Here is a 187,024-nt window from a genome sequence, read left to right on the forward strand (position 1 = left end):
AGTCGGCGACCCGCGGCCAGACTTCCCGCTGCGCAGCCTTGCTGACGACCATCTCGACGTGACCGAAGTCTTCGGCGAAGCCGTGCTGTCGGCCCAGACACAGAAAGCGCTTGTGCGGCGAACCGATCTGCTCGAACAACATCCGGCAGGCCCACTCCGGGTCCTGATGATCGCCGGCGGCCGCCACGGCAAGCACCGGCACCTGCACGGATCGCAGCCCTTCCCACCAGTGGTTGTCCCGCTCGCCGAAGCGGCCGAACAATCCATGCCAGCGCATGCTTTCCAGTACCAGCCCCGTCGGCTCGTCTTCCGGACCCCGCTTGAGCCGCGGACCGGAAATATGTTCGAAGCGTTTGAGCAGCAGGCGCCCCGACCATTGCAGCGGCGGGATCTTCAGCGGCCAGTAAGTACGGCTGACCTGGCTGCCGAACAGGGCCACCGAGGCGGCATCCGCCGAGCCGAGGTAGTGTCCGCCGAGCGCCGCCGCCAGCGTGGTGCCGCCCAGCGAATGGCCGACCCAGTGAGGAATCTGTCCACTCTGCTCGCGCACGAACGCCGCGATGGCCGGTAGATCATAACGGGCATAGTCGGCGACACGATTGTGCCGGTAAGTTTCATTGCGCGCTGAAAGCCCATGGCCGCGCATCTCGGCGATCCATACGTCGTAACCGGCCCGTGCCAGAAAAGGCCCGAGACCGATACCCTTGGGCGAATACCAGAAACGACGATTGGAAAAGCTGCCATGCACCAGGATGACAGGCACGCCGCGCACCGCCAGAGGATCGGCGAGACCGAGCCGGGTGAGCGCCAGCTCGACGCTGGGGTCGGGGCTGTTGCAGGGTTTCAGGCGGTAGACGTCCTCGATCAGATCGCCACGGCGCTCGGCGCTGATCAGGGCCACGGGGAATAAATGGCTGCTGCTTTGCATAGTGCTGTTATCGAGGTGTGGGTCGAAAGTAATGATCCGGCGTACCGGGCAATCGGCCCGCTGGAAGCGAACAAGATTCCGGAGCCATAAAAAAAGGCGGTTTTCCGGGAAAACCGCCTTTTTCGTGAAAAACCTGAACCACAAGACGGCTCAGGTCATGTCGGCGTCACATCAGGCGGGTGCCTGACCCTCGGAGAGGAAGAACCAGGTTTCCAGCACGGAATCGGGGTTGAGCGAAACGCTCTCGATCCCCTGCTCCATCAGCCAGCGCGCCAGATCCGGATGGTCGGAAGGCCCCTGGCCGCAGATGCCGATGTACTTGCCCGCCTTGTTGCACGCGGCAATGGCGTTGGACAGCAGCTTCTTGACCGCCGGGTTACGCTCGTCGAACAGGTGCGCGATAACGCCGGAGTCGCGATCCAGCCCCAGGGTCAATTGGGTCAGGTCGTTGGAACCGATGGAGAACCCGTCGAAATACTCCAGGAACTCCTCGGCGAGAATCGCGTTGGAAGGCAGCTCGCACATCATGATGACGCGCAGGCCGTTTTCGCCGCGTTTGAGACCGTTGGCCGCCAGCAAATCGATGACCTGGCTCGCCTCGCCCAGGGTGCGCACGAACGGCACCATGATCTCGACGTTCGACAGCCCCATGTCTTCGCGAACCCGCTTGAGCGCGCGGCATTCCAGTTCGAAGCAGTCGCGGAAGTTTTCGCTGATATAGCGCGACGCACCGCGGAAACCCAGCATCGGGTTTTCTTCTTCCGGTTCGTACAGCTTGCCGCCGATCAGGTTGGCGTACTCGTTGGACTTGAAGTCCGACAGACGCACGATGACCTTCTTGGGCGTGAACGCCGCCGCCAGGGTGCTGATACCTTCCACCAGTTTCTCGACATAGAACTCGACCGGATCGTCGTAGCCGGCGATGCGCTTGTCGACGCTGTCCTTGATCTCGGGCGGCAGGTTGGCGTAGTTGAGCAGCGCCTTGGGGTGAACGCCGATCATGCGGTTGATGATGAATTCCAGGCGCGCCAGGCCGACACCGGCGTTGGGCAACTGGGCGAAGTCGAAGGCGCGATCCGGGTTGCCGACGTTCATCATGATCTTGAACGGCAGCTCGGGCATGGCATCGACCGAGTTGGTCTTGATGTCGAAGCCCAGTTCGCCTTCGAAGATATAACCGGTATCGCCTTCGGCACAGGAAACGGTCACGCCCAGGCCGTCATTCAGCAGCTCGGTCGCATTGCCGCAACCGACCACCGCCGGGATGCCCAGCTCGCGAGCGATAATCGCCGCGTGGCAGGTACGACCACCACGGTTGGTGACGATGGCGCTGGCGCGCTTCATCACCGGTTCCCAGTCCGGATCGGTCATATCGGACACCAGCACGTCGCCGGGCTGGACCTTGTCCATCTCCGACACGTCCTTGATGATCCGCACCTTGCCGGCGCCGATGCGCTGGCCGATGGCGCGACCTTCGACCAGGACACTGCCCTTTTCCTTGAGCAGGTAGCGCTCCATGACGTTGGCCGAGGAACGGCTCTTCACGGTTTCCGGGCGTGCCTGCACGATGTACAGCTTGCCATCGTCACCATCCTTGGCCCACTCGATGTCCATCGGCGCCTTGTAATGTTTCTCGATGATCATCGCCTGTTTCGCCAGCTCGCTGACTTCGGCATCGGTCAGGCAGAAACGCGCGCGGTCGGCGGCGTCGACATCGACGGTCTTCACCGAGCGACCTGCACTGGCCTCCTCGCCGTAGATCATCTTGATCGCCTTGCTGCCCAGGTTGCGGCGCAGGATCGCCGGACGGCCGGCGGTCAGCGTGTGCTTGTGCACATAGAATTCGTCCGGGTTCACGGCGCCCTGAACGACGGTTTCACCCAGGCCATAGGCACCGGTAATGAACACCACATCGCGGAAGCCCGACTCGGTGTCGAGGGTGAACATGACGCCGGCGGTGCCGGTTTCGGAACGCACCATGCGCTGCACGCCGGCCGAGAGCGCGACCAGCTTGTGGTCGAAGCCCTGGTGGACGCGATAGGAAATGGCGCGGTCATTGAACAGCGAAGCGAACACTTCCTTGGCGGCGCGGATCACGTTGTCGACGCCGCGAATGTTGAGGAAGGTTTCCTGTTGGCCCGCGAAGGAGGCGTCCGGCAGGTCTTCGGCGGTGGCCGATGAACGCACGGCGACGGCCAGATTGGGGTTGCCGGCGGACAACGCATCGAAAGCCGCGCGAATTTCGGCGTCGAGGCGCTCGGGGAACTCGGCTTCCATGATCCACTGACGAATCTGCGCGCCGGTACGGGCCAGCGCGTTGACGTCGTCGACATCAAGAGCATCCAGAGCAGCATGGATCTGATCGTTCAGACCGCTCTGCTCAAGGAAATCACGGTAGGCCTGGGCCGTGGTAGCAAAGCCACCAGGCACCGAAACGCCAGCGCCCGCGAGGTTGCTGATCATTTCGCCGAGGGATGCGTTCTTGCCTCCCACATGCTCCACATCATGGACGCCGAGCTTATCGAGGGAAACTACGTACTCTACCAAGGTGATCTCTCCACTAACGGTTGTTGGGAAAAGCTCAAGTACCGACGGCCGCCGGGAAGCGACTGCCGGCCAGTTGGATCGGGCGCGAGCCAGAACCGGTTAAAAAGGCGAGAATGCAGCTTCGAGGGCCGCAAGCGCGCCTATGATATCCAGGAATCGTCACCTGCCTTAAGGTCAAGACGCACATGAAACGATCCGCTTTCTTTATTTCCGACGGCACGGGTATCACCGCCGAAACGCTGGGCCAGAGTCTGCTAGCGCAGTTTGAAACCATTACCTTCAACAAGTTCACGCGCCCCTATATAGACAGCGTCGAGAAGGCCCGGGCGATGGTACAACAGATCAACAACGCCGCCGACAAAGACGATGCCCGGCCGATCATCTTCGATACCATCGTCAACCAGGAAATCCGCGAAATCCTGGCTACCTCCAACGGCTTCATGATCGATATCTTCTCGACCTTTCTCGCGCCGCTGGAGCAGGAGCTTAGTTCACACTCGTCCTATTCGGTGGGTAAATCCCATTCGATCGGGCACAGTTCCAAGTACATGGAGCGTATCGAAGCGGTCAACTTCGCCCTGGACAACGACGACGGCGCCCGCACCCAGTATTACGACAAGGCCGACATCATTCTGGTGGGTGTTTCACGCTGCGGCAAAACGCCGACCTGCCTGTACATGGCGATGCAGTTCGGTATCCGCGCGGCCAACTATCCGCTGACTGAAGACGACATGGAGCGTCTGCAATTGCCGGAGGTACTGAAAGCGCACCGCGATAAACTCTTCGGCCTGACCATCGACCCTGATCGCCTGACGGCCATCCGTCACGAGCGCAAGCCCAACAGTCGCTACGCCAGTTACGCCCAGTGCGAGTTCGAAGTGCGCGAAGTGGAGAACCTGTTCCGCCGGGAGAACATCGCGCATATCAACTCGACGCATTTTTCCGTGGAAGAGATCTCGGCCAAAGTGCTGGTGGAGAAAGGGGTGGAGCGCCGGTTCAAGTAACGCCGGCTGTGGATTCAAGCCCCCCTGTCATCTGTGCGTGTGTGATGTATTCTGTGGGAGGCAGCTTGCTGGCGATGAACCATGACGCGGTTTGTCTGACACTCTGCGTGGTCCGGTTTTGCTGCCGCTTCGCGGCAGATCGCGGATGAATCCGCTCCTACGGATGGTCGTTGATTGCCACTGGCGGCACCCTCACCCAGCCTTCCATCAGGGTCCTGGCGCTGCGACTCATGATCGCTTTGGTCACTTTCCATTCACCGTCCTGTTGAATCGCCTCGGCGCCGACGCGCAGGGTGCCGGATGGATGGCCAAAGCGCACGGCCCGGCGGGACGCGCCCCCAGCGGCCAGGTTCACCAGCGTGCCGGGGATGGCTGCGGCGGTGCCGATGGCGACTGCCGCAGTGCCCATCATGGCGTGATGCAGCTTGCCCATGGACACCGCGCGCACCACCAGGTCGATGTCTTGCGCGCTGACCTGCTTGCCGCTGGAAGCCCGATAGTCGGCCGGTGGCGCGACGAATGCGACCTTGGGCGTGTGCTGGCGCGCGGCGGCCTGCTCGATGCTGTCCACCAGCCCCATGCGCACCGCGCCGGCGGCGCGGATCGCTTCGAGCACGGCCAGAGCCTGCGGGTCGCCGTTGATGTCGCCTTGCAGTTCGGTGCCGCTGTAGCCGATGTCGACGGCGTTGACGAACACGGTCGGGATGCCGGCGTTGATCAGGGTGGCTTTAAGCGCCCCCACTCCCGGCACATCGAGTTCATCGATCAGATTGCCGGTGGGAAACATCGAGCCGCCCGCGCCCTCTTCATCAGCCGCCGGATCGAGAAATTCCAGCCGCACCTCGGCTGCCGGAAAGGTCACGCCATCCAGCTCGAAGTCGCCGGTTTCCTGCACGTCCCCGTTGCTGACCGGCACATGAGCGATGATCGTCTTGCCGATATTGGCCTGCCATATCCGTATGGTCGCCACCCCGTCATGGGGCACACGCGCCGGGTCTACCAGCCCGCTGCGAATCGCAAAACCGCCCACCGCGGCGGACAGGTTTCCGCAGTTGCCGCTCCAGTCCACGAACGGCTGGTCGATGGAGACCTGACCGAACAGGTAATCGACGTCGTGATCCGGCCTGCTGGCCGGCGCCAGTATCACAGCCTTGCTGGTGCTGGACGTCGCACCGCCCATGCCGTCGATCTGCTTTTCGTAGGGATCGGGGCTGCCGATGATCCTGAGCAGCAGCGCGTCACGTGCGGGTCCCGGCACCTGCGCGGCTTCAGGCAGGTCGCTCAGCTTGAAGAACACGCCTTTACTGGTGCCGCCACGCATGTAGGTGGCAGGAATCTTGAGTTGGGGTGCGTGAGGCATGAGGGTTTGTCCTTTAATGATGCACGGCCAGACGTTCTGGCGATCAGTGCCTGATTGACACCTGACAGATAGCGTCGGTCTCGTCGCGACCAAGGTCCCTCCCACAGAAGGTATGCGCATGACCGTGGGAGGGAGCTTGCTCGCGACAGCCCGTAGCAAGGTGGAACCTGGCACCAAGGCGGCGGATGCCGGCGTCAGCCATCGCTTGCCTCCAGGAAATCCTGGGCGAAACGCTGCAACACGCCCCCCGCCTCGTAGATCGAGACTTCTTCGGCGGTGTCCAGCCGGCAGGTGACCGGCACGTTTAGCCGCTCGCCATTGTGACGGTGGATGACCAGCGTCAGGGTCGCGCGGGGCGTTCGTTCACCAATCACGTCAAAGGTTTCGCTGCCGTCGATGCCCAGGGTCAGCCGCGTGGTGCCCGGCTGGAACTCCAGCGGCAGCACGCCCATGCCCACCAGATTGGTGCGATGGATACGCTCGAAGCCCTGCGCCGCGATGGCTTCGACACCCGCCAGCCGGACGCCCTTGGCGGCCCAGTCGCGGGACGACCCTTGGCCATAGTCCGCGCCGGCGATGATGATCAGTGGCTGCTTGCGCTGCATGTAGGTCTCGATGGCCTCCCACATGCGCATCACCTTGCCCTCAGGCTCCAGCCGGGTCAGCGAGCCTTTCTTGACCTGCCCGTCCACGACGGCCATTTCGTTGACCAGTTGCGGGTTGGCGAAGGTGGCGCGTTGCGCGGTCAGGTGATCGCCGCGATGGGTCGCGTAAGAGTTGAAGTCTTCTTCCGGCACGCCCATTTTCGCCAGGTATTCACCGGCGGCGCTGTCACGCAGGATCGCATTGGACGGCGACAGGTGGTCGGTGGTGATGTTGTCCGGCAGCACCGCCAGCGGGCGCATGCCCGCCAGAGTCCGCTCTCCGGCCAGCGCGCCTTCCCAGTAAGGGGGACGCCGAATGTAGGTGCTCATTGGCCGCCAATCGTAGAGCGGCTCGACCTGCGGCCCGCTCAGGTCATCCACGGCAAACATCGGGATATACACCTGACGGAATTGCTCCGGCTTCACCGCTGCCTGCACCACGGCGTCGATTTCCTGATCGTCAGGCCAGATGTCGCGCAGGCGTATTTCTCGCCCATCCACCACGCCCAGCACGTCACGCTCGATGTCGAAACGTGTGGTCCCGGCGATGGCATAGGCGACCACCAACGGCGGCGAAGCCAGGAAGGCCTGCTTGGCGTAAGGATGGATACGGCCATCGAAGTTTCGGTTACCGGACAGCACCGCGGTGGCATACAGATCGCGGTCGATGATTTCCTGCTGGATGACCGGATCCAGCGCGCCGGACATACCGTTGCAGGTCGTGCAGGCGAAGGCCACGATGCCAAAACCCAGTTGCTCCAGTTCGCGGGTCAACCCGGCCGCGTCCAGATACAGCGCCACCGCCTTGGAGCCGGGTGCCAGTGAGGTTTTCACCCAGGGTTTGCGGGCCAGACCCAGGCGATTGGCATTGCGCGCCAGCAGTCCCGCCGCGATGACGTTGCGCGGGTTGCTGGTGTTGGTGCAACTGGTGATCGCCGCGATGATGACCGCGCCGTCGGGCATCTGCCCCGGCGTTTCTTGCCACGGCCCGGCGATGCCTTTTTCGGCAAGCTCGGAGGTTGCGACCCGGGCATGGGGATTCGACGGCCCGGCCATATTGCGCACCACCGTGGACAGATCGAAGCTCAGCACCCGTTCGTATTCGACCTGCGCCAGACTGTCCGACCACAGCCCGGTTTGCCGCGCATAGGTCTCCACCAGCCGCACCTGATCATCTTCCCGGCCGGTCAGGCGCAGGTAATCGAGGGTCTGCGAGTCGATGGAAAACATCGCGGCGGTCGCGCCATATTCCGGCGCCATATTGGAAATGGTGGCACGGTCACCCAGGGTCAGGCTGGAAGCGCCTTCGCCGAAGAATTCCAGGTACGCGCCGACCACCTTCTGCCGGCGCAGGAATTCGGTCAGCGCCAGCACGATGTCCGTGGCCGTGATGCCGGGCTGGCGGCGACCGGTCAGCTCGACGCCGACGATATCCGGCAGACGCATCCAGGAAGCACGCCCCAGCATCACGTTCTCCGCCTCCAGCCCGCCTACGCCGATTGCGACCACTCCCAGCGCATCGACGTGGGGCGTATGGCTGTCGGTGCCGACCAGCGTATCGGGAAACGCCACGCCATCGAGTGTCTGCACCACCGGCGACATTTTCTCCAGATTGATCTGGTGCATGATGCCGTTGCCGGGCGGGATCACTTCGACGTTCTTGAATGCCTGCTTGGTCCAGTCGATGAAGTGAAAACGGTCCTCGTTACGGCGGTCCTCGATGGCGCGGTTCTTGGTGAAGGCGTCGGGATCGTAGCCGCCACACTCCACTGCCAGCGAATGGTCGACGATCAACTGCACCGGCACCACCGGATTGACCAGCGCCGGGTCGCCGCCCTGGGAGGCGATGGCATCGCGCAGCCCGGCCAGATCCACGAGCGCGGTCTGGCCGAGAATGTCATGACAGACCACGCGGGCGGGAAACCAGGGGAAGTCCAGATCCCGGCGACGCTCGATCAGCTGGGTCAGCAATGCTTCGAGGCTGACGGGATCGCAGCGACGCACCAGGTTTTCCGCCAGCACGCGGGACGTGTAGGGCAAGGTGTCGTAGGCGCCGGGCCGGATGGCGTCGACGGCCGCGCGGGCGTCGAAATAGTCCAGTGAAGTGCCGGGAAGCGGCTTGCGGTATTCAGTGTTCATGCGAAGACTCGGTCACGGTAAGGTCCGGACGGCGCGGGGAGCTTCTGGCGGCTCCCCTGCTTCCGTCAACGTTGATCGATGGATACGAACGGGCGCTGCTCCACCCCGACATATTCGGCGCTTGGACGAATGATGCGATTGTTCGCCCGCTGCTCGAAGACATGGGCCGCCCAGCCGGTCACCCGCGAGCAGACGAAGATGGGCGTGAACAGCTTGGTCGGGATACCCATGAAGTGGTAAGCCGAGGCGTGGTAGAAGTCGGCATTGGGGAACAGTTTCTTCTCATCCCACATCACCTTGTCGATGGCTTCGGAGACCGGGAACAGCACCTGGTCGGCCGCCTCGTCCGCAAGCTTGCGCGACCACTCCTTGATCACTTCGTTACGCGGGTCCGACTCTTTATAGATGGCGTGCCCGAAGCCCATGATCTTTTCCTTGCGTTCAAGCATGCCCAGTGTGCCCTGGGTCGCTTCATCGGCGCTGCCGAAGCGCTGGATCATCTCCATCGCCGCTTCGTTCGCCCCGCCATGCAAGGGGCCACGCAAGGTGCCGATGGCCGCCGTGATGCAGGAATACAGGTCGGACAGGGTCGAGGCGCAGACCCGCGCGGTGAAGGTCGAGGCGTTGAACTCGTGCTCGGCGTAGAGAATCAGCGAGACGTCCATGACCTTGCGGTGCAGTTCGCTGGGCGACTTGTCCAGCAGCAGGCGCAGGAAGTGCGCGCCAATGGAGTCTTCATCACTGGTGCAGTCGATGCGTACACCGTCGTGACTGAAGCGATACCAGTAACACATGATCGCGGGGAACGCTGCCAGCAGGCGGTCGGTGGCGTCGCACTGCTGCTCGAAACCGCGCTCGGGTTCCAGCGTGCCCAGCATCGAAGCGCCGGTGCGCATCACGTCCATCGGGTGAGTGTCGGCGGGGATTCGCTCCAGCACTTCCTTGAGCGGTTGCGGCAGATCGCGCAGGCCTTTGAGACGCTGCAGATAGTCATTCAATTCGGCCTGGGTCGGCAGCTCACCATAGAGCAGCAAATAGGCGACTTCTTCGAAGCGCGCACCGGCTGCCAGTTCGCGCACGTCATAGCCACGGTAAGTCAGCCCGGCGCCGGCCATGCCGACGGTGGACAGGGCAGTCTGTCCGGCGACCTGGCCTCGCAGACCGGCGCCGCTCAATACTTTTGCTTCAGCCATTGCATTCTCCAGTTTTTGAAATTGTCGGGAATCGGCTTGTTGTCATATATACCCATGTCCGTAGGAGCCAGCTTGCTGGCGATGAACGATTACGCGGTCCTTCTGAAACACAGCGCCGTTCGGTTCTGCTGCCGCTGCGCGGCAGATCGCCAGCAAGCTGGCTCCTACAGGTTTCGTGCAATTCGCAGGGGCCACCGGGACCGCTTCAGCCCTTTTTCTGCGCAAACAGCGCATCGAGCCTGCGCTCGAAATCGTGGTAATCGATGGCGTCGTACAGCTCCATGCGGGTCTGCATGGTGTCGATGACATTTTTCTGGGTGCCGTCGCGACGGATCGCGCCATAGACATTCTGCGCCGCCTTGTTCATGGCGCGGAACGCGGACAGAGGATAGAGCACCAGCGAAACGTCGGCCTCGCGCAGCTCATCCACGGTAAACAGCGGCGTAGCGCCGAACTCGGTGATGTTGGCGAGAATCGGCACGCCGGCGCGGTTGGCGAATTGTTTGTACATGGCCAGCTCGGTGATGGCCTCGGGGAAAATCATGTCCGCCCCCGCTTCGATACAAGCCGCCGCGCGCTCCAGCGCCGACTCCAGACCCTCGACCGCCAGCGCATCGGTACGCGCCATGATCACGAAACTGTCGTCGGTGCGTGCATCCACCGCCGCCTTGATGCGGTCGACCATTTCCTGCTGCGAGACGATTTCCTTGTTGGGCCTGTGCCCGCAGCGCTTGGCGCCCACCTGATCTTCGATATGAATGGCGCCGGCGCCGGCCTTGATCATCGAGCGCACCGTGCGAGCCACGTTGAAGGCCGAAGAACCGAAGCCGGTGTCGACATCCACCAGCAGCGGCAGATCGCAGACATCGGTGATGCGCCGTACATCGATCAGCACATCTTCCAGGCCGCTGATACCCAGGTCCGGCAGCCCTAGCGATCCCGCCGCGACGCCCCCGCCGGACAGATAGATCGCCCTGAAGCCGGCGCGCTGGGCCAGAAGCGCGTGGTTGGCGTTGATTGCGCCCACGACTTGCAACGGATGCTCGGTGGCGACCGCGTCGCGAAAGCGCTGGCCGGGGGTTTGCGGATTATTGTTCATTGTTCACCTCGTTCGGGAGCAGGCTGCTCAAGGTAATGCCGTTCGATGTTGCGGCGGGATGCGCCGATGTGTCGGCGCATCAGCAATTCGGCGAGTTCGCCATCGCCATCGGCGATGGCATCGAGAATCCGGTGATGTTCCGTGAATGCCTGGCGCGGGCGATTGGGCGTGGTGGAGAATTGAATGCGGTACATGCGCACCAGCTGGTAGAGGTCACCACAGAGCAACTGGCTCAAGGTGCGGTTGCCACAGCCTTGAATGATCCGGTAGTGGAAATCGAAGTCGCCTTCCTGCTGGTAATAGCCAAGCCCGGCCTGGAACGCCTCGTCCCGCTCGTGGGTATCGAGGACCGCGCGTAGCTCATCGATCTCGGCTTTCGACATGCGCTGCGCCGCCAGCCGGCAGGCCATTCCCTCAAGCGATTCGCGAATCTCGTACAGTTCGATCAGTTCGGCATGATCAAGGGAAACGACGCGAGCGCCAACGTGGGGCACCCGGACGACGAGGCGCTGCCCTTCAAGCCGGTGGATGGCTTCGCGCAGCGGTCCGCGGCTGATGCCATAGGTGCGTGCCAGCTCCGGCTCGGAGATCTTGCTGCCCGGCGCAATCTCGCCACTGATAATGGCCGACTGAATTCGCCGGAAAACATGTTCCGCCAGCGTACCCTGGTCTTCGCCTGAGATCTGGACCTCGCTCAGCATTGTCGACACTTCCCGTAAAACCCTAAACAAACCAGTAGGAGCGGATTTATCCGCGAAGCGAGCGGCTAGACGACAAAAACGGCTGAGCCTGTGAGATCGATCGCGGCTGAAGCCGCTCCTACGGGGATCGATTCCGTTTGTGAAAGCTAGCCTCGATCGGGACGATGGTCAACGAGCATAAGCAGATTGTCGACAATCGTCTAATAAGCTCTTGCACGCTAAGGCCCACTGCCGGACTGGATTCGTCCTACGGAATGTTCAGCCCGCCGCTTTACTGGCGCCTGAAATACTGCGTGCTAGAATGCTGCCGCTTCGGTCGGGCGCCACGCAAATCCCACCGCGCTCCCGTCCTGCCGGCTCGCCTTGCAGGTTGCATTGACCCTCATATCACTCGCCAGGATCTATGAAACTCGCACTCCTCCCCGCCCTGCTCTGCCTCTTGTCGATGCCGGTCATGTCCCTCGCCGCCAGCAAGACTGTCTACGGCCTCAACGAATACGCGAGGCTAAACGACATGGACCTCGAAGTGGCCGCCAAGCTCGACACCGGTGCCAAGACCGCGTCCCTGAGTGCGAGGGACATCAAGCATTTCAAGCGTAACGGCGAAAGCTGGGTGCGGTTCTATCTGGCCATCGACGACCGTCATGCCCACCCTATCGAGCGCCCGCTCGCCAGGGTCAGCAAGATCAAGCGCCGCGCCGACGACCTGGACCCGGATGAAGAGCAGCAATACAGCGCCCGCCCGGTCATCAGCCTGGATATCTGCATGGGTGAAGTTTTACGTACCGTGGAAGTGAACTTGACCGACCGAAGTGCTTTCCAATACCCGCTTCTGATCGGGTCGGAGGCCCTCAAGCATTTCGATGCGGTGGTCGACCCGAGCCTCAAATACGCTGCCGGCAAGCCCGGCTGCGCTTCCATCGCTCAAAACGCAGAGTAGAAACATGCGCGCTCTTACGCTCCATCTGAAGATCCTGATCGCTGTGCTGGTGACCATGGGCATTGCAATCACGGCTTACCAGATAGTCGCGCTCGGCATTCCCGTGAGCGAAGAAGAAACCGACGATCTGTGGAACATCGACGCCAAGGTCGAGTTCGTTGCCACACCCAAGGAATCGGTGAAGATCCAGATGTTCGTGCCGCCACTGGCCCACGATTACATCAGCCTTAACGAAAGCTTCATTTCCAATAACTACGGCGTCAGCGTCAACCGCGCCGACGGCAATCGCCGGGTAACCTGGTCGACCCGGCGCGCCACCGGCAACCAGACCCTCTACTACCGACTGGTGTTGACCAAGCGCTACGCAGGCGAAAAACCCAAGCTCAAGGGCCCGATCTTCCGCGACAGCCTGCCGGTGGAGGGGCCTGAAAAGATCGCCGCCGAAGCGCTGCTGGCGCCGATCCGCCAGCATTCGGCGGACGTCGAGACCTTCATCACCGAAGCCATCAAGCGGGTCAACAACCTCAACGACGACAACGTCAAGCTGCTGCTGGGCGGCGATACCTCGGCGGGCAAGAAGGCACAGGTCACCGAACTGCTGCTGTCCATTGCCCATGTGCCGATGGAAAAGGCGCACACCATCCGCCTGATCGCCGACCAGCCGCAGACACCGGAACTATGGCTGCGCAGCTTCAATGGCAAGGACTGGCTGTACTTCAATCCGGAAACCGGTGAAGCCGGCTTGCCGGAAGACCGCCTGCTGTGGTGGACCGGCGAGGAAAGCCTGATCACCACCGAGGGCGGGCGCAAGGCGCAGGTCACCTTCAGCCTGAACAACAGCGAAATGAACGCCATGCGTCTGGCCAAGCTGACCGACGAGAGCACCGACGCGGACTTCCTGTCCTATTCGCTCTACGGCCTGCCGCTGCAGACCCAGCAGACCTTCATGATCATGGTCATGATCCCGATTGGCGTGCTGGTGATCCTGGTGCTGCGCAACCTGATCGGGCTGCAGACCCTCGGCACCTTCACCCCGGTGCTGATCGCTTTGGCGTTCCGTGAAACCCAGCTGGGCTTCGGCATCGCGCTGTTCACCGTGATCACCGCGCTGGGCCTGTCGCTGCGTTCGTACCTCGAACACCTGAAATTGCAGATGCTGCCCCGCCTCTCGGTGGTGCTGACTTTCGTCGTAGTGCTGATCGCGGCCATCAGCCTGTTCAGCCACAAGCTGGGGCTGGAACGCGGGCTCTCGGTAGCGTTGTTCCCGATGGTGATCCTGACCATGACCATCGAACGCCTGTCCATCACCTGGGAAGAGCGCGGCGCCAGCCATGCGATGAAAGTCGCGATCGGCACCCTGTTCGCCGCCTCCCTGGCGCACCTGATCATGAGCATCCCGGAACTGACCTACTTCGTGTTCACCTTCCCTGCCGTGCTGCTGGTGCTGGTCGGCTTCATGCTCGCGATGGGCCGCTATCGCGGCTACCGCCTGACCGAACTGGTACGCTTCAAGGCGTTCCTGAAAGAGGAACACGCCAAGTGATCGGCTGGTGGAAGACCTGGAAGGCGCTGGAAGCCAAGGGCATCATGGGCATCAACCGGCGCAACGCCGACTACGTGCTCAAGTACAACAAGCGCAGCCTGTATCCCATCGTGGATGACAAGATCATCACCAAGGAACGGGCGATTCAGGCCGGCATCCATGTGCCGGAGATGTACGGGGTGATCTCGACCGAGAAGGAAATCGACAAGCTCGGCGAGATCATCGGCGGGCGCAGCGATTTCGTCATCAAGCCGGCCCAGGGCGCGGGCGGCGACGGCATCCTGGTCATCGCCGACCGCTTCGAGGAACGCTATCGCACGGTGTCCGGACGCATCATCAGCCATGGGGAAATCGAGCATCAGGTGTCGAGCATCCTGACCGGGCTGTATTCCCTGGGCGGGCATCGCGACCGCGCGCTGATCGAGTATCGGGTCAAGCCCGACCCGATCTTCAAGAGCATCAGCTACGAAGGCGTGCCGGACATCCGCATCATCGTGCTGATGGGCTATCCGGTGATGGCAATGCTACGCCTGCCGACCCGCCAATCGGGCGGCAAGGCCAACCTACACCAGGGCGCCATCGGCGTCGGCGTGGACCTCGCCACCGGCATCACCCTGCGGGGCACCTGGCTGAACAACATCATCAGCAAACACCCCGACACCACCAACGCGGTCGACGGCGTGCAACTGCCCACCTGGGACGGCTTCATGAAACTGGCCGCCGAATGCTACGAGCTGTGCGGGCTGGGTTACATCGGCGTCGACATGGTGCTGGACGAAGACAAAGGCCCGCTGATCCTTGAACTCAACGCCCGCCCCGGCCTGAATATCCAGATCGCCAACGACTGCGGGCTGACTCACAGGACCCAGGCGGTGGAGGCGCGCCTGGAAGAGCTGGCGCGCAATGGGGAGCGGGAGACGGCGGTGGAGCGGTTGAAGTTTGTGCAGGAGGCATTCGGGCACGTCGTCTGACCTGCTTCCTCATCCTGTCGCCAAGGCGGCGGCCGTCATGCCACAAGCGTGATGTCGTCGTTCACCGGAAAATTCGGAGTGGTCGGCCAGGTCACGCCCTCGTTGAAGCTCACGAATACTTGCAGGGAAAACCTGGTATCGAGCTTCAGTCCCGCCATAAAGCTTTTGACCACGCTTGCCCGGATGCCGCTTATCAACTCCGAGGAAGTGACCGGATGGTTGTCCATGACGACCTGCTCTACGGGCTGCCCGGTGGTGTTCACACCGGTAATCCGGATCCGGACCCATTGAGTAGTTGCCATCAGGGTCCAGGTACCCAGCGCCAGTGGCAGTCCGGAGGCCGGGATGCTGGCGAGACTCAGCCTGCTGCCTGCCAAACCAACGACCTGGATGAGCGGCAGCCGGGCGGGATCGAGCGCAAGTACTTGCAGCCGCCTGATGGCTGAGGGATACGAAGTCGACGGCCCTGTGACATCGTAGGTGACAGGAAGTCTGCCACCTATATGAGCGGCCACATACTCTTTGGGAATCACATAGCGCCGTGAACCCGGCGACGCGGGGGTCGAAGTCCGGTAAGAGCCTGATGTATCTTGCTCCCCCCATTGCACCCAAATTGTTTCGTCGGGATAGATGATTGCCGTGTCGGGCACGATGACAGTGGCACCCGCCGCCGCACGCTCGGGCGCAAGCGTGATCTGCTCGCCCGATCCTGTTGCATGTTCCACGTCCGGCCAATCCAGATCACGTACCACGACCCGGGTCTGCAGCGTTACCGCTTCAGCATAGGGGCTGAGATTCCCGGCCCTGTCACGCACTCGGTAGTAGGCTCGACGCGGACCATCCCCACGACTACGAATCATGCTGCCCTCGAAGGCAATCGCGAACGGCTTGCTGGTGTCGTCCTCGACCAATGACCAGGTGTCGACCTCCTCATGACTGTCCGGCGTGCTATCCCAGTACCAGGTGATTTCATCGCCCGCGCCAGGCTCGCCATAACGGGGCAGATCCGCCATGACCTTGTCGTCATGAGCAGCCAGATAACCGGCCGTCACACCGTTGGAGATGATTTCTGTCGGAAAGATCAGCCGCTCGCTTGCCGCAAGCACCGGCGCGGTCTTGTCGATGGTGACCGTCAGGGGTTCGGAACCAGCGGGATTGCCGGTATGGATGGTAACGACGTAGTGGGCAGCAAATACTCCATCCGCGAGCGCTGCCACAGGAACCATGATGAACAGATCATCTGCGGCCACCGGTGCGGTCCATTCTTTGGAGAAAGAGGCTTTACCCCAGTGCAGAACCAGGCGTTCCGGGTTTTCCGGCGACGGCAAACTGTTGTGCCACATGGGAAATTCGATACGCAAGGGCGCCGTCGTGGCGGAAACCGGTATGAGATTGGTCGCGCCGCCCGGGATATCAGGGAGTGCATCCGGAGCGGTTGGCGGTGGCAGGAGGTCATCCGCGCCTGGAGAAAGAGTAGACATGAGAGCACTCCTGTCATTAAGGGAAGGCCTTCCTGGTCTCCCGAGATTCCTGGTTGTAGGTCACACCGCGACCGGGTTACGGGGTTGCCGCGCCAGAGCGGTTCACTTGTCCTTCCGAATCTGTGTCCCTGCGCGGTGATGCGCCGCCTTGCGCGCGACGGGTCCGACAGAATTGTTGATCCTTTGCGGCGCTCCGCCTGAGGCCTGACCGGAAGACCTGCTTACCAGGGCAGGTGCGCGACCGGGCGACCGCGACGGAGGCGGATGTCTGTAAATGTCGTCTGGCACCCGAGTGCGTTGCCCCCCGAACGGAACATCGCCCATTCTCCTTGTTTGCCAGGCGGCTCTGCTATTCACCGTCCTAGCTGAAGTTCCCATGGCCCCCAATCCTGCCGTCAACAGCGCGCCCGCCAGCAGCATCCCGCCGGCAACGTACAGCGCTGTCTGCAAGACCTGGTTATCTTTGACCTGCGTGCCCCAAACGATCAATCCTACGCCCGCTATTCCGAGAATCCCGGCTAAGGCGCCCATGCCAATGAAATGCCCGCTGGGGTCAGCATGATTCACCGGATCCCCTTCACAATACGCATAACCGTTCACCCCCCCTTCATCGAACGGGCTCAGCGAATCCGGACTGTTGAAACGCATCAATACCGGGTTGAAGGCGCGGTAACCGTTGCCGAGCATCTGCCAGCCCGTTGCATGCTCGCGCAACTCGCCGTTGAACCCCAGAGGGGTGCCGGTTTGAGCACTCTCCTCGCGCCAGCCGTATGGGCTATAGGCCATAACCTGCGTCGTCTGGTCCTCGGCCGTTTCGCTCAACACGCTTTGCCGGGCATCGCAAGCCAGCAACTGAGAACCCGACCCTCCATTGTCCCGGATTTCAGCCAGCACCTGCCCTTGACCTCGCACAAAGCTGATCCGCTGCGCACCCCGCAGGCGCGTGGCCAGCTCATCCTCCCGGTAAAAGCGCTGCTCGTCGTCCGGCCCCGCACCTGCGAGGCGGTCAATCGGGTCATAACGGTAGGGGTTCTGTCCGCCGTCCGATTCCTCGACCGTCAGCAGCCGGTTCAGCGAATCGTAGGTCAGCGTGCGTTGGCGCTCGTCGTGGATCAGATTGCCGTTAGGGTCGTAATCCAGATCGATCTGCGCTGGATATTGAGCCGTGTCGGAATGAGTGACGCGGCGAAGCTGGGTGGGATCCCGCTCATCATAAGTGAAGCGAGCCAGGTCAACCCCGTCGGGCGCCATGGTCTGAACCAGCGTCATGTTGTCCAGTTCATCGAACCCGAATACCTGTCGCGCAATGATGCGCCCGTACGGATCCACGGGAGGCTGACTGCCCTGACAAGTGTAGATTTCCAACCGGCCTCGAAGGTCATAGCGATAGGTTTCGTCTCGCAGCAGCTCCGCACCCTGCATCAGGGTTCGACGCTCGACCGCGTCCACAGCGTCGTACTCTTGGGCCAGGGTCTGGACCACGCCATCGAGATCGAAGGTGCGCAACGTCTCGCGCCCCAGGTCATCATATTCAAGCGTCACCGAAAGGCTTCGCTCGCCGTCCAGGGTACGGATACTCGCCAGTCTGCCCAGATCATCATAGGTGAAGGCGCTGGTCAGACTGCCCAGCTCTGTCGATTCCAGACGCCCGGCCCGGTCATAGCGGTAATACTGGGTTTGGCCCAGCACGTCGGTGTACTCAAGCAAACGCCCCGCGCGGCTGTAGATATAGTGCATGCTCAGCGGTTCATCCGCAGCCTGACGCCGCGTCTCGGACTTGAGCTTGCCGGTGCTGAAATAGCTGCGTGTCAGCACTTGATCGGCCTCCTGGCAACCCGTCAGCCGCGCATTTTTCTTGTCGTAGTCGTATTGCGCCGTCAGATTGTGCGGAAGGTGGCGGCGCAGCGGTTCATCGTTCAGCAACGGCTGATAATCGTAGGCGACCTCCTGGCCGGCCGGGGTAGTGACTGTGCGGGGCTGCAAGCGTCCCGGGTCGTAAGTGAAAGTCTGAAGACGACCGCCGACTGTCGATTGAACCCTGCGGTCCAGGCCGTCAAACACCTGAGTTCCCAGTTCAATGCCGTTCACGCTTATCCCGACCGGAAGATCCTGGTCGCTGTGCTCGGCATAGCTGCGCAGCACCACGGCGTCGTCCGGCAGTACCGTTTCGGTGATGCGATCGAAAGCGTCATAGCCGTACCGGGTCCGGGCATTCCGGCCATCGGTTTCCTCGGCCGTGCGCCCCAGCCCGTCATAGAGGTAGTGATGCAGGCTCAAGCGCTCGCCCGCTTTATTCAGCCGCTCCACTCGCGCGGGTTTGTCGAACAGGTTCTTCCAGGTTTCGGTGACGCCCTCGGCGTTCTCCCGGCCTTGCCCTTGCTGCCAGCTGCGGGTAATCGGCCCGTTCGAATCAACGGTTCCGATAGGGTCGGTCCGGCTGAACGACCGGACACCGTCGGGCCTCGTTTCGCACGCCTGCTCGCCCCAGTCGTCGAACTCGAATATCCGCTCGAGCGCCAGGGTCTGCTCGCCGAACCAGTCGTACTCGGTCTCCGCGACGACATGGCCCAGTTCATCATGGAGCGCCGTGTAGGTCTGTCGATACTGGTCGGAACGGACGCCGTCTGCATCCTGCCGCTCCTCGGCGATCACTCGGTTGAGCCCGTCAACCAGCGTTCGGGTGCCTACGCCGTCGACATTCGTCGCCAGCTGACTGGCCTGCTGCCCCGGCATCGAGGTGAGCACATATTCGTAGCGGCGGCTGGCTTCGAATTCGGTGCCGGGTGCCACGGTTTCCCTGACCACCCGCTCCAGAGCGTCATACCCGTAGCTGATCTGCACGTCATTGTCAGTGTCATGGTCCAGCAGCACTTCGCCGTTGAGCAGGGAGTGTTGACGCATAATCCGCTTCTGACTGCCCTCAAACCCGGTCAGGGTTTCGGTCACCTGCTGCACCGTCTCGCCGGCCTGACGGCTGGACAGCACCTCGTAGTTGTAATCCGTCTGCGTGGCGCGACCGTTCATCGTCTGCGTTTCCGTGCGCAGCAAGCCATGGAGAGCGGAGTTGCCGGGCTGGTTGTAATAAGCGCTTTCGGTCATCCGCAGCGGCCTTACGTGCGCGTCGTCGCTGCTGGTCAGACCCTCGTCCTGAATCACCAGCCAGTCGTCACCGCCGCTGGACGACAGGGCGGGCAGGCTCTGATAGCGATAACGAACCTGCAACGTCGGCGCATCCCCATGCTGGCTGTCCGCAGGCCAGGTAGTGCTGTCCTTCTGCTGCCGTACGAAGCCCTGCGGGTCGGGGGGACAGCCGTCCTCGCCATCCTTGCTGTACCAGGTCCGGGTTTCACGCACGCCGTTGACCTGCACCTGCTCCACCAGGTTGCCGTGTTCGTCGAAGGCAGTGCTCTCCTGCACGGATCGCAGGCGGGTCGGGTCGCTGGTCAGCCGCCATTGGGTGGTCACGGTACTGGGCAACTGAAACTGCGGTGGCTGGTCGTCGAACGAGACGTCCCTGTCATGGTAGCGGGTGCTGACCTGCTGCACGCAGTCGCCCTGGGTGGTGACTTCCTCGGTCTGCAAATGAAAGCGGTTAAAGGTCCGACTGACGGACCGTACCGGCTGGCCGCCTGCATTGAGGGTCGCCACTGAACCATATTCGTAGCCGGACGGCGCTTTGTAGAGGTTGTCCAGACCGTCGTCGTCCCAGCCAATGGGCGCGCCGTTGCCGAGGAAGTTGTGATCGGTATAGGCGTAAGTGACCTCGACCATGGGCTGGTCGAAGCCTGGGAACACCCGATGCCGGGTGACGCGCGGCAGCGGGTCGCGGGCCACGCCGGGGTAGCGGTGACCGCCGTCCAGATACTCGATGGTTTCGCGTCCTCCCACCGGGGTCTGGACCTCGATCAGGCACAGCACGCCGAATTTTTCGTCGTAATCGAAACGCCAGGAGGCCCGTTCCTCGGTGGGCAGGATGACGGCCCTGACCCGGCCGTCGCCGTCCAGCTGCATTTCGAAGGTGGCCAGCGGTCCACCGCCCGGCCCGCTGTCGGGGTGCAGATGAAAGCGCACGAAGCTGTCACCGGAATCGCGCTCGATGCGCAGCAGGGTGCCGTAGGCGTCGCTGATCGTTTCCAGCATCTGGCCACCGCGAAACGCGCGGTAGGTCAGGTCAACCGAATGCCCGGAAGGGGCGAGGATCCGCTCCGGCAACGCGACCCGCTGATCGGCGCTGCCGCCGGTGCACAGGATTTCCACCAGTCCGGATTTGTGGACCACCCGGTAGCTGTCGTTGCCCTGATCGTAGAAGTGGAAACTGTCGAGTTTCTTTTCCTTGATCACAGGTTGCGCGCCGCTGCCGGTGACCTTGAAGGTCTCGCCTGTGCTCAGAGCCAGCATCTGGTCGCTGGGAGTGTACTGCGACAGGTTGAGGTTCCAGCCCAGGCCGAACCCCGAATCGCCGACGTTGAGCGGGTTGAACTGCAACTGCAAGGGCACGGCCGGTCCGCACAGGCGGTTGGTCTTGAGTTCGGGCAGATCGACCGAGACCGTGTACTGGCCGGTGCGCGGATCAACGCCGGTCAGAAAAAAACTCAGAAAATTGAATGCATTGGAATGAATAGCGCTTTTAACAGTCATGGCAAATCCCTGTCTGTATTGTGTTCCGTCATCCGAATAAAGGAGGAACGCGTGACCAAGCGTCCCTCTCGCTGCAATCCGTCACCCTCAACGAGCCTGCAGCCTTAATTGATTACGACTGTCCGGCACGGTCGGCGGCTGGAATCCGATCTGCAACTGATGTCGATTGCCTTCTTCGTCCAGCAACACCACTACTACCGCGGGATCCAGGCGCGCGCGATAGTCACGCAGCGGTTCCCCGCCTGCCAGCCCGTCATACCAGTACGGCATGTCCGCCACGCGGTGCAGGCTGAATATCAGCTCGCCTGGGGACGGACCGGCGTCACCATGGAACTGGTCGTCCACCGGGTTCGCCGCTACGCTTTGCACCAGCGCCCGGTAAAAAACGTCGAATGACAGGCCGTCGGGCCGACGATCGTGACCTCTGTAAGGCACTGGGTAGAACGCGTAGCCCGTATAACTGAAGAACTTCTCTTCGAGAAACTCGCTTTCCCACTGAATGGTGGAGATGTTGCTCTCGAACTCCACAGTGGCGAATGAAACCGGATAAAGTCCCATCCTCTTGTACTTCAAGCGCCAATGATCGATGGAACTGAGGTAGAAATCGAACTCCTCGCCGTCGTCGCCCGCATACCCATCGCCGTTGTAAACGCGTTCACGGACCAGTTCATAATTGTTTCCGGGAGTCGGGTCTATGCTGGGGGGCCTGACGCCTCTGACCATAAGGGTTCCCTCGCCCCCAACGTCCTCGTTGGAACGCCACCAGCTGCCGTTGTCGGCCTGGAACTGCGCATAGAAAGAGCGTGATCCATCCACCGCCATGTGGATGAAAAACTCGCGATAACGGGTCGCGTTATTGGCAGGTTGAGGGGCGCTGTATCCTGCTCTGGGTCCTGCTTCTCCCGATGAATAGTGCCTGAACCGGTTCGGACGTACATGGACAGCCCAATCAACAGCATCGTCGTGGTGAATACCCTCCTGGAGGGAGTCGATGAAGGGCACGACCTGACCGGTGATTTCGTCGACGAGCTGCAACTTCGAGAGTTCTACATCGCTGACCGGGATCTCGACAAGCTGACCATCGATTTCCACCGGCTTGGTTTCCAGCTTGATGACGACCGGGATCTGCTGATACCCGTTGGAGTAGCAGGTCGTCAAGCCGCCGGGTGCTTCGATGCTGAACACGCTGAGTTCTTCCCAGCGGTCCGGCACGTATTGCTGCTGAACCGGCTGACGGTTGATGACCGTATAGCCCCACTGGGATGGAAAGAGAGGATACGGAGATGGCAGCTCACAGACGACTATGCTGACCCAGGTGTCGCTTTCCAAAGGAGCTGTGTAAACACCGCTGTCGACCACTCCGTCGCCGATTACGCTCCAGTTCAACAAGCCCGGATCGATTCCGCCGCCGACCTGCAGCTGTATTGTTTCACCCGGAGCCAGACCGGTGACGCTCCACGGTTCGAGCGCCAGATACATCGGTTTGTTGACCAGAAGGATCGTCGCAAGAGCCCTTTCCCGGCTGCCCTCTTCCCAGCTTTCGACGTACTGCGCCACCAGCGGTTCGGTCTGTAGCTCGGGCGGAGGGAAATAATTCTGGCTATTGGCGTCCAGCGGCTCCAGACGAGCGCCCAGCGTCGGCTCCAGCAGCCTGAAACGTACAGGCGCAGTGCCGATAGTCGTCGCACTCACCGTGACCGGTGTCGCATCGGTCCCACTTTTGACCTGGACCAAAGGTGCGATATTCACACTTTCGTACCGTTCCTGCACCAGTGCTGAAACGCGTTTTTCCTGGCCAGCCTGCTGATAACTGGCCGTTACCACCAACGGCATCCGGTGTCTGCGACTGGCGGCCGGGGCGGGCGAGGTATAGACGCCATTCGAGGAAATATTGCCTGTGGCATTCGGATAGTCAGGGCTGCGGACTGTCCAACGCGCCGCCGTGACCGTGGATCCGTCGCCCTTGCGCAGCACAAACTGTTGGCTCATGGCGGCACCCAGTTCTACGACAGAAGGCTCGACAGACGCCCCGTCCGGCTTGAGCGCGACATTACCGAAGATCACGAGATCATGGGGCTGATAGCGATCCTCATCGCTGTAAACGAAGCGGTAATCACCCGGAAACATCATGTTCGCAAGCCGCTCGACCTGAGGCTCGGTTTCCAGATGCAGATAAGGACTGCCAATCAACAACGAGGCGCTATAGCGAGCATTACCGCCCGAGACATCGTCCGGAATCAGATAAGGAAAATCGCTGCCTTCGATTGGCAAGCCGGGATTGGGCTGCCCCTCTTGAGCCTTAAGACGAATAAACACTACGATCGCGCCGTCGCCGTAGTTGGCTGCGCGCGCGTTATGCGCGCCAGGCGCGGCTTGTGTGCGTACGGCGAATGCAACGGGACTCAGCGGGTCGTAATGGTCCAGCTCGACAGTACCGATGATGAATCGCCGCTGCTGTTCAGGTCGCCCTGCGAAATAGCCCTGAAAATACTGGCCTATCCGCTCCCGGACTTTCTCCACGCTGCCCAGGTTGCAGACCACTTTTTCACCGATGGACAGATCCACGGTCAACCGCCCATGCTTGTCTACGACCCCTGTGGACTGACCGATATCAGCGGTCATGCGCACGTGGAAACCCAAGTCTTCGGTAATCGTGAACGCGGTCAGTACCGTGGGCGGCACTCCCGGCGCATGTCTGCGGCTGGAATAGGTGCCGCCGGTGATATTCAGGGTCATGGTCACCGCCGAACGGTTGAGGGACGCGGTTTCGAATGAAAAAACCGGCGCGCCCAGGACGATTCCCCGCAACTCCACTTCCTCGGTGCGCTCATCGTTGACGTAAAACGTTTCGGTGTAGGGCAGCAGGAAGCGCAGGTCATCCACCCCTTCGATATGCTGCTGAGCCAACAGACGATTCACCTCATCGCGGCTGTAGGCCATGATCGCGCCCCAGCCATGGGTCACGTTCCCCTGCTCAAGACGCTGGAGCAGGTCTTGCAAAGAGTTGTCTGTCATGACGAAACCCCCGCTGAATAGTGCTGCGCCAGCGCCATTGTCAGGGGCAGCGCAAGGATGAAATAGCCGTGGTAAGCAGGAAACCCTGGCAACGGTGCTTCGATTGTGACCGTAATCAACGCGAATCGGTGCTGTCCTGCCGGATCGACGCTATAAACGCCCTCTTGCGCGTCCAGTCGGCCGCTACCGGCGAGCAACGTCCAGGTAGCGCCTGATTCGATGACCCCTTCGCCCAGATTGGCGACCAGGCGCACGCTACCTTCCGGCAGGTCCGCGTCCGGCCGGATGCTGATCGTCGCAGTCGCGGCTTTGTGTACCACCAGCACAAAAGAGGTGTACCGAACCGCATCGCCCGACCGCTGGACATGGACTTCGTCCAGACTGAACGCAGGTTGCGGCCCGGAAGACAGCTCTGGCGCGACGTAGGTGTGATCGCCTCCGGGCTCGACGCTGGGAACAATCTGCGAGCCTGGAACCTGGCCGCCCAGCGACCACTGCAGCTGACTGCCGTCTCGGGCGGCGGCGGACATTTCGGTCTTCATTCCCGCTCCGCACACCACCACCAGCGGGTTGAAGGTCACATCCCGCAGCACGACAGTGATCAGCGCGCTGCTGGAATACTCTCCCTGAGTCGCGGTAACCCGAACGCGACTGAAGGTGCCCTGGATGTCCTGCATTGCCGGAGCGGTATAAAGGCCGCTGGAGGCGTCGATAGCGCCAGCATTTTTGCTGCTGCCGACAATGCTCTGAACTGTCCATGCGATACCGTCCACAGCCGGGACAGTAGTCAATTGCAGTGTTTGCCCAGGGCCAACCATGGGTTCCACAGGGTTGACTACAAAAGCGCTGGCGCGCGGCGCGATCCTGCCGGTCACGTACAGATCCCCCGGCAGATGCCCTTCAACCGGTTCGAAAAGGTAGCGGTCTCGGAAAAGGAGGCTGTTGAGGCGCAACAGGTCCAGATCTTGTAGCGGGCTCACGAAGTCGGCCGCGCTGTTACGCAAATGCGTTGCCAGCTCAGGCTCCAGGTAGCCTGCGATTTCACCGAAATGACCGGCGACTTCAGGGATATCGGCATACTCCAAAGGCGCCGCCTTGCACTGCATCAGTTCCGCTTCGGGAACAGCAGCCCACTGCAGAGCGCCGGACTGGGCATCGACCCGCAACGCGAAGGTCCCGCGCCATTTCCAGGCCAGCCGCACGGCTTGGGTATGCGTGATGTTTTGCGCAGTGCGCAACGTGAGCGGCTGGTCGACAAATCCTTGCCAGTCCATGACCAGCACATCCTGCTCGATGCGCACGTCGAAAGTGGCCTGACCGGTGCCTTGAGATGCCAGCGGAGTACGCAATCCGGAGCAGAATAGGGAAGGAAAAGCGGGAAGAACGGTGTTCAGCTCCGCACCCGTGCGTTCACCCTGGGTCACGCTCAAGCCTTCGATGAAGCCACTCGCGCCAGTATGGGTCTGCCAGGCGAAAGCTTCAGGATCCTGGGTAATGCGTCGGCATCCTTCCTCAATGAAGGTGCGCATCAGAAAATCGTTGCCTACCAGCATCGCCGAACTGAGGTTGGCCCCGTCATCGGCCGGAATCAGATAAGGCAGGTCGGCATCGCTCTCAGGAAAGGTGCCGTAGTTTTCTCCTTCCATGGTCAGAAACATCAAGACCGCGCCCAGTCCGTATTCCGGACTTGCGGGTACGTCCGCCCCCGGCGGCGCGTGGGTACGAATCTGAACGTTGCGCGGCTTGAGCATCTGCCCTTCCGGACTGGCGACTTCGCTGAGCACGAACACTTTCTGCTCGTCGGGAAGACCTTCGAAATACGCCCGGAAAAACTCTCCGCCGATTCTGCGATGGTCACGGCTATCGGCAAAATTCACATCGATTTCGGTACCTTTTGACAGGTCGATGACGACCCGCCCCTGTACGTCGACCGAGCCGAGCAGGACCGCCAGGGTCAGGCCCATGGTGATGTCCGGACCATTTACCGCATCATAGGAGGACACCCTGACGACCTGGTCAACGCCCCCTGGAGGTTTGCGCGTCGTCAACTGCGTGCCTCCCACCACCCTCACCCGCAATCTGGCGAGCGACCATTTTACGGTCGCGTTTTCGAACGTAAGCCTTGGGCAGTCCAGGGTCAGGCCGTACAGGTATTGCGCCTCCTCCTCGCTCATCGCAACCCTGGCGGTAATGGGTCTGAGATAACTGGTGGCGTCGAAGCGGGAGATATACTCCTGAATCAGAGCCGTGTTGGCATGGGACCGGTCGTAGGCAATGATCGCGTTCCAGCCCAGCGAACGCGGCTTTTCCCCAAGCCATTGCAAAAGTGAAGCAGCAGTATGACGTTCCATGTCGATTACCTTTATGCCTCGCCGGTAAGTATCTTCCCGGCCTGCTCTTCGCCAAGGGCGGGTACCGCCCTGAAGTACGCGTCCGATCTTTCAAGCGCTGTCATCAATTGCGGCAGCGCGATCAGCGGCAACGGCAGGATGATATAGGCCGTAAAACTCGGATAAACCGGAACCGGCGGCGGTATGTTCCCGACCACGACCGCGAAGCGATACGGCGAGGCCGGATCCGCCTGAAAAACGCCGCCGGAACCCACCGCGCCCCCTCCCTTTAGCAGCGTCCACTGGAGCCCTAACTTCTCGGCGTCCTCCGGCGGGATAGGCCCCTCACCCAGGTCCATGAGCAACTGCACGCGATCCTCCGCCAGCGGCTGGAGCTTGATCGTCGCGTTGACGGTCTTGTGAATGACCAAGACCCACGCCGAGTCGGTTCGGGCTGCGGCATCCTTGACTTGAACCTCTTCCACACTGAAATGGACATCGGGATTGGCCGGACCGGCGACAAACGTATGGTCGCCGCCCTCGATCGCGCTGGGCCTTATCGATGCCCCTGAGCTGCCGACCACCGACCAGGTCAAGGGGCCGTCACTCAGGCTCCCGGCCGCCATTTCGCGCGCCTGCTCACTTCCGGCAGAGCTCGTCCCGCAAACCTGAATCATCGGATTGACCAGAATCTCACGCACCAGCACCGTCACCAGCGCAGAGTTGGAGTAGCCATCTTTGTATGCGGTGACCCTGACTCTCATGAAAAAGCCTTCGATCTGGTCTTTGACAGGCGCGGTGTACTTGCCAGAGGGATCGATGGAGCCTGGCGCGCCGGTATAGCCGGGAATGTTGTCCACTCGCCACGAAACACCCGGTACCGGCGGTTCGGTATGAAACTGTACCTGCCCGCCCGGCCCGGTCCGGGGTTCCAGCGGCGAGATGGCGAACTCGGTCAGGCCGGGTGCGAGTTCGCCGAGCATGGCCAGATCGCCGGGATCTTGCGAGCGGGTGAAGTGCACGATGTTGGAGCCACGAAACAACAGGCTGTTGAGACGGAACACGTCGATTTCGTCGACCACCGAGGCGAACTGGTTGAGCGGTATATCGAGTTCGTCGGCGAGCCAGCTTTCGAGACGCTCTGCGATTTCGTGGAAGTTTCCGGTAACCTCGGGGCGCGAGGCGAACGTGCCGGGAGCGACTTTATATTGCTTGACGCTGTCCTGCGCCACGGCCTCCAGCCTTAGTTCTCCGGTATTGCCGACAGACTGGAATTTGTACGCTTGCTCCACCCGCCAGGACAGATTCAACGTGCCATCGACCGTGTTGCTGCCGCTAGGGGTGATCGCGCATGGCGCCTCGATGCTCGTGGTCCAGCGAAGTCGGAGCAGTTCCTGAGCACGGTCAATCTCCAGCGTCAGGGCCGAGCCGATGGGCAATGTGAAGGAATGAAGATTCACCGAGCTGTAGTTCGGGAGCGTTGCAGTGAGCCCGCCGCTCTGACGTGTTCCTCGGGTGACCACGATACTCTCGGCGAACCCCTCCGCCGGCCCTGTAATCGTCTGTTCGAGCGGAGTGCCCCCTGCGAGCTTGACCAGACCCTGGCTCAGGATACGTTTCACCAGAAAGCGCTGCCCCATCAGAATCGTGGCCGAATAGTCGCCTGCGGGAATCAGGAAGTGCATGTCCTTGTCCTGCGCCGGGATCGACCCGTTGGCCTCGCCGTTCATGGTGACGAACAGAAGCACCGCTCCCTCGCCGAAGTTTGCCGCGCGCGCCGTCTTGGCTCCCACCTCAGCGTGGGTTCTGATCACGAAATACGTAGGTTGCAGAAACTGCCCGGCCTGGCTTCCGATTTCGTTGAGCACGAATTCACGTATTTCGGGTTCGAAGCTGCTCAGCTTCCCCTTCATGAACTGGCCGCCCTTCGTACGCTGGTTGAGCGTGGGAGCGAAATACAGCAAGGGGTTGTTCCCTGTCCCCAGGTCCAGCTTCACCGCACCGGCGGAATCCACTGACCCTTCGGCGATCAACAGGTCGATATCGACCGTGTATTTCGGCCCTTGTAACGCGTTGTAGCTCGATACGCGGGTAACCGCAGGTGCGGAACCCGGTTCCTGGCGGATACTTACCTGAGACCCACCCATGATGGTCATCGTCAATTTGGCCCTGGAAGCAGTAATGACCGAATTTTCGAAAGACAAGCGAGGTGCGTCGATCAAGTAGTCATACACCCATTCCACCTCATTCTCGGTGGTCGGCACCTGCCCCTCGATAGGCGGCAGGTAACTCTCGGTGCTAAATTTTTCGATATATTCCTGTAGCAACACGACATTGGTCTTGCTGCGGTCGTAGGCAATGATTGCGTTCCATCCTAGCGTCCTGGGTGTCTCGCGCAGCCAGTCGAGCAGGTTGTCTATTGAAGGCCTCATGATTCAATCTCCGTTTGAAATGACCTTGACACACAATCAGGGGACTAGCTGAACTCCCGAATTGCGAAGAAATGGCATGCGCGTTTCGCCGCCATCGAAACTGACAGCTGCCATCACGGTGATGTACTGGTTGGACTTCAAACTTGCCAGAAACGCTCGGGGCACTCTGGCTATCACTTTCCCGGCGGCGGCTTCGTGCTGAGTGACCGGCAACGCATCCCTGACCACCTCACGTACGGGTGCGCCAGTCGGATCGACACCCGTCAGCTCCAGGCTGACCTGCTGCCCTTGGGACATGAAAGGCCAGCTGTCGAGCCGCAGCGGCTCCCCGTCGGCGGGCACCGTCTGCAACGAAAGGCGAGTGCCGCTGCCCAGCCGATCCCACTGAACGACGGGATAACGGGCTTGATCAAGTGGCACGATCCGCAAACCGAACGGGGTGGAGAAGCGCGCCTTGCCCACCGCCGGGACGAGCTGAAACACTACATCGAAGCGTTTGCTGTCTTGCACGCCCATGTTGGCGGGCACGGCGCTGGCCGGAATGAAGAAACGCCGCGGGTCCTGTTCGTGGACGGGACTGGTAGCGACGTGCTGCCCTCCGGCTGGATGCCCAAGCCAATGCACGATCAGCCTGTCCCCGGCTGCCAGGGGTACGGTATCGGGCACCCGTACGAAGACCCCGTCGAGGGCGTGCTGGGCCAATAGATAGCCCAGGTACTGGCCGGATTCAGCCAGGGCGCGCTCTACGATCGGCGGAGGCAAAGGCTCGGCTTTGCGTATCTCCAGCGCCAGCGGCTCGCTGCTTTGACCCTCGCCAGGGCGAGCGAACTGGTAGAAAAGCGTTACTGCGCCGCCATCATTGGCAACCAGCCACCCAGGCGCGATGTGAAAATCGACCCACCCGTCCTCGACGTGGAAACGCTCGATTATTTTCGAGTCGACAAAGCTGCCGGAAGTGCCTGTGCCGTCGCCGTACAGCACCACGTAATCATCTGTTTGCATCCCTGGGTAGGCCGGATGCCGCAACACAATGCCTTGCGGAAAGTCGGCCGGGTCAAGCGGTTCACCCACTACGTGCCCCAACACGCTCGGCGGGAGCAGTCGCTCCCTGGTGGGCGCTTCGATTCTGAAAGTCTGGATCGGTGACTCCGGCTGGACGCGTCTGTGGCCGGATAACAGGGAGTACAGGATCTCGGCATGACTGTCCTCGATTATCTGTACTTCCGCGCGCGGCACATACACCTGCAGTGGCCGGCCTACCTGCTCGGCACTGACCGTCAAAGCCCGTTGCCACAGTATCGGCTGTTCATCGAAAAACCCCCGCCAGGTGAACTCGACCTGGTCATTCTCGGCCATTGCGGCATAGGCCGGAATGACCGCAAGCGCACCCTGCGCGGGCACAACCTCGGGGTCAAGGGCCAGATCATGGGATTGCTTGAACTGCACCACCGGCAGTTCGTTCGCTTGTAAAGATGCGGTCGTACTGCTGACCACGGGGTAGGACCTGTTCATGGTTCGGTGTCATCCTGATCAAGGCTGATGCTGGATCGCTTTTGCCGGATTTTTACGCCGCCACGATGCCGTCGACCAGCTAGCGCAATCGCTAGGTTGTAAGACCGGCCGGGAGTTCCTACCTTTCAACCACTGCTCATGAGGCGTGCGTTGCGAGCACAGCAATTACACCTGACGATTGGCGACCCGCGGGTGGCCAACGTCATACGGCACAAGGAGGTGCCCGTCATGAAAACCGGAATCAGAAAAGCAGGTCTGACAGCGCTGGCCACACTCTGCATGACGTATATCCACGCGCATGCTGATCAGCAGCCCATCAAGCCCCGCGCCCAGGCCAAGGTCATCAACGACTTGTCTCTGTCGAACAATCAAGAGGAAAGCGACCACAGATTCACGTGTGGCGACGAGGGAAACGGCACCTCTGGCTATGTAATCGTGGGCAGAAAGCACAGCGGGGACGAAAACGGAGATACAAATTACAGATGCGGGAAGGTCGATCAATTCGGCGTGCTGGGCCCGCTGGTGGATTCCGAACAGCACTCGAATAACCCTGAAGATGGAGTCTCTTTCATCTGTCCCGAAAACAAGATGTTGACTGGAAGAATTCACGAAGGTGACGAGAACGACCCGGAACATTTTACCTGCTCCAGCCTCAAGGACAGCTGGGGCAACATCATGCAGGTGGTTCCGCAGCCAAACTGGAGCAAGAACTTCGATGAGGACAGCCACGATTTTACGTGCGATGAAAACACCGTGATGATTGGCAAGTATCACAAGGGGGACGAAAACGGTGATACCTCATATCTGTGCGGAACGCTTTGGTAGTGTCTTGCGCCCGAAGCGCATCGTGATCGATGCCCCGTTTTTCACGACCGCAGGCGTCGCTTTGCCTGTAAGGAGTCTCCTTCATGAATGCTCACACTGCCGCTTCAACAACTGCGACCGGCTCGCTGGTTATTCTCGACAAGGATAATGCCAAATACTCGGTGGCCGGCCCGCCCTCCGGTTCCGGCGTCTACCGGGAATGGACGCTCACAGATCCCAATCCGCCGTGCCCGAATAACGTCGCACGCCAGATTCAGCTTGGAGAATTTGCTTCCGCAACGCGGATATTCCTTTGTGACAGCGACTGGTATACGCATAGCGAAGATCAGAGATTCTGGATGGAGTTCATGACGACCCGCAAGTTGACTGCTACGCGCCTGATCGAACTTGAGGAAGCCTATGGCTACCAGGTCGGGCAAATTATCGCGCCAGGACTGTTACTGGTCGGCAAATGGCGCCACGGTACAGACAATATCCGTGACGCGCTGTCGTACATACGGATTACGGCGCCTACCAGCCCACCCTGACAATACGGCGTCAAATGGATGTTAAACAAGCCAGCTCGTCACAGGGAGAGTTCGAGCGATGACCACTTCCAGCAAAGTTCACTCAAATGCATTCAACTTCATGGGCCATCTACAGCATGCCGTGGATCCCCGTACCGGCCAGTACACGGTCTCGGTCGATCTGCCCGAACTCAAGACCAACCGCCTGTGCGGACCGGCCGTGCCCTTGCAGCTGCAGTTCAACCCGCTGAACGTCGGCGATTCGGGGTTCGGCCTGGGCTGGAATCTCAACCTGTCGCAATACACCCCCGGCGACCAAATGCTGGCCCTGAGCACCGGCGAGACCTTCAAGGTCACCGGCAGCGGCACGCAACCTGTGATCAAGGAAAAGAAACTCGACAGTTTCCACTTCTACGATCAGGGCAACGGCAGCTACCGGGTGGTCCACAAATCCGGACTGGTGGAAATCCTGTGCACCGGCGGCAGCGCCGATCAGCGGGTCGCGTTGCCGGAGCGGATCCTCGCCCCTTCCGGGCACTCGGTTGACCTGACCTACCGCGCGTTTCGCGGTGGCCAGATGCTGGAAACGATCAGCGACGCCTACGGCACCCTGCTGCGCATCGAGCGCGATTCCGGTGACAGCTTCGTGCGCTTTCATCTGCACCCCGACAGCGGGCCGGGCGGTGGACCGCTGGCCACCTTCGAAATGCAGCTGGACGGCGACGGCCGGGTCAGGGTGGTCGTCCTGCCCACCGAAGAACGCGCATCCTGGCGTTTCGATTACGAGGAAAAATTCGGCGTGCTGTGCCTGATCGAGGTACAGACCCCGGTGGGAGGGCGCGAAACCATCGAATATCTGGACGGCGGTCACCGCTACCCCGGCGTGGCCCGCGATCCGCTGCCTCGCGTCACCCGGCATCGGGTATTCCCGGGCTTCGAGCAACCCATGGTCGAGGTTACCTACACCTACACCGACCACAACTTCCTCGGCAACGGCGCGCCCATTGGCTGGGACGACGACGGTCTGGACAACCTCTACAAGGCGCCAGCGGGTTACGAATATGGTTCATTGGCGACCCTCAATGCGGGCGGCCAGTCCGTCCGCTCCGTCAACCGTACCTTCAACCGCTTTCACTTGCAGACCGAGGAAATCACTACCCAGGGCGACTGCGTGCAGCAGGTCAGCACCCGCTACCATGACAGGGACGTCTCGTTCGACGACCAGCCACCGCAGTTTCAGTTGCCCAGTACCGTGACCACCCAATGGCGCCTGACCAGCGATCCGACCCGGCTGCGGTCCGTGCAGGAGAGCACGACCTTCGACGAACTCGGCAACATGACCGAAAGGGTTACAGCCGATGGTCAGCGGGAAATCTATACCTGGTACAGCAAAGATGGCGAAGACGGCTGCCCCCCTGACCCTCATGGTTTCGTGCGCTGGCAGAAGCAGAAAATTTCCTGCCCCACCCCCGATGCCCGCGGGCAAGCTCCGACGCTGTACACCGGCTACCGATACAGGTCGTTGCCCGCGCTGGACATTACCGGCAGCGAAGACTGGCTGGTGATAGACGAAGAATCCCACGCCGACAGCGCGGACCCGGCGGCTACGCCACTGCGTGTCATCAATACCACGTACGAGAACCGGCCGGCCGATTCCTGGCTGCATGGCCGGCTGGCCAGCGTCACTGAAAAGTTTGGCAGTTACAGCGAGACCACCCGGCACACCTACAGCCAGGTGAACAGCCGCCTGGCCGGCGAAGAAGTCTGCCGGATCGTCGAAACCCTTACCGGTTTCGACGGCTGCCAGAAGGTCATGAGCAGCGAGCAGTCCATGATTACCGCCGATATGCGGGTGAGCGAGGACATCAACGGGGTAATGATCAAGCGGGATTATGACGCGCTGGGCCGGCTGGTCCGCGAGACGGTTGCGCCGGGCAGCGAGTATGAAGCGACCCGCAGTTACACCTACCGTCTGACCTCCTTGCACGGGCAACAAGCCACCCAGGAAGTCGTTGATGTCAGCGGTGTCACTACCCGCACCTTGCTGGACGGAATGCGCCGGGTAATTGGCGAAGAACGACTCGAAAAAGATAGTGCGACGTGGCGCAGGACTTATACGGCGGATTACAGCGCTGAAGGTCTGCTCGCGCAAGCCACCGAGTACGACTGGCTCCAGGACCGGGAGCTGGCACTCTCCACGCATTACGAGTACGACGATTGGGGGCAGGAATACAAAGTCACGGGCCCTGACGGTGTCAGCAGCTTCACCGAGATATCCCCTTTCGGACGCCGTGGCCGCGTTCAAAGGGTCTGGCAAGAGCGCGCTCCCGATCCTCACGTCAACCCCGGCACGAAGAGCGGCGTAAGCATCACCGAGTTCAACGCCTTCGAAAAGCCGGACTCTGTGATCCGGCAAGACAACACGGGACTGGAGGTGGGTTCATTCCACTTCGCCTACGACGGCCGGGGACATTGCGTTGAACAGGAGCAGCGCCTGAGTGATCTGAGCCGGGTCACGGGCTATGAATACGACATCTGGGAACGCATGACCGACACCACTCTGCCCGACCAGACTGTCATCAGTCGTGCTTTCGCCGAGCACAGCGCCACTGAGCTGCCCATCAGCATAACGGTCGTCCCGGACAACCAGTCACGGGCGCCCATGGTGCTTGGCCACCAGTCGTTCGACAGCCTGGGGCGGCTGACCGAACTCAAGGTCGGACCCCGTATCGAGCAGTACCACTATCAAGGTGACGCGCTGCAGGTCAGTCAGCGCGTCACACCCTCGAAAAAGCTCTTTGACTACACCTATACGCTGGAGCTGACCGAGCAGCCGCGATCCATCACGCCCGCCGGCGACCTGACCCGCAAAGTGGAGTACACCTACGACAGCCAGACGGCCTTGATCACCGGCACTGGAAAGACGGTTGATGAACAGGATATCCGGTACCGGTATGACAGTTTTGGCTATTTACGCCATGAAGCCCGCACCGACGCGGGTAAACGGCGCGAAACCGACTACCTGAATTCGTTGCGCGGCCGTCCCCTGACGGAAACCACCACAGACGGTTTCGAGACGCTCTACGAGTACGATACTTTCGGCCGCGTCGCCAGCGTCACTCAAGGGAAACTGAACACGACATCGCACTACGACGACTGGGGCAGGCTGAGCTGGAGAGAGGCGCGCCACGGCGAGACCGGGGCCAGTCTGCTCACCGCCATCGAATACGACTCGCTGGACCGGGAGCTCAAGCGCACCTTGACCCTGACCGGGCAGCCTCAGCGGGTCATTACCCAGACCTGGTACGACGATGACCAGTTGCACACCCGGGATCTGTCAGTGGGTGGAACAAGCCTGTGCAAGGAAACCTTTTCCTATGATCTGCGCGGTCGTCTGGACCATTACAGTTGCGAAGGTACGCAATTGCCAACCGATGCCAAAGGCAACCGGCTGACCGAGCAGGTGTTCGTGTTCGATCCCCTGGACAACGTCGAAACCTGTCTCAGCCGGTACGAGGACGGTAGCCGGGACCTGGCTCGCTTCAGCTATGCCAGCGACGACCCTTGCCAGCTGGTGAAGGTCACCCATACCCACGCCAGTTATCCCGCGGCCCTCGACTTCAGTTACGACGCTGACGGCCATATGCTCAACGACGAACAAGGCAACCGTCTGACCTATAACGACCAGGGTCGTCTGGTAGAGGTCAGAAAGTCCGCCAACGACGAGCATGTCATGACGTGTCGCTATGACGGGCACGATAACCTGCTGGCGGTGCGTAACGGCAACGCAAACGAAAGCTTGCGCTTCTATCAGGGTTACAAGCTCAGCCGAACGGTGCAGGACCAAGTGCTGACGCAATGTCTGCATATCGGCGACACACCCGTCGGGCAGCAGCAACCGGCCGACCCTGGGCAGGATCTGCTGCTGTTGACGGATGCCGGTGGCAGCGTCATCGGGGAACATCGTAGTGACGGCTCACTGCATGACCGCTGCTACAGCCCTTACGGCGAGCAGACGGACGATTCGTTGCTCAGCCTGCTGGCCTTCAATGGCGAACACCGCGAAGACTTGGGCTGGTACCTCCTGGGCCGCGGTTACCGCGCCTACAATCCCACGCTGATGCGCTTCCACAGCCCGGACTCGCTCAGTCCGTTCGGGGCCGGGGGCGTCAACCCGTACATGTACTGCAACGGCAACCCCATCAGTTTCCGAGACCCGACCGGGCATCGCAGCGGCGGCCGTGATCGCCCAGGCGGGGATCTGCCGGATTATCAAGACCCTCCCGAACAGCCGAAGGAAAGTGGTGGCTGGATGAAGTGGCTGGGGGTGGGACTGGCGGTTGTGACATTGATCGGCACCGCGGCACTGGTGCCCTGGACCGGCGGCCTTTCCCTGGGGCTGGCTGCGGGTGTGGTCGGGGTGGGGCTACAGGTTGCGGGCGTCGGCCTTCAGGTGGCAGGCGTCCTCCAGAACGACTCCACGCTCATGACAATCGGTATCGCCGCTGGCGCCATAGGCGCTCTCTTGACAGGGCTGGGGCCGAAGGCCACAGGGAAGTTTCAAGCGTGGCGGGCCGGCAGGGCTGCGAAAGTGACAGGATCTGGTAACGCCCTGGCTGGCCAGCGGTCAGTCGGGACTTCCCCAGCGGGAAGCCCCCGAGGTTCCGTTACGAGCGGGGGTACCCCGGCGCAGCCCGCGTTGCCTCAAGTTAGCGAGGCCTCCTCGATCAGGAGCCCATCAATCGATTATTCGAGGACAACCACGCCCCGGGGGAGTATTGCCGGCTCTGCTGGAAACGGGGAGAGCCGCCGTGCCAGCCTGTCGTCGAATACGGGCGCTCAGACTGTTGAAGCGCCGGCAGCGCCACCGCCACCGCCACCGCCACTGCCACTGCCAGCCGCCAATGGACTTCCATTTACACCTGGTTCCTATCAGAAAGAGCCAGACGGAACATGGACGAAAGTTGGCCACGGAGCAGGCTGGCTGCAAGCCTGACCAGGATTCTCCAGAGAAATTTTCCTCAACGGGCGGTGGCACCACCGCCCGCACTCTTGCGCCATTGACTGGCATCCCTCCTTCTCACGAATCCCGACTGATGCTTGCCGACCTTATGAACGGGCCGTTCGCAAAAGGCAGATCTGCCTGACAGCCGGAAGTATGCGACGGTTCGCGGCCGAGTAGCACTCAGTCTGGTCATGAAGCGCCATCCGCGCCAGAGCCGCTCCAGTGGCGGACCACCGGAACGGCTCTGATGCGGGATGTCACGTGTTTATTGCGGCGAACCCGTAAAAGGTACGCCAATCGGGCAGGTGCCGTCGGGGGTACCGTCGTTGAGCGCTACTCTTCCAGTGGTGACCGGGGAATGGATAAGCTGTCCGTCGATGACTGCGGAATACCGGGTCAGGACTTTACCCAGGACGATAGGCAGCAACTTGTCCTCATACGGCTCGATCAGGATCGTCGCCCCGCCAGCGGCCTCACCGGTTTGCAATGTATGCACCAGCGAGGACTCGGTACCAACCACAGGAATATCGGCAAGAGTGAACCCTTGGGAGACGACAGTGATTTCGTCTCCGTCCTTGAGCCAGGTGCTGTTGCCCGGAATGAAGACCGGCAATGCCCCGGTGACAGGATCGATGGATCCGCAGTTGATCCATCCTGTTGCGGTATCAGTCGTGGGGAAACTAGGTTCAAGCAGGTCGATCGTTACGATATCCACATCCACGAGTGTGTCTTCAGACTGCTGGAAGTTGACATCGTCCTTGCCACGAATGGTATAGCGCATTGGAAACGCGGGGTCGTTGCCCCCCGCCAGCAATTGCTCCCAGGTGATATCAAAGTCGATCTGGTCCCCTTCCGACTGTCCATTGACGGTAAAGGTGTCCACGACCACGTCGCGCCAGCACAGGGAAATGACTTCCTCGTTCTCCGGTGACGCGTGAAGCAGCACGGATGCCGTTGCGGGCTGGCCTTTGTCAGCGACGGTCAGTTTGTCGGTATTTCCGGTGGAGCTGGTCAAATGGACCCGCGGCAAGTCCGGATTGACAGGATCTGGATCGGGATCAGGCGGACCTACCAGGGACAGGTCGACCTCGACATCCAAGTGCAGTGGCCCGGCTTCAGGAAAGGCCAGAGGTCCGCGCCAGACCTGGTAGGCGACCCGTACCGTCTGCGCGTCGGCGGGACCCGCATAATCGTATTCAGCTTCAAGCGCCGACCACGGCACCTGGATCCTGAGCGGGAACTGCGGAGCGGGACCTGGTTTTAATTCCGCAAGGGGGGGCGTTCCCCATAACGCTTTTACAGTGACCTTGTCCGGCCCTGTAAATGCCGGAATTTCGACCATTACAGGTTCCAGGGCATCCAGGCGACTGATCGGCGCGAGGGGAACCTCCGGCGGTTTGAGATCTTCAGGCATGACCCCGAGTTGTACATCGACGCTGGCAGGTTCCGAGATATCACTGTAATTACCTGCCTTGTCCCGTAGCCAATACAGGATGTAGTTATGACCATCCAGCCGGTCCTGGATTGCGCTACCGGGGATATGGATCTTCAGATCGGCCGGCACATCAACAGGCCCCACGACAGGGGCGACCGCATCGATGTCCTCAGGTATCTCCAATCCAAAGTACACAATCACCTGGTCTCCACGCGCCTTGTCCGGGTAGTCGGGCAGCGTACAGACCAGCTCGTTTCCATTGTCTGCCAGGTGCTGATCGGTAACGACCTCGACGGGGATCTGGATGGCGGCCGGTGTGGCAGGTTGACCAGGATTGAAATAGGGGGGCTGGCTGTCGATGATGAGCGGAGCAGTGTTGGACATCGTGGGGGTGCCCGTGAACAGCGTCAGTCGATACTCCACGATGTAGTGGCCATGAGCAGGAATCTTGTCTTGCGGCACGGCAATGACCGACGGAAATGTCCCCTCATCCAGCGGCAAGGGATACTGTTGGACCCCTGTATATACCGTGGTATCGTCCGGGTTTTTCAGAAACAAAGTGATCGTGTCTGCGTCTCCCGGACTGTAACCGTCCTCGATCCAGTCCCAGAGCGGGATGCCCACCCGCAGATCGGCCTGCAATTTGTCCACCGGCAGTAAGCCGTCGTAATCGGGGATCGCGTCGGTGATGATAGGTGGGTCCAGCAAATTCTGCTGGTCGCGACGCGCTTTCCCGCGTCTGATCTGCTCCAGGCGATACTCTCGCCTGACCTGGGCATCCTGCTGCATTTTGTCCGAACTCATTTCAAGTCTCCTTCCGTGGGGAGTTGTCTTGCGAGGACCGGAAGGGGTCAGGAGAACGCGCTCGATGGCGGGTTGCCCGACCGCTTCCAGACCGGGCAAGTTAACCAAGCTTTTACTCTCTGGGACACTGGCATAGTCGCTAGGGCACGGTCGCCTCCTCCAATGGACGTTACAAAGAAGGGAAGCTTGCGCTTCCCTTTTTTCACAGCCACCCTCATTTACCAGCTGTAACGCAGACCCACGTTGGCCCCCCAGGGTTGTTCAAGCTTGTCTCCATTGCTGTACTCGAAATCGGCATGCAGCTGGATGCGGTCAGACATAGACACCGCGATACCCGCGCCCAGCTCCGCACGCGATCCGGACAGGTCATTGTCAAACACGTTGTTATTGACTTGTACCTCGTTGTTCTTGGCGAACTCATGCACGTAAGCGGCACGTACATAAGGTTGTGCCACCTTGCCTTCGTCGAGCTCGAAGTTGCGCCCCGCCGTTGCGCCGAGTTTGCCCAATAGCGAGCGGGTGCGGTCGCCTTCGGCCTGCATACCATTGTCCAGCGTGTAATCCTTGCCCTGAATGACCACCGCCGACCACTGCGTATAGGGCTCGAGGAAATAATCGTTGTCCAGCTTGATATGCTTGCCGAACTCCAGGGAGGCCCCCACGGCACTGTTGTCATAATTGCCCTTGGACTCTGAGCCGTCGCTCAACCTGACGTCGGCTTCATTGCGGAAACGGTTGAACTTGAGCACGCCGTCGAAATAGTAGCCGCTGTCCCGATCCAGCCAGGTCGTGTAGGCACCCAGGTAGTAGCTGTTCACGTTACCGGAGGTGCCGCGATCAAGGTCCAGGTCGGACTTGCTATAACCCCCCAGCAGGCCCACCAGCCATTGCCCGTCCCCCATTGGCAGCGGCGCGTCGGCACCGAATGACAGGCCCTGCTGGGTTTGCTGATAGCCGACTCCGGAGGCGGACTTGGCATCGAATTTGTTGCCGTAGGTGCGGATCCAGCCGCCCGGTTGCGCGCCGTTGATGCGCAGCTCGCCCATGCGAGAACGCAAGGTCGACAGCTCTCCGTACCAGACCGTGGGCGCAGTGTTGAACAGGGCAAGTACCGCGCTGGTCCCCGGGGTGACTTTACCGGTGTTGACCAGATACCAGTCGTTGCCGCTCTGGCTGAGCTCATAGGTATAAGTGCCCATGTCCACTGGCCCGTTGAGCAGGGAAAACTGCGCGTCTCCCGCCGCGGTGTGCACAACGTGCAAGGACGAATCCGCCACCGGGTCCGCGCCGGTGGCCCCTACCAGCAGCGAATGCCTGCCCGTCGCGGTGCTGGTCACATCCAGGAAATCGACCTGGCCCTGGGAAAAATCGGCGTCCATGATGAAGGTGCCGTTGCCCGACAGGTTTTCCACCGAAAGCCGGTAGAAGGCGTCAGAAGTACCCATCCTGATCGCGCCGCCATCCATCGTCAGGCTGGCGACCGAAGAGTCCTCGACCATCACCCAGCGTGCTTCGCTATTGACCGCCAGACTGCTGACGTTTTCGAGACGGCCTGTTAGGACGGAGCCATTGGCGAGCACGACGTTGGCGGTGCTGCCCGCCTCTGCCGTCACATCGCCGGTCATGCTCGCCTGATCGAAATTGAAGGAGGCCTTGCCGCCATTTCGAACCAGGAGGTTGCCGTTCAAATCGCTGTTGCCCACGTTCAGATCGATATTGGCGTTATCGACCTCCACCATCACGCCGTCTGCGCCCGTCAAGGTCGTACCATTGAGCAGGTTGATCACCGAAGGCTGGGCGCTGCTGCCCAACCCCCTGACCCGGATCGCCGCGCCCGTCTGACCCGACACGCTGCTGCCATCGAGGGTCAATGAGTGTCCCTGCGGAGCGGACCCGGCCGATCTCAGGAACACACCGTTCTGAACGCCTGATATGTGGCTGCCGGTCGCGCTGATCGTGCCCCCGAATGCCTCCAGACCGATTGCGCCCGTGCCCGTGCCGCTCACCGAGCTGTTGATGATCTTCAGTACGTTGTGCTCGGCCATGAAGACACCGCGGCCAGAACCCGAAATGGTACTGCCCGTCACCGTCACATCATTACCACGGGTCGGATCGCCGTTTTGCAGGAACAATGTCAAGCCTCTTTGCGCCCCGCCGACGGTACTCCCGGTCAGATTCACGGTAGATCCATCGACGACCAGCACCGCATCCTGCACACCGGTTCCATCGACGGCGGTGCCGTTGAGATTCACTGTGGAGCGCGCCGCGCCGATGAAGCCGGTTTTGGCATTATTGGCGTTAAGCGTTGCGTTGTTCCGAACGTCCCAGTTAGCGAGATAGATAGTGGGACCTATGGTGAGTTCCCGGTTATCGACTATCTCGGTGTAGTCAGCGGAGAAGGCATATACAGGTACGACTGTTAACAAAGGGGCGATGCAAACACGCTGTAAAGAGCGAACGAGCGGGGTCAGCTTGAATGGGTTGTAGGGGTTCATTATCCGTTCTACCAGGTTCAGGAAATTCGCAGCCAGTTCGGCCCGGCTCATCAGAGGGGTGCCAGAGACTAGCAATCTATGACCGGTCTATCTGTAGGAAACGTCCCATGGAATTGTAGTACCCGCCCGACAACGACAAGATGCATGGCACTGCTGCAACTAAACAGTTGGCAGCTAAAAGTCATCGCACCCTTTCGAACCGGTATAAAACCAAGTTATTCCTGATAGTTAATGCGAACGGATATAAATGGCACGTCCGCCGCGCACATATGCGTACCTATACCGGGCCGCCTCTATGAGACACCGCTGCCAAGGCATTAGAATCTGCGGTTTTGAATCCCGACCGACGCACAAATGCCTACCTGCTCGCTCTACCCGCTTTCTTATTCAGTCAACCCGGCGGACGCTTTTGCCAAAGTCCGGCATGCGCCCGGCGCAATCCTGCTGGACAGCGGGCGCCCGCTCGCAGAGCGCGGCCGGTTCGACATTATCAGCGCCTGGCCGGTGCAGCAGTGGCTGGCGGGCACCGGTGAAACGGGCGCCGAGTATTTGCAGCAGTTACGCGCCGGTCTGGCACGGCTGGGCAAGGCACAATTACCCCAGGGCAGTGAGTTGCCTTTCGCCGGCGGTGTGCTGGGCTACCTGTCTTACGATTTCGGACGTCGGCTGGAACGGCAGCCAGATAATGCCGTCGACGATCTGCACCTGCCCGACGCCTGCATCGGTCTCTATACATGGGCGGTCGTAACCGACCACGAGACCCGCACGACCCAGCTCGTCTGCCACCCTTCGCTGGAGGCTGGCGAGGCCCGGCGTCTGCGCGAGCTGTTCGCTCAGCCCGCAGACCAGAATCCAGCCGGGTTTCAGCTGACGTCAGCGTTCCAGGCCCACATTTCTCGCGACGACTACCGCGTGGCTTTCGAGCGCATTCAGGCCTACATCCAGGCCGGCGACTGCTACCAGGTCAACTTCGCCCAGCGCTTTCAGGCCGAATGTGACGGCGATCCGTGGGCCGCGTACTGCGCATTGCGCGAGGCCTGTCCGACGCCTTTCTCCGGCTATGTGTCATTGCCGGATGGCGGCGCGATCCTGAGCCTGTCGCCGGAGCGCTTCATCAGCGTCAACCAGGGCCAGGTCGAGACCCGCCCGATCAAGGGAACCCGGCCTCGGGGTCGCGATGCCGAGGAAGATGCCGCTTATGGGCGGGAGCTGCTTGCCAGCCCCAAGGACCGCGCCGAAAACCTGATGATCGTGGATCTACTGCGCAACGACCTGGGTCGCAGCTGCAAGGTCGGCTCAGTGAAGGTTCCCGAGCTGTTCAGCCTGGAAAGCTATCCCAACGTGCATCATCTGGTCAGCAGCGTGACCGGCGAACTGGCGCAGGGCCGGGATGCGCTGGACCTGATCGCCGGCAGCTTTCCCGGCGGTTCGATCACTGGCGCGCCCAAGATACGCGCCATGCAGATCATCGACGAGCTGGAACCCAGGCGACGGGGTTTGTATTGCGGTTCGTTGATGTATATGGACGTGCGCGGCTACATGGACAGTTCCATCGCCATCCGCAGCCTGCTTGTAAAGGACGGCACGGTGTCCTGCTGGGGCGGCGGAGGCATCGTAGCCGACTCGGAATGCGAGGCGGAGTATCAGGAAACCTTCACCAAGGTGCGGGTCTTGATGCAGACGCTGGAAGACCTCTGACGCAGTCTGCCAGACAGCCCGCGCTGTCCGGCTCTGCTGCCGCGTTGCGGCAGATCGCGAGCAAGCTCGCTCCCACAAGGTCCGTGTTCGTCATTCGGCTGTAGGAGCGGATTCATCCGCGATCTGTCGCAAGGCGACAGCAACCTGTATCGCGCCAGCATCGCCAGTATCGCCAGCAAGCTGGCTCCTACAGGTCTTGGTGGATTTTGTTACCATGGCCGCCATATCGAGCGCCGAAGCGCCACTTCTGTAAATTAGGAAACCGCCTGATGAGCCAACCTTTCGACGTCGCCGAACTGGCCGCGACGTACGCCAGCAAGTCTGCCCAGGACATTCTGAAACTGGCCTTCGAACACTTCGGTGACGACCTGTGGATTTCGTTCAGCGGCGCCGAAGACGTGGTACTGCTGGACATGGCCTGGAAGCTAAACAAGAACGTCAAAGTGTTCAGCCTGGACACCGGTCGCCTGCACCCGGAAACTTACCGGTTCATCGAGCAGGTTCGCGATCATTACAAGATCGACATCGACATCATGACGCCCGACCTGCGCCTGCTCGAACCCATGGTCAAGGAAAAGGGCCTGTTCAGCTTTTACCGTGACGGCCACGGCGAATGCTGCGGCATCCGCAAGATCGAACCGCTGCGCCGCAAGCTGTCCGGCGTCAAGGCCTGGGCGACCGGCCAGCGCCGCGACCAGAGCCCCGGCACCCGTAGCCAGGTGGCGGTTGTGGAGATCGACAGCGCGTTCTCGACCCCGGAGAACACCCTGTACAAGTTCAACCCGCTGGCGCAGATGACCAGCGAAGAAGTCTGGGGCTATATCCGCATGCTCGAGCTGCCTTACAACAGTCTGCATGAGCGCGGCTTCATCAGCATCGGCTGCGAGCCCTGCACCCGCCCGGTGCTGCCAAACCAGCACGAACGTGAAGGTCGCTGGTGGTGGGAAGAGTCAACGCAGAAGGAATGTGGTCTGCATGCCGGCAATCTGATTGCCCGGCAATCCTGAGGCAAGTCCTGGAATTGTGAGCCGAGCCTCCTGGCCTCGGCTCACAACCATGGGTCTCTCAATGCACGGGTAGCTTCACATCCCTGAACAGCTCTTCGAGCTCCTGTCGATTGTGGCAATGAATCGCCTTGGCCATGACGTCACGGGTCAGGTGCGGGGCGAATTTCTCGATGAAGTCGCACATGAAGCCGCGCAGGAATGTCCCGCGACGGAAAGCAATTTTGGTGATACTGGATTCGAACAGTTCGCTGGCATCCAGCACCACCAGATCACTGTCAAGTTCCTCGTCCACCGCCATCCTGGCGACGATACCCACCCCCAGATTCAACCGCACGTAGGTCTTGATCACGTCCGCGTCGGCAGCGGTGAACACGACCTTGGGCACCAGGCCCCGATGGCTGAAGGCTTCATCGAGCTTGGAACGGCCGGTGAACCCGAATACGTAGGTCACGATCGGGTATTCGGCCAGCAGTTCCAAGGTCAGCTTGGGCACCTTGGTCAGGGGATGGCCCTGAGGCACCACGACACAACGGTTCCAGCGGTAGCACGGCATCATGACCAGGTCACTGAACTGCTCCAGCGCCTCGGTGGCGATGGCGAAGTCCACGGTCCCGTCAGCCGCCATCTCGGCGATCTGCATAGGCGAGCCCTGGTGCATGTGCAACGCGACGTCCGGATACTGCCTGATGAAGTTGCTGATCACCGGCGGCAATGCGTAGCGCGCCTGTGTATGGGTGGTTGCGATCGATAACGTGCCCTTTTTCTCGTTGGAGAATTCCTGGGCGATTTGCTTGATGCTCTCGACCTTGCGCAATATCTCACCAGCCGTGGTGATGATGCGCTCGCCTGCCGGCGTGACCCGGGTCAGGTGCTTGCCACTGCGGGCAAAAACTTCGACCCCCAGCTCGTCCTCGAGCAAGCGGATCTGCTTGCTGATGCCGGGCTGAGAGGTGTAGAGGCTTTGTGCCGTCGCGGAAACGTTGAGGTCGTGGTGCGCCACTTCCCAAATGTAGCGCAATTGTTGGAGCTTCATATGTATCCCTCAAAGCAGATAAACCCTAGGGGCATCAGCGACGGTATATAACCGGATAAATGGTGCACTGAATCGCGCTAGAACTTTTTATCACCTTTGAGAGATGATTACACGCTCCATTTCAAGAAACACCATCCTGAAAGCCGTCGCCCTACCCTCGCCCTCTGTTCTGCATCATGGGCACCATGTAGACCGGTACATCGGAAAGCTGCAAGACCCTGGCGGCCGTACGACCCATCGACGCGCCTTCTTTCACCTGGCGGGTATGACTGCCCACCACCAGCAAATCCACAGCCAGTTCCCTGGCCTGTTCAAGAATCACACTGGAAGGTTCTCCCTGAACGACTCGCACTGTGCGAATGAAAGACAGATCCTTGTTGCCTTCACCCAGTTCTTCACGAAACCCGTCCAGCATCCGTTGCTCGATTGCATCCATGAAAGCACCTACGCCACTGCTGTGAAGGTCGTGCCAGGCATCCTCTCCCAGATAGCTCTGCAGCACCGATTCGGCGAACAGACCCATGGGTTCAACGACGTGAATGACATAGAGTTCGGCACTGAAGGTTCGAGCCAGCGCCAGCGCGTGTTGCGTTACGAATGGCGCGTACAGACCCAGGTCTGTGGCATACAGCATCGAACGAATCATACGACCCTCCCGGACTGCCTGAATGGCGGAGATTGATTGAGCTTAGCAGTGCGCTCAAATACGGGACGCGGGAGAACTTGCGCTCCGTCTCATTCAGCGACGATCGCGGGGCCCATGCGACATTCGGCTCACGGCAGCTCGTCCGGCGTCCGCTGGAACGCATCCCGCAGCGCCTGGTCGAGGGCGTCACGCTGAAGCGAGGCGCGCAAGGCACCATGGAAAGCTCCGTTCTGTACCGCGAACAGCGCCGGCAGATGAAAGACTTCGTAACGCTGCACCGCACCGCCGTTCTCTTCGGCGTCCACCCAGCACAGCCGGTCCACCGGCAGGTCGAGGTCCGGCAGACGCTCCCTGGCCCAGCGGCAGGCAGCGCATCCGGCACTGGTGAAAATCACCAGCGAAGCGCCGGGCAGGTCGAGCAGCTGGTGGTCGATGTCGAAGTCGGTGAGTTGCAACTGGTCCACGGCGGCGTCCTCGATGATGGCTGTGTACTATCCCCGCCCGGCTTGCCCGTTGCAAATCCACCCGAGGCCGCCGACGCTTCCCGGGCTTTGGGCAACGCTGCGGCACCTTTGCCCATTGTCGAAACACCGGGTAACGCGCTAAGGTTCGGCTCCCCGCTGTGCACAAACCTGCCGGGCTGCACATGCAAGATGACTGTGGCGGCCCGCGCCCGCGACCTGACGAGAACCCGATGGCTGATTTACCGATTGACGACCTTAACGTCGCTTCCAACGAGACATTGATCACCCCCGATCAGCTCAAGCGCGAGATTCCGCTGACCGACGCGGCGTTGCATACGGTCAGCCAGGGCCGTGAAGTGATCCGCAATATTCTGGACGGCAAGGACCATCGCCTGTTCATCGTGATCGGCCCTTGCTCGATCCACGACCTCAAGGCTGCCAAGGAATATGCCGAACGCCTCAAGGCGCTGGCCGCCGAGCTGTCCGACACGCTGTATCTGGTGATGCGTGTGTACTTTGAAAAGCCGCGCACCACGGTCGGCTGGAAAGGCCTGATCAACGACCCGTATCTGGACGACTCCTTCAAGATTCAGGACGGCCTGCACATTGGTCGTCAATTGCTGCTGGATCTGGCCGAAATGGGCCTGCCGACCGCCACCGAGGCGCTGGACCCGATTTCTCCGCAGTACTTGCAGGACCTGATCAGCTGGTCGGCGATCGGCGCGCGCACCACCGAATCCCAGACCCACCGGGAAATGGCGTCGGGCCTGTCCTCGGCGGTCGGTTTCAAGAACGGGACCGATGGCGGCCTGACCGTTGCGATCAACGCCTTGCAGTCGGTGTCCAGCCCGCATCGTTTCCTGGGCATCAACCAGGAAGGTGGCGTCTCGATCGTGACCACCAAAGGCAATGCCTATGGCCACGTGGTACTGCGCGGCGGCAGCGGCAAGCCCAACTACGATTCGGTGAGCGTCGCACTGTGCGAGCAGGCGCTGAACAAGGCCGGTATCCAGCCCAACATCATGGTCGATTGCAGCCACGCCAACTCCAACAAGGACCCGGCCCTGCAGCCGCTGGTGATGGAAAACGTCGCCAACCAGATTCTGGAAGGCAACCAGTCGATCATCGGGCTGATGGTCGAAAGCCACCTGAACTGGGGCTGCCAGGCGATTCCCAAGGATCTCTCCGAACTCAAGTACGGCGTATCCATCACCGATGCCTGCATCGACTGGGAAAGCACCGAAACCACCTTGCGCAGCATGCATGCCAAGCTCAAGGACGTTTTGCCGCGACGCAAGCGCGGTTGAAGCACCCCTGAAACGAAAACGCCGGGCATTTGCCCGGCGTTTTTTTATCGCAGCGATCAGATCTTGGCCGCCTGGCGCTGATGGCGCTCCATATAGCGTTCGACGTAGGAACACGAAGGAATGACGGTGTAGCCCATGCTTTCGGCATAGTCCAGGGCGCGCTTGGTCAGCGCCGCCGCGATACCCCGGCCACGAAGCGAGTCGGGCACGAAGGTCCGATAGAAATCCAGGGTCTGCTTACCCAGGTCCATATAAGTCAGGTAAGCACGGTGGCCGTCGATGTTGACTTCGAACTGATGGCCGGTCTGATCATGGTGGATGGACAACGCCTCGCTCATCATTACTCCTCGCGGGTCTTGGAATTGGACCCCTACCTTACCGATCTTTTTCCGGCGAAGGAACATCTACGCCACCCTGTGCCTGACTGGACACCGAGAAGAGCATGGCTGATCTCCAATGAAGAGCACCCTTAGATAGTAGGCGTCATTACGCAATATGCTCAAGCGGCACCAGGGACAAATGACATGACCGGACATCCGATTGCAATCGGGTTGAACCTGAGGCGGGCAAATGTTGTCGATTGTGACGCCTGTAAAGAGTGGAGGTCACTGCAGTTTTCAGGATGTGCCGGCCTGTCGCGCAGCGTTCGCGACGGTGGGCAGCAGATCGGATCCGGGCGGCCGGCATGGATGGCAATCGCCCGTACTGCAAGGGCTTGCAACCCGGGGCAGCTTGTGATGGACGCCAGTGTCTGGCGCCGGATGGGGGCTGTCGCGGCAAGGTGGATAGTTTTTAAGCAGACTGCATGAGAAGTAACGCGGAACTCTTTCATCCCAAAGAAAATTGTTCTCTTCTTGCGCTCGGTCCGTTTACTTACTACAAACAATGGGTACTATGTACGCCGGTCACTTTCTCACTCTCGAGAGGTGACTAACATGAAGAATAAGTCCTTGAAGGGGAACACGATGAACAACGTTCTGAAATTCTCTGCTCTGGCTCTGGCCGCAGTTCTGGCCACCGGTTGCAGCAGCGTCTCCAAAGAAACCGAAGCTCGTCTGACTGCTACCGAAGATGCAGCAGCTCGCTCGCAGGCTCGCGCCGATGAAGCCTATCGCAAGGCTGATGAAGCTCTGGCTGCCGCGCAGAAAGCTCAGCAAACTGCTGACGAAGCCAACGAGCGCGCTCTGCGCATGTTGGACAAGGCTAGCCGCAAGTAATCCCCTTGGGGTTGAGAAAGCCGATCCGCTCCAGCGGGTCGGCTTTTTTTTGCGCCGAGGTTTCCATCGCCCTGTCAAAAACGGAGAGGCTCCCCGTGCTCATCATCAGACCCCGTGCCGAGGATGTGGCCGGCCAGTCCATCCTTCGCCCCCTGCCCTCGGCGCGCTGCCGCAGCGTCGGTCCGTTCGTGTTCTTCGACCATATGCTGGAGACGACCTACTCGCCCGGCCGGGGCATGGACATTCGCCAGCATCCCCATATCGGACTCTCGACGCTGACTTATCTGTTCGAAGGGGAGCTACAGCACAAGGACAGTCTGGGCAGCGACCAGCGGGTCCTGGCAGGGGACGTCAGCTGGATGACCGCTGGCCGCGCCATTGCGCATGTGGAGCGCACGCCCGAAGAATCGAAGGCCATCGGTTCGCGGCTGCACGGTTTGCAGGTCTGGCTGGCGTCGCCCAAGGAACATGAGCAAGGCGATGGTCGTTACAGCCATCACCCTGCGCAGACACTTCCGGTTCAGGAGGCCATGGGCATTTCCATCCGCCTGATTGCGGGGTGCGGTTTCGAGATGACTTCGCCGGTGCCGGTGCTTTCTCCTACCCTTTATGCAGAGCTGAGGATGCAGACGGCCACCACGCTGTCGATTCCCGCTGAGCACGAAGAACGGGCGCTGTATGTGATCGACGGCGAGGCATCGCTGGAAGGTGAGCCGCTGGAGCCCAGAGCACTGGGGGTACTTGAGCCCGGCCGGACGGTGAACCTGTGCGCCGAAAGCGAGTGTCACGCCGTGCTGATCGGCGGCGCGCCGCTGGACGGACCGCGGCGGATGAACTGGAATTTCGTGGCCAGCGATCCTGAGCTCATCGTTCAGGCCCGCGCCCGCTGGGCAGCGGGAGACTGGCCCAGCGTGCCCGGAGAAGTGGGACGGATAGAGTTGCCGTGACTACCTGATCGCCAGCAAGCTGGCTCCTACAGACGGTGTAGGAGCCAGCTTGCTGGCGATTGGCTTTATGCAAACACCTCACCCAACAGATCATGCATCGATTTGAACGCTCGTTTAGCGACGCGCGGATCGTACATGGCCGTGCCAGGAACATTGGCATGCGGGTCGGTGAACGAATGCACCGCACCGCCGTAGCTGTGCAGCTGCCAGTCGACGCCCGCCGCGTTCATCTCTTGCTCGAAAGCCGGAAGCTGCTCCCTGGGTACCAACGGGTCGGAGGCGCCATGCAGCACCAGTACCGAACCCTTGATGTTGTTCGCGTCCGCGGGATTCGGGGTATCCAGGGTGCCATGAAAGGAAATCGCCGCTTTCAGTTCGGCACCACTGCGCGCCAGCTCCAGCGAACAGCAACCGCCGAAGCAGAAACCGAAGGTCGCGATCCGGCTGGCATCCAGAGACGCCCCCGCCTGACTCAGCAACTGGTCGAGCGCCGCTGTCATGCGCTTGCGTAGCAACGCCCGGTCGTTCTTGAGGGGCATCATGGCCGCCCCGGCTTCGTCGCTGTTGGCCGGACGCACCGCCTGACCGTACAGATCGGCCAGCAGCACGACATAGCCCTGCTCGGCCACGCTTCGAGCAATCTGCTCCGCGCCTTCACCCACGCCCATCCAGTTGGGCGCCATCAACAGACCCGGACGTGGAGCCGGCGCGTTGGTGTCGTATACCAGACGACTTTCATAGGGTTCGCCATCGATCTGGTGAACCACGGAACGGACGGTAATGGTGCTCATCGCTGACTCCTGGTCATTGCAAGAAAACGGGACATACAAAACGAGAAAACCCGCCGAAGCGGGTTTTCCTTCATTCGGTCATCAAACCGACAATTCCACCAACAGCTTGTTCAGACGACGGACATAAGCGGCCGGGTCCTTGAGGCTGTCGCCGGCAGCCAGCGCTGCCTGGTCGAACAGGATGTGCGACAGGTCGCCGAAGCGCTCCTCGCTCTGTTCCGCGTCCAGCTTGCCGATCAGCGGGTGGGACGGGTTGAACTCGAAGATTGGCTTGGATTCAGGCACCTTCTGACCGCTGGCTTCCAGAATCTGACGCATCTGCAAGCCAAGGTCCTGCTCGCCAATCGCCAGAATTGCCGGAGAATCGGTCAGGCGATGAGACACGCGCACTTCGCTGACGGACTCGCCCAACGCAGTCTTGAGACGCTCGATCAGGCCTTCCTTGTCCTTGGCGATTTCTTCCTGGGCCTTCTTGTCTTCCTCGGAATCCAGCTTGCCCAGGTCCAGGTCGCCACGGGCCACGTCGACGAAGCCCTTGCCGTCGAAATCGGTCATGTAGCTCATCAGCCACTCGTCGATACGATCGGTCAGCAGCAGCACCTCGATGCCCTTCTTGCGGAAGACTTCCAGGTGCGGACTGTTCTTGACCTGTGCCCAGGATTCGCCGGTCAGGTAATAGATCTTGTCCTGACCTTCCTTGGCGCGCGACAGGTAGTCAGCCAGCGATACGCTCTGCTCGCCGCTGTCATCGGAGGTCGAGGCGAAACGCAGCAGACCGGCGATCTTTTCCTTGTTGGCGAAATCTTCCGCCGGACCTTCCTTGAGGACCTGACCGAACTTCTTCCAGAAGCCCTTGTATTGCTCGGGTTCGTTCTTGGCGAGCTTCTCCAGCATGTCCAGCACGCGCTTGGTGAGCGCCGACTTCATCGAATCGATGATCGGGTCTTTCTGCAAGATTTCACGGGACACGTTCAACGACAGGTCGTTGGAGTCCACCACACCCTTGATGAAGCGCATGTACAGCGGCAGGAAGGACTCGGCCTGATCCATCACGAACACGCGCTGCACGTACAGCTTGAGACCGCGTGGCGCTTCGCGCTGATAGAGGTCGAACGGCGCGCGGGCCGGAACATACAGCAGTGAGGTGTATTCCAGCTTGCCTTCGACCTTGTTGTGGCTCCAGCTCAGCGGGTTCTCGAAGTCGTGAGCAACGTGCTTGTAGAACTCCTGATACTCCTCGTCCTTCACTTCGGTGCGAGGACGGGTCCACAAGGCGCTGGCGCGGTTGACGGTTTCCCATTCCTGAACAGGCTGTTCTTCGCCTTCGGCAGCCGGAGCCTGCTCTTTGGGCAGCTCGATCGGCAGCGCGATGTGGTCGGAATATTTCTTGATGATGTTGCGCAGACGGTAGCCGTCGGCGAACTCTTCCTCGCCACTCTTGAGATGCAGCACGATGCGGGTGCCGCGCTCAGCCTTGTCGAGCGTCGCGACTTCGAATTCGCCCTCGCCCATCGACGACCAGTGCACGCCCTCGCTGGCCGGCAACCCGGCGCGGCGGCTGAACACTTCGACCTGTTTGGCAACGATGAACGCGGAGTAGAAGCCCACACCGAACTGACCGATCAGGTGCGAATCCTTCTTCTGGTCACCGGACAGGTTTTTCATGAAGTCGGCGGTGCCGGATTTGGCGATGGTACCCAGATGGGTGACCACATCGTCACGGCTCATGCCGATGCCGTTGTCTTCGAGGGTGACGGTGTTGGCGTCCTTGTCGAAGCTGACACGAATTTTCAGCTCGGCGCCGCCTTCCAGCAATTCCGGTTTGGACAGGGCTTCGAAGCGCAGTTTGTCGACCGCGTCGGACGCGTTCGAGATCAATTCACGAAGGAAAATTTCCTTGTTGGAATACAGCGAATGGATCATGAGGTGCAGCAGCTGCTTTACCTCGGTCTGGAAGCCCAGGGTTTCCTTTTGAGTTTCCACACTCATGGTCATCAAACTCCGTTCTGGATGGCAGAAGCCGCCATGGCCGGCATTGGACCGATGGCAGCGGGTAGTCATCAAGTTGGGGACGCCTCCCGAGATTTCAAGAGCGACCGGACCCATTGTCGCTCGCGGTGCGAGCAGCACCGGGCACGACAGGTCGCCGAGCACGCCGGGTTTGTTTCAGAAAGGAATCAATCGCATCTGATTATTGGTGTCGCCCCGGACTCCCCGGGCCGGATATAACAGAACAAAGATGGTACGAAGTCTGTAGATAATCTTCGAAGCGCCGGAACTTAATTTCACGGCCAAGGCTCTTAGGCTCGTAGCTACTTTAATAAGGAGAAGTACCCATGCGTAAATCTTTAGCCTATGCCTTGATGCTGTCCGCCACTCTGGGCCTCGCAGCCTGCGACAAGAAATCCGAAAACACCCAGCAGGACGCCAACAAAGCGGCCCAGCAGTCCCAGGAGTCGATGGAAAAGGCTCAGGAGAAGGTGAACGACGCTGCCAAGGAAAGCCAGGAAGCCGCGCAGAAGAATGCCGAAGCCGCTCAGCAGCGCGCTACCGAGAATAATAACCAGGCTCCCGCTCCAGCTCCGGAAGCCACACCGACCCGTTAATCAACGGCCGGTTTGCACACAAATAATAAAGCCCGCTCTAGAGCGGGCTTTATTATTTGAATCCATGAAACAAAAACTTGTAAAACCACCGACCCGAAAGTGTATCGGCGGTTTTACCGGAAGGGTCACGCCAGCGCATCTTTCCGTGCGCCGAGAACCCGATCCACGACGACTGCCACGACCAGCGTGGCGACGGCCGGCACCAGCCACGCCAGCCCCTGCTCACTCAACGGCAAGTCCATCAGCATCGCTGGCAGGTGTTCGCCCATGCCTGCGCCTTTCATGGCATCGACCAGGCCGAACAGCAGGGCGACCAGCATCACGGGCGCCACGACGCGTGACTGGTTGTGCCACAGCTCCTTGCAGAAGCTCAGGCCGACCAGCACGATGCACGGCGGATAGATCGCGGTCAGCACCGGAATCGAGAAAGCGATCAGCTTGGTCAGACCCAGGTTCGAGACCAGCAGGGAGAAGACCGCCAGGATTATCACCAGCGACTTGTAGGACAGCGGCACGACACGGCTGAAGTACTCGGCGCAGGCGCAGGTCAGACCTACCGCCGTCACCAGACAGGCCAGGGAAATCAGCACCGCGAGGAAACCGCTACCCATGGCGCCGAAGGTGTGCTGTACATACGCATGCAGCACGGCAGCGCCGTTTTGTGCACCCATCGCCACCGCATGGCTGTCGGATCCCAGACGGAACAGACTGATGTACACCAGTGCAAGACCGACGCCGGCGATCAGACCAGCGATGATTGCGTAACGGGTTATCAGCCTGGGCGACTCAACGCCGCGCGAGCGGATGGCGTTGACGATGACGATGCCGAACACCAGCGCACCCAGGGTATCCATGGTCAGATAACCATTGATGAACCCTTGGGAAAAAGGTGCCGACACATAGGCAGGCTCAGCCGGGCCGACCTCGCCTACCGGAAGCACGAACGCAGCAACGCCCAGGATCGCCAGGGCGATGATCTTCAGAGGCGCCAGGAAACGGCCGACCGTATCCAGCAGACGCCCTGGGTACAGGGACACCCAGAACACCACCAGGAAATACACCAGACTGTAGAGAAACAGCGCCATCGGGCTTTCGCCCGTCAGCGGAGCCAGCCCGACCTCGAACGAGACGGTCGCGGTGCGCGGCGTCGCGAACAGCGGACCGACCGCCAGATAGCACACCGCCGCCAGAATGCCGCCGGCGATCTTGCCGATGGGGCTGCTCAGACTGTCCATCGCACCACCGACTTTCGCCAGTGCGATGACAGTGATGACCGGAAGACCCACTGCCGTGACCAGAAAGCCCAGCGCGGCAATCCAGACATTGGGACCGGCCTGCAGACCTACCATGGGCGGGAAAATGATATTCCCGGCCCCTACGAACAACGCGAACGTCATGAAACCAAGCGCCAGGATGTCCTGGCCTTTCAACACTTTCATCAAGGAAAACCACTGCCAAATCGGTATTAAGAAGGAAGGTGTTCCCGCGAGTTAGGGAAAAATCCGCCTACCCTCATAGGGCTGGCAGCGAGCGCTACGGGTCCTTGTGGGGCCCGGACGGCGCTGGAGGGTCGCTAGCCTAACGAAAAGCGCGGCAAAACGCACTAGCGAGGGGCATTGGCGCGACGAGGCGCACCTGAAACAGGCAGGCGTACGCCGACCCGTAGGAGCGGATTCATCCGCGAAAAATGCATCAGACGCAACCAATGCGTCGGCCTTCATGACCTCTCGCGGATAAATCCGCTCCTACGAATTTGTGATCTTCACCCCAAATGATGGATGGGTGTCCAGAAATGGGGACGCAGATCAAATCCTCTGGGCTGAAACGACAAAGGCCACCCGAAGGTGGCCTTTGTCTGGTCAGAATCGGTAAGCAAAGCTTACTTCTTCATTTCCCAACCAGTCAGCTCGGCCAGGGCCTTGCCGATGTCCGCCAGCGAACGGACGGTCTTCACGCCAGCGTCCTGCAGAGCAGCGAACTTCTCGTCCGCAGTGCCCTTGCCGCCGGAGATGATGGCGCCCGCATGGCCCATGCGCTTGCCCGGAGGCGCAGTCACACCGGCGATGTAGGAAACGACCGGCTTGGTCACGTTGGCCTTGATGAAGGCAGCAGCTTCTTCTTCAGCCGAACCGCCGATCTCGCCGATCATGACGATCGCTTCGGTCTTCGGGTCTTCCTGGAACAGTTTCAGGATGTCGATGAAGTTGGAGCCTGGGATCGGGTCACCGCCGATACCGACGCAGGTGGACTGACCGAAACCGGCGTCAGTGGTCTGCTTGACCGCTTCGTAGGTCAGGGTGCCGGAACGCGACACGATGCCGACCTTGCCTGGCAAGTGGATGTGGCCTGGCATGATGCCGATCTTGCACTCGCCCGGAGTGATGACGCCTGGGCAGTTAGGACCGATCAGGGTCACGCCCAGCTCGTCGCACTTGACCTTGGCTTCCAGCATGTCGATGGTCGGGATGCCTTCGGTGATGCAGACGATCAGCTTGATGCCGCCCAGCGCCGCTTCAAGGATGGAATCCTTGCAGAATGGAGCCGGTACGTAGATGACCGAAGCGTCGGCGCCGGTGGCTTCGACAGCTTCTTTCACAGTGTTGAACACTGGCAGGTTCAGGTGGGTGGTGCCACCCTTGCCTGGTGTCACGCCGCCAACCATCTTGGTGCCGTAAGCGATGGCCTGTTCGGAGTGGAAAGTACCCTGCGAGCCGGTGAAGCCCTGGCAGATGACTTTGGTGTCTTTATTGATCAAAACGCTCATTACTTGCCCTCCGCAGCTTTGACAACTTGTTGAGCAGCGTCGGTCAGGCTGGTAGCCGCGATGATGTTCAAGCCGCTTTCTGCCAGTACTTTAGCGCCCAGCTCAGCGTTGTTGCCTTCGAGGCGAACAACCACCGGGATTTTAACGCCCACTTCCTTCACCGCGCCGATGATGCCTTCGGCAATCATGTCGCAACGAACGATGCCGCCGAAGATGTTGACCAGTACGGCCGCGACGTTGCTGTCGGACAGAATGATCTTGAACGCTTCGGTCACACGCTCTTTGGTTGCACCGCCGCCCACGTCGAGGAAGTTGGCTGGCTTGCCGCCGTGCAGGTTGACGATGTCCATGGTGCCCATGGCCAGACCGGCACCGTTGACCATGCAGCCAATGTTGCCTTCCAGCGCCACGTAGTTCAGTTCGAACTTGGCGGCGTGAGCTTCGCGCGGATCGTCCTGCGAAGGGTCATGGAACGCCTTCAGCTTTGGCTGACGGTATACGGCGTTGCTGTCGATGTTGATCTTGGCGTCCAGGCAGTGCAGGTTGCCGTCGGCCTTGATCACCAGCGGGTTCACTTCCAGCAGTGCCAGGTCGTAGTCCTGGAACAGCTTGGCCAGGCCAACGAAGATGTTGGTGAACTGCTTGATCTGGTCGCCCTTGAGGCCCAGCTGGAATGCCAGCTCACGACCCTGGAACGGCTGAGCGCCAACCAGTGGATCGATGGTGGCCTTGAGAATCTTCTCGGGAGTATCGTGAGCGATTTTCTCGATATCCACGCCACCTTCGGTGGAAGCCATGAATACGATACGACGGCTGGAGCGGTCGACGACTGCGCCCAGGTACAGTTCCTTGTCGATGTCAGTGCACGACTCGACCAGGATCTTGGTCACTGGCTGACCATTGGCGTCAGTCTGGTAAGTCACCAGACGCTTGCCCAGCCACTGCTGTGCGAAAGCCGCTGCGTCTTCCTTGCTGCGAACCAGCTTGACGCCGCCCGCTTTGCCACGACCACCTGCGTGAACCTGGGCTTTGACAACCCACTCGGTTCCGCCAATCTTGTCGCAAGCTTCTGCTGCCGCTTCCGGGGTGTCTACCGCGAAGCCCTTGGATACTGGCAGGCCGTATTCAGCGAACAGCTGCTTACCCTGATACTCGTGAAGATTCATGCTTATTACCGTCTTCGTTTAGGTACTGCGCATTCGGTGCTGCACATTGTGCCGCACCACCTGTGACCGCTACTTCCGGTCGGCCCGCGAAACGGCCTGGGCCATTTCGCAAGCGTTCCGAGAGGTCGAGTCCGGCGGAGTTTCCGCGGAGAGTCTTGCTCGCAAGGCTCACGACGGGCATCGCGCCGTGGTTTTTTTCTTATCTTCTCAGCGCTTCTTGCGGTTCTGGATGTGAATGGCGCCGCCATTCACTGCCAGGGCCGCTTCGTGCAACGCTTCGGACAGCGTCGGGTGCGAGAAGACCATCATGCCGATGTCTTCAGCGCTGGTGCCGAATTCCATGGCAATCGCGCCCTGCTGAACCAGTTCGGCAGCGCTTGGGCCGATGACGTGCACACCCAGCACACGGTCAGTCTTGGCATCGGCGATAACCTTGACGAAACCGCCGGTGTCGTTGGCTGCCATGGCACGGCCACTGGCCGCGAACGGGAAGGTGCCGACGTTGACTTCGACGCCTTCGCCCTTGAGCGTCTGCTCGGTCTTGCCGACCCACGCGATTTCCGGATGGGTATAGATGACCGAAGGAATCAGGTTGTAGTTCATCTGGGCTTTGTGACCCTTGAGGCGCTCGACGACCATGATGCCCTCTTCCGACGCCTTGTGCGCCAGCATCAGACCGCGAACCACGTCACCGATGGCGTATACGCCCGGCACGCTGGTAGCGCAGTAGTCGTCGACATAGATGAAGCCACGCTCGTCCAGATCCACGCCGCAGTCGGCAGCCAGCAAGTCGGTGGTCACCGGACGGCGGCCTACCGCTACGATCAGACGATCGAAGGTGATTTTCTGCTCGCCGTTTGCGTCGGTGTAAGTCACCTCGACTTCATCACCGTTAACCTGCGAACCGGTCACCCGGGCGCCCAGCTTGATGTCCAGACCCTGCTTGGTGAAGGTCTTGAGCGCTTCCTTGGCAACGGCTTCGTCAGCCGCCGGCAGGAATTTGTCCAGTGCTTCCAGAACGGTGACCTGGGCACCCAGACGGGCCCATACCGAACCCAGTTCCAGACCGATGACGCCGGCGCCGATGACGCCGAGACGCTTCGGAACCTGCTGGAATTCGAGAGCGCCAGTGGAGTCGACGATGACGTTCTGGTCGACCGGAGCCGGCGGAATGTCGATCGGCCGCGAACCGGACGCCAGGATCACGTGTTCCGCTTCGATGACTTCGACGGTGCCGTCAGCCGCGGTCAGTTCGATCTTCTTGCCGGCCAGCAGCTTGCCGTGGCCTTGCAGGGTGGTGACGCCGTTGGCCTTGAACAGGCTGGCAACGCCACCGGTCAGGCCTTTGACGATGGTGGACTTGCGGCCGACCATCGCCGGTACGTCGATGGACACCTCAGAGGTCGAAATACCGTGGACGCCGAAGCCGTTCTTGGCTTCGTAGAATTTCCACGAGCTGTCCAGCAACGCCTTGGAAGGGATACAACCTACGTTCAGGCAAGTACCGCCCAGGGCCAGCTTGCCCTCCTTGTCCTGATACTTCTCGATGCAGGCAGTCTTGAAACCAAGTTGCGCAGCCTTGATGGCGGCGACATAGCCGCCAGGGCCCGCGCCAATCACTACCACGTCGAATTTCTGGGACATAAAAAAGATTCCTTTTAGCTGCGAGCTTCAAGCTGCAAGCTGCAAGCCGATCAGCGATTTTCCACACAATCGGCCTGCAACCCTTTCATTAGATGCTACCCGACAGCCTCGGGCCGTACGCCAAGCTGCTTTTCTCTTGCAGCTTGCCGCTTGCAGCCCAGGGCTGTGTCATCAGATATCCAGCAGCAGACGAGCCGGGTCTTCCAGCAGGTTCTTGATGGTAACCAGGAAAGTCACTGCTTCCTTGCCATCGATCAAACGGTGGTCATAGGACAGCGCAAGATACATCATCGGGCGAATAACCACCTGACCATTGACGGCCATCGGACGCTGCAGAATGTTGTGCATGCCCAGAATGGCGGCCTGCGGCGGGTTGACGATCGGGGTCGACATCATCGAACCGAAAGTACCACCGTTGGTGATGGTGAAGGTACCACCGGTCATTTCGTCGATCGACAGCTTGCCGTCGCGAGCCTTCTTGCCGAAGGTGGCGATGCCGCCTTCAATTTCCGCCAGGCTCATGTGCTCGGCGTTACGCAGAACCGGAACCACCAGACCGCGGTCGCTGGAGACGGCAACGCCGATGTCCGCATAACCGTGGTAGACGATGTCGGAACCGTCGATGGAGGCGTTGACCGCCGGGAAGCGCTTGAGTGCTTCGGTAGCGGCTTTGACGAAGAAGGACATGAAGCCCAGGCGCACGCCATTGTGCGACTTCTCGAACAGGTCCTTGTACTTGGAGCGCAGCGCCATTACTTCGGTCATGTCGACTTCGTTGAACGTGGTCAGCATCGCCATGTTCGACTGGGCTTCGACCAGACGCTTGGCTACGGTGGCACGTACGCGGGTCATCGGCACGCGCTTCTCGGTACGGTCGCCGGCGGCGAATACCGGAGCGCTGGCGGCAGCGGCGGCTGGCTTGGCGGCAGGAGCCGCGGCTGGCGCGGACTTCTTGGCCTCGACAGCGGCAACCACGTCTTCCTTGGTCACGCGACCATCTTTACCAGTGCCCTTGATGCTCGCCAGGTTGATGCCGTTTTCTTCGGCCAGCTTGCGCGCGGCCGGACCGCCAATGGCGTCGTCGTCCGCTGCGGCGGGCGCGGCAGCCTGAGCTGCCGGAGCAGCTGCGGCGGCCTGGGCAGGTGCGGCCGAGGCGGTAGCGCCTGCGTCCAGGGTTGCAATCACTTCGTTGGACAGGACGGTATCGCCCTCGCCTTTCACGATCGACGCCAGAACGCCGTCAGCCTCGGCCAGCACTTCGAGGACAACCTTGTCCGTCTCGATGTCGACCAGCAGCTCGTCACGTTTGACCGCTTCGCCCGGTTGTTTGTGCCACTTGGAAATGGTGCCGTCGGCAACGGATTCCGGGAAAGAGGGGGCTTTGATCTCGATAGCCATTATCTGTAATTCCTTAATTCGGTTTCTAATGCTCGAAGGCGTTAAACAGTGAAGGCATCCTGCAGGAGCTGTTCCTGCTGCTCGGCATGCATCGACGCGTAACCACAGGCAGGCGCGGCGGACGCATCACGACCGGCATACTCGAGAACGAGGCTGCGCTTGTGATTGCCCATGCTGCGACGCAGATGGTGTTGACTGCTGTACCAGGCACCCTGGTTCATCGGCTCTTCCTGGCACCAGACCACGTGTTCGAGGTTGGTGTAGGGTGCGATCGTTTCCATCAGATCATCTTCAGGGAACGGATACAGCTGTTCGATACGCACGATGGCGATGTCTTCACGGCCTTCGGCACGACGCTTCTCCAGCAGGTCATAGTAGACCTTGCCGCTGCACAGGATCAGGCGGGTAACCTTGGCCGGATCGAGCGTGTCGATTTCAGGAATGACCGTCTGGAACGAACCTTCGGCCAGATCTTCCAGTGTCGAGATTGCCAGTTTATGACGCAGCAGCGACTTGGGCGTCAGCACCACCAGCGGCTTGCGCAGCGGACGGATCACCTGACGACGCAGCAGGTGGTAGATCTGAGCGGGCGTGGTCGGGACGCAGACCTGAATGTTGTGCTCGGCACACAGTTGCAGGTAACGCTCCAGGCGCGCGGAGGAGTGCTCCGGCCCCTGCCCTTCGTAGCCGTGCGGCAGCAGCATGGTCAGACCGCACAGACGGCCCCACTTGTGCTCGCCACTGGTGATGAACTGGTCGACGACGACCTGGGCACCGTTGGCGAAATCGCCGAACTGGGCTTCCCAGATCACCAGCGCATTCGGCTCGGTGGTGGAGTAGCCGTATTCGAACGCGAGAACCGCTTCTTCCGAGAGGAACGAGTCGTACAGGTCGAAGCGAGGCTGACCGGCATACAGGTTCTGCAGCGGAATGTAGGTGCTGGCGTCCTTCTGGTTGTGCAGGACGGCGTGACGGTGCGAGAAAGTACCGCGACCGACGTCCTGACCGGTGATGCGCACCGGATGACCTTCGAAGGCGAGCGTGGCGTAGGCCATGGTCTCGGCGTAACCCCAGTTGATCGGCAAGCCGCCGGCCTGCATCTTCTGACGGTCTTCGTAGATCTTCTGGACCTGACGCTGCACCACGAAGCCTTCCGGCAGCTCCATGAGCTTGGCCGACAGTTCCTGCAAGGTCTTGAGGTCGAAACGGGTGTCGTGACGCGCGGTCCACGCATGGCCCAGATACGGACGCCAGTCGACGAACAGTTCCTTGTTCGGTTCCTTGACCAGACTCTTCACCACATGCAGGCCGTTATCCAGCGCGTTGCGGTAGTCGTCGATCTTGGCCTGAACGCGCGCATCGTCGAGCACGCCGGACTTGATCAGCTGATCGGCATACAGTTCACGGGTCGTGCGCTGCTTGGTGATCTGCTGGTACATCAGCGGCTGGGTGCCGCTTGGCTCGTCCGCTTCGTTGTGACCGCGGCGGCGGTAGCAGACCAGATCGATGACCACGTCACGCTTGAACTGCATGCGGTAGTCGATCGCCAACTGGGTGACGAACACCACGGCTTCCGGATCGTCGCCGTTCACGTGCAGGATCGGCGCCTGGATCATCTTGGCAACGTCGGTCGCGTACTCGGTGGAACGCGAGTCCAGCGGGTTGCTGATGGTGAAGCCGACCTGGTTGTTGATGACGATGTGAACGGTACCGCCAGTCTTGAAGCCGCGGGTCTGCGACATCTGGAAGGTTTCCATGACCACGCCCTGACCGGCGAACGCCGCGTCACCGTGGAGGGAAATCGGCAGCACCTTGTCGCCGCTCGGATCGTTGCGACGATCCTGACGCGCGCGTACGGAACCCTCGACCACCGGAGAAACGATTTCCAGGTGGGACGGGTTGAACGCCATCGCGAGGTGCACTTCGCCGCCCGCGGTCATGACGTTGGAGGAGAAGCCCTGGTGATACTTGACGTCACCGGAACCCAGCTCGACCTTCTTCTTGCCTTCGAACTCGTCGAACAGCTCGCGCGGGTTCTTGCCGAAGGTGTTGACCAGCACGTTCAGACGGCCACGGTGGGCCATGCCGATGACGACTTCCTTGGTGCCATAGGAGCCGGAGCGCTGGATCAGCTCGTCCAGCATGGGGATCAGGCTCTCGCCGCCCTCCAGGCCGAAACGCTTGGTGCCCGGGTACTTGGTGCCCAGGTACTTTTCGAGACCTTCGGCCGCGGTCACGCGCTCAAGCAGGTGAGTCTGGACTTCGGCGGAGAACACGGGACGACCGCGTACGCTTTCCAGGCGCTGCATGAACCAGTTGCGCTGCTCGGAATCCACGATGTGGGTGAACTCGGCGCCGATGGTGCGACAATATGTCTGCTGTAAAGCCTCGACGATCTCGCGTAGGCTCGCTTCCTCTTTGCCGATGAACAGGTCGCCGGCACGGAAGGTCGTATCAAGATCGGCATTGGTCATGCCGTAATGATTGATCGACAGGTCAGCGGGAGCGGGCCGTTGCCACAAGCCCAGCGGGTCCAGCTGGGCGGCCTGGTGGCCCCGCATCCGGTAAGCCTGGATCAGTCGCAGTACTTCTACCTGCTTCTTCTCGTGTTCGCTGCTCACACTGCCGGCGGACACCGGTTGAGCACGGCGCTGGTTTTTCGCCAGCAACACGAAATGATCGCGAATCGTAGAATGCGATACATCGGTGGCAGAGTTGCCGTCAGCGGGCAACGTCTGAAAGTAGGTGCGCCACTCTTCTGGCACAGCGTTAGGGTCGTGCAGGTAAAGCTCGTAGAGCTCTTCCACATAGGCAGCGTTACCACCTGACAGGTGGGCACTGTTCCACATGCGCTGCATCACGCTTTCTTGCATGCTTGGTCACCCTCGGTAAGGGGACACCACCGGCGAAGACACCAGAGCAACGCTGAAACAGTCGTGTGCAGCGACCATGACAAGTCACTAAGGATCACGCAGATAGTCCGGGTACCAGCCCGGATGCCCCTGCTGGTCTTTTTCTTCAAATAAGAGCGACGGCCTTGCGAGCCACTGCTCAGGTTAAAGCTGCGACGCCGGCGATAGCCCGCGCCGCAGCGACTTCAGGTACAACGGTGTAGCGGTAAAGCGATGAATCAGACGCCGCTTTGCAGAAGCATGTTGCGCACGTGACCGATGGCCTTGGTTGGGTTCAGGCCTTTGGGGCAGACGTTGACGCAGTTCATGATCCCGCGGCAGCGGAACACGCTGAACGGATCGTCCATGGACGCCAGACGCTCGGCGGTCTTGTTGTCGCGGCTGTCGGCCAGGAAGCGATAGGCCTGGAGCAACGCGGCTGGACCGAGGAACTTGTCCGGGTTCCACCAGAAGGACGGGCACGAGGTCGAGCAGCAAGCGCACAGAATGCACTCGTACAGACCGTCGAGCTTCTCGCGCTCTTCCGGAGACTGCAGACGCTCGATGGCCGGAGCCGGCGTATCGTTCTGCAGGAATGGCTTCACCTTCTCGTACTGCTTGTAGAAGATGCTCATGTCGACGACCAGGTCACGAATGACCGGCAGTCCTGGCAGAGGACGAACCACCAGCTTGTTGTTCTTCACCACGGAAGACAGCGGCGTGATGCACGCCAGGCCGTTCTTGCCGTTGATGTTCATGCCGTCGGAGCCGCAAACACCCTCGCGGCACGAGCGACGATACGAGAAACCTTCGTCCTGTTCCTTGATCAGGGCCAGTACGTCCAGCACCATCAGGTCCTTGCCACCGGTGTCGACCTGAAATTCCTGCATGAACGGCGCGGCGTCCTGATCAGGGTTGTAACGATAAACGCTGACTTGCAACATGGCGGTCACCCTTAATAAGTCCGGACTTTAGGCTCGAAAGTCGGAACAGTTTTCGGCGAGAAGTTCACGGCACGCTTGGCTACGCGCTTTTCACCCGGGAAGTACAGGGTGTGGCACAGCCAGTTCTCATCGTCGCGATCTTCGAAGTCTTCACGGGCGTGGGCGCCACGGGATTCCTTGCGATGCTCGGCGGCGATGGCCGTCGCTTCGGCGACTTCCAGCAGGTTCTGCAGCTCCAGCGCTTCGATACGCGCGGTATTGAAGGCCTGGCTCTTGTCGTTGATCTTGACCTTGGCAATACGCTCGCGCAGGGTCGCCAACTGAGCAATACCCTTCTGCATGTACTCGCCGGTACGGAATACACCGAAGTAGTTCTGCATGCAGCTCTGCAGCTCTTTGCGCAGCGTGGCGACGTCTTCGCCCTCGGTGCGCTCGTTCAGGCCGCTGAGGCGTGCCAGCGCGGCATCCACGTCGGTTTCCGAGGCGCGACGGTAGTCGATACCTTCGTTGAGCGCCTGCTCCAGGTGCAGGCCGGCCGCACGACCGAAGACCACCAGGTCGAGCAGCGAGTTGCCGCCCAGGCGGTTGGCACCGTGAACCGATACGCACGCCACTTCACCCACGGCGAACAGACCGGGAATGATCTGGTCGGTGCCGGTGGCGTCCTGAGTGATCGCCTGACCATGAATGTTGGTGGCGATGCCGCCCATCATGTAGTGGCAGGTAGGCACGACCGGGATCGGCGCGGCGGCCGGATCGACGTGAGCGAAGGTCTTGGACAGCTCCATGATGCCCGGCAGGCGGCTGTGCAGCACTTCCTCGCCGAGGTGATCGAGCTTGAGCATCACGTGGTCGCCATCGGGACCGCAACCGTTGCCGGCGATGATTTCCTTGACCATGGAGCGCGCGACGACGTCACGACCTGCAAGGTCCTTGGCGTTGGGCGCGTAGCGCTCCATGAAACGCTCGCCGTGCTTGTTGATCAGGTAGCCACCTTCACCACGGCAACCCTCGGTCACCAGTACGCCGGCGCCGGCGATGCCGGTCGGGTGGAACTGCCACATCTCGATATCCTGGACTGGAACACCGGCGCGCAGCGCCATGCCCACACCGTCGCCGGTGTTGATCAGGGCGTTGGTGGTCGAGGAGTAGATACGGCCCGCGCCGCCGGTAGCCAGTACGGTGGCGTTGGCGCGGATGTAGGAGGTCTCGCCGGTTTCGATGCAGATCGCGATGATGCCGACGAAAGCGCCGTCCTGGTTCTTCACCAGATCCACTGCGTAGTATTCGTTGAGGAATACGGTACCGGCCTTGAGGTTGGCCTGGTACAGGGTGTGCAGCAGCGCGTGACCGGTACGGTCGGCCGCGGCGCAGGTACGGGCAGCCTGGCCGCCCTTGCCGAAGTCCTTGGACTGACCGCCGAACGGGCGCTGATAGATGCGCCCCTGTTCGGTACGGGAGAACGGCAGGCCCATGTGTTCGAGTTCGAAAACTGCTTCAGGGCCGACGGAACACATGTATTCGATGGCGTCCTGGTCACCGATGTAGTCGGAACCCTTGACGGTATCGTACATGTGCCAGCGCCAGTCATCGTTCGGGTCGGCCGAAGCGATGGCGCAAGTGATGCCGCCCTGTGCGGACACGGTATGCGAACGGGTCGGGAAGACCTTGGTGACTACGGCGGTCTTGTGGCCGCCCTGAGCCAGTTGCAAGGCCGCGCGCATGCCCGCCCCGCCGCCACCGATGATGATGGCGTCGAACGAAAGTGTATTGATGTTAGCCATGAATCAGATACCCCAAAGAATCTGCACACCCCAGACGAAGTAAGCGAACATCGCGATGCCGCATACCGCCTGAAACAGGAAACGTACCGATGTCGCGGACTTGCCCAGCGCCATTGGCGTCAGGTAGTCGGTCGCGATGGTCCACATGCCGACCCAGGCGTGAGCGCCGAGGGCCACGAGGGCGAGCAGACTGAAGATACGCATGCCGTTATGGGCGAACAGATCATGCCACTGGGCATAGGTCAGGCCCGGGTTGGCGACCAGGTAACCGATCAGGAAAATGAAATAAGCCGCGAGAACGACCGCAGACACGCGCTGCGCCATCCAGTCATAGAGGCCCGAACGCGACAGGTTGGTGACGTTGGTTACCATATCCATACTCCCGCCAGAATGATCATCACCACGGAGACTGCGATAACGATTTTGGAGCCCAGCTTGCCGCCTTCCAGCGTCTCGCCAATGCCCGTGTCCATGATCAAGTGGCGTACACCGGCCACCAGGTGATAAAGCAGGGCAGACAGCAGCCCCCAGATGACAAGCTTGGCCAGCGGACTGGTCAGATACGCCTTCACGTCACCGAAGCCTTCTTCGGATGCCAGCGACTTGTCCATTGCATACAGCATGATTGCAATACCGACAAAGAGGATGACACCGGAGATGCGGTGAAGGATGGACGTGTAAGCAGTGACTGGGAGCTTGATGGTCCTTAGGTCTAGATTTACAGGTCGTTGGCTTTTCACGGCTTTTTTCACACTGAAGAGCCCCTAACAAGCAGGGCAAGTTGTTGGGAAGTGCACTGGTCAGGTACCCACCACCCAGGAAGTGACGACCCCCTTGGAACAGGCCCAAAAGCCCCTGGCGGTCGGACGCCGAGTATAGACAGTTAGGCTACTAATGACAACGCGCAGACTTACCCCCAATAGCGGATTGCACTCTGCGGCCAAAAGGCGTAAATGGCACGAAACAGCGCATTCGGCGCAGGCTTGCGAGGCCTGTGGAACACGACTTTAGGCAAATTGACTTTGGGATTTATCTCACTATAGTGATGCGGGCCCTGCGTGGGGGGCCTGTCTGATGATTTGAAGCATAAACAGGAGGCCATATGGCTGACAAAAAAGCGCAGTTGATCATCGAGGGCGCAGCCCCCGTCGAGCTGCCAATACTGACCGGCACCGTGGGTCCAGATGTGATCGACGTACGCGGTCTCACTGCCACAGGCCGCTTCACATTCGACCCAGGCTTCATGTCGACCGCCTCTTGCGAGTCGAAGATCACCTACATCGACGGTGACAACGGAATCCTGCTTCACCGCGGCTACCCGATCGAACAACTGGCCGAGCAGTCCGACTACCTCGAAACCTGCTACCTGCTGCTCAATGGCGAATTGCCCACCGCCGAACAGAAGGCCCAGTTCGTGGCAGTGGTCAAGAACCACACCATGGTCCACGAGCAGCTCAAGACATTCTTCAACGGCTTCCGCCGTGACGCCCACCCGATGGCCGTGATGTGCGGCGTGGTCGGCGCGCTGTCCGCGTTCTACCACGACTCGCTGGACATCAATAACCCGCAGCACCGCGAGATTTCCGCGATTCGCCTGGTCGCCAAGATGCCGACCCTGGCGGCGATGGTCTACAAGTACTCCATGGGCCAGCCCATGATGTACCCGCGCAACGACCTCAGCTACGCGGAAAACTTCCTGCACATGATGTTCAACACCCCGTGCGAGATCAAACCGATCAGCCCGGTGCTGGCCAAGGCGATGGACCGGATCTTTATCCTCCACGCCGATCACGAACAGAATGCTTCGACCTCCACCGTGCGCATGGCCGGCTCCTCGGGCGCCAACCCGTTCGCCTGTATCGCAGCCGGTATCGCCGCGCTCTGGGGCCCGGCCCACGGCGGCGCCAACGAAGCGGTGCTAACCATGCTCGATGAGATCGGCGATGTGTCGAACATCGACAAATTCATCGCCAAGGCCAAGGACAAGAACGACCCGTTCAAGCTCATGGGCTTCGGTCATCGCGTCTACAAGAACCGCGACCCGCGCGCCACGGTGATGAAGCAGACCTGCGACGAAGTGCTCAAGGAACTGGGGATCAACAACGATCCGCAACTCGAACTGGCCATGCGCCTGGAAGAGATCGCCCTGACCGATCCGTACTTCATCGAGCGCTCGCTGTACCCGAACGTAGACTTCTACTCGGGCATCATCCTCAAGGCGATCGGCATTCCGACCAGCATGTTCACCGTGATCTTCGCCCTGGCGCGGACCGTAGGCTGGATTTCGCACTGGAAGGAAATGCTGTCCAGCCCGTACAAGATCGGCCGTCCACGCCAGCTGTACACCGGCAGCGAACAACGCGACATCGTTGCCCTGACAGACCGCAAGTAACTTCAGCGTCTGTAACGAAAAGGGCTGCCATTGGCAGCCCTTTTCGTTGTATCGCCCGACTTATTTCTGAGCCCGCTCGCGCAACGCTTTCAAGGTGTTGAAAGGTGCATCCACCACAAACTTGTTCGCCAGCATCGAAGGTACGCTGCCTCCTGGCTCGGTGTGTACCTGATAGGTCACTTCAGTCTGGTTCGGCCCCTTTGGCACCAGCTTCCAGAATCCTTCCACCTGAGCAACCCGGACGTAACCTTTCTCCTCGGGGATGTAGGTCGGCTGCTCTTGAAGGGTACGCGTCAGACTGCCATCCGCGCCCTCTTTGGTGGTGATCAGAAGTACGGAATCGCGGGGCGTCACCGGCCAGGGCGTATTGAAGCGAGTGTAGGTCCAGACTTTGTCGCCCTCATGCTTGAGCAACTTCTGGGACTGGCATTCATGCACCCAGGCGCAGGCGCCTGCTACATCCTCTTGAAGCGCGCGCAGCTTTGCGACACTGGCATTGATGACCGTCACGCCGCGATAAGCCTTGTATTTCGATCCAGCCACATCACTCAAGGCGACCTGGATACCCTCCTCGTCCCTGGCGACCTGCCAGTTCTCGGCAAGCGCTTCTCCCGCCAGCAGAACCGACAAACCACAAACCACAGCCAAGCGATGCGACGCCTTCATATTGTTTTCCTTGTGCTTGAAGTTCCACCCGGGACCGGGCGTCATGTCACGGATCAGGCAACCGCGGTTGCCGCTTCCCACCAGCCGATCAAACGAATCGCGTCCGCCTGATCGACACCACATACCTCCTCGTCAGCCTTGAACTGACCGCAGACAGCGGGCCGCTCCGGCTTGCCGAACAATGCGCAGAGCAGGTCGATGCCCAGGTGCACGCAACGCTGACCGGCGGCCTTGCCCTGGGGCATGCCCGGAATGGGCGAACTGATTGAGGGAGCGATGCAGCAGGCACCACAACCGGAGCGACAGTCCATGACTCGACACCCTTGTAACGTTCTTTGGAAAGTCGCTGATATTAACCGCCGAAACGGCCATTGGAAAACGCCGTTTCGGACGACGGACAGGGCCTTATTGCTTGAACTTGAAATCCAGCGCGGCGCCTTCGACATCGCGACGACTGTCGTTACGCATCTGCAACTGCATTTCATTGCTCAGCAGTCGCCCGTTCAGCTCGAACGGTTCACTGCCAGATGACGAAGCGTCGGTATCGAACATCGGCGGCAGAATAGGCTTGCGCCGTGCGGTAATCACCTTCGCCGGAGGCTCCAGCTCCTGCACCAGCTCGGGAGGCAGGCTGAGGTCGAGCTTCGGTGGCGCCAGGCGAGTTTCCTTGACCTCCTTGCTGGTCTGCCTGGCCTGCCTGGCCTTGCGCTGCTGCGCGACGGTCTCCCGCTTGTCAGCGGATTTGCTCGGGGCGGGTTTCTTTGTCGTTTCCGGTTTCCCGGCCGCAGCGGTCGACGGCCCTGCAGCCTTGTCCTTGTCTACAGACTGCTTGCCCGCCACCACCGGCACGACTGGCGCAGTCGCAGGCATCTCATGAACGGGCGGATCTTTCTTGTCCGCAGCGGGCGAGACGACGGATTCCGAAGGCTGATCGGCCGTCGAACGCACGGCAGGTGGCGCGGGCGCAGGCGCGGACTCTTGCGTGGCCGCGTCGGTGCGCGGTTTAGGCACAGGGGTTTCCTGCGCATCGCACGCACTCAACAACACAACAATCAGCAATACGGTACAACGCAGCAGATTCATAAGTGACAGAGCGACCAGAACGGAGAAAAAACCTAGTTTGCTTGAGGCCTGCGGGAGGCACCAAGAGTTCCAACAATCGAAACCAAACCGGCGGCCTCAGTACCCTGCCACCGTTTCATGACATAACTGCCGGGCAAGCATGCCCAGCGTCATAAGCGCCCGCTCGGCCTCACGATTCCACGGCATGCCGCAATTGAGCCGGATACAGTGATTGAACTGCTCGGTGTTGCTGAAAATCAGGCCCGGCGCAATGCTGATGCCCTGCTCCAGCGCCCGGACGTGCAGAGTCTGCGTGTTGACCCTGCCGGGCAGGCTGACCCAGAGGATGAAACCGCCGACGGGGCGGCTCATCTGCGTCCCTTCCGGAAAGTGCTGCTGCACCGCCAGCTGATACGCGCTCAGATTTTTCCGATACTCAAGTCGGATGAAACGCAAATGCCGGTCGTAACCGCCGTTTTCCAGGTAAGCCGCAATCGCCATCTGAGTGACGCTGCACGCCGAATGGGTACTGAACGTCTGTAAACGCTGAATCTCGGCCTGGTACTTGCCGGCGATCATCCAGCCGATGCGCACACCCGGCGACAATGTCTTTGAGAAGCTGGAGCAGTACACGACCCGACCGAGGCGATCGAAGGCTTTGAGCGCCTTGGTGCGCCCGACCTCGAACATCAGCTCGCCGTAGATATCATCTTCGACAATCTGTATGTCGAAATCCGATGCCAGTCGCAGCAGGTGCTTCTGCCGCTCTTCCGGCATGGTGCCCCCTAGCGGATTGCTCAGCCGCGCCGTCAGCACCAACGCCTTGATGGTCCACTGATTGGCGGCCAGCTGCAAAGCCTCCAGGCTGATGCCTGTGACCGGATCGCTGGGGATCTCGATGACCTTGAGGCCGAGCAGGTCCGCCAGTTGCAGCAGCCCGTAATAGGCAGGCGACTCGGCGGCGATCAGATCGCCCGGCTGGGTCAGGACGCGCAGAATCATCTGCAATGCATCGACACATCCGTGGGTGATCACCACCTCGGAAGGATCGACCACCACACCCGCATCGCGCATGCGGATTGCCACCTGACGTCGCAAGGGCTCGAAACCCGGACTGAACATGTAGCTGAAGGCACGCGGGCTGTGAAAGCGCGTGACCTTGGCCAGTTGCTGATGCAGGGCACGCACCGGCAAATAGTCGACGTGGGGCACGGCAGCGCCGAGGGCGAACACCCCTTCGCGCCGCGACTCTTCGAGTACCTGCTGAATGATGCTGCTGCGGGTGACCAGGCTTGGCCGCTCGACCCGCGCAATGTCCGGCGTCGAGGCGGTCAGCGCCGGGGTCTGGTGCACGTAATAGCCCGATTGAGGCCGCGCCCTGATCAACCCCTGATCTTCGAGGTTCGCGTACGCCTGCAACACGGTCGCATGACTGACGTTGAGTTGCGAACTCATCTTGCGCACCGAAGGCACGCGCTCGCCCGGTCGATAAACGCCACGGCGTATATCTTCGGCCAACTGCTGGGCGATGCGTTGATAAAGCAGGAGATTGGTCATGGCACTGCCTCGGGACGACCGGCGCGCCTGGGGTGGCGTTCGGACCGGAACAGTCTGGAAGTGTACCGGGACAGTTCGGGTTTAGGCCAGCGCCAGGACGCTGGCCTGTGCGACAGCCGTTTGCGCGATCAGCGCGCGGCGCCCAGATGGCCCTGATCGTCGGAAAAGACGATCTCGACACGCCGGTTCTGCGCGCGACCGCGCTCCGAGGCATTGGCATCCACCGGAAAGTCCTGGCCATAGCCCTCGACCTGCACCCGCTTCTCGCTCACGCCCAGATCGATCAGAACGTCCGCCACCGCTTGCGCCCTGTCTCTAGACAACTTCAGGTTTTCCTGTCGATCGCCGGTGCTGTCGGTATAACCTTCGATGCGCACCACGCGACGTGGATTGAGCTGCAAAAACTGGACGACCTTGAGCACCGTCCGACTGGCGGAACTCTTGAGCTCGGCATGGCCCGGATCGAACAACACATCCCCTAGCGTCATCACCAGCCCTCGCTCGGTCTGGGTCGTCACCAGACTGAGGATCTGATCCTCCAGCCAGCGTCCTTGTTGCTGAGCGCTATTGAGCTTGGCTTCGCGCAGTGCCAATTGCAGGCGCTGACGCTCCAGCTCCATTTTCGCCAGTCGCTCCTGAAGCAACAGCAAATCACTGTGCTCGCGGGCGATCTCACTGTAGCGGCTGCTCAGGTAGGCATAGTGGCTGACGTCGCTGGCGCTGCCAATGTAACTCGACAGGCGCTCCGCCCGCGCCAGAGACTCGCCGGCGCGCAGCAGATCCTTGGGCGCGCTGCGCAGCACGTCGGGATCCTCCTTGACCTTCTGGAACTCACTGCTGGCGCGCTGCAGATCGCGGGCACTGTTGGCCTGGCCTGCGCAGCCCTGAAGACCGGCGACGCCAACCAGTGTCGCCACACCCAGCATTCGTGAAAAAGGCTTCATTGCTTTTCCCCCAACTGCTTGCGCAGACGATTGAGCCGGGTGTTCAACTGATCCACCTGCTCGCGCCCTTTCAAGGTCAGGACCTTTGCTTCGGCGAGGCGAGCATCCAGCTCGGCCTGCTCGGCGTTGAAGCGCGCATCCTTGAACGCCTGCGCATTCATGTCGGCGCGGGCCTGGGCGAACTTGCCCTCGGCAGCCTGCAACTCCGACTGCTCGTCAGTGGCGCCGACGGCCCGCGCCTGCTCCAGCGCTTGCTCAGTGAGTTTCATTTGTTCCAGAGGTGCCGGATCGCTGGCACACCCGACCAGGGTCGCAAGTGCCAACGCGGCGAATGAAAGGCGGATCATCACAACGGGTTTCCTACTTGTTTGAGGCCTTGTCCAAGACCTTGTCTGAAGCGCTGGCCTCGGCGGGCTGCAAGAGCTGGGCCTTCCACAGGCCCAGATTGCGGGCGACGATTTCGTCCGACCGGCCGGAGGCGACCGATTCTGTCATCTTTTTTGCCAACTGTCCGCGTAACCATGAATCGTTGCACGCCGAGTTGAAGGACAGGGCCAGATGCAGGCCTGGCGTATCGAGCACCGTGGGTTGCGCGACGATATCGGCGGACAGCCCGAGAGACTGGACCATGACCATGCCGGCGTAACGACCGGCCAGCACGTAGTCCACTTCGCCCAGCGCCAGCTTCTGGAATGCCTGAGGAAGACCCGGCACGCGAACCAGCTCGGGCTGCGCGGCGGCTGCCTCGAACGTCGGGGTCAGACGTGTTTGTGCCGATATGGCACCCGCACGTCCCTGCAAGTCCGCAAGACTGGAAAACGGCACTGGTGATGCGTGCCGGGTCCAGATCAATATATCGTTGCGCACGACGGGAGGATGCACATAGTCCAGCGCATCGAGGCGGGCCGTATTCAGGGGAGCGTCGATCAGCAGATCCATACGCCCGGTACGCACTTCGTCGAACGCCTGACCGCGCTTGCCCGCATACAGGAATTCCACGGTCAGACCCAACTCATCGGCGATCTGGCTCACCAAGTCGACGTTGGCCCCCATCAGATGTCGAGCATCCTGGGGATCCCGCCACGAATAAGGCGGCGCATCCGGACTGCCGGTGGCAATCAGACGTTCGCATTTGCCGGCAGCCATCGACCCCGCGGGACAGGCTAGCAAGGCTGCGACTAAGAGCGACAGCCATCTGGGCTTGTGCATGGATCATCCTTCTCGCAAAACTGTATTTCAGGCCAATAAAAAACCCGCCGCTCTGCCCCGCCTATCGCTTGCATCGCGACACACGGGACAGAACCAGCGGGCTCTCTATCGAGCAGCCGTCTTTATCAGACCAGCTTCTCCAACTCCGGAATCGCTTCGAACAGGTCGGCGACCAGACCGTAATCGGCCACCTGGAAGATCGGCGCCTCTTCGTCCTTGTTGATCGCGACGATCACCTTGGAGTCTTTCATGCCTGCCAGATGCTGGATCGCGCCGGAAATGCCGACCGCGATATAGAGCTGAGGCGCGACGATCTTGCCGGTCTGACCGACCTGCATGTCGTTGGGCACGAAACCGGCGTCGACCGCGGCGCGGGAAGCGCCCACCGCCGCGCCCAGCTTGTCGGCCAGCGCGTACAGGTGCTTGAAGTTGTCGCCGTTCTGCATGCCGCGACCGCCGGAAACGACGACCTTGGCCGCAGTCAGTTCAGGACGATCGGACTTGGCGAGCTCTTCGACCACAAAGCTGGAAATGCCGGCATCGTGCGCCGAACCCACAGCTTCGACGGTGGCCGAACCACCTTCGGCCGAGACGGCGTCGAAACCGGTGGCACGCACGGTGATGACCTTGACCGAAGCACTGGACTGCACAGTCGCAATCGCATTACCGGCATAGATCGGACGCGTGAAAGTGTCTGGCGACTGGACCGAAATGATCTCGGAGATCTGGTCCACGTCCAGCTTGGCGGCCACGCGCGGCATGATGTTTTTGCCGTTGGATGTGGCAGGCGCCAGAACGTGGCTGTAGCCGGAGGCCAGCTCGACGATCAGCGGCGCGACGTTCTCGGGCAGCTGGTGTTCATAAGCGGCGTTATCGGCCACCAGCACCTTGGACACGCCCGCCACCTTGGCGGCGGCTTCGGCCACGGCGGCAACGCCGGCACCGGCTACCAGGACGTGAATGTCGCCACCGATCTGCTGCGCGGCAGCGACGGTGTTCAGCGTGGCAGGCGCCAGGCTGGAAGTGTCGTGTTCAGCGATAACCAGAATTGTCATCAGAGCACCTTCGCTTCGGTTTTCAGTTTTTCGACCAGTTCGGCCACCGACTTGACCTTGACGCCCGCGCCGCGCTCGGCCGGGGCTTCTACCTTGATGACCTTATTGGTGGAGGCCACGGACACGCCCAGCGCGTCAGGCGTCAGGGTTTCCAGCGGCTTCTTCTTGGCCTTCATGATATTGGGCAGCGACGCGTAACGCGGCTCGTTGAGGCGCAGGTCGGTGGTCACGATGGCCGGCAGGTTCAGCGAGACAGTCTGCAGACCGCCATCGATCTCGCGGGTCACCGCGACCTTGCCGCCTTCCACTTCGACTTTCGAGGCGAAAGTGCCCTGCGCGTAACCGCTCAGCGCGGCCAGCATCTGGCCGGTCTGGTTGTTGTCGCTGTCGATGGCCTGCTTGCCGAGGATCACCAGCTGCGGCTGCTCCTTGTCGACGACGGCCTTGAGCAGCTTGGCGACCGCCAGCGAAGTCAGCTCTTCGGTCGACTCCACCAGTACGGCACGGTCGGCGCCCAGCGCCAGCGCGGTGCGCAATTGTTCCTGAGCGGTGGCAGGACCGATGGTCACGACCACGATCTCGCTCGCCACGCCTTTTTCCTTCAAGCGCACGGCTTCTTCCACGGCGATTTCGCAGAAGGGATTCATCGACATTTTGACGTTGGCAAGATCGACGCCGGAGTTGTCCGCCTTGACGCGAACCTTGACGTTGTAGTCGACCACTCGTTTGACAGCTACAAGAACCTTCATGGATTCCTCGTTACTCTCCGGTGAAAAGAAAGTCGCCTGGTACGACCAGGCGATCGATATGTGTCCTCAACAAGCAATCGTTCAGGCGCGGGCGCTGTGCACGGATCGGGACGACGGCAAAAAAATCCGGTGAAGAGGCGATCCACCCGGCTGCGGACCGCCTGGGTGTGTAAAATGCCCCGCAAGACACAGCAAGCAGCCTGCGCCGCATTCGCCTGATGCCTTATGGACGGGTTCGATGAACCCCGTTTCAGCCTACGGCGAATGCAAAACCGCCCGTATCTTGACCGCATCACCTTTTCCGGTCAATACGCCAAATCGGCCAGTAACAGGTCTGACGTCTTTGATTTCTCTGGCCTGCGGCCGATTCAAACGAACGTTTGTATTGGACCTGCGAACTGGTGTAGATATAATGCGCCCCATCGAGAAACGAACCGGTGCCGGGCACTGCGTTCGTCGAATCTGCTTCACATAAAAAGATACCGTGAGCCTTGAGAGTAGGAGATAGCCTGTGGAACGCGAATTTATGGAATTCGACGTCGTCATCGTCGGAGCCGGTCCCTCCGGGCTTTCCGCTGCCTGCCGCCTGAAACAGCGCGCCGCCGATGCCGGCCAGGAAATCAGCGTCTGCGTGGTGGAAAAAGGCTCCGAAGTCGGCGCTCACATTCTGTCGGGCGCGGTGTTCGAGTCCCGCGCTCTCGATGAACTCTTCCCGGACTGGAAAGCGCTTGGCGCCCCCCTGAATACCGAGGTCAAGCGCGACGACGTCTATGTGTTGCGCGACGCCGACCGGGCAAAGAAGGTCCCGGACTTCTTCGTGCCCAAGACCATGCACAACCAGGGTAACTACATCATTTCCCTGGGCAACCTGTGCCGGTGGCTGGCCCAGCAGGCCGAGAACCTGGGCGTGGAAATCTATCCGGGTTTCGCTGCCCAGGAAGCGCTGTTCGATGAAAACGGCGTGGTGCGCGGCATCATCACCGGCGACCTGGGTGTCGATCGTGAAGGCAACCCCAAGGAAGGCCTGTACACGCCGGGCATGGAACTGCGCGCCAAGTACACGCTGTTCGCCGAGGGCTGCCGCGGCCATATCGGCAAGCAGCTGATCAAGCGCTTCAAACTCGACAGTGAATCCGACGTCCAGCATTACGGCATCGGCCTCAAGGAAATCTGGGAAGTCGACCCGGCCCGTCACGAACAGGGCCTGGTCGTGCATACCGCCGGCTGGCCGCTGGACGACGCGAATCCGGGTGGCTCATTCCTCTATCATCTGGAAAACAACCAGATTGTGGTCGGTCTGATCGTCGACCTCTCCTACTCCAATCCGTACCTGTCGCCCTTCGACGAATTCCAGCGCCTCAAGCATCACCCGGTGTTCAAGCAGTATCTGGAAGGCGGCAAACGTATCAGCTACGGCGCGCGCGCCATTGCCAAGGGCGGCCTGAATTCGCTGCCCAAAATGGTATTCGCCGGTGGCGCGCTGATCGGCTGTGACCTGGGCACCCTGAACTTCGCCAAGATCAAGGGCAGCCACACCGCAATGAAGTCCGGCATGCTCGCCGCCGAGGCGGTGGCCGACGCGCTGCTGGCCGGTGGCGAAGGCGGCGACGTGCTGACCGCCTATGTGGACAGCTTCAAGGCGAGCTGGGTGCATGAAGAACTGTTCACCAGCCGCAATTTCGGAGCCGCGATCCACAAATTCGGCGCGATCAAGGGCGGCGCGTTCAACTTCGTTGACCAGAACATCTTCCGTGGAAAGCTGCCGTTCACGCTGCACGATACCAAGCCGGACCATGCCTGCCTCAAACTGGCCGCCGATTCGAAGAAGATCGACTACCCCAAGCCGGACGGCAAGTTGAGCTTCGACAAGCTCAGCTCGGTGTTCCTGTCCAGCACCAACCATGAAGAAGAGCAGCCTTGCCATCTCAAGCTCACCGACCCGAGCATCCCGATCACCAAGAACCTGCCGCTGTACGATGAGCCGGCGCAGCGCTACTGCCCGGCGGGCGTGTACGAAGTGGTCACCCAGGAAGACGGCGAGAAACGCTTCCAGATCAACGCGCAGAACTGCGTGCACTGCAAGACGTGCGACATCAAGGATCCGGCGCAGAACATCACCTGGGTAGCGCCGGAGGGCGCGGGTGGTCCGACCTACCCGAATATGTAGGATTGGTTCTTCATTTGTAGGAGCGGCTTTAGCCGCGATGGATCGCACAGACACATCAAGTTTTGTCGTCTGGGCAGTTGCATCGCGGATAAATCCGCTCCTACAAAAACATGTCGCTCATCCGGACAACACCAGGCGCCTTACTGCCGCCTTCAAGACGCTCGCAAATGAGCGCCCTCTTCCACCGGGCTGTGTTCGAAGTAACGCTTGTACTCCCGACTGAACTGCGACGCGCTCTGATAGCCCACCCGCAGCGCCACCTGCCCCACGCCCAATCCATCACTGGTCAATAACTGTTGAGCCTTGAGCAGCCGCAGGCGCTTGAGGTACTGCACTGGCGACAGGAGCGTGCTGCGTTTGAAGTGCTCATGAAAGGTCGAAACGCTCATATTGGCGCAGCGGGCCAGGGTCTCGACGTTGAGCGCCTGATCGTAGTGATCGTGAAGATAGGCCACCGAGGCTGCGATGCGGGCGAACTGCCCGTGATGCTCGACCAGCGCCCGCAATACTCCCGCCTGTGGTCCACGCAGGGCGTTGAAGATCACGTCCCGCACCCGCGCCGCGCCCATCAACTGACACTCCAGCGGATCCCGCAGGCAGCGCAGCAGACGCTCGACGCTGGCGCGCATGCCCTCGTCGATGACCACCGACGACATGGACTCCGGCGTCTGCGGCTCACAGGCGTCGGCGCCGATACTGCCCATCAGTTGCACCAGCTCACCCAGCAGCGTCCGGTCGATCGCCACCGCCACGCCGTACAAAGGTTTGTCCGGCGTTGCAAATGTCTCGCACTGAAAGGGAACGGAGAGCGCCTGGATCAGATAATGGCCGGCACCGTACTCGAAGGTGCGCGGCCCAAGGCAGGCCACCTTGCGCCCCTGAACCACGATCATCAGGCTGGGGTCGTAGATCTGTGGGCTGCTGGCTACGTAGCTGAACGCCGACAACACCTGGACCTCGGGCAGGAGGGTTTCGACGAAGCCCGGGCGGGTAGCCAGCGGCTTGATGAGGGACACAAGTTCGGCGGTCGCGGAATCAATGGGCATGAATGGGCACAGGTAGAGGAATAGACAGCCCTATCATCGCAGATCTGCCGCTCCAGACGGTGCAGATAATCCGGACGCCGGAGGAATAGGCATGAATGACGGAGTATTCGCCATGGCAGTCCGGCGCTCTGCTGCGGACAATGTCCGCCTGTTTTTCACTTCCTGAATCCACTTAGCGAGGCAAGCTTATGTATACCGCCATCGGTTACGCCGCCCAATCCCCCACCGCGCCCCTGGCCCCCATGACCTTCGAGCGTCGCAGCCTGCGCGCTGATGACGTCGCCATCGACATCCTGTACTGCGGCGTCTGCCACTCCGATATCCATCAGGCCCGCAACGAGTGGGGCATTGCCGTTTACCCACTGATGCCGGGCCACGAAATCGTCGGCCGCGTGACAGCGACTGGTACCGGCGCTTCCAAGTACAAGGTCGGCGATCTGGTCGGCGTTGGTTGCATGGTCGATTCCTGCCGTCAGTGTTCGGCATGCAAGTCGGACCTGGAGCAGTATTGCCTGGAAGGTCCGACCATGACCTACGCCACCCCTGATCGCGTTGACGGCACCAACACCATGGGCGGTTACTCCAGCAGCATCGTGGTGGCCGAGCACTTCGTGGTGCGCATTCCGGAAAACCTGGACCCGGCGGCTGCCGCGCCGATTCTGTGCGCGGGCATCACCACCTACTCGCCGCTCAAGCACTACGGCGTCAAGGCTGGTGACAAGGTCGGCATCCTGGGCATGGGCGGCCTGGGCCACATGGGCATCAAGTTCGCCAAGGCGCTGGGCGCCGAGGTCACCCTGTTCACCCGCTCCGCCGCCAAGGCCGCCGAGGCCCGTCGTCAGGGCGCGGACCATGTGATCGTGTCCACCGACGCCGAGCAGATGAAAGCCGCCGCCGGCCACTTCGACTTTCTGCTCGACACCATTCCGGTCCAGCACGATCTCAATCCGTACCTGGAAACCCTGCGCTTCGACGGCGTGCACATCCTGGTCGGTCTGATCGAACCGGTCGAGCCGCCGGTACACGCGGGCAACCTGGTCATGAGCCGCCGCGTGCTGGCCGGTTCGTTGATCGGCGGCATCGCGGAAACCCAGGAAGTGCTGGATTTCTGCGCTGAGAAAGGCATCACCTGCGACATCGAGATGCTCGACATCCGAAACATCAACGAAGCCTACGAGCGTATGCTGGCCGGTGATGTGAAGTACCGCTTCGTCATCGACATGGCGACCCTCAAGGCCTGACCGCAGGCTGCTCAGACCGCGCCGAGTTCGGCCGACAGTCCCGCTGCCGCTTCCTTGATCAGTGGGACCAGTTCGGCCATTTTCTCCAGCGGCATATAAGGCACGGTACTGGCGATGCTGATGCCGGCAACGATCTGTTTGCTGGCATCCCTTACCGGCGCTGCCACACAGCGGATCGAAGGTTCGTTGTCCTCCAGATCGAATGCGTACCCCCCTTGTACGTACTCCTTGCGTCGTTCGCGCAACTGCTCCCAGGTCTGCTCTTCGTGGGCTGGCCACAGCGGCTGCCTGTCTGCCGCAGGCAGGCTGACATCGTACAGCCGCTGCCATTCCGGTTCGGCAGCATCCAGCAACAAAGCCTTGCCGATGCCAGTGCGCACCAGCGGCATCCGGTGGCCGACGCGAGAGCGCATTTCGGGGCCGTTGCGCCCTGGATTCTTGTGCAGATAAAGCACCTCGTCGCCTTCCCTGACCGCCAGATGCACGGTATCGCCAGTCGCCTCCGAGAGCCGATCCAGCCAGGGACGCGCCAGTATCGCCAGCGGCACCTCCTCACGCGCCTGAAAGCCCAGTTCGATCAGTTTGGGACCTAGCAGGTAGCCGACCTGAGGCAATACCCGCAGATAACGCTCTTCGATCAGACAACTGACCAGTCGGTGGGTGGTGCTGCGCGTCGTGCCGATCTGCCGGGCGATTTCCTTGAGGTCGCGGGCGCCGTTCGCCACCGCCTGGACCACGCCGAGCCCTCGCAGCAACGTCTGAGTGCCGGTGGGCGCTGCCTCTTTGGCGGGGGTCTGTGTGTCGTTTTGCATGTCGGGGTCTTTTTCTAGTCAAAGAGCTGGCGACATTATCGTCGCCAGTCTCCTGGCATGCCACAGGCGTGATATTACAACTCGATGCGCTCGACCTTGCCCACCAGCAGGATGTAGGACAGCGCGCCGATCAGGGCCAGCGTGGCGATATAGGTGATGGCCGGAGCGAAGGAATCGCCGGTCGCCAGAAAGCCGATCACGATAGGCGTGGCGATGGCCGCCATGTTGCCGACCAGATTGAAGGTGCCACCGGTCAGGCCGAGCAGACGCGCGGGTGCCAGCGTCGATACCAGCGACCAGGTGATGGACGCCAACCCGTTGCCGAAGAACGCCAGCGCCAGGAAGGCGATCACCAGCGGCGTGGAGTCCACGAAATTGGCGCCGATGATCGAGGTGGAAATCAGCAGACCGGCAATGATCGGCAGTTTGCGGGCGAAGCCGACCGTATGGCCTCGGCGAATCAGCCAATCGGAGAAGAACCCCGAACAGAGCACGCCGACGAACGCTGCCAGGAATGGCAGAGAAGCCAGCAGCCCGGACTTGATGAAGTCCATGCCCCGGTATTTCACCAGATAGGTCGGAAACCAGGTCAGGAAGAACCACAGCGTGGAGTTCAGGCAGAACTGCCCCAGGTAGATCCCCCACAGTTTGCGCTGGGTCAGGACGATACGCAGATCCGCGGCATTGAACCCGGCCTTCTTCTGCTTCTCGGTGTCAGCCTGGATATCCACCAGCCCACCGCCTTCGCGAATCAGGTCGATCTCCTGCTGGTTCACGCCCTTGAAGTCCCGTGGCTCGCGATAGACCGCATACCAGATCGCCGCCCAGATCACACCCACACCGCCGGTGACGACGAACACCATGTGCCAGCCGTACTTGGCCTGCAACCAGGCCAATACCGGGGTCAGGAACGCCAGGCCGACGAACTGTCCGGAGGTATAGAAGGCAATGGCCGTTGCGCGCTCACGCTCGGGAAACCACGAAGTGACCACCCGGCTGTTGATCGGATAGGCCGGCGCTTCCAGCGCGCCCACCGCCATGCGCAGCACGAACAGGGCGATGAAGCTGGCGGCGAAACCCAGCATGATGGTCGCGATTGACCACAAGGCCAGCGCGACGGTGTAGAGGATACGCGGCGGTACGCGGTCCACCAGCCAGCCGCCGGGCAACTGCATGGCGGCGTAGGTCCAGCCGAAGGCGGAGAAGATCAGGCCGACGTGCACCGGATCCAGGCCCAGATCGCTGGTCAGTGCCGGCGCGGCGATCGACAGGTTGCTGCGGTCCAGGTAGTTGATCACCACCGTGATGAACAACAGGACCATGATGAAATAGCGCTTGCGGCTGGGCGTCGCGAGGGATGCCGCGCCTTCGAGAGTACGTGTGTGCATGGGCTGTGCCTCTTATTGGATTTGTTCGAGGGCTTGCAGATTGAAAAGCAGGCGCCATTCCATCCGGCGCCTGCCTTCAGAGGGTGCCTACAAAATGGCTGCACTCGGCAATACGGCGTTGAAATCGGTCTCAAAATGCTCATTTACTTATGTAAACTCCGCTTTTTCGACCGATTTCGCCTTGTCTTGCCTTTGCTCGCCGATTCTGTAAACACCCTCTTAGACGGCCATCACCATTCGGCGAAGCTGCCATCCGCGTGGCGCCAGATCGGGTTGCGCCAGCGGTGACCGATGGCCGCCCGCTCCTTCACATATTCCTCGTTGATCTCGATGCCCAGACCGGGTCCGTTGGGAATCTTCACCATGCCGTTTTCGTAGTCGAAGACTTCCGGGTGTTTGACGTAGTCGAGCAGGTCGTTGCTCTCGTTGTAATGAATGCCCAGGCTCTGCTCCTGGATGAAGGCGTTGTAGCAGGCGGCGTCCAGCTGCAGACAGGCAGCCAGGGCAATCGGACCCAGCGGGCAATGCAGCGCCAGCGCCACGTCATACGCCTCGGCCATGTTGGCGATCTTGCGGGTTTCAGTGATGCCCCCGGCGTGCGAGGCATCCGGCTGGATGATGTCGACGTAACCCTCGCTCAGGATCCGCTTGAAATCCCAGCGTGAATACAACCGCTCGCCCAGGGCGATTGGTGTGCTGGTCAGCGGTGCCAGCTCCTTGAGCGCTTCGTAGTTCTCGCTCAGCACCGGTTCTTCGATGAACATCAGCTTGAACGGGTCCAGCTCTTTCATCAGCACCTTGGCCATGGGTTTATGCACACGGCCATGGAAATCGACGCCGATTCCGACGTTCGGCCCGACCGCGTCACGCACGGCCGCGACGCTGGCCAGCGCCAGGTCCACCTTGTCGAAGGTGTCGAGGAATTGCAGTTCGGCAGTGCCGTTCATCTTCACCGCCGTAAAACCGCGCTCCACCGCGTCCCGCGCCTGCCGGGCGGTATCGGCTGGACGGTCGCCGCCGATCCACGAGTAGACGCGGATCTTGTCGCGCACCTGACCGCCGAGCAGATCGCTCACCGACACGCCCAGCGCCTTGCCCTTGATGTCCCACAAGGCCTGATCGATACCGGCCAACGCACTCATGTGCACCGCGCCGCCACGGTAGAAGCCGCCGCGATAGAGCACGGTCCAGATGTCTTCGATATTGCGCGGGTCTTTGCCGATCAGATAATCGGACAACTCCTCCACCGCGGCGGCCACGGTATGGGCACGACCTTCGACCACCGGTTCGCCCCAGCCGACCACGCCTTCGTCGGTCTCGACTTTGAGGAAGCACCAGCGCGGCGGAACGATGAATGTTGTCAGGCGAGTGATTTTCATGGATGGGCTCTCTTATTGATCTTGGTGATAGTCGGGAAAAGTCAGTGGGCGGCGCCGGTCAGGTCGCGCCAGGCGCGTACATAGGCGCCCGCCCGGTCCTCGACGTCCGCCACGCTCATGCCTGGCTTGAACAGTCCCGAACCCAGGCCGAAGCCCTTGACGCCGGCCTGCACGAACGCCTGCATGTTGTCCGGCGTGATGCCGCCGACCGGCAGCAGCACCGTGCCAAGCGGCAGCACGGCAAGCCAGGCCTTGACCACGGCGGGAGACATTTGCTCGGCCGGAAACAGCTTGAGCACGTCGGCCCCCTCTCCCAGCGCGGCGAAGGCCTCGGTGGGTGTCGCCACGCCGGGCGACAGGAACATTCCGGCTGCCTTGGCGGCGCGCAGTACGCGGGCATCGCTGTGCGGCATGACGATGACTTGTCCGCCCGCTTCTTTGACCTGCACGACTTGCTCCGGCGTCAGGACAGTCCCTGCACCGATCAGGCAATCGGCAGGCAAGCGCTGGCGCAGCAAGCCGATACTGTCCAGCGGCTGCGGCGAATTGAGCGGGACTTCGATGACTCGAAAACCGGCCTGATACAGAACATCACCGATGGCAGGCGCCTCTTCCGGGCGCAATCCGCGCAGGATCGCCACCAGACCGTTTTCCTTCAAAGCTTGCTTGAGCATTTCACACCTCGTTCGAAAGGGTTGTTGACGCGCCTGGCACCAGCCCGGCTTCGACCGCCACCTGCCACAGCCCGCGCTCGGTGGCCTGTTCGGCCAGCGCGACCCGGCCGAAGCCCGCGGCGGCCAGACCGCGCGAATAACGCGCGCATAGGGCATCGTTGCCGATCAGTACGATGGAAGGCGAAGACGTACGGCGTTGCGCAGCAAGGGCCGCCAGCTCGTGACCGATGAGCAGGCCAGACATATAATCGGGTTGAGCCGCCGGGTCGAGCTGCCCGGTCAAGCCCAGCGTCCGGGTACTGAAGATGGTCGACAGCGGCCCCGCCGCGCCGCCGGCGGACAGAGCGATTTCAAGGCCGCGGTCGAAAGCGGCGGTGTCGAAGTCGTCGCCCCGCTGCATGGTGCGGCCCAGAATGGTGTGTGCACAGAGAGCGGCGTAGACCTCGCCGGTCATGAACGTATCGAAATGGCGGATCTGGCCTTGCGCGACGTCCACCCATTTGGAATGGCTTCCCGGCAGGCCGATCAACAGGGGCTGCCCGGCCTGCTCGGCGGACAGAGAGGCCAGTACGCCCAGCACCTGAGTTTCCTCCCCGCGCATGACGTTGGGCAGGGTCGAGCGCTGCAAGACGCCTGGGACGATATGCACCGTGACGCCGCGCACGCTGCGAACCGATTCAAGGGCCGCGCCCAGCTCGTGGACACTGGCCGGAGTTTCCCGATACGGCGCCTCGCGCCAGCCTTGGGCGCTGCCCACCATCCCGCAGGCGATGACCGGCAGATCGGGCTCGGCATTCAGCCAGTCGCCACAGGCTTCGTCCAGCGCGAGCTCGAAACCGTCGCTGCACAATTCGCCGGCGATCAGCCGAGGCGTTTGCGGCAATTGCATGATGCCCGCGCTCAACGCGCGTTGTTGCAAGACCTGGCCATGCTCGCCAAGTCGATAAGCCCGCAGTGAGGTCGTCCCCCAATCGAGCGCGATCAATTGCGCCTGCATTGCTTCACCTGTTGTTTTTTTTGACGTGAGTGCGGGCTGACTATAAACCTGTTACGGGATTTATCTCAATATATAAATTGGCATCCCATATATAGGGATTTTAACGATCTAGAAAATTTGCGCTGGGGATGATCCGCTGCTATTAGTCATGGCTGAATTCCGCTGTGCCACCCTTTCAGGTTCTGCACGCCCGGCCATCAGGCCGTGGTGGTAACGTGCCTGCCGCTGCGCGGCAGATCGCGGATACAGGAATTTGCGCAAGTTGTAGGAGCCAGCTTGCTGGCGAAAGAACGATGATGCGGTTCGCCCGAGAGACTGCATTGTCCGGTTCTGCTGCCGCTGCGCGGCAGATCGCGAGCAAGGCGGAACGCCGCCCCGGTCGCTCCTACAGGATCGTGGGAGCCAGCTTGCTGGCGATGAATGCGCTTTCACCCCCTCGATACGCTCCAGCCACTCAAGGACCTCGCCCCCATGAAGCGATTTCTCGTGCTCGACAGTTTCCGCGGGCTGTGTGCGCTGGCTGTGGTGTTTCACCACTTTCATGCCACCCAGAGCCTGACCGAACTGGCGTTCTTCAAACACGCCAACTACCTGGTGAACTTCTTCTTCGTATTGAGCGGCTTCGTGCTTTGTCATATCTATGCCGGCCGCCTTTGCACAACCCCGCTACTCAAACGCTTCGTCATCACCCGCTTCTGCCGCCTCTATCCGCTGCATCTCGCGACGCTGCTGGTCGCGCTGCTGTTCGAAGGCATGAAACTGGTTCTGGAAAACGTTGGTGTCGGTTTTTCCGCCGCCAGTTTCAGCGGGGCCCGGGCGCCCGGGGAAATTCTGCCCAACCTGCTGCTGTTGCAATCCTGGTGGCCCGGCTTCGACCAGATGTCGTTCAACTTTCCGTCGTGGAGCATCAGCGTCGAGTTCTATCTGTACCTGCTGTTCGCACTGATCACGGCCGTGCTGCCCGGCCTGTGGCCACAGGCGTTCCTGGCGATTGCAGTCTGGGCGTTCGCGGCGCTGTATTTTCAGAGCACGCTGTTCACCGAGGGCGCATTGGTAGGCCTGGGCTGTTTTTTCAGTGGAGCCTTGACCTATCGGCTGTACGATCGATTCAAAGGGCTGCGCTGGAACCCACATGTGGCAACGCTGGTGGAAGCCCTCAGTCTATGCGCAGGAGTAACGGCGGTGGCATACAGCGGCGTATCGCAGAACATTTTCCTGAGTTTGCTGTTCTGCGCCGTGATCGCGATCTTCGCCTTCGAAGCGGGAAGCGTGTCGACGCTTTTACGCACCCATCCGTTCAAGTGGGCTGGAACCCTGTCGTTCTCGATCTACATGACCCATACGATCGTTCTGTTCCTGCTGACCACCGGCATGATGGTGATCGGCAAGCTGACCGGGCTGACACTGCTGGTGGACATACCCAGCGAGGTCCTCGGCGGGGCGGTACGCTACATCGACACCGGCAGCCTGCTACTCGACAACCTGGTGATCCTGGCGGGCGTGGTGATGGTGCTGGTGCTTTCGACCCTGACGTACCGCTATATCGAGTTGCCAGGCATCGCGCTGGGCAAATACTGGAGTCACAAGGCCGCCGGAGACGCGGCCGATGCTGCCCGGGGCCGCGAACCAGCGGCCTGACCGTCGAGCATAAAAAAACGCCCCTCGAAAGGGGCGTTTTTCATCAACCGCCGGACGCGATCAACGCTCCAGCAGGATCCGCAACATGCGACGTAGCGGCTCGGCCGCGCCCCACAGCAGCTGGTCGCCGACGGTAAAGGCCCCCAGGTACTGCGAACCCATGTTCAGTTTGCGCAGACGGCCGACCGGAACGGTCATGGTGCCAGTCACGGCAGTCGGACTCAGTTCCTGGATGCTGGCTTCGCGATGGTTCGGCACCAGCTTGACCCAAGGATTGTGCTGACTGATCAGACCTTCGATGTCGGCGATCGGCACATCCTTGTTGAGCTTGATGGTCAGCGCCTGGCTATGGCAACGCATCGCGCCGATACGTACGCAGATGCCGTCGACCGGAATCGGGCTCTTGAAGCGGCCCAGAATCTTGTTGGTCTCGGCCTGGGCCTTCCACTCTTCACGGCTCTGGCCGTTAGGCAGTTCCTTGTCGATCCACGGGATCAGGCTGCCCGCCAGCGGCGCGCCGAAGTTCTCGGTCGGGAACGCGTCGCCGCGCATGGCTTCGGCGACCTTGCGGTCGATGTCGAGGATGGCGCTGGCCGGATTGGCCAGGTCATCGGCCACGGAACCGTTGACCGCGCCCATCTGGCGAATCAGTTCGCGCATGTTCTGCGCGCCCGCGCCCGAGGCGGCCTGATAAGTCATGGCCGTCATCCACTCCACCAGACCTGCTTCAAACAGGCCACCCAGGCCCATGAGCATCAGGCTGACGGTGCAATTGCCGCCAACGTAGTTCTTGGTGCCAGCGTCCAGTTGCTGGTCGATGACCTTGCGGTTCACCGGATCGAGCACGATCACCGCATCGTCCTGCATGCGCAGGCTGGAGGCGGCATCGATCCAGTAGCCCTGCCAGCCAGCTTCGCGCAGCTTGGGGAACACCTCGTTGGTGTAGTCGCCGCCCTGGCAGGTCAGGATCACGTCCAGGGTTTTCAGTTCGTCGATGCTGTACGCATCCTTCAGAGGCGCGACGTCCTTGCCCACCGACGGGGCCGGGCCGCCGACATTCGAAGTGGTAAAGAACACCGGCTCAATGAGGTCGAAGTCCTGCTCTTCCCGCATCCGCTGCATGAGCACGGAACCGACCATGCCACGCCAACCGATCAGACCTACACGTTTCATCGCAACAACACCTTAAATAAAAGTGGGACCACCGCCTGCGTCCTGTACAGCAGCCGGCGGGCCAGAGAGATTACAGATTCCTTAGCGCGGCGACTACTGCGTCGCCCATTTCGCGAGTGCCGACCTTGACGGTGCCGGTCGACCAGATGTCGCCGGTGCGCAGCCCCTGGTCGAGCACCAGGCTGACCGCCTTCTCGATGGCATCGGCCGCTTCGCCCAGATTGAAGCTGTAACGCAGCATCATTGAGACCGACAGAATGGTCGCCAGCGGGTTGGCAATGCCCTGCCCCGCGATGTCCGGCGCCGAACCGTGGCACGGCTCGTACATGCCCTTGTTGTTGGCATCCAGCGAAGCAGACGGCAGCATACCGATGGAACCGGTCAGCATCGAAGCTTCATCCGACAGAATGTCGCCAAACATGTTGTCGGTCACGATCACGTCGAACTGCTTGGGTGCGCGTACCAGCTGCATGGCGGCATTGTCGACGTACATGTGGCTGAGCTCCACCTCCGGGTAATCCTTGGCGACCTGCTCGACCACTTCGCGCCACAGCTGGCTGGAGGCGAGCACGTTGGCCTTGTCCACCGAGCACAGCTTCTTGCCGCGCACCATCGCCATGTCGAAACCGACGCGGGCGATGCGGCGGATTTCGCTTTCGCTGTACGGCAGCGTGTCGTACGACTGACGCTCGCCGTTTTCCAGTTCGCGGGTGCCGCGTGGCGCGCCGAAGTAGATGCCGCCGGTCAGTTCACGAACGATCAGGATGTCCAGGCCAGCGACGATCTCCGGCTTGAGGCTCGACGCATCGGCCAGTTGCGGATACAGAATCGCGGGACGCAAGTTGCCGAACAGGCCCAGTTGCGAACGGATTTTCAGCAGACCACGCTCGGGGCGGATGTCGCGCTCGATGGCATCCCACTTGGGTCCGCCGACCGCGCCGAGCAGAACGGCGTCGGCGGCGCGAGCGCGCTCCAGGGTCTCATCGGCCAGCGGCACGCCATGCTTGTCGATGGCCGCGCCACCGATCACGTCGTGGCTCAGCTCGAAATCCAGCTGATACTTCTGATTGGCCAGCTCCAGTACCTTGACCGCTTCGGTCATGATTTCCGGACCGATACCGTCGCCTGGGAGAATCAGAATCTGCTTGCTCATAACTTCCTCGATAGGATCAATCGGCGCTGTCGGCAGCGCCGGTCTGCAATGTATTTAGCGTTCGGCCCACAGCACCAGCACATCGGTACTGAACGAGCCATCTTCGGCAATTTCAAAATAGTCGCGCACTTCAGCGCCCATGGCCTGCTGCAGTTCCCGGATCGCCACCCGCAACGCTTGCGGGGTGCGCATGCGCTCGACCCACGAGCCGAACTCCAGGTGCAGCCGCTGACGCGCGTGACTGCGCACGAACAGACCGGCATCGCTGACCTGATGCAGCCATTCGGCGGCGCTGTAATCGCGAACATGACTGGTGTCGCGCAGCACCTCCACGGTCTGCAGGTAAGTGTCGAGCAGCGGACTGCCCGGCGACATCACGTCAACGATCGCCAGCACACCGCCAGGCTTGAGCACGCGGCGCGCTTCACGCAGCGCCAGCGCCAGATCGCTCCAGTGGTGAGCGGAATAGCGACTGAACACGAAGTCGAACTCGCCATCGCCGAACGGCAGACGCTCGGCCGCGCCCCTGCGCAGTACGAATGTTATTCAGCCCCTTGTCGCGCGCCGCGGCCTCGACCACATCGAGCATCTGCCGCGAAAGGTCGTACGCTACCACTTCGGCCACCGCGGGCGCGACATGGAAACTCACATGCCCGGCCCCGCAACCCAGGTCCAGCACCCGCGCGTCACTGCGACCGGCCACTTCGGCCTGTAGCAGAGCGAACTCGGCGCCTTGAGCATGCACGGCACTGCTCAGATAGGCCGACGCCTGTTAGCCGAACTGGCGCTGGACAACCTGGGTGTGGGCGGAATTGGTCATGCTGTATCCCTTTTACGCTATGCGCTTGATCTATCGCCAGCAAGACGGATCGCCGCCCGCTGGCTCCTACGACGACCGAGTCGTGCCCGCTTTTTGTAGGAGCCAGCTTGCTGGCGATTCGCTTCACCGGCGATGTTGCGCGTCGGCGGGTCAGTCGCGGAACAACCAAGGCTGGCTGGCGCGGTGCTTGCTCTCGAACGCGGCAATGGCGTCGGCGTCGACCAGGGTCAGACCAATGTCATCCAGGCCATTGAGCAAGCAGTGCTTGCGGAACGCGTCCACCTCGAAGCCCAGCACCCTGCCGTCAGGGCGGGTCACGGTCTGCGCCTGCAAATCGATGGTCAACTGATAACCGGGGTTGGCCTCGACCTGCTTGAACAGCTGATCGACCTCCTCTTCATCGAGGATGATCGGCAGCAGGCCGTTCTTGAAGCTGTTGTTGAAAAAGATGTCGGCATAACTTGGCGCGATGATTGCGCAGAAACCGTATTCGTCCAGCGCCCAGGGCGCGTGCTCGCGGCTGGAGCCACAGCCGAAGTTTTCCCGAGCCAGCAGAACGCTCGCACCTTGGTAACGATCGTGGTTGAGCACGAACTCAGGATTGAGCGGGCGCTTGGAGTTGTCCTGATAAGGCTGACCCACATCCAGGTAACGCCACTCGTCGAACAGGTTCGGACCAAAGCCGGTGCGCTTGATCGACTTCAGGAATTGCTTGGGGATGATCTGGTCGGTATCAACATTGGCACGGTCCAACGGAGCAACGATGCCGGTGTGCTGAGTGAAGGCTTTCATGCTTGGGCTCCTTGCTGGATCAGATCGCGAACGTCGATGAAATGGCCCTGCACGGCGGCAGCGGCGGCCATGGCCGGGCTGACAAGGTGAGTACGGCCACCGGCGCCCTGACGACCTTCGAAGTTGCGGTTGGAGGTCGACGCGCAATGCTCGCCGGCGCCGAGGCGGTCCGGGTTCATCGCCAGGCACATCGAGCAGCCCGGCTCACGCCATTCGAAACCCGCTTCGATGAAGATCCGGTCCAGCCCTTCCTTTTCCGCCTGCTCCTTGATCAGACCGGAGCCGGGCACCACCATCGCCTGCTTGATGGTCGAGGCCACTTTGCGGCCCTTGGCGATTTCCGCCGCGGCGCGCAAGTCCTCGATTCGCGAGTTGGTGCATGAACCAATGAACACCCGATCCAGCTTGATATCGGTAATCGGCTGATTGGCCTGCAAGCCCATGTACTTGAGCGCGCGCTCGATAGAGCCGCGCTTGACCAGATCCGGCTCGGCGGCTGGATCGGGCACGTTCTGATCGACGGCCAGAACCATTTCCGGCGAAGTACCCCAGCTGACTTGCGGCTTGATCTGAGCGGCATCGAGCACGACTTCGGCATCGAACACCGCGTCGGCGTCGGACACCAGGTCCTTCCAGGCTTCGACCGCCATGTCCCATTCAGCGCCCTTTGGCGAGAACGGACGGCCTTTCACGTATTCAACGGTTTTCTCGTCGGTGGCGACCATACCAACGCGGGCGCCGGCCTCGATGGACATGTTGCAGATGGTCATGCGGCCTTCGATGGACAGGTCGCGGATCGCGCTGCCGGCGAATTCGATGGCATAGCCGTTGCCACCCGCCGTGCCGATCTTGCCGATGACGGCGAGCACGATGTCCTTGGCGGTCACGCCGAACGGCAGCGTGCCTTCGACCGACACGCGCATGTTCTTCATTTTCTTGGCGACCAGACACTGGGTCGCGAGCACGTGCTCGACCTCGGAAGTGCCGATGCCGTGGGCGAGTGCGCCGAACGCACCGTGGGTCGAGGTGTGCGAGTCGCCGCAGACCACGCTCATGCCCGGCAAGGTCGCGCCCTGCTCCGGACCGATGACGTGAACGATGCCCTGGCGCGGGTCGTTCATCTTGAACTCGGTGATGCCGTATTCATCGCAGTTGTCGTCCAGGGTCTGAACCTGCAGACGCGACACCTGGTCGGCGATGGCCTCGACGCCGCCCTTGCGCTCGGCGGTGGTCGGCACGTTATGGTCGGGGGTGGCGACGATCGAATCGATGCGCCATGGCTTGCGGCCGGCCAGACGCAGACCCTCGAACGCCTGGGGCGAGGTCACTTCGTGGATGATGTGACGGTCGATATAGATCAGCGCCGAACCATCGTCGCGCTGTTTGACCAAGTGCGAATCCCAGAGCTTGTCGTAAAGCGTTTTGCCGGCCATCGGACTACTTCCTCATCAGATCTTTTCTATGCCCCGGGTCGTCGTTCTCTATCGCCGCTTGACCCCTTGGCTTGTGAGGTCATGCTATGAAATATGCTTAAATAACTCAAATTCATAATTTTCATAGTTTGGATAACCAACTGGAATCCCAAGATGGACCTGGCCAACCTCAATGCCTTTATAGCGATTGCTGAAACAGGCAGCTTTTCCGGGGCCGGCGAACGCCTGCACCTGACCCAGCCGGCGATCAGCAAACGCATTGCCGGACTGGAGCAACAACTGAACGTGCGCCTGTTCGACCGGATCGGCCGCGAGGTCAGTCTCACCGAGGCCGGCCGCGCCTTGCTGCCCAGGGCCTACCAGATCCTCAACGTGCTGGATGACACACGCCGGGCGTTGACCAACCTGACCGGCGAGGTCACCGGGCGCCTGACCCTGGCGACAAGCCATCACATCGGCTTGCACCGCCTGCCGCCGGTCCTTCGCGAGTTCACCAGAGCCTTCCCGCACGTCGCGCTGGATATTCAGTTTCTCGACTCGGAGGTTGCCTACGAGGAAATTCTCCACGGTCGCGCAGAGCTGGCGGTCATCACCCTGGCACCCGAGCCGCACCCGCTGGTGCGCGCGGTGCCGGTCTGGGACGATCCGCTGGATTTCGTCGCCGCGCCGGAGCACCCGCTGACCAACAGCGGGTCAATGCAGTTGCGGGACATCGTCGGCTACCCGGCGGTATTCCCCGGCGGCAACACCTTCACCCACCACATCGTCAGTGCGCTGTGCGAAGCCCAAGGACTCAAACCCAATATCGCCATGAGCACCAACTATATGGAAACCATCAAAATGATGGTCTCCATCGGTCTGGCGTGGAGCGTGCTGCCGCGCACCATGCTCGACGAGCAGGTGTCGCGCATCCCTTTGCCGGGCGTACAGCTGCAACGCCAGCTAGGCTACATTCTGCATACCGAGCGCACGCTCTCGAATGCCGCCAGGGCATTTATGCGGTTACTCGACGCAGAGACACAGGCTTGGCCGGACGGCGATCTGCCGGGAGCATAAACGCGAGCATAAAAAAGGCGCCTCGCGGCGCCTTTTTTCCAACCTGATAACTCAGCTCGCGTCCTGGGGCAGGACTTTCTGAGCATTGAGCGGGATACGCTTTGGCTTGGCCTCTTCCGGCACATTACGCACCAGATCGATGTTCAGCAGCCCGTGGGCCAGATCCGCACTCTTGACTTCGATATTGTCCGCCAGCCGGAACGCCAGCCTGAACTCGCGGCGGGCAATGCCCTGGTGCAGATAGGTCACGTTGTCCGCCTCGCGATCACGCTTGCTGCCCACCACGGTGAGCACGCCCTTCTCGACCTGCAATTCCAGATCCTCTTCCTGCATGCCGGCGGCGGCGATCACGATACGGTAATGGTCATCGGCATGGCGCTCCACATTGTAGGGAGGGTAGCCACTGCTCGAATCGTTGCGACCCGCGGTTTCGAACAGGTCGTTGAAACGGTCGAAGCCCACTGAGTGACGAAACAGTGGAGCCAGAGAAAATGCAGTCGTCATGATAATTCTCCTGTATTCAGCGAGTAGTTTTCGCGACCCTTGTCAGGCATCGCTTAATCCCCAAAGTAGGGACGGCCACAGGCATTTCAAGAGGTATTTTTCAGGCTTCAAGCGACCGTTCGTCGGGTGAATATCCGAGCAAGGCGCTGATCCGGTTGCAGTCCGTTTCGCGACGCACGAGATCGAAAAGCGCGGTCGCTTCGGGGTAGCTTTTGGTCAGCAGCACCAGCCATTGCTTGAGTCTTCCGGGTGCCTGGACCAGCGTCATCTTCGCCATACAATCGCGCCAGAAGGTGCGCAACATCGGCTGCAGCTCGGCCCAACTCATCGGCGTCACTTCTTGCCCCGCGTGAGCCGCGGCGATCTGCCGGGCCAGATCCGGCCGTGCCACCAGCCCCCGGCCAATCATGATGTCGCGAGCGCCACAGACTTCCCGGCAGCGCAGCCAGTCCTCGACGGTCCAGATCTCGCCGTTGGCGACCACCGGCACCTTGACCACGTCCTGGATGCGCGCGATCCACTCCCAGTGCGCCGGTGGCTTGTAGCCATCGACCTTGGTCCGGGCGTGCACCACGATGCGCTCGGCGCCGCCATCGGCCAGCGCGCGGGCGCAATCCAGCGCCAGGTCGGTACTGTCGAAACCCAGGCGCATCTTTGCGGTGACCGGAATGGGCCGGGGAACGGCACGCCGCACATGTTCGAGGATGGAATGCAGCAGCTCGGGCTCCTTGAGCAGCACGGCCCCGCCCCTCGAGCGATTGACGGTCTTGGCCGGGCAACCGAAGTTCAGGTCCATGACCGGCGCGCCCAGCTCACAGGCGAACGCGGCGTTCTCTGCCAGACAGACCGGGTCGGAACCCAGAAGCTGCACATGCAGCGGTGTCCCCGCCGCCGTCTTTGCATCGGTGTGCAGCTCGGACGCCAGCTTGTAGAAGTAAGCCGCGGGCATGACCCGCTCGGTCACCCGTATGAATTCGGTCACGCACCAGTCGATGCCGCCGACCCGGGTCAGGACGTTACGCAGGATGTCGTCGACCAACCCCTCCATGGGCGCCAGAGCAATTTGCATGGGGACACACTCGAAAAAAAGGCCGGCAGTTTACTGGTCGGCGCCGGACTTGCAAATGCCGTCGTCGATCATGGCTTGACCGTAACCCTCGATGAACTCGTTCGGCATGCGCTTGGGCCGGCCGGTGGACAGTTCGATACAAACGAAGGTGGTCTGCGCGCGCAGCAGCGTCGCGCCATCAGCGGGCCGTCGCAGCTGAAAGCGACGGGCCATTTTCAGCCGGCGGTCCCAGTCGACGATCCAGGTCGCCAACTGCAATTCGTCGTTTTCGTAGGCGCTGGCCAGGTAATCGATTTCGTGTCGGACTACGGCCATGGCCCGGTCTAGCCGGCGGTATTCGCTGAGGTCCAGGCCCAGATGCTGGGAGTGACGCCAGGCGCAACGCTCCAGCCAGGTCACGTAGACGGCATTGTTGGCGTGGCCAAGCCCGTCGATGTCTTCGGCGCCTACCACCAGATCGATGACGAAAGGTTCAGCCTGATCCCAAACCATGCTCGCTCCTGCTTATGGATTCACGTGGCGGGAGTGTAGCGCGGGGATAATGGGGGCGTACGCAAGCGCGCTCGGGAACTTATGCAGGGAAAGCGGCCGGTGAAGCTGCCGACGCTTTCGCCAGCAAGCTGGCTCCCACACATTAGGGCCGGCGAAAAATAAAACCCCGGAAAAACAAAAGGGCCATTCAATAATCGAATGACCCTTGGTCTCGCAGAGCGAGAAATCGTGGCGTCCCCTAGGGGACTCGAACCCCTGTTACCGCCGTGAAAGGGCGGTGTCCTAGGCCACTAGACGAAGGGGACGCAAAACCTTCTGTCAGACCCGCCAAATGGCGAATCCTGGCAAATTGGTGGAGCTAAGCGGGATCGAACCGCTGACCTCCTGCATGCCATGCAGGCGCTCTCCCAGCTGAGCTATAGCCCCGAATTTAACGCCCTGCGGCGGAGATCGACCTTGCGGCGTCACTCGATGAAACTGGCGTCCCCTAGGGGACTCGAACCCCTGTTACCGCCGTGAAAGGGCGGTGTCCTAGGCCACTAGACGAAGGGGACAAACCTTCTTTCCGGTCAGACTTGGGATCTGACCGATGATTCAAGACCCTGTGAAACCTGGTCTCGAACCTGAAAATTGGTGGAGCTAAGCGGGATCGAACCGCTGACCTCCTGCATGCCATGCAGGCGCTCTCCCAGCTGAGCTATAGCCCCACATCAGTGGACGGGGCGCATGTTAAGCGCGAGTCGCGAACCTGTCAAACTTATTTTCAACTTTTTTTAAAATTTTTCGTCGGGATAACAAACACTTACCCGCCGAACCCCGTTTTCAGGGGCAATCGCCTCACGCGCCCTGCCCGTCCGGCGCGCGAGAGACGATCACATGAGACTGGCGTCAGGCGATGGCGCCCAACAGCTTTTCCCATTCCTTGTTTTCTTTCTTGGAAACGCCGCCCAGCAGCTCGATGGCCTGACGCAGGCGGAACCGGGTCAGGTCAGGGCCAAGGATTTCCATGGCATCGAGCACCGAGACCGAGCTGGCCTGCCCCGTGATCGAAGCGAACATCAGCGGCATGGCGTCACGCAGCTTGAGGCCAAGATGGTCGACCACCGCCTGAATGCACCCGGTGATCGCATCCTTTTCCCACTGGCGCAGCGATTCCAGTTTCCAGAGGATCAACTGCATGAGCTGGCGGACCTGCTCGGGCGAGAGCTTCTTGTGTTCGAACAGCTTCACGTCCGGCGTGACGCCTCCGGCAAAGAAGAAGCTCGCCAGCGGTGCGATCTGGCTGAAAGTCTCCACACGGCCTTGAACGTGCGGCGCGATCTTCATCAGGTACTCGGGATTCAACGCCCAGGTCTGCACCCGCGAGGCGAACTCTTCCACCGGCAGGTCCCGCAACCACTGGCCGTTGAGCCACGACAGCTTCTCGATGTCGAAGATCGGTCCGCCCAGGGAGATGCGCGACAGGTCGAAGTTGTCGACCATTTCCTGCAGCGAAAACTTCTCCCGCTCATCAGGCATCGACCAGCCCATGCGGCCCAGGTAGTTGAGCATCGCTTCAGGCATGAAGCCCATGCGCTCGTAGAAGGTCACCGAAGTCGGGTTCTTGCGCTTGGACAGCTTGCTCTTGTCCGGATTGCGCAGCAGCGGCATGTAGCACAGCTGCGGCTTGTCCCAGCCGAAGTATTCGTAGAGCAGAATCAGCTTGGGCGCCGACGGCAGCCACTCTTCGCCACGCAACACGTGGGTGATGCCCATCAGATGATCGTCGACCACGTTGGCCAGGAAGTAGGTCGGAAGGCCGTCGGTTTTCATCAGCACTTGCATGTCCATGCGATCCCACGGGATCTCGACCTCGCCACGCAACAGGTCAGGCACGACGCAGACGCCTTCGCTCGGCACCTTCATGCGGATGACGTGCGGCTCGCCGGCGTCCAGACGACGCTGGACTTCCTCTTTGGACAGCAGCAAGGCGCGACCGTCGTAACGCGGGGTTTCGCCACGCGCCATCTGCTCAGCGCGCATCTGGTCCAGTTCCTCGGCGGTGCAGAAGCATGGGAACGCGTGCCCCATGTCGACCAGTTGCTGGGCATACTTCTTGTAGATGTCGCCCCGCTCGCTCTGCCGGTAAGGACCATGCGGACCGCCGACATCCGGGCCTTCGTTCCATTCGATCCCCAGCCAGCGCAACGCGTCGAAGATCTGCTGTTCGGACTCACGGGTCGAGCGCAGCTGGTCGGTGTCCTCGATGCGCAGGATGAATTCGCCGCCATGCTGCTTGGCGAAGCAGTAGTTGAAAAGGGCGATGTAGGCCGTGCCAACGTGAGGGTCGCCGGTAGGCGATGGCGCGATGCGGGTACGAACGGTGCTCATGGAAAATCCCGAATAGGTCGATCAAGCGCGGAATCTTAACAGGCGCGAGGTGTGCGGCTCCAGCGGGAGGCCGCTTCGGTGGATATCGCCAGCAAGCTGGCTATGACGATTACCCGTAGGAGCCAGCTTGCTGGCGATCTGCCGCAAAGCGGCAGCATTGAGGCCTCCGCGAAATATCAGGCACGCGGCGTGACCGCTCATCGCCAGCAAGCTGGCTCCTACGTAATGTGCCCCGCAGCGGCAGCTATCACACCTGCAGCAACCGCTCCCGCAGCTTGCCGATCTCGTCGCGCATCTGCGCGGCTGCTTCGAACTCCAGGTCGCGGGCCAGCTGGAACATCTTTTCTTCGAGCTGACGAATGCGCTTGTTGATCTCGCTCGGCGAGCGCAATTCGTTTTCGTACTTCGCGCTCTCCTCCGCGGCCTTGGCCATGCCCTTGCGCTTCTTGCTGCGCGCGCCCGGCACGGTCGCGCCTTCGAGAATGTCCGCCACATCGCGGGAGACACCGACCGGCGTGATGCCGTGCTCCAGGTTGAAGGCGATCTGCTTCTCGCGGCGTCGCTCGGTCTCGTTGATGGCGCGTTGCATCGACCCGGTCATGTTGTCCGCATACAGGATCGCCCGGCCATTGAGGTTACGCGCCGCGCGGCCGATGGTCTGGATCAGCGAGCGGTCGGAACGCAGGAAACCTTCCTTGTCCGCGTCGAGGATCGCCACCAGCGCCACCTCGGGCATGTCCAGACCTTCGCGCAGCAGGTTGATCCCCACCAGTACGTCGAAGGTTCCTAGCCGCAGGTCACGGATGATTTCCACCCGCTCGACGGTATCGATGTCCGAGTGCAGGTAGCGCACCCGCACGCCATGGTCACCCAGGTAATCGGTCAAGTCTTCGGCCATGCGCTTGGTCAGGGTCGTGACCAGCACCCGCTCCTCTTTCGCCACGCACTTGTTGATCTCCGACAGCAGGTCATCGACCTGAGTAAGCGCCGGACGGATTTCGACTTCCGGGTCGACCAGACCGGTGGGTCGCACGACCTGCTCGATCACCCTGCCGGCATGCTCGGCCTCGTAGGTCCCGGGCGTCGCCGAGACGAAAATGGTCTGCGGGCTGATCGCTTCCCACTCGTCAAACCGCATGGGCCGGTTGTCCAGCGCCGAGGGCAGGCGGAAACCGTACTCCACCAGGGTTTCCTTGCGCGAGCGGTCGCCTTTGTACATCGCGCCCACCTGGGACACGCTGACGTGGGACTCGTCGATCACCAGCAGCGCGTCAGGCGGCAGGTAATCGTACAGCGTGGGCGGCGCCGCGCCCGAGGGACGGCCCGACAGATAGCGCGAGTAGTTCTCGATGCCGTTGCAATAGCCCAGCTCAAGCATCATCTCCAGGTCGAACCGGGTGCGCTGTTCCAGACGCTGCGCCTCAACCAGTTTGTTCTGGCTGCGCAGGTATTCCAGCCGTTCGGCCAGCTCGGCCTTGATGCCTTCCATCGCGTCGAGCAAGGTCTCGCGGGGTGTGACGTAGTGGGTCTTGGGGTAGAAAGTGAAGCGCGGCAGCTTGCGAATCACCTCGCCGGTCAGCGGATCGAATGCCGACAGACTCTCGACTTCGTCATCGAACAACTCGACACGGATCGCTTCCAGATCGGATTCCGCCGGGTAAATGTCGATCACGTCGCCGCGCACCCGGAAGGTCGCGCGGGCGAAATCCATGTCATTGCGGGTGTATTGCAAATCCGCGAGGCGGCGCAGCAAGGCGCGCTGGTCGAGTTTGTCACCGCGATCGATGTGCAGCACCATGCGCAGATAGGTTTCCGGACTGCCCAGACCATAGATGCACGACACTGTGGTAACGATGATCGCGTCCTTGCGTTCCAGTAGCGCCTTGGTCGCGGAAAGCCGCATCTGCTCGATGTGATCGTTGATCGAGGCATCCTTCTCGATGAAGGTATCCGACGACGGCACGTAGGCTTCAGGCTGGTAGTAGTCGTAGTAGGAAACGAAATACTCGACCGCGTTATTGGGGAAGAACGCCTTGAACTCGCCATACAGCTGAGCGGCCAGGGTCTTGTTCGGCGCCAGCACCAGCGTTGGACGCTTTACCTGGGCGATGACGTTGGCGATGCTGAACGTCTTGCCCGAGCCGGTCACGCCGAGCAGAGTCTGGTGCGCCAGGCCAGCTTCGATGCCTTCTACCATCTGACGGATAGCTTCGGGCTGATCGCCGGCTGGCTTGAATCGGGTGACGAGCTGGAACTCGGACATAACCTACCTCTCGTTACGGGGCACACGATCTGGCGCGCCAACAGGCTCGCTCGAACGAAACGAAGCCAGCGCCCGATCCGGAAGAGGACGGGCGCAGCGAGTCGAGTGAGATATCACTGTAGATGGGGCCAGAACCCCATCTTTCAACCCGCCTATTTTGACAGCGTTCAAGAGATTGAGGCCGCCGGCTGACGAACGTTCGAACAAAGCCGCAAAAACCTGCAAAAAGTGCCGACAGCCTGTCGCCCCTACCCCGGATGCTCTCTATACTAGGTCCCCGTTTGTGCACCACTCTGGCGCATCCGGTCAGAGCGGGTCTTTTCCTTCCCCTCATACAGAGCTGCCGCAAAAATGAGCCTCTTCTCCGCTGTCGAAATGGCGCCCCGCGATCCGATCCTGGGTATCAACGAAGCATTCAACGCCGACACCCGCACCACCAAGGTCAATCTGGGCGTGGGCGTCTACTGTGATGAAGACGGGCGCATTCCGCTGCTGCGCGCGGTGGCCGAAGCCGAGAAGATCCGCGTCGCGCAGCACGCGCCCCGTGGCTACCTGCCAATCGACGGCATCGGCGCCTATGACCTGGCCGTGCAAAAGCTGCTGCTGGGCGCGGATTCGCCGCTGATCGCGTCGGGCCGCGTCCTGACCACCCAATCGGTCGGCGGCACCGGCGCTCTGAAAATCGGCGCCGACTTCCTCAAGCGCCTGCTGCCCGGCGCCGTGGTTGCGATCAGCGATCCAAGCTGGGAAAACCACCGCGCACTGTTCGAAGCGGCCGGCTTCCCGGTGCAGGAATACCGCTACTACGACGCGGCCACCCATGACGTGAACCGCGCCGGCATGCTGGAAGACCTCAACGCGCTGCCGAACGGCTCGATCGTGGTGCTGCACGCGTGCTGTCACAACCCGACCGGGGTCGACCTCAGCGCGGACGACTGGAAAAAGGTACTGGAAGTCGTCAAAGCCAAGGGGCACGTACCCTTCCTCGACATGGCCTACCAGGGCTTCGGCCAGGGTATCCAGGAAGATGCCGTCGCAGTGCGTCTGTTCGCCGAATCCGGCCTGACGTTCTTCGCCTCCACGTCGTTCTCCAAGTCGCTGTCGCTCTATGGCGAGCGGGTCGGCGCTTTGTCGATCGTGACCGAGTCCGCTGAAGAGACCGCCCGTGTCCTGTCCCAGGTCAAGCGCGTGATCCGCACCAACTACTCGAACCCGCCGACCCATGGCGCGATCATTTCCTCGGCCGTGCTCAACGATCCGGCGCTGCGCGTGATGTGGGAAGAAGAACTGGGCCAGATGCGCACCCGCATCCACGGCATGCGCAAAGCGATGGTCGAGCGTCTGGCGGACAACCCGGCCGGGCAGGACTTCAGCTTCGTGGCGCGTCAGTGCGGCATGTTCTCCTACTCCGGCCTGACTGCGGCCCAGGCCCAGCGCCTGCGCAGCGATTTCGGCGTCTATGCACTGGACACCGGTCGCATCTGCGTGGCGGCCTTGAATAACCGCAACATCGATGCGGTGTGCGACGCGATCAAGCAAGTGCTCTGACCCCGTTCTGATCGTCGCTACACAAAAGGGAAGCCAGGTGCTTCCCTTTTTCATTGCCGCAATTCTGGCCACGACTTCGATCGAACCACTGCGCGGCGGTGGCCTCAAAGGTTCGTAAGCACTCCATCCGAATGCCACGAGGTGCATATGTCCACGCCAGAGCAAAAAGAACAAGCGACCGGTCAGACCGCTGCCCAGGATCGCAACGACCCGTCCATCGACACCCAGTCGCAGAATGACGGAGCCAGTGTCGGCGGCAATCCGGACACGACTACGGATCAGAGTCAGTCTCAGTCCGATGCTCCAGCCCCGGTCGATGCCGAGAAAAGCGCCTACGTCCCGGACTACGAGCCGCAGCACAAGCCCGCAACCCAGCGCAATCTGCAACCCACTCAAGGTCATGATGCCGATATCGACACACAGGGCGGCTGACACGCTTCCGATCAGGGAGCGCCTCGCGCGTTCCCTTCGCCCTCCGGTCCTCCCCGCTAAATTCCCGCCCGCCGCTCTCGTTTAATGGACAGTTTCCAACCGGCGCTTTCGCCCGGCTGACTTCCGACCGATCCTTGCGAGCAGGCATCCTGCATGACACGCCCCCGACACCTACGCCGCACCGTGCTCCTGGCGCTGTGCCTGTTCCCGGTAATTGCCCTGTGCGCCTGGAAAATCCTGCCCTCGGGCCAGGACGACGCGACCACCGTGGCCGTCACCCGCGGCGACATCGAAAGCAGCGTCACCGCGCTGGGCACCCTGCAACCGCGCAGTTATGTGGACGTCGGCTCCCAGGCGAGCGGCCAGATCATGAAGATCCATGCCCAGGTAGGCGATCAGGTCCAGGAAGGTCAGCTCCTGGTGGAAATCGATCCGTCCACCCAGAGAGCCAAACTGGATGCCGCCCGCTTCGCCATCGACAACCTCAAGGCGCAACTCGAAGAACAGCGGGCTCTGCACCAGCTCGCCGGCCAGAAGCGGCAACGCCAGAACAGCCTGGCCGCCGGCGGTGCGACCCGCGCTGAAGATGTGCAGGCCGCCGAGTCCGAATTCCGCGCGACCCAGGCTCGGGTCGATATGTTCAAGGCGCAGATTCTCGAAGCCCAGGCCGCGTTGCGCAGCGACGAGGCGGCACTCGGCTATACACGCATCTACGCGCCCATGTCCGGCACCGTGGTTGCCCTCGATGCGCGGGAAGGCCAGACGCTCAACGCTCAGCAGCAGACGCCGCTGATCCTGCGCATCGCGCGTCTGTCGCCGATGACCGTCTGGGCCGAAGTGTCGGAAGCGGATATCGGTCGGGTCCGACCGGGCATGCGAGCATGGTTCACCACGCTGAGCGGCGGCGGCAGGCGCTGGAACAGCACTGTGCGTCAGATCCTGCCGGTCCCGCCCAAACCGCTGGAACAGGCCAACCAGGGCGGTGGCAGCCCGAGCAGCGCCGGCAAACACGGCGGCGGCCGGGTGGTGCTCTACACCGTCCTGCTGGACGTCGACAATGCCGATCAGGCGCTCATGGCCGAGATGACCGCGCAGGTGTTCTTCGTCGCCGGCAGCGCGCGCGATGCCCTGACCGCCCCTCTCTCAGCGTTGCGCGGCGGCCCTGAAGACAACCAGCAATTGGCCCGGGTGATCAACGGCGACGGGGTGATCGAACAGCGCAGGGTGCGCACCGGGATCAGCGATCGGCTTCGGGTCCAGGTGCTGGACGGCCTGAGCGAAGGCGAACGCCTGCTGGTCAGACCCGCCACCGGCAGCGGAGGCTGAATGACCACACCTCTGATCGAGCTGCGGGATATCCGCAAGGCCTACGGCGGCGGTGACAGCCCGCGGGTGGAGGTGCTGCGCGGCATCGATCTGGCCATCCATCCCGGCGAATTCGTCGCCATCGTCGGAGCGTCCGGCTCAGGCAAGTCGACGCTAATGAATATCCTGGGCTGTCTTGACCGACCGAATTCTGGTCAGTACCTGTTCGCCGGAGAAGACGTGGCGGCGCTGGGCAGCGATGAACTGGCGTGGTTGAGGCGCGAGGCGTTCGGCTTCGTGTTTCAGGGTTACCACCTGATTCCCTCCGGCTCGGCGCAGGAAAATGTCGAGATGCCGGCGATCTACGCTGGCACGCCGCCTGCCCAGCGTCACGCCCGGGCCGAGGCCTTGCTGACACGGCTGGGCCTCGCGACCCGCAAGGGTAATCGTCCGCATCAACTGTCGGGCGGCCAGCAGCAGCGGGTGTCCATCGCCCGCGCGCTGATGAACGGCGGTCACATCATCCTGGCCGACGAGCCCACCGGCGCGCTCGACAGTCACAGCGGCGCGGAGGTCATGACCCTGCTCGACGAACTTGCGGCCCAGGGCCACGTGGTCATCCTGATCACCCACGACCGGGCGGTCGCGGCGCGTGCCCAGCGGGTGATCGAGGTCAAGGACGGCGCCATCGTCAGCGACAGCGGCACACCCGCGACCGATCGTCCTGAAGCCTTGCAGGCCCCCGACCTGCGCCAGCGTCTGGCGCGGGGCAGCACGGCGCGCGGCGCCTGGAAAGGCGAACTGCTCGACGCGCTGCAGGCAGCGTGGCGGGTGATGTGGATCAACCGCTTTCGCACCGCGCTCACCTTGCTGGGCATCGTCATCGGCGTAGCCTCGGTGGTGGTGATGCTGGCCGTCGGCGAAGGCAGCAAACGCCAGGTCATGGCGCAGATGTCCTCTTTCGGTTCCAACATCATCTACCTCAACGGCAAGCCTTCCGCACCGCGCGCCCCGGAAGGCATCATCATCCTGGAGGACGTCGCGGCGCTGGGCGCCCTGCCTGAGGTAAAGATGATCATGCCGGTCAATGGCGGGCAGGCCAGCGTGCGCTTCGGCAATGTCGACCACTCAAGCTACGTGGGCGGCAACGACACGCACTTTCCGGCGATATTCAACTGGCCGGTGGTGGAAGGCAGCTACTTCACCGACGCCGACGAGCGCAACGCGGCGGCGGTGGCGGTCATCGGGCACAAGGTCCGGCACAAGCTGTTCAAGAACAACATCGACCCCATCGGTCAATACATCCTGATCGAAAACGTCCCCTTTCAGGTGGTGGGCGTATTGCAGGAAAAAGGCGCCAGTTCCGGCGACCCGGACAGCGACAACCGCATCGCGATCCCCTACTCCGCCGCCAGCATACGTCTGTTCGGCACGCGGAATCCGGAATACGTGACCGTCGCCGCGCGTGACGCAAACAACGTCACTCAGGCCGAACGTGCCATCCGCCAGTTACTGGACCGCCTGCACGACGGCCGGCCGGACTATGAGCTGACCAACAACGCGGCGATGATCCAGGCCGAAGCGCGGACCCAGAACACCCTGTCGCTGATGCTGGGTTCCATCGCGGCCATCTCCTTGCTGGTGGGTGGCATCGGGGTGATGAACATCATGCTGATGACGGTGCGCGAACGGACCCGCGAAATCGGCATCCGCATGGCGACCGGCGCCCGCCAGCGCGACATCCTGCGCCAGTTTCTCACCGAAGCGGTGCTGCTCTCGGTGGTGGGCGGCATCGCCGGCGTGGTCCTCGCGCTGTTCATGGGCGGCGCGTTGCTGCTCGGGCAAGTGGCCGTGGCGTTTTCCCTGTCCGCAATGCTCGGCGCCCTGGGCTGTGCGCTGGCGACCGGGGTGATCTTCGGCTTCATGCCCGCCCGCAAAGCCGCCCGCCTCGATCCGGTTGCCGCCCTGTCCAGTGAATGAGTCCCGAATGAAGCCGATTCTTGTCCTGCTGACCACCGGTGTGATGCTCAGCGCCTGCCATTCCCCGCCGCCCAGGCCGCCAAACGGCGTCGAGCCGCCCGCCCGCTGGAACTTCGCTTCCAGCGTGTCGGCGCGGCAAGCCGATGCGCGCTGGTGGCATGGCTTCGGCAGTCCGCAACTTGATCGTCTGATCGAGCAGGCCCGTCGCGACAGCCACCAGATCGGCGCCGCCGTGGCGCGGGTCCGACAGGCCCGGGCCACAGCCGTGATCGGCGGCGCCGCGCTGCTGCCGGAGGTCAGCTATGACCTGCGTGGCGAACGCAACAAGTTCATGCGTCGCGAGGACCGCAAGGCCAATCGGTTCGACGACAACAACCAGGACAGCTTCACCAGCAGTCTGACCGCCAGTTACGAGCTGGACTTCTGGGGAGGCGTTGCCGCTGCCCGCGACAGTGCCGGCTTTCTGCTCCAGGCCAGCGAGTTCGATCAGGCCACCGTGGAGCTGACCCTGCTGACCAGCGTCGCGGATCGCTACGCCCAGACGCTTTCGGCGCGTGAACAGCGGCGCATCGCCGAGCTGAACCTGACCAACGCCCAGAACGTGCTCAAGCTGGTCCAGACCCGCTATGACGCGGGTTCCGCGACCGCGCTGGAACTCGCGCAGCAGCAAAACCTGGTTGCCACCCAACAACGTGAACTGCCGCGCATTCAGCAACTGGCAAACGAGCAGGTGATCAGCCTGGCCGCCCTGCTGGGCCAGCCGGTGCAGAACCTGAATCTGCAAGATGAGGGTTTCGAGCAACTGAACTGGCCGCGAATCGGCACGGGCGTGCCCAGTGAACTGCTGAGCCGGCGTCCGGATCTGGCGAAAGCCGAAGCCGAGCTCGCGGCTGCCCAGGCCGACGTCACCGTGGCGCGTGCCGCGTTGTTGCCCAGGCTGACGCTGAGCGCGGGCGTGGGCACCGAAGCGGTTCGCGCCGAAGACTGGTTGCGCGCGCCCTTTTCTTCTCTGGCCGCGGGACTTGCCGGGCCGGTCTTCGACAATGGTCGGCTGAACGCGGAAAAGGATCGCGCCACGGCGCGTCAGGCGGAACTGCTGGAAGACTATCGAGGGGCCATCGTCAATGCCTTCGCCGATGTGGAAAAGGCCTTGAATGCCATCGGCGGGTTGGACCAGCAACGTGAATGGCATGAAGAGGAACTGCGCCAGGCGCAAATCGCCTTCACCATCGCCCAGAGTCGCTACGAAGCGGGCGCCGAAGACCTGCTCACCGTGCTGGAAAGCCAGCGCACTCTGTACCTGGCACAAGACATCAGCGTGCAACTTCGGCTGGCACGGATGCAGGCCAGCATCGCCCTGTACAAAGCGCTGGGCGGCGGCTGGAGCGCCTGAATCCCGAAAGGCTGATCGCCAGCAAGCTGGCTCCTACACGTCTTGGTGCGCACGCGTAGGAGCCAGCTTGCTGGCGATGGGAACGACACGGTTTGAGGGCGCTTGCTATCGCCCGTAGGAGCGGATTCATCCGCGAAAAATGTATCAGACGCAGCCAATGCCTTGGCCTTCATGGCCTTTCGCGGATAAATCCGCTCCTACGAAATTCGCGGTGTCCAGGGGTTTTATGCTTCCAGCAGCTTGCGCGCATACCACGGCCGGCGCGGGACGCGGCGCAGGAGGTCGTCGAGCTTGTCTTCGGCGGCAAAGGTGATGCGCAGCGCCAGCTTCATCACCTCAGGGTCCATCTCCATGCTGGTCCCGGCCTGCAACCCCGGCGTCGTGCTGCAACCGTGCGTCACGGGCCCCAGCCACGGGTCGCTGATATCGACCCAGCGGGCCGAGGAAAACCAGGGCACGCCGTTCACCTCCAGGCGGCTGACCTCCCCCGGATGGAAACGCTCGTGGGCACGGAACCAGTCTTCGATGCGATCATCGATCCAGCCATGGAACATCCAGAACACCGGGTTCACATGGGAAGAAAAGGGATCGGCGAGAAAATCGTTTTCGGCGCCAAACCAGCGCTCGGCGAAATCATCCGAGCGACGCGCCATCGGCAACGGCTGGCCGTTGGCCGGATCCCGGGCCACAGAGGCCCAGCGCATGTGCAGCCAGTCATGCAGCTCCAGCTCCACCTGCGAGCCGAACTGCCCCAGGGTCAGCTTCGAGAGAAAACGCGGGTCGCGGTAACGCGATTCCCAGACCTCGAAATGAGTGTGGTAGGTCTCGGGACTCTTGATGTCGCTGACCAGCCGGGTGTATTCCTCGTCCCCAGGCGCCAGCCACTCGGGAGGCAGCGAGCAGCCGTCGAGGTTGTCGAAATAACGGGCGAAACCGGGACGGTCCCGCTCCAGCGCGGGCTGCGGCCCAGGAAAGCGTGGCCAGGACGGCAGGTCCTGGATTTTTCGCGCGTGAATCATCATGTGCCGGTGCATGAACAGGAAATCCACGCCGGAGCCGTTGCGGTCCTTGCGCGGCCCGCGAGCGTCGCGCTCCCGGTCGCGCGGACCGGGCTGCCAGCCGATGCCGCGCAGCCCTTCACGCTTGTCATCGGGCAACCGGTGCCACTTGTCCCTCGATGCGTGCCATAGCTGGTGGAACAGGCGGTGCTCCTTCGAAACCAGCCAGTCCATGAACGGCGGCGTCAGCGGAATACGCTCGCGAGCCTCGGGAAAGCGCTGTTTGACGGCGATGACCCGGTTATCCAGTTCGGGCAGCATCAGCGGACGATCCAGATCCTGTACCCGCCCGCTCAGGCTGCCGCTGCCGGCGTTGCCGAACGCGCCCCAGACTTCATCGAGCAACAGACTGAGTTCGTACAGTGGCGCGTCGCAGCCGGGGCTGTCATCGACCTGGCCGCTCATGATCCGGAAGTACAGCGTCGGGCCCTGGGCGGCATCCAGATCACCGATGACCCGGAAGCGTGGCGCCTGTTCGCCGCGCAGGCCCTCGGGGGTATCTATATAGCCACGCAGCCCGCGACCCCGCGGCGCGACGTCGAGGAACATCTGCGAGCCGTCGGGCGGCAGCCCCGCAAGCCCCGCGTCACGACCTTCGAAGCGCAGGTCCCAGATACCGCGCAGCTTCTCGGCGATGCGCCGGGTAGCCGGGTCAGCGGGGCCGGCGGTGGCTTCGCCGGGGGTGACCGGTTCGTCCACTCGGGTGAGTTCACGATGCGCGTACCAGGCAGCCGGAACCGCGGCGCCGGTCAGCGCCAGGCCTGCCATGAATCCTCGTCGTGAAATCGTCATTACCCTACCTGTTCCCGCCCGGCGACAACTGCCATCCAGCTAGAACGTAGCGCCGAGCGGGAAATTTAACCGCTGAACGCTCCCCGAATCCCGCCGCGGATCCCCCGCTAAATTTTCCGGCGCTGCGCTCGTTCACCCCAGATAGCAAAGGCTCTGAACGGCTTACCTGAACGAGATGGCAATGACGAAACCGCGTTGGAAAAAGACCCTGCTCATCGGCCTGCCGCTGGCCCTGGCCGTCAGCGCCGCGGCCGGCGTGCTGACGTGGAACTACTGGTCGCCCGCCGGCTACCCGGTGAAGGTCATGCAGCAGGCCGAAGCCTTGCAGGAGCGCATCGTCTCGTTCGACAGCCACATCACGGTGCCAATGAAATTCGGCAGCGAGGGCAACGAAGCCGACAAAGACGGCTCGGGCCAGTTTGACCTGGTCAAGGCTGGTCGCGGACGGCTTTCCGGTGCCGCCCTCACGGTATTCGGCTGGCCGGAGATCTGGAACGGGCCCAACGCGCCGCATCGACCGACCGCGGGGTTCGTCGAGGAAGCGCGCATGCAGCAGGAAGTGCGCTACAAGATCATCACCGGTCTGGTGCGCGATTTTCCCCATCAGGTCGGCATCGCCTACACCCCGGAAGACATGCGCAGGCTGCACGGCGAAGGCAAGTTCGCGATCTTCATCAGCATGCTCAACGCCTATCCGCTGGGCGACGACCTGAGCCAGCTGGACCTGTGGACCGCTCGCGGCATGCGCATGTTCGGCTTCAGTTATGTCGGCAACAACAGCTGGGCGGACTCCTCGCGACCGCTACCGTTCTTCAACGATTCACCCGACGCGCTGGGCGGACTTTCGGAAATCGGCCAACAGGCCGTGCGCCGCCTCAACGACCTGGGCGTGATCATCGACGTATCGCAGATGTCGAGCAAAGCGCTGGAGCAGGTCGCCCGTCTGAGTCGCACGCCCATGGTCGCGTCCCATTCCGCGCCCCGGGCGCTGGTGGACATTCCGCGCAACCTCAGCGACGAAGAAATGCAGCTCATCAAGCAGAGCGGTGGCGTGGTACAGATCGTCGCCTTCCCCGCTTATCTGCGCCCCCTGAGCGAACGGACCCTGGGTAAGCTCAACGACCTGCGCAAGGAATTCGATCTGCCGCCCCTGCCCAACCTCGCCATGGCGCTGATGCCCGGCGACCCGATCATCACGGTCTGGCCGGAACAGCGCTTCGGCGCCTACGCCGGCAAGCTGTACGCCATTCTCGAAGAAGAGCCCAAAGCCACGGTCAAGGACTTCGTCAACGCCATCGACTATGCCGTGAAGAAGATCGGCATCGACCACGTCGGCATCAGCTCGGACTTCAACGATGGCGGCGGCGTGAAGGGTTTCAACGACGTCGGCGAAATCCGCAACGTCACCGCCGAACTCATCGAACGCGGTTATGCCGAGGCCGATATCGCCAAGCTGTGGGGCGGCAACTTTCTGCGGGTCTGGGGCGAAGTCCAGGCCGCGGCCGCCCGCCCGGTCGCAGCCCAATGAACCGGCCCATGCCTTCCGATTTTTCCGGTGACGCCCGATGACGGACCGCAGAACCTTCCTTAAGCAGGCCGGCTTGCTGGCCGCCGCGCTGCCCCTGGGGTCTGCCCTGAATCCGGCGCTCAGTGCCACCGCGCATCCGGCCCCTGCTGCCGGGGACAAATGGACGACGCTGCGCACGCTGTTCGATCAGGACCCGGACTGCCTGCACTTCTCGAATTTTCTGGTGACCTCCCACCCCAGACCGGTGCGCGAGGCAATCGAAGCCCACCGTGCGTTCATCGACCGCAATCCCGGACTGGCCATGGACTGGGATTTCCAGGAAACCGAACGCCGCGAAGCCCAGGTGCGCGAGTGGGCCGGCCGCTATCTCGATGCCCGGCCTGGCCAGATCGCCTTGACCGGCAGCACCACCGAAGGCCTGGCAATCATCTACGGCGGCATCAATGTCCGGCCGGACCAGGAAATCCTCACCACCGAACACGAACATTCCTGCACCCGCGCCATCCTCGGCTTTCGCCAACGGCGCGATGGTACACAGGTGCGCAAGATTCGCCTGTTCAAGGACTCGGCCCAGGTGTCCAGCGACGAAATCCTCGGCAACATCGCCCGCAGTATCCGTCCGCAGACCCGCGTGCTGGGCATGACTTGGGTGCAGTCCGGCAGCGGCGTCAAACTGCCAATTGCGGACATCGGCGCGCTGGTGGAAGAACACAACCGCGAGCGGGACGAAAAGGACCGCATTCTCTACGTGATCGATGGCGTGCATGGTTTCGGCGTCGAGAATCTGGATTTCCCCGCCATGAAGTGCGACTTCTTCGTCGCCGGGACCCACAAATGGATGTTCGGTCCGCGTGGCACCGGGATCGTCTGCGCCCGCTCTGAACAGCTCAAGGACGTCAGCCCGCTGATCCCCACCTTTTCGGAAGCCACCAGCTTCGGGACCATCATGACCCCGGGCGGCTACCACTCGTTCGAGCACCGCTGGGCGCTCGACAAGGCGTTCGAGCTGCACTTGCAACTGGGCAAGGCCGAAGTCGAGCGGCGCATTCACCAGCTCAACAGCGAGTTGAAACAGCGTCTCGCCGAGCGGCGCGATATCGAGGTGGTCACGCCGCTGGACCCCCGACTCTCCGCCGGTTTCAGTTTTTTCCGGGTCAAGGACCAGGACTGCGATCAGGTCGCCGCGCGGCTGATGAAACAGCGCGCCGTGGTGGATGCCGTGGATCGCGACATAGGTCCGGTGGTGCGCACTGCCCCCGGCCTGCTCAACGACGAGGCCCAGATCGAGCGTTTCATGGCCTTGCTCGACCGTCCCGCCTGACGCGGCGTATCCCTTTTTGTCCATTCGTTATCGAGGCTGCCATGAAACACGCCCTATCCTTCTTCTCCCTGACCGCGTTGCTGGGCCTCGGACTGCCCGCCGCCGCCCTTGCGGCGCAGCCCGAGCCGGGGAAGGTGTTCAGGGACTGCAAGGATTGTCCGGAAATGGTCGTGCTGCCCGCCGGCAGTTTCACCATGGGCGCCCCGGAAAGCGAACTGGGTCGCCAGCCCGACGAAGGTCCGATGCATGAGGTGACCTTCGACAAACCGTTTGCCATCAGTCGCTTCCAGGTGCTGGACGGGGAATGGCAGGCCTACCTGAAAAGCTCCGGCTACCGGATGCCCGACGGCGACACCCGACCCGGTCGCGAGTGTCTGGCCGGCAAGCCGCGCTATCCCATCGGGCCGCGCCAGCCCGCGGTGTGCATGGACTGGAACGAGGCCAACGCCTATGTCGCCTGGCTATCGAAGAACACCGGCAAGCACTACCGAATGGTCAGCGAAGCCGCCCGTGAGTACGCCGCCCGCGGCGGCAGCACCGGCCCCTTCCCGTTCCCCATGGACGAAGGCAAGACCTACGGCATTGCCAAACACGCCAATACCTACGGTCCCGAGGACGGCTTCAGCTACACCTCTCCGGCCGGGAGCTTCAGCCCCAACGCCTTCGGCATCTACGACGCCCATGGCAACGTCTACGAATGGACCGCCGACTGCGAAACCAGCAACTACAACGGCGCCCCCACCGATGGCAGCCCGTGGCTGGCGGGCGACTGCAGCTGGAAGATGATTCGTGGCAACGACTGGACCGAAGCGCCGATCTTCTCCCGCTCGGGCAACCGCAACAGCCGCAAGCCCGACGTTCGCGGCGACTGGCTGGGCTTCCGCGTAGCCCGCGATCTCTGACCACGGCAACCCTACTCTTGCGAGACGACAGCATGACCTTCAAATCCGAAAGCCTGGTCCGGGAAACCCTGAGAATCCTCAAGCCCTTCCGCTGGCTGGTTGCGCTGTCGACCGTGCTGGGTGTGGTCAGTGGCCTGAGCGTCACGGCGCTGCTGGCAACCATCAACCAGGCCATGAACCTGCCGGACGGGCCGACGGCGCGCACCGCCTGGCTGTTCGCCGGTCTGTGCGTGCTGACCCTGGCCTGCTCGACGCTGTCGAGCCTTGCCACCAACTACGTGGGCCAGCATGTGGTCGCCAACCTGCGTCGCGACCTGAGCGCCAGGGTACTGGTCGCTCCCATCGAACAGCTGGAACGGTTTCGCGCGCACCGGCTGATTCCGGTGCTGCTCAACGACGTCAACACCCTCAGCATGTTCGCGCTCTCGGTGGCGCCGATGATCATCGCCTTCACCGTCACCCTGGGCTGCCTCACGTACCTGGCCCTGCTGTCATGGCAGATCCTGGCGCTGACCGTGCTGACCGTGGCTCTGGGGACCGGCGCGCAGTATCTCGCCCACGGCCTGGGCCTGCGCAACATCCAGCAGGCGCGCAACGCCGAGGACGACCTGCAGAAGCACTATCAGGCAATATCCGCCGGCGCCAAGGAGCTGCGCATTCAGCGCCAGCGGCGTCAGGACCTCAACGACCGGCAGATCCACGGAACGACCGAGAGCATCTGCCGCCATAACATTCGCGCGGCGACCATCTTCGTGACCGCCGAAACGTTCGGCTCGACGCTGTTCTTCGCGGTGATCGGCATCGCCATCGCCTTCCAGGCCATGTGGCCGACCGCCGAACGTACCGTGCTGGGCGGTTTCGTGCTGGTGATGCTGTACATGAAAGGCCCGCTGGAACGCTTGATCATGTTTTTGCCGGCCATGACCCGCGCGCAGATTTCCATGCGGCGGATCACCGAACTGGCGACACGCTTCGCCAGTCCCGAGCCGCATCTGCTGATGGCTGACCGACCCACGATGCTGCCGGAGATGAAGACTCTGGAGCTGGATCACCTGAGCTACGACTATCCGCCGGTGGCTGGCAACGAGCCGTTTCGGCTGGGGCCGATCGACCTGCGCATTCGCCAAGGCGACATTGTGTTCATCGTCGGCGAGAACGGCTGCGGCAAGACCACGTTGATCAAGCTGTTGCTGGGGCTTTACAGCCCACAGCAGGGACAGATCCGGCTCAATGGCGAAGCCGTCACGGCGCAGACCCTGGATGACTATCGCCAGCTATTCACGACGATCTTCGCCGACTATTACCTGTTCGAGGAACCGCTGCCGGGCCAGACCGAGCTCCCGCCTGACGCCGCCCGCTACCTGGAGCGCCTGGACATCGCCCACAAGGTGAGCATCGACAACGGCCAGTTCACCACCACCGATCTTTCCACCGGCCAGCGCAAGCGCCTGGCGCTGATCAATGCATGGCTCGACGAGCGTCCGGTGCTGGTGTTCGACGAGTGGGCCGCCGACCAGGACCCCGCATTCCGCCGTGTGTTCTATACCGAGCTGCTGCCCGAACTCAAGGCACAGGGCAAGACCATCATCGTCATCTCCCACGACGATCGCTACTTCGACATCGCCGACCAGCTGGTGCGCATGGACAAGGGCCGGATTCAGGTGGAGCAGGTTCAGCCGGAACGCGTTACAGCCTGACCCCCAACGACCGCTGGCGATAAACATAACGCGGCATGCCTGATTTTTCGCGAGGTCTTCGCTGCTGCCGCTGCGCGCCAGATCGCTGGCAAGCCAGCTCCCACACAGACCCGCGGCGATCATTGATCTCGTAGGAGCCAGCTCGCTGGCGATGAACGATAACGCGGTGTGCCTGACATCCCGCGCCGTCGATCCTGCTGCCGCTGCGCGCCAGATCGCTGGCAAGCCAGCTCCTACAGGGGATTCGCACGTTTGTGAAAATTTCATTAAATCCCGCCGCGGATCGTTCGTTCTTTTCCTGACACCGCGCGCATGTCTGCTTTCTGCTCCGGTTTCCGACCCTAACGATATCGCCGCGCCGGGGCCTCGGCACGGCGAGTGCTGTCTCCTTGCCAATACCAACTAGAAAGAGCACTCCATGCATACACCTTCCCGACTCACGCCCTTGAGCAAGGCACTGTTGCTCAGCCGGATCTTACGCCCGTATCCCGCCCTGACCGCCATGGGTCTGGCCTGCGCCTTGCCCCTGGCCGCCCAGGCGCAGGAAGCGCAGACCGGTGTCGAGACTCAGCCTCTGGGGAGTGCGCTGAGCCAGCAGGACACCGCGGCGGCGATCAATCTGGCGCCGACAGCCATCGATTCCAAGTCGCTGGGCCTCAACACCGACGGCACCGGTTCCTACACCACCGGCGCCGCGAGCATCGGCAAGGGCGCGCCGCAGTCTCTGCGCGAAACGCCGCAGTCGGTCACCGTCGTCACCCGGCAGGTGATGGACGATCGCAACCTTACCTCCCTGAGCGAAGTGCTGGAAGATACGCCCGGCATGAGCTTCCAGTACCGCAACTTCGGCGGGCACGTCTACACCTCGCGCGGTTTCTCGCTGCTGGCCGAAAGCTTTCTGGTGGACGGCATCGGCGGCCAGGGTTATCAGATCACCGGCTGGATGCAGCCGGACATGGCGATCTACGACCGCGTCGAGGTGCTGCGTGGTGCATCGGGCCTGCTGGTCGGCGTCGGTCAGCCCGGTGGCGCGGTGAATCTGGTGCGCAAGCGGCCCACTGCCGACAACCGGTTCTCGATCACCACCCGCGCCGACTCCTGGGATCAGTACCGGCTCGATCTGGATGCTAGCGGCAGGCTCAACGACTCGGGCACGGTCCGCGGACGCATGGTCGCCGCGTATGACGACAGCGGTTCGTACCTGGACAACCGCGACAGCCGCACGCCGCTGCTGTACGGCATCGTCGATTTCGACCTGAGCGACGCGACCACCCTGACCATGAGCCTGCGTCGTCAGGAGCAGGAGATCAACGGCTATTCCATCTACGGCCTGCCGCGTTACAGCAACGGCAACGACCTGCATCTGTCGCGCTCGACCAACCTGGCGCCGAAATGGAACCAGCTGAAAAGCGACATGACCGAGCTGTATACCGAGGTCGCGCACCGCTTCAATGACGACTGGACCAGTCGCACGTCCCTGACCTATTCCGAGGGTGGTTTCGATCAGCAGATCGCCTATGCACGAGGCGCTGTCAATCCAGTGACCCTGGCAGGCTCGACCTTCCAGAACACACTGTTCCGTCGCGACGAAGTGCAGAGCGCGGGTTTCAACAGCCAGCTGGAAGGCAACTTCAATGCCTTCGGCCTCTCGCATCAGGTCACACTGGGTGCCGACTGGTCCAGGCAGGAATCCAATACCAAACAGGTGCAGGTCGCCACACGCTCGCCCATCAACATCTTCAACGTCAATCACAACGCGATTGCCAAGCCGGATCGCCCGACATGGGCAACCGATATCGACATGACGGAAGAACGCGCCGGTCTTTACGCCAACACCCGTCTGCATCTGAGCGAACCCTTGAGCCTGGTGCTGGGTGCGCGTCTGAGCTGGTTCGATTACAAATACGATGTGAAGCGAGGCAGCGCGACTTCGTACGAATCCAATGAGACCCAGGAGTTCACGCCGTTCGCCGGCCTGATCTATGACATCAACGACAACTGGTCTTGGTATGCCAGCTATGCGGACATCTTCACCCCGCAAGCCGAATACGTGGGGCTGGATGGCGGTGCGCTGGACCCGGCAACCGGCACCAACTACGAGACCGGCTTCAAGGGCGAGCTGTTCGACAAGCGCCTGAACCTGTCGCTGGCGATGTTCTACATCAAGCAACGCGACGTGGCCGCGGTGGACTTGTCGGACGCGGCTTCCGAAGCGTTCTGCCCGACCAGCATCGACGGCTCCTGCTATGTGCAAGGCGACGTCAAGCGCAGCAAGGGTTTCGAGATCGAAGCCAGCGGTGAAGTGCTGCCGGGCCTGCAAGTCTTCGGCGGCTACACCTACAACATGCTGACCGCCAGCGGTGACCTGGATGTGGCCTACGAAACGCCGAAACACATGCTGCGCATGAGCTCGAGCTACAACCTGCCGGGAGCGTGGAATCGCCTGACCCTGGGTGCCGGCGTGTCGGCCGATTCCGGCTACGACGTACCGGGCAACGACCGTCTGGGCGTTTCTGGCCGCGCGATCTGGGATGCCCGCGCTTCCTGGAAGCTGGACGAGCACTGGCGTGTGTCGCTCAACGCCGAGAACCTGTTTGATCGCAAGTATAACGTCACGTCCGTCGCCACCGACCGCTCCAACCTCTATGGCGAACCCCGCAGCTACGTGCTGACCTTGCGCGGCGATTTCTGATCGCGTCTTGAAGCACCGAAAGCCAAGGGGAAAGCCTTGGCTTTTTTGTTGCGATGTGCCCGCTGGCTTACGGACGCAGGTACGGCACCGACCGCTGTGGGAGGGACCTTGGTCGCGACCGGCGTTACACGGTGTGACTGACGTACTGCGTCGCCTGCGGCGCGAGCCCGTAAGCCAGCTTGCTGGCGATAGGACATTCAAACGACGACAGACCGCAACCGGCAAATCCATTATCCTGCGGTACCGATCATCGAGAGCCGTCCCCGCCATGCCCACGCCCCCCGCTCCCCTGCCAAAGGGAGGTGCGAATCCGTCTGTTCGTCGTCGCTCGGCCGGGCTTGCGCTCAGGCGCGTGGGACTGGCGTGGATGCTTGTCGTGCAGGGCGACGCGCTGGCCAACGACGTCGAATTCGATATTCCTGCCCAGCCGCTGAACAGCGCGGTGCGGGAACTGGGTCGGCAGACCAGCCTGCAGGTGCTCTACAACCCCGAGGATCTCGAAGGAAAACGCGCAACCGCAGTGCGCGGCAAACTGACGCCGGAACAGGCCGTCGAGCGGCTGCTCAAGTCGTCGGGCGTTCCTTACGTCCTGAGCGCCGACACCTTGACCCTGGGCGCGGCCGCCACTTCATCCGAAGCGCTGAGCCTGGAGCCGACCGACATTCATGGTCGCCAGTTCGGCGCAACCACCGAGGGCAGCGGTTCCTACGGCAGCCCCACGATCAGCCTCAACAAGACCGAGCAGTCGCTGCGCGAAACGCCGCAATCGGTCACGGTCGTCACTCGCCAGCTGATGAACGACAAGAATCTCACCGGTCTGGACGATGTCATGGCGCAGACCACCGGCATCACCTTCTCCCAGCGCAACTTCGGCTCGCATGTGTTCAGCTCCCGTGGCTTCGCCATGGAGGACGAGAGCTATACCATCGATGGCGTGTCCGGCCAGGGTTACAGCATCACTGGCTGGATGACACCGGACATGGAAATCTACGACCGCGTCGAGGTGTTGCGGGGCGCTGCCGGCTTGCTGGTCGGCGCGGGCAACCCCGGTGGCGCGGTGAATCTGGTGCGCAAGCGGCCGACCGCGTTGCCCCGATTTTCCCTGACTACCCGCGCGGGCACCTGGGACAATTACCGGCTCGATCTGGACGGCAGCAGCAAGCTCAACGAGGCCGGCAACCTGCGTGGACGCTTCGTTGCTTCCTGGGAAGATCGCGGCTATTTCGTCGATGGCTTGCAGCGCACCGCGCCGCTGCTGTACGGCATTCTGGAAAGCGATCTGAGCGACGACACCGCGCTGGCCTTCGGCTTGCGTCACCAGCGGGCCGACGTGCGCGGTTTCTCGATCTTCGGTCTGCCCCGCTACAGCGACGGCCGGGCAATCGATCTGCCGCGCTCGACATCGCTGGCGCAACACTGGAACCGGCACCAGACCCGCACCGATGAGGTGTTCGGCGAGCTGACCCACCGCTTCGACGAGCGCTGGAGCGGCAAGCTGTCGGCAACCCGCTCCTGGGGCTCGTTCGATCAGAAGGTGGCCTACGCCCAGGGCCCGGTGAATTCCGAGACCGGCACAGGTACGCGGCTGGCCCGCACGCTGTTTCGTGACGATGACCTGCAGAGCCAGGGCTTCGACGCGCACCTGGACGGTGATTTCGACGCCTACGGCCTGAACCATCGGCTGACGGTGGGCGGCAACTGGTCCGAGCAGCAGCGCCGGTCCCTGCAGGCCACGGTCAGGGCCAACCTGCCCATGGACGTCTTCGATCCGGATCATCATCTGATCGACGAGCCTCAGCGTCCGGCGTGGAGCAACATCACCGACTTCAGTGACAAGCGCTACGGAATCTACAGCAACCTGCGCCTTGGGCTTTCCGAGAGCCTGCATCTGGTGCTCGGCGGACGCGTCAGCTGGTATGACTATCAGACCGGCTCCGCCGGGCAGACCGTCAAGGCGCAGGAGCAGCACCGGCCTACGCCCTTTGTGGGCCTGGTCTATGATCTCGATCCCGACTGGTCGGTCTACGCCAGTTACACCGATATCTTTTTGCCGCAAAGCGGCTTTCGCGAGGCTTCCGGACGTCTCCTCGATCCAGCGATAGGCTCAGCCCATGAAACGGGCATCAAGGGCGAGCTGTTCGACAAGCGGTTGAACCTGTCCCTGGCCATGTTCTACGTCAAACAGAAGGACGTCGCGGTCGAAGACGACGCCAATCAAGGCCGCTGCCCGACCAACGACGTCTATGGCACCTGCTACTTGAATGGCGATATCCGCCGCAGCAAGGGTTTCGAGCTGGAGGCCAGCGGCGAACTGTTGCCGGGACTGGAAACCATGGCGGGCTATACCTTCAACGTCACGAGAGGCAGCGATGGCCAGTCGATTTCAGCGGAAACGCCGCGCCATCTGCTGCGCCTGACGACTGCCTACACCCTGCCCGGCGCCTGGAACCGGCTGACGGTTGGCGGCGGCGTGTCAGCCCAGAGCGGCTATACGGAGCATGAGTCACAAGCACCGATCCATAACCCCGGCCGCGCTGTCTGGGACGGACGAGTGGCATGGAAACTGGACGACCACTGGACCCTGGCTCTCAACGGCAACAACCTGCTGGACCGCAAGTACTACAAGGCGACCGGGGACATCGACCGGGGCAATTATTACGGCGATCCGCGCAACTTCGTCATGACGCTGCGCGGCGATTTCTGACGGCGTTACTTCAGCGACTGATCGAGCCAGCGCGCCAGGTCGGCCACTTCCGCAGCGTTGATGGAGTGTTCCAGGCCTTCATAGCCATGAAACTCCGGGTGCAGGCCAAGCTTCTTCAAGGTGGTCTCGGCTTCGGGTCCGCCGCTGTAGGCGACCTGATGATCTTCGGCACCGTGGCCGATGAACACCTTCAACCCCGCCAGCCGCCGATCCTCCTTGAGGCCGGATTCCAGCACGGGCAAGAGCCGGCCGCTGAGCGCCGCAAAGCCGCCCACCAGCTTCGGATCGCGCAATGCCACTTCGTAGCTCATCATGGCACCCTGACTGAAACCGATCAGGTAGACCTTCTGCGGCTGGGTGCGGTATTTGCCGGTCGCTTCACGAATGAAGCGGGTCAGAAGCGCGCCACTGCTTTTCAGATCGTCGGTCACGCCGTCATAACCGGGCACGCCGGTCTTCTGAGTGAACCACTTGTAGCTGCCGGGCCGTAACTCCATCGGGGCACGCACCGACAGGTAATTGTAGTCCGGCGACAGACGATCCTTGAGGCCGAACAGATCCTGTTCGCTACTGCCGAAGCCGTGGATGAAGATCACCAGCGGCCGGTCCGGCGCATCGGCGTTGATCGCCGCCAGGTACTTCAGCGAAAGATCGGTCAGCGGCTCGTCCTGGGCCTGCGCGGCCGCCGAACAGACGAATCCTGAACAGATCAGCAACAGGGCACCGAGTAGCTTGAGCATGTAAGGTGTTCTCCGGTAAGCGCTGCCCGCAGGCAGCGTCGTAGGTCAAAGCCGATCAGGTTGCCCAGCCTACCGCATCATTTTTGCAGATTGAATTGCGAAGCCTCAGGCTTGAGCAATTGCATCTGCTGACGGTAGTCATCGGTCACTTGTCGCGCCTGGCTGTTGCTGGTGATGACGCGCGGCGTGATGAGCACGATCAATTCGGTACGATCCTTCGACCGACTGGTGTTACCGAACAGCCAGCGCAGACCGGGGATACTTCCCAGGTAGGGCACGGCGCTGACCGATTCGGCGTTGTCCTGTTTGATCAGACCACCGAGCAGAACCGTCTGGCCACTCTGCGCCGCCACTTGCGTCGAGACCGAACGGGTGGAAATCCGCGGATTGCCGTTGGTGTCGGTAGTGCTGCTGCTGTCCGCATCGCTGACCTGTTGCTGAATCTCCATGTACACCAGACCGCCTGGATTAATGCGCGGCACCACGTCCAGAATCACACCGGTCTGCACGTATTCGACGCTGCTCAGCGTGGTGTCGGAGGTACTGGTGTTGACGGTGGTCTGGCTGATCGGAATATTGTCGCCGACCTGAATCTGCGCCTGCTGGTTGTTCATCACCACCAACGATGGTGCCGACAGCACCTGGGTACGGCCGTTGGTTTCCAGCGCGTGCAGCGCCACTTGCAGATTGGTGCTGACAAACGAGTAAAACAGCGAATCGGTCGACCCCAGCCCCGCCCCGCCGCCGCCCAGCGCGCCTTGACTGCCGGACTCGTTGGCAACCGTAGTGCTGGTGGAATTGCCGGCCAGGCGACCCAGATACCATTGCACGCCCATGTCCAGTTCGCCGGTCAGCTTGACCTCGAGAATCCGGGTTTCGATCTGCACTTGCAAAGGCGGATTGTCCAGCCGCTTGATGGCCGATTCGATTTCCTTCCACTGCGCGGGACGCGTGCGCACTAGCAACTGATTGCTGCTTTTCTGGGCGGTGATGCGCGTGCTGGCATCGAGCGATTTGCTGCTCTGAGTGCTGTCGCTGGCAGTCTCGTCGCTGCTCGAGTCATCCCCTTCGCTTTCGCTCTCGTCCGCGGTCTGGACGCTGGCGCCCTGGGTGGAGTTGCCGCTCAGGCCGCCCAAGGTGCTGCTGCCGCCGAGGCCGGAGGTGCTCCCCGTGGAATTAAGCGACGAAAGGGTCGTGGTACGTAGTCCGGGCGCGACCTTGGCGGCCGAATCGTCCTTGATCGCACCGGTGCCGTAGATCTGGCGCAGATACTTCGCCAGATCGGTGGCCTTCATGTTGCGCACGTCATAGACGTACATCTGCGGCTCGTTGCCGCCTCCTTCGTCGATGGTGTGGATCCACTGGCCGACTTCGTTCAGGTATTCGGGCTGCGAGGAGATCGCGACTACCGAATTGGTCCGTTCGATGGGCAGGAAGCGCACCATGCCCGCCAGCGGCATGCCGCTGTCCGGGCCGAACATCTTTTGCAGTTCGGGCATCAACTCGGCGACCGAGGCGCGTTGCAGGCCGAACACGCCGACCGACATGCCCTTGAGCCAGTCGACGTCGAAGGTGTCGATGGTGTCCTGGTAGTTGGCCAGCTCGTCAGGCGTGCCGGCCAGGCTCAGCACGTTGCGCGCCGGGTCCACCAGCAGGAAGGCGTTTTCCCGGGCGAACGGCTTGAGCAGCTTCTGCATTTCGGTGGCCGAGATGTAACGCAGCGGGAACAGCCGCGCCGACATGCCTGCCGACGGCTGGGCCACGCGCATCTCCGGGGTCAGCTTGCCCGCCACCGCCTGGTTGGAGGGCAGGATCACGTAGCGATTGCCCTGGCGGATCATCGCGTTGTCGGTCCAGGACAGCAGGGTTTCCAGAATCGACAGCGCCTGCTGTTTGTTGACCGGCTTGGAGGTCGAGAAGCTTACGTCGCCTTTCACGCCCTGAGCGATGCTGTAGTTCTCCCTCAGCAGGTCGCCCATGATGCTGTTGACCACTGCCTGGATCGGCTGATTGGTGAAGTTGAACACGATGTCGCCGGCATCGGATTCGGCCGCGGCCGCCTGTGCGGTGGGCTGGCGGATGAAACGCTGGTTGCCTTTGATGATCTGGCGCTGGGGCGAAATGGCCGCCGATTGCGGTTGCGGCTGCACCGGCGGCAGTTCGCTGCGCGGGTCTACGGGCAGGCGTTGGGAGCCTGTGCCCTGGAGCGCTTCGCGCAGCATGCCGTTGTCGGGGTCGAGGGATTCAGGCGTGGTCGAGCAGCCGGCAAGTGCAACGGCGGTCGCCAGGCAAAGCAAGGGGGTGCGCAAGGTAGCGATGGTGGTAACTCCAGAATTTCTACCCATCACTGGGTCGGATCGTTGGTCAAGGTAATCGGGGGTGTGGTGGAAGGCGGCGGCAGACGCGGCGCGGGCAAGCGCAGCACTTCGGTACGACCGTCGAGGCCGAAGCTGGCCTGGGTGGGGTCGAGTCTTTCCAGCGTCCAGCCGTTGGGCAGGCGCTCGCCTTGTTTCACTTTCAGGGTTTTGTCGCCGGCCTGTTTCAGCAGCGCAACGCGGGTCGAGCCGTCGATGAGCACGCCGGTCAGGGTCAGACCCGCGAGGCTCGTCGCCTGGGCACCGGTCTGGCGAACCGCCGGATCGGGACTGCGGTCGGGGCTGAACAGCGGCGTCTTCCAGGTGTTGGACAGACTGGCGAGGCTGGCCGTCGGCGCCTGCCGAACCTGCGCGGTATGCGCCGCTGGGTCGCGCGGCGCGGGCGCCGGCAGCCAGTCGGGCGCATGCAGGCCGCCGCCGAGCATCAAAGCGATCAGCAGGGCGAGCAGCGTCGCGACGCCCAGCAACGCCCAGTCGAGCGCGCGCAATGAGTTTTTCATTGTTCGCCCTCCCCGGCAGAGGCCGGTTGCAGATAACCGCGCACCAGCAAGTGCGCGACCAGCTTGCCGGCGGGGCCGACTGCCGGTGCGTTGGCGTCGCGGCGCAGGCTCATTTCATCGATGAACAAGAACGGGCGCTCGTATTCCAGGGTGTGCATGATGGCCGTCAGCGGCTCGATGGCACAGTTCAGGGTCAGGCTGACCTTGACTTGCCGGTACGGCTCGGCGCTGTCCTGCTCGGGCGTGATAGGCATGCGCTGGGTCAGCTCGCAACCGCCGCTCTGGCCTGCATGGCGACCGATCAGATCGGCGATGCGCTGCATCAGGTCGGCGGCGACGGCGCTGGGATCCTCGCCGGGCAGCAGGCTGGTGCTGCTGGCCGGATCGCGCCGCGCCTGCTCCAGTTGGTCACGCAGCGCATCGCCTTGCTGCAGCAGCCCGGCGTAGCGCTGTTGCTGTTCGCGCAATTGCTCGACCTGTTCGTCGACGTCGCGCAGCGGGCCGGCGAACCAACTCTCGACCAGCAGCCACCAGGCCAGATAAAGCACCAGCGCCAGGATGATCAGGGCAGCGCCCCGGCGTTCGCGACGGGTCAGTTCACGGCGCATCGACAGACTCCTGATGCAAATGGGCACGCAGCGAGTATCGATCCTTGCCGGTTTTCGCGTCGGGCTGGATCACGCCCTGGAACTGCACGTTATCCAGGTTGCGGCAATCCTTGGCGCGGGCGATCAAGGCGCTGGCCTTGGCGCTCTGGCCGGAAAATGCCAGTTCCGCGCCGTCGTTGATTTCCAGATGTTCGATCCAGGTGTCCGCCGGCAGGCAGGCGGTCAGCTCGCTGAGCAAGGCGGACAGCGGCAATTGCTCGGCCTTGCGGCGCAGCAGGTAGTTGGCCGCGCCGAGGGTATTGGTCAACTGTTGGCGCAACTGTTGGACCTCGGCCGCTTGCGCACGCTGGGCCTGAACCTGGGCCTGCATCTCTTCGAGCAGGCGTTGCCGACCGTCGAGCCACAGCCACATGCTGCACAGCAACAGCGCCACACAAAGCCCGATCAGTCCGCGACGTAGCCGCGTGCCCGAGCCCGACTGTCGAGGGCGTAACGGCATCGGCAGCAGATCGACACCCATGCGCTGCTCAACGCTGCCGACATCCACGGCATCCGGACGTACGCCCAGCGCCGCGCATTCGGCCAGAATGCGGTCCAGACGGTCGCGCGCCACCGCCACCAGCGTGACTTCGACGAAACTGGCGCTTCGATTCTCCTGACGAGCCACGAAATACAGTTGCCCCGCCTCGAACGGCGTAAAGCGGTCCAGCTCGTAGCCGATCACGGTCGACAGGTTGCGCGCCGCGGCAGCCGGCAATCGCAGGGTCTGCACGAGCGCCTGGGAAGACGGCAACAGCAGCACCTGGCGCGCGTCGGTCTGCGGCCGCTCGACCGGGTTGCTCAACGGCCAGGCAAAAATCTGCTCGGTGGTGTCACGAACCAGCCAGCGGCGCAGGTTGTGCGGCAGACAGTCGCGCAGCTCCGCCAGCCACCAGTGCCAAGCGCGCTGCGCCTGACTGCCGCGCCAATGCCCGGCAAGCCGGTCGCGCGCGGCGTACACCGACGCCAGGCGCGTCGAGCCGGATGATGAGACGGATGAATTCATTCTTGCCAGCGCAGCACCCGGTATGGTTGCGCGCCTCCCTCCGATGGGCTCAATAAAACAGTGGTCTGTAATAAAGCGACGACGCCGCCGGGTCGTTCCGCGCGGCTGTCGATGCTCAACATGGCGCCAGGATCGGCGCCTGCCGCGCTCTGGTTCGGTAAATTCAACGCCCGCCGCAACAGCGGCGAAGCGAAGGCCGGATCAGGCCGGTCCAGTCCGCTCCAGACAGTGATCTCCGGCAGCACCCGGGCGTACAGCGCCCGGCTCATGCCGGGTAGCGAGCGGACCTCCTCAAGCACCCGCAACGGCGACTGGCCGTCATTGCGCTGAGCGACGAGCGCCGCGGCCAGCGCGCTGGCCTGACCCCGGTCCGCACCACAGGCCTGAAACAGACGCACCAGATCGGTCGCCGGGGCACTGTTGAGGTCCAGTTTTCCGCGCTCGCTGCGAATGCTCACTGTCAGTTGCGTATCGTCCAGCTGTAGCGTGGTGAAGCGTCCGTCGGCGATCCAGCGTTTGCGCTGCGTCGCGTCGAGCAGGCCTTGCACGGTGATGTTCAGCCCGGCTTCGGCCGCCAGCAGTGCCTGAGTGTTCTGCCGAAGCCACAGTGCTTGCCGGCTTTCCAGCTGTACCCAGCCGGCCAGCCCACCGAGCAGCAGACTGAGCACGGCCAGCACCCAGAGCACTACCAGCAATGCCACGCCCTGTTGACGTCGATGCAAGTTGCTCACTGACCACCTGCCCCGCCGGACAGATCCAGTCGCAGCGCTACCACTTCGCTGACCCACGCCTGCGCGCCTTTCAGACGCAGATCGATCCGCACCGCACCGGGCAGGCGATTGGGCCAGGGCCATTGCGTCAGCCAGCCGGTCGGCTTGCCCTTGGGCGTCAACCCGCGATAACTGAACGCCAGCTCTTCCACGTTGTGCAGCAGCACCTGCGGCTCGCCCCAGGATTTAAGCGAGGTGCCATTCGCGGCGCTCTGCACCTGGGCGAACGCCACCTGAAAATCGCGCGCGTCCTGCGGGCCGTGCAGCGTCAGGGTATGCACCTGAATCCCGCCGCCCAGTTCACCCGGCAAGGTCGCCACGAATTGCAGACGCTGCGCCGAGCCCTCGAAAAACCCGCGGCTCATGTCGTCGTCCTCGGACGTATCCAGCGGCAGCGCCTGACTGATGGACGAGCGCAGAAAAGCCTGCGCGGCGCGTGTTTCGTCCAGGCCGGTGGTGTAGCGTTCGGCCTTGAGCACCGCGCGATTGGCGCCCAGCAAGGCACCGGCCACCAGCGCCAGCAGAATCCCCAGCAGGCTGATCACCAGCAACACTTCCAGCAGCGTGAAACCACGCTGGCCGGTCCTCACGATCCGGCTCCGGTTACGGCGCCGCGCAGTTTCAAGGTGCTGAAATGCGCCTTGCGTTGATGCTCTTGCACTGTCAGGTCCAGGCGAAAAAGTCTGGCCTGGCCGTCACGTCCCGGCAGTTGCCGGATGTCCAGTGTCCAGCCGATGCCTGACAGCTCCCCGCGACGGGTAGCGTTTTCCAGCGGCCCGGCGGATTCCTGTTCGAGAATCGAACGCGCCGCTTGGCTCAGACGATCACTGCGTGACACCTGCTGCAAGGAACGCGCGCCCTGGGCGAAAGCCACCAGCAACACGCCGCTGCACACCGCCATGACGGTAAGCGCGGCGAGCATTTCCAGCAAGGTGAAGCCGGACTGCGCTGCTTTGGTCACAGAGTGCGCACCTGCACATTACCCGTCAGCCAGGCGATATCGATCCGCCAACGCTTGCTGGCACCCTGTACTGTCAAGTTGCCGCCACTGGATCCGCCATCGGGATAGAACTCGACCGATGCGCCAAGATCGGCGGCGGTATTCAGGGTGATTCGCAGATGCTCGGGCAGATGCTGCGTACGCTTGCCCGGCGCCTTGACGGTCAGCCGGCGCAGATCGAACTCGGTCCTCGACGGTTGACCGGTGACGATCGCTTTCACCCGCGTGGCCCGCAGGGCTTCGACCATGTCGCCTACCGCGCGGCGTTCGCCGGCCGAGCTCAGGCCCTGATGCAGCGCAAAGCCCAGCAGCCCCACGGCAACGCTCATCAGCACCAGCACCACCAACATTTCCATGAGGGTGAAGCCACGGTGGGCGGCAGGCGCATTCATGCCGACGCTTATTCCCAGTTGCCCAGGTCGGCGCTGTAGCCTTCACCGCCGGGCTGACCGTCCTGACCGTAGAAAATCAGGTCGAAGCTGCCGTGCTGGCCCGGAAAGCGGTAGCCGAATTCATGACCGAACGGGTCCTTGAGGTCCGAAGGCTTGGCGTAGGGGCCAGCCCAGCCCGACACATTGCCCGGCTTCTCGGCCAGTTGCTGCAGGGTCTTGGGTGGCGAGCCGACATCCAGCGCGTAGCTTTCGATCTTCATGCCCAGGCTCGCCAGCTGCGCCTTGCCCGCGCCGTATTTGCCCTTGTCGACGTTGCCGCCCACCTGGCGCACCACGATCGTGGCGACGATGCCCAGCAGCACGATGACCGCAAGCATCTCCAGCAACGTGAAACCGCCCTGGCGGCGGGCGGGTTTGAAGCGTGTACGACTGAAGTTCATCACTAGGATTCCTCGTTGGAAAATTCAGATATTGCTGGTCAGGCTCATCAGCGGCAGCATGATCGCCAGCATGATCACAGCCACCATGCCGGCCATGACCACAGTGAGCGCCGGCACCAGCGCGGCCAGCATGCGGTCGATGCCGCGCTTGGCTTCGACGTCGAATACGTCGGCGACCTTGAGCAGCATGCTGTCCAGTTCACCGGCCTGTTCGCCGACCTCGATCATTTGCAGTGCCAGGTCCGGCAGCAAGGGCTGCGCGCCGAAAGCGCCGGCCAGCGTGCCGCCGCCCTTGACCGATTCGGTCGCCTGCTCCACCTGCGCCCGCAGTGCACGGTTGGTGCAGACCTGGCGGGCGATGACCAGTGCCTGAAGCAGCGCCACCCCGTTGCTGAGCAGGGTGCCCAGCGTGCGGGTCAGGCGCGCGGCTTCGATGCGCTGCAGCAACGGGCCGACGACCCGCAGCCCGAGCAGACGGCGATCGCGACGCTCGCGGCGCTGCGGATCGCGCATGCCCAGCGCCACGCCCCAGACCAGCAGAATCAGCCCGGCCAGCACCGCCAGCCCGTAGTCGCTGAGGAACTGGCCCAAGGCGAGAATCACTTCGGTGATCATCGGGATCGGCACGCCCAGATCCTTGAAGATCGGCACGAACTGCGGCACCACATAAGCCAAGAGCAGCGCCAGCGAGCCGAGCACGCCCACCACCAGAAACGCCGGATAGATCAATGCGTTGATCACTTCGCCGCGCAGCAGCTGGCTGCGCTCCAGATAGTCACTGAGCTGACGCAGCGTGCTTTCCAGCGCGCCGCCCGCCTCGCCCGCGCGGACCATGCTGATGTATAGCGGCGAGAACTGGCTGCCCTCTTCTTCCAGGGCAACCGACAGCGGTTTGCCGGCCTTGACCTGTTCGCGAATGCGCTCGATCAGCGCGCGGGTCTGTGGCTGACCGGGCTGTTTGAGGAGAATGCCCAGCGAGCGCTCCAGCGGTTGTCCGGCACCCAGCAGCGTTGCCAACTGCTGGGTGAAGCTGACCAGCGCCGCGCCGTTCAGCAGGCCGCTGCCCAGCGCGCGACGCAGGCCACCCAGGCCCGCCGGCTCGACGCTCAACACCATCAATCCGCGCTTTTGCAGGGCCGCCACGGCGGCGTCCTGATCCCGCGCTTCGAGGGTGCCATGCTGCGCAGCGCCCTGGGCGTCGAGCGCGCGATACTTGAACAGGCTCAATTGCTTTCACTCCGGGTTACCCGCAGCACTTCCTCAAGGGACGTCACGCCGGCCACCGCCTGTCGCAAGCCTTCTTCATGCAGTGTGCGCAAGCCGCCACGGCGGGCGGCTTCTTCAAGTGTGGCGGCGTCGGCGTGACGCATCAGCAGGCTGCGCAGTTCCTCGTTCATCACCAGCAGTTCGGTAATTGCGCTACGCCCCCGATAACCGCCGCCAGGCGCATCGGCGCGTGGACGGTAGAGGCGAATCGGGCGTTCGTCGGTGAATCGCTCCAGGCCATGCTCGGCGATCAGTTCCGGCGGCGCCTCGAAGGACTCGCGGGTCGCCGGGTCCAGCCGGCGCACCAGACGCTGGGCCAGGATGCCGTTGACGGTCGACGCAATGAGATAACTCTCCACGCCCATGTCCAGCAAGCGGGTGATACTGGCCGCCGCGCTGTTGGTGTGCAGAGTTGAAAGCACCAGGTGGCCGGTCAGCGAGGACTGAATGGCGATGCGGCAGGTTTCCAGATCGCGCATCTCACCAATCATGATCACGTCCGGGTCCTGACGCACGATTGAACGCAGGGCGCCGGCGAAATCCAGACCGATGGCCGGCTTGACCTGAATCTGGTTGATGCCTTCGAGCTGGTACTCGACCGGATCTTCGACGGTGATGATCTTGCGCTCAGCGGTATTGAGTCGCGACAGCGCTGTATAAAGCGTGGTGGTCTTGCCCGAACCGGTGGGGCCGGTGACCAGCAGGATGCCGTGGGGGCGCTCCAGCACTTCCAGAAAATGTTCGAGACGCTCGCCGTCGAAGCCCAGGCTAGGGAAGTCGAAATCGATGGTCTGCCGGTCCAGCAATCGCATCACCACCGACTCGCCAAAACTGGTGGGCACGGTGGATACCCGCAGATCCAGCTCCTTGCCCTGGATGCGCAGCATGATCCGGCCGTCCTGCGGCAGGCGGCGTTCGGCGATGTCGAGGCGGGCCATGATCTTGACCCGGGAAATCACCGCCGCCGATGAGCTGGACGGCGGTGCTTCGGCCTCGTGCAATACACCGTCGATGCGGTAACGCACCTTGAGCTGACTCTCGAACGGCTCGATATGGATATCCGAAGCGCGTTGCTCGACCGCGCGTTGCAGGATCAGGTTGACCAGGCGGATGACCGGCGCCTCGGAAGCCAGGTCCTTGAGGTGCTCGATGTCCTCGGAGGACCCGCCTTCTTCGTCGAGATTCTCGATCAAAGTGCCCATGGCCGAGCGGCCCTGGCCGTAATAACGCTCAATAAGCGTCTCGACTTCGTTGCGCGGCCCAATGGCAACCCGCACCGGCACTTCGCAGGCATAAGCGATGGCCTGAAACGGATAGACGCTGGTCGGTCGAGCGCTCAGCACCTGCAGGCCTTCGTCGCTCCAGCCCACCGGCACCACCTGATAATCGCGCATGAAGCGTTCGGTCAGCGGCGGCAGCGGATCAAGCAGCGGCGCCAGATCGTCGGCCGTCAGCAAAGGCGCGTTCAATAGCGCAGCCCATGCACGGGCCAATTCGATTTCGGACACCAGCCCCAGGCGCGTCAAAAGCCCCGGCAGGTCGTCACTTTCGGATTCCTGCTGCAAACGCTGGGCGCGCTCCAGGTCCTGCGGCTTGAGCCCTGCATGCTGCATCAGCCAGGCACAGACCTGCCCTGCTTCGGGAATCAGTATTCGGGTGGCATCGACAGGGGTTGACGGCATGGAAAGGAGGTCTGCATACGTCGAAGGAACAGGGTCCGGACGTCCCCGATGGCAGGGATGTCCGGAGTCAGGAACGCCAGGGCGCTCAGTCTGACCTATTTTGCGACATTTTGTTCGCGGATGTGTCGTTCAGAGGACGACCGCCCTTGGTGGTCTGGGTCTGCTGCTGACGCTCCGCCTTGGGGTCTTTGGTCTGGGTCATCACGGTGGAATCGGTGGTGCCGGACGTCGCGTCGACTTCGCTCGACTCCGCCGCCATTGCGGTATTACCCAGCATCAGACTCAAGACAACACCCGCACCGATCAGAGGCAACTTCATAGTATTTACTCCATTTAATAAAAACAAATAACCGGCAACTATCGGCGCATAAGACGCCGCTTTTCACCGACCCGCATGAAAACTAAATAAAAAACAATCCGGTCAGACCTTCCGCAGTGCGGACACACCCTCGGAAAAACTTAAACCCATCGACCAGTAGGTTTACCGAGAGTTCCTGATCTGTAACGAAAAAATTCGAAAATCAACAAAAATGCGCTTTCGTTTGACATTTCTGTATCGTTTTAGACTTAATTGTAACGTTTTTGAAATTCAAAGTGCCATCATATAGTGGCGCTTTAGTGGCACTTCGGATCAACGAAAACGCAATTAATACAATATAAAACACTTAACCAGTCACCAACACTCGCGCCGACTTTAAAACTTCGGCCAACGCGACGACGGGCAACTATTGCCTGTAGAAAAGTCATGATGTTTGTGCGCAGTCGCACGGCACATGCCCGAAACCTTTACTTGGATCACTTGGAGAGTTAGATGAATAAACGAAAGATGCTTGGAGCGCAGTCAGCCTTGACTTTGCTCGCCCTGGCCGTTTCTCAGGTACACGCGGCGGACGCGTCGCAGCTGGAAGCTCGTGAGGCGCGCGCCGAGAAAGCGGCGCAACAGACCCTGGACAAAATGACGCAGGAAGAAAAGCTGAACTATATCGGCGGAACCGGCGGATGGGACGTCAAGCCACTCTCCAACTACGGCGTTCCTCAGATTCATGGCGCGGACGGCGGCGTCGGCGTGCGCTACACCAGTGAAGGCAACGCCCAGGGCGTGGTCTACCCTTCCGGCCCGAACCTGGCAGCCACCTGGAACCCGCGCCGCGCCATCGACCTGGGTCGTGCGCTGGGCTACGACACCGTGAGCGGCGGCTATCACTTCATCACCGGTCCCGGTGTGGCGCTGTACCGCATGCCGTACGGCGGTCGTGCATTCGAGTATCTTTCCGGTGAAGACCCGTTCCTGGGCGCCAGCCTGGCACCCGGCGTCATCAACGGCATCCAGGCCCGCGGTGTCTGGGCCAACGCCAAGCACTTCGCGGCCAACGATCAGGAGAGCAGCCGCTTCAAGCTCAACCAGATCATGAGCGAGCGCGTGCTGCGCGAAATGTCGCTGCCGGCCTTCGAATCGGCGTCGAAAAACGCCAACGTCGCGATGGTGATGTGCGCTTTCCAGCAGATCAACGGCGAGTTCGCCTGTGAGAACAAGCATCTGCTGACCCAGATCCTGCGCAAGGAATGGGGCTACAAGGGCATGGTGCAGAGCGATTACAACGCCGTGGTGCACGGTCTGAACGCAGCCCAGGCCGGCACCGACCTGGACATGATGGGCTACCAGATGAACAGTTCGGTGCTCAAGCCGCACCTGGACAGCGGCGAACTGAGCGCGGCGACCATCGACGATAAGGTGCGCCGGATCCTCAAGCTGATCTACCTCTACAAGTTCGATACCCCGCGTGAGCTGACCGCGCACAACACCAAAAACATGAACAGCTCGACCAGCAACAAGGTCGCGCTGAACGCTGCCCGCGAAGGCATCGTGCTGCTCAAGAACCAGGACAATCTGCTGCCGCTGGACAAGCAGAAGGTCAAGAAGATCGCGGTCGTAGGCAACCTTGCCAAGTACGCCCCGCCGACCGGTTTCGGCAGCGCCAACGTGATGGCCAGCCATTACGTCAGCGAGCTGAGCGGCCTGCAACAGATCGCACCCAACGCCAAGGTCGAGTTCATCGACGGGCTGTCGCTCGATCCGACCACCACGCCGTGGACCAGCACCAACACCCGTGGCGACGAAGTCCAGGGCCTCAAGGCCGAATACTTCAGCAACGCCAACTGGTCGGGCGATCCAGCGGTCACCCGTACCGAGAAGCACATCGACCTGGACTGGGCCAACGACACCGACCTGCCGTTCGCCAGCAACACGCAGCCTTCCGATGCCTACGCCGAGCAAGGCTCGACCTCCGGCTCGCTCAACGGTGACACCTCGGCCACGTCGATCCGCTACAGCGGCAAGATCACGCCGACTCAAAGCGGCGAGCAGGTCTTCAAAGTGCGCGCCGACGGCGCAATCCGCCTGTGGGTCAACGGCAAGAAGATCATCGACAACGGTGACGGCAACCCGATTCCGGGCAACAGCATTCCGCCGACCATTCCCGAGTTTGCCAAGATCGACCTGGAAGCCGGCAAGTCGTATGACGTGAAGCTGGAGTACTCCCGTCGCGCCGGCTACCTGTCGACCATGGGTGGTCTTGTGGGTGTGCAGATGAGCTGGGCTGCGTTGAACGCGCCGCAGGACCTGTCCGCGTATGACGCAGTGGTGGTGGCTGTCGGCAACAGCAACGAATACGAGGGCGAAGGTTTCGACCACAGCTTCGATCTGCCCGAGTATCAGAACCAGCTGATCCGCAGCATCGCCAAAGTCAATCCGAACACCGTCGTGACCATGTTCGGCGGCACGGGCCTGAAGATGAGCGATTGGGTCGACGAGGTTCCGGCGGCGCTGCATGCGTTCTATCCGGGCCAGAACGGCGGTCAGGCGCTGGCGGAAATCCTGTTCGGCAAGGTCAACCCGTCGGGCAAGCTGCCGATCAGTATCGAACGCAATATCGAAGACAACCCGATCTACGCGACCTTCCCGAAATTCGACAACCACAATACGCTGACCGAGATGAGCTACAAGGATGACCTGTTCCTGGGTTATCGCGGTTACGAGAAGAAAGGCATCAAACCGCTCTATCCGTTCGGTTACGGCCTGTCGTACACCACCTTCGGCTACAGCAACATCAAGGTCACGCCGGGCGTGGCGGTGGGCAACACGCCGATCAAGGTGTCGTTCGACCTGACCAACACCGGCAAGGTGGGCGGTTCTGAAGTCGCGCAGCTGTACGTCGGCCAGCAGAACCCGAAGGTCGAGCGTCCGATCAAGGAACTCAAGGGCTACAAGAAAGTGTTCCTGGAGCCAGGCGAAACCCGTCGCATGACCATCGAGCTCAACGATCGCTCGCTGGCCTACTACGACACCAAGAGCAACAACTGGGTCGTGGATGCCGACACCTTCAACATCTCGCTGGGCGCCTCGTCGCAGGACATCCGCCTGAATGCCAAGCTGGTCAACCCATACCGTCAGGAACTGTCGACCACGACCAGCAACCCGCTGCCGCGTTCGGCGCTCAACCAGGTCAAGGTCGAGAAACCGGAAGTGAAGACCGGCGGCGTATTCGACCAGACCGTCGAGTAATGCCTTTATAAGTCAGAAACAGGGATGAAGCCGGCTCAAGGATGAGCCCTTATGGATTGGTCGACCTGCGCAATGTAGTCGTCGAACGCCGCCACCAGATCCACCTCGTCGGGGAACCGCAGCCACTGGATCTGCAGACCATCCATCATTGACAGAATCTGCTGGATCAGCTTGGGCAAATCCACATCGCCGCGCACCTCGCCCCGCTCCACAAGCCCCTCGAACTGCGACAGCATGCGCGCGCGGATATCGGCGTAGCGCTCCTGATACCAGCCCCAGGCCGGCTGAGTGTCCACCAGACTCTCGGCATTGAGGATCGAAAAGGCGCGGACCACACCCGGAGCGGTCGCATTGGAGCGATTGATCGCCCGCAGACTTTCCAGCAAACCGGTCAGGGTATTCTCCCGGCGCACCTCGTCGGCAAGCTTGCGATTGACCTGGTCGCGGCGTTCCAGCACTGCCATCAACAGCGAAATCTTGCTCGGAAAGTGATGCAGCAAGCCTGCGACTGAAATGCCAACGATAGCGGCCACCTTGGCCACCGAAGCGCCGGTATATCCTTCCAGGGAAAACACCTGCAGTGCGGCGTCGAGCAGTTCTTCGCGACGCTTCTCCCCCTTGGGCGCGCGCCGTTGCCTGGGAGTAGCCGGGTCCTTGTCCGTTGGGTCATGCCGAGTCATGTCGAGCTCCTTTTTCAACAGCGGCGTACCGTACCGGCTCGCGGCAGTACCTGCAACGCTGGAAACCGGCCTTGCGGTCGTCCGACTGACTCAAGCTGGCACAATGAATGGCCGGATCACCCGTTATCGCCTAGTCTTTTCCGACGCTGTGCGGCAGTTGCAACACCCCCAAGCGAGGTTGTACGATGACTGCTGACATTTACCCCGGCTCATGCCGTCGAACCCGTTCGATCCTTTACCGTAAAGCAACTCGGCAACCCATAAGGAAGCAGATCAGGGTCACCCGATCCGCCTTCGACCTCAAACAACAGGAGATACCGATGCCTAACATTCTCGGCCAGAACTTCATCGCTGGCGGCCGCAGCGCCCTGGGTCAGACTTTGCAGAAGAGCCTGGACGCCACGACCGGTGAAGAACTGCCCTACGGTTTCCACCAGGCCACCGACGGCGAAATCGATGCCGCGGCCCTGGCGGCCAAGAATGCCTTCCTCGAATACCGTCAGCTGAGCCCTGAGCGTCGCGCCGAATTCCTCGATGCCATCGCCGATGAGCTGGACCAGTTGGGCGATGACTTCGTCGCCATCGTGTGCCAGGAAACCGCTCTGCCTCAAGCGCGTATCCAGGGCGAGCGTGGCCGCACCAGCGGTCAGATGCGCCTGTTCGCCAAAGTCCTGCGTCGCGGCGACTTCCTCGGCGCGCGGATCGACCTGGCGCTGCCGGATCGCAAGCCACTGCCACGCGTCGACCTGCGCCAGTACCGCATCGGCGTCGGCCCGGTCGCCGTATTCGGCGCCAGCAACTTCCCGCTGGCGTTCTCCACCGCCGGCGGCGATACCGCAGCCGCGCTTGCAGCCGGCTGCCCGGTCGTATTCAAGGCACACAGCGGCCACATGGCGACGGCCGACCTGGTGGCCAGCGCGATCATCCGCGCCGCTGAGCGCACCGGCATGCCCAAGGGCGTGTTCAACATGATCTTCGGTAACGGCGTAGGCGAAGGCCTGGTCAAGCACCCGGCAATCCAGGCCGTCGGTTTCACCGGTTCGCTGAACGGCGGTAACGCCCTGTGCAAAATGGCAGCCGAGCGTCCTCAGCCAATCCCGGTGTTCGCCGAGATGTCCAGCATCAACCCGGTGGTTCTGCTGCCTGAAGCACTGGCCACCCGTAGCGACTCCGTCGCCAAGGACCTTGCCGCTTCGGTGGTCATGGGCGCGGGCCAGTTCTGCACCAACCCGGGCGTGGTCATCGGCCTGCGCTCTCCCGCGTTCTCCTCGTTCCTTGAGCAACTGACCGAACAGATGGGCGGCCAGGCTCCACAGACCATGCTCAACGCGGGCGGCCTGCGCAGCTATAGCAAAGGCGTCGAGCACTTGCTGTCGCATCCGGGTGTGACTCACCTGGCCGGCAAGCCACAGGAAGGCAAGCAAGCCCAGGCCCAGCTGTTCAAGGCGGACGTCAGCCTGCTGCTCAATGGCGACCCGCTGCTGCAGGAAGAGGTCTTCGGACCTACCACGCTGGTCATCGAAGTGGCAGATGACGCTGAACTGAAAAACGCCCTGCTCGCCCTGCGTGGCCAGCTGACCGCAACCCTGATCGGCGAACCGACCGACCTGTCGAAGTACAGCTGGCTGCTGCCGATGCTCGAAGACAAAGTCGGCCGGATTCTGGTCAACGGTTATCCGACCGGCGTCGAAGTCTGCGAAGCCATGGTGCATGGCGGCCCGTATCCGGCCACCTCCGATGCGCGCGGCACGTCCGTCGGCACACTGGCAATCGACCGCTTCCTGCGTCCTGTCTGCTACCAGAACCACGCTGACAGCCTGCTGCCGCCTGCCCTGCAAAACGCCAACCCGCTGGGCCTGCGTCGCCTGGTGAACGGCGAGTGGAGCGATCAGCCTATCGTCTGATCGACAGCTGAAGGAAAAACGGCGCGCCCCGCAAGGGACGCGCCGTTTTTTTTGCGTCGGGGACTGGCGGAGCCAATCCAGAGTGGCTATACATTCGAAGCGGCAATCGTTTCACCCGAAAGTTCAATTTTTCAGCGTCTGATTGCCGGCGTCGTTCTGAAGCCGCGGCCGCGCATTCCCGTCACTGGTCATAATTTAGCCATCTTGGCAGAGCCCACGTCCTGCGCGGCTTACAAAAAGTTACCCACAGACATACCCACGATTTCGGTGGACAACTTTTTGGTCTATGGCGCCAGGCCATGCCCTACCCCTTCACGCAAACGACCTGCCGCAGGGTATGCACAATTTCCACAAGATCGCGCTGCGCGGCCATCACCTTGTCGATGTCTTTGTAGGCCATGGGTATTTCGTCAATGACCGCTTCGTCCTTGCGACATTCCACGTGCGCGGTGGCGCGCACTTGATCGGCGACGGTGAACGTCGCTTTCGCCTGGGTCCGGCTCATTACCCGTCCAGCGCCGTGGGAGCAGCTGCAAAACGCTTCTTCGTTTCCGAGACCTCTTACGATGAAGCTCCTGGCACCCATGGAGCCGGGAATGATCGCCATCTCGCCTTTCTGTGCGGAGACCGCGCCCTTGCGGGTCACAATGATGTCTTCACCAAAGTAGGTGCCTCGCTCAATGTAGTTGTGATGGCAGTCCACAGCGATCAGACGCGCTTCGAAGGGCTTGCGGATAATGGAGCGCGCCGCATCGAGCACAGCCAGCATCATGACCGCGCGGTTTTGCCGAGCGAAATCCTGCGCCCATTCCACTGCCTCTACATAGTCGTCGAAGCTGCGGGTACCCTCCTTCAGGTAGGCCAGATCACGATCAGGCAGATTCACCATATGGACGCGCATTTCCTCACGAGCCTTGTTGATGAAGTACGAGCCGATTGCATTGCCGACGCCCCGCGAACCGGTGTGCAGCATGAACCAGACGTGATCGGCTTCGTCGAGACAGACCTCGACGAAATGGTTGCCCGTCCCGAGCGTTCCCAGGTGCTTATGATTGTTGCTCTTGGCGAGGGTCGGGTGCCTGGCGACGATAGTGTCGAAGCGCCCCTTCATGGCGCTCCACGCAAGGTCGACCCGTTCGGGCGTTGCATCCCAAGCGCCTTTGTCACGGCCATTGCGTCCCGAGGTGCGACCATGGGGGACGGCTTTCTCGATAGCGCTACGCAGACCGGCCAGTTTATCGGGCAGGTCGTTGGCGCGCAGAGACGTACGCACCGCCGACATGCCGCACCCCAGATCGACGCCCACCGCTGCAGGAATCACCGCCCCTTTGGTAGGAATGACGCTGCCGATGGTGGAGCCTTTGCCCAGATGAACGTCAGGCATGACCGCCATGTGCTTGAAGATGAACGGCATCTGCGCTGTGTTGATCAGCTGTTGTCTGGCGCCGGGGTCCACCGGCACGCCCCGCGTCCACATCTTGATGGGTTTGCCGGCGTGGTCCTGCATGAGCTCATAAGGCTGCGTGTTCATGTCTCGGTCCTTGGTCATTACCTGACACCTGTAGTATTGCCGGAGCCGTACCAAACTTGAATTCAGATAGACACATTTGATCGCATCCAGGAATTCGTCTCCCGCGTAAGTCGCACTGCCCGGAGCCAGGCCGATGCCGGGCGCTAATTGTTCAAGCGCTCTCGCAATGCAACGTATCCCCAATGATTCGGACAGGATTTGCAAATACCTGCCCGGTTCGGACTGAGTTGGGAAAGGATAAGGCCAGCAAAGCCCGGGTAGAGCATGTGGTTTCAGGAGTACTGGAGCACCAAGACAAGCGGCGGCTGACGGCATCAAGAATTTTCAGCTTCGAGATACCCGGTCCAGAGCGGCCAGTGAAATCGACAGTCTGGCGGACGCCAGCCGTATTTTGGGCCAAACCGATAAGCGCATCACGGAGACGGTCTATCGGCGCGTCGGTGAGATCGTCAAACCGACCAAATAAGCGTCCGTAAACGAGGGAGTTGCGGAACGCCTGTCAAAGTTGCAGACGCCTTGACGGTTTCGCGCACGATGGGTTGCTGACCCCATAAACGAAAAAGCCCCGAATTTTCGGGGCTTTAGCGTATCTGATATGGCGGAGGCATAGAGATTCGAACTCTAGGACCTGTTACAGTCGGCAGTTTTCAAGACTGCTGCCTTAAACCACTCGGCCATACCTCCACTTGCGTTGCGGGCGCCATAATACCGGAATGAAACAAGCTGTCAAACACTGCGGGTGGCCCGTTGCAGCGGCTCTGTTATGATCTTTGCAACTCAACATTTCAACAGTAAGGAGTTTCGCCATGCGCGAACAGGATTACGCCCTTAAAACCGGCATGCAGGCCGACCAGCTAGAGGTTAGTCGTGTCCTGCGCAACACCTACGGCCTTCTGGCCCTGACCCTCGCGTTCAGCGGTGTGATGGCGTTCGTCGCGCAGCAGATGCGTGTCGGTTACCCGAACATTTTCGTTGTGCTGATCGGCTTCTACGGTCTGTTCTTCCTCACCGCCAAGCTGCGTGACTCCGTTTGGGGTCTGGTGTCGACCTTTGCCCTGACCGGCTTCATGGGCTTTTTGCTTGGCCCGATCCTCAACCGTTACCTGGGCATGACCGGTGGCGCCGAAGTCGTCAGTTCCGCGTTCGCCATGACCGCGCTGGTGTTCGGCGGTCTGTCGGCTTATGTACTGATGACCCGCAAGGACATGAGCTTCCTGGGCGGCTTCATCACCGCCGGTTTCTTCGTTCTGCTTGCCGCGGTACTGGCCAGCCTGTTCTTCCAGATCAGCGGCCTGCAACTGGCGATCAGCGCCGGCTTCGTACTGTTCTCGTCGGTCTGCATCCTGTTCCAGACCAGCGCGATCATCCACGGCGGCGAACGTAACTACATCATGGCGACCATCAGCCTGTATGTGTCGATCTACAACCTGTTCATCAGCCTGTTGCAGATCTTCGGCATCATGAGCCGCGACGACTGATCGGTATCCGCGTCAACAAAAAGCCCGCGCATGCGGGCTTTTTGCTGTCTGGCGTCGGCGAATTCTTTATCATTGCGCATGTCCCGCCCACAGAGCCGACAATGAAATTTGCCATATCCCTATTCGCCCCGGCCCACGCGCCTTCTTCAAGGCGGGCGTTGCTGTTTGCCCAAGCGGTCCTGGCCGGCGGCCATGAGATTGTGCGTCTGTTCTTCTACCAGGACGGCGTGCATGCGGCCTCGGCCAATATCGTGACACCTCAGGACGAACAGGACCTGCCCCAAGCATGGCGCGAGTTCGTTACACAGCATCAGCTCGATGGCGTAGTTTGCATCGCGGCCGCCTTGCGCCGTGGCGTGCTGGACGCGCGGGAAGCCGAACGCTATCAACGACCCGCCGTGAACCTGGCGGGAGGCTGGGAGCTATCCGGCCTGGGCCAGCTGCATGACGCCGTGCAGACGGCCGATCGGCTGGTCTGCTTTGGAGGTCCTTGATATGGCCAAGTCGCTATTGATCATCACACGACAGCCGCCCTGGGCCGGCCCGAGTGCCCGGGAAGCGCTGGATATCGTGCTCGCCGGCGGTGCTTTCGATTTGCCGATCGGCCTGCTGTTTCTGGATGACGGCGTGTTTCAGCTTGCGCCGGCGCAGAATCCGTCGGCACTTCAGCAGAAGGATCTGACCGCCAACCTCAAGGCGCTGGAGATGTTTGGCATTGAAGACGTCTACGTCTGCGCCGAAAGTCTCACGGCACGCGGGATGACAGTCGACCCCGCCAATGGAATCAGCCCGCTGAATGACGGGCCCCTACTCGCGGCCCTCATCAACGGTTATGACCAGGTGATCACGATCTGATGGCTACCTTACACGTGCTTTCCCATTCGCCGTTCACCGATACGCGCCTGACCAGCTGTCTTCGATTGCTGGGGCCCGAGGACGGGTTGCTCTTGACCGGCGACGCCGCTTACGCGCTGGCCCTCGACAGCGAGCCGCGACGCCTGCTGGATCGCGACGTGGCCACCGACCGGCTGTTCGTGCTGGGCGAGGACCTGGTGGCACGCAATCTCCCGGCGCCAGAAGGTGTCGAATCAGTCGACTATCCAGGGTTCGTCGAACTCACTCTTCGTTTTGACAGGGTCAATACCTGGCTATGAATCATCTGATCGTCGCAGAACACTCGATTGCGCTGGACAAGGACGGCTTCCTGGAAGACCTCGATGACTGGTCCCTGGACGTCGCCCGGGCATTGGCCGGAAAAGAAGGCATCGATCTTGGCGCCGAGCACATCGAGATTCTGAATGTGCTGCGGGACTTCTACGCCGAGTTCCAGCTTTCCCCCGCCACTCGCCCGCTGATCAAGTACACGGCGCTGAAACTGGGTGCCGAAAAAGGCAACAGCATGCACCTCAACCGTCTCTTCAACGGCACCCCCGCCAAACTTGCCGCCAAGCTGGCGGGCCTGCCCAAGCCGACCAATTGCATATGAACGATTACGCCCCTCTGGTAACCCGGACCCCTGACGAACATCCTTTCGCCGAATTCGTGCGCATTCTGGGCAAGGGCAAGCGCGGCGCCCGCAACCTGACGCGTGAGGAGGCGCGCAGTGCGATGGGCATGCTGCTCGACGGCAAAGTCGAGGACACGCAACTTGGCGCGTTTCTGATGCTGCTGCGCCACAAGGAAGAAAGCGCCGAGGAACTGGCGGGCTTCACCGAGGCCCTGCGCGAGCGGCTCGCTGCACCGGCAATCCAGGTGGATATCGACTGGCCTACCTATGCCGGCAAGAAACGACACCTGCCTTGGTATCTGCTGGCCGCCAAATGTCTGGGCCAGAACGGCATCAGGGTGCTGATGCATGGCGGCGGCGCGCATACGGCCGGTCGCCTGTACACCGAACAGTTGCTGGATCTGCTGGCCATTCCCCTGTGCCGCGACTGGCAGACGGTCGACTCCGCTCTGTCCCGCGAAGGACTGGCTTTTATCCCGCTCGCGGACTGGGCACCACGCCTGCAGCGGATGATCGATCTGCGCAACACCCTCGGTCTGCGTTCGCCGATCCATTCTCTGGCGCGCATTCTCAATCCTCTGTCGGCCCGTTGCGGGCTGCAGAGCATTTTCCACCCCGGCTATCAGAGCGTGCATCGCGAGGCCAGCCGTCTGCTTGGCGATAACGCCATCGTGGTGAAAGGCGATGGCGGAGAGATCGAAATCAATCCAGACACCATCAGCCACCTGTATGGAACCGCGGACGGACAAGCCTGGGACGAAGAGTGGCCGGCGCTGTCGCCACGCCGTCACGTGAAACCTGCGACGCTGGACCCGCAGCAACTGGTCGGCCTCTGGCGCGGTGAGGTGCAGGACAGCTATCCGCAGCTGGCCTTGATTTCGACCATAGCGCTGGCGCTTCGCGGTCTGGGTATGGAGCGAGACGAAGCGTTCGCTAAAGCCGAGCAGTTCTGGGCGCAGCGTGACCGAACGCTCTGATCATCGAATTTATCGATAGGAAGCGCCGAGACTTTGCGCTTTTCCTTCGAACCAATCCGATTAGACTCACCTCCAACATTTATTATTTAAAGAGTTGGAGACGAGTCCATGGGCCTCCTGGTTGAAGGGCACTGGCGCGACCAGTGGTACGAAAGCAGCAAAGACGGCGCGTTTCAGCGCGAACAGGCCCAGCGACGCAACTGGGTGACGGCTGACGGCGCAGCAGGACCCAGTGGTGAGGCAGGCTTCCAGGCCGAAGCCGGTCGTTACCATCTCTATGTCTCCCTCGCCTGCCCTTGGGCCCACCGCACGCTGATCGTGCGCAAGCTCAAAGGCCTGGAGTCCTTGATCGGCGTTTCCGTAGTCAGCTGGCTGATGCTCGAAAACGGCTGGACGTTCGATACCCGAAAAGGCTCGACGGGGGATCCGCTCGATCACCACGACTTTCTCCACCAGCGCTACACCACCGACGATCCCAAGTACACCGGCCGAGTCACCGTACCGGTGCTCTGGGACAAGAAGCTCCAGCGCATCGTCAGCAACGAGTCCGCTGAAATCATCCGCATGTTCAACACGGCATTCGACGGATTGACCGGCAATAAGCTGGACCTGTATCCCACGGATTTGCAGCCGCGCATCGATCAGTTGAACGAGGAGATATACCCCAGCGTCAACAACGGCGTGTACCGGGCCGGGTTTGCCACCTCGCAAGGGGCTTACGAGCAAGCTTACGACGGCTTGTTTACCGAGCTGGATGCACTGGAAGACTTGCTGGGTAAGAATCGGTATCTGGCAGGCGAGTATCTGACCGAAGCCGATGTGCGACTATTCACCACCATCGTGCGGTTCGACGCTGTCTACTACAGCCACTTCAAGTGCAACCTGCGTCGCATCGCGGATTACCCGAACATGAGCAACTGGCTGCGTGAAATGTATCAGTGGCCTGGCATTGCCGAGACAGTGAGTCTGGAGCATATCAAGGGTCACTATTACGGTAGCCATCGCACCATCAACCCTACTGGCATTGTTCCGAAAGGGCCGGCGCTGAATTTCAGTGCCAGCCACGATCGGGAACGCCTGTCAGGGAACGGGATCGTCACCCGCTAGGCATGCACGGCGCAGTCGTGCATAACCCCGCAATCACAAGGTGGCCTGGGCACCTTCAAACCAGGCCAGCTTGTCACGCAACTGGACGACTTCGCCGATGATCACCAGCGTCGGGGCATGCACCTCGTGCTCGGCGACCAGTTGTGGCAGGTCCGCGAGCGTTCCGGTGAATACCCGCTGGCTCGACGTCGTGCCCTGCTGAACCAGCGCTGCCGGCGTATTTGCGGCCCGGCCGTGCTTGATCAACTCCGCGCAGATCACTGGCAGACCCACCAGCCCCATGTAGAACACCAGAGTTTGCGCCGGAGCCACCAGATCGGCCCAGGGCAGATCCGTGGTGCCATCCTTCAGATGCCCGGTGATGAAACGCACTGACTGGGCATAGTCGCGATGGGTCAGGGGGATGCCGGCGTAAGCCGCGCAGCCACTGGCGGCTGTGATGCCGGGGACCACCTGGAACGGGATGCCATGTGCAGCCAGTTCCTCGATTTCCTCGCCGCCGCGTCCGAAGATGAACGGGTCGCCACCCTTGAGACGCACCACGCGCTTGCCCTGTCGGGCCAGTTCGACCAGTTGCTGATTGATCCGGTCCTGGGGCACGGCATGGTCTGCGCGACGTTTACCAACGTAAACCCGTTCGGCGTCGCGGCGGCATAGATCCAGAATAGTCGGCGCCACCAGCCGGTCGTAGAGCACCACGTCAGCCTGCTGCATCAGGCGCAAGGCCTTGAAGGTCAACAGATCAGGGTCGCCAGGACCCGCGCCTACCAGATAGACCTCGCCGGTCGCCTTTGGCGCATCGCCCGCGATCTTGGCTTCCAGCAGCCGCTGAGCTTCTTCGCCCTGCCCGGCCAGCTGGCGGTCGGCGATCGGCCCCTGGAAAACATCCTCCCAGAATGCGCGACGTTGCTGCACATCCGGAAACAGACCTTTGACCTGATGCCGAAAGCGTGCCGCCAGTCCGGCAAGCTGGCCGTAGGTAGAGGGAATCCAGGTTTCCAGCTTGGCGCGGATCAGACGCGCCAGGACTGGCGCGTCTCCGCCACTGGACACAGCGATGACCAGCGGGGAGCGATCGACAATGGCCGGGAAGATCACCGAACACAAGGCAGGAGCGTCAACCACGTTGACCGGTACGCCACGGGCGCGGGCTTCCTGGGAAACCCGTGCGTTAAGCGGCTCATCATCGGTGGCGGCGATGATCAGCACGCAGCCGTCCAGATCCTGAGTTTCGTATCCGCGCGGCACCAATTCGCCGCCGCTGTGCTCAACCAGATCGCGCAACTGGTGTTCGATCTGCGGCGCGACTACTCGCAGAAGCGCTCCGGCGTCCGCGATCAGACGTGATTTGCGCAGGGCGATCTCGCCGCCGCCGACCACCAGGACCCGGCAGCCACGCAAATTATGAAACAGCGGCAGGAATTCCATTTAGCCGATGACCTCGATACCACCCATATAGGGCTTGAGGACTTCCGGCACGCGGATCGAACCGTCGGCCTGCTGATAGTTTTCCAGAACCGCGACCAGCGTACGGCCGACCGCCAGGCCCGAGCCGTTGAGGGTGTGGACCAGTTCCGGTTTGCCGGTCTCCGGGTTGCGCCAGCGCGCCTGCATGCGACGCGCCTGGAAATCGCCGCAGTTGGAGCACGACGAAATCTCGCGGTATTTGTCCTGGCTCGGCACCCAGACTTCAAGGTCATAAGTCTTGACCGCGCTGAAGCCCATGTCGCCTGTGCACAGTGCCAGGGTGCGGTAAGGCAGTTCCAGCAATTGCAGAACGCGTTCGGCGTTTGCGGTGAGCGATTCCAGTTCGGCCATGGATTGATCCGGCGCAACGATCTTGACCATTTCGACCTTGTCGAACTGGTGCTGGCGAATCATCCCGCGAGTATCACGCCCCGAGGCGCCCGCTTCGCTGCGGAAGCACGGCGTGTGGGCCACGAATTTTAGCGGCAGCTGTTTCGCGTCGAGAATCTGACCCGCCACGATATTGGTCAGCGAGACTTCGGCGGTGGGGATCAGGTACAGGTCGGCTTCGCCCTCGCGACCGATCTTGAACAGGTCTTCCTCGAACTTCGGCAACTGGCCGGTACCCTGCAACGCAGGCGCCTGGACCAGATACGGTGTGTAAGTCTCTTCGTAACCGTGCTCGTTGATATGCAGGTTGATCATGAACTGCGCCAGCGCACGGTGCAGACGGGCAATCGGCCCGCGCAGCAGGGCGAAGCGCGCGCCCGACAGTTTCGCTGCGGTTTCGAAGTCCAGCCAGCCGAATTTTTCACCCAGCGCGACGTGATCCTGAACCGCGAAGTCGAACTGCTTCGGCGTGCCCCAGCGACGGACTTCCACGTTGCCGTCTTCATCGGCGCCCACCGGCACCGATTCGTCGGGCAGGTTTGGGATGGTCAGCAACAGACCGTCCAGCTCGGCCTGGAGGGTATCCAGCTCGGCCTTGCCCTCGGTCAGTTCGTTGCCCATGCGCTCGACGTCCGCCATCAGCGGAGCGATGTCTTCGCCACGCTGCTTGGCCTGGCCGATGGATTTGGAACGGGCGTTACGCTCGGCCTGCAGCTGCTCGGTGCGGGTCTGGACGACCTTGCGCCGCGCCTCCAGCGATTCGATGCGGGCCACGTCCAGCGTGAAACCCCGGGAAGCCAGGCGGTCCGCTACGTCCTGAAGGTTGGTACGTAACAGTTTGGAATCGAGCATATCGTTCTCTCGTCTATCAAAGTCTGGTCAGATACAGGCCAACCCAGGTCGCGAGCAGCCCGCCGAACACGCTGATGCCGGCATAGCCCAGCGCCAGCGGCACCTGCCCGCTTTCCAGCAGGCGCAGCGTGTCCAGTGAAAAGGATGAAAAGGTCGTCAGACCGCCGACGAAACCGACGATCAGCCCGGCCCGGATTTCCACGGGTACTTCGGGTCGCATCAAAAACAGGCCGTACAGGGCGCCGATGATCAGGCAGCCGGCGATGTTCACCGCCAGCGTTGCCAGATAAAAGTGCCGCGGCCAGTTCGCGCTGACCCAGTTGCCCGCTGCAAAACGCAGTAATGTACCAGCGATACCGGCAACCGACACCGCAAGAATGGTCTTGATCACGATTTTCTCCGCTTCCGGGGGCTGGCCTCGTCCAGAGCGGACAGATGCTTCAGTTTTTCGCCGATCTTGAGTTCCAGGCCTCGCGGCACCGGATGGTAATACTGCCGGGGCTCCAGCTCTTCGGGAAAGTAGTCCTCGCCCGCCGCGTAGGCGTCCGGCTCGTCATGGGCGTAACGGTATTCTTCGCCGTAGCCCAGCTGCTTCATGAGCTTGGTCGGCGCGTTGCGCAGATGCAGGGGCACCTCGAGCGAACCATGCTCGCCGGCCTCGCGCATCGCGGCCTTGAATGCCATGTACACCGCATTGCTCTTGGGCGCGCAGGCCAGATAAACGATTGCCTGGGCAATTGCCAATTCGCCTTCAGGACTGCCGAGCCGCTCCTGGACGTCCCAGGCCGACATGCACAACGGCAAAGCGCGCGGGTCGGCGTTGCCGATGTCTTCGCTGGCCATGCGCACGACGCGGCGCGCCAGATACAGCGGGTCGCAGCCGCCGTCGATCATCCGCGCGAACCAGTACAGGGCCGCATCGGGATTGGAACCGCGAATGGATTTATGCAGCGCGGAAATCTGGTCGTAAAAGGATTCCCCACCCTTGTCGAACCGGCGTCGGGTATCGCCCAGCAGGCTCTGCAGCAACTCGACATCGATCTCGCTGCCATCTTCGGCAAGGTCCGATGCGTTCTCCAGCAGGTTGAGCATCCGGCGACCGTCGCCATCGGCAGCCGCCATCAGAATCGAAAAGCCTTCGTCACTCAGCGTCAGATGCCGCTGGCCCAGCCCCCGGTCTTCGGTAAGCGCCCGGTGGACCAGCTTGCGCAACGCCGCTTCGTCCAGGCTCTTGAGCACGTAGACCCGGGCTCGGGATAGCAATGCGTTGTTGATTTCGAACGATGGATTCTCGGTGGTCGCGCCGATGAAGATCAGGGTGCCGTCTTCGACGTAGGGCAGGAACGCATCCTGCTGCGACTTGTTGAAGCGGTGGACTTCGTCGACGAAGAGAATGGTGCGGCGGCCATATTGCCCGGCTTGCTGGCGGGCTATCTCCACGGCCTGGCGGATTTCCTTGACGCCCGCCAGGACCGCGGAAACCGTTTCGAAATGAGCGTCCGAGACTTTGGCGAGCAGCCTGGCGAGCGTCGTCTTGCCAACGCCGGGTGGTCCCCAGAAGATCATGGAATGCAGCGCGCCCTGCTCCAGCGCCTCGCGAAGCGGCTTCCCGTGGGCGAGCACATGCTCCTGACCGACGTACTCGTCCAGATTGGTTGCCCGCAGCCGCGCGGCCAGGGGTTGAGCTATCGGTTCACGGCTGAACAGGTCCATGGTCCGGGATCGAGCCCTCTTTACTCTTGGATGACGTCAGCGCCCTTGGGAATCTGGAACTGAAATTTGCTGGCAGCAATCGGTTCGTTGGCCTTGACGCCGGTGAACAGAATGTTGGTCCGCTGTCCGACGCTATCGATCAGCTGCATGTCGTTGATCATGCCATTGCGAAACGACAGGCGCAGGCTGTCGAACAAGGTGTCCTTGGTCTTGGGCTTGAGCACGAAATCAATCACGCCTCCCGCTTCCTTGGCGGTGATGTCGAAGCTTTCGCTGATCTTCGACACGTCGCCGGACAGCAGCAGCGCGGGGGTCTGGGTCAGACGCTGATCAAGCTTCTTGATGGTGACCTGCTCCAGGTCAGGGTCCCACAGCGACACCTTTTTGCCATCGGAGACCATGAGTTGCTCCTGAGGCGCGTCGGTGTGCCAGTTGAACAGGCCCGGCCGCTGCAGGGCCATTTCGCCCGCGGTTTCCTGGAGCTGGGTGCCGCTGGCGTCCAGCGTCATTTGCGAAAACCGCGCGGTCAGCGTGCGGGAGGTTTCCAGCAACTGAGTCAGGCGCGCTACATCCTTGCTGTCCGCATGGGCGGGGATCACGGAAAAGGTCAGTGCGGTTGCCAGTAACATGCGGATAAGGCGCATGGGGATCCTCATTGAAGTCAATGGTTGTGCGGCGACGCATCGAGATGCGCCGCCTTGGCTGTAATCAGTCGCGCATCGGGCCGGGCGCGATCACTTCGCGCGAGCCGTTGGTATTCATGGCCGTCACCACACCCGCCATTTCCATGGCTTCGATCATCCGGGCCGCGCGGTTGTAACCGATCTTGAGCTTGCGCTGCACAGCGGAGATGGACGCACGGCGGCTTTCAAGCACGAATTTGACAGCCTCGTCATAGAGCGCGTCGCTCTCGCTGTCTTCGCCGCCTTCCCCGCCACCGCCATCGAAGCCGCTGCCCGCCTCTTCCACGCCGGCCAGAATATCGTCGTTGTAGTCCGGCGTGCCACGCAATTTCCAGGCTTCGACGACCCTGTGCACCTCGTCGTCGGAAACGAAGGCGCCGTGCACGCGGATCGGCAGGCTGGTGCCCGGCGGCATGTACAGCATGTCACCGTGGCCCAGCAACTGCTCGGCGCCGCCCTGATCGATGATGGTCCGGGAGTCGATCTTGCTGGACACCTGGAACGCCATGCGGGTCGGGATGTTGGCCTTGATCAGACCGGTGATGACATCCACCGATGGACGCTGGGTCGCGAGGATCAGGTGAATACCGGCCGCCCGGGCTTTCTGGGCGATACGCGCGATGAGTTCCTCGACCTTCTTGCCGACGATCATCATCATGTCGGCGAATTCGTCGACGACCACCACAATGGTCGGCAGGGTCTTGAGCAGCGGCGCCTCGTCGTGAATGCTCTCGCGGCGGTACATCGGATCGGAGATCGGTGTGCCTTCTTCCTCGGCGTCCTTGATCTTGCGGTTGAAGCCGGCCAGGTTGCGCACGCCCATGGCGGCCATCAACTTGTAGCGACGCTCCATCTCCGCGACGCTCCAGCGCAGCGCGTTGGCTGCGTCCTTCATGTCGGTGACCACCGGGCACAGCAGGTGCGGAATGCCTTCGTAGATCGACAGTTCCAGCATCTTGGGGTCGATCATGATCAGCTTGGCGTCCTCGGGACCCGACTTGAACAGGATCGAGAGGATCATGGCGTTGACGCCCACCGACTTACCGGAACCGGTCGTACCGGCCACCAGCAAGTGCGGCATCTTCGCCAGATCGGTGATGACCGGACGCCCGCCGATGTCATGACCCAGTGCCAGGGTGACCGGCGACTTGGAGTTGTCGAACTCCGACGAAGACAGGACTTCGGAGAAGCGCACGATCTGCCGGTCTTCGTTGGGAATCTCGATACCCACGGTGGTCTTGCCGGGAATCACCTCGACCACACGCACACTGGTCACTGCCAGCGAGCGGGCCAGGTCCTTGGCAAGGTTGGCGATGCGGCTGACCTTGACGCCAGCAGCCGGCTGGATCTCATAACGGGTGATGACGGGGCCGGGATGAATGGAATCCACCGTGACCTCGACCCCGAACTCCTTGAGCTTGATTTCCAGCAGGTTGCCCACCGCCGCCAGGGATTCAGGCGAATAGTTGAGCTGCTTCTTCTCCGCCGGATCGAGGATGGAGATCGGCGGCAAGGTGCCTTCCACTGCGCTGTCGACAGCCGTTGGCGCCGGCTTGGCCAGCGAGACCGCGCGCTTGGCTGGCTCAGGCGGACGGGCAACCGCCACCGGGGCTGGCGTGGGAGGGATGACCGCCGGCATCGGTTTATCGAGCACTGGCGCGGACCGTATCACCGGCTCTTCGCGCTCGGTCGGCCGCTCCTTGATTTTCGGCGTCTCGCGGACTTTCGCAGGCTCGCGTCTGGGGGCGGCCGGCGCCATGACGTCCTCGTCGTCGCGATCGAATGCACGCAATTGCGCCGCCATCTGCCGACGCTCGCTGCGAGCCGTCCACCAGCGATGCACCGCGCCCTGCAGCAGTTCGAACAGGTCCAGGGTGATCTTGCCGGTCACGTCCATGACCTTGAACCAGGACAGATCGGTGAAGACGGTCAGGCCGAACAGAAACAGCGCGATGAACAGCAGCGTGCTGCCCTGGATATTGAGCGCTCGCTTCGCGAGATCACCCAGCACCTCGCCCAGCACGCCCCCGGCGGAGCCTGGGAAACCCGCTGTAAAATGGAAGTGGATGTGCGCCAGCGCCGCGCCGGCCAGCACCAGGAACACCAGTCCGATCAGGCGCCAGGAGAACAGCCAGCCGCTCCACTGCCAGGGTTCGTGACGCTGGCGAAATACCTGCCAGGCCTTGATGGCCAGCAATAGCGGGAAGATGTAGGCAAAGTAGCCCAGCACCATGAACAGAATGTCGGCGCAGAAGGCGCCTGCGCGCCCGGCGGCGTTCTGGACCTGGGCGGCGGTGCTGGTGTGGCTCCAGCCGGGATCGCTCTGATCGTAGGTCAACAACGCCATCATCAGATACAGGCACAGGGCACCGAAGGCAATGAGCGCGCCTTCCTTGAGCCGGTAATGCAGTTGCTGTCGCCAGAGCGGAACAGCGCTGGGTGCTGGTGTGGATTTCTTCAAAACGCTTTATTTCCTGCGCTGGAGCGCGAACTTCTCATTGAATGACTTTGAACGCTTGCCGAGGGCACTGCCCGCCCGTTGAAAAAGGGCTCGCTCGAAACGTGGGCGACGGCCGGACCGATGACTTGAATGATACCGCGCGGCGCAGGCATTGTACGGCTTTGCGGCGCTTGCGGTCTGTACGAAAAGTCGTCGGCAGAGCTTGATCGACGCAAGCGGCCTGCTCGCGCAGCCCCGGCGACGAATCCTGGCCCGGCAGTCGTGTAGCATACTCCCCTGCGTCCACGACAGCTTCCGAATTTGAGCATGCATTCTCTTTTGTGACAAAGGCTTATGACGTGTTTTTCCCGGATTCCCGAACCATACAGCAGGTAGCCCCATGATCGAAATGCCCGGCCGCCGTCGTACCACGGCCCGCTCCCCGGCGACCGCGTGTGACCTCGGTTACACGCCAGAGTTGCATGACACCCTGTCCGCCGCCCTCCCCTTCCACCCGAAACCCCGCCCATGCTGACCTGGCTGCAGCGTGACAGGCTGATTTTTCCCCCGCTGGACAAGGCCATGCGCGAGCCCAACGGCCTGCTGGCCGCCGGCGGCGATCTGTCTCCCGACCGTCTGATCCAGGCCTATCGTCATGGCTGCTTCCCCTGGTTTCAGGATGGCCAGCCCATCCTGTGGTGGTCGCCGGATCCGCGCACCGTGCTGCTGCCCTCACAACTGCATGTCTCGCGCAGCCTGTCCAAGGTCTTGCGCCAGGAGCGCTACACCGTCACGTTCGACCGGGACTTCGCTGCCGTCATACGCGCATGTGCGTCTCCGCGCAGTTATGCCACCGAAACCTGGATCACCCAAGGCATGCAGGATGCTTATCTGGAGCTGCATCGTCGCGGTCACGCTCACAGCGTGGAGGTCTGGTCGGGTGACGAACTGGTCGGCGGGCTCTACGGGCTGGCAATGGGCAGGCTGTTCTTCGGCGAGTCGATGTTCAGCCGGGCCGACAATGCTTCCAAGGTCGGTTTCGTGACCCTCGTCAGGCATCTTGAGGCGTGGGGCTTCGTATTGATCGACTGCCAGATGCCGACCACACATCTGCAAAGCCTGGGCGCCACCCAGATTCCCCGTCGCGAGTTCTCCGAATATCTGCGGACCTGTCTGGATCAAGTGAATAAGGCCGACTGGTTGCCTAGGCGAGGCGGACAGCCTGACATACACTCATAACCAGGATTCTGAAAAAGGGGGCGATCATGACGGAGCTGGCGCGGCTTAAGTTTTATGCCACTCAACCCCATACCTGCAGCTACTTGCCTGAAGAGCAGGCGACCACGCTGTTCCTGGACCCCAGCCAGCCCATGGATGTGCAGGTCTATTCCGACCTCTCGGACATGGGTTTTCGTCGCAGCGGCGATCATCTCTACCGTCCGCATTGCCAGAACTGCAGCGCCTGCGTGCCCGCGCGGATCCCGGTCAACCTGTTTGTGCCCGATCGCCAGCAGAAACGCATCTTCAAGCGCAACGCGGACATTTCGGTGCGCAGTGTCAAACCGGTGTTCACCGAAGAATACTTCGACCTTTATCAACGCTATATCCAGCAGCGCCATGCCGACGGCGACATGTATCCACCCAGCCGGGATCAGTTCTCGACGTTTCTGGTCCGCGACCTGCCGTTCTCGCGTTTCTACGAATTCCGCGCCGAAGGCCGGCTGCTCGCCGTGGCCGTGACCGACTTGCTGCCCAATGGGCTTTCCGCGGTTTATACCTTCTATGAACCCGCCGAAGAGCGGCGCAGTCTGGGCCGTTACGCCATCCTCTGGCAGATCGCCGAGGCGGCAAGACTGCACCTGCACGCTGTCTACCTCGGGTACTGGATCAAGAACTGCAAAAAGATGAATTACAAGACCCAGTACCGGCCGATCGAGCTGTTGACCAATCAAAGATGGGTCACGCTGTACTGAATCCCCTTGGCTTGAACGGGCTTTTTCGGGCACAATGCACGCCGCTTTTGCCTGGCGCCACTTGCACCGGGCCACTCATTTGTATACCGAGGGCTTTACTGCATGTCGAAAGAAGACAGCTTCGAAATGGAAGGCACTGTCGTCGACACCCTGCCCAACACCATGTTTCGCGTGGAGTTGGAAAATGGGCACGTCGTAACCGCGCATATCTCCGGCAAGATGCGCAAGAACTACATCCGTATTCTGACCGGCGACAAGGTGCGTGTTGAATTGACGCCCTATGACCTGAGCAAAGGGCGCATCACCTACCGCGCTCGTTAAGCAGGCATTGACAAGAACGCCCGGCATTGCCGGGCGTTTTTGTGTGCCTGAAGGTTTTGTACCAGACATCCAGTGTTGATCGCATGACCACCTCGCTCCGCGCCTGTCTGACGCGGAGCGAGGCATCGATCAGGCCATTTCCGCCGTGGTCTCGAAATCGAAGGTGATTTCGCCGTCCTTGATGTCCACGTGCACGACCCCGCCGTGTTCCGACAATTCACCGAACAGGATCTCCTCGGCCAGCGGACGCTTGATCTTGTCCTGGATCAGGCGCGCCATCGGCCGTGCGCCCATCGCCGCATCGTAGCCGCCTTGCGCCAGCCAGCTGCGGGTTGCATCCGAGACTTCCAGCAGCACACGTTTGTCTTCCAGCTGCGCCTGAAGCTCGGTGAGGAACTTGTCGACGACGCTCTTGATGACTTCGTGGCTCAGACGACCGAACTGGATGATGGTGTCCAGACGGTTGCGGAACTCCGGCGTGAAGCTCTTCTTAATGACTTCCATCGCATCGGAGGAGTGATCCTGATGCGTGAAACCGATCGATGCCCGCGCCGCCGATTCCGCGCCGGCGTTGGTGGTCATGATCAGGATCACATTGCGGAAATCCGCCTTGCGGCCGTTGTTGTCGGTCAGGGTTCCGTGGTCCATGACCTGCAGCAGCAGGTTGAAGACTTCCGGATGCGCCTTCTCGATTTCATCGAGCAGCAACACGCAATGCGGCTGACGGGTAATGGCTTCGGTCAGCAGACCGCCCTGATCGAACCCGACGTAGCCCGGAGGCGCACCGATCAGACGCGACACGGTGTGCCGCTCCATGTACTCGGACATGTCGAAGCGAACCAGCTCGACCCCAAGCGCCTTGGCGAGCTGACGCGCCGCTTCGGTCTTGCCGACCCCGGTGGGACCTGCGAACAGGAACGATCCGACCGGTTTGTCCGGCGACTTGAGACCGGCGCGAGACAACTTGATCGCTGTGGACAGCGAGTCGATGGCAGCATCCTGACCGAATACAGTGAGCTTGAGATCGCGCTCCAGATTGCGCAGCAGCTCTTTGTCGGAGCTGTTGACGTGCTTGGGCGGAATTCGCGCGATCTTGGCAACGATATCCTCGACCTGAGGCACGTCGATGCGTTTGACCCGCTGCTCCGCCGGTTGCAGACGCTGGTAGGCGCCCGCTTCATCGATCACGTCGATTGCCTTGTCGGGCATGTGACGATCATTGATGTAGCGCGATGCCAGCTCGGCGGCGGCTCGCAGGGCTTCGTCGCTGTACTCGATGCTGTGATGCTGTTCAAAACGGCCCTTGAGCCCGCGCAGGATACCGATGGTGTCCTCCACGGACGGCTCGGACACGTCGACTTTCTGGAAGCGACGCGCCAGCGCGCGATCCTTCTCGAAAATCCCGCGGAACTCCTGGAAAGTCGTGGAACCGATGCAGCGGATGTCCCCGGAAGACAGCAGCGGCTTGAGCAGGTTGGACGCGTCCATCACCCCGCCCGAGGCGGCGCCTGCACCGATGATGGTATGAATTTCATCGATGAACAGGATGGCATGGGGACGCTTGCGCAGCTCGTTGAGCAACGCCTTGAAACGCTTTTCAAAATCGCCGCGGTATTTGGTACCGGCGAGCAGCGCACCCAGGTCCAGCGAGTAGACGACGCTGTTGGCGAGCAGGTCAGGCACCTGATTATCGACGATGCGCTTGGCAAGACCCTCGGCGATGGCAGTCTTGCCCACGCCAGCCTCACCCACCAGCAACGGGTTGTTCTTGCGACGACGGGCGAGGATCTGCGCAACGCGCTCGACCTCGTGCTCGCGACCGACCAGAGGGTCGATGCGGCCCTGGCGCGCCAGTTCGTTCAGATTGCTGGCATAGGCATCCAGAGGATTGCCTGAGGATGATGCTTCACCGCCCTCGTCGTCCTGCATATCTTGCTCACCTTCGGAAGAGTGTTCGCCATGCCCCGGAACCTTGGAGATCCCGTGGGCGATGTAATTGACGACATCAATTCGAGCAACGCTCTGCTGCTTGAGCAGGAAGACGGCCTGGCTTTCCTGTTCGCTGAAAATAGCGACCAGCACGTTCGCACCGGTCACTTCACGCTTGCCGGAGCTCTGTACGTGGAAGACTGCACGCTGCAGAACGCGCTGGAACCCAAGCGTCGGCTGGGTTTCGCGGTCCTCGTCATGCACGGGGATCAACGGAGTGGTGGAGTCGATGAACTCCTGCAGGTCATGCTTGAGCTTATCGAGGTTGGCGCCGCAGGCACGCAAGACAGTGGCTGCAGCCTCATTGTCCAATAGAGCCAGCAGGAGGTGCTCGACCGTCATGAACTCATGACGCTTGGAGCGGGCCTCCTTGAAGGCAAGATTGAGGGTGACTTCGAGCTCACGGTTTAACATAGCTTCACCTCATACCCAAGTGGCCGGCGTTTAACCGTCCTTCTCGATCTCACAGAGTAGTGGATGCTGGCTTTCCCTGGCGTATTGGTTGACCTGCATTGCCTTGGTCTCGGCGATGTCGCGGGTAAACAATCCACACACTGCCCGCCCCTCTGTATGGACGGCCAGCATGACCTTGGTGGCCAGCTCACGATTCAGGTTAAAAAACACCTCCAGCACTTCGACGACGAAGTCCATGGGTGTGTAGTCATCGTTGAATAAAACCACCTTGTACATCGGTGGAGCCTGCAGGGTCGGCTTGGCGTCCTGCACTGCGATGCCAGCCGAGTCGTCCTCGTGTGACTGCGGACCATCCTGATTGAATGTTAGTCGAATCTTGCTGATTGGTTGCATGAAAGAAATGTTCGTTCAAAGGGCGGATTGAGCACTCGATCACACGCAGACCGCGTTTAAAAAAATTGGTCTGCTGCATGACCTTGACTATCAGCTAAACGGTGTTACAAACAATAGAACCCACATTGGGTAAAAAGGGTCCGCGCAGTCAACCAAAATTTTTCGGTCAGGCGGATTGAGGTGGATGATACTCCAGACGGAGTCCTTTGCAGAGGGATATGGCTATGCTCAGTGGTAAAGTCAAGTGGTTCAATAATGCAAAAGGCTATGGATTCATCCTGGCCGATGGCAGGGATGAAGATCTGTTCGCGCATTACTCGGCGATCAACATGGATGGTTACAAAACTCTCAAGGCCGGCCAGCCGGTCAGCTTCGAGATCATCCAGGGCCCCAAAGGGTTGCATGCTGTCAATATCTCTCCGGTCGCCGTGAGCGTTGGGACCGTGGCGGATGTTTCGAATACGACCCCGAAAACTTCGAACGTGCCAGCCTGAGGCGAGCCACCACAAACGCCAGCCATAGTTTGACCAATGACCCGGGCTTGCCTGGGTCATTCGTTTGCGAGCCCCGCTTTTTATCGCTTCCCTCCCCACTCCGATGACTGATTCGCCCTCGGCAACGATTCCATTCGCATGCCTCCGGACGCCCGGATGCAAAGCCGTGCGAATGCAGGCCTGATCCGCCTGCTTCGACCAACGGCCAATGGTCGGCACTTGCCCGCTCGCATAGCATTGCTGCTTGGCGCCAAGGGTTTGATATACTCGCGACGTGACCGCAGAGTCATGAAGGTCGAGCGTCTGCAACCGGACTGTTCGGCCTCATATGCGTCGGGACTCACGAACCCGGCGGCGTAACGCTCGACTGATGCACCCAGACATCACCGCGAATCAACCTCGACCCAGGCCCATGACGAACCGTGGGCAAGAGTGCATACCCTGCGCGTATCGAGATTTTTGTGCATGCTCAGCAAAAGAGAGTTAATACGAATGTCCAACCGCTCGAAGATCATCTACACCTTCACCGACGAAGCTCCGGCCCTCGCCACCTATTCCCTGCTGCCAGTCATCGAAGCCTTCACCGCCTCCTCCGATATCGACGTTGAAACCCGTGATATCTCTCTGGCCGGCCGTGTACTCGCAAGCTTCCCGGAATCGCTCGGCGCCGAGCAACAAGTGCCGGATCATCTCGCCGAGTTGGGCAAGCTGGCGACCACGCCCGAAGCCAATATCATCAAGCTGCCGAACATCAGCGCCTCGGTTCCACAGCTCAAGGCAACCATCAAGGAACTGCAGGACAAGGGTTACAAGATCCCTGACTACCCTGAGAACCCGAGCACCGACGCGGAAAAAGATGCCCGCGCGCGCTACGACAAGGTCAAGGGCAGCGCCGTGAACCCGGTTCTGCGCGAAGGCAACTCCGACCGCCGCGCCCCACTGTCGGTCAAGAACTACGCGCGCAAGCATCCGCACAAGATGGGCGCCTGGACCGCTGACTCAAAGGCCCACGTCGCGCACATGAGCAGCGGCGATTTCTACGGCAGCGAAAAGGCCGCTCTGGTCGAAGCCGATGACAGCGTGAAGATCGAACTGATCGCCCAGGACGGCACCAGCACCGTGCTCAAGGAAAAGACCGCGGTCAAGGCCGGCGAAGTGATCGACTGCTCGGTCATGAGCAAGAAAGAACTGCGCAGCTTCATCGCGGCCCAGATCGAAGACGCCAAACAACAGGGCGTACTGTTCTCGGTGCACCTGAAAGCCACCATGATGAAGATCTCCGATCCGATCATGTTCGGCCAGATCGTCGAGGAGTTCTATCAGGACGCGCTGACCAAGCACGCCGACACCCTGAAGCAGATCGGCTTCAACCTGAACAATGGCATTGGCGACCTGTACGACCGCATCGGCAGCCTGCCGGCTGACAAGCAGGCCGAGATCAAGGCTGACCTGCAAGCGGTCTACGCCGTTCGTCCGCAACTGGCGATGGTCAATTCCGACAAGGGCATCACCAACCTGCACGTACCGAGCGACGTGATCGTCGACGCCTCTATGCCGGCGATGATCCGCGATTCGGGCAAGATGTGGGGCGCTGACGGCCAGCTGCACGACGCCAAGGCGATCATCCCTGACCGCTGCTACGCCACCATCTACCAGGCCGTTATCGACGACTGCAAAAAGAATGGCGCCTTCGATCCGACCACCATGGGCAGCGTGCCGAACGTCGGCCTGATGGCCCAGAAGGCCGAGGAATACGGTTCCCACGACAAGACCTTCCAGATCCAGTCCGCCGGCGTGGTTCGGGTAACCGACAGCAAAGGCAACGTGGTCATGGAGCAGAACGTCGAAGCCGGCGATATCTGGCGCATGTGCCAGGCCAAGGACGCACCGATCCAGGATTGGGTAAAGCTCGCCGTCAATCGTTCGCGCGCCAGCAACACCCCGGCGATTTTCTGGCTCGACCCGGCACGCGCCCATGACGCGGTGATGATCGAGAAGGTTCGCAAGTACCTGGCCGACCACGACACCTCGGGCCTGGACATCCAGATCCTGTCGCCTGTCGAAGCCATGAAGCTGACCCTGGAGCGTACCCGCGCCGGCAAGGACACCATTTCGGTGACCGGCAACGTACTGCGCGACTACCTGACCGACCTGTTCCCGATCATGGAACTGGGCACCAGCGCCAAGATGCTGTCCATCGTGCCGCTGATGAACGGCGGCGGCCTGTTCGAAACCGGCGCCGGCGGCTCCGCGCCGAAGCACGTTCAGCAGTTCGTGGAAGAGAACTTCCTGCGCTGGGACTCGCTGGGTGAATTCCTGGCTCTGGCCGCGTCGCTGGAGCACCTGGGCAACGCCTACGAAAACTCCAAGGCTCTGGTTCTGGCCAAGACCCTGGACCAGGCGACCGGTGAGTTCCTGGATCGCAACAAGTCGCCTTCGCGCAAGGTCGGCAGCATCGACAACCGCGGCAGCCACTTCTACCTGACCCTGTTCTGGGCTCAGGCACTGGCTGCCCAGGATGACGACGCGGCGCTCAAGGCGCAGTTCGCTCCACTGGCGAAAACCCTGACCGACAATGAAGAGAAGATCGTTGCCGAGCTCAATGCCGTACAGGGCAAGCCGGTGGAAATCGGTGGCTACTACTCCACCAACCCCGAGCTGACCAGCAAGGCCATGCGCCCAAGCGCAACCTTCAATGCGGCTATCGCCGCACTGTAAGCGTTTCGGTAGCATCACCAGCCCCGGCCTCGTGCCGGGGTTGGTGTTTCTGCGCCACGACAAACTCTGGCACTATCTCTTCTCCCCCATCCGAGGAACGAGATCCATGGACTGGCAAGCCCACGTGACCGTCGCCACCATCGTCGAAGACCATGGGCGATTCCTGTGCGTCGAAGAACTCAAGCAAGGCCGGGCGGTGCTCAATCAGCCCGCGGGGCATCTGGACCCCAATGAAAGCCTGCAACATGCCGCCGTGCGCGAAACCCTTGAAGAAACCGGCTGGGATATCGAGCTGACCGGCGTGGTCGGCATCTACCTGTACACCGCCCCCAGCAACGGCGTGACCTATCAGCGGATCTGTTTCGCGGCCAATGCCCTGCGGCACCGCGAAGATTATGCGCTCGATGAAGGCATCATCGGTGCCGTCTGGCTGACCCGCGAGGAGCTGATCGCCCAGCAAGAGCGCTGGCGCAGCGAGCTGGTGCTGCGCTGTGTGGACGATTATCTGAACGGCGAACGCTTCAGTCTCGACCTGCTGCGCGACAAGGCGTGAGACTCCGCGCCGCCAGCCTGATAGAATCGCGTCCTTTTACAGGCCACCCATCGAATCCCCATGCGTGATCCAGCCCTCACCAGCCCTGACAAGAAACGCGTCATAGTCGGCATGTCCGGCGGCGTGGATTCTTCCGTTTCCGCCGTTCTGCTCATGGAGCAGGGCTACCAGGTGGAAGGCCTGTTCATGAAGAACTGGGAAGAAGACGACGGAACGGAATACTGCACCGCGCGCGAAGACCTTGCCGATGCCCAGGCCGTCTGCGACCGGATCGACATCAAGCTGCACACGGCCAACTTCGCCGCCGAATACTGGGATAACGTCTTCGAGCATTTCCTTGAAGAATACAAGGCCGGGCGCACCCCCAACCCGGATATCCTGTGCAACCGTGAAATCAAGTTCAAGGCGTTCCTCGACTACGCCCTGGCGCTGGGCGCGGACCTGATCGCGACCGGCCACTACGTGCGCCGCCGGGATGTCGACGGCCGTACCGAACTGCTCAAGGGTCTGGACCCGAACAAGGACCAGAGCTACTTCCTCCACGCGGTAGGCGGCGAGCAGATCGCGCGCACCCTGTTCCCGGTCGGCGAACTGGAGAAACCCGAGGTTCGCGCCATTGCCGAGAAACACGGCCTGGCAACCGCCAAGAAGAAGGACTCCACGGGCATCTGCTTCATCGGCGAGCGTCGTTTCACCGATTTCCTGCGCCAGTACCTGCCCGCGCAACCCGGCGAGATCAAGACCACCGAAGGCGAAGTCATCGGCCGTCACAATGGCCTGATGTACCACACCATCGGCCAGCGCCAGGGCCTGGGCATCGGCGGCCTCAAGGATGCCGGCGACGATCCGTGGTACGTGCTTGTCAAGGACCTGGAACACAACGAGCTGATCGTTGGCCAGGGCAACGAGCATCCATGGCTGTTCTCCCGCGCCCTGCTCGCTTCGCAGATCTTCTGGGTCAACCCGGTGGACCTGAGCGCGCCGCGTCGGCTGACCGCCAAGGTCCGCTATCGCCAGAGCGATCAGCACTGCACCCTGGAGCGGACCGCGGACGGCTACCGCGCGGTGTTCGACGAGCCGCAACGCGCCGTGACGCCGGGCCAGTCGGTGGTGTTCTACGACGGTGAAATCTGCCTGGGCGGCGGTGTGATCGAGTCCGCCGAGCCCTGGACCGACAAGGACAAGCGCTGATGACCCCGACTCAGGAGCAACTGATCGCCTTGGGCGGCGTGTTTCAGGCGGCCGTGCTGGTGGACCGGATCGCCAAGACCGGACAGATCAGCGAAGCGGCGCTGGGCTGCATGATCGGCAGCCTGCTTGTGCTGGACCCCAAGGACACACTGGATGTGTACGGCGGCGATGACCTGAACCTGCGTGAGGGGTATCGCGCCATGGCCAGCGCCCTGGAGCGCGATCCGGCGACGCTGCAGCGCGAGCCGCTGCGCTACGCCCTGTCCATGCTGGGGCTGGAGCGTCAGCTCGCCAAGCGCGACGACATGCTCGAAGCCATCGGCAAGCGCATCCCGGTCATCCAGTCCCAGGTCGAGCACTTCGGTGTGGCCCATGAGAACGTCATCGCCGCGGCCGGCGCGCTGTATCAGGATACCCTGAGCACTTTGCGCCAGCGTATCCAGGTGCATGGCGACATGCGCAACCTGCAGCAACCGAGCAACGCCTCGAAGATCCGCGCCATTCTGCTGGCCGGTATCCGCTCGGCGCGCCTGTGGCGGCAAGTTGGCGGACACCGCTGGCAACTCGTCTTCAGCCGACGCAAGTTATTGAAAGAACTCTATCCGTTGCTGCACGGCTGACCCGCCGCGCAACGACGACTCCAACCACCGGGCACGGCGCCCTCGACGCTGGTCGGCCTGCTCCAGTCAGGCCGGTATTTCGTGTATGATACGCGCCCTTTTCGTTGCCCGACTGTCCGAGAGCACCCCATGCAGCTTTCTTCGCTCACTGCGGTTTCCCCTGTTGATGGCCGTTACGCCGGCAAAACCCAGGCCCTGCGCCCGATCTTCAGCGAATACGGCCTGATCCGTTTTCGCGTGATGGTCGAGGTGCGCTGGCTCCAGCGTCTGGCAGCCCACCCACAGATCACCGAAGTCCCGGCGTTCTCCGCCGAAGCCAATGCCATTCTCGATGCGCTGGCCGAAGACTTCTCGGTCGAGCACGCCGAGCGCGTGAAAGAAATCGAGCGCACCACCAACCACGACGTCAAGGCCGTGGAGTACCTGCTCAAGGAACAGGCGGCCAAGCTGCCGGAGCTGGACAAGGTCAGCGAATTCATCCACTTCGCCTGCACCAGCGAAGACATCAACAACCTGTCCCACGCGCTGATGCTGCGTGAAGGCCGCGATCAGGTGGCGCTGCCGCTGATGCGCCAGATCGCCGAAGCCATCCGCGAGCTGGCGATCCGCTTCGCCGACGTGCCGATGCTGTCGCGCACCCACGGCCAGCCGGCTTCGCCGACCACCCTGGGCAAGGAACTGGCCAACGTCGTCTATCGCCTGGAGCGCCAGATCGCGCAGGTCGCCGCCGTTCCGCTACTGGGCAAGATCAACGGCGCCGTCGGCAACTACAATGCACACCTGTCGGCCTATGCCGACATCGACTGGGAAGCCAACGCGCGCGCCTTCATCGAGGACGAGCTGGGCCTGGGCTTTAACCCCTACACCACCCAGATTGAGCCGCATGACTACATTGCCGAGCTGTTCGACGCCATCGCACGTTTCAACACGATCCTGATCGATTTCGACCGCGACATCTGGGGCTACATTTCCCTGGGTTATTTCAAGCAGCGCACTGTCGCGGGCGAGATCGGCTCTTCGACCATGCCGCACAAGGTCAACCCGATCGACTTCGAAAACTCCGAAGGCAACCTGGGCATCGCCAACGCACTGTTCCAGCACCTGGCGAGCAAGTTGCCGATCTCCCGCTGGCAGCGTGACCTGACCGACTCCACCGTCCTGCGCAACCTGGGCGTGGGCTTCGCCCACAGCGTCATCGCTTATGAAGCCAGCCTCAAAGGCATCGGCAAGCTGGAACTGAACGAACAGCGTCTGGCTGCTGACCTGGACGCCTGCTGGGAAGTCCTGGCCGAGCCGATCCAGACTGTCATGCGTCGCTACAACATCGAAAACCCGTACGAGAAGCTCAAGGAGCTGACTCGCGGCAAGGGCATCAGCCCCGAGGCGCTGCAAACATTCATCGACGGGCTGGACATGCCTGCTCAGGCCAAGGCCGAGCTCAAGCAGCTGACTCCAGCCAATTACATCGGTAACGCAGCGGCGCAAGCCAAGCGTATCTGATCACGCGGTACTAAAAGCACGCCCGGCTGTGCCGGGCGTTTTCATTTCAAGGGCTTAGACATGAATCCTGATATTCCTCTTCAACTTCTGGGTGGTATGAGCGCGCGCACCTTCCTGCGTGACTACTGGCAGAAAAAGCCCCTTCTGGTCCGTCAGGCCATGCCGGATTTCCAGAGCCCGATCGACCCGGACGAACTGGCGGGCCTGGCCCTGGAAGAAGAAGTCGAATCGCGATTGGTGATCGAACATGGCGAGCGCCCCTGGGAACTGCGCCGTGGCCCGTTCGCCGAGGATGAATTCAGCAAGCTGCCCGAGCGCGAGTGGACACTGCTGGTGCAGGCCGTGGACCAGTTCGTTCCGGAAGTCAGCGAGTTGCTGGAAAACTTCCGCTTCCTGCCCAGCTGGCGCATCGATGACGTGATGATCAGCTACGCCGCGCCGGGCGGCAGCGTCGGTCCGCATTTCGACAACTACGACGTTTTCCTGCTGCAAGGGCATGGCAAGCGCCACTGGCAGGTCGGCCAGATGTGCGACTCGCAGAGTCCCTTGTTGCAACACGCGGACCTGCGCATCCTCGCCGAATTCGAAACCAGCGAAGAATGGACCCTGGAACCCGGCGACATGCTCTATCTGCCGCCGCGCCTGGCACACTGCGGTGTCGCCGTCGACGACTGCCTGACCTACTCGGTGGGTTTCCGCGCGCCGAGCGCCGCGGAAGTGCTTACCCATTTCACCGACTTCCTGAGCCAGTTCATTCCTGACGAAGAGCGCTATACCGACGCCGACGCACAGCCGGTGGCGGACCCGTATCAGATCCAGCACGACGCCCTTGACCGCCTGAAAGCCCTGCTGGCCGAGCACATGGGTGACGAACGCCTGCTGCTGACCTGGTTCGGCCAGTTCATGACCGAGCCGCGCTATCCCGAGCTGGTCGCAGGCGCGGAACTCGACGAACAAGAACTGCTCGACAGTCTGGAGCAAGGCGCGATCCTGATCCGCAACCCAAGCGCGCGTCTGGCATGGTCGGAGGTCGATGAGGATTTGTTACTGTTTGCCAGTGGACAGAGCCGCCTGTTGCCGGGCAACCTGCGCGACCTGCTCAAACTGATCTGCGCCGCCGACTCGCTGCACATCGAGAACCTCGGTCACTGGCTGGCGGACGATGAAGGACGCGGGCTGCTGTGCGAGCTCGTGAAACAAGGAAGCCTGGGATTTGCCGATGAATAGAACCACCGTATCCGTTGCAGACTGGCACAAGAACAACGCCGATATCCGCCGGGTCCGGGACGCTGTCTTCGTGGCCGAGCAATCGGTGCCTCCAGAACTGGAATGGGATGCAGAAGACATCGACGCCGTGCATTTTCTGGCCTACGAAGGTGACTTCGCCATCGGCACGGCGCGGCTGCTGCCGGATGGCGAAATCGGTCGGCTTTCGGTGCTCAAGGACTGGCGCGGGATGACCGTGGGCGACGCGCTGCTCAAGGCCGTGATCCATGAAGCAGAACAGCGCGGGCTGACAGAACAGCGGCTCAGCGCCCAGGTCCAGGCGGTCGCTTTCTATGAGCGCTTCGGATTTACCGTGGTCAGCGAAGAGTTTCTCGAAGCCGGCCTGCCCCATGTGGACATGATCCGTCGCGCTTGCCCCGGAAAAATGTAGCTGCCATTCCAGGCACTACATGAGCTGACGCCCTGCCCCGCTTTGCCGGCCATAAGGTCGCTGAAACGGGATTCGCGGGGCGTTTTGCTGTCTGTATGCTCAACTTGCCCCGCCCCAGGCCGACAAACTGGCACACTCGGGCGTCAAGCGCCTGCTATGGAGAATGCTCATGTCCGGACGTCTGTTGATCGCTTTCTTGCTCGCCGCTTTCAGTACCTGGCTATACGCCGCAACCGAAGTGGTTCCGCTCAACTACCGGACCAGCGACGAGCTCCTGCCCGTGGCCCAGTCCTTCATTGGCCAGGATGGCACGGTCAACAGCTACGGTAATCAGCTGATCGTCAACGCCGAGCCAAGGAAGATCGAGGAACTGCGTGCTCTGCTCGCACAACTGGATACGGCGCCCAAACGTCTGCTGATCAGCGTTGACACCAGCGACAGCGCGGCCCGCGACAGCAGTGGCACCAGCCCTTCGCGGATCATCAGCTACGGCACCGCCAGCCGCGAAGGCGGCGTCCAGCAGGTCCAGACCAGCGAAGGGACTCCGGCGCTGATACAGGTCGGCCAGAGCGTACCGCTCACCACCTCTTCTACCGACTCCTACGGTTACGCCCAGAGTGAAACCGAATACCGCAACGTGACACAGGGGTTTTACGTCACCGCGACCGTGACCGGCGACATCGTGCACCTCGAGATCAGCACCAACCGCGACCGCTTGAGCCAGGAGCGTCCGGACACCATCAACGTTCAGAGCACCGACAGCAAAGTCAGCGGGCGCCTGGGCGAGTGGATCACCCTGGCCGGTCACAGCGGTCGGTCGGTGGCCGATCAGCGCGGCATCGCCAAACGCTACTCCACTCAAAGTCGCAACGACATGGTGCTGCGGGTCAAGGTCGACAGCCTGGACTAGGCGTTCGCCCACCGGACCAGCACCGGCGGGCCTTTTGGTGACCGCCGGGTCGCGTTCAAACGATTATGTAGTGACCTATAAATAGCACTACAAAGTGTTTGACGGACCCGGGACCCCGAGGCATGATGGCCTCGCTCCCGCTGATCAGAGGCTCTTGCAAAGCCTTCGAATCGCGCCCGAACCTACCCGTCGAGCCGATTCGTGTCCGCACCGCCCACAAGGCAGGTTGACGAGATTGCGACTGGAACGAAGTTGTCCCGAGGGACGGAAGCGATCAACCGGTCGAACGGCAATGCCTGTCGAGGAAACGGTGCAGTCACTGCGTGCCTGCCCGCCCATTCGAATTGCCCGCGCACCCGCTCTACCTCGAGCCTTTTTCGTTCACCGTCGCCGTCACGATCGACCGCGGCCCCCGGATTCTTGCAAGCGTACTGAGCAGTGAGCAGCCATATCCCGTGCCTTCGATAAACGAGGCTTTTTGGCGGAGCAGGACTTTCACGCAAGGCCTACTTCAATGAGGTTTATCTCCATGGCACTGACACGCGAACAACAAATAGCGGCGCTTGAGAAAGACTGGAATGAAAATCCCCGCTGGAAGAACGTCACCCGCACTTATAGCGCTGCCGATGTAGTGCGCCTGCGCGGTTCGGTACAGCCCGAACACACCCTGGCGAGAGTGGGCGCCGAAAAACTCTGGAAGCTGGTGACCCAGGGCGCTCACCCGCCGTTCCGCCCGGACAAAGACTTCGTCAACTGCATGGGCGCGCTGACCGGCGGCCAGGCCGTACAGCAGGTCAAGGCGGGAATTCAGGCGATCTATCTGTCGGGCTGGCAGGTGGCCGCCGACAACAACTCGGCCGAATCCATGTACCCCGATCAATCGCTGTACCCGGTGGACTCGGTGCCGACCGTGGTCAAGCGCATCAACAATTCGTTTGCCCGGGCCGACCAGATCCAGTGGAAGGCCGGCAAGAACCCAGGCGACGAAGGTTATATCGATTACTTCGCGCCCATTGTGGCCGATGCCGAAGCTGGCTTTGGCGGCGTGCTCAATGCCTATGAGCTGATGAAACACATGATTGAGGCGGGCGCCGCCGGCGTCCATTTCGAGGATCAGCTGGCGTCGGTGAAGAAATGCGGCCATATGGGCGGCAAGGTGCTGGTCCCGACTCAGGAGGCCGTGCAGAAACTGGTCGCTGCCCGCCTCGCCGCTGATGTCGCCGGCGTACCGACGATCATCCTGGCGCGAACCGACGCCAACGCCGCGGATCTGCTGACCTCCGACTGCGATCCGTACGACCAGCCGTTCGTCACCGGCACTCGCACCCCGGAAGGCTTCTATAAAGTACGCGCGGGCCTCGATCAGGCCATCTCGCGCGGCCTGGCGTACGCGCCCTATGCCGATCTGATCTGGTGCGAAACCGCGAAGCCGGATCTGGACGAGGCCCGTCGCTTCGCCGAAGCCATCAAGAAGGAATATCCGGAGCAGCTGCTCTCCTACAACTGTTCGCCATCCTTCAACTGGAAGAAGAATCTGGACGACGCGACCATCGCCAAATTCCAGCGGGAGCTGTCGGCGATGGGCTACAAGCATCAGTTCATCACCCTGGCCGGCATTCACAACATGTGGCACGGGATGTTCAATCTGGCCCATGACTATGCCCGTAACGATATGACGGCCTACGTGAAGCTTCAGGAACAGGAGTTCGCCGACGCCGCCAAAGGCTACACCTTCGTGGCGCATCAGCAGGAGGTGGGCACCGGTTATTTCGATGATATGACCACCGTCATCCAGGGCGGCGTGTCGTCAGTGACCGCACTGAAGGGATCCACCGAAGAAGAGCAGTTCCACTGACCGACCCCTCCCCAATGACGAGCCGCTCGACAGGGCGGCTCGTCATTTCGCCCTCCTGTATTGATCCTGGACAACATCGTCCTGCCCATTCTTTGTTACAACTGCTGCGACCAATAAGCGCAGTTTGTTGTCAATGCTGCGATGTAGGTAAGAAAACAACGGTTCAGATGATAGTAATTATCATTCAGTTTGGCATTAAGTCCTTTTCGAGTGCTGTAACATAGTTGCTCCAAACCGCTGCAGGCCCCGGCCCGCCTCGCTTGCATCCAAACGGATCAACACCCGGCGATTAATTCTTCGAATAATTTTGATGTAGAAAATTTACTTGCCCACTGTTTGCACATAAAATCACTCCGCTGACGCACTGCGACAATTCGTCACTGCCTGAACTCTTTACCAAGCACAGAGACCTTTGCTCTCTATAAGGACTGCCAGCATGCCCGAATCGACAGGACTGATCGCCCACAACTGGGGCTTCGCCATTTTCCTTTTGGGTGTCGTAGGGCTTTGTGCCTTCATGCTCGGTCTGTCCAGCCTGCTCGGCAGCAAGGCCTGGGGCCGCAGCAAGAACGAACCGTTCGAATCCGGCATGCTGCCCACCGGCAGCGCCCGCCTGCGTTTTTCCGCAAAATTCTATCTGGTCGCGATGCTGTTCGTGATCTTTGACATTGAAGCCCTTTTTCTCTTTGCCTGGTCTGTGTCCGTCCGCGAAAGCGGCTGGACCGGATTCGTCGAAGCTCTCGTTTTCATAGCAATTCTGTTGGCAGGTCTTGTCTACCTATGGCGGGTGGGGGCGCTCGATTGGGCACCCGAAGGTCGTCGTACGCGGCAGGCGAAGCTAAAACAATGAGGCTTTGGCGATGCAATACAATCTCACCAGGATCGACCCGGATGCTCCTAACGAGCAGTATCCCATCGGTAAACGGGAGACCGTTTCCGATCCTTTAGAGGATCAGGTCCACAAGAACGTTTTCATGGGCAAGCTGGAAGACGTGCTGAACGGCGCGGTCAACTGGGGACGTAAGAACTCCCTGTGGCCGTACAACTTCGGCCTGTCCTGCTGCTACGTGGAAATGACCACCGCGTTCACCGCTCCCCACGATATCGCCCGATTCGGCGCCGAAGTGATTCGGGCATCGCCGCGTCAGGCGGACTTCATGGTGATTGCCGGCACCCCGTTCATCAAGATGGCCCCGGTCATTCAGCGCCTGTACGAACAGATGCTGGAGCCCAAGTGGGTGATCTCGATGGGCGCCTGTGCCAACTCCGGTGGCATGTATGACATCTATTCCGTAGTACAGGGAGTCGACAAGTTCCTTCCTGTGGATGTCTACGTGCCCGGCTGCCCGCCCCGCCCCGAGGCATTCCTGCAAGGCCTGATGCTGTTGCAGGAATCGATCGGCCAGGAGCGTCGCCCACTTTCCTGGGTCGTCGGCGAGCAAGGCGTGTATCGCGCCGACATGCCGTCGCAAAAGGAACAGCGCCGCGAACAGCGTATTCAGGTCACAAACCTGCGCAGCCCCGACGAAGTCTGATCCAGCCCGTTCTTCTTACAACAAGACCAACCGGGCTGATTCTGTACGTTGACCGAAGTGATTGAGACCTATGACTGCAGACACCGCTCTGTACATCCCGCCTTACAAGGCTGACGACCAAGACGTCGTCGTTGAACTGTCCAACCGATTTGGCGCCGACGCCTTCACGGCCCAGCAGACCCGCACCGGCATGCCGGTGCTGTGGGTCGAGCGAGCGCGGCTGATCGAAGTGCTGACGTTCCTGCGTCAGGTGGCCAAGCCCTACTCGATGCTCTACGACCTGCACGGGGTCGACGAGCGGCTGCGGACCCATCGCCGCGGCCTGCCGGGCGCCGATTTCACCGTGTTCTACCACCTGCTGTCGGTGGAGCGGAACAGCGACGTGATGATCAAGGTGGCCTTGTCGGAAGCCGACCTCAGCATGCCGAGCGTCACCGGTATCTGGCCGAACGCCAACTGGTATGAGCGCGAAGTCTGGGACATGTACGGCATCGACTTCCCTGGCCACCCGCATCTGACTCGCATCATGATGCCGCCGACCTGGGAAGGTCACCCGCTGCGCAAGGACTACCCTGCCCGCGCGACCGAATTCGATCCCTACAGCCTGACCCTCGCCAAGCAGCAGCTCGAAGAGGAAGCGGCGCGCTTCCGCCCTGAAGACTGGGGCATGAAGCGGTCGGGCAAGAACGAGGACTACATGTTCCTCAACCTGGGCCCGAACCACCCGTCCGCGCACGGTGCGTTCCGTATCATCCTGCAACTGGACGGCGAAGAGATCGTCGATTGCGTGCCGGATATCGGCTACCACCACCGTGGCGCGGAGAAGATGGGCGAGCGCCAGTCCTGGCACAGCTACATCCCTTATACCGACCGTGTCGACTACCTGGGCGGGGTGATGAACAACCTGCCCTACGTCCTCTCGGTGGAAAAACTGGCCGGTATCACCGTGCCGGACCGGGTCAACGTGATCCGTATCATGATGGCCGAGTTCTTCCGCATCACCAGTCACCTGCTGTTCCTGGGCACCTACATCCAGGACGTCGGGGCGATGACGCCGGTGTTCTTCACCTTTACCGACCGCCAACGCGCCTACACCGTGATCGAAGCGATCACCGGCTTCCGCCTGCACCCGGCCTGGTACCGCATCGGTGGCGTCGCGCACGATCTGCCACGCGGCTGGGAAAAACTGGTCAAGGACTTCGTCGAGTGGATGCCCAAGCGTCTGGACGAATACCAGAAAGCGGCGTTGGACAACAGCATCCTGCGTGGCCGCACCATCGGCGTTGCCGCCTACGACACCAGGCATGCGCTGGACTGGGGTGTCACCGGCCCGAGCCTGCGTGCTACTGGCCTGGACTTCGATCTGCGCAAGGCGCGCCCATATTCGGGCTATGAGAACTTCGAATTCGAAGTGCCGCTGGCCGCCAACGGCGACGCCTACGATCGCTGCCTGGTTCGCGTCGAGGAGATGCGCCAGAGCCTGCGCATCATCGAGCAGTGCATGCGCAACATGCCTGAAGGCCCGTACAAGGCGGATCACCCGCTGACCACGCCGCCGCCCAAGGAGCGCACGCTGCAGCACATCGAAACCTTGATCACGCACTTCCTGCAGGTTTCGTGGGGTCCGGTCATGCCGGCCAACGAATCCTTCCAGATGATCGAAGCGACCAAGGGCATCAACAGTTATTACCTGACGAGCGACGGCGGCACCATGAGCTACCGCACCCGGATTCGTACCCCGAGCTACCCGCACCTGCAGCAGATCCCTTCGGTGATCAAAGGCAGCATGGTCGCGGACTTGATCGCGTACCTGGGTAGTATCGACTTCGTTATGGCCGACGTGGACCGCTAAGCATGAACAGCCCGTTAATCCAGACAGACCGTTTCGTCCTGAGCGAAACCGAGCGCTCGGCCATCGAGCACGAAATGCACCACTACGAGGACCCGCGCGCAGCGTCCATCGAAGCCCTGAAAATCGTTCAGAAGGAACGCGGCTGGGTGCCGGATGGCGCGGTTTACGCCATCGGCGAACTGCTCGGCATCCCCGCCAGCGATGTCGAAGGCGTCGCGACCTTCTACAGCCAGATCTTCCGCCAGCCAGTTGGCCGTCACATCATCCGCGTCTGCAACAGCATGGTGTGCTTCATCGGCGGCCACGAGTCGGTGGTCGACGAAATCAAGAACTCATTGGGCATCGGCCTGGGCCAGACGACCGCCGACGGCCGCTTCACCCTGCTGCCGGTTTGCTGCCTGGGCAACTGCGACAAGGCTCCGGCCGTGATGGTCGACGATGACACTTTCGGCGATGTACAGCCCGCTGGCGTTGCCAAGATGCTGGAGGGTTACCTATGACCATCACTTCCTTCGGCCCCGCCAACCGCATCGCGCGGACAGCGGAAACCCATCCTCTGACCTGGCGTCTGCGTGACGACGGCGAGCCGGTCTGGTTCGACGAATACCAGACCAAGGATGGCTACGCGGCGGCGCGCAAGGCGTTGCTCGAACAGTCGCCGGACGACATCGTGCAGGCGGTCAAGGACTCCGGTCTCAAGGGACGCGGCGGCGCGGGCTTCCCGACAGGCGTGAAGTGGGGACTGATGCCCAAGGACGAATCCCTGAACATCCGCTACCTGCTGTGCAACGCGGATGAAATGGAGCCCAACACCTGGAAAGACCGCATGCTGATGGAGCAACTGCCCCATCTGCTGGTCGAGGGCATGCTGATCAGCGCCAAGGCGCTCAAGGCGTATCGCGGCTACATCTTCCTGCGTGGCGAATACGTCACCGCCGCGAAGCACCTCAACCGGGCCGTGGCCGAAGCCAAGGCCGCAGGGTTGCTGGGCAAGAACATTCTGGGTACCGGGTTCGACTTCGAGCTGTTCGTGCACACCGGCGCCGGACGCTACATTTGCGGCGAAGAAACCGCGCTGATCAACTCCCTGGAAGGCCGTCGCGCCAACCCGCGTTCCAAACCGCCCTTCCCCGCCGCCGTTGGCGTCTGGGGCAAGCCTACCTGCGTGAACAACGTCGAGACGCTGTGCAACGTGCCGGCCATCGTCAACAACGGCAACGACTGGTACAAGTCGCTCGCGCGCGAAGGCAGCGAAGACCACGGCACCAAGCTGATGGGCTTCTCCGGCAAGGTGAAGAACCCTGGTCTCTGGGAGCTTCCGTTCGGCGTTCAGGCCCGCGAGCTGTTCGAGGACTACGCCGGCGGCATGCGCGACGGCTTCAAGCTCAAGTGCTGGCAGCCTGGCGGCGCCGGTACCGGATTCCTGCTGCCCGAGCATCTGGACGCCCAGATGTACGCTGGCGGCATCGCCAAGGTCGGCACCCGTATGGGCACCGGTCTGGCGATGGCGGTCGACGACTCGGTCAATATGGTGTCGCTGCTGCGCAACATGGAAGAGTTCTTCGCCCAGGAGTCGTGCGGTTTCTGCACGCCTTGCCGCGACGGCCTGCCGTGGAGCGTGAAGATGCTGCGCGCGATTGAGAAAGGTCAGGGTCAGCCCGGCGATATCGAGACCCTGCTGGGCCTGGTCAACTTCCTCGGCCCCGGCAAGACTTTCTGCGCCCACGCACCGGGTGCCGTCGAGCCACTGGGTAGCGCGATCAAATACTTCCGGTCCGAGTTCGAGGCAGGCATCGCGCCTGTGCGTACCGCGACCGGCGCCCTGTTCGCCACCGCGAACAATCCGACCACGGCTGGCGCATAACAAGACACACCGGTTGGCGGCCTTCGGGCCGTCGACTCGTAACTGCCGACGCCCCACCGGGCTGATCGAGGCAGCTGCAACCGAGATTCCATTAGCCACGCCCGCTGACAACGGGCCAACGAAGAACTTTGAACCATGGCTACTATCCACGTAGACGGCAAAGCGCTCGAAGTCGATGGCGCAGACAACCTGTTACAGGCCTGTCTGTCCCTCGGACTCGACATTCCCTACTTCTGCTGGCACCCCGCTCTTGGCAGCGTCGGTGCCTGTCGCCAGTGCGCGGTCAAGCAGTACACCGACGAGAACGACACCCGTGGTCGCATCGTCATGTCCTGCATGACACCCGCCACCGACAACACCTGGATTTCCATCGATGACGAAGAGTCCAAGGCGTTCCGCGCCAGCGTCGTCGAATGGCTGATGACCAACCACCCGCACGACTGCCCGGTGTGCGAGGAAGGCGGTCACTGCCACTTGCAGGACATGACCGTGATGACCGGCCACAACGAGCGCCGGTATCGCTTCACCAAGCGCACTCACCAGAACCAGGACCTGGGTCCGTTCATCGCTCACGAGATGAACCGCTGCATCGCCTGCTATCGCTGCGTCCGTTTCTACAAGGACTACGCGGGCGGCACTGACCTGGGCGTCTACGGTGCTCACGACAACGTCTACTTCGGCCGCGTCGAAGACGGCACCCTGGAAAGCGAGTTCTCGGGCAACCTCACCGAGGTCTGCCCTACCGGCGTGTTCACCGACAAGACCCACTCCGAGCGCTACAACCGCAAGTGGGACATGCAGTTCTCGCCGAGCATCTGCCATGGCTGCTCCAGCGGCTGCAACATCAGCCCTGGCGAGCGCTACGGCGAGCTGCGCCGCATCGAAAACCGCTACAACGGCTCGGTGAACCAGTATTTCCTCTGCGACCGTGGCCGTTTCGGCTATGGCTACGTCAACCGCAAGGATCGTCCACGTCAGCCGTTGCTGGCCGACGGCCAGATCAAGGTCAAGCTGAGCCTGGATGCCGCGCTGGACAAGGCGGCAGACATGCTGCGCGGGCGCAATATCGTCGGTATCGGTTCGCCACGCGCCAGTCTGGAAAGCAACTATGCCCTGCGCGAGCTGGTGGGCGCCGAGCACTTCTACAGCGGCATCGAGGCCGGCGAGCTGGAGCGCATCCGGCTGATCCTGCAGGTGCTCAACGACAGTCCGCTGCCGGTTCCGACCCTGCGCGACATCGAAGACCACGACGCCATCTTCGTACTGGGCGAAGACCTTACCCAGACGGCAGCGCGCATGGCGCTGGGTCTGCGCCAGGCCGTCAAGGGCAAGGCCGAAGACATGGCCGCGGCCATGAAGGTGCAACCATGGCTCAATGCCGCGGTGAACAACATCGGCCAGCACGAACTGAACCCGCTGTTCATCGCCAGCCTTGCGGAAACGCGACTGGATGACGTCGCCGAAGAGTGCGTGCACGCCGCTCCAGACGATCTGGCGCGGATCGGTTTCGCCGTTGCCCACGCCATCGACGCCAGCGCTCCGGCCGTCGAAGGTCTGGACAGCGAAGCGCTCGCATTGGCGCAACGCATCGCCGACGCCCTGCTCGCTGCAAAACGGCCGCTGGTCATCTCCGGCGGCTCGCTGGGTTCCAACGCCCTGATCGAGGCGGCCGCGAACATCGCCAAGGCGCTGAAGCTGCGTGACAAGCAAGGCTCCATCAGCCTCGTCGTCCCTGAAGCCAACAGCATGGGTCTGGCGATGTTCGGCGGCGATTCGGTCGACGCTGCCTTGCAGGCAGTGATTTCCGGTCAGGCCGACGCTCTCGTAGTGCTGGAAAACGATCTGTATCGCCGTGTCGACGCGGCCACTGTGGACGCGGCATTGAGCGCGGCCAAGGTGGTGATCGTCGCCGACCACCAGACCACCCGCACCACCGAGCGCGCCCACCTCGTTCTGCCAGCTGCCAGCTTTGCCGAAGGCGACGGCACCCTGGTCAGCCAGGAAGGTCGCGCCCAGCGCTTCTTCCAAGTGTTCGATCCGACCTACCTGGACGCCAGCATCCTGGTTCATGAAGGCTGGCGCTGGCTGCATGCCCTGCGCGCAACGCTTCTGAACAAGCCGGTGGACTGGACGCAACTGGACCATGTCACCGAGGCCTGCGCCGCCAGCAGCACCCAGCTGGCCGGCATCGTCAACGCGGCACCGTCGGCTTCGTTCCGTATCAAGGGTCTGAAACTGGCTCGCGAACCGCTGCGCTACAGCGGCCGGACCGCGATGCGCGCCAACATCAGCGTGCACGAACCCCGCACCCCGCAGGACCCGGACACCGCTTTCGCGTTCTCGATGGAAGGTTATTCGGGTTCGGCCGAACCGCGTCAGCAGGTCCCGTTCGCCTGGTCGCCGGGCTGGAACTCCCCGCAGGCCTGGAACAAGTTCCAGGACGAGGTCGGCGGTCATCTGCGCGCCGGCGACCCCGGTGTTCGCCTGATCGAAAGCAAGGGCGATGCCCTGACCTGGTTCACCGGCGTACCCGGTGCCTTCTCGCCGCAGCGCGGGACCTGGCAGGCAGTGCCCTTCTTCCACCTGTTCGGCAGCGAGGAAACCTCGTCGCTGGCCGCTCCGGTTCAAGAGCGCATCCCACAGCCTTACGTGGCACTGGCGAAATCCGAAGCGGATCGTCTGGGCGTCAATGATGGCGCGATGCTCAGTGTGAGCGTCGCCGGCCAGACACTGCGTCTGCCGCTGCGGGTCAGCGAGGAACTGGGCGCAGGGCTGGTGGCATTGCCTGTCGGCCTCGCAGGGATTCCCGCGGCAGTCGCCGGCAAAACCGTGGATGCTCTGCAGGAGGCGGCAGTATGAGCTGGTTTACCCCTGACGTAATGGACGCGATCATTTCGGTGCTCAAGGCCATCGTCATCCTCCTGGCCGTCGTGATCTGCGGCGCGCTGCTGAGCTGGGTCGAGCGTCGTCTGCTGGCGCTCTGGCAGGATCGCTACGGTCCGAACCGCGTCGGTCCGTTCGGCGCGTTCCAGATCGCCGCCGACATGATCAAGATGTTCTTCAAGGAAGACTGGAACCCGCCTTTCGCCGACAGGATGATCTTCACCCTGGCGCCGGTGGTTGCCATGAGCGCCTTGCTGATCGCCTTCGCCATCATCCCGATCACCCCGACCTGGGGCGTTGCCGACCTGAACATCGGCCTGCTGTTCTTCTTTGCCATGGCCGGTCTGTCGGTCTACGCGGTGCTGTTCGCCGGCTGGTCGAGCAACAACAAGTTCGCCCTGCTCGGCAGCCTGCGTGCCTCCGCTCAGACCGTCTCCTATGAAGTGTTCATGGGGCTGGCGTTGATGGGCGTGGTGGTCCAGGCGGGCTCGTTCAACATGCGCGACATCGTCGAGTACCAGGCGCAGAACCTGTGGTTCATCATTCCGCAGTTCCTGGGTTTCTGTACCTTCTTCATCGCAGGCGTGGCCGTGACTCACCGTCACCCGTTCGACCAGCCGGAAGCGGAGCAGGAACTGGCCGACGGTTACCACATTGAATACGCCGGCATGAAATGGGGCATGTTCTTTGTGGGTGAGTACATCGGTATCGTGCTGATCTCGGCGCTGCTGGTCACCCTGTTCTTCGGCGGCTGGCACGGTCCGTTCGATCTGCTGCCTTCGCTTTCCTTTATGTGGTTCGCGCTCAAGACCGCGTTCTTCATCATGCTGTTCATCCTGCTGCGCGCTTCGATTCCACGCCCGCGCTATGACCAGGTGATGGATTTCAGCTGGAAATTCTGCCTGCCGCTGACCCTGATCAATCTGCTGGTAACCGCCGCAATCGTGTTGCTGAACACGCCTGCCGCGGGTCAGTGAGGACTTAACCATGCTCAAGTATCTATGGAACATCGTGCATGGCACCTATACCCAGGTTCGCAGCCTGGTGATGGTGTTCTCACATGCATTTCGCAAGCGTGACACGCTGCAATACCCGGAAGAACCGGTTTACCTGCCGCCCCGTTACCGCGGTCGTATCGTCCTGACCCGTGATCCTGACGGCGAAGAGCGCTGCGTGGCCTGCAACCTGTGCGCCGTGGCCTGCCCGGTCGGTTGCATCTCCCTGCAGAAAGCCGAGACCGAGGACGGCCGCTGGTATCCGGATTTCTTCCGCATCAACTTCTCGCGCTGCATTTTCTGCGGCATGTGCGAAGAAGCTTGCCCGACCACGGCGATCCAGCTCACCCCGGACTTCGAAATGGCCGACTTCAAGCGTCAGGATCTGGTCTACGAGAAGGAAGACCTGCTGATCTCCGGCCCAGGCAAGAACCCGGAATACAACTTCTACCGCGTCGCGGGCATGGCGGTCGCCGGCAAGCCTAAGGGCGCCGCGCAGAACGAAGCCGAGCCGATCAACGTGAAGAGCCTGCTGCCATAAGGATGTAAAGATGGAATTCGCTTTCTACTTCGCCTCTGGCATTGCGGTCGTGTCCACCCTGCGGGTGATCACCAACACCAATCCAGTGCACGCGTTGCTCTACCTGATCATCTCCCTGATCGCCGTGGCCATGACCTTTTTCGCGCTGGGCGCTCCGTTCGCCGGGGTGCTCGAAGTCATTGCCTACGCCGGCGCAATCATGGTGCTGTTCGTCTTCGTCGTCATGATGCTCAACCTGGGGCCGACCTCGGTCGACCAGGAACGGACCTGGCTCAAGCCCGGCGTCTGGCTGGGGCCTGTGATCCTGGCGGTGCTGCTGCTCGGAGAACTGCTCTACGTATTGTTCGCCAACCCGACCGGTGCCGCCATCGGTCATACGACCGTAGACGCCAAGGCGGTCGGCATCAGTCTGTTCGGCCCTTACCTGCTGGTGGTGGAGCTCGCCTCGATGCTGCTGCTGGCCGCCGCGGTCACCGCGTTCCATCTGGGTCGTGAAGAAGCCAGGCAAGAAGGAGTCAAGCCATGAATGCAATTCCCCTCGAACACGGACTGGCGGTTGCCGGTGTGTTGTTCTGCCTGGGTCTGGTCGGTCTGATGGTGCGGCGCAACATCCTTTTCGTGCTGATGAGCCTTGAAGTGATGATGAACGCCTCCGCGCTGGCATTCGTCGTGGCCGGCAGCCGCTGGGCGCAGCCGGATGGACAGGTGATGTTCATTCTGGTGATCACCCTTGCGGCGGCCGAGGCCAGTATCGGCCTGGCGATCCTGATGCAACTGTATCGCCGCTTCCACACTCTCGATATCGACGCTGCCAGCGAGATGCGCGGATGAATCTTCTCTTTCTGACTTTCGTATTCCCTCTCATCGGATTCCTGCTGCTGTCCTTCTCCCGGGGCCGCATTTCGGAAAACCTCGCGGCGCTGATCGGCGTCGGCTCCATTGGCCTTTCCGCCATCGTGGCGGCCTGGGTGATCTGGCAGTTCAATGTCGCGCCGCCTGAAGGCGGTCACTACACCCAAGTGTTGTGGCGCTGGATGGACGTCGACGGCTTCCAGCCCAACTTCGCGCTCTATCTGGACGGCCTGTCGGTCACCATGCTGGGCGTGGTGGTCGGCGTGGGCTTCCTGATCCACCTGTTCGCGTCTTGGTACATGCGTGGCGAAGCGGGCTACTCCCGGTTCTTCTCCTACACCAACCTGTTCATCGCCAGCATGCTGTTCCTGATCCTGGGCGACAACCTGCTGTTCATCTACTTCGGTTGGGAAGGCGTGGGCCTGTGCAGTTACCTGTTGATCGGTTTCTACTACAGCAACCGCAACAACGGTAACGCAGCGCTGAAAGCCTTCATCGTGACCCGCATCGGCGACGTGTTCATGGCCATCGGCCTGTTCATCCTGTTCCAGCAACTGGGCACGCTCAACGTTCAGGAATTGCTGGTCCGGGCGCCCGAGCATTTCAAGACCGGCGACTTCTGGATCGTGCTGGCGACCCTGATGCTGCTGGGCGGCGCGGTCGGCAAATCCGCCCAGCTGCCGCTGCAGACCTGGCTGGCCGACGCGATGGCCGGCCCGACTCCGGTCTCGGCGCTGATCCACGCGGCGACCATGGTCACCGCGGGCGTCTACCTGATCGCCCGTACTCACGGCCTGTTCGCCCTGGCGCCGGATATCCTGCATCTGGTCGGCATCGTCGGCGGCGTTACTCTGGTGCTGGCGGGTTTCGCGGCGCTGGTACAGACCGACATCAAACGCATCCTCGCCTACTCGACCATGAGCCAGATCGGCTACATGTTCCTGGCGCTGGGCGTCGGCGCCTGGGAAGGCGCGATCTTCCACCTGATGACCCACGCGTTCTTCAAGGCGCTGCTGTTCCTTGCCTCGGGCTCGGTCATCGTGGCCTGCCACCACGAGCAGAACATCTTCAAGATGGGCGGTCTGTGGAAGAAACTGCCGCTGGCGTACGCCAGCTTCATCGTCGGTGGCGCTGCCCTGGCCGCCCTGCCGCTGCTGACCGCCGGTTTCTACTCCAAGGACGAAATCCTCTGGGAAGCTTTCGCCAGCGGTCATACCGGCCTGCTGTACGCCGGTCTGGTCGGTGCGTTCATGACGTCGCTCTACACCTTCCGCCTGATCTTCATCGCCTTCCACGGCGAAGCGAAGACCGAAGCGCACGCCGGTCACGGTATCGCTCACTGGTTGCCGCTGTCGGTGCTGATCGTCCTCTCGACTTTCATCGGCGCGATGATCACCCCGCCTCTGGCAGGCGTCCTGCCAGAGAGCGTCGGTCACGCGGGCGGAGAAGCCAAGCACAGCCTGGAAATCGCTTCGGGCGCCATCGCCCTGGCCGGTATCCTGCTGGCGGCGCTGCTGTTCCTGGGCAAGCGTCGCGCGGTCGGCGCCATCGCCAAGAGCGCACCGGGCCGTTTCTTCTCCACCTGGTGGTTCGCCGCCTGGGGCTTCGACTGGATCTACGACAAGCTCTTCGTCAAACCCTATCTGGCGATCAGCCATCTGCTGCGTAGCGATCCGTTCGACCGCAGCATCGGCCTGATCCCGCGTCTGGTCAAAGGCGGTCATGACTCCATGAGCCGTACCGAGACCGGCCAGCTGCGTTGGTATGCTGCCTCGATCGCCGCAGGTGCCGTTCTGGTGCTCGGCGCCGTCGTTCTGGTTGCGGTCTGACATGAACCTTGCGAATTTGCGAAAGGAATTGAGCCCGTCATGATTCTGCCTTGGCTAATCCTGATCCCCTTCATCGGTGGCCTGCTGTGCTGGCAGGGTGAGCGCTTCGGCGCCACTCTGCCGCGCTGGATCGCGCTGCTGACCATGACTCTCGAACTGGTTCTGGGCCTTTGGCTGTGGACCGTCGGCGACTACACTCTGGCCCCGGTCCCCGGCGCCGATCCGTCCTGGACCCTGGAATTCCACCGCCAGTGGATCTCGCGCTTCGGCATCGATGTGCACCTGGCGCTCGACGGCCTGTCGCTGCTGATGATTCTGCTCACCGGCCTGCTCGGTGTGCTGTCGGTGCTGTGCTCCTGGAACGAAATCCAGCGCAAGGTGGGCTTCTTCCACCTGAACCTGATGTGGATCCTGGGCGGTGTCGTCGGCGTGTTCCTGGCCATCGACCTGTTCATGTTCTTCTTCTTCTGGGAAATGATGCTGGTGCCGATGTACTTCCTCATCGCGCTCTGGGGTCACAGTTCTTCGGATGGCAAGCGTACCCGTATCTATGCCGCCACCAAGTTCTTCATCTTCACCCAGGCCAGCGGCCTGATCATGCTGGTGGCGATCCTGGGTCTGGTTCTGGTGCATTACAACCAGACCGGCGTGCTGACGTTCGCCTATGCCGACCTGCTGAAAACGCAGCTGGCGCCGGGTACCGAGTACATCCTGATGCTGGGCTTCTTCATCGCGTTCGCGGTGAAGCTGCCAGTGGTGCCGCTGCATTCCTGGCTGCCTGACGCTCACGCCCAGGCGCCGACCGCAGGCTCCGTGGACCTGGCAGGTATCCTGCTGAAAACTGCTGCCTATGGTCTGCTGCGCTTTGCCCTGCCGTTGTTTCCCAACGCCTCGGCGGAGTTCGCGCCGATCGCGATGACACTGGGCCTGATCGGTATTTTCTACGGAGCCTTCCTGGCATTCGCGCAGACCGACATCAAGCGTCTGATCGCGTTTTCCAGCGTGTCGCACATGGGCTTCGTACTGATCGGCATCTACTCCGGCAGCCAGCAGGCACTTCAGGGCGCGGTCGTGCAGATGCTGGCCCACGGTCTGTCGGCGGCGGCACTGTTCATCCTGAGCGGTCAGCTGTACGAGCGCCTGCACACCCGCGACATGCGCGAGATGGGCGGTCTGTGGTCTCGGATTGCCTACCTGCCAGCGATCAGCCTGTTCTTCGCGGCTGCCTCACTCGGCCTGCCGGGCACCGGTAACTTCGTAGGCGAGTTCCTGATCCTGCTGGGCAGTTTCGTCAGCTCGCCATGGGTCACCGCGATCGCCACATCGGGCCTGGTATTCGGTTCGGTGTACTCGCTGATCATGATCCACCGTGCCTATTTCGGCCCGTCCAAGTCCGACGAGATCCTCAAGGGCATGGACGGACGGGAACTGATCATGGTGTTGGGCCTTGCCGTGTTGCTGGTCTTGCTGGGCGTCTACCCGCAGCCGTTCCTCGACACTTCCGCAGCCACCATGCACGGTGTGCAGCAATGGCTAGGCACTGCCTTCACTCAACTCGCTTCGGCCCGGTAAGAGCGCTATGGACCTGACGATTCAACATTTTATTGCGCTTGCTCCATTGCTGATCACCAGTATCACCATTGTCGTGGTGATGCTGGCCATCGCATGGCGCCGCAATCACTCGCAAACCTTTCTGCTGTCGGTGGCGGGCCTCAACCTGGCGCTGCTGTCGATTATCCCCGCACTCAAGGTCGCGCCGCTGACGGTGACGCCTTTGCTGCAGATCGACAGCTTCGCCTGTCTGTACATGGCGATCATCCTGGCCTCGACCCTGGCTTGCGTAACCATGGCCCACGCTTATCTGGGTGATGACAAAGTCGGCTACCCGGGCAACCGCGAAGAACTTTACCTGCTGATCCTGCTGGCCGCCGCCGGCGGTATGGTCCTGGTGAGCGCGCAGCATCTCGCCGGGCTGTTTATCGGACTGGAATTGCTCTCGGTGCCGGTCTACGGGCTGGTCGCCTATGCATTCTTCAACAAGCGGTCCCTGGAAGGCGGCATCAAGTACATGGTGCTGTCGGCTGCGGGTTCGGCGTTCCTGCTGTTCGGTATGGCGCTGCTCTACGCGGACGCTGGCGCGCTGACCTTCACGGGCATCGGCAAAGCAATCGCCGCCACCGGCATGCCAAGCGCCCTCGCCAGCCTGGGTCTGGCGATGATGGTCGTAGGTCTCGCCTTCAAGCTGTCTCTGGTACCCTTCCACCTGTGGACGCCGGACGTGTACGAAGGCGCTCCTGCCCCTATCGCCGCCTTCCTGGCGACGGCGAGCAAGGTAGCGGTATTTGCGGTGCTGGTGCGTCTGTTCCAGATCTCTCCGGCAGCCAGCAGCGGTGTCATGACCGATGTACTGGCGGTGATCGCCGTGGCCTCGATTCTGGTGGGCAACCTGTTGGCGCTCACCCAAAGCAACCTCAAGCGTCTGCTCGGCTACTCGTCGATCTCTCACTTCGGATATCTGATGATCGCGCTGGTCGCCAGCAAGGGGATCGCGGTAGAAGCCATCGGCGTCTATCTGGTGACCTATGTGCTGACCTCTCTGGGCGCTTTCGGTGTAATCACCATGATGTCGTCGCCTTACAGCGGTCGTGACGCGGACGCGATGTTCGAGTACCGCGGGCTGTTCTGGCGTCGTCCCTACCTGACCGCGGTCATGACCCTGATGATGCTGTCGCTGGCGGGTATTCCGCTCACTGCGGGCTTCATCGGCAAGTTCTACATGATCGCGACCGGTGTCGAAGCGCATCTGTGGTGGCTGACCGGCGCACTGGTTCTCGGCAGCGCCATTGGCCTGTTCTACTACCTGCGGGTGATGGTGACCATGTATCTGGTGGACAACCAGATGCCGCGTCACGATGCGGCGTTCAACTGGGCGCAACGTACCGGCGGTGTGATGCTGCTGGCCGTCGCGATCCTGACCTTCGTGCTGGGTGTCTACCCACAGCCGCTGCTGGATCTGGTGGTCAACGCCGGGCTGCAAATGGCGAGCTGATCGCCGGACACAAAAAAACCCTGCTCTGGAGCAGGGTTTTTTTTGCTCTGAATTCGGTCAGCCGGGCAGTTGGACCTTCCTCTTGGAGCCGGCGAAGATACCCCAGGTCGACATGAACAAGGCGGCAACCAGAGGCCCGATCACAAAACCATTGAGGCCGAAGACCGCCATGCCGCCCAACGTGGAGATCAGGATCAAGTAGTCGGGCATGCGGGTATCCTTGCCCACCAGCACCGGGCGCAGAACGTTGTCCACCAGGCCGATGACCAGTACGCCGAACAGCGCCAGGACAACGCCTTGCCAGATCATGCCGCTCAACAGGAAGTAGACCGCCACTGGCGCCCAGACGATGCCCGCACCCACCGCCGGCAACAGCGACAGGAAGGCCATGATCACGGCCCAGAGCAGAGCGCTCGGAATATCCAGTACCCAGAATATAAAGCCGCCGAGCGCGCCCTGAGTCACCGCGACCACGACGTTGCCCTTCACTGTGGCGCGTACCACGCGGGTGAATTTGAGCTGCAACCGGCGCTTCTGCTGATCAGCCAGTGGAACTGCGTTACGCAGCTTGCGCACCAGTTCCTGGCCGTCACGCAGGAAGAAGAACAGCAGGTAGAGCATGATGAAGAAGCTCACCACGAAGTCGAAGGTTCCCTGCCCGAAGCTGAAGGCCTGGGTCGCCAGATACTGACTGCCCTGCATGGCGCCTTTGGCGATCTTGTCGCGCAGGCCGTTCAGATCGCCCATGCCCATGCGGTCCAGCAGACGCTGCATCGAGTCAGGCAGCAGATCCTTGTATTCGGCAAGGTAGCCGGCGATATCCAGCTGTCCGGACTCGACGTTCTTGTACAGCACAGTCCCTTCCTGGACCAGCAAGGCGCTGATGATGATCACCGGCAGAATGGCAAGCACCAGACATATCGTCAGGGTGCAGAGCGAAGTGACGTTGCGTGGCCAGTTGTAGCGCAGGTGAATCCGACGTTGAATCGGCGCGAAGATGATCCCCAGGATCACCGCCCAGAACACCGCGCCATAGAAAGGCAGCAGTATCCAGATGAAGGCAAGGGTCACCAGCACGACCAGCAATAAAAGGGTTTTGTATTGAAGCGTGGTTTCGTTCATGTCCTGTCCATGTCGTAGGCCGCAGCGTCGCGCCCGGTCTACAGCTTAGTCAGCCAGGAACGGCGGGAGTGCCGTGCTCACGCCGCTCGCGCGCGGTCAGGTAACGCCCGCATCAGACATTACGATCAGGAAGGTGGATGCTGGCCCGCAGGCCGCCCATGGGGCTTTCCAGCAGTTGCAGGCGCCCGCCCCAGGCTTCGACGATGTCACGCACGATGCCCAGGCCCAGGCCATGCCCGCTGGTCTGCTCATCGAGGCGGATACCACGGCTGCAGACGGCTTCACGGCGGGCTTCCGGAATGCCCGGACCGTCGTCATCAATGTTCAGGCAATAACCGCCATCCTCGCTCTCGATACTCAGGCGCACCAGGCTGTCGGCCCATTTGCAGGCGTTGTCCAGCAGGTTGCCCAGAACTTCCAGGATGTCTTCCCGATCCCAAGGCAGCTGCACGCCCGGATCAACGTCATTGACCAGATCCAGGTGGCCACCGTGAATCATGCGCAGCGTATCGAACAGGCTCTTGAGTTCGACGTCACAGTCGAAACGCACGCCCGGCAGAGCGTCGCCCGACAGGCGCGCCCGGTTCAGTTCTCGTTCGAGCCGCAGCCGGATGTTTTCGAGCTGTTCCTGCAAGGTCTTGCGAATGGCCGGGTGGGCGTCCAGCTGCTGGTTCGAGGCGAGGCTGAGCAAAACCGCCAAGGGCGTCTTCAGCGCGTGGCCCAGATTCCCGAGGGCGTTGCGCGAACGCTTGAGGCTGTCTTCGGTGTGCGACAGCAGGTGATTGATCTGAGCCACCAGCGGTTCGAGTTCGAGCGGGACCGCTTCGTCCAGGTGGGAACGGCGCCCCTGCTGAAGCTGAGAGATCTGTTCGCGCACTCGCTCCAGAGGATGAAGCGCACGACGCACTGTCAAGCGTTGCAGGAACAGCACGATGAGCAGCGCCGTCAGCCCCAGGCCAAAGCCGATCTGCTGCAAACGCTGAAAGCTTGCACGTACCGGGGTGTAGTCCTGCGCCACGGTGATGATGATCCGCTGACCGAACTTGCGGTAGTCCTCGGTCAGCACCAGAAGCGATTGCCCGGTATGACCCAATTCGACATTGGCGTGCAGGCCGGTGACTTTCGGCTCCGGCAGCTCGAAGTCCCAGAGGGAGCGGGAGCGCCAATGCCCCTTCTCGAAATCGATGCGGAAGTATTGCCCCGACAGCGGCCGCTGATACGCGCCGGACAATCGATGCTCGTCGAGCTGAATGCCCGCAGGGCCCCGAGCCAGAGACACCAGGAGGTTCTCACTCTCGTTGCGCAGTCCTGATTCCAGATAACGTTGCAGGCCCAGCTCGAACAGCCACAGTCCGGTCTGGGTGACGATCAGACCGACCACGACCAGAACCGCGATCAGTCCCACACTCAAGCGGCGCTGTATCGACCTCAAGTAGCGGCACCGCCGAACAGATAACCCTGCCCGCGTCGGGTTTCCACCACTCCCCTGCCGAGCTTGCGGCGCAGGTGGTTAACGTGGACTTCGATCACGTTCGAATCCCGCTCGTTTTCGCCGTCGTAGAGGTGTTCGGCCAGGTGACTCTTCGAGAGAATCTGCTCGGGATGCAGCATGAAGTAACGCAGCAACCGGAATTCTGCGGAAGTCAGCTGGATGTCGACGCCGTCCTTGATGACGCACTGACGGCCCTCGTCCAGATTCAACCCTGCGGACTCCAGCGTGGGCTGGTTCGCAAGTCCATGGGATCGACGCAGGAGCGCCTGGATGCGCAGTTGGAGCTCCTCTGGATGGAAGGGCTTGGTGAGGTAGTCGTCCGCACCCGCTTTGAGCCCCTCGATGCGTTCCGACCACGAGCCGCGAGCCGTCAGCACCAGAACAGGGATCGCCAGGCCATTGGCGCGCCACTGCTGCAAGACCTCCAGGCCGGGCAAGCCTGGCAGCCCCAGATCCAGCACAATAAGGTCATAGGGCTCACTGACGCCCTGATAGACCGCGTCTCGGCCATCCGCCAACCAGTCGACCGCATACCCCTGGCGCCCGAGCGCGGCCATCAGCTCATCGGCCAAAGGTACGTTGTCCTCAACCAGCAGCAGCCGCATCAGTCTTCCTCATCTTTCAGTAATTGTCCGTCACGGGCGTCGAACTTGAGCTCACGTACGATACCGCTGGGCGTCAGCAGTTCGAACTCGTAGACGTAGCGGTGGTGTTTCTCTTCCAGTTCGGCTTCAAGCAACCTGGAGCCTGGGTGGTAACTCAGCGCTCGTTCGATGAATTGCTCCAGAGGCTGAATCACGCCCCGCTGCCGCAGTTGCAGCGCTTCGTCCTGGTCCAGATCCCGTGCAACAGTCGCCATCGACAGGAGACTGCAGCCGGCAATGATGCACAGACGTGCATGGGTATTCATTAATTATCCTGATGATCTTCGTAGACCTGCCCGGTCACGGCATCCAGCTCCAGATCCCACTCGATGCCCTTTTCATCCTGCAGCTCTACCTTGTAGATGTACTTGCCGTATTCGTTTTCCAGTTCGGTATCTGTGATCTTCGCCCCGGGGTGGCTCTCCAACGCCGCTGCGTTGAGCTTTTCAACGCTCTGGATAGTACCGTTGTCTCGGAGTGCCTGGCCTTGCGCGGCGTCAAGGTCATGTGCAAAGGCCGTGTGCGCCGTCATGGCAATAACCACTCCGGCCAGCAAAGTGGTAAAGGTCTTCATATCCGCCTCCGTTGGCGATCTGATTCACGGAGATCAGCTTACCCCTGACAACTTAACTCAAACTGAAGAGTTCTGGCCACATGCCATCAAGTCGTGGCCGTACAGGGTATCCGCGAACGTGGTGTTTCGAGGCATAGCTGTTAAACTCGCGAGCTGATTGAATCGCTCAAGCGATCGCCATTATTTCAGAGCAATCATGTCGTGGAAATTTTTAAAGAGTTTACTTTTGAGTCAGCACACCGCCTGCCTCACGTACCCGAAGGCCATAAGTGCGGCCGGTTGCACGGCCACTCGTTCCGGGTTGGCATTCATCTGAGCGGACCGGTCGATCCTCATACCGGATGGATCCGCGATTTCTCCGAGATCAAGGCCATCTTCAAGCCGCTGTACGAGAGGCTGGATCATAACTACCTCAACGATATTCCTGGCTTGGAAAACCCCACCAGCGAAGTGTTGGCAAAATGGATCTGGGACGAACTCAAGCCTCTGCTGCCCGAGCTTTCCGCCATCCGCATCCATGAGACCTGCACAAGCGGTTGCGAATATCGCGGGGACTGATCCCGCCTGCGTTCTACAGCCACCCTTGCGGTGGCTTTTTATTGCCTGGAAGTTTTACGCAAGAAATTCAGATTCCAGAAAGACAAAACCCCTGACTGCTTATGCAATCAGGGGTTTCGGAATGAATCTTGACGATGACCTACTCTCACATGGGGAAACCCCACACTACCATCGGCGATGCATCGTTTCACTGCTGAGTTCGGGATGGGATCAGGTGGTTCCAATGCTCT

150 protein-coding genes, 5 tRNA genes, 1 rRNA gene and 1 pseudogene (1 of these 157 only partly in view) are annotated in these 187,024 nt (G+C 61.6%); 66 read left to right on the plus strand and 91 right to left on the minus strand.

What is annotated here, in order from left to right; genetic code table 11:
- On the minus strand, positions 1-928 hold the 5' portion of the coding sequence (locus tag TRP66_RS04535) for an alpha/beta fold hydrolase (RefSeq protein ID WP_333400167.1). Its footprint begins 62 nt before the window's first position; only the first 928 of its 990 coding nucleotides appear in the window; it begins with the start codon at positions 926-928; its stop codon lies beyond the left edge, outside the window.
- Between the two features lie 171 nt (positions 929-1,099).
- Positions 1,100-3,475 (minus strand): phosphoenolpyruvate synthase, encoded by a 2,376-nt coding sequence (ppsA, locus tag TRP66_RS04540; RefSeq protein ID WP_333400168.1) that lies wholly within the window; start codon positions 3,473-3,475, stop codon positions 1,100-1,102.
- A gap of 185 nt (positions 3,476-3,660) precedes the next feature.
- On the opposite strand from ppsA, the gene ppsR reads away from it, so the two are divergent.
- The gene (gene ppsR / locus TRP66_RS04545; protein ID WP_333400169.1) at positions 3,661-4,479 is read left to right on the plus strand and encodes a posphoenolpyruvate synthetase regulatory kinase/phosphorylase PpsR; all 819 of its coding nucleotides are present in this window, start codon (positions 3,661-3,663) and stop codon (positions 4,477-4,479) included.
- A 157-nt stretch (positions 4,480-4,636) separates the two neighbouring features.
- Here ppsR and prpF read toward each other — a convergent pair whose 3' ends face one another.
- The 5 genes from prpF to TRP66_RS04570 all read right to left on the minus strand — a co-directional run bounded on the left by prpF (position 4,637) and on the right by TRP66_RS04570 (position 11,615).
- Positions 4,637-5,839: a 2-methylaconitate cis-trans isomerase PrpF gene (gene prpF, locus TRP66_RS04550; RefSeq protein ID WP_333400170.1), complete on the minus strand. Its 1,203-nt coding sequence runs from the start codon at positions 5,837-5,839 to the stop codon at positions 4,637-4,639.
- 194 nt (positions 5,840-6,033) lie between these two features.
- The gene (acnD, locus tag TRP66_RS04555) at positions 6,034-8,622 is read right to left on the minus strand and encodes a Fe/S-dependent 2-methylisocitrate dehydratase AcnD (protein ID WP_333400172.1); all 2,589 of its coding nucleotides are present in this window, start codon (positions 8,620-8,622) and stop codon (positions 6,034-6,036) included.
- A 65-nt stretch (positions 8,623-8,687) separates the two neighbouring features.
- Positions 8,688-9,815, minus strand: coding sequence for a bifunctional 2-methylcitrate synthase/citrate synthase (gene prpC, locus TRP66_RS04560; protein WP_333400173.1), 1,128 nt, complete (start codon positions 9,813-9,815; stop codon positions 8,688-8,690).
- Between the two features lie 205 nt (positions 9,816-10,020).
- Complete coding sequence (gene prpB, locus TRP66_RS04565; protein WP_333400174.1) at positions 10,021-10,914, minus strand: methylisocitrate lyase; 894 nt, start codon at positions 10,912-10,914, stop codon at positions 10,021-10,023.
- Positions 10,911-11,615, minus strand: coding sequence for a GntR family transcriptional regulator (locus TRP66_RS04570; protein ID WP_333400175.1), 705 nt, complete (start codon positions 11,613-11,615; stop codon positions 10,911-10,913). Before TRP66_RS04570 ends, prpB begins: the two co-directional genes overlap by 4 nt.
- 403 nt (positions 11,616-12,018) lie before the next feature.
- On the opposite strand from TRP66_RS04570, the gene rloA reads away from it, so the two are divergent.
- From rloA to TRP66_RS04585, 3 genes are read left to right on the plus strand one after another with little or no spacing between them, the layout of a single operon-like run.
- Positions 12,019-12,555, plus strand: a complete 537-nt coding sequence (gene rloA / locus TRP66_RS04575; protein WP_333400176.1) for a retropepsin-like aspartic peptidase RloA — start codon at positions 12,019-12,021, stop codon at positions 12,553-12,555.
- Positions 12,556-12,559: 4 nt separating this feature from the next.
- Positions 12,560-14,098, plus strand: a complete 1,539-nt coding sequence (gene rloB, locus TRP66_RS04580) for an osmotic stress tolerance membrane protein RloB (RefSeq protein WP_333400177.1) — start codon at positions 12,560-12,562, stop codon at positions 14,096-14,098.
- On the plus strand, positions 14,098-15,069 hold the full coding sequence (locus TRP66_RS04585) for an alpha-L-glutamate ligase-like protein (protein WP_333400333.1): 972 nt from the start codon (positions 14,098-14,100) through the stop codon (positions 15,067-15,069). The genes rloB and TRP66_RS04585 overlap by 1 nt, the downstream gene beginning before the upstream one ends.
- A gap of 35 nt (positions 15,070-15,104) precedes the next feature.
- Here TRP66_RS04585 and TRP66_RS04590 read toward each other — a convergent pair whose 3' ends face one another.
- From TRP66_RS04590 to TRP66_RS04615, 6 genes are all read right to left on the minus strand, one after another.
- Entirely contained in the window at positions 15,105-16,550 is a 1,446-nt protein-coding gene (locus TRP66_RS04590) for a hypothetical protein (RefSeq protein ID WP_333400178.1), read from the minus strand.
- 102 nt (positions 16,551-16,652) lie between these two features.
- Positions 16,653-21,188, minus strand: coding sequence for an RHS repeat domain-containing protein (locus TRP66_RS04595; RefSeq protein ID WP_333400179.1), 4,536 nt, complete (start codon positions 21,186-21,188; stop codon positions 16,653-16,655).
- Positions 21,189-21,275: 87 nt separating this feature from the next.
- Positions 21,276-24,203, minus strand: coding sequence for a hypothetical protein (locus TRP66_RS04600; protein WP_333400180.1), 2,928 nt, complete (start codon positions 24,201-24,203; stop codon positions 21,276-21,278).
- Entirely contained in the window at positions 24,200-26,554 is a 2,355-nt protein-coding gene (locus tag TRP66_RS04605; RefSeq protein WP_333400181.1) for a hypothetical protein, read from the minus strand. The genes TRP66_RS04600 and TRP66_RS04605 overlap by 4 nt, the downstream gene beginning before the upstream one ends.
- Before the next feature lie 11 nt (positions 26,555-26,565).
- Complete coding sequence (locus TRP66_RS04610) at positions 26,566-28,965, minus strand: hypothetical protein (RefSeq protein WP_333400182.1); 2,400 nt, start codon at positions 28,963-28,965, stop codon at positions 26,566-26,568.
- 36 nt (positions 28,966-29,001) lie between these two features.
- Positions 29,002-30,477, minus strand: coding sequence for a hypothetical protein (locus TRP66_RS04615; RefSeq protein ID WP_333400183.1), 1,476 nt, complete (start codon positions 30,475-30,477; stop codon positions 29,002-29,004).
- A gap of 228 nt (positions 30,478-30,705) precedes the next feature.
- Here TRP66_RS04615 and TRP66_RS04620 point away from each other — a divergent pair, with 228 nt between their 5' ends.
- The 3 genes from TRP66_RS04620 (at position 30,706) to TRP66_RS04630 (ending at position 36,804) form a co-directional block, all read left to right on the plus strand.
- A complete protein-coding gene (locus TRP66_RS04620; RefSeq protein ID WP_333400184.1) occupies positions 30,706-31,302 on the plus strand; it encodes a hypothetical protein in 597 nt (198 codons plus the stop codon).
- Between the two features lie 83 nt (positions 31,303-31,385).
- Positions 31,386-31,829 carry a hypothetical protein gene (locus TRP66_RS04625; RefSeq protein WP_333400185.1) on the plus strand — a complete coding sequence of 148 codons (444 nt, stop codon included), beginning with the start codon at positions 31,386-31,388 and terminating at the stop codon, positions 31,827-31,829.
- 58 nt (positions 31,830-31,887) lie between these two features.
- On the plus strand, positions 31,888-36,804 hold the full coding sequence (locus tag TRP66_RS04630) for an RHS repeat-associated core domain-containing protein (protein WP_333400186.1): 4,917 nt from the start codon (positions 31,888-31,890) through the stop codon (positions 36,802-36,804).
- Between the two features lie 274 nt (positions 36,805-37,078).
- On the opposite strand, the gene TRP66_RS04635 is transcribed toward TRP66_RS04630, so the two are convergent.
- The gene (locus TRP66_RS04635; RefSeq protein ID WP_333400187.1) at positions 37,079-39,052 is read right to left on the minus strand and encodes a hypothetical protein; all 1,974 of its coding nucleotides are present in this window, start codon (positions 39,050-39,052) and stop codon (positions 37,079-37,081) included.
- Positions 39,053-39,270: 218 nt separating this feature from the next.
- Positions 39,271-41,547, minus strand: a complete 2,277-nt coding sequence (locus TRP66_RS04640; protein ID WP_333400334.1) for an autotransporter outer membrane beta-barrel domain-containing protein — start codon at positions 41,545-41,547, stop codon at positions 39,271-39,273.
- 354 nt (positions 41,548-41,901) lie between these two features.
- Here TRP66_RS04640 and pabB point away from each other — a divergent pair, with 354 nt between their 5' ends.
- Positions 41,902-43,245, plus strand: a complete 1,344-nt coding sequence (gene pabB / locus TRP66_RS04645) for an aminodeoxychorismate synthase component I (protein WP_333400188.1) — start codon at positions 41,902-41,904, stop codon at positions 43,243-43,245.
- Positions 43,246-43,514: 269 nt separating this feature from the next.
- Positions 43,515-44,252, plus strand: coding sequence for a phosphoadenylyl-sulfate reductase (locus TRP66_RS04650; protein WP_333400189.1), 738 nt, complete (start codon positions 43,515-43,517; stop codon positions 44,250-44,252).
- Between the two features lie 58 nt (positions 44,253-44,310).
- Here TRP66_RS04650 and cysB read toward each other — a convergent pair whose 3' ends face one another.
- From cysB to TRP66_RS04665, 3 genes are all read right to left on the minus strand, one after another.
- Entirely contained in the window at positions 44,311-45,285 is a 975-nt protein-coding gene (gene cysB, locus TRP66_RS04655; protein WP_333400190.1) for an HTH-type transcriptional regulator CysB, read from the minus strand.
- A 151-nt stretch (positions 45,286-45,436) separates the two neighbouring features.
- Positions 45,437-45,931 carry a universal stress protein gene (locus TRP66_RS04660; protein ID WP_333400191.1) on the minus strand — a complete coding sequence of 165 codons (495 nt, stop codon included), beginning with the start codon at positions 45,929-45,931 and terminating at the stop codon, positions 45,437-45,439.
- Between the two features lie 128 nt (positions 45,932-46,059).
- Complete coding sequence (locus TRP66_RS04665; RefSeq protein ID WP_333400192.1) at positions 46,060-46,395, minus strand: thioredoxin family protein; 336 nt, start codon at positions 46,393-46,395, stop codon at positions 46,060-46,062.
- 230 nt (positions 46,396-46,625) lie between these two features.
- Here TRP66_RS04665 and TRP66_RS04670 point away from each other — a divergent pair, with 230 nt between their 5' ends.
- The gene (locus TRP66_RS04670) at positions 46,626-47,702 is read left to right on the plus strand and encodes a 3-deoxy-7-phosphoheptulonate synthase (RefSeq protein WP_333400193.1); all 1,077 of its coding nucleotides are present in this window, start codon (positions 46,626-46,628) and stop codon (positions 47,700-47,702) included.
- Positions 47,703-47,758: 56 nt separating this feature from the next.
- Here the strand turns inward: TRP66_RS04670 and TRP66_RS04675 are convergent, their stop codons facing one another.
- A complete protein-coding gene (locus TRP66_RS04675; protein ID WP_333400194.1) occupies positions 47,759-48,040 on the minus strand; it encodes a GNAT family N-acetyltransferase in 282 nt (93 codons plus the stop codon).
- 627 nt (positions 48,041-48,667) lie between these two features.
- Between TRP66_RS04675 and oprI the strand changes: the two genes are divergently transcribed.
- On the plus strand, positions 48,668-48,919 hold the full coding sequence (oprI, locus tag TRP66_RS04680; RefSeq protein ID WP_002553018.1) for an outer membrane lipoprotei OprI: 252 nt from the start codon (positions 48,668-48,670) through the stop codon (positions 48,917-48,919).
- Positions 48,920-49,014: 95 nt separating this feature from the next.
- Positions 49,015-49,866, plus strand: a complete 852-nt coding sequence (locus TRP66_RS04685) for a pirin family protein (protein ID WP_333400195.1) — start codon at positions 49,015-49,017, stop codon at positions 49,864-49,866.
- A gap of 65 nt (positions 49,867-49,931) precedes the next feature.
- Here TRP66_RS04685 and TRP66_RS04690 read toward each other — a convergent pair whose 3' ends face one another.
- Both TRP66_RS04690 and htpG read right to left on the minus strand, forming a co-directional pair.
- Positions 49,932-50,657, minus strand: a complete 726-nt coding sequence (locus tag TRP66_RS04690) for a dienelactone hydrolase family protein (protein WP_333400196.1) — start codon at positions 50,655-50,657, stop codon at positions 49,932-49,934.
- 81 nt (positions 50,658-50,738) lie between these two features.
- Positions 50,739-52,646, minus strand: a complete 1,908-nt coding sequence (gene htpG, locus TRP66_RS04695; protein WP_333400197.1) for a molecular chaperone HtpG — start codon at positions 52,644-52,646, stop codon at positions 50,739-50,741.
- Positions 52,647-52,993: 347 nt separating this feature from the next.
- Between htpG and TRP66_RS04700 the strand changes: the two genes are divergently transcribed.
- The gene (locus TRP66_RS04700) at positions 52,994-53,263 is read left to right on the plus strand and encodes a hypothetical protein (RefSeq protein ID WP_333400198.1); all 270 of its coding nucleotides are present in this window, start codon (positions 52,994-52,996) and stop codon (positions 53,261-53,263) included.
- Positions 53,264-53,388: 125 nt separating this feature from the next.
- Here TRP66_RS04700 and brnQ read toward each other — a convergent pair whose 3' ends face one another.
- From brnQ to sdhC, 10 genes are all read right to left on the minus strand, one after another.
- Entirely contained in the window at positions 53,389-54,702 is a 1,314-nt protein-coding gene (gene brnQ, locus TRP66_RS04705) for a branched-chain amino acid transport system II carrier protein (protein ID WP_333400199.1), read from the minus strand.
- Between the two features lie 440 nt (positions 54,703-55,142).
- Positions 55,143-56,027, minus strand: a complete 885-nt coding sequence (gene sucD, locus TRP66_RS04710; RefSeq protein WP_333400200.1) for a succinate--CoA ligase subunit alpha — start codon at positions 56,025-56,027, stop codon at positions 55,143-55,145.
- Positions 56,027-57,193 carry an ADP-forming succinate--CoA ligase subunit beta gene (gene sucC, locus TRP66_RS04715; RefSeq protein WP_333400201.1) on the minus strand — a complete coding sequence of 389 codons (1,167 nt, stop codon included), beginning with the start codon at positions 57,191-57,193 and terminating at the stop codon, positions 56,027-56,029. The genes sucD and sucC overlap by 1 nt, the downstream gene beginning before the upstream one ends.
- Positions 57,194-57,400: 207 nt before the next feature.
- Positions 57,401-58,837, minus strand: coding sequence for a dihydrolipoyl dehydrogenase (gene lpdA / locus TRP66_RS04720; RefSeq protein ID WP_333400202.1), 1,437 nt, complete (start codon positions 58,835-58,837; stop codon positions 57,401-57,403).
- A 171-nt stretch (positions 58,838-59,008) separates the two neighbouring features.
- Positions 59,009-60,235: a 2-oxoglutarate dehydrogenase complex dihydrolipoyllysine-residue succinyltransferase gene (gene odhB / locus TRP66_RS04725; protein ID WP_333400203.1), complete on the minus strand. Its 1,227-nt coding sequence runs from the start codon at positions 60,233-60,235 to the stop codon at positions 59,009-59,011.
- Between the two features lie 41 nt (positions 60,236-60,276).
- Complete coding sequence (locus TRP66_RS04730; protein WP_333400204.1) at positions 60,277-63,108, minus strand: 2-oxoglutarate dehydrogenase E1 component; 2,832 nt, start codon at positions 63,106-63,108, stop codon at positions 60,277-60,279.
- Positions 63,109-63,365: 257 nt separating this feature from the next.
- Positions 63,366-64,070 (minus strand): succinate dehydrogenase iron-sulfur subunit, encoded by a 705-nt coding sequence (locus TRP66_RS04735; RefSeq protein ID WP_333400205.1) that lies wholly within the window; start codon positions 64,068-64,070, stop codon positions 63,366-63,368.
- A gap of 11 nt (positions 64,071-64,081) precedes the next feature.
- Positions 64,082-65,854: a succinate dehydrogenase flavoprotein subunit gene (gene sdhA / locus TRP66_RS04740; RefSeq protein WP_333400206.1), complete on the minus strand. Its 1,773-nt coding sequence runs from the start codon at positions 65,852-65,854 to the stop codon at positions 64,082-64,084.
- 3 nt (positions 65,855-65,857) lie between these two features.
- A complete protein-coding gene (sdhD, locus tag TRP66_RS04745) occupies positions 65,858-66,226 on the minus strand; it encodes a succinate dehydrogenase, hydrophobic membrane anchor protein (protein ID WP_333400207.1) in 369 nt (122 codons plus the stop codon).
- Positions 66,220-66,606 (minus strand): succinate dehydrogenase, cytochrome b556 subunit, encoded by a 387-nt coding sequence (gene sdhC / locus TRP66_RS04750; RefSeq protein ID WP_333400208.1) that lies wholly within the window; start codon positions 66,604-66,606, stop codon positions 66,220-66,222. The genes sdhD and sdhC overlap by 7 nt, the downstream gene beginning before the upstream one ends.
- Positions 66,607-66,956: 350 nt before the next feature.
- Between sdhC and gltA the strand changes: the two genes are divergently transcribed.
- Positions 66,957-68,246 carry a citrate synthase gene (gene gltA, locus TRP66_RS04755; protein WP_333400210.1) on the plus strand — a complete coding sequence of 430 codons (1,290 nt, stop codon included), beginning with the start codon at positions 66,957-66,959 and terminating at the stop codon, positions 68,244-68,246.
- 60 nt (positions 68,247-68,306) lie between these two features.
- Here the strand turns inward: gltA and TRP66_RS04760 are convergent, their stop codons facing one another.
- From TRP66_RS04760 to TRP66_RS04800, 9 genes are all read right to left on the minus strand, one after another.
- Entirely contained in the window at positions 68,307-68,912 is a 606-nt protein-coding gene (locus tag TRP66_RS04760; protein ID WP_333400211.1) for an START domain-containing protein, read from the minus strand.
- 53 nt (positions 68,913-68,965) lie between these two features.
- Complete coding sequence (locus TRP66_RS04765; protein WP_333400212.1) at positions 68,966-69,223, minus strand: YkgJ family cysteine cluster protein; 258 nt, start codon at positions 69,221-69,223, stop codon at positions 68,966-68,968.
- A 94-nt stretch (positions 69,224-69,317) separates the two neighbouring features.
- Positions 69,318-69,923, minus strand: a complete 606-nt coding sequence (locus tag TRP66_RS04770) for a translation initiation factor 2 (protein ID WP_442965163.1) — start codon at positions 69,921-69,923, stop codon at positions 69,318-69,320.
- Positions 69,924-70,091: 168 nt separating this feature from the next.
- Positions 70,092-71,531, minus strand: a complete 1,440-nt coding sequence (locus TRP66_RS04775; RefSeq protein WP_333400214.1) for an aminotransferase-like domain-containing protein — start codon at positions 71,529-71,531, stop codon at positions 70,092-70,094.
- A 128-nt stretch (positions 71,532-71,659) separates the two neighbouring features.
- The gene (locus TRP66_RS04780; protein ID WP_333400215.1) at positions 71,660-72,475 is read right to left on the minus strand and encodes an OmpA family protein; all 816 of its coding nucleotides are present in this window, start codon (positions 72,473-72,475) and stop codon (positions 71,660-71,662) included.
- Positions 72,472-72,825: a DUF4398 domain-containing protein gene (locus TRP66_RS04785; RefSeq protein WP_333400216.1), complete on the minus strand. Its 354-nt coding sequence runs from the start codon at positions 72,823-72,825 to the stop codon at positions 72,472-72,474. The genes TRP66_RS04780 and TRP66_RS04785 overlap by 4 nt, the downstream gene beginning before the upstream one ends.
- A 10-nt stretch (positions 72,826-72,835) precedes the next feature.
- Complete coding sequence (locus tag TRP66_RS04790) at positions 72,836-73,684, minus strand: substrate-binding periplasmic protein (protein ID WP_333400217.1); 849 nt, start codon at positions 73,682-73,684, stop codon at positions 72,836-72,838.
- A gap of 125 nt (positions 73,685-73,809) precedes the next feature.
- The gene (locus TRP66_RS04795) at positions 73,810-74,739 is read right to left on the minus strand and encodes an electron transfer flavoprotein subunit alpha/FixB family protein (RefSeq protein ID WP_333400218.1); all 930 of its coding nucleotides are present in this window, start codon (positions 74,737-74,739) and stop codon (positions 73,810-73,812) included.
- Positions 74,739-75,488 (minus strand): electron transfer flavoprotein subunit beta/FixA family protein, encoded by a 750-nt coding sequence (locus TRP66_RS04800; RefSeq protein ID WP_333400219.1) that lies wholly within the window; start codon positions 75,486-75,488, stop codon positions 74,739-74,741. Before TRP66_RS04800 ends, TRP66_RS04795 begins: the two co-directional genes overlap by 1 nt.
- On the opposite strand from TRP66_RS04800, the gene TRP66_RS04805 reads away from it, so the two are divergent.
- Both TRP66_RS04805 and TRP66_RS04810 read left to right on the plus strand, forming a co-directional pair.
- Positions 75,487-75,621, plus strand: coding sequence for a hypothetical protein (locus tag TRP66_RS04805; protein ID WP_333400220.1), 135 nt, complete (start codon positions 75,487-75,489; stop codon positions 75,619-75,621). The two genes, TRP66_RS04800 and TRP66_RS04805, sit on opposite strands and share 2 nt — an antisense overlap.
- 378 nt (positions 75,622-75,999) lie before the next feature.
- Positions 76,000-77,655 (plus strand): electron transfer flavoprotein-ubiquinone oxidoreductase, encoded by a 1,656-nt coding sequence (locus tag TRP66_RS04810; protein ID WP_333400221.1) that lies wholly within the window; start codon positions 76,000-76,002, stop codon positions 77,653-77,655.
- A gap of 152 nt (positions 77,656-77,807) precedes the next feature.
- On the opposite strand, the gene TRP66_RS04815 is transcribed toward TRP66_RS04810, so the two are convergent.
- The gene (locus tag TRP66_RS04815; RefSeq protein WP_333400222.1) at positions 77,808-78,701 is read right to left on the minus strand and encodes an AraC family transcriptional regulator; all 894 of its coding nucleotides are present in this window, start codon (positions 78,699-78,701) and stop codon (positions 77,808-77,810) included.
- Positions 78,702-78,889: 188 nt separating this feature from the next.
- Here TRP66_RS04815 and TRP66_RS04820 point away from each other — a divergent pair, with 188 nt between their 5' ends.
- Positions 78,890-79,942 carry an NAD(P)-dependent alcohol dehydrogenase gene (locus TRP66_RS04820; RefSeq protein WP_333400223.1) on the plus strand — a complete coding sequence of 351 codons (1,053 nt, stop codon included), beginning with the start codon at positions 78,890-78,892 and terminating at the stop codon, positions 79,940-79,942.
- 11 nt (positions 79,943-79,953) lie between these two features.
- Here the strand turns inward: TRP66_RS04820 and TRP66_RS04825 are convergent, their stop codons facing one another.
- The 5 genes from TRP66_RS04825 to TRP66_RS04845 all read right to left on the minus strand — a co-directional run bounded on the left by TRP66_RS04825 (position 79,954) and on the right by TRP66_RS04845 (position 85,192).
- Complete coding sequence (locus TRP66_RS04825) at positions 79,954-80,754, minus strand: IclR family transcriptional regulator (protein WP_333400224.1); 801 nt, start codon at positions 80,752-80,754, stop codon at positions 79,954-79,956.
- A gap of 74 nt (positions 80,755-80,828) precedes the next feature.
- Positions 80,829-82,142, minus strand: a complete 1,314-nt coding sequence (locus TRP66_RS04830; protein WP_333400225.1) for an MFS transporter — start codon at positions 82,140-82,142, stop codon at positions 80,829-80,831.
- 230 nt (positions 82,143-82,372) lie between these two features.
- A complete protein-coding gene (gene dgoD, locus TRP66_RS04835; RefSeq protein WP_333400226.1) occupies positions 82,373-83,521 on the minus strand; it encodes a galactonate dehydratase in 1,149 nt (382 codons plus the stop codon).
- Between the two features lie 41 nt (positions 83,522-83,562).
- On the minus strand, positions 83,563-84,195 hold the full coding sequence (locus TRP66_RS04840; RefSeq protein ID WP_333400227.1) for a 2-dehydro-3-deoxy-6-phosphogalactonate aldolase: 633 nt from the start codon (positions 84,193-84,195) through the stop codon (positions 83,563-83,565).
- 1 nt (position 84,196) lies between these two features.
- The gene (locus TRP66_RS04845; protein WP_333400228.1) at positions 84,197-85,192 is read right to left on the minus strand and encodes a 2-dehydro-3-deoxygalactonokinase; all 996 of its coding nucleotides are present in this window, start codon (positions 85,190-85,192) and stop codon (positions 84,197-84,199) included.
- Between the two features lie 471 nt (positions 85,193-85,663).
- Between TRP66_RS04845 and TRP66_RS04850 the strand changes: the two genes are divergently transcribed.
- Positions 85,664-86,830 (plus strand): acyltransferase family protein, encoded by a 1,167-nt coding sequence (locus TRP66_RS04850; protein WP_333400229.1) that lies wholly within the window; start codon positions 85,664-85,666, stop codon positions 86,828-86,830.
- A 60-nt stretch (positions 86,831-86,890) separates the two neighbouring features.
- Here the strand turns inward: TRP66_RS04850 and asd are convergent, their stop codons facing one another.
- The 5 genes and pseudogenes from asd to leuC form a co-directional block, all read right to left on the minus strand.
- Positions 86,891-88,003 (minus strand): aspartate-semialdehyde dehydrogenase, encoded by a 1,113-nt coding sequence (gene asd / locus TRP66_RS04855; protein ID WP_333400230.1) that lies wholly within the window; start codon positions 88,001-88,003, stop codon positions 86,891-86,893.
- Positions 88,004-88,073: 70 nt separating this feature from the next.
- Entirely contained in the window at positions 88,074-89,156 is a 1,083-nt protein-coding gene (gene leuB / locus TRP66_RS04860; RefSeq protein WP_333400231.1) for a 3-isopropylmalate dehydrogenase, read from the minus strand.
- A 54-nt stretch (positions 89,157-89,210) separates the two neighbouring features.
- Positions 89,211-89,913: pseudogene (locus TRP66_RS04865) on the minus strand (class I SAM-dependent methyltransferase).
- A gap of 213 nt (positions 89,914-90,126) precedes the next feature.
- Entirely contained in the window at positions 90,127-90,768 is a 642-nt protein-coding gene (gene leuD, locus TRP66_RS04870; RefSeq protein WP_333400232.1) for a 3-isopropylmalate dehydratase small subunit, read from the minus strand.
- Complete coding sequence (gene leuC / locus TRP66_RS04875; RefSeq protein ID WP_333400234.1) at positions 90,765-92,201, minus strand: 3-isopropylmalate dehydratase large subunit; 1,437 nt, start codon at positions 92,199-92,201, stop codon at positions 90,765-90,767. Before leuC ends, leuD begins: the two co-directional genes overlap by 4 nt.
- 153 nt (positions 92,202-92,354) lie before the next feature.
- Here leuC and TRP66_RS04880 point away from each other — a divergent pair, with 153 nt between their 5' ends.
- Positions 92,355-93,257, plus strand: coding sequence for a LysR family transcriptional regulator (locus TRP66_RS04880; RefSeq protein WP_333400235.1), 903 nt, complete (start codon positions 92,355-92,357; stop codon positions 93,255-93,257).
- A gap of 51 nt (positions 93,258-93,308) precedes the next feature.
- Here TRP66_RS04880 and TRP66_RS04885 read toward each other — a convergent pair whose 3' ends face one another.
- The 9 genes from TRP66_RS04885 to uvrB all read right to left on the minus strand — a co-directional run bounded on the left by TRP66_RS04885 (position 93,309) and on the right by uvrB (position 99,955).
- Positions 93,309-93,761, minus strand: coding sequence for an Hsp20 family protein (locus TRP66_RS04885; protein ID WP_333400236.1), 453 nt, complete (start codon positions 93,759-93,761; stop codon positions 93,309-93,311).
- A 100-nt stretch (positions 93,762-93,861) separates the two neighbouring features.
- Positions 93,862-94,830, minus strand: coding sequence for a tRNA dihydrouridine synthase (locus tag TRP66_RS04890; protein WP_333400237.1), 969 nt, complete (start codon positions 94,828-94,830; stop codon positions 93,862-93,864).
- 30 nt (positions 94,831-94,860) lie between these two features.
- The gene (locus TRP66_RS04895) at positions 94,861-95,322 is read right to left on the minus strand and encodes an acyl-CoA thioesterase (protein ID WP_333400238.1); all 462 of its coding nucleotides are present in this window, start codon (positions 95,320-95,322) and stop codon (positions 94,861-94,863) included.
- Between the two features lie 229 nt (positions 95,323-95,551).
- A tRNA-Glu gene (locus TRP66_RS04900) sits at positions 95,552-95,627 on the minus strand.
- Between the two features lie 45 nt (positions 95,628-95,672).
- Positions 95,673-95,748, minus strand: a tRNA-Ala gene (locus TRP66_RS04905).
- A 52-nt stretch (positions 95,749-95,800) separates the two neighbouring features.
- A tRNA-Glu gene (locus TRP66_RS04910) sits at positions 95,801-95,876 on the minus strand.
- Between the two features lie 77 nt (positions 95,877-95,953).
- Positions 95,954-96,029: transfer RNA gene (locus TRP66_RS04915), tRNA-Ala, on the minus strand.
- A gap of 181 nt (positions 96,030-96,210) precedes the next feature.
- Entirely contained in the window at positions 96,211-97,692 is a 1,482-nt protein-coding gene (gene gltX, locus TRP66_RS04920; protein ID WP_333400239.1) for a glutamate--tRNA ligase, read from the minus strand.
- A gap of 247 nt (positions 97,693-97,939) precedes the next feature.
- Positions 97,940-99,955 (minus strand): excinuclease ABC subunit UvrB, encoded by a 2,016-nt coding sequence (uvrB, locus tag TRP66_RS04925; protein WP_333400240.1) that lies wholly within the window; start codon positions 99,953-99,955, stop codon positions 97,940-97,942.
- A gap of 351 nt (positions 99,956-100,306) precedes the next feature.
- On the opposite strand from uvrB, the gene TRP66_RS04930 reads away from it, so the two are divergent.
- The 5 genes from TRP66_RS04930 to TRP66_RS04950 all read left to right on the plus strand — a co-directional run bounded on the left by TRP66_RS04930 (position 100,307) and on the right by TRP66_RS04950 (position 106,613).
- Positions 100,307-101,503 carry an amino acid aminotransferase gene (locus TRP66_RS04930; RefSeq protein ID WP_333400241.1) on the plus strand — a complete coding sequence of 399 codons (1,197 nt, stop codon included), beginning with the start codon at positions 100,307-100,309 and terminating at the stop codon, positions 101,501-101,503.
- Between the two features lie 147 nt (positions 101,504-101,650).
- Positions 101,651-101,935 carry a hypothetical protein gene (locus TRP66_RS04935; protein ID WP_333400242.1) on the plus strand — a complete coding sequence of 95 codons (285 nt, stop codon included), beginning with the start codon at positions 101,651-101,653 and terminating at the stop codon, positions 101,933-101,935.
- A gap of 153 nt (positions 101,936-102,088) precedes the next feature.
- Positions 102,089-103,261, plus strand: a complete 1,173-nt coding sequence (locus tag TRP66_RS04940; protein ID WP_333400243.1) for an efflux RND transporter periplasmic adaptor subunit — start codon at positions 102,089-102,091, stop codon at positions 103,259-103,261.
- Complete coding sequence (locus TRP66_RS04945; RefSeq protein WP_333400245.1) at positions 103,262-105,220, plus strand: MacB family efflux pump subunit; 1,959 nt, start codon at positions 103,262-103,264, stop codon at positions 105,218-105,220.
- Between the two features lie 7 nt (positions 105,221-105,227).
- On the plus strand, positions 105,228-106,613 hold the full coding sequence (locus TRP66_RS04950; protein WP_333400246.1) for an efflux transporter outer membrane subunit: 1,386 nt from the start codon (positions 105,228-105,230) through the stop codon (positions 106,611-106,613).
- Between the two features lie 224 nt (positions 106,614-106,837).
- On the opposite strand, the gene pvdP is transcribed toward TRP66_RS04950, so the two are convergent.
- Positions 106,838-108,463, minus strand: a complete 1,626-nt coding sequence (pvdP, locus tag TRP66_RS04955; RefSeq protein WP_333400248.1) for a pyoverdine maturation tyrosinase PvdP — start codon at positions 108,461-108,463, stop codon at positions 106,838-106,840.
- 181 nt (positions 108,464-108,644) lie between these two features.
- Here pvdP and pvdM point away from each other — a divergent pair, with 181 nt between their 5' ends.
- From pvdM to TRP66_RS04985, 6 genes are all read left to right on the plus strand, one after another.
- Positions 108,645-109,991: a pyoverdine-tailoring dipeptidase-like protein PvdM gene (gene pvdM / locus TRP66_RS04960; RefSeq protein ID WP_333400249.1), complete on the plus strand. Its 1,347-nt coding sequence runs from the start codon at positions 108,645-108,647 to the stop codon at positions 109,989-109,991.
- Between the two features lie 37 nt (positions 109,992-110,028).
- Positions 110,029-111,312, plus strand: coding sequence for a pyoverdine-tailoring periplasmic protein PvdN (gene pvdN, locus TRP66_RS04965; protein WP_333400250.1), 1,284 nt, complete (start codon positions 110,029-110,031; stop codon positions 111,310-111,312).
- Between the two features lie 41 nt (positions 111,313-111,353).
- Positions 111,354-112,214 carry a dihydropyoverdine dehydrogenase gene (gene pvdO, locus TRP66_RS04970; protein WP_333400251.1) on the plus strand — a complete coding sequence of 287 codons (861 nt, stop codon included), beginning with the start codon at positions 111,354-111,356 and terminating at the stop codon, positions 112,212-112,214.
- Between the two features lie 32 nt (positions 112,215-112,246).
- Positions 112,247-113,911, plus strand: a complete 1,665-nt coding sequence (locus tag TRP66_RS04975; protein WP_333400252.1) for a cyclic peptide export ABC transporter — start codon at positions 112,247-112,249, stop codon at positions 113,909-113,911.
- Between the two features lie 418 nt (positions 113,912-114,329).
- Positions 114,330-116,603: a TonB-dependent siderophore receptor gene (locus TRP66_RS04980; protein WP_333400253.1), complete on the plus strand. Its 2,274-nt coding sequence runs from the start codon at positions 114,330-114,332 to the stop codon at positions 116,601-116,603.
- Between the two features lie 268 nt (positions 116,604-116,871).
- Entirely contained in the window at positions 116,872-119,307 is a 2,436-nt protein-coding gene (locus tag TRP66_RS04985; protein ID WP_333400254.1) for a TonB-dependent siderophore receptor, read from the plus strand.
- A 5-nt stretch (positions 119,308-119,312) separates the two neighbouring features.
- Here the strand turns inward: TRP66_RS04985 and TRP66_RS04990 are convergent, their stop codons facing one another.
- The 13 genes from TRP66_RS04990 to TRP66_RS05050 form a co-directional block, all read right to left on the minus strand.
- Positions 119,313-120,047 carry an alpha/beta hydrolase gene (locus TRP66_RS04990; RefSeq protein WP_333400255.1) on the minus strand — a complete coding sequence of 245 codons (735 nt, stop codon included), beginning with the start codon at positions 120,045-120,047 and terminating at the stop codon, positions 119,313-119,315.
- A 77-nt stretch (positions 120,048-120,124) separates the two neighbouring features.
- Positions 120,125-122,392 carry a type II secretion system secretin GspD gene (gene gspD / locus TRP66_RS04995; protein ID WP_333400256.1) on the minus strand — a complete coding sequence of 756 codons (2,268 nt, stop codon included), beginning with the start codon at positions 122,390-122,392 and terminating at the stop codon, positions 120,125-120,127.
- Positions 122,392-122,922, minus strand: a complete 531-nt coding sequence (locus tag TRP66_RS05000; RefSeq protein WP_333400257.1) for a hypothetical protein — start codon at positions 122,920-122,922, stop codon at positions 122,392-122,394. The genes gspD and TRP66_RS05000 overlap by 1 nt, the downstream gene beginning before the upstream one ends.
- Positions 122,919-123,530, minus strand: coding sequence for a type II secretion system protein GspM (gene gspM / locus TRP66_RS05005; protein WP_333400258.1), 612 nt, complete (start codon positions 123,528-123,530; stop codon positions 122,919-122,921). The genes TRP66_RS05000 and gspM overlap by 4 nt, the downstream gene beginning before the upstream one ends.
- Positions 123,520-124,575 (minus strand): PilN domain-containing protein, encoded by a 1,056-nt coding sequence (locus TRP66_RS05010; protein ID WP_333400259.1) that lies wholly within the window; start codon positions 124,573-124,575, stop codon positions 123,520-123,522. Before TRP66_RS05010 ends, gspM begins: the two co-directional genes overlap by 11 nt.
- Positions 124,572-125,306: a type II secretion system minor pseudopilin GspK gene (locus tag TRP66_RS05015; RefSeq protein WP_333400260.1), complete on the minus strand. Its 735-nt coding sequence runs from the start codon at positions 125,304-125,306 to the stop codon at positions 124,572-124,574. Before TRP66_RS05015 ends, TRP66_RS05010 begins: the two co-directional genes overlap by 4 nt.
- Positions 125,303-125,935 (minus strand): prepilin-type N-terminal cleavage/methylation domain-containing protein, encoded by a 633-nt coding sequence (locus tag TRP66_RS05020; protein WP_333400261.1) that lies wholly within the window; start codon positions 125,933-125,935, stop codon positions 125,303-125,305. Before TRP66_RS05020 ends, TRP66_RS05015 begins: the two co-directional genes overlap by 4 nt.
- Positions 125,932-126,306 (minus strand): type II secretion system protein, encoded by a 375-nt coding sequence (locus TRP66_RS05025; RefSeq protein WP_442965164.1) that lies wholly within the window; start codon positions 126,304-126,306, stop codon positions 125,932-125,934. Before TRP66_RS05025 ends, TRP66_RS05020 begins: the two co-directional genes overlap by 4 nt.
- The gene (locus TRP66_RS05030; RefSeq protein WP_442965165.1) at positions 126,303-126,737 is read right to left on the minus strand and encodes a pilus assembly FimT family protein; all 435 of its coding nucleotides are present in this window, start codon (positions 126,735-126,737) and stop codon (positions 126,303-126,305) included. Before TRP66_RS05030 ends, TRP66_RS05025 begins: the two co-directional genes overlap by 4 nt.
- Positions 126,738-126,745: 8 nt before the next feature.
- Positions 126,746-127,177 carry a type II secretion system major pseudopilin GspG gene (gspG, locus tag TRP66_RS05035; protein ID WP_333400262.1) on the minus strand — a complete coding sequence of 144 codons (432 nt, stop codon included), beginning with the start codon at positions 127,175-127,177 and terminating at the stop codon, positions 126,746-126,748.
- 24 nt (positions 127,178-127,201) lie between these two features.
- Positions 127,202-128,404 carry a type II secretion system inner membrane protein GspF gene (gene gspF, locus TRP66_RS05040; RefSeq protein WP_333400264.1) on the minus strand — a complete coding sequence of 401 codons (1,203 nt, stop codon included), beginning with the start codon at positions 128,402-128,404 and terminating at the stop codon, positions 127,202-127,204.
- Positions 128,401-130,125 (minus strand): type II secretion system ATPase GspE, encoded by a 1,725-nt coding sequence (gspE, locus tag TRP66_RS05045; protein ID WP_333400266.1) that lies wholly within the window; start codon positions 130,123-130,125, stop codon positions 128,401-128,403. Before gspE ends, gspF begins: the two co-directional genes overlap by 4 nt.
- 85 nt (positions 130,126-130,210) lie before the next feature.
- Positions 130,211-130,444 (minus strand): hypothetical protein, encoded by a 234-nt coding sequence (locus TRP66_RS05050; protein WP_333400267.1) that lies wholly within the window; start codon positions 130,442-130,444, stop codon positions 130,211-130,213.
- A 492-nt stretch (positions 130,445-130,936) separates the two neighbouring features.
- Here TRP66_RS05050 and TRP66_RS05055 point away from each other — a divergent pair, with 492 nt between their 5' ends.
- Complete coding sequence (locus TRP66_RS05055; RefSeq protein WP_333400268.1) at positions 130,937-133,687, plus strand: beta-glucosidase; 2,751 nt, start codon at positions 130,937-130,939, stop codon at positions 133,685-133,687.
- 35 nt (positions 133,688-133,722) lie between these two features.
- On the opposite strand, the gene TRP66_RS05060 is transcribed toward TRP66_RS05055, so the two are convergent.
- Complete coding sequence (locus TRP66_RS05060) at positions 133,723-134,367, minus strand: TetR/AcrR family transcriptional regulator (RefSeq protein ID WP_333400269.1); 645 nt, start codon at positions 134,365-134,367, stop codon at positions 133,723-133,725.
- 320 nt (positions 134,368-134,687) lie between these two features.
- Between TRP66_RS05060 and TRP66_RS05065 the strand changes: the two genes are divergently transcribed.
- Positions 134,688-136,271, plus strand: coding sequence for an aldehyde dehydrogenase (NADP(+)) (locus TRP66_RS05065; RefSeq protein ID WP_333400271.1), 1,584 nt, complete (start codon positions 134,688-134,690; stop codon positions 136,269-136,271).
- Between the two features lie 304 nt (positions 136,272-136,575).
- Here TRP66_RS05065 and TRP66_RS05070 read toward each other — a convergent pair whose 3' ends face one another.
- Together TRP66_RS05070 and TRP66_RS05080 are read right to left on the minus strand one after the other, a co-directional pair.
- Entirely contained in the window at positions 136,576-137,778 is a 1,203-nt protein-coding gene (locus tag TRP66_RS05070; RefSeq protein ID WP_333400337.1) for an RtcB family protein, read from the minus strand.
- A gap of 620 nt (positions 137,779-138,398) precedes the next feature.
- Positions 138,399-138,486: transfer RNA gene (locus TRP66_RS05080), tRNA-Ser, on the minus strand.
- Positions 138,487-138,608: 122 nt separating this feature from the next.
- Between TRP66_RS05080 and TRP66_RS05085 the strand changes: the two genes are divergently transcribed.
- From TRP66_RS05085 to TRP66_RS05115, 7 genes are all read left to right on the plus strand, one after another.
- On the plus strand, positions 138,609-139,280 hold the full coding sequence (locus tag TRP66_RS05085) for a Bax inhibitor-1/YccA family protein (protein ID WP_333400272.1): 672 nt from the start codon (positions 138,609-138,611) through the stop codon (positions 139,278-139,280).
- A 101-nt stretch (positions 139,281-139,381) separates the two neighbouring features.
- On the plus strand, positions 139,382-139,774 hold the full coding sequence (gene tusD / locus TRP66_RS05090; RefSeq protein ID WP_333400274.1) for a sulfurtransferase complex subunit TusD: 393 nt from the start codon (positions 139,382-139,384) through the stop codon (positions 139,772-139,774).
- A 1-nt stretch (position 139,775) separates the two neighbouring features.
- The gene (gene tusC, locus TRP66_RS05095) at positions 139,776-140,135 is read left to right on the plus strand and encodes a sulfurtransferase complex subunit TusC (RefSeq protein WP_333400276.1); all 360 of its coding nucleotides are present in this window, start codon (positions 139,776-139,778) and stop codon (positions 140,133-140,135) included.
- On the plus strand, positions 140,135-140,434 hold the full coding sequence (gene tusB / locus TRP66_RS05100; RefSeq protein ID WP_333400278.1) for a sulfurtransferase complex subunit TusB: 300 nt from the start codon (positions 140,135-140,137) through the stop codon (positions 140,432-140,434). Before tusC ends, tusB begins: the two co-directional genes overlap by 1 nt.
- Entirely contained in the window at positions 140,431-140,766 is a 336-nt protein-coding gene (locus tag TRP66_RS05105; RefSeq protein ID WP_333400280.1) for a TusE/DsrC/DsvC family sulfur relay protein, read from the plus strand. Before tusB ends, TRP66_RS05105 begins: the two co-directional genes overlap by 4 nt.
- Positions 140,763-141,764, plus strand: a complete 1,002-nt coding sequence (locus TRP66_RS05110) for a glycosyl transferase family protein (protein ID WP_333400282.1) — start codon at positions 140,763-140,765, stop codon at positions 141,762-141,764. The genes TRP66_RS05105 and TRP66_RS05110 overlap by 4 nt, the downstream gene beginning before the upstream one ends.
- A 108-nt stretch (positions 141,765-141,872) precedes the next feature.
- Positions 141,873-142,871 carry a glutathione S-transferase family protein gene (locus TRP66_RS05115; RefSeq protein ID WP_333400284.1) on the plus strand — a complete coding sequence of 333 codons (999 nt, stop codon included), beginning with the start codon at positions 141,873-141,875 and terminating at the stop codon, positions 142,869-142,871.
- Between the two features lie 33 nt (positions 142,872-142,904).
- Here TRP66_RS05115 and cysG read toward each other — a convergent pair whose 3' ends face one another.
- From cysG to TRP66_RS05145, 6 genes are all read right to left on the minus strand, one after another.
- Complete coding sequence (gene cysG, locus TRP66_RS05120; RefSeq protein ID WP_333400285.1) at positions 142,905-144,299, minus strand: siroheme synthase CysG; 1,395 nt, start codon at positions 144,297-144,299, stop codon at positions 142,905-142,907.
- A complete protein-coding gene (gene serS / locus TRP66_RS05125; protein WP_333400286.1) occupies positions 144,300-145,580 on the minus strand; it encodes a serine--tRNA ligase in 1,281 nt (426 codons plus the stop codon).
- A 16-nt stretch (positions 145,581-145,596) separates the two neighbouring features.
- Positions 145,597-145,971 carry a fluoride efflux transporter CrcB gene (gene crcB, locus TRP66_RS05130; RefSeq protein ID WP_333400287.1) on the minus strand — a complete coding sequence of 125 codons (375 nt, stop codon included), beginning with the start codon at positions 145,969-145,971 and terminating at the stop codon, positions 145,597-145,599.
- A complete protein-coding gene (locus tag TRP66_RS05135; RefSeq protein ID WP_333400288.1) occupies positions 145,968-147,293 on the minus strand; it encodes a replication-associated recombination protein A in 1,326 nt (441 codons plus the stop codon). The genes crcB and TRP66_RS05135 overlap by 4 nt, the downstream gene beginning before the upstream one ends.
- 20 nt (positions 147,294-147,313) lie before the next feature.
- The gene (lolA, locus tag TRP66_RS05140; protein WP_333400289.1) at positions 147,314-147,937 is read right to left on the minus strand and encodes an outer membrane lipoprotein chaperone LolA; all 624 of its coding nucleotides are present in this window, start codon (positions 147,935-147,937) and stop codon (positions 147,314-147,316) included.
- Between the two features lie 64 nt (positions 147,938-148,001).
- Positions 148,002-150,437, minus strand: a complete 2,436-nt coding sequence (locus TRP66_RS05145) for a DNA translocase FtsK (RefSeq protein WP_333400290.1) — start codon at positions 150,435-150,437, stop codon at positions 148,002-148,004.
- Between the two features lie 507 nt (positions 150,438-150,944).
- Between TRP66_RS05145 and aat the strand changes: the two genes are divergently transcribed.
- The 3 genes from aat to infA all read left to right on the plus strand — a co-directional run bounded on the left by aat (position 150,945) and on the right by infA (position 152,710).
- Complete coding sequence (gene aat / locus TRP66_RS05150) at positions 150,945-151,655, plus strand: leucyl/phenylalanyl-tRNA--protein transferase (protein ID WP_333400291.1); 711 nt, start codon at positions 150,945-150,947, stop codon at positions 151,653-151,655.
- A 26-nt stretch (positions 151,656-151,681) separates the two neighbouring features.
- The gene (locus TRP66_RS05155) at positions 151,682-152,389 is read left to right on the plus strand and encodes an arginyltransferase (protein ID WP_333400292.1); all 708 of its coding nucleotides are present in this window, start codon (positions 151,682-151,684) and stop codon (positions 152,387-152,389) included.
- A gap of 102 nt (positions 152,390-152,491) precedes the next feature.
- Entirely contained in the window at positions 152,492-152,710 is a 219-nt protein-coding gene (infA, locus tag TRP66_RS05160; protein ID WP_002553999.1) for a translation initiation factor IF-1, read from the plus strand.
- A gap of 129 nt (positions 152,711-152,839) precedes the next feature.
- Here infA and clpA read toward each other — a convergent pair whose 3' ends face one another.
- Positions 152,840-155,113, minus strand: a complete 2,274-nt coding sequence (gene clpA, locus TRP66_RS05165) for an ATP-dependent Clp protease ATP-binding subunit ClpA (RefSeq protein WP_333400293.1) — start codon at positions 155,111-155,113, stop codon at positions 152,840-152,842.
- Between the two features lie 30 nt (positions 155,114-155,143).
- Positions 155,144-155,506, minus strand: coding sequence for an ATP-dependent Clp protease adapter ClpS (gene clpS, locus TRP66_RS05170; protein WP_125832746.1), 363 nt, complete (start codon positions 155,504-155,506; stop codon positions 155,144-155,146).
- A gap of 224 nt (positions 155,507-155,730) precedes the next feature.
- Here clpS and cspD point away from each other — a divergent pair, with 224 nt between their 5' ends.
- The 23 genes from cspD to nuoN all read left to right on the plus strand — a co-directional run bounded on the left by cspD (position 155,731) and on the right by nuoN (position 182,404).
- On the plus strand, positions 155,731-156,000 hold the full coding sequence (gene cspD / locus TRP66_RS05175; RefSeq protein ID WP_333400294.1) for a cold shock domain-containing protein CspD: 270 nt from the start codon (positions 155,731-155,733) through the stop codon (positions 155,998-156,000).
- A 492-nt stretch (positions 156,001-156,492) separates the two neighbouring features.
- Positions 156,493-158,718: an NADP-dependent isocitrate dehydrogenase gene (locus TRP66_RS05180; protein ID WP_333400295.1), complete on the plus strand. Its 2,226-nt coding sequence runs from the start codon at positions 156,493-156,495 to the stop codon at positions 158,716-158,718.
- 106 nt (positions 158,719-158,824) lie between these two features.
- Positions 158,825-159,271, plus strand: a complete 447-nt coding sequence (locus TRP66_RS05185) for an NUDIX hydrolase (RefSeq protein ID WP_333400296.1) — start codon at positions 158,825-158,827, stop codon at positions 159,269-159,271.
- 60 nt (positions 159,272-159,331) lie between these two features.
- On the plus strand, positions 159,332-160,462 hold the full coding sequence (gene mnmA / locus TRP66_RS05190) for a tRNA 2-thiouridine(34) synthase MnmA (protein ID WP_333400297.1): 1,131 nt from the start codon (positions 159,332-159,334) through the stop codon (positions 160,460-160,462).
- A complete protein-coding gene (hflD, locus tag TRP66_RS05195) occupies positions 160,462-161,082 on the plus strand; it encodes a high frequency lysogenization protein HflD (RefSeq protein ID WP_333400298.1) in 621 nt (206 codons plus the stop codon). Before mnmA ends, hflD begins: the two co-directional genes overlap by 1 nt.
- Before the next feature lie 129 nt (positions 161,083-161,211).
- Positions 161,212-162,582 carry an adenylosuccinate lyase gene (purB, locus tag TRP66_RS05200; protein WP_333400299.1) on the plus strand — a complete coding sequence of 457 codons (1,371 nt, stop codon included), beginning with the start codon at positions 161,212-161,214 and terminating at the stop codon, positions 162,580-162,582.
- Positions 162,583-162,642: 60 nt separating this feature from the next.
- Positions 162,643-163,809 (plus strand): ribosomal protein uL16 3-hydroxylase, encoded by a 1,167-nt coding sequence (locus TRP66_RS05205; RefSeq protein WP_333400300.1) that lies wholly within the window; start codon positions 162,643-162,645, stop codon positions 163,807-163,809.
- Positions 163,802-164,239: a GNAT family N-acetyltransferase gene (locus tag TRP66_RS05210; RefSeq protein ID WP_333400301.1), complete on the plus strand. Its 438-nt coding sequence runs from the start codon at positions 163,802-163,804 to the stop codon at positions 164,237-164,239. Before TRP66_RS05205 ends, TRP66_RS05210 begins: the two co-directional genes overlap by 8 nt.
- 163 nt (positions 164,240-164,402) lie before the next feature.
- Positions 164,403-165,149: a secretin N-terminal domain-containing protein gene (locus tag TRP66_RS05215; RefSeq protein ID WP_442965166.1), complete on the plus strand. Its 747-nt coding sequence runs from the start codon at positions 164,403-164,405 to the stop codon at positions 165,147-165,149.
- 529 nt (positions 165,150-165,678) lie between these two features.
- Complete coding sequence (aceA, locus tag TRP66_RS05220) at positions 165,679-167,004, plus strand: isocitrate lyase (protein WP_333400303.1); 1,326 nt, start codon at positions 165,679-165,681, stop codon at positions 167,002-167,004.
- A 436-nt stretch (positions 167,005-167,440) separates the two neighbouring features.
- Positions 167,441-167,854, plus strand: a complete 414-nt coding sequence (locus TRP66_RS05225; RefSeq protein WP_125832732.1) for an NADH-quinone oxidoreductase subunit A — start codon at positions 167,441-167,443, stop codon at positions 167,852-167,854.
- Positions 167,855-167,864: 10 nt separating this feature from the next.
- The gene (locus tag TRP66_RS05230) at positions 167,865-168,539 is read left to right on the plus strand and encodes a NuoB/complex I 20 kDa subunit family protein (RefSeq protein ID WP_333400304.1); all 675 of its coding nucleotides are present in this window, start codon (positions 167,865-167,867) and stop codon (positions 168,537-168,539) included.
- 70 nt (positions 168,540-168,609) lie between these two features.
- The gene (gene nuoC / locus TRP66_RS05235; protein ID WP_333400305.1) at positions 168,610-170,391 is read left to right on the plus strand and encodes an NADH-quinone oxidoreductase subunit C/D; all 1,782 of its coding nucleotides are present in this window, start codon (positions 168,610-168,612) and stop codon (positions 170,389-170,391) included.
- A gap of 2 nt (positions 170,392-170,393) precedes the next feature.
- Complete coding sequence (gene nuoE / locus TRP66_RS05240) at positions 170,394-170,891, plus strand: NADH-quinone oxidoreductase subunit NuoE (RefSeq protein WP_333400306.1); 498 nt, start codon at positions 170,394-170,396, stop codon at positions 170,889-170,891.
- Complete coding sequence (gene nuoF, locus TRP66_RS05245; RefSeq protein WP_333400307.1) at positions 170,888-172,255, plus strand: NADH-quinone oxidoreductase subunit NuoF; 1,368 nt, start codon at positions 170,888-170,890, stop codon at positions 172,253-172,255. Before nuoE ends, nuoF begins: the two co-directional genes overlap by 4 nt.
- Positions 172,256-172,390: 135 nt before the next feature.
- Positions 172,391-175,114: an NADH-quinone oxidoreductase subunit NuoG gene (gene nuoG / locus TRP66_RS05250; protein ID WP_333400308.1), complete on the plus strand. Its 2,724-nt coding sequence runs from the start codon at positions 172,391-172,393 to the stop codon at positions 175,112-175,114.
- The gene (gene nuoH / locus TRP66_RS05255) at positions 175,111-176,115 is read left to right on the plus strand and encodes an NADH-quinone oxidoreductase subunit NuoH (RefSeq protein ID WP_333400309.1); all 1,005 of its coding nucleotides are present in this window, start codon (positions 175,111-175,113) and stop codon (positions 176,113-176,115) included. Before nuoG ends, nuoH begins: the two co-directional genes overlap by 4 nt.
- A 10-nt stretch (positions 176,116-176,125) precedes the next feature.
- Positions 176,126-176,674 carry an NADH-quinone oxidoreductase subunit NuoI gene (gene nuoI / locus TRP66_RS05260; RefSeq protein ID WP_333400310.1) on the plus strand — a complete coding sequence of 183 codons (549 nt, stop codon included), beginning with the start codon at positions 176,126-176,128 and terminating at the stop codon, positions 176,672-176,674.
- Positions 176,675-176,684: 10 nt separating this feature from the next.
- Positions 176,685-177,200 carry an NADH-quinone oxidoreductase subunit J gene (gene nuoJ / locus TRP66_RS05265; RefSeq protein ID WP_333400311.1) on the plus strand — a complete coding sequence of 172 codons (516 nt, stop codon included), beginning with the start codon at positions 176,685-176,687 and terminating at the stop codon, positions 177,198-177,200.
- A complete protein-coding gene (gene nuoK, locus TRP66_RS05270) occupies positions 177,197-177,505 on the plus strand; it encodes an NADH-quinone oxidoreductase subunit NuoK (RefSeq protein ID WP_125832723.1) in 309 nt (102 codons plus the stop codon). The genes nuoJ and nuoK overlap by 4 nt, the downstream gene beginning before the upstream one ends.
- Complete coding sequence (nuoL, locus tag TRP66_RS05275) at positions 177,502-179,355, plus strand: NADH-quinone oxidoreductase subunit L (protein WP_333400312.1); 1,854 nt, start codon at positions 177,502-177,504, stop codon at positions 179,353-179,355. Before nuoK ends, nuoL begins: the two co-directional genes overlap by 4 nt.
- A gap of 39 nt (positions 179,356-179,394) precedes the next feature.
- Positions 179,395-180,927 (plus strand): NADH-quinone oxidoreductase subunit M, encoded by a 1,533-nt coding sequence (nuoM, locus tag TRP66_RS05280; protein WP_333400313.1) that lies wholly within the window; start codon positions 179,395-179,397, stop codon positions 180,925-180,927.
- 7 nt (positions 180,928-180,934) lie between these two features.
- The gene (nuoN, locus tag TRP66_RS05285; protein WP_333400314.1) at positions 180,935-182,404 is read left to right on the plus strand and encodes an NADH-quinone oxidoreductase subunit NuoN; all 1,470 of its coding nucleotides are present in this window, start codon (positions 180,935-180,937) and stop codon (positions 182,402-182,404) included.
- A 57-nt stretch (positions 182,405-182,461) separates the two neighbouring features.
- Here nuoN and TRP66_RS05290 read toward each other — a convergent pair whose 3' ends face one another.
- The 5 genes from TRP66_RS05290 to TRP66_RS05310 all read right to left on the minus strand — a co-directional run bounded on the left by TRP66_RS05290 (position 182,462) and on the right by TRP66_RS05310 (position 186,236).
- On the minus strand, positions 182,462-183,526 hold the full coding sequence (locus TRP66_RS05290) for an AI-2E family transporter (RefSeq protein ID WP_333400315.1): 1,065 nt from the start codon (positions 183,524-183,526) through the stop codon (positions 182,462-182,464).
- 112 nt (positions 183,527-183,638) lie between these two features.
- The gene (locus tag TRP66_RS05295; RefSeq protein WP_333400316.1) at positions 183,639-184,958 is read right to left on the minus strand and encodes an ATP-binding protein; all 1,320 of its coding nucleotides are present in this window, start codon (positions 184,956-184,958) and stop codon (positions 183,639-183,641) included.
- Positions 184,955-185,623 (minus strand): response regulator transcription factor, encoded by a 669-nt coding sequence (locus TRP66_RS05300; protein WP_333400317.1) that lies wholly within the window; start codon positions 185,621-185,623, stop codon positions 184,955-184,957. The genes TRP66_RS05295 and TRP66_RS05300 overlap by 4 nt, the downstream gene beginning before the upstream one ends.
- A complete protein-coding gene (locus TRP66_RS05305) occupies positions 185,623-185,928 on the minus strand; it encodes a PepSY domain-containing protein (RefSeq protein ID WP_442965167.1) in 306 nt (101 codons plus the stop codon). The genes TRP66_RS05300 and TRP66_RS05305 overlap by 1 nt, the downstream gene beginning before the upstream one ends.
- On the minus strand, positions 185,928-186,236 hold the full coding sequence (locus TRP66_RS05310) for a PepSY domain-containing protein (protein ID WP_333400318.1): 309 nt from the start codon (positions 186,234-186,236) through the stop codon (positions 185,928-185,930). The genes TRP66_RS05305 and TRP66_RS05310 overlap by 1 nt, the downstream gene beginning before the upstream one ends.
- Before the next feature lie 201 nt (positions 186,237-186,437).
- Between TRP66_RS05310 and queD the strand changes: the two genes are divergently transcribed.
- A complete protein-coding gene (gene queD / locus TRP66_RS05315) occupies positions 186,438-186,794 on the plus strand; it encodes a 6-carboxytetrahydropterin synthase QueD (protein ID WP_333400319.1) in 357 nt (118 codons plus the stop codon).
- A 126-nt stretch (positions 186,795-186,920) separates the two neighbouring features.
- On the opposite strand, the gene rrf is transcribed toward queD, so the two are convergent.
- A 5S ribosomal RNA gene (gene rrf / locus TRP66_RS05320) occupies positions 186,921-187,024 on the minus strand; the annotation flags it as partial.

This window comes from Pseudomonas sp. JDS28PS106, assembly GCF_036706555.1.
Taxonomy (GTDB): Bacteria; Pseudomonadota; Gammaproteobacteria; order Pseudomonadales; family Pseudomonadaceae; genus Aquipseudomonas.

Coding starts and splice junctions, on each gene's coding strand:
- ppsR (WP_333400169.1), top strand. CDS start 3,661: ATGAAACGATCCGCTTTCTTTATTTCCGACGGCACGGGTATCACCGCC.
- prpF (WP_333400170.1), bottom strand. CDS start 5,839: ATGCCTCACGCACCCCAACTCAAGATTCCTGCCACCTACATGCGTGGC.
- acnD (WP_333400172.1), bottom strand. CDS start 8,622: ATGAACACTGAATACCGCAAGCCGCTTCCCGGCACTTCACTGGACTAT.
- prpC (WP_333400173.1), bottom strand. CDS start 9,815: ATGGCTGAAGCAAAAGTATTGAGCGGCGCCGGTCTGCGAGGCCAGGTC.
- prpB (WP_333400174.1), bottom strand. CDS start 10,914: ATGAACAATAATCCGCAAACCCCCGGCCAGCGCTTTCGCGACGCGGTC.
- TRP66_RS04570 (WP_333400175.1), bottom strand. CDS start 11,615: ATGCTGAGCGAGGTCCAGATCTCAGGCGAAGACCAGGGTACGCTGGCG.
- rloA (WP_333400176.1), top strand. CDS start 12,019: ATGAAACTCGCACTCCTCCCCGCCCTGCTCTGCCTCTTGTCGATGCCG.
- rloB (WP_333400177.1), top strand. CDS start 12,560: ATGCGCGCTCTTACGCTCCATCTGAAGATCCTGATCGCTGTGCTGGTG.
- TRP66_RS04590 (WP_333400178.1), bottom strand. CDS start 16,550: ATGTCTACTCTTTCTCCAGGCGCGGATGACCTCCTGCCACCGCCAACC.
- TRP66_RS04595 (WP_333400179.1), bottom strand. CDS start 21,188: ATGACTGTTAAAAGCGCTATTCATTCCAATGCATTCAATTTTCTGAGT.
- TRP66_RS04600 (WP_333400180.1), bottom strand. CDS start 24,203: ATGACAGACAACTCTTTGCAAGACCTGCTCCAGCGTCTTGAGCAGGGG.
- TRP66_RS04605 (WP_333400181.1), bottom strand. CDS start 26,554: ATGGAACGTCATACTGCTGCTTCACTTTTGCAATGGCTTGGGGAAAAG.
- TRP66_RS04610 (WP_333400182.1), bottom strand. CDS start 28,965: ATGAGGCCTTCAATAGACAACCTGCTCGACTGGCTGCGCGAGACACCC.
- TRP66_RS04615 (WP_333400183.1), bottom strand. CDS start 30,477: ATGAACAGGTCCTACCCCGTGGTCAGCAGTACGACCGCATCTTTACAA.
- TRP66_RS04620 (WP_333400184.1), top strand. CDS start 30,706: ATGAAAACCGGAATCAGAAAAGCAGGTCTGACAGCGCTGGCCACACTC.
- TRP66_RS04625 (WP_333400185.1), top strand. CDS start 31,386: ATGAATGCTCACACTGCCGCTTCAACAACTGCGACCGGCTCGCTGGTT.
- TRP66_RS04630 (WP_333400186.1), top strand. CDS start 31,888: ATGACCACTTCCAGCAAAGTTCACTCAAATGCATTCAACTTCATGGGC.
- TRP66_RS04635 (WP_333400187.1), bottom strand. CDS start 39,052: ATGAGTTCGGACAAAATGCAGCAGGATGCCCAGGTCAGGCGAGAGTAT.
- TRP66_RS04640 (WP_333400334.1), bottom strand. CDS start 41,547: ATGAACCCCTACAACCCATTCAAGCTGACCCCGCTCGTTCGCTCTTTA.
- pabB (WP_333400188.1), top strand. CDS start 41,902: ATGCCTACCTGCTCGCTCTACCCGCTTTCTTATTCAGTCAACCCGGCG.
- TRP66_RS04650 (WP_333400189.1), top strand. CDS start 43,515: ATGAGCCAACCTTTCGACGTCGCCGAACTGGCCGCGACGTACGCCAGC.
- cysB (WP_333400190.1), bottom strand. CDS start 45,285: ATGAAGCTCCAACAATTGCGCTACATTTGGGAAGTGGCGCACCACGAC.
- TRP66_RS04660 (WP_333400191.1), bottom strand. CDS start 45,931: ATGATTCGTTCGATGCTGTATGCCACAGACCTGGGTCTGTACGCGCCA.
- TRP66_RS04670 (WP_333400193.1), top strand. CDS start 46,626: ATGGCTGATTTACCGATTGACGACCTTAACGTCGCTTCCAACGAGACA.
- TRP66_RS04675 (WP_333400194.1), bottom strand. CDS start 48,040: ATGAGCGAGGCGTTGTCCATCCACCATGATCAGACCGGCCATCAGTTC.
- oprI (WP_002553018.1), top strand. CDS start 48,668: ATGAACAACGTTCTGAAATTCTCTGCTCTGGCTCTGGCCGCAGTTCTG.
- TRP66_RS04690 (WP_333400196.1), bottom strand. CDS start 50,657: ATGAGCACCATTACCGTCCGTTCCGTGGTTCACCAGATCGATGGCGAA.
- htpG (WP_333400197.1), bottom strand. CDS start 52,646: ATGAGTGTGGAAACTCAAAAGGAAACCCTGGGCTTCCAGACCGAGGTA.
- TRP66_RS04700 (WP_333400198.1), top strand. CDS start 52,994: ATGCGTAAATCTTTAGCCTATGCCTTGATGCTGTCCGCCACTCTGGGC.
- brnQ (WP_333400199.1), bottom strand. CDS start 54,702: ATGAAAGTGTTGAAAGGCCAGGACATCCTGGCGCTTGGTTTCATGACG.
- sucD (WP_333400200.1), bottom strand. CDS start 56,027: ATGAGCGTTTTGATCAATAAAGACACCAAAGTCATCTGCCAGGGCTTC.
- sucC (WP_333400201.1), bottom strand. CDS start 57,193: ATGAATCTTCACGAGTATCAGGGTAAGCAGCTGTTCGCTGAATACGGC.
- lpdA (WP_333400202.1), bottom strand. CDS start 58,837: ATGTCCCAGAAATTCGACGTGGTAGTGATTGGCGCGGGCCCTGGCGGC.
- odhB (WP_333400203.1), bottom strand. CDS start 60,235: ATGGCTATCGAGATCAAAGCCCCCTCTTTCCCGGAATCCGTTGCCGAC.
- TRP66_RS04730 (WP_333400204.1), bottom strand. CDS start 63,108: ATGCAAGAAAGCGTGATGCAGCGCATGTGGAACAGTGCCCACCTGTCA.
- TRP66_RS04735 (WP_333400205.1), bottom strand. CDS start 64,070: ATGTTGCAAGTCAGCGTTTATCGTTACAACCCTGATCAGGACGCCGCG.
- sdhA (WP_333400206.1), bottom strand. CDS start 65,854: ATGGCTAACATCAATACACTTTCGTTCGACGCCATCATCATCGGTGGC.
- sdhD (WP_333400207.1), bottom strand. CDS start 66,226: ATGGTAACCAACGTCACCAACCTGTCGCGTTCGGGCCTCTATGACTGG.
- gltA (WP_333400210.1), top strand. CDS start 66,957: ATGGCTGACAAAAAAGCGCAGTTGATCATCGAGGGCGCAGCCCCCGTC.
- TRP66_RS04760 (WP_333400211.1), bottom strand. CDS start 68,912: ATGAAGGCGTCGCATCGCTTGGCTGTGGTTTGTGGTTTGTCGGTTCTG.
- TRP66_RS04765 (WP_333400212.1), bottom strand. CDS start 69,223: ATGGACTGTCGCTCCGGTTGTGGTGCCTGCTGCATCGCTCCCTCAATC.
- TRP66_RS04775 (WP_333400214.1), bottom strand. CDS start 71,531: ATGACCAATCTCCTGCTTTATCAACGCATCGCCCAGCAGTTGGCCGAA.
- TRP66_RS04780 (WP_333400215.1), bottom strand. CDS start 72,475: ATGAAGCCTTTTTCACGAATGCTGGGTGTGGCGACACTGGTTGGCGTC.
- TRP66_RS04790 (WP_333400217.1), bottom strand. CDS start 73,684: ATGCACAAGCCCAGATGGCTGTCGCTCTTAGTCGCAGCCTTGCTAGCC.
- TRP66_RS04795 (WP_333400218.1), bottom strand. CDS start 74,739: ATGACAATTCTGGTTATCGCTGAACACGACACTTCCAGCCTGGCGCCT.
- TRP66_RS04805 (WP_333400220.1), top strand. CDS start 75,487: ATGGATTCCTCGTTACTCTCCGGTGAAAAGAAAGTCGCCTGGTACGAC.
- TRP66_RS04800 (WP_333400219.1), bottom strand. CDS start 75,488: ATGAAGGTTCTTGTAGCTGTCAAACGAGTGGTCGACTACAACGTCAAG.
- TRP66_RS04815 (WP_333400222.1), bottom strand. CDS start 78,701: ATGCCCATTGATTCCGCGACCGCCGAACTTGTGTCCCTCATCAAGCCG.
- TRP66_RS04820 (WP_333400223.1), top strand. CDS start 78,890: ATGTATACCGCCATCGGTTACGCCGCCCAATCCCCCACCGCGCCCCTG.
- TRP66_RS04825 (WP_333400224.1), bottom strand. CDS start 80,754: ATGCAAAACGACACACAGACCCCCGCCAAAGAGGCAGCGCCCACCGGC.
- TRP66_RS04830 (WP_333400225.1), bottom strand. CDS start 82,142: ATGCACACACGTACTCTCGAAGGCGCGGCATCCCTCGCGACGCCCAGC.
- dgoD (WP_333400226.1), bottom strand. CDS start 83,521: ATGAAAATCACTCGCCTGACAACATTCATCGTTCCGCCGCGCTGGTGC.
- TRP66_RS04840 (WP_333400227.1), bottom strand. CDS start 84,195: ATGCTCAAGCAAGCTTTGAAGGAAAACGGTCTGGTGGCGATCCTGCGC.
- TRP66_RS04845 (WP_333400228.1), bottom strand. CDS start 85,192: ATGCAGGCGCAATTGATCGCGCTCGATTGGGGGACGACCTCACTGCGG.
- TRP66_RS04850 (WP_333400229.1), top strand. CDS start 85,664: ATGAAGCGATTTCTCGTGCTCGACAGTTTCCGCGGGCTGTGTGCGCTG.
- asd (WP_333400230.1), bottom strand. CDS start 88,003: ATGAAACGTGTAGGTCTGATCGGTTGGCGTGGCATGGTCGGTTCCGTG.
- leuB (WP_333400231.1), bottom strand. CDS start 89,156: ATGAGCAAGCAGATTCTGATTCTCCCAGGCGACGGTATCGGTCCGGAA.
- leuD (WP_333400232.1), bottom strand. CDS start 90,768: ATGAAAGCCTTCACTCAGCACACCGGCATCGTTGCTCCGTTGGACCGT.
- leuC (WP_333400234.1), bottom strand. CDS start 92,201: ATGGCCGGCAAAACGCTTTACGACAAGCTCTGGGATTCGCACTTGGTC.
- TRP66_RS04880 (WP_333400235.1), top strand. CDS start 92,355: ATGGACCTGGCCAACCTCAATGCCTTTATAGCGATTGCTGAAACAGGC.
- TRP66_RS04885 (WP_333400236.1), bottom strand. CDS start 93,761: ATGACGACTGCATTTTCTCTGGCTCCACTGTTTCGTCACTCAGTGGGC.
- TRP66_RS04890 (WP_333400237.1), bottom strand. CDS start 94,830: ATGCAAATTGCTCTGGCGCCCATGGAGGGGTTGGTCGACGACATCCTG.
- TRP66_RS04895 (WP_333400238.1), bottom strand. CDS start 95,322: ATGGTTTGGGATCAGGCTGAACCTTTCGTCATCGATCTGGTGGTAGGC.
- gltX (WP_333400239.1), bottom strand. CDS start 97,692: ATGAGCACCGTTCGTACCCGCATCGCGCCATCGCCTACCGGCGACCCT.
- uvrB (WP_333400240.1), bottom strand. CDS start 99,955: ATGTCCGAGTTCCAGCTCGTCACCCGATTCAAGCCAGCCGGCGATCAG.
- TRP66_RS04930 (WP_333400241.1), top strand. CDS start 100,307: ATGAGCCTCTTCTCCGCTGTCGAAATGGCGCCCCGCGATCCGATCCTG.
- TRP66_RS04935 (WP_333400242.1), top strand. CDS start 101,651: ATGTCCACGCCAGAGCAAAAAGAACAAGCGACCGGTCAGACCGCTGCC.
- TRP66_RS04940 (WP_333400243.1), top strand. CDS start 102,089: ATGACACGCCCCCGACACCTACGCCGCACCGTGCTCCTGGCGCTGTGC.
- TRP66_RS04945 (WP_333400245.1), top strand. CDS start 103,262: ATGACCACACCTCTGATCGAGCTGCGGGATATCCGCAAGGCCTACGGC.
- TRP66_RS04950 (WP_333400246.1), top strand. CDS start 105,228: ATGAAGCCGATTCTTGTCCTGCTGACCACCGGTGTGATGCTCAGCGCC.
- pvdP (WP_333400248.1), bottom strand. CDS start 108,463: ATGACGATTTCACGACGAGGATTCATGGCAGGCCTGGCGCTGACCGGC.
- pvdM (WP_333400249.1), top strand. CDS start 108,645: ATGACGAAACCGCGTTGGAAAAAGACCCTGCTCATCGGCCTGCCGCTG.
- pvdN (WP_333400250.1), top strand. CDS start 110,029: ATGACGGACCGCAGAACCTTCCTTAAGCAGGCCGGCTTGCTGGCCGCC.
- pvdO (WP_333400251.1), top strand. CDS start 111,354: ATGAAACACGCCCTATCCTTCTTCTCCCTGACCGCGTTGCTGGGCCTC.
- TRP66_RS04975 (WP_333400252.1), top strand. CDS start 112,247: ATGACCTTCAAATCCGAAAGCCTGGTCCGGGAAACCCTGAGAATCCTC.
- TRP66_RS04980 (WP_333400253.1), top strand. CDS start 114,330: ATGCATACACCTTCCCGACTCACGCCCTTGAGCAAGGCACTGTTGCTC.
- TRP66_RS04985 (WP_333400254.1), top strand. CDS start 116,872: ATGCCCACGCCCCCCGCTCCCCTGCCAAAGGGAGGTGCGAATCCGTCT.
- TRP66_RS04990 (WP_333400255.1), bottom strand. CDS start 120,047: ATGCTCAAGCTACTCGGTGCCCTGTTGCTGATCTGTTCAGGATTCGTC.
- gspD (WP_333400256.1), bottom strand. CDS start 122,392: ATGGGTAGAAATTCTGGAGTTACCACCATCGCTACCTTGCGCACCCCC.
- TRP66_RS05000 (WP_333400257.1), bottom strand. CDS start 122,922: ATGAAAAACTCATTGCGCGCGCTCGACTGGGCGTTGCTGGGCGTCGCG.
- gspM (WP_333400258.1), bottom strand. CDS start 123,530: ATGCGCCGTGAACTGACCCGTCGCGAACGCCGGGGCGCTGCCCTGATC.
- TRP66_RS05010 (WP_333400259.1), bottom strand. CDS start 124,575: ATGAATTCATCCGTCTCATCATCCGGCTCGACGCGCCTGGCGTCGGTG.
- TRP66_RS05030 (WP_442965165.1), bottom strand. CDS start 126,737: ATGAATGCGCCTGCCGCCCACCGTGGCTTCACCCTCATGGAAATGTTG.
- gspG (WP_333400262.1), bottom strand. CDS start 127,177: ATGAACTTCAGTCGTACACGCTTCAAACCCGCCCGCCGCCAGGGCGGT.
- gspE (WP_333400266.1), bottom strand. CDS start 130,125: ATGCCGTCAACCCCTGTCGATGCCACCCGAATACTGATTCCCGAAGCA.
- TRP66_RS05050 (WP_333400267.1), bottom strand. CDS start 130,444: ATGAAGTTGCCTCTGATCGGTGCGGGTGTTGTCTTGAGTCTGATGCTG.
- TRP66_RS05055 (WP_333400268.1), top strand. CDS start 130,937: ATGAATAAACGAAAGATGCTTGGAGCGCAGTCAGCCTTGACTTTGCTC.
- TRP66_RS05060 (WP_333400269.1), bottom strand. CDS start 134,367: ATGACTCGGCATGACCCAACGGACAAGGACCCGGCTACTCCCAGGCAA.
- TRP66_RS05065 (WP_333400271.1), top strand. CDS start 134,688: ATGCCTAACATTCTCGGCCAGAACTTCATCGCTGGCGGCCGCAGCGCC.
- TRP66_RS05070 (WP_333400337.1), bottom strand. CDS start 137,778: ATGCAGGACCACGCCGGCAAACCCATCAAGATGTGGACGCGGGGCGTG.
- TRP66_RS05085 (WP_333400272.1), top strand. CDS start 138,609: ATGCGCGAACAGGATTACGCCCTTAAAACCGGCATGCAGGCCGACCAG.
- tusD (WP_333400274.1), top strand. CDS start 139,382: ATGAAATTTGCCATATCCCTATTCGCCCCGGCCCACGCGCCTTCTTCA.
- tusC (WP_333400276.1), top strand. CDS start 139,776: ATGGCCAAGTCGCTATTGATCATCACACGACAGCCGCCCTGGGCCGGC.
- tusB (WP_333400278.1), top strand. CDS start 140,135: ATGGCTACCTTACACGTGCTTTCCCATTCGCCGTTCACCGATACGCGC.
- TRP66_RS05105 (WP_333400280.1), top strand. CDS start 140,431: ATGAATCATCTGATCGTCGCAGAACACTCGATTGCGCTGGACAAGGAC.
- TRP66_RS05110 (WP_333400282.1), top strand. CDS start 140,763: ATGAACGATTACGCCCCTCTGGTAACCCGGACCCCTGACGAACATCCT.
- TRP66_RS05115 (WP_333400284.1), top strand. CDS start 141,873: ATGGGCCTCCTGGTTGAAGGGCACTGGCGCGACCAGTGGTACGAAAGC.
- cysG (WP_333400285.1), bottom strand. CDS start 144,299: ATGGAATTCCTGCCGCTGTTTCATAATTTGCGTGGCTGCCGGGTCCTG.
- serS (WP_333400286.1), bottom strand. CDS start 145,580: ATGCTCGATTCCAAACTGTTACGTACCAACCTTCAGGACGTAGCGGAC.
- TRP66_RS05135 (WP_333400288.1), bottom strand. CDS start 147,293: ATGGACCTGTTCAGCCGTGAACCGATAGCTCAACCCCTGGCCGCGCGG.
- lolA (WP_333400289.1), bottom strand. CDS start 147,937: ATGCGCCTTATCCGCATGTTACTGGCAACCGCACTGACCTTTTCCGTG.
- aat (WP_333400291.1), top strand. CDS start 150,945: ATGCTGACCTGGCTGCAGCGTGACAGGCTGATTTTTCCCCCGCTGGAC.
- TRP66_RS05155 (WP_333400292.1), top strand. CDS start 151,682: ATGACGGAGCTGGCGCGGCTTAAGTTTTATGCCACTCAACCCCATACC.
- infA (WP_002553999.1), top strand. CDS start 152,492: ATGTCGAAAGAAGACAGCTTCGAAATGGAAGGCACTGTCGTCGACACC.
- clpA (WP_333400293.1), bottom strand. CDS start 155,113: ATGTTAAACCGTGAGCTCGAAGTCACCCTCAATCTTGCCTTCAAGGAG.
- clpS (WP_125832746.1), bottom strand. CDS start 155,506: ATGCAACCAATCAGCAAGATTCGACTAACATTCAATCAGGATGGTCCG.
- cspD (WP_333400294.1), top strand. CDS start 155,731: ATGCTCAGTGGTAAAGTCAAGTGGTTCAATAATGCAAAAGGCTATGGA.
- TRP66_RS05180 (WP_333400295.1), top strand. CDS start 156,493: ATGTCCAACCGCTCGAAGATCATCTACACCTTCACCGACGAAGCTCCG.
- TRP66_RS05185 (WP_333400296.1), top strand. CDS start 158,825: ATGGACTGGCAAGCCCACGTGACCGTCGCCACCATCGTCGAAGACCAT.
- mnmA (WP_333400297.1), top strand. CDS start 159,332: ATGCGTGATCCAGCCCTCACCAGCCCTGACAAGAAACGCGTCATAGTC.
- hflD (WP_333400298.1), top strand. CDS start 160,462: ATGACCCCGACTCAGGAGCAACTGATCGCCTTGGGCGGCGTGTTTCAG.
- purB (WP_333400299.1), top strand. CDS start 161,212: ATGCAGCTTTCTTCGCTCACTGCGGTTTCCCCTGTTGATGGCCGTTAC.
- TRP66_RS05205 (WP_333400300.1), top strand. CDS start 162,643: ATGAATCCTGATATTCCTCTTCAACTTCTGGGTGGTATGAGCGCGCGC.
- TRP66_RS05210 (WP_333400301.1), top strand. CDS start 163,802: ATGAATAGAACCACCGTATCCGTTGCAGACTGGCACAAGAACAACGCC.
- TRP66_RS05215 (WP_442965166.1), top strand. CDS start 164,403: ATGCTCATGTCCGGACGTCTGTTGATCGCTTTCTTGCTCGCCGCTTTC.
- aceA (WP_333400303.1), top strand. CDS start 165,679: ATGGCACTGACACGCGAACAACAAATAGCGGCGCTTGAGAAAGACTGG.
- TRP66_RS05225 (WP_125832732.1), top strand. CDS start 167,441: ATGCCCGAATCGACAGGACTGATCGCCCACAACTGGGGCTTCGCCATT.
- TRP66_RS05230 (WP_333400304.1), top strand. CDS start 167,865: ATGCAATACAATCTCACCAGGATCGACCCGGATGCTCCTAACGAGCAG.
- nuoC (WP_333400305.1), top strand. CDS start 168,610: ATGACTGCAGACACCGCTCTGTACATCCCGCCTTACAAGGCTGACGAC.
- nuoE (WP_333400306.1), top strand. CDS start 170,394: ATGAACAGCCCGTTAATCCAGACAGACCGTTTCGTCCTGAGCGAAACC.
- nuoF (WP_333400307.1), top strand. CDS start 170,888: ATGACCATCACTTCCTTCGGCCCCGCCAACCGCATCGCGCGGACAGCG.
- nuoG (WP_333400308.1), top strand. CDS start 172,391: ATGGCTACTATCCACGTAGACGGCAAAGCGCTCGAAGTCGATGGCGCA.
- nuoH (WP_333400309.1), top strand. CDS start 175,111: ATGAGCTGGTTTACCCCTGACGTAATGGACGCGATCATTTCGGTGCTC.
- nuoI (WP_333400310.1), top strand. CDS start 176,126: ATGCTCAAGTATCTATGGAACATCGTGCATGGCACCTATACCCAGGTT.
- nuoJ (WP_333400311.1), top strand. CDS start 176,685: ATGGAATTCGCTTTCTACTTCGCCTCTGGCATTGCGGTCGTGTCCACC.
- nuoK (WP_125832723.1), top strand. CDS start 177,197: ATGAATGCAATTCCCCTCGAACACGGACTGGCGGTTGCCGGTGTGTTG.
- nuoL (WP_333400312.1), top strand. CDS start 177,502: ATGAATCTTCTCTTTCTGACTTTCGTATTCCCTCTCATCGGATTCCTG.
- nuoM (WP_333400313.1), top strand. CDS start 179,395: ATGATTCTGCCTTGGCTAATCCTGATCCCCTTCATCGGTGGCCTGCTG.
- nuoN (WP_333400314.1), top strand. CDS start 180,935: ATGGACCTGACGATTCAACATTTTATTGCGCTTGCTCCATTGCTGATC.
- TRP66_RS05290 (WP_333400315.1), bottom strand. CDS start 183,526: ATGAACGAAACCACGCTTCAATACAAAACCCTTTTATTGCTGGTCGTG.
- TRP66_RS05300 (WP_333400317.1), bottom strand. CDS start 185,623: ATGCGGCTGCTGCTGGTTGAGGACAACGTACCTTTGGCCGATGAGCTG.
- TRP66_RS05305 (WP_442965167.1), bottom strand. CDS start 185,928: ATGAATACCCATGCACGTCTGTGCATCATTGCCGGCTGCAGTCTCCTG.
- TRP66_RS05310 (WP_333400318.1), bottom strand. CDS start 186,236: ATGAAGACCTTTACCACTTTGCTGGCCGGAGTGGTTATTGCCATGACG.